This window comes from Rhodococcus sp. JS3073, from assembly GCF_026810085.1.
GTDB classification, from domain to species: Bacteria; Actinomycetota; Actinomycetes; order Mycobacteriales; family Mycobacteriaceae; genus Rhodococcus_F; species Rhodococcus_F wratislaviensis.
The window spans coordinates 3,812,100-4,038,294 of sequence record NZ_CP113951.1 but is presented as its reverse complement, the minus strand read 5'-3'; the positions used below and the strand labels follow the sequence as shown (position 1 = coordinate 4,038,294).

Genomic DNA, 226,195 nt, shown 5'->3' with positions numbered 1-226,195 from the left:
GAAAGGCGCGGAAGTATTCGGTGGAGAAGCCGACGCGTTGGGCGCGTTCGCACGTGATCGAGAATCCATGTGCGACGACGTCGACGTCGTTGTTCTCGAGTGCGGAGAACCGGCCGGCGGTGGTGAGGAGCCGGAACTCGACTTTCGTCGGATCGCCGAAGATGTCGCGGGCGATCTCCTTCGCCACGTCGATGTCGAACCCCTGCAGGGTGCCCGTGGTCGGGTCTCGGAAGCTGAACAGATTGGTGTTCTGGTCGACGCCGACGATCAACCGGCCCCGCCCCGCGATCTCGGCAAGTGATCCACCGGTCGGCATCTGCCCGGGTGGGGGCTGCGGGCCCGGGCGCAGGCTCGCGAGCGCCCCACACGACTCGGGGAGCGGTGGCTTCGGCGGCGGACTGTCCGTGGGCGGGATGATCTGTGCGCCGTCCGTCATCGGTCGTGCGGTGTACGTGGCCGCGATGGTCGGGGTGAGAGGGTCGGGTGCGGCGCAACCGGCGAGGACGGCGACGGCGAGTACGCCGACGAGGTGCCGGGCACACGGTCTCGTCCCCGGTCTCGGAAGCCTCACCTGTGTCATCAGTGGTACTCGTTCAGTCGCGGCCAGATACCCCCGCCGACGGCGAATCCGCAGGACACGCCGATAACCATGCTACCGACGGCCAGCGACGACATCGATCGATAGACGTCCGTCACGGCGTTGGCCTCGTCGTCGCGGAGCCGGTCGATCGCGTCCCGGAGGGACTCGTCCAGGGCGGCGAACTGCGCCGACGACGTGCGGGCGCCGGATCCGGCGGCGATCGCCGCGGCGGTCGGGTAGTCACCGCGCTCGAGGGAGATCTCGATGTCCCGGTGCGCGGCCAGCCAGCCTTCACGGGCCGTCATGGCGTCGCGGAGGTGTTGCTCGGCGGCGCGACCATGCGAGCTGTCCAGCTGCCGGGTGAGTTCGTCGGACAACGCCTGGGAGTGCCGCGCGTAGTCGACTTCCGACTGGGTGTCGGACCCGCGTTGCAGAATGGCGAGGGTTTCGTCGGCGCGGGCCTGCTGTGCCAGGATGCGAGCGCGGGCAACAGTGTTGATGGGTTGCGTTCCTTCGGTTCTCGCGTGTTCGCTTGCCGACGTCGACACCAGGCTTCCGGCGATCAGCCAGAACAGGAGCCCGGCCATGAGGAGGGTGGCGACAGCGAGGCCGGGGTTGAACCGGCGCTTGCTCTTCCGGATGAGGTACAGCTGAGCGAGGACGAGGGCGACGAGGGCGGCCGCGGTCACCGTGAAGGCGGTCGCGGGCAGTTGGGCCGTGTGCGTCTGGGTCTCGGCGACCGCCTCGGCCTGGTGGACATAGAGTCGCTCCGCCAACGGGAGGATGGTGCCCTGCATGATCGCGGACGCATCGGCCAGATACGCCACCCCGACCGGGTTGCCGGCCCGATCGTTCGCTTGAGCCGTGGCGACGAGATTGAAGTACTCGGCGAGGTTGCGCACGACGTCCGACAGCAGCGCCAGTGATTCGGCGTCCTGCGACGACACTCCATTGGTCGCCGTGACCAGCGCGTTCGACGCATCGCCGATCGCCTGGGTGAACTGGTCCGGCCCGGTTGTCGACTCGATCGCGCCGCCACCGGAGACGAAGGACGTGGTCGCGGCGGCATCGGCGATCGACAGCGAGCTGTACAGGGCCTGGGCGGCGTTTGCCAGGGGTTCGGTGTGGGTGCGCAGTGTCTCGACCCGCTGTTGACGCGCGCCGACCGCCGCCGAGGTGATCGCGCCCGCGGCGATGACCGCGGCGATGAGTGCGATCCCGAGCACGGACAACCGACCGGGCGTGGACGTGAAGAATTCGACCCACGGGCGGCGGCGGGCCACGGGCTCGACGAGCAGGCCCTCGTCGAGCGTGGGGGCTTCGGTGACGGCGTGCTCGCCGCGGTGGAACATCCGGTCCTCCTGCACCGCCTCCGTGGCTCCGGGAAGAGCACCGATCCGGGCCACGTTGCTGAGTTCAGTGTGCACCGACGGTGCCGACCGGCGCACCGACTCGGGGAACGGACAGCGTACGAACAGACACAGCTCTGTGCATGGGTTCGGGTGAGCCGATCTGTCGTTTCCTTTGCCGCACGAAGCAATGGCTCCCTCGCTGGAGGCGACAGCGATATCCTGGGAACACGTCACCGAGAGGCTAGTCGTGCGGATTTCGTCGAACGTATCGCAGACCGGATGAATCGACCTGGACGATGCCCGATGTCGATCCGTACGAGACCCACCGCGATGTGACGCCCTCGGTCACCTCGGAGCTCGGTGCTGACGGATTCGACGACGCCCGGGAGATCGGGCGTGGCGGCTTCGGTGTCGTGTACCGGTGCGCGCAGACCTCGCTTGACCGGACCGTCGCCGTGAAGGTGCTCACCAACGAGCTGGCGGAGGACAATCGGGAGCGCTTCTTCCGTGAACAGCGTGCAATGGGCCGTCTCACCGGTCACCCCAACATCGTCACCGTGCTCCAGGTCGGGGTCACCGATGGCGGGCAACCATTCATCGTCATGCCGTACCACCCGCAGGGCTCCCTGGACGAACGGATTCGGCGGCACGGCCCATTGCCTGTGGACGAAGTGCTGCGGCTCGGAGTGAAGCTGGCCGGCGCGCTGCAGGCCGCCCACAACGAGGGCATCCTCCACCGCGACGTCAAGCCCGCGAACATTCTTCTGACCGATTATGGTGAGCCGGCGCTCTCGGACTTCGGTATCGCGCATATCTCCGGCGGGTTCGAGACTGCCACGGGCATCGTCACTGGTTCACCTGCGTTCGCTGCGCCCGAGGTTCTCGGCGGCGCCTCCCCGAGCCCCGCCTCCGACGTCTATGGGCTCGGAGCCACCGTGTTCTGCGCGGTCACCGGCCATGCCGCGTTCGAACGGCGTAGCGGCGAACAGCTGGTCGCCCAATTCGTCCGCATCACAACCGAACCCGTCCCCGACTTGCGGGATCACGGTGTTGCAGACGATCTGGCCGCTGTGATCGAGAGGGCAATGGCAGGGCGCCCTGAGGGCAGGCCACCCTCTGCCGCCGCCTTCGGGGAGGAGCTGCGCGATGTCCAGCGTCGACGGGGATTGATTGCCGACGACATGGCACTGAATTCGCCAGACGACGCAGACACGCAGGAACCACAGGCTCTCTCGCACAGCCGGAATCCGGCCAACTCGTCCCGTCGGACAAGGGGGAACCTGCCCTTGGAATTATCCAGTTTCGTCGGTCGCAGGCACGAGGTGACCGAAGCGAAGAGTCTGCTCGCGTCGTCGCGCCTGCTGACACTGGTCGGGATCGGCGGCGTCGGGAAAACACGTCTTGCACTCAGGGTCGCAACAAGCATCCAACGAGAATTCGCCGACGGTGCGTGGCTCGTGGAACTCGACGAGGTCCACACCCCGCCGCTCCTCGTCGAACTCGTGGCCACCACATTGGGCCTGCGAGATCACACCGACCGGTCGTTACGCGAGATTCTGCTGGACTTCCTGTCCACGCGAGACATCTTGCTGATACTGGACAACTGCGAGCAAGTGGTCGACGCCGTGGCCGACCTCGCCACCGCACTGCTGCAACAGAACCCGAACATGCGGATCCTCGCGACAAGCCGCGAACCCCTTGCAATAGCAGGGGAGGCAACGCTGCGCGTCCCCCCGCTCACCGTTCCCGACCCCGACCGCGAGCCGTCACTGCAGGGTCTGCCCCGCTACGACGCGGTGTCGCTGTTCACCGAACGCGCCACCACCGCGGTATCGACTTTCACGTTGACAGATGCCAACAAGTCCGCGGTGACTCGGATCTGTCACCGGCTGGACGGGTTGCCGCTGCCCATCGAACTGGCGGCGGCGCGGTTGCGCGCGATGTCCCCCGAACAAATCCTGCAGAGGCTCTCCGACCGCTACGCGCTGCTGACCCGCGGGAGCCGAGGCGCGCCGTCGCGGCAGCAGACGCTCCGGTTGTGCGTCGACTGGAGCTACGACCTGTGCACTCCGCTCGAACAACTGACGTGGGCACGACTGTCGGTATTCACCGGCGGCTTCGATCTGGATGCCGCCGAATACGTGTGCGGCGAAGACGTGCAGCCCGAGGCCCTGCTCGACTCGGTGGCATCCCTTGTCGACAAGTCGATCCTGATCCGCGAAGAGAACGCAGCCGCAGTCCGCTTCCGTCTGCTCGAGACCCTGCGAGCCTACGGCCGGGAGAAGGCACAGGAAGACGACGACTATCACGATCTGCGCCGGCGTCACCGAGATTGGTTTCGACGGCTGGCTCGGATCGCCGAGGCCGAGTTCATAGGTCCCCGGCAACTCGAATGGCTCTCGCGGCTCGGCGGGGAGCAGCCGAATTTGAGGGACGCGATGGACTTCTGCCTCGCCGAGGGCGATGCCGAAGCAGGTTTGCAGATCGCCACACCCTTGTTGCAGCTCTGGGGGTCACGCGGCCTGCTCAGCGAGGCACGGCGCTGGCTCGACCGATTCCTCTCACACCAGGGTCTACCCCCGACGATCGCCACCATCAGAGCGCTGTACGCCGACTGCCTCATGACCGAACAGCAGGGTGACCATCAGCGAGGTGCTGCTCTTGTCGAGCAGACGCGCATCCTTGCCGACCAGATCACCGATCCGATAGGTCATGCGATCGCGGACTATACGGACAGCCTCGTCGGGTTGTTCAGCGGTGATCTCGCGCGGGCGGTTTCGGGTTTGGAGCGGGCACTGTCAGTGTTCCGAGAGGCAGAGAACGACCTGGCGCTACAAATCGAGTCATTGACTTTGCTGGGGTTGGCGTATCAGCTGCGCGACGCCGAACCCCACCGGGCGGTCGAATGCTACGAGGAAGTTCTCACGATTACCGAAGCTCGGGGCGAATCCGTTTACCGGTCGTACGCGTTGTGGGCGATGGCTGTTGCGCAGTGGCGGCTGGGCGCGCAGAGTCGCGCACTCGACTTGCTCGGGCAGGGATTGCGGCTTGCTCGACGCGTCGAGGACCCGGTCGGGTGCGCAAATTGCTTTGAAGCCTTCGCCTGGATCGCCGGAACCAGTGACCCGAAACGTGCCGGCACGTTGATGGGAGCCGCGGAAGCGCGCGGCCTCGTTGCCGGAATTCCATCCGTGTCCGTTCCCAACCTGCTCGTGTATCACGAAGAATGCGAACAGGCCGCTCGCCGGTTGCTCACCAACCGCGTCTTCGAGGAGTGCTGGCAGCACGGCAAGGCGTTGGATCTCGACTCCGCTGTCTCCTACGCACTCGGCGAGCACACCCCGAAGACGAATTCTCCTGCCTCCGCTCTCCTGACGAAACGCGAACGGCAGGTTGCGGAACTGATCGCCGAGGGCCTGACCAACAGGGCCATTGCCACTCGCCTCGTGATCTCACCGCGCACCGCTCAAGGGCATGTCGAGCACATACTCACCAAACTCGGATTCACGTCGCGAGCGCAGGTCGCTGCGTGGGTTGTGGAGCATCGGCAGTCGTCAAAGTCACCTCTCACAGGACGCTGAGGGATGCGCGAGCACCGCTGGCAACATTCCGGTGGTCAGGACGGCTGAGTCAGGGTCGAACCGGGTACACGCACAGCATGAAGAACTGGACGTGCCGCGCCGCGCTGTCGCTGTTGGTGGCCGGGCTCGTCGCCTCCGCGTCCGGATTGACGGCCCACTCGGCACCGACGCCCGACAGGATCGACGAGGTGCCCGGGCGGACGGCGCTGTCGTTCGTGCACACCCCGAGCGGAACCCGCGTCGGGACGGCGAATCAGGGGGAAGCCCGGCCGGGATTGTCGATCGTGAAACTGTATGTAGCCGACTACATGCTCCGGCACGGCGACGGCTCACCCGAGGACCTCACACTCGGACAGCGGATGATCCGTGACAGCGACGACACCGCCGCCTCGCAGGTGTACGCCAAGTACCCGCAGTCGATCGATGTGATCGCCGCCGAGTATCGGCTCACCAGTACCCGTGGCTCCGGATTCTGGGGCGATGCGGTTACCAGCACCGCGGACACCGTGACTTTCCTCGAGGCGAAGAAGACCACCGATCCGGACAGCCGCATCCTGGAGTGGATGGCTACCGCGGCACCCGTCGCCGCCGATGGGACTTATCAGAACTGGGGCACCGGGCGCCTGCCGTCGGTGACCGGAACCAAATGGGGGTGGTCGGACTACGGGCCCAGCATTGTCGCTTCCGCGTCCTTCGGGCCTGATTTCTCGGTATCGGCCAACACGTACGGCACCGCCGAACAGCACACCAGCGACGTGCTCGGTGCCTTCGCGCAGGACCCGGCGCCACCACCGCAGGTGGCGCCGGATCCCATCCAGGATCTGATCGACCGTTACCTGCCCCCGGCGATAGCACCACGATGATCGACAACTCGACGCACCCGAGGGAACAGCCCTGACCCGGTTGGTGGGGTGACGGCCTGGGTAATCGGGTCTCATGTTGCCCCCGACGGACGAAACACCGAACACCGGACCGCACCTCCCGACAGGACACCCGCCGGGCGGTGAGGTGCCGTCTTCCGACCCGCATGCCCACGACGCGGGTTCCGGGGTGCCGCCGGACGTGGCGAGGGGCAAGGGGATCAAGCACACCCGCACCGGGGCGACGTGGACAGGTCTGGTCATCGGCATTGTCGTCCTGGTCCTGCTTCTCGTATTCATCCTGCAGAACCTCGACAGCGTCGTCCTGGAATTGTTCGTCTGGGAGTTCACCGTCCCGCTCGGCGTCACACTGCTGTTCGCTGCCATCGCGGGTGCGGTGATCATGGCCCTCGTCGGCGGTGTCCGGATCCTCCAGATCCGGCGGGCAGCGAACCGGCAACGGAAACTGACCACCTGACCCTATGCTTGTTTCCGTGTTCGCTCGATCGAAGCGTTGACCTCAGGTCCTCGGCCACGAGATTCGAGTAGTCGACTACTCAGTTCAACTGTCGAATCTCCTCGTACGGTCGGTCCTGTATCGCATTCGTGATTCGACGAAAGGACACCGAAATGGCTTGGTCGACAACCCCTCAGGGGCTTTTTCTCGCCGCTGGGCAGGCGAATCAATTCTCCTTCTCGTTCGGGGACATTTGGAAAGGGCCGCAGCTGGCGACCGCGAGACTCGACGCCAGCCAGGGTGGTGGTGGCACGAAGATCCTGATGACGCAGTGGCAGGGCACCGCCAACGCGCCGGTGTTCGGCGGCCCCAGCAAGCAGTACTACGTGCTCGGCATCCACAACAGCTCCACTTCGGGCGTGTGGTTCCATCTGGAAGGAGGCGTGCTCGCATGACGACACAGGAATCACCGAGGATTTCCCGGATGCAGGTCCTGGCGGACGAACACGGCAGCATTCTCGCTGCTGTCCTGCGAACTACGGATGTGGCGTCGGGCCCGGCATCGGGTGAGGACGTTCCGCCTCAGGTTTCGCTGGTTCCTTCGGAAGGTCAAGCATTGCATGAACTTTCTGTTCCCGGGGACGAGATGTTCGAGTCGCTGGATCAGTGGGTGGTGCGGGTCGACGCCGGCGAACCGGCATTGGTGCGACGCGCGGGCGCGTAGCCGCTGATCGAGGGGGAGCGCTGGTCCGGCGATCAGCGGTCCCCTCCGCGCGTGGCGGTGTGAGGGGTGGAAAACCATCAAAATCACCTCGAGAGTCACTTTGTCAGCACAAATGGTTGACTTCGCTCGCGGCGCGCAGCACTGTCGTAGAGACACACGTCGCACCGATCAGTCCCGGAGTCGATCTTGACCAACGTCAACCCCACCGAAATCGCTGTAGCAGTCGCCGGATTCGGCTGGATGGGCCGAGTCCACACCAACGCGTATCTGCGTCAGCGCCACCACTTCCCGGAAGCGCCGTCCATCCGTCTGGGCGCCGTCGCCGACGAGGTACCCGGCCGCGCCGAGGAGGCTGCCGCCCAGTTCGGGTTCAGGGCAGCGCTGACCGACTGGCGCGACATCGCCGCCGACGCGAACATCGACGCGGTGAGCATCACCGCACCCAACTTCCTGCACCGGGAGATCGGTGTCGCGATGGCCGAGGCGGGAAAGCACATCTGGATCGAGAAGCCAGTCGGCCTGTCGTCCGACGACGCCAAGGCAGTCGCTGCTGCCGTCGAAAAGGCGGGCGTCCAGTCGACCGTCGGATTCAACTACCGAAACGCGCCCGCCGTTGCGATGGCGCACGATCTGATCGCGTCGGGCGAACTGGGCACCATCACGCACTCGCGGTTCCGCTTCCTCAGCGACTACGCCGCGCATCCGGATGGCGCGCTGAGCTGGCGTTACGAGAACGCACGCGGTGGGTCGGGCGTTCTGGGAGACCTTGCCTCGCACGGTGTCGACCTGGTCCGGCACCTGCTCGGCGACATCGACGCAGTCGTTGCCGACACTGCGATCTTCATCCCCCAGCGCGCCATCCCGACGGGTGCCACCAGCGGGCATGCGCGCGCGACGGGCGGAAAGTTGGGGCCGGTGGAGAACGACGACTTCGTGAGCGCGCTGGTTCGCCTGTCATCGGGCGGACGCGTGACGCTGGACGCCAGTCGCGTGGCCGTCGGCGAGCAGAACAACTACGGGTTCGAGATCCACGGCACCAAGGGTGCGGTGTACTGGGACTTCCGCCGGATGAACGAACTCGGAACGAGCCTCGGGAGCAAGTACCAGGACCAGTCGATCACCACGGTGTGGGTGGGGCCCGACGCCGGAGCGTACGCCCGCTTCCAGCCGGGCTCCGCGTCCTCGATGAGCTACGACGACCTCAAGGTCATCGAGGGGAACAACTTCATCGCCTCGATCGTCGACGGAAAGCCCCGGGGCGCAACGATCGCCGACGCCGTGGCCGCGGCCGAAACTCTCGACGCCATCACGGCATCGGTCGCATCTCGTGCGTGGGTCGACGTGCGCTGATCCGATCCGCACAGTCTGGTCCCGGGGTTACGCTTTATCGGTTATCGGGTCTATTCCCGTAGGCGCCTTTCTCCGCGGAGGTTGGTATGAATACCAAACCGTTCGGCTCAGGCTTGGCAATTCTCGCGTTGGCAATTTCGGCAGTCGCCTGTTCGTCGGGCAGTTCCGCTGACACCGAAGACAATTGCGTTCGCGCGACAGACAGTGAACTGGATGCGCTCTTCACGAGTTGGAATGATGCACTGGAAACCGGCGACGCGAGCAGGGTCGCCGCGCTGTACCGGCCGGACGCGGTGCTTCTACCGACTCTGTCGGTACCTGTCGCCGACACCCCGCAGGAGATTACGGAGTATTTCGTCAACCTGATCAAGGCCGATCCCACAGCCCGGATGGAAGAAAGTGTCAAATATTCGGATTGCAACCTCGCATACAACGTGGGCCGCTGGGTCATCAATGCCAATGGTCAAGATGTGGCGGCCAGGGTGACGTGGGTCTATCGGTACGAAGATGGAAAGTGGATGATTGCCAACCATCATTCGTCGGTGAACCCCAGCTGAGGCAATGCGGTGGTGGCCGGCCCGCGGGGTCGGCCACCACCGCATTGCTCTAGGACGACTGTGCGCGCTTGCCCGCGACGTACACCTCGGCGATGGACGTCTCGCGGATCCCCATCAGCAGTGCGAACAGGATCTGATCGCGGGCAAGTTCCGGATCGGCGGAGCGAAAGGCGTTGCGCAGCAATCCGTCGAGTGCCGGTGTGCCGGACGGGTCGACGACGACGAAGTCGGCTTCCTTCCCGACGTCGAAATTGCCGAACCGGTTCTCCATGTCCAGGGCCCGGGCACCGCCGAGGGTGCCTACGAACAGCATCTCGGCCGGATGCATCGACACCCCGTCGTCACCGGCCTCGGTGATGTGCACCTTGAACGCGTCGCCGAGCACGCGTGGAATCAGCCATTCGTCACCGCCGCCGAAATCCGTTCCCACCGAGATGTTCACGCCCGACGCGACGGTGCGCTTCCACGGCATCGTTCCGGATCCCAGGAACAGCTGCGAGATCGGGCAGTGCGAGACGGACGTGCCGGTCTCGGCCATCCGTTCGAGCTCGACATCCTGACAGTGCACGCAGTGCGCGAGGATGGTGCGTCGGCCCAGCAGGCTCTTCCCGCCCACTTCCGAACCGGGCAGGAACTTCCCGTCGTACGTGTCCAGGTACGAATTCACCTGATAGGTCTCCTTGGTCGAGTCGACCTCGCCGGTGCCGGGGCGATTGTTCTCGTTGAGGTGGGAGTGCACGTACACACCGCGGTCCCGCACCTCTTCGTAGAGTTCTCCGAGGTTCTTCAGGGTCTCGGGTGTCACCGACAACGAGAACCGCGGGATGATCGCCACGTGCAGCAACGCGGTGGCGACATCGCCGGTGTCGGCGCCGTGCCATTTCTCGATCTCCTCGCGAGTGAGCCGGATCGCGTCCTCTTCGGACGTCATCAGCGGCTGAGCGGTTTCGCCGCCGACGGTCTGAATTCCGCGGCCGCTGACGATGCGCAGACCGGCCTTCTGCGTCTCGGTGAACAACGCGTCCTGCGCATGTGGGAACGCCGACCCGAACACCATGGCGGCCGTGGTGCCCGCCGAGATGCGCCGGTTGGTGAACTCGACGGCCGCCTGCTGCGCGAACTCCGGGTCGGCGAACTTCGTCTCCGACGGGAACATGCAGAGGGTCAGCCACTCCAGCAGCTGGCCGCCGCCGTAGGAGTCGCCGGCGTAGGTCTGCGGGAAGTGGATGTGGGTGTCGACGAACCCCGGCAACAGAAACCCGGGCCGGTGGTCGTGCACGGTGCCGGACTCGTACTCCGAAGGGATCTCGGCTCGGTCACCGCAGAACACGATTCGCCCGCTGTCGTCCAGCACCAGGGCGCCGTCGGGAATCGATACCAGGGCGGCCGCGGCTTCGGTCACTTTCGGCGCGCCGGCGATGTGGAAGATGTGCCCGAGATGAGTGTGCGTGGCCATGCGATGAACTCCCGTCGAGTGGTAACGGATCATGCCTTCTGCAGTGAACTTCGGCGGCTGGACGTCGCCCAGCCGAGTAGCACCTGTGCGGCCGTGCCGCACCCACGATGAGATAACAGCCCGTACTAACAATGCCACCGATCAGACCCGGATCGCGGCCGAACAGGCCAAGCGCCCGCGGCAGTCACTGCCGACCGGGTGCTACTGCAAGCGTGTGCGGTCGTCGACGAATCGGCGGATGACCTTGTCCCACCCCAATGCCTCGAGGAGTTCCGCGGCGGCGGCACGCGAGGTGAGCGGCCGGAGCACGTCGATGTCGAGGTCGCCGCTGGTGTCCAGGACGTCGTCGAGGCGCAGGCAATCGACGTACCCGTAGTCCGTCCAGGGTTCGACGTGGCCATCCCAGTCGGCGGTGTCGGCGTACGGCCCACCGAGACGCAGCTTTCCGCTGCGGTGGATCATCACGTACCGGGGAACCACCTGCATCGTCTCGTCGGCAGTCGCCAGAGTCACCTCGGGGTCGGCGGCGGGATCTGCGCCGGCGATCCGGCGGTCGTAGGAAGCCGTCTTGACCGTTGCGACCTCGACCAGCGCCCGCACGTAGACCCATCGCGCTCGTTCGACCGAGCCCGCCCACGCCGATTCCTCGTCCGCGCAGGAGAACACGTTCTCGGCCGGGGTTCGGATCAGCAGCCTCGTCCCCACCCGCTCGTGATCGACAACCAGGTCTCCGTCGACGACGAGTTCGTCGTCGTACTCGCGGACCCCGGTGATCGTCGCCACCGCGAGCACCTCGTCGTCCGGCGCGGTCACGAACAGTTCACGCTCGGAGCGGACGCTGCGGGCATCACCGGGAAACGGGCCACGACCTCTGGCGAACGCGTCGTGCTGGGTCAATTCGGCCCGAAACCCCGCTTCGGTCATCCCCAACGGATGATCGCGCACCTCTCGCAGGTTACCGAGCCGAACTCTGGACGCCACAGGTCGATCCTCCCCGTCAAATCTCCGGCGCATCGCCGGGTGACCCTTTGATCATAGCGGTTGACCTGCAGTGATGCCTCATCGGCGTAACCACCGCTTCCCCAGTAGGGTCGCAGTATCTGTACGACCGACCGAGGGGGACCGGTGACGGGTTCTGCGTCCGAAAAAATCATCTCGCCTGCATCACGCGCGTTCTGGGACCGCAGTTTCGCGGGTCGGCGCGCCCTGTTCGAAGAGCTTCGTCAGCGGTCGCCGATCGAGTTCCACACGGAAACGGCCGGTCCGGGCTTCTGGTCGGTCGTCGGATACGACGACGTGGTGTCGGTGAGCCGGAACCCGGAGGTCTTCTCCTCGGCCAAGGGCTTCACCATCGACGACGTCCCGGTCGAGATCCTCGAGTTCGCCATGTCGATGATCGCCATGGACGATCCCCGTCACCGGCGTCTGCGGGGCATCGTGCAATCGGCGTTCACCGCAGCCTCGGTGCGGGGCATCGCCGAGCGGGTGCGCGGCTACGCTGCGCAGATCGCCGCGGACCTTCCCCGAGATGCCCAGTTCGACTTCGTCCCTGACGTCGCGACCCGGTTGCCGGTGCAGGTGATCTGCGAGTTGATCGGGATCCCGGAGAGCGACCGGCCGATGATCCTGGCCGCGGCGGCCGACGTCATTGCCGGAGGCGGTGATCAGGAGTTCGTCACCGCACCCGGCGGCGCGGCCGGCCTGGGCCAGATCTACGGATACGCCCTCGAACTGGGCGAGAGACGCAAGGCGGATCCCGGCGAGGATCTGACGTCCCGGCTGGTGTCGACGATGGTCGACGGCGAGACCCTCACACCGACCGAGTTCGGTTCGTTTGTCATCCTGCTGATCACGGCGGGTTTCGAGACCACCCGGCAAGCGTTGGCCTGGGCGCTGCATCTGCTCAGCGAGCACCCCGACCAGAAAGAATTGCTGCTCGCCGATTTTGCCGGCCACATCGACAACACGATCGACGAGGTGATCCGCTTCGCCTCCCCGGTGCCCTACATGCGGCGGACCGCGACCGTCGACACCGAGCTCGGCGGCGCCCACATCGCAGCGGGCGACAAGGTCGTCATCTGGTACCTGTCCGCGAACCACGACGAACGCATCTTCGACGGTCCGGGCCGGTTCGACATCACCCGGTCGAACGCAGGCAAGCATCTCGGTTTCGGCGCGAAAGACATCCACCACTGCCTGGGCATGAACCTCGCTCGGCTGGAGCTGCGCGTCATGCTCGAAGAACTTTTCGCAGCCCACCCCACACTCCACGCGGTGGGCGAGCCGGCACTGCTGCTCTCCGCGTTCATCAATGGCGTCGTCGCGCTGCCGGCCCAGACATGTGACTGACGGTGAGGTTCACGCAGGCCGGCGCCCGGAAATCATGACGAGCGGCATTTCGGTGATGCGGGATACGTGCTCGTCGACGAGATCGAGTCGGCTCGCGAGGTCACGCGCCTCGTCGAGACTGATGGAGCGACCGGCGATCCAGGTGTGGAAGATCGCGAGGTTGATGCTGCCGAGAAGCCGCGGCGCCTTGTAGTTCTCGACGAACTTTTCGGCGTCCTCGAAACTCGTGCTGCGGTCCGCATCGGTGATCAGCAGCGGGCCACCCGGTTTGAGGACGCGCACGCACTCGGCGAGCCCGGCCTCGCGCGACGACCAGTGCTTGATGGAGCCGTAGCTGATCACGCCGTCGAAGGACTGGTCGGCGAAATCGAGTCGCGTGGCGTCGCCGACGTCGAACCGGACCCGGTCGCCGTAGTGACGCATGCGTTTGGTGGCGCGCTTGATCTGGGCCTCCGACAGATCGAGACCGAGAATGTGCACGTCCGGGCGCTGGTCGGCGATGTAGTTCGTGAACAGCGCCCCGCCCGATCCGACGTCGAGAATGCGGGCGTTCGGTGGGAGATGCGGCAGAAAGTACTCGTCGATGACGTGGCGTGAGCGGTAGACGGCCGGTGCCACGATGGTCTCGTACATCCAGGCGTGCGCCGGCGTGTAGATCGCGGTGATGGGGTCGAACGGTGCCATCGGCATGGTCGCGCTCCTCGTTGCTCTCGCGGTTCCCGCGGCGCTCGAGCCCGTGCGGGTCGACGTGCTGCGCCGTTGTCGGTTCGAGATTAACGGGTGCGGGGTCGGTTTTGCAGGATCACTGCGTGCATGAGAGGGCTGTGAACAGGGGTGATGAGGTGTCGGTCCCGGTGCAGTCGATCTCCCGCGAGCGCGAAGCCGGAAGACCGCCACCAATGCCGACCTATCCAATCATAGACACGACGTCCATTTATGGATACTGTCGCCAGCATTGGCTCCTGTGATGCAGACCACGCGCATCGCAGGCTGACTCGTCGAGAGGACGCAGATGGCACTGGACGTCTCCACCACTCCCACGCTGAGGGCGGGTCGCCGGACCCGGGGGAAGAACCTGGGTCTGCTCACGGCCTCCACCGCGATGGACAACGCCGAGAACAGCATCACCACGGTGCTGTTCCCGCTGATGCGGGAGGCGCTGGGGCTCTCGTCGTCGGCGCTCGGGGTCATCGTGGCGGTGTCCAAGGCGGTGGGAATCTTCGCCGCGGTTCCGTGGGTGTTCCTCGCCAAACGGTTCTCGCGGCGTGCGGTGCTCGCGACGTGCTCGGGCTTCTGGGGCGTATGGGTCGTCCTGGCGGGCCTGTCGCGCAGTTTCACCCAGTTCGTCGTTCTGTACGGCATCGCGGCTGCGGGCTTCGCGGGCGCCGGGCCGATCGCTCTCGAGATCATGGGTGACCTCTACGACGACCGGCGGCGGGGCCGGGCCACCGGGATGCTGTACGGCGGTGTCGCCATCATCGCCGGCGTGAGCGCCCCGCTGTTCGGTCAGCTGTCGGGTTTCGACGACGGCTGGCGGTACGGCTACGTCCTCTCCGGCTGCATGTGCATCCTGATCGGTGTTCTCGTCGTCGTGTTTCTCGACGACACGCGGCCGGGCGGGGGCGAGCGCAGAGCCGGCGATGCGGCGGCGAAGGCGGAGGAGAAGGCGCAGAACGTCGTCGCCGGTGTGCGGGAGCTGCTGCGCATCAAGTCGTTCCGGTACATCCTGGTGCAGCGGCTGTTCTCGGGGCAGAACGTGATCATGAGTTTCGGCGTCGTGTTCCTGGTGGAGGAGCGGGGATTCTCGACAGCCACCGCAGCGATCGTCGCAACGCCGTTCGCGATCGGGTACCTGCTCGGAACCGTGGTCGGCGGGCGCGTCAACGATGCCGTGCACCGCCGGTGGCCCGCGAGTGGACGGGTGATGATGCTGCAGGCCAGTCAGTTGGCCTTCGCGGCAGCGGTATTCGTCGAGCTGCAGACGCCGACGTCGTCGATCGGATTCTTCGTCGCGATCTTCGCGGTGGTCGGGTTTCTGCAGGGGCAGGTGCCGGTGGTCAACCGTCCGCTGATCATGGCGGTGGTGCGCCCGGAACAGCGGGCCCTGGCCTTTGCGGTGTCGCTGTCGACGGTGGAGGCGCTCGCGTACGCGGGATATGCGCTGCTGGTCGGCTATCTGGGAGATGCGATCGGGTTGCAGGGGGCGCTCCTGCTCGTGACCGTCGCGCTCACCGCCGTCAACGGGCTGTGCTCCGGTCTGCTGTACCGGCCGTACGCACGAGACAGCGCCGCAGTGCGCGACTCTCAGGTGGTGCCCTCGTCCTACGAGGGTGAGCCGTCGAAGCCGGATGCCCAGTAGCGCCCGCGCAGCGACAGCTCCAGCAACATCTCGGTGACGGCTTCCGGTGTGAGCGGTGGTGGATCGGATTCGAGCCACCACTGCAGCACGGCCACCTGTTCACCCACCCACGCCCGCGACAGCACTTCCATGTCGATGCGGGGTGTGACCCCGTTCGACTCGGATCGGGCCGAGAAGATCTGGGCGGCAAGGGCGGCGCGTTCGTCGACGAATCGGCGCAGTGCGCGCCCGTCGCCCTCGCCGCGCAGTACGACGCGGTAGGCGTCGCGTTCCTCGGCGGCGTGCCGGAACATTTCGAGCACCGGCTTGCCGGTGAACCCCACCGAGGAGTCGGACACGAGGGGCCGCAACCGCTCCTTCAGGTCCTCGCCGAGGTCGGCGACGATCTGGCCGAGCAGTTCGTCCTTGTCCGTGTAGTGCGTGTAGAACGTCGCGCGGCCGACGTCGGCACGTTCGGTGACGTCTTCCACGGTGACTGCGGAATAGCCTCGTTCGAGCACGAGCGAGACGAGTGCGTCGCGCAGCAGCCGCTTGGTGCGGCGCACACGCCGGTCTTCGGTGGCCACGGTGACTTCCGCCCTTCGTCTCACGTCAGCAGTCCGATCAGCATAGTGCACCCTTGACATCGCGCCCGATGCTGGACAGTATGTCCAATAACGATCACAACGTCGATCTTGGAGACTGCATGAATCTCGGTATTTACCTCACCCGGAGTGCAAAGTGCCGGCCGGACAGCGAGGCCGTGGTGTGCGGCGACAGTCGCCTGACCTACCGGGAACTCGACGACTCGACCAACCGTCTCGCCTCCGCGCTGATGCGCACCGGGCTCGGAATCGGCGACGCGGTAGCCACTTTCGCCGGCAACTGCGGAGAACTCGTCGTGACCGAGATGGCGGTGTGCAAGGCCGGATTCGTGCGCGTTCCCGTCAACGCGCGCCTGGGAGCCGACGAACTCGGCCACGTCCTGCGCGACGCGAACGTCAAGTCGCTCTTCGTCGACCCCGCGCACGCCGACGTCGCCTTGAAGGTGGTCGCGGACCTGGGCCTCGACATCGCCGTCTACGACTACGGGAACAGCACACCCGGCGCGGACCGGTACACCGACCTCCTCGCCGACGGACTCGGCGATCCCGTGGCCGTCGACCTCACCGAAGACGCGCCCGCCGTCCTCAACTACACCTCCGGGTCCACCGGGAAGCTCAAGGCCGCTGTGCAGACGTACGGCAACCGGCTCGCCAACATGCGCAAACGCTTGATGAGCCCGACGGGCGCGCCCACCGAGACGGACCGGTATCTGGCCCCGGGACCCATCACCCACGCCTCCGGGATGATGATGCTCGGCGTGCTCGCCCGCGGCGGCGCGGTCGTCGTCCTGCCTGCGTTCGACACCGAGTTGTTCCTGCGCACCATCGAGAAGGAACGCATCACCACCACGTTCGTCGTCCCGACGATGCTGAACATGCTGATGGACCATCCCGCCGCGAACGACGTCGACCTGTCGAGCCTGCGGTGCGTCGGCGTCGGCGGCGCCCCGGTCTCACCGCAACGACTGCGTGACGCGGTCGCGATGTTCGGCCCCGTCATCATGCAGGGATACGGTCTCGGGGAAACCACGAGCGGCATCACCGTGCTCACCTACGACGACGTCGTGCGAGGCGTCGAATCCGATCCGGAACTGCTGATGTCGTGCGGGCGCCCGGTATTCGACACCGAGGTGCGCGTGGTGGACGACGCGGGCAACGAACTGCCTGCCGGTGGGATCGGCGAGATCGTCGCGCGCGGCCCCGACTGTGTGCGCGAATACTGGCGCGAGCCCGATCTGAGCGCCGAGACGTTTGTCGACGGCTGGGTCCACACCGGGGATGTCGGGTACTTCCGCCGCGACGGCTACCTGTTCATCGTCGATCGCAAGAAGGACATGATCATCTCGGGCGGGTTCAACATCTACTGCAGCGAGGTGGAAGCCGCGCTGTACGAGCACCCGGCCGTGTCCGGCGCGTGCGTCGTCGGTGTGCCCGACGAGAAGTGGGGCGAGGCAGTCAAAGCCGTCGTGGTCACACGGACCCCGGTCACCGAGGTCGAGCTGATCGAGCACTGCGCCGAACGCCTCGCGCGCATGAAGAAGCCCCGCTCGATCGATTTCGTCGACAGTCTCCCCGTCAACCGAAACGGCAAGATCGACCGCAAGTCGGTGCGCGAATGCTACTGGGCGCACGGCGCCCGCCACGTCAACTGAAAGCGGAGCCTCCGATGACCTTCACCCTGAACCCCACGTACGACCACAACCCTCGCCTGCACGACCTCGTCGCACAGCTGCGTGACTATCTGGACGGCGAACTCGCCGACTACGAAAGCGAACTCGGCCTCACCTCCGAGAGCGTGTACACCCGCGAGACGCTCGAGCCGGTGTGGCGGCGCAGCCGGGAACTCGGTTTCTACGGTGTCAGCCTGCCCGCGGACCTCGGCGGCGCGGGACTGTCGTTCACCGAACTCGCCGCGCTCAAGGAAGAAGTGGGCGCCTCACCGCGGGTGCTGTCGACGTCGGTACTCGGCGACATGGGCGGACCGCTGCGGGTGGGCAGCATCTTTCAGTACGCCACCGAGTACCAGATCGAGAAGTACCTGCTCCCCGTCACGCGCGGCGAGCGCGCGTGCTGCTTCTCGCTCACAGAGAACGACGCCGGCTCCGACGTGCGCGGCATGCTCACCACCGCCACCCCGGACGGCGACGGGTGGCGCCTGACCGGACACAAGGTGTTCTCCACCGCCGGGCCGTTCGCGGACTTCTCCATCCTCATCGCCAAGATGGCGGACGACGGCGACGCCGGCCCGCGCTACTCCGCGTTCCTCCTCGACCTGGACACCCCGGGATGCACGGTGCAGCCGGGCGAGACCCCGATGTCGGGCCAGCACATCGAGGCCGACATCGCTCTCGACGACTGCTACGTCGGGCCGGAACAGTTGCTCGGTGAGGTGGGGCAGGGGCTGAAGATCGGCCTCGGACGCGTCACGGTCAACCGGCTCCTGCACTGCCCGACGGCGCTGGGCGGTGCGCGCCGAGCCCTGGAGCTGTCCATCGAGTACGCCCGCACCAGGCAGGTCCAGGGTGCGCCGCTCGGCATGCTGCAGAGCATCCAGCACCGGCTCGCGGACATGGCAACCGACTACTATGCGGCACGGTCGATGACCTACGACGCACTCGCCGCGCTCGACCGAGGCGAGCGGCCGCGGATCGAAGCGTTCATGTCCAAACTGTTCGTGGCGGAGAAGGCGTTCGCGATCGCCGACGCCGCCGTGCAGATCCACGGCAAGTCGGGTGTCGTCCGCGGCAGCGAGGTGGAGTCGCTGTTCCAGCGTCTGCGGATGTTCCGGATTCTCACCGGGTCATCCGAGATCCAGAAGAACGGCATCGCCCGATTCCTCCTGCTCCCGTGAACGCCGCCGCCGACACGGAGACGGAGCCCGACTACCGGTTCACGCTCGCCAACGAGCGGACGTTCCTGGCCTGGATCCGCACCGCGCTCGCACTGCTGGCGGGCGGGGTCGCGGTCAGCCAGTTCTACGTGCCGCGTGGCGGGTCCGCGTTCCACGACGCGCTGGGTGCGGTCTGCATCCTGCTGGCCGCGCTCGTCGCGGTCGGTGCGCTGATGCGCTGGCGGTCGGTGCAGTCCGCGATGCGCCGCGCCGTGCCGCTACCGGCTTCGCGTCTGGCCCCGGCCGTGGTCGCGGGTGTGTGTCTCGCCGCCGTGCTCGGCGTCGTCTGGGCGGCGACGTGACCGTGCTGCCGCCGGGGCTGCAGGCCGAACGTACCGTGCTGGCGTGGCGCCGCACGCTACCGGCGGTGTGCCTGTGCGTCGCCGCATTCGTGCGCGCCGCGCTTGTGCACCCGCACGTCGCGCACGTCGTTGCGGTAGCCGGAGCCTGCGTCGCTGCCGTGTCGGTGGTCGCAGGCGCCGTGACGCGGCACCGCCGATACCGTCGGCGCGCCGACGACCCCCGCCCGCTCGGCCATCTGATACCCGCCGCGGTCAGCGTCGCCGTTTTCGCGACGGCCGGCGCCGCCCTTGCCGCACTGGCCTGAAGCTCGATGTTCCCCAGCCCATATCCCGATCCGACAGAGGAGATCCGCTGTGTCGCAATTGCCACTCGCAGAACTGAAATGGACGCTCGGATTCACCGACCCGGCGCACGTCCGCCGGCAGGCGACGACCGTCGGCGAGACCGGTCCCACGCGTCGAGTCTGGCGCGGCGACGGCCCTCGCTGGGAACTGCCGGAGCACGTGCAGGACCTCTCAGGTCTCGCCGTCGAGACCGGAGGCGGGGGAGCGAGCACCCTCTACCAGTTCCTCGTCCACTCGCACTCGGACGGGATGATCGTGCTGCACCGCGGCGCGGTCGTCTACGAGCAGTACCTGCACGGCCTGCGCCGTCAGGACCTGCACCTGACCGCGTCGATGGCCAAGGCGTTCATCGGCCTGCTCGCTGGGATGCTCGAGGACCAGGGGTTGTTCACGCGGGACGATCAGGTCGCCACCTACGTCCCTGAATTGGCGGGAACGGCGTTCGGCGACGCCACCATTCGTCACCTGCTCGACATGACGACCCAGGTGGCCTACGGGGGACGAAAATTCCACCGCGAGGTCGAGGCCCACCGGTGGTGGGCAGTGGTGGCCCCGCGGATGCGGCCCGACGGATACGGCGGGCCCACGACCCTGCTCGACCGCTTGAAAACGGCCCGCGCGACCGGCCCGTACGGCGAGGTCTTCCACTACGAGAACGGCAGCTGCGAGGCGATGGGCGCGCTGATCAGCCGCGTCACCGGCGCGACCGTCTCGGACCTGATGAGCGAGTTGATCTGGTCGAAGATCGGCGCCGACGAGGATGCCCGGTACATCCTCGACGCCGCCGGCGTCGAAACCGCATGCGGAGGGTACGCGGCGACACTGCGAGACATCGCCAGGGTGGGGGAGATGCTTCGCTGCGGCGGGTCTCTCGGCGACCGCCAGATCGTTCCGGAGTCGGTGGTGCGCGCGATCAGCACCGTCCCCGAGGGAGCCACCGCTCAGGTGCGGTTGCCGCGTGCGGCGGCGAATTCGCCTGCCACGATGAGCTACCGGGACTACTGGTGGATTCTCAACGACCCGTTCGACTCCTTCATGGCCAGCGGAATTCACGGCCAGCGGTTGTTCGTCTCCCGCGAACTCGACCTCGTCGTCGCGCATTTCGGATCGCAGATCATCTCGCCGTGCGTCCCGACGCCACCGTTCCCGGCGGTGTTCACCCGGCTCGGGACACACCTGTCGGCGTCAGCGGTGAAGGACGCTATAGCCACTGGCTGAGCGTGAAAGTCATCTCGCGAGTGCCTGTTTGACGCTCGCCTGCACATCGAGCGAGACGTCACTCCGTTGATGACGTTGATCAGTCCTTCGCTTCGCGGACGTCCTTTCCCTGCTCGGCGAACGCCTTGAAGTCCTGCATGTGCTGTTGCGACTGCTTGCGGAAGGCGCCGGGCATCAGGAGCCCCACCAGCCGCATCACGAAGCCGCTGAACCGGTATTCGCTCTCGCTCACCCAGAGCGTCATCTCCGGACCGGCTTCGGTCAGCCGTTCGCGCACGGCGCTCCACATGCCCTCGCCGACGATCTCGCGGTCGAAGTGAACGACGCTCCCCTTCGGGATCCCGCGCAGGTCTGCCGGTTCCCGACGTGTGATGGTCTCGGTGCACTCGAACTTCTGCTTCCCCATCTGCATCACGACCCGCGATGTGGTACCGACCTGCCCGTGCACCCCACTCAGCGGCTCGTGCAGCACCAGACCCCGCAGCCACTTCGGGAGGTGTGCCGAGTCGGCGAGCAGCTGTACCACTGTCTCCCGCGGCAGGGCGATCTCGGTCGAGACGGTGTACTTCATGGCGGAGCGCTCCTGGGTCCAGAGTAAAGAGGCCTACGCTAGCGGCCTCGCTTCATAGTATGAGGTCACGGCATGTTCAACGATCCCCCGGTCTGCGTGGTCACGGCGGGTGATTGTCCACCACCAAGTGCGGGCCCAGGGGCGGCACAGTTGCTCGCCGCCCCTCCACTACGGCACCGGCGCGGCCGTGTCTCGCGTTTCAGGGTCTCGGAAATGATCGAATGAGAGACAACCCGATATAGCGCATAACTATCCAAACTAGTGTCCCGTTGGTCGCCCCGATTCGGAATTCCTTCACCGGACGGGGCTATCGGGACCCGTGCAGCTCAGCTCGTCCCGGTCATGGGCCGGCTCTCGGGAGTGTCGGTCGCCGTTCGTTCTACGGTACCGGCGGGATGTCCCATGGTTGTGGTTGGCGTCCGCGGCTGTCGAGGACACGACGGAGGCGCTCACCAACGCCGTCAACCGTTTCAGCCCACGTGTGGGTTGTTGACAAGGTCGTCGACGAGGTGGGGTTTGCTTACGTCAGCGGAGTCGTTCTCACCGTACGGCTCCCGCTATCCCGGTTCCTATCTGCGGGCGCCGCCACAGCTCCCATGCGAGTCGCAGGACTCCGATCGCGGTAAGAACGGTCAGCGACAAGACGGCGGGGACGGAAATCGCTACCGGAAAAACTAGGAGGGCCGCGGCGGCGGTGAGGAGCCGATCGACGGTGAGCTGATGGTGGTCACGCCATCGGTAGGCCACCTCGGCGGCGTAGAACAGTGCCACCCCACCGGTGAGGGCGAGGGCGGCCAGCGGTGCCAGCGGCTCGTCGATGTGTTCCACCGAAACCCGTGCCCCGAGGGCGAAGAAGACAATCCCCGCGACGAGCGGCAGGTGCAGGTAGCTGTAGGCGTCGCGCGCCAACCGGACCCGATCGACACCGAGTGTTCGCTGCATACGTTCTTCGGCGCCGGCGGTGAGGCCGAAGTAGGTCCACCACAGGGTGGCCGAGATCAGCACCCCGAGAACCACAGCGCCGAGGACACCGGGACGGCGCAGGTTTTCGGTTGCCCCCGCCCCCAGCGAGATGATCGTCTCGCCCAGCGCGATGATGATGACCGAACCGTGGCGCTCGATGAAATACGAAGGTACGACCCGAAGTCCGCTGATTCCCGCTACCAGGGGACTGCCGAAGTCGACCGCCGCCGCCGCGACCCACAGCAACTCACGGTAGGGGGAGGCCACAAAAGCAGCGGCAACGATCAAGGCCGGCCCGACGAGCAGACCCGGCGCCAGTCGGCGGATCGCCGACGCCACTCCATCCTCGTCGCGGGATGACGAGGCGAATAGCATACCGACGTTGATGACGCGGACGGCGAGCAATGCGAGCCCGAAAACGAGGGCCCCGGTGGTGAATGCGGTCGGCAGTGCGATCGCCGCGATGAGCATCGCCGCCATCGCGACGATGATCAAAGTCGTCTGCATCACCCGCGCCGTTTCGAACAGGTTGGTCAGCCAGGCGTAGCACACCCACGCCCACCACAGGGCGAGCAGAGCGAGCACACCCCGGCCGAAACCATGCCAGGAGATGTCACTGAGCATCAGGTGTGTGACCTGCGACATCGCGAACACGAAGGTGAGGTCGAAGAACAACTCCAGGTTGCCCACCGACCGCCCATTCGACTCCTGCGATCCGCCGGTGTCGGGCTCGCGGCCGGCGGATCCCCCGGCGGCGTTACCGTCGTCGACCGTCATCGTCGACCAGTGGTCATGATCATCGCCCGTTGCTATTCACCAGTGATGTTGTTCTGCTCCTCCCGGTCAGTCCGCCTCACGGATGCAGTACGACCTTGGTCCATCCGTCGTCGCGGGCATCGAAATGCTGGTAACCGGACTCGGCCTCGGCCAGCGGCAGCTCGTGGGAGACGATCCAGGACGGCTTGGCGCGGCCCTGATGGATCAGGTCGCGCAGCTGCCGGTTGTAGTGCTTGACGTTGGCCTGCCCGGTCCCGACCTTCTGCCCCTTGAACCAGAATTTGCCCATGTCGAAGGCGATCTTGCCGTTGCGTTCGAGTTCGTCGGGGCCGTTTTCGTCCTGGGGCAGGAAGATCCCGACCACCCCGATGTGGCCGGTGAAGCGCACCGAGTCGACGAGCCGGTTCATCGTCATCGCGGCATCCTCGTGACCCTGCGGGTCGTGCGCCTGATAGCCGACGCACTCACACCCCTTGTCGGCACCCTGCCCGCGGGTCTGTTCCAGGACCTGCTCGACCGGGTCGCCCTTCGAATCGTCGATCGGAATGACGCCGATCTCCTCGGCGAGCTTGAGCCGGTCCGGATGCCGGTCGACGATCATCACCTTGCTCGCACCCTGGATCATCGCCGAGTACGCCGCCATCAACCCGACCGGCCCGGCCCCGTACACCACCATCGAATCGCCGGGCTGCATGTCCGCGAGGCGGGTGCAGTGCCAGCCGGTGGGAAAGATGTCGGAGAGCATCACGTAGTCGGTTTCCTTGTCCTGGGCATCCTCGGGCAGCCGCAGACAATTGAAGTCGCCGAACGGCACCCGCAGATATTCCGCCTGCCCGCCCCAGAACGGGCCCATCCCGGCGAACCCGTATGCGGCGCCGGCCATCTTCGGATCCGGGTGCACCGTCTGGCAGAACGCGGTCAACCCTTCCTCGCAGTTTCGGCAGAAACCGCAGCCGATGTTGAACGGCAGGCACACCCGATCCCCGGGTGAGACCTTGACCACCGCATTGCCCACCTCGGCGACGATCCCCAAGTTTTCGTGACCGAGGACCATCCCGGGCTCCAGGTCGGTGCGGCCCTCATACATGTGGAGATCCGACCCGCAAATATTGGTGCTGGTGATCTTTACCAGCACATCGGTCGGCTGCTCAATCCTCGCATCGGGCATATCCTTCACATGAACCTCACGTGGCCCGTCGTACACAAGCGCTTTCATCTCGACTCCCTGATGCTGCGTTTCCGGGTTGATCCCGGCCCGGCGGCCACAGGCGATTACATGTGAGCGACCGAATGAATCGTGCCGCTGGGGCAGACGCGACAGCGCACGGAACTGAAAACAACACCAAAACGTTGGCACACCACCATGTTTCGCGTCACGGCCGATAACAGCGGGCGCATTCCAGGCGTCGCATTCCATCCACCATGGAGTCTCCTCTTTCGGCTCCACGATTGCTAGGGGTGAGATCGGTTTCCTTGATTCGTGGGCTCGGGGGCTCCTTCCCTTCACCGGTCGATGGTGTGATGCTGGACCATGTCCACCACCTCGAACAGGAGACCCGACATGGCCACCAAGGCGCTGCTGGTCCGACTCGAAGCCAAACCCGGCAAGGAAAGCGCGGTCGAGGAATTCCTCCGATCGGCGCTGCCGCTCGTCGAGCAGGAGCCCGGCACGAAGCCCTGGTTGGCGGTACGGTTCGGTCCCTCGACGTTCGGCATCATCGACGCATTCCCCGACGAGGCCGCCCGCGAAACACATCTCAATGGGCCGGTCGGCAAGGCCCTCGGCGAACGCGCCGACGAACTCTTCGCTGCGCCGCCCGAAATCAGCAACCTCGACGTGCTCGCCGACAAGCTCTGAGCCGCCGAGTCCGCCGAACCTGTCGAATCGTGGTACACAACGGCGAGGCGAGCGCAGCCTGATCCGTCACCGAGCGGCCAAACTCCACGGAACTCGGGACATCCTCCGCGACCACCATGCTCACCTGGGCCAAAGAAACTCAATCGGCGACGGCACCCGACGGCCGGCCGTGGCGCGTCCGGTGACCGATCCGCTCGCGGGAACCACCTGTCCGCCGGCGCGTTTCCCGACCGTTCCGCAGGTGGTTCGGTGACCTGTCATTGAGCGTCAGCGGATCCTCCGGCGGTACTCGGAGATGGATACAGAATCGATCGGACTATGGAAGGTGAGACGAGTGCGATATACGGGCAGCGCAGTGGTCGACCGCATGTTCTGTCTGAAGGACGAGGACGAACGCGCGTGGGAGGAGCTTCCGCCACTTCCGAAAATCGGCTTCGGCCTAGCCGGGAGCGATCCTGGGATGGTCTACGTCTATACCGGGATGTACATGGGTCCGCTCGATCTCGAGGTGGAAGTGCTCGGCGACCGTCCAGTCACTGTCGACGACGGTTGGGAAGACATCGAAGAGGTTTCGTTCGAGACATTTTCCGACACTGTCACCGTGCTGACCGACTCGGAGACACCGATCGCCAGTTTTCCGCCTACCGTCCTCTCCGCTGGCGTGGGAACCTACCGCGTCCGAGTCCACTCATTCGGGCGTGACCTTATGTGGGACCTCGTCGCGGAAGTGCCGGTCGAGCAGTACAAGATTCAGATCTGGCCCGCCAGACTCACTGGCCCGGTCGTGGTCCAACATCGGAGTGTGCACGCGGTGATGGGCCGCTGAAAGGCCTCCGATTTTGTCCGCTCATCGATCCGCTTTCGGAACGAGCGCGACCGCGGCCAGGCAATCGATGGGCGTGGAGCTTTCGGCTTCGGTCGGATGATCTTCGGAAGATGACGGATCGCCCCCGACCGGGTGCACTCCCGCCTACCGTGGGTTGATGAGCAGCGACCCTGATGCAGACCAGGTCACGCGGCTATTGGGTGAGCGGGATCGGCTGCTGAGTGATGTCAGGGAACTCGAGGATCGGCTGGAGACATCAGGACGGAGACTCGATGACGTAGCCGCAGAGATTTCCTCCCTCCTCCGCCGTTCTCGGACTGGTGATTCTTTCTGGGCGAACGTCGAAAGTCGGTTGGCTGAGACCTTTGCGGGCCTTGCTGCCCAGCTCGGAACCTCCGATCCAGCCTTCCCCTGGATCAAGGTCTACCCGAACATGCCGCCTGTCCGTGATGCCGTGATGGGTGCATGCCTTGACCGCGAAGAGCCGGCTACTCACTTCGTCACGATCCAAGGCGTTCGGTGCAGAACTCTCCCGGACTTTGCTCGAACATGGGGCGATGCCCTCGAGTTTCCGAGCTACTACGGAGCGGATGGAATCGGCTCGTTCGAGGAGTGCTTTCGAGATCTCGTGGATATCACGCATGGAGGCATCGGCAGCCGATATCGCGACCGACCGGGACGCCCGGTGAAACGGGTCGTGATTTCTGTCGCGGATGCTCAAGACGTTCTTCGAGATGACACTGTCATTGGCCCAGCGAAGATCATCCGGATCATCGACAAGTTGATCTCCGAGATTCCGCGACGATGCGATCTCCGTGTCATCTACTACCTCGGCGAAGACGTCCAACCCAAACAACTCCACACACAGGTCGGTCTCGTCTATCCCCACGAGCACGTCTACGACTACCCGGCGGAGTAACCATCCCAGAGAGCGATCGTCCGCCGGTATGGGACCGGCGGACATTCCAGCGGGGATGGCTAGGTGTTGAAATCTGAGAGAGCGTCACGCTGAGCCCGGTGGGCGCTGCGTTCGATGGCCCGGTACTCCGTCGACCGGCCCACCGAGAACAGATCGGCCAGTTCAGCGGTCGAGTACTCGCCTGACACGTGAAGCTCGACCAGGTGCCGTTCCTGGCGTGGGTTGAGCTTCGGCTTCTTGCCCTTCAGGTGTCCCTTCGCCTTCGCGATCCGCATCCCCTCCCTCGTTCGTGCCCGAATCAGGTCGCCCTCGAACTCGGCGACCATCGCCAGGACGTTGAACAACTGGCGACCGACCGGGTCGGTGGGATCGTGCAACGAGGCTCCGATCTGCAGACACGCGTGCCGAGCGGTGAGCTCGTCGACGATGTCCCGAGCATCGGGCAACGAACGGGCCAGGCGATCCAACTTGGTCACCACGAGGGTGTCGGTGTTCCGGCACGCTGCAAGGGCGTTCTGCAGTCCTGGACGTTGACGATTGGTGCCGGTCAAGCCGTGATCGACGTAGATCCGTTCCGGTGAGACCCCGAGCCCGAGCAGTGCGTGCTGCTGTGCGGTCAGGTCTTGCTGATCGGTGGACACTCGTGCATACCCGATGTACATCGCTGATTCCCATCTCTCGAACGCACAACGCCGGCGGCGCAGTGCTTGGGACTCCACGGTCAAACATCATCGGCAAGGGCAGGCCAGGACCGCTGCCCGGAGCTGATGCCGTTGGTGCATTGGCCTTCCAGGCCCGGCATGGCTCAGCCTTCGAACGATTCATCCCGGTGATCGTTCCGTCCGGTGCGGCGGGCAATCACACCGACGGTCCCCTTCTGCCTCTCTATGCCGAGAGACGCGTGATCTTGGCGAGGGCGTCGCCTATCTTGTCGGCCGCAAGGTCGAGCTCGTAGCGGTCCTGGATATTGAGCCAGAACTGCGCACTGTTGCCGAACGCCTTGGCCAGCCGCAACGCGGTGTCTGCGGTGATCGACCGCTTGCCGAGCACGATCTCGTTGATCCGTCGGGGCGGAACACCGATGATCGTGGCTAGGCGGTTCTGCGTGATGCCGAACGGCTCGAGGAAGTCCTCGCGGAGGATCTCGCCGGGGTGAATTGGGCTCAGGTCTGTAGTCATTGTCGGTGTTCCTTTGTCGATTCTGTGGTCGGATGGAGCGTCGGCTCCCCTCTGGTGGTTAGTGATAGTCGGTGATCTCCACGTCGTATGCGGCGGTGGCGCGCCAGATGAAACAGATGCGGTACTGATCATTGATCCGAACGCTGTACTGGCCCACCCGGTCCCCGGAGAGCTTCTCCAGGCGGTTGCCTGGGGGCACCCTCAGGTCGTTGACGTCGGTGGCAGCCTCGATCAACAGGAGGCGCCGGCGCGCGATCCGCTGAATGTCCTGCGGGAGCTTCTTCGAGAACTGTCGGTGAAAGACCCGCTCGGTCTCTTTGTCGGCGAACGACTCGATCACTCCACGAGTATAACGCACTGCGTTAATAACGTGAAACGTTATGCTCCGTGGAGAGTGGCGGCGCGTCTCCAGCGGTGCTCCAATTGGCCATCCGCTGGCGGGAGCTGCGGAGGCTCAAAATCTCACTCGGTCAGCAGCAACGGCCGAGCGCATACGACCGATCTTGCTCGGTCCGAACTGCGCGGCCGGGATGTCCACCAGGTCCAGACGCTGGCGGCTACGGGTGCCGCATCGCTCGATCCTCAGCTGCCTCCGAGGATGATTCCCGCCCGCGAAAGCTGGCCCATTACATCGATCAGCCAGAAAGTTACTGCGGGCGGAAATGGGGACCAGAAGTTCCAGCTGTCTCCTGCCAGATGAATGAAGCTGTCCATCTGAATCACCTTCTACGAGCGACGGCTGGCGAAGTCGTCGGGGAGCACAGCCAACGATATTCGACATCCGACGGCCGACAGCCCGGAACAAGGATGAGAAGGGAGCGGCACGCCAATGGTGACGGTCTTCGATGACGGATGGTTGAGCGGTACGCTCCGCCCGTCTCGTCTGACTGACGCCGACCCTCTGCGGGTAGCACACTGGGGTTATGAGATTCGCAGGTCGGTTGACTCCAGACGAATTCTGGGAACGCAATCGCGCGCTCGATCAGCAGGTCTGCGATGCGGGACTCTCCTTCCCGACCTACGGACTGAAGGAGTGGACCGGCCCGATCATGCTCGGCAGTTGGGAGTGGCAAGACGACACACTAATCCTTGCGGGACTCAAGCATGGGACACCCGACACCGACGGTCCCTCAGTCGACGTGCTGACAACGGTGCACGATCCAATCGGCAAAGCCGCATCGTTGGTGGTGTCCGCACTTGGACTCACACCCCTTGATGACGAGTATCGGCGTCGTCGTGACGAGGTGGAGGCGGCGGAGGGCCGCAAGGTGCTCGTACCCGTCGATGGGCAGACTGTCTCCTTCGAAGTCTGGGGAGGTCGAGAACGTTGGTGGGCCGCAGCGACGGCCGGCAACGTAGGGATTGTGCTCGAGGGCCGCCGGTATCCATTGAACCAAGTTGCTCTGATCCGGGTTACGGACGTCGAGCCGTATCTATCAGGAAGGAACGCATATATGCGTGCCTTCCGAGGAGAGGACTGACCGGTCAGGGATCCCGTTCCGGGACGAGCGTCGCCGGCAGTCGGGCATGCGCTCGGCGCCGATCTCGTCCCGCTGGTGGTTCCGTCTCCGGGACGCTCAGCACCCGCGTGGGATTCGACCCACGCGGGTCTCGAAACGATGACAGATCGCCAAGACGTGGCCCACTTACGGTGTACTGCTGACTATCGATCGGGTCTGAGGGCACGGTCTGGAGGGTTCATGAGCATCCGAATATCGTCGAACACACCGGATGACGAACCGGGGAACACGTTGTTGCCGGTTCTCGACAGAATCGACGAAGACCTACGCACCCACCCAGCGGTGACGCTTGCGAGCGAAGAAGTCCCCTTGATGCACCGCACCACCGCCGGAGATCGATTCGGTCCAGTCCGGCTCATCGAGCGCGACTCCGAAGTCGCCGTCGTATTCGCCGCAGACACGACCCGTTGGGCGGTTCTTGTTCAGCCCGGTGACGATTCACCGAAGGCATCCCTCATCCTCGGGGTACCCAATCCCCGCGCTAACTTCGGTCGCTCATTTCGGGCTTCGCACTTGAAGCGGTTGACCGTCCATCAATCCGGCGATCCGTCCGTCGCGAAGGAACCACCAGAGTTCGGATGGATGGCACTGACCGGAATCGCTGCCGAAGGCGTGTCTCAGTTCGAAGTGAGGTCGTCGCTCGATACAGACACCGGAGGTGTCGGAGCCGACGGAGTCGTCTTTGCGGTGCTCCGCGCGCGGTGGAGAGAGAAACTGCACGTCACAGTAACCCTTGCCAGCGGCGAGACAGTCCCCATCCATCATCCAAGCCTGCGGCCCGAACGCCCGAGCTGACCAACCCCTGCCGGCGAGGCGTTATCGGGGAGGCGTCGAGCAAGACGGTGGGGGCGTGGCACGGGTTTGTCACGCTGCGTCGGCTTGGGGCGATACCTAGATCATGAGGGTGAGGGAAGTCGCGTTAGGCGCCAGCTCTGTTCTCGCGATCGCAATCGCGGCCTGTGCCTGCTCGCCCGGCGATGAAGCCGAATCGCGCGATCCGAGCGTCTTCGTCCAATCCACCCAGTTTGCACCGCCGCCGGCGCCGATCACCGATCCCGTCCCCACCGCCGAGCAACTGACCGCCTTGTATAACGCCACCACCAACTACTCCATACGCGAGGAGGACCGCGCGCGACTCTTGGAGGGCCCCAGCGACCAGACCCTGCCGATCGCGCGGGCCTGGGGTGCGCAACCCTCACCCCAATACATCCAGTTCACCACCGTGGAACCCGTCGGCTCAGACATGATCAACGCGACTGGCCAGGGCCACCTCGAACGCATGGCCCCTTACCCGGTCGGACCCATCCCCTTCGTGCGTTCCGACAGTGAGTGGAAGCTATCCCGCGCCTTCGTCTGTGGCGGATTGTTTCTCGTCGCACCGCAGGTCTGCGACTAAGGCTGGTCGACAGGCCAACCGATTTGTTCAGATCGGTGACCGGTTGCCGATCGTTTTGCGGGACCGCACACCGACGCCTCGCATGGTGTGGTCTGGGCTGTGCGGACAGTCCGTTCTCGCAAAGATCCGAGGTGAGGTCGCCGAGCGGATGGACGGCTTCCGCGGAATGGACCTCGACTGGTGTTCCGAAGGGGCGGCGGTGGTTCAGCCGGATGCGGGGCCGGGCTGATCCGACTTGGGGCGGTGGGTGTGCTGGAGTTCAGCGTTGATGCGTCGGGCCTCGGCGAGTTGGTCTTCGAGGATGATGATGCGGCACGCGGAATCGAGCGCGGTGCCCTGGTCGATCAGTTCGCGGGCTCGGGCGGCGAGACGCAGCTGGTATCGGGAGTAGCGGCGGTGGCCGCCCTCCGAGCGTCCGGGGGTGAGCAGCTTCGCGGCGTCGAGGCTGCGCAGGAATGCCTGTGTCACGCCGAGGATCTCAGCGGCGTGACCCATGCTGTATGCCGGGTAGTCCTCGTCGTCGAGCTTCCCGGCCGCGCGGCGGTCGGGCGAATCTTCCGGAATGGGGTGACCCCTTTCGAACGGACAGGGCCCCCGGCGCCGTGAGGCACCGGGGGCCGGAGCGGGTTTCACTTCCTTATTCACTGCACTTCTTCCGGCCGTCGGGCCTTCGTGCCGCCCGACCGCCGCCGGATATGCCGGGGCCTTACACACTCACATCAACCCTTGCCCGGCACATCCTGGTCTTGCGGTACTTCTCTGCGGGCAGTTCATTCTCTCCCGCACCTCGTGAACTCTTTCCTTGTGACGAGAGGAACTCTACAACAGCGACCCCTCAATGTCTACAGTCACCACTACAGATATTCTGGAGCGGTTGACCGGGGATTTCACACCCGAACCGACTTTTCTGTCCACGTCGGCGGCTGCTCGCTCGACGGACCGGCTCTCGTTGATCGATGACGGACGGCGAAGTCGCTAGTCGCAGTAGGCGTCGAGATGTCCGCTTCCTCAGATCAGGTGTGGTCGTCCCGATCCCGTCGTCGGCAGGATCACTGGTATCGAGATCGGGAATCAGATGTGAGTGTCGGATCGATATTCAGGGAGTATCGGCATGGCGCAGGGCATTGTGAGGCCATGCGCACCCCTCCGCCGCCGCGTCGATAGCCCCTGATGAGCGATCCGCTTACGGGACGGGTCGGGGACTCGACGTTCGGACAGTCCGCCCCGGTCGTCGTTCCGCAATCGGCGTCGTCATACGTGCCTGCCGGGATTTCTCCAACGGCGACTCTCCTACAGCGATTTCGCGATGATGCTCTTCATCACCTCGTTGGCGCCGGCGTAAATTTTCTGGACGCGGGCGTCCTCGTACATCCGGGCGATCAGGTACTCGCGCATATAGCCGTAGCCGCCGTGCAGTTGGACGCATCGGTCGATGACGGAGCACTGCTGTTCGGTGAGCCAGTACTTGACCATCGCTGCCTCGGCCGGATCCAGCTGCCCGGCCAAGTGTTCGCTGATGCAGTGATCGAGGAACACCTCGCAGATGCGGGCGATCGTCTGACATTCGGCGAGTTCGAACGCGGTGTTCTGGAATTCGAACAGGCTGTGCCCGAAGGCCTGCCGTGATTTCGTGTAGTCGACGGTGTCCTCGACCGCGCGGCGCATGGCCCCCGCCGCCTGCGCGCCGATGATCAGCCGTTCCTGCACCAGCTGCGCGATCAGCTGTCCGAATCCCTGTCCTTCCTGTCCGAGCAGGTTCGTCACCGGGACGCGTACGTCGGTGAATGACAGCTCGGCGGTGTCGGCGCCGTGCTGGCCGACCTTGTCGAGGACCCGCCCGACCGTGAAGCCGGGGCAGTCGCGTAGGTCGACGATCAGCAGTGCCACCCCTTTGGCACCGGCCTTCGGGTCGGTCTTCACCGCCAGCACGATCATGTCGGCGGACGCGCCGTTGGTGATGAAGGTTTTGGACCCGTTGACGATGTAGTCGTCGCCGTCCCGGACCGCGATGGTCTTGATTGCCTTCAGGTCCGACCCGGCGCCGGGTTCGGTCATGCCGATGGCGCCGAGGATATCCCCGGTCGCCATCCCCGGAAGCCAGGTCGTCTTTTGTTCCTCGGTGCCGTATTCGAGGATGTAGTGCGCCACGATGCCCGAGTGCACGGAGATGCCGAAGGACAGGTCACCGGCGTAACCCTGGGCGTCGAAGACGGCAAGATCGTGCGCGAAGGAGCCACCGCCACCGCCGTACTCCTCGGGGATCGAGCAGCACAGCAGTCCGAGCTTGCCGGCTTCGAGCCACACCGAGCGGTCGATGCGCTGCTGGGCGTCCCAGGTTTCGTTGTGGGCGACGACTTCTCGTTCGAAGAACCCGGCGGCGAGGTCGGACAGTGCTTTGACCTCCTCGTCGTGCCATGACGGGACGTACTTCTTCATGGATGTTCCTTTGTGATCGTTTCCGTGCGTGCTGTGAGGCGGCCTCGGGCTGACCGGTGTCCGCCGGTTTGTGGGCCCTATACGGCTTGCTTCTCGGCTCGGGCGGCAAGGGGGTACGCCTCGAGGAGCTTGTGCAGTTCCTGGTGGTACGACGCCACATTGGCGACCTTGATCTGTTCGTACCCACGGACGAGGTCGGGCAGTTCGGCGATCTCCACCGCCGCGGAAACACTGTGGGGGTTGAGCAGGTGGAGGAGTTGCTCGATGGCTTCGCGGTATTCGGTGATCAGCTCGCGTTCCATCTTCCGGATGTGGTGGTAGCCGAACACATCGAGCTTGGTGCCGCGGATCTTGCGCATGCGGTGCAGCGTCCGGAATCCGGGGTTGATCCAGGATCCGAGTGAGAGCTTGTTCTTCATGCCCATGGCGCGCAGCATCGGGGGGTGCAGCCGGACCGACCGTTTCGCGCTCTTGCCGAACGCGTCCTTGACCGCGGCGTCGAAGGCAGGGTCCAAGGCCAGGCGTGCGACCTCGTACTCATCCTTGTACGCCATGAGTTTGAACAGGTTCTTCGCGACTGCCTCGGTCAGTGCGGTGGAGTGTCCGACCAGCGCGGCTTCCCGCTGGCGTACCGATTCCACGAACTGGGCGTAGTCGCGGGCGTAGTCAATGTCCTGGTAGTCGATGAGTTCGGCAGTGCGTAGCCCGACGATGCGGGCGAGTTCGGAATCGGCTGAGGCCCGGACCGTGCCGGCGAGGGCGAGCGCCTGGAGAGATGGGACGGCCGGTTCGAAGTCGGCCCGCCGGTTGCCCTCGATAGCGGCGGTGAGGGCTTCGGGGTCCGCGATGGCCTGACGGCCGCGGCGGAATGCCTGCAGGTTCGCCTCGATCGAGACACCGTTGAGGGTGATTGCCTGTTCGATTGCGGTCGCCTCGATGGGGAGGACACCGGTCTGGAAGGCGGCTCCGATCAGGAGCATGTTCGTGTACTGCTCGTCGTCGAACAACTCACGCGAGAGCAGAGCCGGGTCGAGGTAGATCGCGCGGGAGGTGGCGCCGTCGACGGCGGTGCGGATGGTGCTCAGTTCCGGGAAATGCACTGCGGTGTCGACGATCATCTGACCGGTGGGGATTTCGGTGGTGGAGACGACGGCGACGGTGTCGGAGCTGTTGGCGACCTTCAAGTTGTTGGGGTCGGTGGCGACGAGGGAGTCGCAGCCGAGGTAGAGACCGCAGCGGCCCTCGCCGATCTTCGAGGCGCCCTCGCGGGGTTCGGCGCTGATCTTCAGATCCGACACCACGGCGCCGCCCTTTTGCGCCAGGCCGGTCTGGTCGAGGCTGCGGACGAACTTGCCGTCGATCACGGCGGCGGTAGCCAGGACCTGCGCGACCGTGATGACACCGGTGCCCCCGACGCCCATGATCCGCACCCCGAACTGGCCGTCGATCGCCGGCACGTCGGGGTCGGTGATCAGGTCGGCGGCGATGGCCGGGACAGGTGTGCGCTGCTCCTTCGGGCCGGGGGTGATGGTGACGAAGGAAGGGCAGTCCCCTTTCAAGCACGAAAAGTCCAGGTTGCAGGAGGATTGGTGGATCGTGGTCTTGCGGCCGAACTCGGTGTCGGTGGGGTGCACCGACAGGCAGTTGGACTTCTCCCCGCAGTCGCCGCAGCCTTCGCAGATGCGTTCGTTGATCATCACCCGGGTGGTCGGGGTGGGCAGGGTGCCGCGCTTGCGCTTGCGGCGCTTCTCGGCGGCACATTCCTGGTCGTGCACCAGGACGGTGACCCCGGCGATCGTCGCCAGTTCCGTCTGAACGTCGACGAGGTCGTCCCGATCCCGGATCTCGACGCCCTTGGGGAGTTTCAGTGAGCTGATGCGCTTGCGGTCTTCGGTGGTGACCACGACCTTCTTGACCCCTTCGGCGAGGAGCAGCCGGGTGATCCGGTCCAGCGGCATGGCGCCGACCGGGTCCTGTCCGCCGGTCATGGCGACGGTGGCGTTGTAGAGCAGCTTGTAGGTGACGTTCTCCCCGGAGGCGACGGCGGCGCGCAGCGCCAGACTGCCCGAGTGCATGAACGTGCCGTCGCCGATGTTCTGGATGAGGTGGTTTTCCTCCAGGAACGGGGCCATGCCGATCCATTGGGCGCCTTCGCCGCCCATCTGGGTCAACCCGATCACGTCGCCGACCTGCTTGTCGTCCATCATCATCACCATGGCGTGGCAGCCGATTCCGCCGCCGATCAGCGTGTCCGGTGCCACCTTGGTCGAGGAGTTGTGCGGGCATCCCGAGCAGAAATAGGGGGTGCGGTTCAGCAGCGGCAGTGCGATCTTCGAGGTCCTGGGGCGCTGTCTCCACAGCTGGACCGGTTCGATGCCGTATTCGTCGCCCAGTCGGCGGCTGAGGGCATTGGCGATCAGGTCGGCGTCGAGCTCTCCGAAGATGTTGACCAGGGACTTGCCGTTCGGATCGGTCTTACCGATGACCACCGGGGCGTTGGCGCGCCGGTAGAGGATGTCGCGGACCGCGGTCTCGAGGAACGCCCGCTTCTCCTCGACGACGATGATCTCGTCCAGCCCCGCAGCGAACCGGCGCACGATCTCGGGGTCGACGGGGTAGATCATGCCGAGCTTGAGGATGCGGATCCCGTACCGGAGCAAGTCTGCAGGTCCGAGGCCGAACAGTGAGAGTGCCTCGCGCAGATCGAGATACGTCTTACCGGAAGTGACGATGCCGATCCGGTCGTCGGGCCCGGATTGCACGATTTGGTTCAGTTTGTTGATGCGCGCGTAGTCGAGCGCGCGGGGCAGCCGGTCCATCATCTGGCTGCGTTCGAGGGTGAGCAGGTTGGGGCCGACGAGGTTGGCGTTCGGGGTGTACGTGCTCGGTCCGAGGTCACCGAAGCTCGGGTCGATCCGGTCGGGGTGCACGACGGCGGAACTCGCGCCGTCGGCGACGGCGGTGACGATTTTCAATCCCGACCACAGGCCGGTGAACCGGGACAGGAACGGTGCATGCAGCCCGTAGTCGAGCACCTCCTGGGAATCGGCCGGGCAAAGGGTGGGGATGAGCAGATCCGCCATGGCCACCTCGGACGCGCATGCCAGGCTCGAGGACTTCCCGCCCGGGTCGTCGCCGACGAGGGCGACGGCGCCGCCGCGCGGATCGGTTCCGACGAGGTTGGCGTGCCGAATCGCGTCGGAGGCGCGGTCGAGTCCGGGGGACTTGCCGTACCAGTACCCGGTGACCCCGTCCGAGCGCAGATGCCCGATCTGCGGTGCCATTTGGGTGCCGAGCACGGCGGTGGCGGCCAGTTCTTCGTTGACACCGGGACGGTGCACGAGGTCGTACTCGTCGAGGATCTTGCGTTTGCGGGCGATTTCGAGGTCGTACCCGGCCAGCGGTGATCCTTCGTAGCCGGAGACGAAGGACGACGTGCGGTGGCCGCGCCGCCGGTCGAGGATGGCCCTGTCCCGCAGCACGCGTACCAACCCCTGGATGCCGGTCAGGTAGACCGATCCGTCTTCGAGGACGTAGCGGTCGTCGAGGGAGAACGTGGACGAGCGGGTCTGCATGATGGAGGACAAGGCTGTGTTCCTTCGTGTGATGTCGACGTCGGCGGTCAGGCGGGGGCTGTGCCCGGGGCCAGCCCGGCGACGAGTTCTTCCAGAGTCGCGGCCGCGTCGATGCGGTCGATGAACGCGATCTCGGTGCGGTGAGCGTTTTCGCAGAAGTCGACGACCCGTGGGACGTCGAAGAACGGGATCACGCAGACACCGTCGATGTCGGCGACGACGTAGTCGCCGGGGTTGACGAGATGCCCGCACAGCGAGACCGGACCGTTCATCTGCACGGTCTCGTAGCGGTAGCGGGCGGCGGCGGGATGCCTGGTGGCACTCCACACCGGCAGACCACTTGCGAGGATGGAGCCGGTGTCGCGAATCGCGCCGTCGACGACGCAGCCCCCGATCTGTGCTTTCACCGCCCACCGGGCCGACAGGGCACCCATCACCGCGCCGGACCGCGATCCCGAACAGTCCATGACGGCGACGTCCCCGGGGCGCCCGAGGCCGTAGAGGTCGCGGTCGCCGAAGGTCGTGCCGCGCCCGCTTTCGCGGTTTCCGGTCACGTCCCCTCCGAGGGGCACATACCGCAACGTCACCGCGGGACCGCACATTCGCGCCTGTTCCGAAACCGGTTTCAGCTCGGTCGCAGTGATTGCGGTGCCGATGCCCAGCTCGTCGAGGGCGTCGGCGACGGCGGATGCCGTGTCCGGTATCGCCAGCAACCGGGACACATAGTCTTCGACGTAGCGCGGGATCTCGGTGGTCAGGATCTTCGACTGCGGAACGGTGCCGGTCATGCGCGATCGGGTGTCGGTGAGGTCGGTGTCAGCCACGAAGAGCTCCTTCCATCACGACACGCCGCGACGTCGGCAGGGTGCGCCGGCGGGTGGTTTCGTAGACGTCGATGTCCTCGACGTCGCGCAGGGTCAGGCTGATGTCGTCATAGCCATTGAGCAGTCGCCAGCGGGCGTTGTCATCGAGGTCGAACGTGTAGGTGGCACCGGCCGCGCGGACCTCGCGCCGGACCAGGTCGACGGTGATCGGGACCTCGGGCCGTGCTTCGATCGTGTCCCAGAGTTCGTCGATCACGCGCTGGTCGAGAGCGATCGTGAGCAGACCGTTCTTCAGGGAGTTGCCACGAAAGATGTCCCCGAAGCGGGGGGCGAGGACAGCCGTGAAGCCGTAGTTCTGCAGCGCCCAGACCGCCATTTCGCGTGATGATCCGACGCCGAAGTTCGCACCAGCGACCAGGATGGTCGCGTTGCGGTAGTCGGGTTGGTTGAGGACGAAGCCGGGGTCGAGGCGCCAGTCGTGTAGCAGGGCGTCTTCGTAGCCTTCCTTGGTCACTCCGACGCAGAACCGTGCCGGGATGATCTGGTCGGTGTCGACGTCGGAAATCCGCAGGGGCGCTGCGATTCCGGTGTGTTCGGTAAATCTGTTCATCGAGGTCAGTCCTTCAAATCTGCGGGCGCGGTCAGTCGGCCGGTGACCGCGGTTGCGGCGGCGACGGCGGGTGAGACGAGGTGCGTCATCACGCCCCGTCCTTGGCGGCCTTCGAAGTTGCGGTTGTTCGTCGATGCGGCCCTTTGGCCCGGGCGTAGTCGGTCGTCGTTGAGCGCGACGCACATCGAGCACCCGGAGTAGCGCAGCGGTGCGCCGGCGGCGGCGAAGATCTCATCGAGTCCTTCCTCGACGGCCTGCGCGCGGACGGCCTCCGACCCGGGGACTACGAGCACGTCGATACCGGGGGCGATGCGCCGGCCCTTCCAGACCGCGGCGACCTCCCGCAGGTCCTCGATGCGGCCGTTGGTGCACGAGCCGATGAACACCGCATCGACCTCGACATCACGCAGTGGTGTTCCCGGGGTCAGCTGCATATAGCTCAGAGCGCGTTCGGCGGCAGCACGTTCGACCGGGTCGAGGAACGAGGACGGGGCGGGCACGGCGGCATCGAGCGGAACCGACTGCGCCGGATTCGTCCCCCAGGACACCCGCGGAGCGACGGTGGCCGCGTCGATGTGGACTTCCTTGTCGAAGACGGCATCCTCGTCGGTGAAGAAGGTGCGCCAATACTCGGCTTCGTCATCGAACGCGGCCCCGGACGGCACGTGCGGGCGGCCACGCAGGTACTCGACGGTGACCTCGTCCGGGGCGATGAGACCGGCCCGGGCTCCGGCTTCGATGGACATGTTGCACACCGTCATCCGGCCTTCCATCGACAACGCGCGAATCGCCTCGCCCTGGTATTCGATGACGTATCCCTGCCCGCCGCCGGTGCCAATCTCCTCGATGACTGCGAGGATGAGGTCCTTTGCCGTCGCGCCGGGCGGCAGCTGGCCGTCGACGATCACGCGCATGTTCTGCATGGGCGCCATCGGCAGTGTCTGGGTGGCGAGGACGTGCTCGACCTGACTGGTGCCGATACCGAAGGCGAGAACTCCGAAAGCGCCGTGGGTGCTGGTGTGCGAGTCACAGCAGACCAGCGTCATCCCGGGCTGAGTCAGTCCGAGTTCGGGACCGATGACGTGCACGATCCCGCGTGCGGAATCACCGAGCGAGTACAACTCGATACCGAAATCCCGGCAGTTGCGCCGAATGTGGTCGAGCTGCTCGACCGCCCCCGGGTCGGTGATCGTGCGCAGCACGTCGTCGGTCGGCGTGTTGTGATCCTCGGTGCCCAGGGTCAAGTCGGGGCGGCGGACGGTGCGGCCGGCTGCGCGCAGCCCGGCGAACGCGGCGGGGGTGTTCACCTCGTGCAGCAGGTGCATGTCGATGTAGATCAGATCCGGTTCACCCTCGGCGGAGCGCACGACGTGGCTCCTCCAGATCTTGTCCGCCAGTGTGTAGCCCATGGTCAGCGCCTGTCCCTTCCCGTAACCCACGTCCGCCTCCATTGATGGTGGCGATGACGATGGCAAGCGGTGCATGCGGATCGAATGCTCGCCGATCGCACCGCCGTGCTCTATGTGACCCACAACATAGGCAGACCTGTACCGTGAGATAAACCGAGAACCGAAAATTGCTACCAAGTGCTCAACGACCACGGTCGAATGCGCAGCCGAATGCGCATGTGGACCAATTTCTCACCCTCACGACAGGACTACCGATGGACGGCTTCGACAAACTCGACCTCGACCTGCTCCGACTCATCGTCGAAGAGCCCCGTGCGGGGGTGCGCGAGTACTCCCGCAGACTCAACATCGCCCGCAACACCGCCCAAGCCCGGATCACCAAACTCGAGAAGGCCGGTGTGATCGTCACCTGGCGCCCGCAGATCAACCTCGCCCCCCTCGGCTACGCCGTCATGGCCTTCGTGCACGTCCACATCGCCCAAAGTCAGGTCAACGAAACCCTGGAACGGCTCACCGCGATCCCGGAACTGATCGAGGCCAACACCGTCTCCGGCGAAGGGGACCTGTTGTGCCGATTCGTCGCTCGGGACAACTCCCACTTCGAGGACGTCCTGCAGGCTGTCATGAAAACCGAGGGTGTGCTGCGGACCCGTTCCGAGATTGTCCTGAGTCGGCGAATCTGGCCGCGGACCATCCCGATCGTGGAGAAACTGCGGGCAGAAAATTGATCTGCCGGATGCCGGGGTAGCCGAGCTTCTGGCTCACTGCCCGCGACACGGCTGAACCATCCGCCGCCCGAGAGCCGGGATGCTGAGCTATTGGCTCAACCACCCCGACCGCGACTGGTTCACGTTGAGCACCTGGATGCTTTCTCGGCGGGGGAGTTGATTCTGTGACCGCCATCACCCTTGAATAGCGGGGCACGGCAACGCCACATGCCGTCCCCGGCGGATCAGGCGTCGCCGCTCTCGGCTCACTGCCACCGGTTTACACCGGCAGGCGGCTCGGATCTCCGGGCATCCACCGAAAGGGTTACCTCCGATGCTCTACTTCATCTCGATCGCGGCGCTGATCGCCCTGTTCGCGATCGGCACCATGACACCCATCAACATGGGCGTCTTGGCATTCGCCGCCGCCTTCGTGATCGGCGGCTGGCTGGCCGGACTGTCCATGGACGAGATCTTCGGGTTCTTCCCCGGCAGTATCTTCACCATCATCGTCGGGATCACCCTGCTGTTCGGAATCGCCCGGGTCAACGGCACCGTCGACCTCCTCGTGGGCGGCGCACTGAAGCTTGTCCGAGGCAAGCGCTGGGCCATCGTCTGGCTGATGTTCTTCCTCGGCGCCGGCCTGATGACCATGGGCTCGGTACTTGCAGTCGGGATGCTCGCCCCCATCGCCATGCCGATCGCCAAGCGCTACAAGATCGACCCCCTGCTGATGGGCATGATGATCAGCCACGGCGTACTCGGTGCGGCGTTCTCGCCAATCACCGTCTACGGCGCATTCACGAACGGCTGGCTCCAGTCCGCCGGCCTACCCACCAACCCCCTCGCGCTGTACGCCATCCCCCTCGGACTCAGTTTCCTGCTCGCCCTCGGCCTCTTCCTCGTCCGCGGCCGCGACCTGCTCCGTGCCGATGACCAGTCGATCGACATCGACGACCTCACCTCGAGTGACAACCCCACCGTCGCAGGCAGTCCCGCACCGCAACCCCGCGGCGGCGACCTCGTCACAACCGGAGCGAGCGCCGGACAGCGCGCCACCTCAGCCCGACACGGTGCCGGCCCCATGGTGCTGACTACTGGATCGCCGCAGCCCGCCCGCGAACCGGATCGGCTCACCGAGATCGAATCCACCGGATTCACCCCGCTGCGTGTCCTCACCCTGCTCGGCATGGTCGCCCTCCTCATCGGATCCGCCGTTTTCCAGATCGACGTCGGTGTCTGCTCGATGGTCATCGCCGCCATCCTCCTCGTCCTCGCACCGAACAAGCACAAGCCCGCCGTCAACAACGTCACCTGGTCCGCGGTACTCCTCGTCTGCGGAATGCTCACCTACATGAGCGTGCTCAAGGCCAACGGCACCCTCGAATTCCTCGGCGACGCTGCAGCGTCACTCGGATCGCCGCTCCTCACGGCCCTGATCCTCTGCTACGCCGTCGCCGCCGTCTCCGCCGTCGGCTCCTCCATCGGAACCCTCGGCATCGTCCTCCCGCTCGCGGCACCGCTGCTGATGATGGGCGAGGTCGGCCTCATCGGTTTCGTCGCCGCCGTCTCGTTCTCCGCGGTCATCGTCGACGTCAGCCCCCTCTCCAGCAACGGCGTCATGGTCCTTGCCAACGCCCAGGTCCCCGACCGCGACAAGTTCCAACGCTCCCTCTTCAAATACACCGGCTACATCGTCCTTGTCGCCCCAATCCTCGCCTGGCTCTTCGTCGTACTCCCCACCTCGATGTAGTCCTGTCAATGACGACGTCCAGCAGCTGAAGCGCCGGGGCGCCCCATGTGGGGCGACCGGCGCTTCCCCTGTCTACGGTTGGCCGGCGGTTCGGCCTGTCCGGTCAACGATCGTCGTCGGAACCGTACCGACGGAATCCGATCATCATCCAAGAGTTTCCGTGACCGCGGTCTTGGTGGCAGCTCCTGCTCATCCCCTCCGCTGGTTGGTCGCTGCCCTCGACTTCGACATGGTCGTGGACAACGATTTTCAACGCCGGGTTCAGTTCGGGACCTTCTCGGAAGGTGCGGACCTCGCCGTCATCGCCGCCACCGGAACGCTCGATACCGAAGCGGCGGCCATCGACTGGGACGATCCCACAGTCGTATTGCGCGACAGTGAGAACGGCACGATCACCGTCGCCGACGCCATGGCCGACCTCGCCAAGTGGGAAAGGCGGGGGTGGGCGTGGATTGCCGCGGACCGGAACGAGTTCGCCAGCCTCTATCTGCGTGCCAAGCACCCCGAACTCGTACGCGAGTACTCGTATCCCTGAAGGCACCGTCTGCATGGATGCGATATCCCAGTGAACCGGGTTGCGCCCAACCCGCCGCGGAGGCGGCGACCGGACACCGATCGGCGTACGGAACGAGCACCGACTGCTGCCGGCATCCGACATCGCCGAACTCGTCCCGGTGCGGGTTCGGCTTGCGGGACGACCGGTTCACGGCTTGGGCGATGAGTTTCGGGGCGCGGCGGGGTCTGATTGCGTATGACGATGACGACGAGAGTGTTGAGTGTGTCGGTTCCGGTCGCTGACCAGAACGCCGCGCTGAGGTTCTATACCGAGGTGCTGGGCTGCGAACTCCGCACCGACGTGGAGGTGTGGCCGGGTGCACGGCTGGTCGAGGTTGTGCCACCGGATTCGAATGTCGCCTTGGTGCTCCTACCGCCCGACAGTGAGATCCCGGTGGCAATCCGGTTGGGCACCTCCGATGCTCAACAGGCCCTCGACAAGGTCCGTGAGGCCGGGGTGACCCTGCACAACCAGGAGCTGGTCCGGATGGAAGGAGTGCCGGCGATGTTCTTCTTCACCGACCCCGACGGTAACGGTCTGGTCTACCTGGAGGAGACCGACCAGAGCGGAGCCTCGGTAAGCGCGACAGCCCCCGACCAGCAGCGCGAAGGAGCATGAGCATGGCAGATCCCCGACCCCTGGACATCACCTTCACCGCTCGCCTGGGCAAGGTCCGTCCCGGGGACACGTGGACGTGTGTGCAGCTACCCGACTCAGCACAGATCTTCGGTACCCGTGGTCTGGTCAAGGTTGCCGGGACCATCGACGCGCACCCGTTCACCGGAGCGTTCATGGCCCTGGGAGACGGAACCCACAAGCTGCCAGTGGCTGCTGCCATCCGCAAGGCGATCGGCAAGAACGACGGTGACGACATCGAGGTCCACCTCACCGAGCGACTGAACTGAACTCACCAGAGGCAGGACGTCCGGTCCGGGATCGTTAATCGGTTTTGGACAGGTCGTACCTGAGTGGCCACGAATGCGAAGCCTTCTACCGCGCCGGTTGGCTTCTGCCACTCGAAGTCGACCTCTTGGCCAGGGTTGAGCGCTCGGAATCCATCGATTTCGACTTCACTGAAATGCACCCAGCAGCAACCGGGGTCTGCACACAGTCGATGGCGCCCCACCCGTCTTCTCTCTTCCAGAACCGGACAACGCCCCGTGAAGTCATCTCCCGATGATGCAGGAAGCTGCGCCGGTCATCGATCCGCCTGCGGGACGGGTCGGGGACTCGACGTTCGGATGATCCGTCCCAGTCGTTCGCGTCCGTACGCACATCCGCTTGGCGTGGCGGTGAACCAGCCCGCGGTGTGGCCTGACCGATGATTTTCCGCGCCGTGCTGGTCTGTACACCGAGTACCGACTTACGGGAGGCTGACACCATGCGGAAACTGACCTTCGGCATGAACGTGAGCCTGGACGGTTACATCGCCGCGCCCGGCGACGACCTCGGCTGGGGTGTGCCGAGCGACGAACTGTTCCAGTGGTGGTCCGACCGGGTGAGGGCGACAGGCACGGCGCTGTACGGGCGCAAATTGTGGGAGGACGATGAGCTCCCACTGGCCGACCGCCGACCAGCAGCCGGCTGCCACGCCGGCGGAGATCGAGTTCGCCCGCCGCTGGCGGGACATGCCGAAGGTGGTGTTCTCCTCGACGACCAGCACAGTCGACTGGAACACCCGCCTGGTCACCGGCGACGCGGTCACCGAGATCGGCCGGCTCAAGGCTGAGGACGGCGGCCCCATGGATATCGGCGGTGCCACACTCGCCGCAGTGGCCATGCGGGAGGGGCTGATCGACGAGTACGTGATCGTCACCCATCCGGTCCTGATAGGTGGCGGCACGCCGTTCTTTGCGGCCCTGGACAACTGGGTGAACCTGACCCTGGTGGAGACCGGGACGTTCCCTGACGGCGTGGTCCTGACCAGGTACGAGACCAGGCGCTGAGTACCCAACCTCGGGGCGGCCCGGGCTTCGGGCCGCCCCAGGATCTCGTGGCGCTGTGTGTCGAGGCGATCGTGATACCCAGTTGAGGAGCGGCTGCTGATCGGCGGCAACCAAGCAGAGGGTTTCGGCGACAATCCCGGCGATCCGATCTGCGAACGCGAGGCATCGGTCGAGTGGGCTACTGCACCGGCTCGAGCGGCGGCTGCGTCCATGCTCCGTCCAGTGCCTCGGCTTTGGGCCAGTACAGGCGCATGAACATGGCGAACGGTCCGCGAGGTGCGGGAAGCCAGTTCGACTCCTTCTCGGTGCCCGGCGACTCTGCCTGAATGTAGAGGGTGAGGCCGCCGTCGGGATCGCGCTGCAGCTGCGGCAGCATCGGCGAGTTGATGAGGTACCGGTTGAGGGGGTTGGCGACGAGCAGGCTCGCCGGCATTTCATACATCGTCAGGGACCAGAATGCGTTGACGGGCGGAAGTTGGCCCGGCGCGAAGCGCAGCGTGTAGCGAGTTCGGCTGGCGTCCAGCGCCGTCCCGTTCGCATCCACGTTATAGGCCGGATACAGGGCTTCGTCTTTCGAGTTACCGTATATTCCCAGTACTGCGCCCGCCATCCGGTAGAGGTAGTTGTTGTCGAGGAATCCGCGTGTTCCAAAGACGTCACCGGCGGTGACCTCGCCCGTGTTCACCTTCGTCTTTTCGAGGTCCGCGAACGCTGCCCAGGCGTCGGCTATGCCGTCCTCGACGGCCTGGGTCACCTCGGGAGAGAGTGAACTCGCGTCGAAAGTCCTTCCAGCGCCGATGCCGAGCGGGGCGAACCGCGCCATCAGGTCCGTTTCGGAGGGGTCCGTCGGACAGAACTGCAGAACAAAATTCAGGATGTCGAAGAACGCCGGCGAGGTGCGCTCCTGTTCGGCGGTGAGCGGCGTGATGAAGTCGACCGTCGGTGCCGGTGCGGGCGCGGGTGTTCCCAGGAAATCCGACAGGGGTTGCACCGTGTAGCCGGCCTGGACGTTCATCACGTTGTCGAGGTCGGCCGGGTCGAACAGCTGCGTTCGATAGGCCGCGAGGACGAACTCCGTGGCGGAAGGGATCACTGCCGTGATCCCCGCCGGTGTCTCTCCCTGCCAGCCCGGGCCGGCAATGAGATAGCTGCCGCCGCCGTTGCCGGTGGTGCGGCTTCCGAGGTAGTGGAAGTTGAAGGTGTAGAGGTCGATGAGCTGAACCGAGAAATATCGGCTCTCGTCGATTTCCGGCACGGTGAGCACGACCGGCTCGGCGCGAAGGTCCAAGCCGGCCATGGAGTACGGTGTGTCCGAGTTCGGGGTCTGGATCGTCTTGTCCTCCGGTGTGAAGACGCGCCCCATGTTTCGGATCTGGTTCCAGGGCGCCTTGTACTCGGAGTCGGCGCTGTCGACGAAATAGGAATACTGGACACGGTAACTGTCGACCATCGGGAACCCGTAGATGTACGCCTCCTTGGCGATGGAGCGCGCCTCGTCAGATGTGATGGAATGGGAAAGTTCTGCGTTCATTGCATTCACCGTCCGGTTTTTGCCTGAGCATTGATGCCGTCATTGCGCGGGAGGATCTCACCCGCTCGCCTTCCAAGAGTCTTGTTGACGCGACCTCGCGGTGATCCTTGTTCGGCTCGTGCCCGCGCTGAGCGTGGTGTGTCAGCCGAGCGCCTTCGCCTCGAGGACGTCGAACTCCGCCCGGCTGATGGTGGAGCAGTCTCTCCATGCTCATCGCGACTCGATCCTCGGACACACTTCTCCATTGTGTGCTTGTGGCGCCCGGAAATTTGGCAGATCCCTGCCTCCGTCCGTCGATGGGACCCACCACGTGGAGGATCGTTGACCGGTCAGCGATCCCCTTGCGGTGTTTCATGAGGTCAATGCCCCGAAATGGTTGAATGAGAGACAAACCCAAACTGCGCATAAGTATCCAGAGCAGATCATGTCGTGTGCCATTCGTTTCACGAGACACGGCGCGTCACACGAACTGCCGAGCGCCTCTCGCTCACCCAGCCGTCGGTCAGCCATTCCCTGAGGCTTCGTGAGGCGTTCGAGGCCATCGACACCACGGTTAGCGGTGTGGGCCAGTTCGATCCCGCGACGTCGCGCCGCACCTTCCGACTCCACGCCACCGACCTCGGTGAAGTGAGTCTGCTGCCGCCGGAGACTGCTCCGGGGGTCGACGTCCACATCATTCCGCTCAACATCGCCGTGGTCGAGACCGAACTCCGGCAAGGCAAGCCGACGCCGTCATCTGCACCCACGTCGCCGTCGACGTGAGCGCCGGCCACACGGACGTCGACAGATCGTTGTCCTTGCACGGCCACTCACACGACGTCGCGTTACGCATCGCGCATTTCGCGGCCCTCCACAGCTGATCGAGAAGGCGCCCCATCTCTCGATCATCCCCCGGTCGGTGTCCGACAAGTTCTCCCGGATGGCCGACGTGAAAACGTTCGAACTACCGTTTTCCGTTCCAGCGATGGAGACTTCGCTCTATACCCTCAAGAAGGTGCTTCCGGACCCCGGCACTGAATGGTTCCGTGCCACCGTGAGGAAAGCCTTGGGCGCCGCGACGAACCGGAATCCGGATGTGGTTACCGCGCGGTGAGTCGGATCACGGGGTATTCCCGGTCGGATTTGCTCTGGTACTTCGCGATGCGGGGCTGGGCGGTGGCGATGCGCTGCCATGCCTGCTCACGCTCGGCGCCGTCGAGCTGCTGCGGGATCACCGGCGTGGCGTCGTGACCGGGCAATTCGATCGACGCCTTGTCGGGGTGCGCCATCAGATTGGCGTGCCAGTCCGGGTTCTGGCTCCCGCCGCCCGACGCGACGACCAGCCGGGCATCGTCACCGTCGTCGAACCACGCCACCGGCGATTGCCGCGGCTGTCCGCTGCGGCGGCCGACCGTGTTCAGGATCAGCACGTCCATGCCCATGAACTGGCCGCGGCCGCGTCGGATCTTGCGGTTCATGCGGGCGTTCATCTTTCGCTGCATCCACCGTGAGAACGCTCCGGGGGTGCCCGGCTTCCGCTTGCCTGCCTGGTTGTTCGTCATCCGCTTCTCCCATCGGTCACTTCGCCTCGCGACATCCACGACTGAGCCGTCAGCTCTGCGGCTCTCGGCAATGACGCTAGTGCGGCCCGGTGGTCGGCGCTTCTCGATTCCTGATCGGTTCGGTCATCGCTACCGATGACCGAACCGGGATCGCCATCGTCGCCACTCGACGTCAGCCGACTGCCCTGTGTCCCAATGCGTCGATTGCCTCGGTCACCTCGGGGACGGCGCCGGCCGTGACGTCGTCGAGGCCCGGCACGGATCGGTAGCTCGCGCGTACGACCCCGTCGGTGCAGTCGTACTCGACGATGCCGAGTTGGTGGAGCGGCCCGGGCAGGGCGTCACCGTCGCCGGCCACGAACCCGGTGGACGGCGCCCAGACCTCGAGCGTGTCACCCCGTCGCGTCTGCCGATAGCAGTGCAGGTGCCCACTGCCGACGGCAGCGAGTGACACCTTTCCGAGGGCCGTGAGCAACCGGGTGCGGGATTCCCCGATGTCGACGGCATGCCCGACGGGTTCGTCGACCGCGCTCCAGATCGGCTTGTGCAGGAAAACGATCACCCGCTGCGACTCGGGGACGTCCGCGGCGACGTCTTCGATCCAGGCCCACTGCCTGGTCTCCCGGTCGAGACCGGAACCGAAGAGCTCGCTGTTCAATCCGAGGACCGTCCAGTTGTCGGCGTCGTGGCGCCAGTGATCGGGCCCCCATACCGTCTCGAAGGCGGCGATCCGCTCATCGGTGACGCCGATTCCCTGCCAGGGAGCGGAGCCCGGCTCACCGATGTCGTGGTTGCCGGGCACGACGAGCACCGGCGCGGTGAACCGCTGCATCAGTGTGTGGGCGTGCGCTCGGTCGTCGACATCGTCGGGATGGATGATCACGATGTCGCCGGAGTGCACGACGAGATCGGGACGGACCTGATTGTTCACGTAGTCGACGACGAGCTCGAAGTTCTGCTGGGTGCGCCCGCCGCGGGCGGACAGGTGCGTGTCGCTGATCTGGACGATCTTCATCGGAGCTCCTTCGGGTTGTGTTCGGCCGACCGTCATTTGAGGCCCGACCGGACGAATGCGTCGCGCACGTAGCGCTGGAGGAACAGGTAGATCAGAAAGATGGGCAGGCACGCGAGGCCGGACGCGGCCATCACAGCACCCCAGTTGTTGCCTTCCGCGCCGAGGAAGCCGCGAATTCCGATCTGGACGACCGCATTCGACTGCCGCATGATCAGCGAAGGCCACAGGTACTCGTTCCATGCCGAGATGAACAACATGATGCCGAGCGCCGCGAGCGCCGGTCTCATGTTGGGCAGCACCACCTTCCACAGGGTTGACCACGAGTTCTGGCCGTCGATCTGGGACGCGTCCAGCAACTCTCGCGGAAACGCCTCCATGTGCTGGCGCATCAACAGAACACCGAAGGCCGAGCACAGATTCGGGATCACGATTCCGGCAACGGTATTCAGCAGACCCATCTGTGAGATGAGAAGGTAGTTCGGAATCATGGTGACCTGGAACGGCACCAGCCACGATCCCACGAACAGCAGAAACAGCACCTGCTTCCCGAAGAACGTCCACCGCGCGAAGGCGTAGGCGGCCAGGATCGCGACCAGAAGCTGGCTGACGGACATCGCCAGCGCCATGACGAACGTGTTGACGAGCATCGACGCCATCGGAATGGTCTCCCACACGTAGCGGAAGTTGTCCAGACTGAACGGGGACGGTACCGGGCTGACCGACAGGGAGTCCTCGGGACGACGGAATGCGGTGGCGAACATCCAGTACACCGGGAAGATACTGAACACGGTGACGGCGGCGAGCACCACGTGCCCGGTCGCCACCCGGCTGCGGGAACGGGTGGCGACCGGGGCGTCGCCGGGATCGCGGGTCGGGGCTGCGACGGTGGTCGATCGGGCCGGCGCATCGACGAGTGCAAAAGCCATGGGATGTCCTAGTTGTCGTAGAAGCTCAGTCGGTCCGACACACGAACGAACACGACGGCGATCAGGCCGAAGCCCAGAAAGAACAGGGTTCCCGCAGCAGCCGACAATCCTGCGTCGAAATTCTGGAATCCGAACTGGTACAGCAGGTAATAGATGTTGGTGGAGGCACCGCTGGGGCCGCCCTGCGTGACGATGTCGATGATCGGGTACGCCCACTGCGCGCCCAGCAGGATCGTCATGAGTCCGAGGAACACGAGCGTCGGGGACAGCAGCGGCAGTGTGATCTTGCGGGTGATCGTCGCTTGTGACGCTCCGTCCAGGGCCGCCGCCGACGCGTAGTCGGGATTGATCCCGGCCAGCCCGGCGGAGATGACGAGCACACCGAAGCCGAGCATCTGCCACCCGACGATCAGCACGACACCGAGCATCGCGAGGCCGGGTTCTCGGAAGACGTTGCCCAATTCGAAACCCAGAGTCGCGGCCACCCGCGGGATCGTGCCTCCCTCGGGGTTGAACAGCCACCGCCAGATTGCGCTGCCGGCCACCGGGGTGATGAGGAACGGGACGAAGATCAAGGCCTGGTAGAGCGTCTTCCATCGTCCGGCAACACGGTTCGACAGCAGCGCGACGACCATCGGCAGCAGCAACGAGAACACCATGAACGCGAGGACGTACACAATCGTGTTCCGCAGTGCCTTATGGAGTTCGGGCAGCGACAGTACGCGAGCGTAGTTGTCCATGCCCACCGGAACCTTCGGACTGGTGGGCACCATGTTCCATTTGTAGAACGACAGGCCGATGGTCTCCCCGAGCGGCTTGTAGATCCACACGATCAGAAGGACGACGGCGGGCAGGAGGTAGAGATACGGCGCGAGACCGCGTCGCACCAGGCCGACCCGCGACGGAGCTGTCGGCATCTCGGCGTGGACGGAGGCGGTCGCGGCCGGAACTTCGACGAACATCAGATGCCGGGCGCCGTGAGCTGCTCGATCGACTGCCGAATTTCGTCCGCAGTCATCTCGTACACCGTGGGGGACACGTCGAGCGGGACCACCGTGTGCAGGACACGGTCGCGGTAGACGTGCACCATGTTGAAACCCTGGGCGCCGTCCTGGCCGCGGATGCTGCCCCGGTCGACGAGGAGGTCCTGGGTGTAGCAGGTCGCCGACGCGACGGACACCGGGATGCCCGCGAACGTGCACGTCGTGGAGAAGTGCAGGTGTCCGGCGAGGATTCCGCGGACGTCTGTCCCCGCCAGCACGGTCTCGAGCCGGTGCTGTTCCTTCAACTCCACCGACTCGATGGCGTCGAGCAGGCCCGGCACCGGCGGATGGTGCAGGGCCAGCAGGGTGCCGTGCGGTGCCGGCTCAGCCAGGACGCCCGTCAGCCAGGCGAGCTGTTCGTCGCTGATCAGCCCGTGGTGGTGACCCGGAACCGTGCTGTCCAGCACGATGATCCGCAATCCGTTGACATCGACGACCGAGTCGACCGAGTCCTGGGTGGGTTCGGCGTCGAGGAGGCCGCTCCGGAAGGCGGGCCGGGCGTCGTGGTTGCCCATCACCCAGATCACCTTCGCGCCGAGGCGCTCCGCGGCGGGCTCGACGATCCGGCGCAGACGCACGTACGCCTCGGGCTCGCCCCTGTCGGCGAGGTCGCCGGTGAACACGATGGCCTCGGGCCGCCGGCCGGCCTTCTCGAGCCGCTCGAACAGCCGGGAGAGGTTGGCGTCGCTGTCGACCGAATCATGGAGCAGGGTGCCGTCGGTGACGAAGTGGGTGTCGCTCACATGCAGGATGTAGTGGTCGGGCTCCCCGTACTGGGACATGAAATTTCTCCTGTGGAAGTGGATGTCAGGCGACGAGTGCGCCGCGTAGGTCGTCGAGTTCACGCTCGGTCATGGCGTGGTCGAGGAGGAAGTCGCGGACGCCGCCGTGCGCGGTGGTGATCGAGTCGAGGGTCGTGCGCATCAACACGGCCGGGCTGGCGCCGACCAGGTGGTCGACGTCCACGCCGTCGGGAAGACCGCGGGCTCGCATTTTCTCGGCCATGCCGAGCGCCCAGTCGCCGGCCAGCAGAACCTCGGACATCGCGTAGTCGGCGACGATGTCCCGTTGATCGGCACCCACCGCCGCGAGTGTCAGAGCGACGACCAGACCGGTGCGATCCTTTCCCGCGGTGCAGTGAACGACGGTCGGGTCGTCGCCCGAGGCGGCGATGGCACGCACGGCGCGGGTCAAACGATGTCCGTAGTTCTCGACCATGTCGCGGTAGACGACCGCGAGGTCGAAGTTCGCGCCGTCGAGGTCGACCTCGCCCTCGTACACCGGCAGATGTTCCACCCGGTGTCCGACGCCGTCGAGTGCGCTCGGGCTGTCGTCCAGCTCCTGCTGTTCGCGGAGGTCGATGACGAGAGCAAGTTTCCGCTCGCGAAGGAGGTCACGGGCCGGCTGGTCGAGCCGGTGAAGCGCGTCCGAACGGAACAGCTTGTTCCACTTGGTGGTCCCGGTGTCCGTCGGGAACCCCCCGAGATCGCGGAAGTTGTAGGTGCCGGTCAGATTCAGGCGTCGATGGTTCGTCGACGCAGGCAGTGTGCTGGTCATTGTGTCGGTGTCTCGTCCTGTTCGGAGGTGGTTACTGAATGAGTTCCTGCACGCGCTCCTGCGCCGCCTGCATGGTCGCGGCCGGGTCCTTGCCGTAGTAGACGGCGTCCTCCACCGCCTGGCCGAGGATGTCGTCGGCCTGCACATAGCTGTTGCCGGGATACGACTCCCAGGCCTCGAGCTTGTCGAGCTGGCCGAGATTGGGAGCCAGGAGGGGGTTGTTGTCGGCCCATTCCTTCAGCGATGCCGGATCCTGGGTGAGGGACGGGCGCAGCGGAAGGTAGCCGATCTTGCTGGAGATCTCGGTGTACGCGTGGTCGCTCGTCATGAACTTGATGAACTCCCACGACGCGCGCTGCTTCGCCGGGTCCTGCGAGAACGTGAACAGAGCCGACCCCGAATTGGTCGGCACGGCGGCATGACCTTCGAAGGCGGGCATCGGTGCGGCACGCAGGTCCCAGCCACCGGTCGCCGCCGACTTCATGAACATTCCCTGCAGCGCCGACGTCTGCAGCTGAATCGCCACGTCGCCCTTCGCGAAACTCTCGTACTGGGTGGTCGAGTCGAGGTTGGCGAGGACGCCGTCGTCGTACATCTGCCGCAACGCAGTCACCGCCGACACCGCACCGGGCTCACCGAATTCGATGGTCTTGCGGTCCTGCGACAGCACATCGCCGCCTGCCGAGCGGATTAGCGCCTGCATGCACCAGTTTCCTCCCTTCACCGAGCACGACACGGACAGCGCCGGCTTGCCCGTCGCGGCGGTCACCGCCTTGGCGGCGGCTGCGACTTTCGGCCACGTCGACAGATCGGCGTCGGCGGGCAGCCCGGCTTTCGCGAGGGCAGTCGCGTTGTAGAAGAGGGTGGGTGTGGAGAACACGTAAGGGATGCCGTACGTTTCGCCGTCCCAGTCGCCGAGGGTCGCGGCCCGGGGGTGGAACGGGTGCTCCCCACCGAACGTCGCGTCCACGGCCTCGGTGCCGAACAGTCCGTCGAGTGACTGGGCGCCGAGTTCGTTGACGGCGAAATCGAGCGTGTCGAAGGTCAATTGGGCAACGTCGGGGGGCGATCCGGCGAGCATTTGTGTCTGCACGCTACTCGCGGTTCCGGCGCCGGCCGTGCCGCTGCCCTGCGGCGGCTGGGCCTTCACATGGATGTTCGGGTGCTGGGCCTCGAAGTCGGCGACGAGGCCGTTGATCGTGTCGGACCAGAGCCCGGCCTGTTGGAGGTTGTACGACTCGAAGACGATGTCGACCTGCTGGTCGGGTCCCAGTTCCGGGACCGGTGCGCCGGTGCCCGAAGCGCCCGGCGCGGCCCCGCCGGTGGCACAGCCGGTCAGCGCGGCGGCCACGGCCGCCACTACGACGGCAGAGAATGTCGATCTACGCATCACGCTGCTCCTGTTGCGGAAAGTGTTTCGGAAGAGTGCCCCACGGCCCGTGGGGCCGAGGAGTCGAAATCGGTGAGTTCGGGGACGTCCACCCATTCCAGGCGGCGTCCGGTCGCGCGGTCGAAGAGGTGCACGTCGGTGGGATCCGCGGTGAGGACGGCGGATCGATGGGCGCGCAATGTAATCGGTCGCGGCGCTCGCACGCAGACCGTGGCACCCCCGACCTCGCAGTACGCGACCTGTTCGCTGCCGAGATTCTCGACGGACGTGACGTCGGCCGACAGCCGCACCCCGAGATGATCCGCAGGGTCGGCGACGCGGAGATGCTCCGGCCGGATGCCCAGGACGATGTCGCGGCCTTCGGTCTGTCCCGGCCACAGAGGTGCGGTCACGCCCTCGGCGGACGCGACCACCGTGCCGTTCACCGTGCGGACGCGTGCGTCCAGCAGGTTCATTGCGGGACTGCCGAGAAAACCGGCGACGAACACGGACGCCGGCCGGTCGTAGACGTCCTCGGGTGTTCCGACCTGTTCGAGTCCGCCGTTGTTCAGCAGGGCGATTCGTGTCGCCATCGTCATCGCCTCGACCTGATCGTGGGTGACGTACACGAACGTGGCCCCGAGTCGGCGATGGAGTTCGGTGAGCTCGCGCCTCGTCGCGGTCCTGAGCTTGGCGTCGAGGTTGGACAGCGGCTCGTCCATCAGGAACGCCTTCGGATTGCGCACGATCGCGCGCCCGACCGCGACGCGTTGCCGCTGGCCACCGGACAGTTCCTTCGGCTTCCGGCCGAGCAGGTGCGCGATGTCGAGTTGCTGCGCGACGGCCTCGACGCGCTCGACGGCCTCCGACTTGCGCATCTTTTTCACGCGCAACGGAAACGCGAGGTTCTTCGCGACGCTGAGGTGCGGGTAGAGCGCGTAGCTCTGGAAGACCATCGCGACGTCGCGGCGTCGCGCGGGCGCGGCGGTGATGTCGTCGTCGTCGAGCAGGATCCGTCCGCTGGTCGGTTCGAGCAGGCCCGCGAGCATCCTCAGCAGCGTGGTCTTTCCGCATCCGCTGGGCCCGAGGAGGACCAGGAAGTCGCCGTCCCGGATGTCGAGGTCGATGTTGTCGACTGCGGTGAAATCTGCGAACTTTCGACTCAGATTCTCGATCCGAATCCTGCCCATTGGCCTCTCCCGATGAAATGACGTTACCCAATCTCGGCGAGACGGGGAATTTCGTTACATCGGTAGTTAGCCAGGGTCAGGTTAATGGTGGGCGAATGGCTGTCCAATCATCGGTGATGCTTCGCGCAACGGCTGTAGCAGAATGCCGTCACGGATGGATCAGCGGCACAATCTGTTTGAAAGTCTCGGCTGCCGCCTCGGCCGAGCCGCCCCGCGCCCGGCAGACGGCGATCTGCAGGCTGATGAGGAACGCGAGCTGCACCACCGTGGCCGAGGCGCCCAGTCCGCCCCAGGGTCCGCTGCCGCCACCGATGACCAGTCCGATGTCGGATTTCTCCACGAGGGTCGAACGGGCGTAGCTGGTGACACCGATGACCGTGGCCCCCGCCGCCCGGGCCGCCTCGACCGGGCGCAGGGTGACGGAGTTCAACCCGCTGTCGCTCACCGCGAGGCACACGTCGCGGGACGTCAGGTGTCCGGCAGTCAACTGTTGGATCACGGCGTCGGTCGGTGCCTCGGCGTGGCGGCCGTTGAGAATGAACCGCACCGCCACGGCTGCAGCCGACGGTCCCGAGCTGCCGTTGCCGACGACGAGCACGCGCTCCGCCTCCGCGAGCGCCCTCACCGCCCGCTCGAACGAGTCTTCGTCGAGGGGCGCCAGAGCGCCGGCGAGATCCGTCGCCAGTTCGCCGAATACCGCCCGCACCAGTCCGGCACCGTTCTCTTCGACGGTCAGTGCTCCCGCCGACCCGGTATCGGCCGACCCCAGATCCCTCAGCAGCAACATCCGTAGGTGTTGGAACCCCTTGAAGCCCAGATTCTGGCACGCACGGATGACGGTGGCGGTCGACGTCTCAGCGTGTTCCGCGACATCGGCTGCCGACCACCACGCAACATCCCGGGGGCGCTCCACGCACACGTCCGCCACGCGCCGCTCGCTCGGAGCCAGCTTGGGCGCGACGGCGCGGATGGCGGACAACGTGGCCCCCACAGGCGGATCGATCGGTGACGCAGTCATGGGCCTTGAATAACACACCGCGGTGAACGAAGTGTGCGAGAGCGTAAGGCCGGTGACCGATCGCGTGGAGACCGAATCGTGGAGTGCGGCGAAAGATGCTGTCCCTCAAGGGTACGCAACCTCAGTTGAGTGGGACGTTCCAGATGATCGGGACCTGGTCGGTGGGCATGTTCTCGGCCCGGCGTTCCTGCCGCTGGTCGCGCTGCCGATCGCGGGTCCGGTCGTCGTTGCCACCGGGGATGTCGCGACCGGTGTCAGGGGCCGCCGCTGCGGCGACCGGGTGTTCCGCGGCCGGGGCAACCGCGCCCGCGACGCCGACGGGAAGGACGCCGAGTGCGGCTACAGCCACCACCACGGTCACGATCCGCTTCCGCAGCGAGCCGCGGTGGGTGCGTCGGTCGTCTTGGTGCGAATGTGTGGCTTTCATGGTCTGAATTCCTGTCCGAGTGCCGCGAACCCGACGTTCACGGCTACTCGAACGGTGTCCGCGAGGGCGCGAAACGTTACACCCGGCCGGACATTATTTTTGCGGTGATTTCCCGCCGCTAGCGCCACTCCCGGAACGCGGCGAGCAGGCGGTCCCGCAACGTCGGATCGAGCTCGTCCGGGGGGAGCGCGCCGAGGGTGTGCACCGTCTGCTCGATCTGCTCGAGATAGGTGGCGCATCCCGGGCATTCGCCCAGATGGGATTCGAATCGGACCCGGGCATCGGGATCCATGTCATCCTCGAGGTAGGCCGTGACGAGTTCGACGAGGTCCTGGCAGTCCATGTCTTCCATGTCTCACGCTCCCGTTCCAAGATAATCCTCGAGGGCCTGGCGGACGTGTGCGCGACCCCGATGCAGCAGCACCCGCTGGTTCGCCGGGGTGATCGAGAGCATCGCAGACACTTCATCGGCGTCGTAGCCGAGGACGTCGCGCAGCACGACCACGATCCGCTGGCGGTCGGGTAGGTGTTCGAGTTCGCGGCCCGCGACGTCGAGCACCTCCGCACCGAGAACCGATCCTTCGGGGGTTTCCGGCCAGCTGGTCGGCGGAGTCGCCCAGTGGTGTGGATCCTCCGGGGAGGAGGCCGGCAGGAACCGGGCCGGGTCCACGGCGGCGCTGCCCGTGTAGGCGGCCAGTGCGGCGTCGAAATCGTGCCGGTCCCGCACTCCCCGTTTCTTGGCGATGTTGACGAGTATCCGGAACAGCCAGGTACGGAGTGTGGAGCGGCCTTCGAATCGGTCGATGCCCTGGAGCACGGCGATCCAGGTTTCCTGGACGACGTCCTCCGCGACTTCGGTGCTGGCGACATATCCGCGCGCCACGCGCAGCATCATCGGCGTGTGCAGGTCGACCAGTTCGGCGAATGCCGACTCGTCCCGTGCACGGAGAGAGTCGACGAGGCACTGCTCGTGCGAGGTATCGATCTCGGTCATCCGCTCCTCCTCGGTGATCGAGGCGCTTCGGAAGCGTGGCCGCGTGAGGCGGCCGGATGACATCCAACACTACCGATCTCGGCGGCAGCCGTCGATCGGGCGCCCGATCTCGTGGTGGTAGGGCCGAACGGCCCTTTCTCGGCCTCGCGGTGCGGGGAAGACTCGATGTGGAGGGGTGGCGGGCCGCGGCGACGCGGTAACGGTCGCGGCGGCCCGGGTGCCCCAGGCAACGACTGCACCTGGCAACCCAGGGAGGGCGACGCATGGACTTTCGGCGAACTCCGCTGGCGCGTTCGGAGAATTACTGGGAGCAGCTGGGGTCAGTGGAGGCTCGCCATCTGGACGGTGCGGAGCGGGACCGGCCCCCCGCGCCGGACGAACAGGTCTCGCTCGTCGACCACTGTCGAGGTGCCACCCCCGACTCGGCATGAGGAGCCTGAGCGCGGCGAGAAACGCTAGGCAACTCCGCTGCGACGTGGCACGATTTCGTTTGTGACGAGCAGTACCGCTGAGAACCAGCGCCTACGCGACCTCGCGCTGCTGCGCCGCGTCCGCGACCGGATCGATCGGGAGCACGCGCAGCCGCTGGACGTCGAGTCCCTCGCCCGTGGAGTGAACATGTCGGCCGGGCACCTCAGCCGCCAGTTCCGGCTCGCGTACGGCGAGTCCCCGTATTCGTACCTGATGACGCGGCGCATCGAACGGGCGATGGCGCTGCTGCGCCGCGGCGACCTCAGCGTCACCGAGGTCTGTTTCGCGGTCGGCTGCTCGTCGCTGGGCACCTTCAGCACCCGTTTCACCGAGCTGACCGGGGTCCCGCCCAGCACCTACCGGCGCCAGGAGGCGGACGCGGCGGCGGGCATTCCGTCGTGCGTGGCGAAACAGGTCACGAGACCGATCAGGAATCGAGAAGCGCAGGTCGCCGATTCGTAATTATCGTGATCCCATGGACATCACAATTCACCAGACCTACCTGCCGCAGGACGACCCGGACGCCGCTCTGGCCTTCTATCGCGACACTCTCGGCTTCGAGGTCCGCAACGACGTCGGATACAACGGGATGCGCTGGATCACGGTCGGTCCGGCCGACCAGCCCGGCACGTCCATCGTTCTGCATCCGCCTGCCGCCGACCCCGGCATCACCGACGACGAGCGCCGCACCATCGCCGAGATGATGGCCAAGGGCACCTACGCAGCCATCAACCTGGCCACCAGGAACCTCGACGGCGTCTTCGAGAAGCTGCAGGCCAGCGACTCCGCGGAGGTCGTTCAGGAGCCGACCGAGCAGCCGTACGGGGTTCGTGACTGCGCCTTCCGCGATCCCGCGGGCAACATGGTTCGTATCCAGGAACTGCGCTGATCCACGCCGACGGAGACCGCGAATGCGGCTCCGCCCAACAGATGGAGACACGATGAGCATGGCCACGAAGGCGGACACGACGGGGCGAGCGAAGCGACGGGAAAACTCGGAGTCGCCGGATCTGCACCTTGCGGACAGTCACGATCTCATCCGCGTGCACGGCGCGCGCGAGAACAACCTCAAGGACGTCAGTGTCGAGCTCCCGAAACGCCGGCTGACGGTGTTCACCGGTGTCTCCGGCTCGGGCAAGAGTTCGCTGGTGTTCGCCACGATCGCCGCGGAGTCGCAGCGGATGATCAACGAGACCTACAGCGCCTTCGTGCAGGGCTTCATGCCGTCACTGGCGCGACCCGACGTCGACGTCATGGACGGGCTGACGACGGCGATCATCGTCGACCAGGAGCGGATGGGCTCGAACCCCCGCTCCACCGTCGGCACCGCCACCGACGCCAACGCGATGCTGCGCATCCTGTTCAGCCGGCTCGGGAAGCCGCACATCGGCTCACCCCAGGCGTTCTCCTTCAACGTCGCGTCGATCTCCGGCGCAGGCGCGGTCACCATCGAGCGCGGTGGCCAGGAGACGAAGGAGCGGCGGAGCTTCAGCATCACCGGCGGCATGTGTCCGCGATGCGAGGGCCGGGGCGCGGTCACCGATTTCGACCTGACGGCGCTGTACGACGACAGCAAGTCGCTGAACGAGGGCGCGCTGACGATCCCCGGCTACAGCATGGAGGGCTGGTACGGCCGCATCTTCCGGGGCTGCGGCTACTTCGATCCGGACAAGCCGATCGCGAAGTTCACCAAGAAGCAGCTGCAGGACCTGCTCTACAAGCCGCCGACCAAGATCAAGGTCGAGGGCGTCAACGTGACGTACGAGGGCCTGATCCCGAAGATCCAGAAGTCGTTCCTGGCCAAGGACGTCGATGCCATGCAGCCGCACATTCGCGCGTTCGTGGAGCGGGCGATCACATTTGCCACCTGCCCCGACTGCGACGGCACCCGACTCAGCGAGGGCGCCCGATCGTCGAAGATCAAGGGGAAGAACATCGCCGACGTCTGCACGATGCAGATCAGCGACCTCGCCGACTGGGTCCGGGGCCTGAAGGAACCGTCGGTGGCCCCACTGCTCACCGGGCTGCAGCATCTGCTCGACTCGTTCACGGAGATCGGGTTGGGGTACCTCTCACTCGACCGGCCGTCGGGCACCCTGTCCGGAGGAGAGGCGCAGCGCACGAAGATGATCCGGCACCTCGGTTCGTCGCTCACCGACGTCACCTACGTCTTCGACGAGCCGACGATCGGCCTGCACCCGCACGACATCCAGAGGATGAACGGCCTGCTGCTGCAGTTGCGCGACAAGGGCAACACGGTGCTGGTCGTCGAGCACAAGCCGGAGGCGATCGCGATCGCCGACCACGTCGTCGACCTCGGCCCGCGCGCCGGCACCGAGGGTGGCCAGGTGGTGTTCGAGGGCACCGTCGAGGGTTTGCGGGCAAGTGACACACTCACCGGGCGGCATCTGGACGACCGCGCGTCGTTGAAGCAGTCGGTGCGCACCCCGTCGGGGGCGCTCGAGGTGCGCGGCGCAGACAGCCACAACCTGCGCGGCGTCGACGTCGACATCCCACTCGGCATGCTGGTGGTCGTGACCGGCGTGGCGGGCTCGGGCAAGAGCTCGCTGATCCACGGTTCGGTGTCCGGGCGGGACGGGGTGGTGTCGATCGACCAGGGCGCGATCAAGGGCTCCCGGCGAAGCAACCCGGCGACCTACACCGGACTGCTCGAGCCGATCCGCAAGGCGTTCGCGAAGGCCAACGGCGTGAAGCCGGCACTGTTCAGCTCCAACTCCGAGGGCGCCTGCCCCACGTGCAACGGCGCCGGAGTCATCTACACCGACCTGGGCGTGATGGCCACCGTCGAATCCCCCTGCGAGGAGTGCGAGGGGAAGCGGTTCCAGGCCGAGGTGCTCGAGTATCACCTCGCCGGGCGGGACATCAGCGAGGTCCTCGCCATGTCGGTGGCCGAGGCCGAGGAGTTCTTCGGTTCCGGGGAGGCACGGATCCCGGCGGCTCACAAGATTCTGCAGCGGCTCGCCGACGTCGGGCTCGGCTACCTCAGCCTCGGACAGCCGCTCACCACGCTGTCCGGCGGCGAACGGCAGCGGCTCAAGCTGGCCACCGCGATGGCCGACAAGGGCGACACGTACGTCCTCGACGAGCCGACCACCGGCCTGCACCTGGCCGACGTCGAACAGCTGCTCGGACTGCTCGACCGGCTCGTCGACTCCGGGAAGTCGGTCATCGTCATCGAGCATCACCAGGCGGTCATGGCGCACGCCGACTGGATCATCGACCTCGGCCCGGGCGCCGGCCACGACGGCGGCCGGATCGTGTTCGAGGGCAGGCCGGACGATCTGGTGTCCGCCCGCTCCACCCTCACCGGCGAGCACCTCGCGGCCTACGTCGGCACCTGACCGCCCCTCACCCATGCGACTGTCAGACCGTCACGTTCGCCGAATCTGACGAGATGCCTTCCGACGACGTCTTCCAGTCGGGGCAGCTCGCCGGATTCGGCGACGACGTGCAGGTGTAGTTCGCCTTCTCCGGCGGTCACCGTCGCTCGGCCGCCGGCCAGGTCGATCCAGCCGGATCGTGTGTCCGGTGTCCACTCGCCGCCGTTGCGGCGTCCGAGGTGGGATACGAGTTGTTTGCCGTACCGTTCGGGGCGGTCGGTGCGGACGGTCGCGTGCGATTCGCCGCCTGTGATGTCGCCGGTCATGTCGGTCCCTTTCGACGGTGCGTCCCGTGTCTCAGTGTGTGCCCGGAACGGGTGGGGTGCCGTGGGTGTGGAACGTCTCGATGGTCTTCATGCCCCACGCTTGACCCTTGGACCGTTCGGCCTCGGTCCATTCGATGACGTCCCAGTCGGGATCGAGGATCAGCCGCGCTCCGGGGTTGCAGAACTCGATACGGTTGCCGCCCGGCTCGTAGACGTAGAGGAAGAACGTCTGCTGGATGGCGTGCTTGTGCGGCCCGGTCTCGATGTGGACGCCGTTTTCGAGGAAGACGTCTGCGGCGCGGAGGATGTCCTCGCGGGTGTCGGTGGCGAAGGCGATGTGGTGCAGACGCCCGTTGCTGCCCGTCCAGTCCTCGGTGTAGACCACGTCGTAACTCTTGTTCGTGAAGGTCAGCCACTGTCCGGCGATTTTGCCCGTGTTCAGCCGGATCTGTTCGGTGGGACGGCCGCCGAGAACGTCCCGGACAAAGGTTCCGTTGGTCTCGACGTCCGCGGCGAGGAAGTTCACGTGATCGAGGCGGCGAACCGTGGCGGGCGCGCCCGGGTAGCGTTCGGCCTGGTTCTTCAGCGCCGGCGCGAACTCCGCCGGAGGGGCGGTCTTCTCGACCTCCCAGTACAGGTCCATCGGGTGACCGTCGGGGTCGGCGAACGTGTAGGTCTTGCCGATACCGGGATCACCGTCGCGCCACCCGAGGCCGCGTCCGGCGGCTTCGATCGCCGCGACACGGCGTTCCAGAGCCGCGGGACTCGACGTCCGGTAGCCCAGCCGCCCGATGCCCGACGTGTCGTGGGCGGTGAGCTTGAGGGAGTGGTGCTGGTAGTCGTCCCACGAACGCAGGTACACGCTGTCGCCGTCGGCGGCGACTTCGCGCAGGCCGAGCAGTTCGGTGAAGAACCACTTGCTCTCGTCGAAGGTCGGGGTGAACAGTTCGACGTAGCCGAGGTGGGCGATGTCGAAGCGGGCGTCGTCGGTGCTCATGAGTTGTCCTCGGTGTGGGGGCCGGCGGGCCGGGGGTAGACGGTGCCGTCGAACAGGGTGCGGGCGGTGCGGATCACGGCGGCGCGGCGGATGTCGACGCCGGTGTCACCGGTGTAGGTCAGGTCGATGTCGACGTCGAAGTACCCGGTGGGGTGTTCGATGCGGACGACGCCGTCGTCGCGGTGACGGCTGAGCCGATCGGCGACCGATCCGGGGATCCGGACCGCGGTGCCGACGGTGAGCGCTCCGAGCACGCCGATGGCGGTGTGGCACCGCACGGGGATGAACGTGCGGGTGTCGAGGGTGCCGTCGCCGAGTGGGGCGGCGACCAGTGTCATCTTGGGTACGGTCGTGGTGGACACATCGCCGATGCCCATCAATTTGCCTGCCTGCGAACGGATGTGGGCGATCCGCTCGGTCAGATCGGTGTCGGCCTCGAGCTCGTCGGGGCTCTCGTGACCGCTCACACCGAGATCGGCGGCAGCGATGACGACCGTCGGCATGCCGTTGTCGATGCAGGTGACGTCCACTCCGTCGACGGTGTCGACGACGCGGCCGGTCGGGAGCAGCGCCCCGCACGTAGATCCCGCGGTGCCGGAGAACGCGATGCTGACCGGGGCGGCGGCGCCGGGCACTCCGGCGATCTCGCAGCTGCCGGCGTATTCGACCTGCCCGCCCGGTGTCGGGAACGTTGCCGTGGCGAAGCCGTCCGAGTTGACCATCCGGATCCGGACACTCGTGTGCTCGGAATCGGCCGGCACCAGACCGTGTTCCACGGCGAACGGGCCGACGCCGGCGAGGATGTTGCCGCAGTTCTGCGCCGACGACACGCGGGCCTGATCCACCGCAACCTGCAGGAAGAGGTAGTCGACGTCCGCGCGCGGATCATCCGACGGGCTGATCACCGCGACCTTGCTGGTGAGTGGGTGGGCGCCCCCGATCCCGTCGATCTGACGGGGGTCGGGGGAGCCCATGACGCGCAGCAGGAGATCGTCCCGCTCGCGGAGGTCGGAGGGGAGATCCGCGGCGAGGAAGAACGCCCCCTTGGACGTACCGCCCCGCATCCAGGTGCAGGCGATGCCGCCCATTACAGCGCCTCCTGCTGTTCCAGCCGGTACTGCTTCTGCGACAGGTACCGCACGCCGAGGGAGTCGAGTACCGGACGCAACCCGTACCGGTCCAGTCCCAGCTCGCCGGCGCGGAAGGACTGTCGCGCGGCCTCTTCCTTCTCCAGTCGGGCGCGGGAGGCGGCGGCGGTGTCGGCCGCGGCGGCGCGGGGCACGATCACCACGCCGTCGTCGTCGGCCACCACGACGTCACCGGCGTCGACGGACACCCGGCCCAGGGTCACGGGAATGTTCACCGCGCCGGCGGTGGCCTTGACCGTGCCCTGTGCGGACACCGCGGTGGACCACACGGGGAAGCCCATGTCGTTCAGTTCGGCGACGTCGCGGACGCCGGCGTCGATGACGAGTCCGCGGACACCGCGCGACTGCAGGGCGGTGGCGAACAGTTCGCCGAACATGCCGTCCGTCGACGGGGAGTTGGTGGTGACCACCAGGATGTCGCCGGCGCCGCACTGCTCGATGGCGGCGTGGATCATCAGGTTGTCGCCGGGCCAGGACAGGACGGTCACGGCGGTGCCGGCGATCCGGGCGCCGGACTGGATGGGCCGGAACTGCGGGCCGGCGAGGCCGGTGCGTCCCTGCGCCTCGTGCACCGTCGCGGAACCGAACTCGGCGAGGGCGTCGACCGTGTCGAGGGGTGTCTTGATCGGGTCGGTGAGGATGACGGGGTCTTTCACGACAGAACCTCCGCCACCTGCGGGTAGTACCGCACGTACGCCTCACCCATCGTGTCGGTGCTGAAGCCGAGGTTCGGTCCGGCGTTTCGCTTGACCTGCACACCGCGCCGCCGTGCGAGATCGGTGTAGTAGGTCCACATGTGTTCCTGCGCCACAAGTGATTCCATCGCCTTACGCTTCTGCGGGAAGACGTCGGTGATGTCGATCAGCACGTTCGGCTTGAAGTCGCACTGCTCGGGCTGGTGCGGCTCGAAGAAGAACACCGGCGGGGCCCCCAGTGGCTCACCCTCGGCGGGATAGCCGATCGCCTGGGCCAGGATGCGGGCGTCGAGCGCCATTCGGGCGGCCGCGGGATGGTCGGCGTTGTACGGGTCGATCAGCGGATGGGTCAGCACCACAGTCGGATTGACGTCGCGGTAGACGTGCACCAACCGGTCGACCAACTCTGGCGAGGGCAGCAGCGGGTAGTCGCCGGCGTCGAAGAACTCGATCTCCGCGCCCAGTGCCGACGCGGCCGCTTCCGCTTCTCCCCGCCGGATGTCCTTGATTTCCTCGAGCGACTTGCCGTCCCGCCATGCCCGAGCGGATTCACCGCGCTCGCCGTAGCTCAGGCACACGACTTTCGCGCGTTCGCCGCGAGCAGTGGCGGCGGCAATGGCTCCGCCGGCACGCCAGACGAAATCGCCGGCATGGGCGCTGACGACCAGCAGGGCCGGTTCTACCTGATTTGCCATGAGTGATTCCTTTCCTCGCTGTCCGAGATGTGGGCGGGGACACCTCGCCCGGTAGCAAGTAGCGCATATTGCTGACCAAATTGTCAACAATCGCGTATTCATTTTTTACGACGAGAAGGTTGTGGAGATCGTGGCGGATCGTATAGGTTGTGTGCCGAGTGACCTGAGTCACGCGATTGAATCATCGCTGTGAGGAGAGCCGTGCCAGCTGTTTCGTTCGGCGCGGCGACGCCGCGCCGATTCGGGCGCCGGCGATGTAGTACCGCCGGTACTCGCTGGGCCGCAGTGATTTCCGGTCAACATGGACAGAACGGCCGCACTGCTGACGCATTGTGCAGGATGCCAAGGAGAAAGAAACTATGTCGGATCTGAGTCGACGCGCGTTCCTGGGAAGTACGTCCGCACTACTGGCGGGGACCACCGTGGCATGCAGCGGGAACAGCGCGGCAGGCACCGGTACACCCACGTCTGCCACCGAGGTGGGTGCCCCGGTGACCGGTCCCTTCACCAAGACGCCGGGCTGGCTGGATTGGTACCAGAACCCGTCGGCACCGCGCTTCGCGGTACCGACGGGAGCGGTGGACGCCCACTGTCACGTCTTCGGTCCCGGCGCCCAATTCCCGTTCGCGCCGGAACGCAAGTACACCCCGTGCGACGCGAGCAGGGATCAACTCTTCGCGTTGCGTGATCACCTGGGGATGAGTCGCAATGTCATCGTTCAGGCGACCTGTCACGGAGCGGACAACAGTGCGATGGTCGACGCCGTTCAGGCGGCGGGCGGCCGGGCGCGCGGCATCGCCACGGTCCGCACCGACATCACCGACACCGAGTTGCGCCGGCTCGACGAGGCGGGCGTGCGAGGGGTGCGGTTCAACTTTCTTCCGCGACTGGTCGAGGGCACCCCGAAGGATGATCTGACCACCATCGCGCGGAAGATCGCCCCGCTCGGGTGGCACATCGTCATCTACTTCGAAGGCCCCGACCTCGAGGGCTTGGAGGGCTTCTTCGACACACTGCCGACGCCGCTGGTGGTGGACCACATGGGACGTCCGGACGTCACTCGGCCCGTGGACGGGCCGGAGTTCGGCCGGTTCCTCCGCTTCGTCGAGCGCAACGAGGCGTGGGTGAAGGTCAGCTGCCCGGAACGGCTCACCGTCACCGGTCCGCCGGCGCTGAACGGCGAACAGAACGCCTACACCGATGTCGTGCCCTTCAGCCGGCGAGTGGTCGAGGAGTTCCCCGACTCGGTGCTCTGGGGCAGCGACTGGCCCCACCCCAACCTCACCGACCACATGCCCGACGACGGGCTCCTGGTCGACCACATTCCCCACGTGGCCACCACCCCGGAACTGCAGCGCAAGCTCCTCGTGGCCAACCCGATGCGCCTGTACTGGCCGGGCGAGGACTACTGAGCCTCCCTCCACCGCAACCTTTTTCGAGAAGGGCTTCCCGTGCAGCACTCCAACGCGGCGAATCGGCTGGACCGCCTGCCGATTTCGCGGTTCCACAAGATCACCCTGCTGGCCGTCTCCTTCGCGTACTTCTTCGAGTTCGCGGACATCAACACGTTCGCCACCACCGTCCCCAAGCTGATCAAGCTGTGGGGAGTAACCGTCAACCAGGTCGCCTACGTGACCTCCCTGTCCTTCGTCGGCATGTTCTTCGGCTCCCTCATCGGTGGCTGGATCGCCGACCGCTGGGGCCGTAAGAACGCGTTGACCATCACCACACTGTGGTTCGCCGTCTTCTCGTTCGTGTCGGTGTTCTCCTGGGACATCCTGTCCCTCGGAGTCCTCCGGGTCCTCACCTCGGCGGGGCTGTCGGCCATGACCGTGGTGGCGGTCATCTACGTCAACGAAATCTTCCCCGCCGCCGTTCGCGGCAAGTACCAGGCCTACGCCATCGTCATCGGTATCTGCGGCACGCCGGTCACCAACCTCGTTGCCGCCGCGGTCGTTCCGCTCACCGATTGGTCGTGGCGGCTGGTCTACCTGTGGGGCAGCCTCGGCATCCTCTTCCTCCTCTTCACCCGGCACCTGACGGAATCGCCTCGGTGGCACGAAAGCAAGGGACAGTACGAGAAGGCGGACGCCGTACTGAGCCGGATCGAATCCCGTGTCGCCGCGGAGACCGGCCCCCTGCCCGAGCCCGCCGACCCGGTCGCGGTCACCACGCGGCAGACCAAGGCTCCGCTGCGACTGCTCCTGCAGAAGAGGTACCTCGTTCCCACGGTTCTGCTCTCGGTCATGTGGGTGACCCAGACGATCGGCTTCTTCGGGTACTCCAGCTGGGCGCCCACCCTGTTGGCGCAGGAGGGCCTCAGTGTGGAGAAGTCGATCTTCTACGTCGCGCTGACCACCGTCGGTGCGCCGCTGGGTTGCTTCCTCGCCGCACAGGTCACCGACCGTGTCGAACGCAAGTGGTGCCTCGTCGCATTCGGTGTGGTGATCGCGATCTGCGGGCTCTTCTACGGGCTGACGTTCAACCCGATCATGATCGTGGTGTTCGGCTTCCTCGTGAACTTCTTCGAGCGCGGCTACACCGCGGTGGCCTACGCCTACTCCCCGGAGCTGTTCGACACCCGAACCCGGTCCTTGGGCACCGGCGTCTCCTACGGACTCGGACGCCTGTCGAACGCCGTCGGTCCACTCATTATCGCCGCGCTGTACACCGGCACCGGGTATCACAGCGTCTTCTACTTCATCGCCGGGAGCTGGCTCGTCGGGGCACTCGCTCTGGCCGTCTTCGGACCCAAGACCCGGCAGGCCCGGCTCATCGATCCGCCCGTGGAGGCACCGACAGCACCCACCACGGCATGACGAGGGCTGTCGCCCCACGACCATCTGGAGTGCCTATGACCATCGACCACACCGGGTCCGATCGCGCCCGGACCCGCCTCGCTCTCTCGGTGCTGGCCCTGTGTTGGTTCGCCATCCTGTGCGACGGGCTCGACACCTTCGTCTACGGTGCGGTGTTGCCGCGCATGCTCGCCGACCCGACCCTCGGCATGGGTCCCGGAGCCGCCGGCACCGTGGGCAGCGTCGCGACCCTCGGCATGCTGATCGGCGCGCTTGCTGCGGGGCCGCTCGCCGACCGGCTCGGGCGGCGCACCGCGATCGTCGCGGGTGTCGCGTTGTTCTCGATCGCGTCGTTGGCCTGCGCAGTCGCGCCCTCGCTGGAGGTCTTCGCGGCGGCGCGGGGTGTGGCCGGGCTCGGCCTCGGCGGGCTCATCCCCACCGCCATCTCGATGGTCATGGAGTACGCCCCGCGCGGGAGGGCGAACCTGATGGTCGCGTCGCTGATGACCGCCCATCAGGCCGGCGGCATCCTCGCCCCGGGATTGAGCATGCTTTTCCTGGACAGCCGCGGATGGCGCTTCCTGTTCCTGCTCGGTGGCCTACCGCTGATTGCCGTGCCGCTCATGCTGAAGTTCCTCCCCGAATCGATGGGGTACCTGCTCGCTCGCGGCCGCGTCGCCGATGCCGACGCGCTCGCTCGTAGTCGCGGTGTCGCAGTCACCGACTTCGTGACGACCCCGACCGGCGGGCGCGGGACGGCGTCGACGACTGCGCACCGCATCCGCCGGCTGTTCACCGGATCCCGTGCGATCACCACCCCGGCGTTGTGGACGGCGTCGTTCGCCGGGCTGCTGCTGGTGTACGGGGTGGCCACCTGGTTGCCGGTCATGATGAGGTCGACCGGGTACGAACTCGGCTCGGCGCTGAGCTTCCTGCTGGTGATCAATCTCGGTGGCATCGTGGGCATGCTGATCGCCGGGCAGGTGGCCGACCGCGTCGGACCGATTCCGACCGCGCTGGTGTGGTTCGCGTTGACCGCCATCGGTATCACCGCGTTGTCGGTGCAGATGCCGCTCGCCGCGACCTACGTGGTGGTCTTCGCGACCGGTGTGTGGTTGTTCAGCGCCCAGACCATGGTCTACGCCGGCACCGCCGCACACAGCGAGGCCGACTTCCGGGCCACCGCCGTCGGACTCACGTCGGGGATCGGCCGGTTCGGCGCTGTCTTCGGCCCCTGGCTCGGCGGCGTTCTCATCGCTTCCGGGACTCCACGGTGGGGGTTCGGGGCCTTCGCGGTTGCCGCCCTGCTCGCCGTGGCAGCGCTGCTGGTGGTTTTCGTGACAGACCGCGTAGGGTCGCGCGCGACGACGAGTTCAGTGCTCGAACGGGTCTCTCCGTGAGTGCCCGCGTGCGATCATCTCTGCCGGGCTTCGGCGACGTCCTCGAGCGCGGCGGTCACGCTCGCCAGGTGTTGTCGCATGGCCGCCTCCGCCCGCTCCGGGTCGCGCGAGCACACCGCGTCGATGATCGCGACGTGCTCGGGCAGCGACACCGACATCCGGCCGGGGTGCATCGACAGCTTGAACTGGTGTCGCACCAGCTGACCACGCAGCCGCTCGAGGATCTCGTCCGCCGACCGCTGCGCACTGATCTCTCGAACGCGCTTGTGCAACAACTGGTTCGCCCGCGAATACCAGAACACGTCTCCGGCCGCGACCGACGTCGTCAATTCCTCGCGCAACGCGGTGAGTTCCTCGATCTCGGCGTCGGTGACCTTCTGGGCCGCCTTCGCCGCACACAGTCCTTCGACGACCATCCGTACCTCGGTGATCTCGACCGCCTCGTCCAACGACACCGACCGCACGCGCGCGCCGCGGTTCTGGATCCGTTCGACGAGACCCTGGGCGGTGAGTTCGTGCAGGGCCGCCCGGACCGCGCTGCGACTGGCGTCGTACTGCGCACACAGGTCTGCCTCGACCATGCGCTGGTTGGGCGCGAAATCCCCGTCGAGGATGGCTTTGCGGATCAGGTCGGTGACCGCAGCCTGATCCGTGCTGTGCTCGCGAGCTTCCTTCACCGGCATCGGGCTATCTCCGCTCAGATCATCACCAAAATTGTTACCGATATTGTACCGACCCAGGGTCCCCTGGATCGCACATGGCACCAGATCCATCCAGGAAAGAGGAACCGATGACCCAGCAGACGACGATCGCCGTCCTCGGACTCGGCGAGGCCGGCGGCGCATTCGCGCGCGACCTGATCGCCGCCGACGCCACCGTCCGCGCCTTCGACCCCGCAGTCGCGGCACCGGTCGGAGCCATCGCGTGCCGGTCCGAGGCCGAGGCCGTCGACACCGCCGACCTCGTCCTCAGCGTGAACAACGCGCGCGCCGCGAAGGCCGCACTCGAACGGGGAAGCCCCGCAATGAGTGCCGATGCCGTCTGGGTGGACATGAACACCGCGGCGCCGGATCTCAAACGCACCCTCGGCGCCCACGCCGCGCGACACGGACACGGTTTCGTCGACGTGGCGATCATGGCTCCGGTCCCCGGCCGCGGACTCCGAAGCCCCCTGACGGCGAGCGGCCGCGACGCACACCGGGCCGCCGAAATCCTCACCCGCTACGGGGCATCCGTCGACACCCTCGACGCACCGGCGGGTGCGGCCGCGGAACGAAAACTGCTGCGCAGCATCTTCTACAAGGGAATGTCCGCGGCCATCGTCGAAGCCCTCACCGCGGGTCGCGCCCTCGGCCTCGACGATTGGCTCACCGCCGATATCGCCGACGAACTGACCCGGGCCGACGCCGGCACGATTGCCCGCGTCCTCGACGGAACGCGTCGCCACGCCAGGCGCCGCGCCGACGAAATGGACGCCGCAGCAGTCATGCTCCGTGCCCTCGGTATCGACCCCGACATCGCCCAGGCCACCCACGAACTGCTGACCAAGATCCCGGCGCCGTCGGCATGTGCCGAACCGAGACGTGCTGTGCCGAACTGAGACGTCGCCACCCTCCACCCGGTCATAGCGTCACGTTCCGTCAGTGACCACAGACACGACAGGAGAGTGGGATGTCCGATCTCAACGCCGCGCTCGGCAAGGTTCTCGACAGCGTGACCACGGAAGATGCGCCGAGGGTGCCGGGAGTGGTGGCGATGGTGACCGATCGGGACCGCACGGTGTTCGAGGGTGCCGCCGGCGTGCGGTCCCTGGCCGACCGCGAGCCGATGACCGCCGACACCGTGTTCGCGATCTTCTCCACCACCAAGGCGATCACCGGGACCACCGTGCTGCAGTGCGTCGAAGAGGGTCTGCTCGACCTCGACGCGCCCGCCCGGGAATACGTTCCGGAGCTCGGTGACATTCAGGTCATCGAGGGATTCGACGCGCACGGCGATCCGGTGCTGAGGGCACCGAAGCGGGACATCACCACGCGGATGCTGTTGTTGCACACCGCCGGGTTCGGGTACGACTTCTTCGACGAGACCTACAACCGGTTGGGTGTGGAGCACGACCAGCCCGGCGTGATCACGGCGACCCGGGCGTCGCTGACCACACCGTTGCTCTTCGATCCGGGCGCGAAGTGGCAGTACGGGACGAACATCGACTGGGCCGGTCAGGTGGTCGAGGCGATCCGCGGCAAGCGGCTCGGCGACGTGATGGCCGAGCGGGTGTTCGCGCCCCTGGGCATGCACGACACCTCCTTCACCCTGACCGGTTCGATGGCGGCCCGGCGCGCGACCATCCACCAGCGGGAGGAGGACGGCCGGCTGACCCCGTTGGATCTGGTGCTGCCGCAGGACCCGGAGATTCACATGGGCGGGCACGGCCTCTACTCCACAGTGGTCGACTACCTGAAGTTCCTGCGGATGTGGCTGAACGACGGCGACGCCCCGGGTGGCCGAGTGCTGCGGGCCGACACCGTGCAGGCCGCCGTGTGCAACGGTCTCGAGGGACAAGAGGTCGGGATGCTGCCTGCCGTAATTCCCGCCCTCACCAACGACGCCGAATTCTTTCCCGGACAACGTAAGTCGTGGGCGTACACGTTCATGGTGAACGAAGAGGACGCACCCACCGGCCGGCCCCGGGGGTCGCTCGGGTGGGCCGGGCTCGCCAACTCGTACTACTGGATCGATCGCCGCAACGGAATCGCCGGGTACTGGGCCACCCAGGTCCTGCCGTTCGCCGACGCCGTGTCGTTCGGCGGCTACCTGGACTTCGAGACGGCGGCGTACCGTCACGCCACGCTCGCCTCACCCGTCTAGGGCAACCGGGTCGTTGCTCGGTCAGCGGAGGTCGGCGAGCTTGCGCCCCAGCACCGTCCGCTCGCGCTCGTTGCCGCACAACCGCACGGCCGCCTCGAGTTCGGTGCGCGCCTCGTCGGTGCGGCCCAGGCGGATGAGCAGTTCGCCGCGAACGCTCGGCAGCAGGTGCGAGTTCGACAGTGCCTGGGCGGCCACCAGCTCGTCCACGATCGGCAGCGCCGCCGCCGGTCCCTGGGCCATGGAGACCGCCACCGCCCGGTTGAGGTCGACCACCGGTGACGGCGCGAGCCGGCCGAGGGCCTCGTAGATGAGGACGATCCGCTCCCAGTTCGTCGCGTCGACAGACGGCGCGACGGCATGGCATTCGGCGATCGCCGCCTGCAGACCGTAGGCGCCCAGCCCCCGGCCGACCTGTTCCGCGCGGGCGAGGGCGGCGCGTCCCCGGCGGATCGCGGTGCGGTCCCAGCGGCGGCGGTCCTGGTGCTCGAGCAGCACCGGCTCGCCGTCCGCCCCGGTACGGGCCGGGAACCGCGCCGCGGTCAGTTCGAGCAGCGCCAGCAGACCGTGCACCTCGGGCTCGTCGGGCACCAGCCGGGTCAGCACCCGAGCGAGGCGCTGCGCCTCGCTCGCGAGGTCGAGGCGAATCAGGTCGTCGCCGGAGCTGGCCGACGACCCTTCGGTGAAGATCAGGTAGATCACGCTGAGCACCGAGCCGAGTCGCCCGGTCCGCTCCGCGGCGGGCGGCACCTCGAACGGCACCCGGGCCGCCCCGAGGGTCTTCTTCGCCCGGGTGATCCGGGCCTGCACGGTCGCGGTCGGGACGAGGAACACCTTCGCGATCTCGTCGCTCGTCAGACCGCCGACCACCCGCAGGGTGAGAGCGACCCTCGCCTCCCGCGACAGCACGGGGTGGCAGGAGATGAACATCAACGCCAGCATGTCGTCGTCGATCTGGTCCGGATCCCACAGCACGTCCCCGGTGCCCTTGGCCGGATCGGCGGGCGCGCTCCCCGAGACGGCACCGCCCTCGCCCAGGTCGTGAGCGAGGACGGCGTACCTCTCGTCGAGGGCGGAGCGCCGGCGGAACGCGTCGATCGCCCGGCGGCGGCCGACGGTGAGCAACCATCCCGCAGGGTTGTGGGGAATGCCGTCGCGCGGCCAGCTCACGAGTGCCTCGGCCAGCGCCTCCTGGGCGAGGTCCTCGGCCAGCGCGAAATCGCCGGTGTACCGCGCGAGCGCACCGACGATCCGCGCCGACTCGATCCGCCAGACGGCGGCGACGGCCTCACGCCCGGTGTGACCGTCACCCGTCGATCCGCTCAGAGCTGGCCGGTCGCTTCGCGCCACGCCCGCTCCTTCTGGATCCACACGTTGTCCTGCGGGAACTCGTCGATCGTCGCGACCCGGCGGATCTCCGCCTTGGAACCGGGACCGGCCATCGGGGCACGCTTGGCCCACTCGACGGCCTCCTCCTTCGACGCCACGTTGAGCATCCAGAAGCCGCCGAACAACTCCTTCGTCTCGCCATAGGGGCCGTCGGTCACCACAGGCGTCTCCGAGGAGTAGTCGACCACCACACCCGATTCGGGGTCGGGGTCCAGGCCCTCGGCGGCGAGCAGCACGCCGGCGCGGATCATCTCGTCGTTGAACTTGCCCATCGCCTCCATGATCTCGGTGAAATCAACGTCCTGGAACGCCGCGAAGGTCTCGTCGGTGGCGCGCATGATCAGCATGTACTTCATGGTGTCCGTCTCCTTGGATGTCGGGGTCCCTCTTGGACCTTCTCATCCTCAGGTCGAACGGGGAGGGACATGGATCGACACACCTGCCGAAATTCTTTTTCGAACCTATCGGGCTCGGCCGGCTCTGCGCCGGTCGGTTTCCGTGGTGCCACCCCATATTCCGTGGGTCTCGCGGTGTTCGGTTGCGTGTGCGCGGCATTGGTCGGCGACGATGCAGCCGTCGCAGATCTGTTTGGCGCGTCGTTCCCGCCTGATCCGGGCGCCGCGTCGCTCGCCGTCCGGAGCGAAGAAGGCGGAGGGGTCGGTGGTGCGGCAGTGGGCGCGGTACCGCCACCCCCAGCGTTCGGCGGCGGTTGTGGGTTGGTCGTGAAGTGCTGTGTGGTCGGTCATTGCGTGTCCCGGGGGTGGATTCGGGCGGTGGACGGTCGAGACCGTCCACCGCCGTGGCTGCACCGACTCAGTGCAGGTGGCTGCCGCCGTTGATGTCGACGGTGGTGCCGGTGAGGTATGCGGCGTCCTGCGAGGACAGGAAGGTGATGACGGCGGCGACCTCGGTGGTGGTCGCGACCCGGCCGAGGGGGATGTCGCGGCAGAGTGCGGCTTCCTGTTCGTCGGTGCTGCCCACGCGGATGCTGGTGTCGACCGCACCGGGGGTGACGGCGTTGACGGTGACTCCGCTGTCGCCGAGTTCACGCGCGAGGGACTTGGTGAAACCGAGGACCGCGGCCTTCGCGGACGAGTACGGCACCTTGCCGAACACCCCGCCACCACGCTGGGCGGAGACGGACGACATGTTCACCACACGCCCCCAGCCGTTGTCGATCATGACCGGCAGGAACGCGCGGGTGACGAGGTAGGTGCCGGTGGCGTTGACCGCCATCACCTTGTTCCACAGTTCCAGGGTGGTCTCGAGGAACGGCACCGGCGACGTGATGCCGGCGATGTTCGCGAGCGCACCCACGGTGGGGAGGTTGCCGCCTGCGACTTCGGCGGCGACGGCGTCGTGGGCCCGCTGGACCGAGGTTTCGTCGGCGACGTCGATGTCGTGACCGAAGGCCGGGACACCGAACTCGTTGCCGATCTCGGCGGCGACCTTCGCGGACTTCTCCCCGTCGAGGTCGAGAACGACGATCGCCCAGCCCTCTTCGGCGTAGCGGCGGGCGGTGGCGAGGCCGATCCCGCGCTCGGAGGTGGCGCCGGTGATGACGGCGGTGCGCTGGATGGACGACATGATCGCTCCTCGTGTTGCTGGAATCGCGCGTCCCGTCCGATGCGGTGGAGAGCAGGAAGGTCGACGACGCGGTAGGTGACTGCCACCACAGTAGGCCGATCGACTGTTAACAGTCAACCGTCGGCGGGTAACGGTTGACATATCGACGTGGCTCGGATCACACTGTTGAAACCGCACTGTTGACAGTCAACAAATCGGCGGCAATCGTAGAAACCGGCAGCTCGAAGAGGAGTCCCCATGAGTACCGAAACACTCAGGATGCGAGGTCCTGTCCATGGCACGAAGGACGCCAAGCGCGTAGCAATCGGCTCCTCGGTGGGTGCCGTCATCGAGACGTACGACTTCATCGGCTTCGGCACGGCCGCCGCGCTGTACTTCGGTACCGCCTTCTTCCCGGGCGCAGACCCGGTCACCGGAACACTCGCCGCGTTCGCGACGCTGGGTGTCGGCTTCGCAGCGCGCCCGCTCGGTGGGGTGCTCGGCGGACATCTCGGGGACAAACTGGGACGCAAGCCCGTGCTGGTGGCATCGCTGATCGCGATGGGTCTGGCGACCTTCGCGATCGGCCTGCTGCCCACCTATTCGCAGGTGGGACTCATCGCGCCGGTGCTGCTGGTCCTCGTCCGCATCGTCCAGGGCCTCGCGTTCGGCGCCGAGTGGGGCGGTGCGATCCTGATGAGCTACGAGCACGCCCCCTGGAAGTCCAAGGGCAAATTCACCGGCATCGTGCAGGCCGGCTTCCCCGTCGGGCTGCTGCTGGCGAATCTGGTGTTCCTGTTCAGCGTGCACCTCGGCGGCGACTGGGCCTGGCGGGTACCGTTCCTCGCCAGCATCGTCCTGGTGATGGTCGGCCTGGTCATCAGGTCGAAGGTGCCCGAGTCCCCGGTCTTCGAGGACGTCAAGAACGAGGGCGACATCGTCAAGTCCCCGGTACTCGAATCCATCAAGTACGACTGGCGAAACATTCTGCGCGGCATCGGTCTTCGGGTCGCCGAGACCGCGGGTTACGCGGTGTCGATCACCTACATGATCTCCTACCTGCACAACCAGGGCCTCGCCGGGAAGTCCGAAACCCTTGTCGCCCTGTGCATCGCGTCCGCAATCGGCGTCTTCGCCACCGTCGCCTGGGCCCGCCTCACCGACCGTATCGGACGACGCCCCCTCTACATCGCGTCCTGCGCCTTCGCGGCACTGTTCGGAATCCCGATGTTCCTTCTGGTCAACACCGGCCTCTTCCTCTTGGTGATCGCCACCATCGTGATCGCCTACGCGGTCTGCCAGAACTCGCTGGCGGGAGCGCAGGGTGCGTGGTTCCCCGAACTCTTCGACGCCTCGCGCCGTGCGTCGGGAGCCTCCCTCGCCTACCAGATCTCGGCGATGGTCTCCGGCTTCACGCCCTTCGTCACCACGCTGCTGTTCGTCTCCTTCGGCTGGTGGGGTCCGGCGCTGCTGTTCAGCACGTACGCCCTGATCGGGCTGTGGGCGGCGTTGATCACCAGGGAGACCTGGGGACCCACCGAACGGCGCCTCGCCGCCGAGGCTGCGGCGCGCGCCGATTCCAAAAGCGCCGACACCCCGGCGTCCACCGGCACCACGCCCACGATCCGCAAGGAAAAGGAACTCCTGTGACCATCACAACCGCCACCACCGCGGCCGAAGACACGATCAGTGACGCGTCGCGCATCGCGACCGTCGAACAATTCGCCTACCGCATGCGGCACAACGTCCTCGACATGGGTGAGGAACAGGGCCAGGGATACGTCGGGCAGGCGCTCGGGGCCGCCGACATCTTCGCCACCGTCTACGCCGACCAACTGCGCTTCCGCGCCGACGATCCCGCGTGGGAGGGCCGGGACCGGTTCCTTCTCTCCACCGGCCACTACGCCATCGGCCATTACGCCGCGCTCGCCGAGGCCGGCATCATTCCCCGCAGCGAACTGGAAACCTACGGCTCCGACGACTCCCGCCTGCCGATGTCGGCGATGTCCACGTACACCCCCGGCATGGAGATTTCGGGCGGCTCCCTTGGACACGGTCTCACCATCGCGGTCGGCATGGCCCTCGGGCTGCGTCACCAGCACTCCACCGCCCGCGTCTTCAACTTTCTCTCCGACGGCGAACTCGACGAGGGTTCGACGTGGGAGGCGGCCATGGGCGCACACCACCACCGGCTCGGCAATCTGACGGCGATGGTCGACATCAACGCACTCCAGGCCGACGGTGCGACCTCGACGGTGCTCAGCACCGAACCCGTGCACGACAAGTGGGCCGCCTGCGGGTGGCACGTCGAACGCGTCGACGGCAACGACGTCACCGCGCTGGTGCGCGCGTTCGACAACGCCGCCGCCGAATCCGGCGGCAAACCGTCGATCATTCTCTGCGACACGAAGGTCGGCAAGGGCGTGCCCCTGCTCGAGACCCGGGAGAAGGCGCACTTCATGCGCATCGACGAACACGAGTGGCAGATCTGCCGCGACCAGCTCACCGCCGGCTTCGACCCCAAGGACGCCTGACATGACCACCGCCAGCAAACCGAAGCTCAAGACGTCGGCCATGATCGCCTCGTTCGTCGACGACGGGCAGAAGACCACGTCCGCACCGTTCGGGCACGCCCTCGTGAAGGCTGCCCGGGAGAACGACAAGATCGTCGGCCTGTCCGCCGACCTCGCCAAGTACACCGACATGCACATCTTCGCGCAGGAGTTCCCCGAGCGGTTCTTCCAGATGGGGATGGCCGAGCAGCTCCTGCTCGGAGCCGCCGCGGGGATGGCCGAGACCGGCCTCGTGCCGTTCGCGTCCACGTACTCGGTATTCGCCGCGCGCCGCGCCTACGACTTCCTGTGCCTCGACATCGCCGAACCGAACCTCAACGTCAACATCATCGGCGGGCTCCCCGGCCTCACCACCGGCTACGGACCCAGCCACCAGGCCACCGAGGACATGGCCATCTTCCGGGGAATCCCCAACCTCACCATCGTCGATCCGTGCGACTCGATCGACATCGAACAGGCCGTCCCGCAGCTCGCCGCGTCCGACGGACCCACCTACCTGCGGCTGTTGCGGGGGAAGGTCGCGACCGTGCTCGACGAGTACGACTACACGTTCGAACTGGGCAAGGCCAAGGTGCTCCGCGGCGGCAACGACGTCGTGTTCGTCACCAGTGGCCTGATGACGATGCGCGCGCTGCAGGCCGCCGACCGGCTGGCGGAGCACAACGTCGACGTGGCGGTCGTGCATACGCCCACGATCAAACCGTTCGACGCCGAGGCCGTCCTCGCCGAGGTGAACACCGACCGACTGGTGGTGACCCTGGAGAACCACACCGTGATCGGCGGGCTCTTCGAGACCGTGGCCGCCGCCGTCGTCACGGCCGGCCTCGGCAAGCGGGTTGTGCCGATCGCCCTCCCGGACCAGTTCCTCGACGCCGGTGCCCTGCCCACCCTGCACGAGCGGTACGGCCTGAGCACGGACCGGATCGTCGCCAAGGTTCTGGGCGAACTGGCATGACCAGTGCGTACGGCCCGCGCCGCAGGCCGGGCGGTGCGGGCCGTACGATGGCTGTCAACAGGTTGCTGTCAACAGACCGCTGTCGACAGTTGATCGCTGACCCCACGGAGGCACCCATGGCCGGACAACCCGCCGCACTGCTCGGTCTGGAGAAGACCAGCCTCCGCCAGCAAGCCGTCGCCGCCCTGCGGGTCGCGATCACCAGCGGGGAACTCGCGCCGAGCAGCCCGCTCGTGGAGACCGAACTGTCCGAGATGCTGCAGATCAGCCGCGGCACGCTCCGCGAGGCGATGCGGCAACTCCAGCAGGAGGGGTTGATTTCCGCCGGCGCGCGGGGCCGGCTGTATGTCCGGCACCTCGATTCCAAGGAGATCCGCGACATCTTCGCCGTCCGCGCCGCACTCGAGGCGCTGGCCGTCCGGGAACTCGCCGGCCTGGCCGACCGCGCCACCGTCATCGCGGAACTGCGCGCCGCCCTCGACGTCATGGACACCGCCGTCCTCGAAGCCCGGATCGAGGCCGACCTGAACTTTCACCGCACCATGTGCTCGCTCACCGGCAACGACACACTCCTGCACTCGTGGATCTCCCTCGAAGGATCCATCCGGATGTCGATCATGTTCGCCGGCCTCGACCGCGCCGTCGGGAACATGGACGTCGGCCGCCACAGCGCCATCGTCGACGCCATCGAAACCGGCGACGCCGACGAAGCGGCCACAGCGATTCAGACGCACATGGACTGGGCCTCAGCGAATCTGGTGTCCTGACCCCAGGTGAGTGGTAAAGAGTGCGGGCACACGCTTTGCCGCTCACGTACCGGGACAGGCAGCCGTGTCACCCGCCCACGACGCACGCGGCCTCGGTGGCATCGAGCGTGGTCCACGACCTCCGTCGGGCGTCGATCGGTGTGCCGGCGAGGATGCGGGCACGGCGGTGCTCGGGTTCGAGCAGCACTGTCGCGAGGGTGGCCCAGCGCTGACCGAAGACCGCGTCCGGGGCGGGGACGCAGCACAGCTGGGGCTGCCCCGGATCGGAATACAGGTACTCGACGAGGTGATCGGCGACGGCCGGCTCGGCGTACCGCTGCTGCCGGGAGGCGATCAGACCGTAGCGGTCCTGCGAGTCCGGCTCGTACAGACCGGTCTTCTCGCGGGCGGCGTTGGCCGGGTCGAGGAAGTGGTTGGTGTGCGTCAGGAATCCGTCGCTCGGGCGGAGCGTCGCGACGCCGACGGGGCTGACCTCGGCACACGCGACGGTGTCGGGGTCGATCAGCGTCAGTGCGCCCGAGGTCGCGATCGGTGCCGAGCACAGTAGTTCGAGGGCTTCGTCGACGGTCCCGGCTTCGCCGAGGACCGCCGCGGACAGGACGTGCACGGGCACCCCGGCCGGTGCGTCGTCGCGGTGGCCGAGGATGTTGAAGAAGACGCCGAGGCCCGCGCTGTTCATCCCGATCTTGCCGAGGATGCCGTGCTCGGTCAGCCCCACGTAACTGTGGTGGGTTCCGCGCACCTGATGGGTGTGCCAGTACGGGTCCAGTTCTTCGTGCCAGTCCCAGGTTTGGATGCCGAACGGCGCCGACGGACGATCCGCGGGTGCGTAGGCGATGGTGGAGCATTCGCCGGGACGGGCCGCGGTCGCCTGGGACAGGATCTCCGTCCGGCCGTTCAGCGCCATCACGTGCCAGGGCTCGAGCCCGGCGCCGGCAGCGATGCCCTCGATCTCTTCGAGGTACCGGGGGCCCCACGCCGCCAGCACATCCGCGAGGCGGTGCGCGCTGTCGCGGGTGCGGGTCTCGCTCACGCCGACCGTGTCGAACAGGCGCAGATACAGTTCGACGGACGCGGGCAGGTCGCTGCGCAGCTGCGTGCCGCGGGCGATGCCGCGTTCGTGCGGCCGGGTGTCGTCCACGCAGACGTGGGAGTGGACAGTGCTGGTCTCGGTCATCGTCGTCCTCGTTGTGGTGCTGGTGTGAATAGTGCTGTGTGCCGGCCGATCACACTCGATCAGCGGGTCCGGTACGAACGCATCAGCACGACGTACAGTGCTGCGGAGACGATCAACCCGACCGGTAGTGACAGGTCCACGCCGCCGACCGCGTTCGCGACCGGACCGGTGTAGACCGGGGCGGCGACGCAGAGCGCGGCCGCGGCGATGCCGGTGAAGACGGCGACCGTTCCCGCCCAGTTGATCCCACCGCTGTACCAGTAGGGGCTGCTGCTGGTCTCGTCGCCGAGCCCGAGGCCGTCGTAGCGGTTGCGGCGCCACAGGACGTCGGCGACGTACACGGCCATGACGGGACCCATCACGGTCACGACGAGCTGCATCATGTTGCTGACGGTGTCGAGGAAGTTGGAGACGAGCAGCGCGTACAGCGTCATGGCCACACCCATCGAGCCGTCGAGGAGGACGCTGCGTGAGCGGCGCAGGCGCAGGCCGACCGATTGCAGGGCGAGCCCGGAGCTGTAGGCGGTCATCGCGTTGTTGGCGATCGTGCCGACGATGACGGCGAGCAGGAAGATCGGTGTGAACCACGCCGGGAGAATGGTCTCGAGTGCGATCTGCGGGTCGGCCATGTCGAGTCCGGTTCCGGCGAGTGCGCCGAGCGCGGTGAACAGCACGCTGGGGACGAACGCGCCGAGCGCCGTCCAGGCGGTGACCGAGACCGGAGAGGTGGTCGCAGGCAGGTAGCGGGCGAAGTCCGCGCTGTTGGTGTAGGACAGCGGAGCCGACGCCACGATCGACACACCCGCGGCCACCGTCGCCCACAGGCCGATTCCGTGGAGTGACTCCGCCGGCTGGTAAGCCCAGTCGGCGTTGCCGAGAACGTATCCGGCCATCACCACGAAGATCAACGTCAGCACCAGGGCCAGCGGCTGGTAGAGCCGCACGATCGTGGCGTGCCCGTACACGCCGATGGCCAGCGTGACAGCGGCGATCGCCAGGATGATGACGACCTTGACGGGGGTGGTCGCGTCGATCCCGAACCGTTCGACGAGCCTGAAGGCCGTGTACGACGCGGCCGCCCAGTTCAGCGCCAGGTAGCAGACGCTGATGAACCAGCTGGTCACGAGAATGTTCACGCGGTTGCCGCGGATACCGAAGATCGCACGGGTGATCACCTCGCTTGGCGTGCCCGACGCGGGTCCGCTGGCGGCGACGATCCCGGTGAGGATCGAGAACAGGTTGCCGACCACGATCACCGCGAGAGCCTGCCAGAAGGACAGGCCCATCAGGATCAGTGCGCCGCCGACGACCAGGGCCAGGTAGCTCACGTTGGGCGCCGCCCATACCGCGAACAGGTCCCGGGCGCGGCCGTGCCGCTCGCTGGCGGGGATGAAGTCGATGCCGTGCGTCTCCACCCGCCCGGCGCGATCGGCCGGCGGTGTTTCGCCGGGCGTCACCGCGCGCGGGTCTGCTTTTGTCGATGCCATGGGGTCCTCCGGATAGATGAGCACGGATGTGCGGCTGGTGGGCGCAATCGCCGATCTGGCGTGACCCCGGTCACCGTACGGAACCAAATCGATTTGGACAAGAGTTGGGTCAGCGAATTTGCAAATCGATTTGGTGCAGGTCGAGCCGTTGGTAGCCTGAGTGCGTGACGGAGAAGCGATCGCGGCCCACCATCGCCGACGTGGCACGGCACGCGGGCGTGTCGACCACGACGGTGTCGCACACGTTCAGCGGCAAAGGCGTCGTCGCCACCGCGACGCGTGAGCGTGTCCGCTCGGTCGCCAAGTCCCTCGGCTACCGGCCGGACGTGGTGGCGAGGAGCCTGCGGAGCAACCGTCTCGGCGTGCTCGCCCTCGTGCTCCGGCCGCTCGAGACACTGGATTCGACTCTCCCGGCGGGCGTCGACTACTTCCTGCGGTTCGCGGGTTCGGCGGCTCTGGCCGCGATGGATTTCGGATACGGCCTCATGCTGGTGTCCGATCCGACGCGCGACGAGTCCCCGGCAGCCGCCCTCGCCTGCGACGGGTTCCTGATCACGGAACCCGTCACGAACGACCCCCTCATCGAGATGCTCCTCGGGGAAGGCGTGCCGTTCCTGTCCGTCGGCCGGGATCCGGCGAGGGCCGCCTACGACGCGTGGCTCGACACCGACACCGAACTCATGACCGACCGAGTGCTGCGGCACCTCGCGGACTCGGGGGCGACGCGAGTGGCTCTCGTTACCGGAACCGATCCCAATTCGTGGAACCTGGGCGCCGAGGCCGCGTACCGCGCGTGGGCAGCGAACCGTGGTCAGGACGCTCTGGTCGCCATCCGGCCCGAGACCACCGGTGAGGCCGGCGGACGCGAAGCCGCGGACGAACTGTTCGACCGTAACGACCCACCCGACGCGGTGTACTGTCTCACCGGCCGCCACGCCGCCGGGGTGCTCGCGCGGGTCCGGGAACGAGGGCTCGACGTCCCCGGCGACGTGCAGATCGTCGGCGGCTCCGACTCGGAGCACACACGATCCGCCGTTCCCGCGATCACCTCCGTGGACCTACAGCCCGAACACCTCGCCCGCGTGGCCGTCACGATGCTGGTCAACCGCCTCGACAACTCTGACCGGCCAGTCCCACCGGGACACCTCCACGGACGCCTCGTCGTGCGGGGATCCACCCGGTAGTCACGTCGATGACGGGTACCTCCGCCGTGCTGCTCGACGATATCCTCGGGAGGGCGCCATCGAGAGGTGAGTCCACGGTTGTATCCGCGCTGGTCGCGCCGTCGGGACCAATGCGCCGGAACCACGAGCCGACGGGGTGAGTAGACCGTCCGATGGGTGAAGGTGATCCGCTCGACACTCAGCGGTACCCGCCGTCCCCGGCTGCCGAACTCGGTGGATCTGGTTTCGCTGACGTTGAGGAGATCGGCCGCGGCGGTTTCGGCGTGGTCTACCGCTGCACGCAGGCGGAACTGGATCGCACGGTGGCGGTGAAGGTCCTCACCGTCGAGCTCGACGAGGAGAACCGGGCCCGATTCTTCCGGGAGCAGCGGGCGATGGGGCGGCTGACCGGGCACCCGAACATCGTCAACATTCTGCAGGTCGGTGCCACCGACAGCGGCCGTCCCTACACCGTCATGCCGTACCACCCGCAAGATTCCCTCGATGTGCGGATCCGCCGACACGGTCCGCTGCCGTTGGGCCAGGCGTTGCGGCTCGGGGTGAAGATCGCAGGTGCACTGGAGTCGGCGCACCGACTGGGTGTCCTGCATCGCGACGTCAAACCCGCGAACATCCTGCTCACCGATTACGGCGAGCCCGAGTTGGCCGATTTCGGTATAGCGCACATCAGCGGCGGCTTCGAGACCGCGACCGGTGCCGTCACCGGGTCGCCGGCGTACACCGCGCCGGAGGTGCTCGGGGGTGAACCGCCCAGTCCGGCAGCCGATGTCTACGGCCTGGGCGCCACCTTGTTCAGTGCCCTCACCGGCCATGCCGCGTTCGAACGTCGCAGCGGCGAACAGGTCGTCGCCCAGTTCCTGCGGATCACCACACAGGAGGTGCCCGATCTGCGTGAGCGGGGGCTCCCGGACGACGTATCCGCGGTGATCGCCCGCGCGATGTCCCGCGTGCCCGATCAGCGACCGGCTACCGCCGCCGACTTCGGAGAGGAACTGCGAACCCTGCAACGTGCCCACGGCTTCCCGGTCGACGAGATGCCCCTACGAGCCGAACCCGACACACAGGGCAACGACCGGCGACCGGGTTCCGAAGTGCGACCGAGCGGCGCAGGTGCCTCCGCTCCCATCACGACGGGGAACCTTCCCCTGGAACTGACCAGCTTCGTCGGCCGCCGACACGAGCTCACCGAGGCGAAGAACCTCCTGACCGGGTCGCGCCTGGTCACGTTGACCGGGATCGGGGGTGTCGGGAAGACGCGGCTGGCGATGCGGGTCGCGTCCGCTGTGCTGCGCGAGTACTCCGACGGTGTGCGCCTGGTCGAGTTGGGCGAACTGCGCGACGCGGTTTCACTGATCGACGCCGTCGCGGGCGCACTGGGAGTCCGGGACCACTCGACGAGGCCGCTGCGGGAGGTCCTGATCGAGTTCCTCGCCCCGCGAGAGGTGCTGTTGGTCCTCGACAACTGCGAGCACATCGTGGACGCGGTCGCCGAACTCGCCGGCCCTCTGCTCCACACCTGTCCGCGGTTGCGGATTCTGGCCACCAGCCGCGAACCCCTCGGCATCGGCGGGGAGGCAGTGCTACGGGTCCCCCCGCTGGCCGTCCCCGATCCCGAACGGAAGCCCTCCTTGCGCGGGTTACCCAAATACGATGCGGTGACGTTGTTTGCCGAACGCGCCAATGCTGCCGTTCCGGGCTTCGCCCTCACCGAGGACAACGCGGCGACGGTGGTGGGGATCTGCCACCGGCTCGACGGGTTGCCGCTGCCGATCGAGTTGGCGGCGGCGCGGTTGCGGGCGATGTCACCCGAGCAGATCCTTGGCCGGTTGACCGACCGCTATGCCCTGCTGACCCGCGGCAGCCGGGGTGCGCCGACGCGGCAGCAGACGCTGCGGCTGTGTATCGACTGGAGTTTCGAGTTGTGCTCCGCGGAAGAGCAATTGGTGTGGGGTCGGGTGGCGGTGTTCGCGGGGAGCTTCGAACTCGACGCCGCGGAGCGGGTGTGCGGCGAGGGCCTCGACCCGGACGAACTGCTCGACACGCTGACGTCCCTGGTGGAGAAATCGATTCTGATCCGCGAGGAGCACGGGTCGGTGGTGCGGTTCCGGATGCTCGAGACTCTCCGCGAGTACGGCTTCGAGAAACTCGAGCAGACCGGTGAGGCGGTGTCTTTGCGTCGGCGGCACCGGGACTGGTACGAGGCGTTGGCGCTGGATGCGGAGGTCGAGTGGATCAGTGCCCGCCAACTCGACTGGATCGCCCGGCTGAAGCGGGAACAGCCGAATCTGCGGGAGGCCCTCGAATTCGGCATCGACGACGATCCCGCCGCCGGCCTGCGCACCGCCGCCGCACTCCGCTGGTTCTGGACGTCGCAGGGCCTCTACAACGAGGGCCGGCGCTGGTTGAACCACCTGTTGGCCAGCTACCCCGTCGAACCGACCGTCGACCGGATCAAGGCGCTCTACTGCGCCAGCGTGATGGCCGACGTGCAGGGGGATCTCGAGTCCGGGGCCGCGCTCGTGGCGGAGGCGCGAACTCTCACCGCGCGCACGAGCGATCCGATGATGCGCGCTCTCGTCGCCGACGCGGACGGCACGCTGGCCCTCTACAACGGTGATCTCGAACGGGCCCGCTCTCGCCTCGACACCGCGCTCGCAGAGTTCCGCGAACGTGGAGAACGCACACTCGAAACCAGTGCCCTCTACCTGTTGGGGACGACCTATGGACTGTCCGGCTCGACGGAGCAGGCTGTCGAAAGCCTCGAGCGTGTTCTCGCGATCACAGAGATGCACGGCGAGAAGGTGTATCGATCGCATTCGCTGTGGGCCCTGGGAATTGCGGTGTGGCAGCAGGGTGACGCCGATCGAGCGATCCGCCTTCTCGACCAATCGCTGGAGCTGACCCGGCAAGTGCACAGCCCCCGCTTCGCGGCAGCCTGCCTCGGAGCCCTGGCCTGGATCGCGTGCGAGCGGCGCGACGCCGCCCGGGCCGCAGTGCTGATGGGAGCCGCGGAGGGATTGGCGCGGTCGGTGGGCAGTGCTGTGGTCATACATTCCAATCTTCTCGTATACCAGCAGAACTGCGACCAGGAAGCTCGGAAGCGGCTCGGAGGAGCGGTATTCGAGGAGGCCCACCGCAAGGGCCGAAGCCTGGATTTCGATTCGGCAATCGCCTACGCCCTCCACGAGCGACAGGCCGGCACCACCACGCGAGACGCCGACGCGTCGACGCGACTGACCAAGAGGGAACGCCAGGTCGCCGATCTGATCGCCGAAGGCCTGACCAATCAGGCCATCGCCGACCGACTGGTGATCTCGCCGCGCACCGCACAAGGACACGTGGAGCACATCCTGGCGAAACTGGGCTTCACCTCCCGGACACAGGTCGCGGCCTGGGTCGTGGAGCAGGCGCACGACTAGGTAGTGGGCAGGGCCCGACTGTCGCGGTGTCTCAGACACGGTGCTGCGATGGCGGCGGCGATCAGGCAGGCAAGGGCGCCGAGGAGTAGTCCCGCGCGGCCGCCCCAGTGCTGACACACCCATCCGGCGATGGGCGCGCCTACCGCGGTAGATCCGATGAATGCCATTCCGAACAGGGCCATTACTCGTCCGCGTGTGGCCGGTGCGGCGGCGAGTTGCAGCGTGCTGTTGGTCGTGGAGGTGAAGGCGACGCTGCATGCTCCCACACAGGCCATGACTGCAAGCATGACCCACAGATTCGGGGCGAGGGCGGCGACGAGGAGGAGCGCACCGAAAGCGGTTGCTGTGAGCACGAGCGGCCGGGTTCCGGTGCGGCCCCAGGCTGCGACGGCGAGTCCGCTCACCACCGATCCCGCGCCCATCGCAGCGGTGATGAAGCCGTACGCGCCCGGCCCGGCGTCGAAGGTTTGGTCGGCGATGACGGGCAGGATTACCGGGAACTCGAGGGCGAAACAGCCGATCAGGGCCATCATGGTCAACGGTACGGCCAGCTGAGGGGAGCGTCGGACGTATGCGAGACCTTCGCGGAGCTGACCGCGAGCGCGGGCCGTCGGTGGTGAGGGGGTCAGCTGCGAGACGTCGAGGGCGAGAAGGGAGGCGACGACCGCCACGAAACTTGCTGCGTTGAGCAGGAAACACAGACCGACACCGCCTGCTGCGATGACGAGTCCGGCGGCGGCGGGCCCGATCATCCGGGCCGTGGAGTTGAGCACCGATTGCAGGCTGACGGCGTTTCGGAGGTGATCGGCCCCGACCATCTCGAGCAGAAACGATTGGCGTGTGGGGTTTTCGAAGCACTGGTTCAGGCCGAGGACGAGGGCGAGAACGTAGACGTGCCAGAGCTGGACTGTTCCGGTGACGGTGAGAATACCCAGGATCAGTGCTTGCACGCCCATCAGTGCCTGCAGGGCAATCATCAGGCGCCGCTTGTCCAGTCGATCGGCAACGACCCCGCCATACGGTGCGACGAGGAGCATGGGCACGGTCTGCAATGCCATCACCACGCCGATCGCGGTGGCGGAGTCGGTGAGCTCGAGGACGAGCCACGACTGGGCGATGGTTTGCATCCACTTGCCGGCTTGGGAAATGGCCTGACCGGTGATGTAACGGCGAAAGTTGGTGCTGCGGAGGGATGCGAAGGTTTGCCGGCGGAGCCCGGAGAGGATGGTCATCGGCCCATCCCGGGGCGGGGTTCTGGTTCGTCGTTGCTCGTGGTGATCACCTCTGCTGAGGAAGTAGCGTGGAAATGCGTGCCGTCCGCCGGATTTCGGCGGACATCGGCAGCGGACGGCACGCACGTGGGGGCACGACCTATATCAGCTCGATCACCGTGCCGACATCGTGCAGGTTCTCGTCGGACGAATACCCGTCCGCCTCGAGGCCGTCGCGCGTAATGCGGGACAGCGCCATTCCCTCGGCCAGCGCGAAGGCAACCGGCGCGGCTGCAGCGGCAGATACGAGGGCGACGCATGAATCGAATACACGGCGTGCGATAACGATTGTGCCATCGCATCTTTGCCGAATTGCCATCATTTTCTCCGAGACCCTATGTGGCCAGGCTGGGGTACAGCCGTCGCGCCGTGCCTGCGAAGATCTCCCGGCGTTCGGGCTCGGGCACTTCGGCCAGCACCTCCCGGGCGAGGGCGACGAGTTCGGGCAGCGACTGTTCCGCGGCAGGCAGGTTGGAGCCCCACGCGATCCGGTTCGCTCCGAACGCTGCGAGCACCGGATCGAGGAAACCGGCGGCCTTCGGGCCGGCGTCGTGGAGACGTTCGAGGTTGCGGTGGGTCAGCTTGAGGTGCAGGCCGGGATGGACGGCCAGCGCCGCCACCGCTTCGCCGGCGTCGGTGGGGGAGGCCGCGATGTCGGGGTAACCCATGTGGTCGAGCAGCACCGGGACCGAGGGGAATCGGCGCAGCAGCAGGTGCAGTTGCTCGGTCGCCGGCCCGAGTCGCATCTGCAGGCACACCGTCACGCCGAGCTGGGTGGCCTTGTCCCAGAAGGGATAGGTCTCCGGCGCGGCGAACCACTCGCCCTGGGTGGGAACCGTGCTGCCGCTGGTGAACAGCCGCACCCCGGAGAGGCCGCCGTCGCCGACTACCGCCTCGAGATTGTCGGCGGCGTCGGGCCGCAACGGGTCCACTGTGCCCACCGCGATGAACCGGTCCGGCCGCTGCGCCCTGCTGTCGAGCACATAGGAGTTGTCGTAGCCGTAGGCGGTGGTGGCCTGAACCAGCACGGCCTGGCTGATCCCGGCTTCGTCCATGCGTTCGGCCATGCCGTCCGCGGTGACCGGCCGGGTGGTGGCCCAGCTGGACTGCTTCCCACCGATCGGGGCCCGCGGGTAGCGGGTCACGTCGTCGGTGATGATGTGGCAATGGGTGTCGACGATGTCCATGGTCTGCACCTTTCTCGGTTGGTGGGCCGGATCAGGCGTCCGGGTAGTCGCCCTTGGCGAACAGCAGGGCGGGATCGGCGGAGAAGTCCTTGTCGAGCAGGCCCTGGTCCCGCGAGAACTTCACGAGCGCTCGCACGCTCGCGTCGTTGGCCTGCAGACCGTAGGGAATCGGGTCGGTCCGGATCTGCCTGCCCTGCTTGCCCAGTCGCGGCAGCGCCGACCACTGGGGATCGGCCTCGATCTGACGGCGCTTGCTCTCGGCGAAAGCTGCGTAGAGCGCGGTCGGCAACTCCGGATCGCGGTCGACGAGATCACGGCGGATCGCGATCACCGAATGCAGTGGATAAATCCCGGTCCGCAGGTACCAGTCGGTGGCGAGGACCTCGTGGTCGGGGAACAGCGGGTACGGTCCGTCGTCGCCCGCGGGTTGCTCGGCCGACGCCGACCACCCCGCCCGCGGCGCACCCGCACGCCCGGTGCCTGCGTTTCCGCTGAACGCGGCGTCGATCTCGCCGGCACGCAGCAACTCACCGAGCGATCGGCCGTCGGTGACCCGCTCGACGTTGGCGGGCGCGCGGCCTTCGATGTGGTCGTCGTCGTCCACGACCCACTTGACCGTGTCGATGTCGAGGTCGTACTCGTCGCGCAGGATGCCGCGCATCCACACCCCGGTGGTCACCGTGTAGGCGCGGACACCGATGCGTGTGCCCTTCAGGTCGGCGGGGAAGCGAATTCCCGATGCCGAGCCGCATTGCACGTCGGCGTGGTGGAAGCGGCGGTTGAGGAAGACGGGGATCCCGGTGAGCGGAACCCCGGCCTGCAGCGCCATCAGGTACGAGGTCGGCGCGAGTTCGCACACGTCGAATTCGAGGTCGCGGATCATCCGCCGGTACGCGCCGATGATCGGGCTGACCTCGACGGGTTCGACTGCGTAGCCGTTCACCGTGACGTCGCCGCCCAGCAGTGCCTGCACGTGGGGGTAGTCCCCGAGTGCGACCGAGAGCGTGTTCATGTTCAGCCTTTCGTGTTCAGAAGGAGTAAGTGGGTCAGCCGCCGAGGCGTGAGGCGGTCACCCCGAGAGCGGCGCAGGTGCGGTCGACGAGTTCGTCGAACTCGACCCGGCGAGGCAGCAGCCCCTGCTCGTAGGCGTAGCGGGAAGCGTCGGTGACGGCGCCGCGCAGACCGTCGAATCCGACGGGGCTCAGGTCCACCGGACCCGCCGCCGGGCCGCTGGCCGCGGCTGCTTCGGCCAAGGCGTCGTAGACCGCGAGGATGGCCTTCGGGTCCTCGTTCGCGGCTGCCGCACTGAACCCGACCACGTGGTTGATGGGAGCGAAGCCTTTGCGTGCGGCCCATTCGGCCGCGACCGCGAGGGCGTTGGGGATGGCGGTGCGGATTCGGTCGTCGGAGGGCAGCTCGTTGCCCATGATCCCGTAGTCGAGCGTGCCTTCGAGGAAGTCGGCCTGGAGTTTGGCGCCTTCGGGGGCGCGCGTGACCCATGCCGGGTCGGTGGCCCCGTCGACGTGCCCGCCCTCGTATGTCTGCCAGTTGATTTCGGTCAGATCGAGACCGTACTGCTCGCTGAGGAATCCGCGCAGCCACACCCCGGTGGTCTGGCTCCACGAGCGCACACCGACAGTTCGGCCCCGCACATCGTCGACACTCAGATCGCCCATGGTCACCAGGGTCTGGTGCTGGTAGCGGCCGAGCATGGTGACCGGCAGCAGCGCCACCGGCTTGTCGTGGGCGGCCGCCTGCAGCAGCGTCACCACGGCCAGCTCGCACACGTCCGCCGATGTGTCGTTCACGAAACCGCGCGATGCCTTGTGCACGGGCCGAATGTCGAGACGTTCGGGCGTGGCACCGGCGGCCGCGGCCCCCTCGACGGCTACGGCCGCGAGGTCGTCCCTGCCCAGTACGATCTTCATTTCCGACTCCTCTTGTCGTTTGTCGTCAGCAATGTCGGCTCTCACACGTCGTCGCCGTACTGGATGCGCCGGTAGGGCACGCTGAGCACGTCGCGGGTGATGCGGACGTCGATGACGGTGGGCCGCGGGTTACGGACGTACTCGGCCAGGGCGGCGCGCAGTTCGTCGGTCGTGCGGACCGTCGCGCCGCCGCCGCCGAGCGCCTGACCGACCGTGCCGAGTTCGGGGGTGGGGATCACGGCGAGCTCGGGGTCGAGACCCTTGGCCTTCGCCTTGTGGTACTCCGCGCCGAGGGCTTCGTCGTTCATGACGACGACCAGCACCGGAAGCTGGTAGCGGCACGCGGTTTCGAACTCCGACAGGTGCATCAGGAAACTCGCGTCGCCTTCGACCACGAATGTGGGCTTGCCCCCGTTGGCGACGACGGTGCCGATGGTCAGCAGTGGGGCCTGACCGATGGCGCCGAACATGCCGTAGTTCGAGGTGATCTCGCGTGAGCGCTGGAAGAGCATCGTGCCGAAGTCCGTCTGGTGTCCGCTGCCGAGCACGAGCCCGATCTCGCCGGGAAGTTCGGCGTCGAGCACCGCGATCGCCTCACGCGGGTCGAGCAGGTCCGGCGCACTGCGGTATTCGGCCGGGTCGATCAGCGGGGCCGTGAGCCGGCCGTGCACCTCGGGGGTGTGGAAGCCTTCCAGCTCGATACCGCGGACCCCCAGCGCGTCCGTCAGGGCGTCGAGGGCGGTGATCGCGTCGGCCTGCATGTAGCAGTCGGCGACCTGACCGTTGCCCATCACCAGGTTCGGCGCGGTGTCGATCTGGATGAACCGGGCTTCGGGGAACAGGTATCCGCTCTCGATGGTGTAGTGGTTGAGGCTCGCACCCACCGCCACTACGCAGTCGGCCTCCTGCAGTAGCTCCATCGCGAGCCTGCTGCCGAACAGGCCCGCGATCCCGACGTGGTACTCGGTTTCGGCGCACAGCCAGTTCTTGGCCTGCAGCGTGGTGGCGAGTAGGGCGCCGGTTCGACGCTGGAGCGCGAGGATCTGCTCGCCGGCTTCCGCGTTGCGGGCGCCCCGCCCGGCGACGATCACGACTCGCTTGCTCGCCCCGATGATTTCGCACGCCTGCTGGATCTGGGTCGGGTGGGGTAGCAGCTTGGGGGTCCGGAGCAGTTCGGTGGACGGGACGTACGGCATGTCGTCCTCGAACTCCTGCAGCTGCACGTCGAACGGGGCGCTGATCATCACCGGCCGGGATTGGGTGCGGGCCAGGTAGAAGGCGCGCTGCACCACTTCTGTGGCCGACTCGGCCTTGGTCACCTGGAGGAATTCGCACTCGATCGCGGCGGCGAACCGGCGCTGGTCGAGGTACTGCACGGCGCTCGTGTCACCCAACGGGGTCTCCCCGCAGAACGCGACCAGCGGGATGCGCGCCCGGCTCGCCACGATCATCGACGTGGCCAGCTGCGCGGTACCGGGACCGCTGGTCGTCGTCACGACGCCGGGCCGGCCGGATGCGCGGGCGTACCCGTGCGCCATGCTCAGTCCCGCACCTTCGTGACGCACCTCGTACAGGCGCGTCCCGCGACTGGCCAGCGCGTTCATCCAGTGCATGTTGGCGTCGCCCATCATGCCGAACACATCCGTGGTGCCCTCGGCGGCGAACGCTGCTGCGAGCGCTTCGTAGACCTTCACCGCGCGATCTCCTCTTGCTTGTCGTGGTTGGTGACGCGGCTCGCGAGGCGCGGGAACACCCTCAGCGCATTGCCGCCATATATCGCCTGCCGGTCGTCGTCGCTGATGGAGTCGATGGAGTCCAGCAGCGCCTTGGTGTCGTCGAAGCGGTGCCCGGTCTCGGGGTCGACGCCGCGGACGGCGCCGATCATCTCGGAGGCGAACAGCACGTTCTCGGCGGGGATGATGTCGGTGAGCAGTTCGAGGCCCCGCTTGTGGTAGACGCAGGTGTCGAAGAAGACGTTGTGCAGCAACGATTCCTGCAGGGGTGGCCTGCCTTGGTCCTGCATCATCCCGCGGTAGCGGCCCCAGTGGTAGGGGACCGCGCCGCCGCCGTGCGGCAGGATCAGCCGCAGCGTGGGGAAATCGGTGAACAGGTCCGACTGGCACAGCTGCATGAAGGCCGCGGTGTCGCCGTTGAGGTAGTGCGCGCAGGTGCCCTGGATGGCGGGGTTGCGCGACATCGCGACGTGGACCATCGCGGGCACGTCCAGCTCCACCAACTTCTCGTAGAGCGGGTAGTAGATCCGGTCGGTCAGCGGCGGCGCCTGCCAGTACCCGTCGGAAGGGTCCGGGTTGAGCAGGCAGCCGACGAATCCGAGTTCCTCGACGCAACGCTCGAGTTCGGTCGCCGATCGGCGGATGGAGGAGGCGAGTGCGTCACCGGGGGACTGCGGGAGCTGGCACACCGCGGCGAAACGGTCCGGGAACAGGCCGCACACCCGGGCGATGAGGTCGTTGCTGACCTGCGACCAGGCCAGACTGGTCTGCTCGTCGCCGTAGTGGTGGGCCATCTTTCCCGCGCCCGGGGAGAAGAGTGTGAGATCGGTGCCGCGTTCGAGTTGGAGCTTGAGCTGCCCCTGTTCGATCGCGGATCTGATTTCGTCGTCGCCGATGTGCAATTCGTCGGGTGAGACTCGGGCGCCCGAATCCTCGAACGCCTTGATCTGGCGCTCGCGCCACTGTCCGAGCGCGGGTGGCGCGGTCGTGAAGTGGCCGTGACAGTCGATGATCATGAAGGTTTGTCTCCAGGTGAGGTGTTCGGGGTCAGGAGCGACCGGTGAGTTTGCGGCCCAGTTCCAGGCCGGGGTAGCTGCGCACCGGCGCTGACATGAGGAAGCGGTAGCCCTCGTCGAGCACTTGCTCGAGGTTGCTGGGGGTCACGTGCGGGTGGCCGACCACGACACCGTGTTCGTGACAGATCTTCACGATCCGGCTCCTGGCCTCGACCATCAGCGGGTGGTCGAGCTGGCGAGGCACACCCAGTTCCTGGCTCAGATCGCCCTCGCCGATGAGGATGAGACCGATGCCGGGCACCTCGTCGAGGATCGCCGGGAGGTTCTCGATGCCGAGTTGATCCTCGATCTGGATCACGACGAGAATCTCGCCGTCCGGGGCGAGCGGCCACACGTCGGCCTTGGCGTAGTACTCATCGTTCGACAGGCCCCAGTACCGTGCGGCGGCCGCCGGCGCGTCGCCGCGCAGGCCCGGCGGGTCGAACCGGTCCTCGCCGGGCAGCCGCGGGTATCGGCATGCCGCGACCGCGTTGCGGGCCTCTTCGACCCGGCTGATGTGCGGCCACACGATTCCGTACGCTCCGAGGTCGAGGGCCTGCTTCGCGTGCCACTGCCCGTGTTCGGCGCCGTTGACGGGGACGCGGACGAGTGGGGTGGGGGAGGGGGCGAGCGTGCCGGCTTCGAATATCCGCCGCCGGTTGAGCAGATACTGCAGGCTGTCCCGCAATGTCGTTGCGTCCCAGGGCTTGTGCTCGGACTCGAACACCAGGCCGTCGTAGTCGGTCGTCGCGAAGTCCAGCGCCGCGGCCGGTTCGGGTGCCGCGAACGCCGCGAAGGCGTGCTGCCCCGATTCCAGCGCACCGATCACGCTATTGAGTCTTGCCACTTGCCACTCCGATCTGCTCGCTCTGTCGCTTGTGAATGGTCCTGTGCCACCAGGCGCGCACGCGTGCCCACACGGACGGACGGCTGGGCGGTGGTGTGATCGCCGTGTCCCCGGCGCACCGGCGAATCAGTTCGTCCGTGAAGTCCTGAGTCATCCGGGACACCACGGCTCCGGCGCCCGCTTCGATCAGCGACGCGAGCTTTCCCGCGAGAGCCACCTCACCCGCCACATGCATCCGCGTGCCGCCGACTGCGTGGTCCTCGGTGATCCGGAAGGTCGCCTGCGCAGTGAAGCGGGTCGCACCTTGTCCGTCCCGTCCGCGTGCCGAAAGCCGTCCCTCTCGTTCGGGCTCGTCGAGGTCGAGCGACATCCGGGCGCCGAACCGCACCCGGATCGCGCTGAACTTCACGAACAGCGTGCCGTCGAAGGAGTCGTCGTCGTGGAACTGGCCGAGTTCGGCTCCGTTGATGCACGACACCACTTCAGTGGGGTCGGAAATGACCTCCCACACCCGTTCCGGTGGTGCGGGTACGGCGATCTCTTCGTCGATCTTTATCACAACTGTGTCCTCGCTTGGCGATCTGGAACAGCCTCCACAGATTCGTTGTGGAGCTTGGGAACTCGCGAGACTCGGTCAGCGAGTTGATGTCACGGGTGCCCCCGCTGGGTGGCGGAGTGCAGGCCGGCCGCAGGGGTGCGTTGGCGTCTCCGAGTCTCCTGGCGACGCGGCCTCAGATTGTTTAACAACTTTCTCCCGCACAGAGTAGCAGCGTGGCGCAGTTGTCGGCAAGAACCACGTAGAAATCAATAGTTTGGGCAGCGCGCCCGATGTGGACAGGAAATTTTGTACAACAATTCTTGTGAACAGACGTCTTGGCGGACCGTGGAAGCGGCGCGTCGGCGTGAGCCGCGGTCGCGGAGTGGGTCGTAGTAGCTCCTCGGGTGCAGTGTCGCGCAAAATTGTTAGACGATCCACGCGAGAAGGCCTTGTGTTGGGCCAGTCACACGCGTAAATTGGGCGAAACCGTAAGACAATATTGGTGGTCCGCCCGTCGGTTGAGGATCAGCATCAGTGCACCGGCACCGTGCACTCCCTCCCCCCGGGCTCGGACGCAACAGAGGAGTCGTTTCATGCCCCAGCCCTTGTCCATCGCCGCGAAGTCCTACCCGCACACCGCGTTCCTCACCGATCCCGAACTCACTGTCGGGGGGCGCGCCGTCGAACTCGCGGCAGCGGATCCGATCTACAAGGCGTTCGCTCCCATGGTGCGTGAACTCCGGTACGACGTCAGCGAATTGGCCATCGCCACCTTCCTGCAGGCCCGCGAGGCCGGTGCCCCGATCGCACTCCTGCCGGTGGTGCTGAGCGGCGACTTCCACCACCACTCGCTCACCCGCTGGCCCGGTTCGGCCGAGATCAGCCCGGCTGACCTGGCAGGACGACGGGTCGGCGTCCGTGCCTACAGCCAGACCACCGGTCTGTGGGTCCGCGGCATCCTGCACGAGGAGTTCGGCGTCGACGCCAAGGAGGTCACCTGGGTCACCACCGAGGAGCCGCACGTCGCCGGCTACGTCGAGCCGCCGAACGTCGAACGCACGACCGGCAAGGTGCTCGACGTGCTCGAGCGCGGCGATGTCGTAGCCGCCGTTCTCGGTCCGCCGGCGCTCGACGGCGCGCAGGGACCGCTGGTCCCGATCATCCCGAACTGGCGCGAGGCCGAGGAGGCGTGGGGCGCCCGGCACCAGACGGTGCCGATCAACCACATGCTCACCGTCCGGCGCGACCTCCTCGAAGCCGAGCCGCAGACGGTCTCAGCGCTCTACCAGGCTTTCGGCGCCGAGATCGAGGCGCGCAAGGCGGCAGACACCGAGCCCGGTCCGCGCGTCCGCGCCCTCCGGTTCGGGGTGACCGACGAACTCGTCGCCGGTCTGCAGATCGCGATCGACTACGCCTTGCAGCAGAACGTCATCCGCACGCCGGTGACCGTGGCCGAGCTCCTCGACGACTTCACCCGGCACCTCGGTGAGCGTGCATGAGCGCACCCGCCCGCACGCTTGCCCCCGCCACCTACCAGCCGTGAGGTATTGATGTTCACCGTCGACACACACACCCACATCATTTCGCCCGACACCGATTCCTACCCCGCAGATCCTCTCGGCGGCCACCGCTCCACCTGGTCGCAGGAACGGCCCACCGACATCGACGGACTCCTGCGCGCGGCCGACGCTGCCGCCGTCGACCACCTCGTCGTCGTCCAGGCCTCCACGGTCTACGGATTCGACAACAACTACGTGGCCGATCAGCTCACCAGGCACGCCGACCGCCTCAGCGGGGTCTGCTCGGTGGACTTCCTCTCCCCGAAGGTCGTCGACGACCTCCACCACTGGATCGACGACCGGGGCTTCTCGGGAGTCCGCATCCGCGCCGCCGACGGGACGACCGCCGTCCCGACGCCCGGCCGCGGCCTCGACGACGAGCGCATGGCGCCGGTCTGGCAGTTCCTGTCCGACCGCCGGGTGCCGGTCTGCATCCAGATGCACGCCAAGCACGCCCCCATCCTCGCCGGGCTCCTCCAGCAGTACCCGGGACTCACCGCGATCCTCGACCACGCGGGACGGCCCCAGCTGGACGGCGACGCGCCGTACCCGAGCGCCGCCGGAGTTCCCCAGCTCGAGGAGACGGGCCGGGTCTTCATCAAGCTCACGCCGCCGGCCGTCCTGCGCGCACAGCGCGAAAGCGGATCAGCGGCACCGGTGGTCCGCACGCTGATCGAGAAGTTCGGCGCAGCCAACGTCATGTGGGGTTCGAACTTCCCCGCCTCGGCCGGGTCGTTGTCCGAACTTCACGATCTCATCGAGAAGCAACTGCCCTCGCTCGACGACACGCAGCTGGAACTGATCGCCGGCGGCACCGCCGGCCGGCTGTACGGGCTCACCCCTGCCGTCACTCCCGGCGCGAAGGAATGTTGATTGCCATGAATCGAATTGGGCGCAAGTTCTGTCTGACCGCCTCGGTCATGGCCGTTGCCGTCGCCTTGTCCGCCTGCGGCGGCCCTCCCGCCGTTCCGGACACCAAGAATCTCGACGAGCTGTACCAGGCGGCCAAGGCCGAAGGTGAGGTCGTGTGGTTTGCGCCGAAGCCGGAGGCGCAGATGAAGCCGGCTATCGACGCCTTCGAGAAGAAGTACCCCGGGATCGAAGTCCGGTACACGAACAAGAAGGCTCCGGACCTCGTCACCCAGCTCAATGTGGAGCAGGCCGCGGAGCGCGTGACCTTCGATGTCTCCAACGCAGGTGGGCTCACGGTGTTGCCGTCGCAGTCCATGGCGGCGAAGGTGGACTGGGCGTCCTACGAGGTGCCGAGCGACCAGATCTTCGCCGGCGACTTCGTCTACGTCTGGGCCGTACCGAAGGTCTGGGCGTACAACACCGACGCTCTGGCCGCCGGCGATATCCCGACGAGCTGGGACGAGCTGCTCGATCCGCGTTGGGATGGGGGAAAGCTCAGCGTCGAGTCGCGCGGGTCCTTCATGACCGTATGGGCCCAGGATCCGGCCCTCGGCACCGATGCCGGACTCGATTACGCCTCCCGGCTGGCCCAGCTGAATCCCCACTACACCGAGAACACCACGCAAGCCCACACGCTCATCGTCTCCGGCCAGACACCGGTCGGCACCGACCTGATCAACCTCGTGCTCGAGGACCAGGGCAAGGGTGCGCCGGTCGCCGTCGCACCGGTGGGCCCGACGAACGCCAACAAGTCCTACCTGTTCGTGGCCGATGGAGCCCCGCACCCGGCGGCGGGCCGTCTGCTCACCGCCTTCCTCGCCTCCGAAGAGGGACAGTCCGCCCTGGTCGGCACGTACAACTCGGCCATCCCCACCAACACCGACTGCACGGACGCCGCAACCAACCGTGTCATCGGCGCCCTGTGCGCCGCCGGCGTCGAATGGTTCGGCGAAACCAACCTCGAGCAGTACGAGCAGTTCTCGGAATACTTCCCCGAGGTCGAAGAGGCCTTGGGCACCGACGTCAACTGACGGCCCTCACCGCTGCCCTGACCGGCAGCAGAAGACTTTATCCCCTCACCTTTGGAGACTTCAGCGATGCAGTCCGGCACCCCGCTCTCCACCGGCGGACGCCCGCCCACCGGCGGACGCCCGCCCACCGGCACCCGCCCTCGCCCACAGCGAACCGGCGTCCGCCCTGAGCCCACCGACGTACACCCGCATCGGCGGGACCGTGTCCTGATCGGCGTCAACATCGCCATCGGTGCGATCATCGCCTATCTCATGCTCTTCCCCCTGGGGATGCTGTTGTTCAGCAGTCTCAAGGACAGCGAGACGAAGCTGCCCTTCCAGGTCCCCGGGTTCACGCTTGCCAACTTCACCGCGATCTTCTCCTCGAAACGCCTGGTCGAAGTCGCTCTCAACTCGTTGATCTTCGTGGTCGGCACCGTGGGCCTGGCTCTCGTGATCAGTGTCAGCCTGGCCTACCTGTTCGAACGCACCGACATTCCGGGACGCCGCTTTCTCGCGCCGAGCACTCTGGCCCCCATGGCCGTGCCGGCCACGGTCATGGCGGTGGCCTGGGTGCTGGCGGCCAACCCCACCAACGGCCCGATCGCCATCGTCATCGAGCGGATCTTCGGGTTCACAATCGACATCTACTCGCTACCGGGCATGATCCTGGTTGCCGGAATCTTCGGCGTGCCAGGGATGTACATCATGCTCGCGCCGACGTTCGCCCGGCTCAACCTCGAGTTCGAGGAGGCCGCGGCCACAGCGGGCGCCGGATGGTGGACACGAACCCGCAAAGTGGTTCTGCCCCTGACGATGCCGGGAATCACCGCAGCCAGCATGCTGCTGGTCGTCATCGCGCTCGAGGAATTCGCGATCCCGGCCATCCTCGGAATGCCGGACCAGATCTACGTGTTCAGCAGCCTCATCCAGGCCTCCCTGCAGCCGCCGTCGGGACTCGCCAACTACGGCCAGGCCAGCGCGTACGGCATCATGCTGGTCCTGCTGTCCCTGGTGATGATTGCCGTCTACCGACGCCAGACCCGCGAGTCGCACCGGTTCCAGGTGGTGGGGGGCAAGGGATACCGGTCCACGCCGGTGCGGCTGGGACGCTGGCGCATCCCGATCTTCGCCACCGTCTTTCTCTACGTGCTGGTCGCGATCATCGTGCCCATCCTGACCCTGGTCTGGACGAGCCTGACCCCGTACCTCCAACCGATCAGCCTGGACAATCTGGGTGCGCTCAGCCTCGCCAACTACACCGCGATCTTCACCAACCCGAGCTTGAGCCAAGCGGTCCTCAACACCCTGGTGATCAGCCTGATCACGGCGACCCTGACCGCCGGGTTCGCCCTGTGGCTGGCGCTGGCCGCCAGCCGCGGCGGACGCATCGGCCGGGCCCTGTTCGATATCTCGTTCCTGGTCTTCGCCATCCCCGCCGTGGTACTGGGAATGGCGGTGCTGTTCCTTTATCTGTACATGCCTTTCCCGATCTACGGAACGATCTGGATCATCATCATCGCGTTCACCACCCGGTACGTCCCGCGCGGGTCACGCATGATTCAGACGGCACTGTTGCAACTCGACAAGGGACTCGAAGAGGTGGGCCGCGTCTCCGGTGCGTCGAAGGGTGTCGTGCTGCGCCGGGTGATCTTCCCCCTCGTCGCCCCCGCGGTGTCGAGCACGTGGCTGTGGGTGTTCGCCCACTCCCTCGGCGAACTCCCCATCGCGCTGCTGCTGTCCAGCTCCGACAACCGCACCGTCGTGGTGCTGCTGTGGGACATGATCGGCGAGAGCGCGAACTATCCCGAGGCCAGCGCCCTCGCAGTTCTCCTGCTCGCCCTCTCCGCCGTCTCCGTCTGGTGGGTCAACCGCCGTGGCGTCCAAAAACACATCTGAGGTGTCGTGAACATGCAGAAACTCGTTGCTACCGACCATTCCGTACAGATCTCCGGTCTGCAGAAGCAATTCACCCGCCACGACAGCGGCGAGGTGAACCGCGTCATCGACGATGTCAGCTTCGCCGTACCGAAGAACAGCTTCTTCACCCTGCTCGGGCCCAGCGGCTGCGGCAAGACGACCACGCTGCGCTGCCTCGCCGGACTCGAGACCGCTGATCGCGGCGAGATCTGGATGAACGGGCAGGCCGTCTTCTCCGCCGCGGCAGGTCGCGACGTCCCTCCCGACTCCCGGCCGATCGCCATGGTGCCGCAGTCCTACGGAATCTGGCCCCACATGAAGGTGTTCGACAACGCCGCCTTCCCGCTCCGATACGGCCGAAAGACCTACCCCCGCCCCGAGACGCAGCGGCGTGTCCTCACAATGCTCGAACAGGTGGGGCTGTCGGAGTACGCCGACCGATGGTCCACCCAGCTCAGCGGTGGCCAGCAGCAGCGGCTGGCGCTGGCCCGCGCTCTGCTGTGCGAGCCGGAGGTTCTGCTGCTCGACGAACCGCTGTCCAACCTGGACGCCAAACTGCGCTCACAACTGCGCACCGAACTGCGGTCGTTCCAGCAGAAGTTCGGCGTCACCACCATCTACGTGACGCACGACCAGGGCGAGGCCCTCGCCATGTCCGACACGATCGTCGTCATGAACCGTGGCCGGATCGAGCAGATCGGTTCGCCGAGCGAGATCTACGACTCCCCGGCGACGCGGTTCGTGGCCGACTTCGTCGGCAGCGCCAACCTCATCCCCGGCGTACTCGACCGGCCGGCCGGCTCCCGTGACCGCGTGGTCGACGCCAAAACGACCCTCGGGGTGGTGCGGTGCGAGAGATTCACCACCCCACCGGCGCCGCCCACTGCAGGCCAGGAAATATTCGTGTGCATCCGGCCCGAGAACATCCGCGTCATCACTGCGTCGCGGGAGGCCGCGGGCCCCAACCGGTTCCCGGGGCGCATCATGACTGCCGAGTACCTCGGCGACCGCCAGGAGATGGTCGTCACCGTCGGGGACGTCACGCTTCGCGCACACGCCGATGCACACTTCGATGCACACCCGGGCGACGACGTCACCGTTGTCCTGGATCCGGCGTGGACGGTCGCTCTCTGGTCCTAGCGGCCATGACTCGTGAGAGTGCTGTCGACGTGTCGGGCTGAGTGGACGAGGACCTCCGGGCGACGTGGGTGTCGCAACGCACCCACGAGCAGCCTGGAGGTCTTCGCGGCGCCGACTAATCGGCCGAGGGGGTGAACTTCAGCAGAAGTGCCCGCCGGGCCGACGACAGATGGTGTCGCATCGCCGCGGAGGCGGCCTCCGGGTTGTGGGTGACGATCGCGGCGAGGATGGCCTCGTGTTCCCGGACGGAGTCGGTCCGCGGCTTCTCGCGGTCCGCGTCGCGGTACTGCTGCATGACGAGCGGGTAGAGCAGGCTGTCGACGAACCTGGTGAGCGTGGACTGCCGCGCCGCGCGTTTGACCTGTTCGTGGAACCTGCGGTTGAGGTTCCAGTATTCCTCGCGCCCGCCCGGTTTCTGCCAGTCCCACATGCGCTTACAGGTTTCGGTCATCGCGGCGATGTCCGCATCGGTGGCGCGTTCGGCGGCCTTCGCCGCCAGCGCCGCCTCCAGCACCGCGCGGGTCTCCAGTATCTCGATCGCCTCGTCCACCGAGAACGAGCGGGTGCGGGCGCTGCGGTTCGCCTCGGCGGTGACATAGCCCTCCTGCGCGAGGCGTGCGAGCACCGAACGGATCGTCCCACGTGAAACCTGGAGCTGCGTGGTGAGCTCCGACTCGGTGAGGCGTGAGTCCGGTTCATATTGACCGGAGAGGATCAAGGCACGCAGATCGTGGTACGCCTGCGACGTCCGGTTGGCGCCCGAATCCGGGCCGCCCTCGTTGCTCGGGCCCGTGCCCGTAGCTAGCACCATGGTGTGTCACCTCGAGAAGTCGTGGATCCGAGGGGCGGTGTACCCCGCGAAGCCGGGCTCGTCACCCGCGGGCAGGGGGCGGGTACGGGGGAGTTGCCGGGAGCGATGGACAGCGTCGTCATCTGTGCCTCCCACGTAATGTTGTACAACAACATTACGCGTTGCGTATCGAGCGCTCGATGTGAACGGGGTTAGGGGGCAGCAAGACGATCCCTTTCTGCATCAATCTGGTCCGGACTGACCTCCATATTGTTACACAATGTGCACCCTCCGGCCGACGAGAAGCCCGACGGCGAATGCACGTGCTCGCCGGCGCACCGTCAGTGATGCGCCGGCGAGCACGTTCGCCCGGATCAGAACAACCAGGGGACCTCGTCGTGACCGAAGTCGTGGAAGTCGCCGAACCGCCCCGAGTAGAACACCAGGCCGGTGCCCTCCCGGCAGCGCATGTCGGTGACCTCGCCGTAGAAGACGCGGTGGTCGCCGATGTCGTGGGCGCTGTGGACCCTGCATTCGAGCTGGGCCAGAGCATCTTTGATCAGCGGCAGCCCCGAGCGGCTGCGATCGCAGGGCAGGTCGTCGAATCGGGCGCCGCCCCGCGTGGCGAAGCGGCGGGCGAGAGCTTCCTGACGGGAGCCGAGGACGGAAACGGCGAACGAGCCCGCGGCTTCCACGGCCTCGGTGGTGCGGGAGCCGTGGGTGAGCGAGACGAGCAGGATTGCCGGGTCCAGGCTGATCGAGGTCAGGGAGCTGATCGTCATGGCACTGGGGTCGCCGTCGCCGTCGTCGGCGCTGACGACGGCGACCCCGGTGGTGAACCGGCCCATGCTTCGCCGCATGTCCGTCGGGGTGGGGGCGTGGAATGCCGGAAGGGTCATCGTGGGCCTACTTACTGTGGTACCGGACTTCGAAGGTGACGACGCCCTCGTCCGTGCTCCAGGGGCCGTGCGGCATGCCGGGCGGCCGGCAGGCGTACATTCCCGCGGTGAACGTCTCGCCGAGGGTCAGGTCGGTGAACGACCCCTCGAGGATGTAGACCTCCTCCCAGAAGTCGTGCTTCTGCACGCCCATGGGAGTGGAATCGGCGCCGGGTTCGTAGCGCAGGATCCGGGTGGCGACGTTGCCTTCCGGGTCCTTGGCGAGGATGCGTTCGGTGATCTTCGGATCGTCACCCGGACATACCGTCCACTCGACGTCGGTGACCGGGAAGAATTCGAATTCGGGCTTGGCCATGAGGGTTTACTCGCTTTCCGCTTTGTAGCCGTCGGTGAACTGCTGCACAGCCGCGACGGCGCTGTCGTAGTCGTAGTTGCGGTACGTGTATGCACCCTTCACCACGAAAGGGGCGCCGGCGTAGAACATCTCGTACTGCTGGTGTCGTCCGGCGAATTCGGATCCGATGATGTCCCAGGCCAGTTTGAAGAGCTTGACGCGCTCCTCGGACGGCACCCCGGGGGACTGGACGTAGTGTTCGATGTCCCGGGACGTCAGCGGGCTGGTGAGGTCCTTGACGCTCGACGGGAGTTGCAGCACACCGCCGCCGACGAGGTCGCGCAGGATCGCGATCACCCGCGGGTAGATCTCCGACTGCAGGCCCATCGACCCGTACAGGGCCTGCCTGCCCGGCAGCCACATCCCGGCCGAATCCGGCTCGGCGGTGTACTCGGCGGCCAGTACCGCGGAACGGACCCCGCTGACGAGTGCGGCGAGTTCGCCGAGCTTCTCCTGAACGCTGGGGATCTTGTCCACCCCGTTGACCTGGGTGACCCGGCGCGCCACGCCGGCAATGAATTCGAGCTTCGTCGCGAAGCGGATCTGGGCCTGCCAGTTGCCGAGAACGTGGGCGCCGGTCTCGAAGAACTGCCGGCGGACACCGGTGGTGTCGCGGTCCACGAACACGCGATCCCACGGCACGAGGACGTCGTCGAAGACGAGGAGCGAGTCGGGCTCGTCGTAGCGGCAGGTCAGTGGGTAGTCGAACGAGCTCGTCGCGGCCGGGATGTACGGGCGGCGAACGTACTGCTTGAGACCGGGAGCGTTGGTCGGGACCACGAACCCGACGGCGAAGTCCTTGTCGTCCGGGCCGAGCGGCTTGATGCACGAGACGAAGATTTCGTCGGCGATCGCCCCGCCGGTCGCCAGCATCTGCGAACCACGGATGACCAGGCCCTCGGGGGTCTCCTCGACCACACCGGCCTGCAGGTACTCACCCTCCCAGCCGGACGCCGTCGTCGCGCGTGAGACCTGCGGCGGGATGATCGCGTACGAGACGTAGAGGTTCTCGTCGAGCAGCCGCCGGTACAACTCGGAGACGTTCGCCCCGAAGTCGTGCCCACCCTCGGCCGCGAACACCTCGGGATGCGCTGCGAACGCGGCGAGGAACGTCCCCACATGATCGGGGCTACGACCGATCCAGCCGTGCGTGTGCTTCGCCCACCGCTCGATCGCCTCCCGCCGCTGCGCGAGCTCCTCCCGCGATCGGGGAATCGAGAACACCCGATTGGCCGCCTTCCCGGTTTCGGGTGCGACGTACTGCATGCCGTTGGCCTCGTCCGCCGCCAGATCGAACATCTCGGCGATCGTCCGGGTCACGGGGGCGAAGGCCGGATGGGTGGTGACGTCGTCGATCTTCTCCCCGTCGACGAGCACTACGCGCCCGTCGTTCAGGGAGGCCAGGTAGTCGGCTCCGGTGCGCATGTCAGTGTCCTTCGGTGGTGTAGGAGTGGGCCAGGGTTCGGCCGTCGGGCAGGGTGAGTTCGAGGTCCCACCGGTGACCGGGGGTGAACTTGCCGTCGAGCAGCGGCAGGGTGCCTGCGAAGCAGAGCAGGTCCTCGCCGGTGTCGCCGAGCCGGTCGGCGAAGATCTGCAGAAGGTTCTGCGGTGTACGGAGATTGGCCAGGGTGCCGTCCTGATACAGGACCCCGTCGACCCACGATCGGGCCCGGCACGCGTCCCAGTCGAACGACGCCCAGTCGGCGATCTCGATGACGGCCGGGCCTACCGGCTTCGGGCACGCCCGCTTCGAGTCGCCGATGTCGACGGTCTCGAGTTCGCGGTCGGTGTGGTCGGAGCCGACACCGAGGTAGTACCGCCCGCGGTGCCGCAGGATCACCGGCTCGACCTCGCCCGAGGTGTGCGTTCCTACGACGGGGGCCTGCGTCGCGGTGGTGACCGTCGCGATCTCGACGGGGTAGAACATCGGCACCTGTGCGGGCGGTGCGACTCCGATGGCCGCGAGCTCGTCGATGTGATGTTGCACCGCTGCTTCGTCCCGGCCGGTGTAGCCGGCTACCAGGGTTCGGCCGCTGCCGAAACGCAGGATCTCGGAGGAATTGAGGGTTTCGAAGGTGAGCACCTCCGTGGTGGCGCCGGTCATGAAAGGACCTTTCTGCGGTTGAGGAAGCTGTAGTCGTCGAGCCGGTCCCTCAGGATCGGGAACTCGGCGCGGGTGCGGTCGACCACGGCGGGGTCGATCTCGGCGATGGTGATGCCCTCGGACGAATCCGCCTCGGCGATCACCGTTCCCCACGGGTCGACTATCCGGCTGTGGCCGCCGAGTTCGACGGAATTGTGTGTGCCGGTGGCGTTGCAGGCGATCACGAAGACCTGGTTGTCGACGGCGCGGGCCGAGGTCAGCAGCCGCCAGTGCTCCTTGCGGGCTTTCGGCCAGGCCGCAGGAACGATGACGAGTTGCGCTCCGGCCGAGACCAATTCGGTCCACAATCCGGGGAACCGCAGGTCGTAGCAGGTCGTGGCGGCGATCGGGCCGAACGGGGTGTCGGTGGTGTGGATCTGCGTCCCCGGCTGCACGAGCTGCGCTTCGAGGGAGTCGTATCCGAAAACGTGAACTTTGCTGTAGTGGTGGTGGACCTGTCCGTCGGGGCCGATCAGGACCGCCGTGTTGCGCAGCCTGCCCTCCTCGCCCTGTTCGACGATGCTGCCGGCGTGGATGTAGCACTGCCGTTCGACGGCGACGGATGCCAGAACCTGGACGGTACCGCCGTCGAGAGTCTCCGCGGCGGCGGAGTAGTCGTCGAAGTGGTTGTATCCCACGCGCCACAGCTCGGGCAGAACGATGAGGTCGACTCGCTCGTCGAGTCCGGTCAGGAGGTTGCGTACGCGCTCGAGTCGATGCGCGGGGGTCTCGGAATCGGGGCTGGCCAGCTGAGCCAGGGCTATCTTCATGGGTTTCCTTCGTGCCGTTAGATATTCGGCTGTTTCATTGACTGCAGGGTGGTGTCGAGGTGTTCCCGCACCGCCTGTACCGCGGCGTGGGGATCACCTGCCGCTATCGCGTCGGCGATGGCGTGGTGCTCGACGAGAACCTGCTTCTTGCGGGTTTCGTCGGCCATGACGATGCGGATGCCCATCCGCATCTGGCGGTCCCGCAGCGAGCTGTAGAAGGTGTTCATCAGTGGATTGCCCGCCGCGCGGATGATGGCCGTGTGGAATTCGAGGTCGTGCGCGATGAAGTCGACCGGGTCGGTGTCGTTCTCCTGCAGGTCCAGGAGAATGCGGAGCCGGTCCGGTACCAGGCCCGGCTGGGGCGCCACTTCGGTGACCGACCATTCCTCGACCACCCTCCGGGCCTGCATGATGGCTTCCACGTCACTGTCGGACAATGCCGGGATGAAGGCACCCTTGTGGGGCACTCGCCGGATGAAGCCTTCGGCCTCGAGGCGTAACAACGCCTCGCGCACCGGAGTTCGGGAAATTCCGGAGGACGCGGCGACCTGCGCTTCGGACAGAAACATCTCCTCGTCGCGGGGCAGTGTGATGATGGTGTTCTTCAGCCACTCGTAGGCCAGCTCCGGTGCCGTTGCCCCGGTGGTCTTCGATGTCGTCATGGCTTGCCCCTTCGAGGAGAGTCAGGAGATGACGGACGCCGGCTTTTCCGGCGTCCGGGAGGCCGCCTCGTCGCCCACGGCCGCGAGATCCACGGACTGCGTTTCCCGCGCGAGAAGTGAGGCGATCAGGGAGATGACTCCCATGGCGGCGAGGTAGGCACCGATGGCGTATCCGGTGCCGAACCGGGTGTAGAGCGCGATCGCGATGATCGGGGCCAGCGAGCCGGCGAGGACGGACGCGAGGTTGTAGGCCAGCGACACTCCGGAGTACCGGACCTCGGTGGGGAACAGTTCGGAGAAGAACGCGCCGATCACGGCGCTGTACGCCGCGAAGATCAGCAGTCCCACCGCCACCGCGAGGGTGATCGCCGCCGGATTCTTCGTGTCCAGCAGAGCGAAGAACACGAACGCCCACACGATGGTGGCGGCGGACGCGCCGATGTAGATCGGTCGTCGGCCGATCCGGTCGGCGAGCACGGCGAACATCGGGATCGTCACCAGGGCGACGACCATACCGATCATGACGGCGTTCAATCCGGTGCTGCGCTCGAGTTCGAGGATCTGGGTGATGTAGGTGATGACGAACAGCGAGAAGATGTAGAAGCCGGCGTTCTCGCCGAAGCGGGTGAAGGCCGCGAGGAGGATCTGGCGCCAGTGTCCCCGGACGGCCGCGGCGAGCGGCATGCCCTTCTTCTCGGCGGTCGCGGTTTCCCGGGACTGCTCGAACAGCGGGGTCTCCGCGACGTACAGCCGCAGCACCAGGCCGATGATCACCAGCAGGGCCGACAGCCCGAACGCGATCCGCCATCCCCAGGACAGGAACGCGTCCTCCGACAGCACCGAACCGAGGACGGCGAGCACCCCGGCCGCCAGCAGGTTGCCCAGCGGCGGACCGAGATTGGGCCATGCGGACCAGAACGCCCGTCTCTTCGAGTCGCCGTGTTCGGAGACCAGCAGAACTGCCCCACCCCACTCGCCACCGAGGGCGAAACCCTGCACCAGCCGCAGAAGCACCAGGATCAACGGTGCGGCGACGCCGATCGAGGCGTACGTGGGCAGGAAGGCGATGAGGAAGGTCGACACTCCCATGAGCATCAGGCTGGCGATGAGGGTGGCCCGCCGGCCTTTGACGTCCCCGTAGTGCCCGAGTACCGCGGCACCGAGGGGGCGCGCCACGAAGCCGACCGCGTAGGTGGCGAACGCGAGCATGGTGCCCACCAGGGGATCTTCGGTGGGGAAGAACAGCTTGTTGAACACCAGCGCCGCCGCAGTTCCGTACAGGAAGAAGTCGTACCACTCGACTGCTGTGCCGGCGAGGCTCGAACCTGCGATGACGGGCAGGCTGGTGTGTGGTCTGCGATTGATAGATTTGTTGTTGGCGGTTGCCATAGTCGACTCCTAGGTCGAATCGTCGCTACGTGACGAGCTGCGCGTCCTTGCGCCTACCTCCAAGTAGGCGACTCGAACGGTCGCGCAGATGGTGCTGCCTGGGCTCGGTGGTTGCTCCAACAGCCGCCGAGCCCACTTTTTTCTTGCCTTTCCGACTGTGAAGCCGATCACGCAAAGGCCGTGCACCAGTTGTATACGACCGGTCTACGATCCGCAAGAGGGGTTCGAATTCGCGGATTCCGGTCCGCGACTGAGTGTCTCTTGACGCCGGCCCGTGTACGACCTAGCTTAATCGAATCATATTCGATTAGTTGGAGGAGGTCCCGTGGACGCCGAACTGCTCGTCGTCGGAGGCGCGGTGCGCACCGGTGATCCCGACCGGCCCGTCAGTGACGCGCTCGCCGTGGCCGCCGGCCGCGTGGTTGCTCTGGGGGAGCGGGCTCGTGCGATGCGGTCGAGCCGCACCGAACTGATCGACCTGGATGGGGGCGCATTGTTGCCGTCGTTCGGAGACGGACACGTCCACCCGCTGATGGGCGGGCTGGGTTTGCGCGGTGCCTCGATTCGCGACTGTGGCAGCGTCGACGACGTCCTGCGCGAGGTGCGCCGGTGGGCGGACGAGAACCCCGAGGCCGGGTGTGTATTCGGGGACGGGGTTTCTCCGACGCTCGCCGAGGGTGGGCGTTTCGAGGCCACGTGGCTCGACAGCGTGGTTCCGGACCGGCCGGTGGTCCTGCGCACGATGGACCACCACACGGCTTGGGTCAACAGTGCAGCGCTGCGACGTGCCGGACTGAGTCGGGACACCCCGGATCCGGCGGGCGGCGAGATCGTGCGGACGGCCGACGGTGAGTTGCTCGGGACCCTGCGCGAATGGGGTGCGATCAATCCGGTTCTCGCGCTGGTGCCGGATGCGAGCCTCGACGATCGGGTCGACGCGCTGGCGACGGTGTCGACGATGCTCGCCGCCGCAGGTATCACGTGGGTGCAGGATGCGTGGACCGAACTCGACGACGTCGAGGTCTGGCTGACTGCCGCCGACCGCGGGAGACTGTCCACCCGTGCCAACCTCGCGTTTCGTGCGACGCCGGAGAGCTGGGAGGCCGACCGGGAGGCGTTCGCCCTGGCGCGGCGGAAGGTCGAGGAGCGGGGCGGCGACGCGGTCAGGGCGGGAACGGTCAAGTTCTTCGCCGACGGCGTGATCGAGGCCGGTACGGCAGCGCTTCTGGCGCCCTACACGGACTGTCCGCACTCCCACGGCATCAGCAACTGGACGACGGACGAACTGTCGCGGGCCGCGGCCGAGGTGGACCGGCTGGGGTTCCAGATCCACATCCATGCCATCGGCGACGCCGGGGTGCGCATGGCGCTCGATGCGATCGAGCACGTCGATCGAAGCAATGGTTCGCGTGATCGGCGCGCCACGATCGCGCATCTGCAATTGGTCGACGGTGACGACCTCGACCGATTCACGTCGCTCGGGGCGGTCGCCAACTTTCAGCCGCTGTGGGCCCAGCTCGACGCCCTGATGACGGAATTGACGATTCCGCGGATCGGGGACGACCGGAGCGCGCAGCAATATCGCATCGGAACCCTCACCGAGCGAGGTGCCCGGGTGGCCTTCGGCAGTGACTGGCCCATCACCGCCTATGAGCCGATCAAGGGAATTGCCACCGCGATCCACCGCCAGACCCCGTCCGGCATACCGACGGAGGGATGGTTGCCGGGCGAACGCGTCGGGCTCGAACGGGCCCTCGCCGCATATTCGGCCGGCGTCGCCTATCAGGGATTCGAGGAGAACCTGTGGGGCTGCCTCCGGCCGGGAATGCGGGCCGACATGATCCAGCTGCCGGTCGACCCCTACGACCTGTCGTCCGCGCAGGCGCTCAGCGAGCTCGCCGTGACCCGAACCTGGCTGGGCGGCAAGCAGGTGCACTGAGATCCGGCGCTACCGCTGCACCGCGCCGCGTTCCTGCAGGAGGTTGCGGAAGCCCGCCAGCAGGGCCGCCAGGCCGAGTTCGAACGCCTGCTCGGCCCTCGCCGGGCCGCGGGGTGCGGCGGCAAGCGCCCGGGTCAGCGCATCGTCGGCCGTCGTCGAATCCGCTTCGATCATGACCTCCGGGGCGGCCGCGTCCAGGGCGGCGCCGAGCAGGAAATTCTCCGCGGCGGTGATGACGGCCATGATGTGGTCGTCCGGAAAGCCGGCGTCGCGCAGACCGGCCGCCGCCGAGTGATACACCGAGAGCGAACCGGGATCGCGCACCGTCTCGGTGGCCAGGAGGCGGATGGCGGTGGGGTGCCGGCTGAACGCCGCCCGATAGGACCGGGCCCACTCGGAGAACGCCTCGTCCCAGGGCAGGCGCTCGAAGGCCGATCCGTCGATCTCTCGGACGACGCGGTGGCGAACCAGTTCGACGACGGCCGCGCGGCCTTTGGCATGGTGATAGATCGACGACACCTGCACGTTCAGGTGCCGGGCCAGATCCGGCATCCTGAAGTCGCCGTCACGATCGACCAGTTCGAGCGCCGCCTCCGCGATGCGTTCGCGGTCCAGGCGTGCGACGCGAGGTCTGCCCATCGGTGCACCCACCTCTCCAATCGAAATTCATTCGATTATGCCCTTGTGGCGCCGGTCACAACGTTCTAGTCTAATCGAAACACATTCGATTAGAACCTCGTCGCGTATCCGCGCCCCCGGTTTACCCCGCCGCCGCGCCCTTGCCCTGACTGGAGAAGTTCCTCATGAAGAAATCCGCACCCGGACCCGCCTCCGGCACGCAGCTGGAAGGCGGCGCCCTCGGCACCTCCGGCATCGTGTTCTTCGTCGTGGCGGCTGCCGCGCCGTTGCTGGTGATGGCGGGGGTGGCTCCCCTGGCGCTGAACGTCGCGGGCATCGGGGCGCCCGGCGGGTACATCCTGGCCGGGCTCGCGCTCGGCGTGTTCGCGATCGGCTTCACCGCGATGAGCAAGTACATCCACAACGCGGGGGCCTTCTACTCGTACATCTCGATCGGACTCGGCCCCCGATGGGGCCTCGCGGCGGCGGTACTCGCCCTCGTCTCCTACAACGCTCTCGAGATCGGGATCTTCGGGGCCCTGGGGTATTTCACCCAGTCCACCATGGCGGATCTGGTCGGGCTCAACCTTCCGTGGGGTCTGTGGTCGCTGATCGGCGTCGGTCTGATCTGGTTCCTGGGGTCGCGATCGGTCCATGTCGGCGCACGGTTCCTGATCCTGCTGCTCACCGCTGAGACAGGGATCCTGGTCCTGCTCGCAGCCGCCGTCCTTCTTCGGGGCGGCGCCGAGGGGCTCGGCGTCGATTCGTTCGCTCCCACCCACGTCTTCAGCCCCGGCCTCGGTGGGGTGCTGACTCTGGCGTTCGCCGCGTTCATCGGGTTCGAAGCGACCGCCCTGTACCGGGAGGAAGCGAAGGATCCCTCCCGGACGATCCCCCGGGCAACCTACCTGGCGGTCGCATTTCTCGGCCTGTTCTACGCCTTCATGGTGTGGATCATCATCCAGGCATACGGCCCGGATCAGGCGCTCGCGCTCGCAGCCTCGGATCCCGCCGCACTGTACTTCGACGCCATCGAGAACTACGTCGGTGGCTGGGCGAGCACGCTCATGGAATTGTTGATCATCACGAGCATCCTCGCCAGCCTGCTCGCTTTCCACAACGCGATCACCCGCTACGCGTTCGCGTTGTCGCGCGAGCACGTCCTGCCCTGGGCCCTCGGCAAGCTGCACCCGGTCTACAAGTCGCCGTACGTGGCGAGCGCCGTGCAGAGTCTCCTTGCCATGGTCGTGATCGTCGGGTTCGCGCTCGCCGGCGCCGACCCCTACCTTCAGCTCCTGCTCTGGGTGAATTCCCCCGGCGTCGTCGGCATCGTCGTACTCCAGGCGATGGCCGCCGCCGCCGTTCTCGCATTCTTCTGGCGGGACCGCCGCGGGCATTCGATCTGGCGGGTTCGGGTAGCCCCCGCAGCCGCTCTCGCCATGTTGAGCTACGCGACGTGGTTGATCGTGGCCAAGATGGACCTGCTCACTGCCGCAGGACCCGCCGTGAACACGGTCCTCGTCGCCGTCACACCGGCGAGCCTGGCGATCGGACTGGTGCTCGGTACACGGCTCGCGCGACGCAATCCCGAACTGTACGCACGGCTCGGAACCACCGTCGTGGACGCCGAACCCTCGGTGCCGTCCGAAGAAGCGAGCAGCAGTTCGATCCAGCCGGGCAAGGCGACGTAGACGTGCCTTCACCGAAATCCGATCCGCTGGAGGTGGACGTCCGGCGCTACCGTCGGTGGCGCGATCGACGTCGAGAAGCCGAACGGCATCGTGCCCGACAGCCGAGGCCGGGCAAGGAGGTCGACGACATCCTCGACTTCGCCCGAACCTGGGCGCCGTTCGGCGGTCCCCCGGAGGAGGAGACCCTCGTCAACTTCGGGATGTGCCCAATTCGATTCACGGAACGACTCTGGCAAGTCATCGGCGAATTCGGTTGCGGGCGAGCCGACGAGACACAACTGAAACGGGCCTATCCGCAGCACGAATAGCGAAGGTGCGGGCCCATCGGGGCCGTGATCGATAATGGTCGGATGCGGTCGCGGAGGAAAATCTTGGACGCCACGCTCGACTTGATCGCGAGTGACGGTTTCGACGGCGTCACCATCGCGGCGGCGGCGCATGGCGCCGGCGTCACGCGACAGACCGTGTATTCCAACTTCGGGTCGCGCGAAGAACTCGTGTCGCAGGCGATCGCCGGTCTCGCCGTCGAGGTGCTGGGCGGGATCCACTCACGATCGAACGCCACCGACACAGCGTGCGAATACGTCGTCGAACTCATCGTCGCGGGCCGGGCGGCGGTGCGCGCCCATCCGGTCCTGGCTACCCTGCTCCAGGCGGAACGGGGCAACCCTGTTTTCGACACCGGCATGATGTCTCGCGCGAAACCTGTAGCGCGCGAACTGCTCGCGCCACTCGTCGAGCGCGATCCCGGTGTGGAGTCGAGCCTCGACGACATCGTGGAGATCGCTCTTCGGCTGGCGCTGTCGGTCGTCCTTTTCGACGACGACGCCGTTCACGCCGACGACGACCTTCGCCGGTTTCTCACCCGCTGGCTCTTGCCGGCGATGCCGTCCAGCTCGTAACGGCAGTCACAGTTACTTCTTGACACATCTGGCTTCAAGTGTCTAGTTTGAGCTCGCCCAAGAGAAATGCTCCACGCTGATCTTTCGACATCTCGCCGAGTGAGTCCGTCTGCGATCTGGGGGAAACCTGTGTCTGCACTCAATCGCCGCTCCTTTCTGGCCGGGGCCGCTGCCGCGGGGGTTGCGTTGGCGAGTCCACGCATCGCGCAGGCCGGGACCGGACTCGCGGGTCGCCGCACGACCGTGCCTCTCACCCGCGAAGATCACCGGGTCATCGTCGTCGGGTCGGGGTTCGGCGGCGGCGTCGCGGCGCTTCGGCTCGCGGAAGCCGGGGTGCCCGTTGTGGTGCTCGAGCGTGGAATGCGCTGGCCCACAGGGCCGGACGCGGAGACCTTCCCTCGCGCGACCGCCCCGGACAAGCGCATCCTCTGGTACCGGTCCAGTCCGCAATTGTTCGGTGAGCCAGTGGCGCTGGAGCCGTACACCGGTCTGCTCGAGGCGGTGCCCGGCGACAACATGACCGCACTGTGCGCGGCAGGCGTCGGCGGTGGTTCCCTGGTCTACCAAGGGATGACGTTGCAACCGGCTGAGGCCGTCTTCAACACGCACCTTCCCGAAGCACTCGACTGGGCCACCATGGACCGAGTTCACTACCCGCGGGTCGCGCAGATGTTGCGGCTCGCCGTCGCCCCCGATGAGTTGATCGACAGCCCGAATTACCAGGCCGCGAAGGTGTTTGCGCAGAACGTGCAGCGAGCGGGACTGCCCGTGTCGAAGATCCCGATGCCGATCGACTGGAACTTCGCGCTCGACGAACTCCGCGGCCGCATGAAACCCTCGTACACCAACGGCGACGGCGCCCTCGGGGTCAACAACGGCGGCAAGCACTCGGTCGACGTCACCTACATCGCTGCCGCGGAAGCGACCGGCCGGGTGACGGTGGAAACCCTGCACCAGGTCACCGATGTCGAACGCGCCCCGGACGGCCGCTGGACGGTGTACGTCGACCGGATCGATACGTCCGGCAACGTGCTCGAGACCAAGATCCTCACCACGAATGCCCTGGTGATGGCCGCCGGCAGCCTGGGCACCACCAAGTTGCTTGTGCGCGCGGGGGCGACGGGCCGGATCCCGGATCTGCCGGACGGACTCGGATCCGGGTGGGGAACCAACGCCGACCGAATCTATGTCTGGACGAGCCTCGAAGAAGAGTTCGGCGCTCCGCAGGGTGGCCCGGTCGTCTACGGCAGTTTGAACTGGGACGACCCCGCCACCGCCGTCACGGTCATCCAGGCGTCGATGCCACCACTGTCTTTCGACGCACGCAGCACCATGCTCGTCGGATACGGAGTCAGCGACGGCCGTGGGAGTTTCGTGTACGACTCGGCCACCGACGACGCAGTCCTGCGCTGGCCCCGGGAAGGCGACGCCGTCATCCAGAACGGCCGCATCGATCCGATGGTGCGGAAGATCGCCGGGCCGGGAAGCCTACTCACGGACACCAACGCGCTGTTCCCCTCCACCTGGCATCCGCTCGGTGGGGCGTCGATGGGCTCGGTGTGCGACCTCGAAGGCCGAGTGCTCGGCCAGCGCGGACTGTATGTCCTCGACGGCGCACTGATGCCCGGCAACACCGCGGCCTGCAATCCGTCGATGACCATCGCCGCGGTCGCCGAACGCGCCCTGGACCACCTGGTGGCCCGCGACGTCGGAACGGTGATCTGACTCCTCGATACGACCGGAACCCGTTCCGTAACGAATCGTCGTCGGAATCGGACGTATCCGGGGAATCAGCACAAGGGGAGGAGTTCACATGAGGCGGACAGTGCGAAGATCGATGATCGGTGTGCTTGCGGTGAGTGCGTGGATCGGGTGCTCCGTCCCGGCGTCTGCCGAACCACCACAGTTCGACGGCATGACGACCCTCCAAGTCCCTGGAACGATTGTCGGCTGGCCGTTGACCCGCGGGGGCGCGTTCTACAACCCCGTCGTCCACCACGGACACGGCCAGATCTATCCGACCCCGGATGGTTACGGATACGAGTTCCAGTGGATCAATCTCTCGACTGGAGCGTCCGGGAATATCACCGACCGGCACCCCGACCGAGACGCGGTCACGACCGGCCCCGGTCAGGTAGTCGTCACCGTGACCGCGCACCTGCCGGACCTCCACGACGTGTTCGGCACTCCGAGCGTGGGCACGTTCTACGTGGCACCGTAGGCGCGAGGTCACGGCGAGAAATCATGCGACTACATCGCACCTAACACTCCGTGACGTTGACAGCCAGTCCGCCCAGCGAGGTCTCCTTGTACTTCGACAGCATGTCCACGCCGGTCTGGCGCATGGTTTCGATGGCCTGGTCGAGGGTCACTCGGTGCGTCCCGTCGCCGTGCATCGCGATCTTCGCGGCGTTGACCGCTTTCACGGCGGCGACCGCGTTCCGTTCGATGCAGGGAATCTGAACGAGTCCACCGACCGGGTCGCAGGTGAGACCGAGGTTGTGTTCGATCGCGATCTCGGCGGCGTTCTCGACCTGTGCCGGTGTGCCGCCGAGCATTTCGGTGAGGGCGGCGGCAGCCATGGAACAGGCGGATCCGACCTCGCCTTGGCAGCCCATCTCGGCGCCCGAGATCGACGCCCGGCCCTTGACGAGTGATGCGATGGCGCCGGATGTGAGCAGGAAACGGACGATTGCGTCGTCGCGTTCATCGCCTGCGCCGACCGTGGGGACGAACCGTAGTGCCCAGTTGAGCACTGCCGGTATCACGCCGGCCGCGCCGTTGGTGGGTGCGGTGACGACGCGCCCGCCGCCGGCATTCTCTTCGTTGACGGCCATCGCCGCCGCGTTGAGCCAGTCCATCGACACCGAGTGGTCGGTGCCGATCAGCCGTATCCGTTCGTACAGGCTGGGAGCACGGCGCTCGACCCCCAGCCCACCGGGAAGGCGGCCCCGGGTGTGGAAGCCGTGACGGATGGACTCGCTCATCACGTTCCAGACTTCGAGGAGATATCTCTGCACGTGGTCGGGGGAGCGGGTCGCGCACTCGTTCTGCCACATCACGTCGCTGATCGCGAGGCCCTCACGAACGCAGATGTCGAGCAGTTCCCCTGCCGTGGCGAATGGCCAGGGGACCGAGGGTGTTTGCGAAGCGGGCGCTCCGTCGCGCTCGACGAACCCTCCTCCGACCGAGTAGTACGTCGCCGTGTGGCCGGGTTGTGCGGTGTCGCTGTGCGGGGTGTCCGAGTGGGCCGTGAACCGCAGGGTATTCGGATGCCGAGTGCCGGCGTCGCGCATGTGTAGGGTGATATCCGCAGTGGTGAACCGTAATTCGCAGTCCGGACCCAACCGCAGTGGGGATCCGGCATCGATCTCGGCGACGCGCGACCGTGCGTAGTCGGGGTCGATGGTGTCGGGCGCATTGCCCTCGAGGCCGAGGAGCACCGCCCCGAGGGTCCCGTGCCCACGTCCGGTCGCGGCCAGCGAGCCGTACAGGTCGACTTCGAGCCGGGAGACCGTGCCGAGGTCGGAGTTCTTCACCTCGTCGACGAACATCGAGCCTGCCTTCATCGGGCCGACGGTGTGCGAGCTCGACGGACCGATTCCGATCGAGAACAGATCGAAGACGCTGGTCACCACACCTCTACTCCGCGAGATGGGCGGCGGCCCGAGCGTCGTCGTCGTGGTCGACCATCGTGGCGCCCGTGGGACGCTCGGCGGCGCGGCGCAGCAGGTGTTCGCGCGTACCGGGATCCGACGCGACGTCGACGATCGTCCACGCGAGTGCGGTCGCCCCCGTGATGGCGCAGTCGTCGCCCGCGTCGGAACCGGCCGCTCGTTCGAACTCCACGGTGTGCGGCGGACCCGCTGCACCGTCGAGTTTGATCATCGGGTGAATGCTGGGAACGACCCGTGAGACGTTGCCCATGTCCGTCGAACCGCCCGACCCGTCGTGCCTGTCCGCCACGGGAAGTCCGGACAGTTCGATGTTCGCGTCCCACGCCTGGGCAAGGAGCGGATCTTGGCGGATGCTGAGGTATCGGGGTTCGGTGCGCCCGTGCTCCCAGGAGCAGCCCGTCGCGATGGCGGCGCCTTCGAGGCACGCAAGCACCCGCTGTTTGGCGTCGATCATCTCCTCCAGGTTCTGCGACCGGACTTCGATGTCGAGGCGCGAGTACCCGGGGACGATGTTCGTCACCGTGCCGGCGTCGGAGGTGATCGATGCGACGCGGATCCCGTCGCGCAACTGCTGGCGCAGCAGACCGATGGCGACCTGTGCGAGAGTCGCGGCGGCGCCGGCGTTGACGGCCTCGTGCGGGGCTGCTGCGGCATGGGCGGCCCGGCCGGTGAACTCCACGACGAAGCGGTCGACGCACTGCATGACGATCTGTGACGTGCGCACCTGGGTGTCGCTGTTCGACGGATGGACCATCGCCGACATCACGGCCGATTCGAACGCTCCCGCACGCATCAACGCGATCTTGCCGCCACCGTGCTCCTCGGCGGGGGTACCCAGGACCACGAGTTGCACGCCGAGATCGTCCGCGATCGGCTTCAGGGCAAGGGCCGCACCGACGGAGATGGCGGCGATGACATTGTGGCCGCAGGCATGTCCGATCCCCGGCAGCGCGTCGTACTCCGCGCACAACACGACGCGGAAATCGCCGCTGCCGTATACCGCCTCGAACGAGGTCTCGATGTCGTATGCGCCCCTTGTGACGTCGAATCCTGCCGACTCGAGTTCCGTGGAGATGCGCTCGCACGCGAAGTGTTCGGCGAAGGCGAGCTCGGGCTGTGCGTGAATGTCGCGGCTGAGCGCGATGATTCGGCCACGCTCCTCGGTGATGGTGTGCGCGGCCGATTTCTTCAGGAGCTGGTTCGTTTCGGATGCGGTGGTGCTGTCGTCGACTCGCGTCATCGGTGATCGGCCTTCCAGTCGTCGTGGGTGTTCTGCTGTGTCGTCGCGTTCGCGAATGGGGGTCGGCGTGGGATCACCTCCAGAATCCGAGCGCGAACTCGGCGATGAGGGTCGACAGCACGAAGGAGGCGAAGATCGCGGCGAATCCGACGGGGACGATCTTCCACCCGATCATCCGGAGCGCGGGAAGATTCTTTCCCACAGCCAATCCGGCGAATCCCAGCACCACCGCGCACATCGACATGAAGTCGATCGATTCGGTGTTGTGGACGATCCACTCCGATCCGGGAAACCACGGACCCGATACGGATACGCCGAGCACGCTGGCCCAGATGACCGCAGTGATCTTGCCGCGGGTCAGACGGGACAGTGCGGTCGCGGCCAGCATGAGCCCGACGATGAGGGCGAAGCCGATGGGGATGCTGATCGTCGGCTCCCCTGCGGCGATCGTTGCGGCGGCGATGCAGATCGCGGCGACGATCGGGAGGCTCAGGTAGAGCGGAACGGTGACCTTTTCGTCGTCGTGGCCGAAGGGTGCGGCGTGTGTGTCGGCCGAGTCGGCGGGTGCGGGCGATGATTCGGTGCGCTCGCCCGAGACGACGGCGGGGCGGGACGAGGAGCGGGTGAGCAACCCGTAGAGGCGATCTGCCAGCGGAAGGGCGATCCAGACACCCACATAGACGCCGAGAATCATGGTGATGAGGTTCGAGGTGGCCGCCAGTGCCAGGACCTGCTCGCCCACTTCCGGGTGAGCCGCGGATATCGCAGCGGCACCGGCCGCCATCATCGATCCCGACCCGACGCCGGCACCCATCGCCAACGCCAGGGGGTCGAAGATGCCCAATGACGCGGTCAACGAGGCGATCAACGCAACAATGACGGCGCCGAACATCGTGCCGAAGACGTACATCGACAGCACACCGCGATATTCGTCCGATTTCACACCGAACCGGTCGCCCACGATGGCGAAGGATGCTTCCCGGTCGATGGAGAATGTGGCACCGACCGTCGCGCGCCCCATCCGGAGTGCCACCGCGAGGGGAAGGGCGATCGCGACGGTCCCGACGAGGTGCCCCACCTCCTGCAAGAGCAGAGCGGGCCCGGCGTCGAACAGGACGTCGATGTTGGGGCCGAGCGTGAGGCTCAACCGGGCGACCAGGAGCGAGACACCCACCGCCATGAGTGACTCGGCGACGGCCCACATCCGTGGCGTGAGCGGCCACCGCCGCTGTGCCGAGACGAATCCGCCGGCGAGGAGCGCCCACACCATCGGGTACACGGCGATCGCGGCGGGGCCGAGGTTGATCTTCCACACGCCGACGGCCTGGAACGCCGACACGATCACGAGTGCGAGAACGGCCGGTAGCCACACTTCCCGCCGAAGCGGACCCGATGGTGTCCGACGGACCGACGGCGCAGGAATGACCTTCATGATTGTTGCCCCTACGAGGTGTAGTGCCGATATCGGCACGCAGGATTCATGCATACGAGCTGGGGGAATGATGGCGCATCAGGGAGTGGACGCTGTCCGGGTCGCCGGATACCGGCACAGAATGGGAAGTGTGCGCAGAATGCAGGATCTACGCGCCTAATATTGCAGGAGAAATGCCCACTGGGGCGGAGGCCCGGCCACCCCACCGGCAGGGCCCGTCGGTGGAAGGATTCGCAGGACATGACCGACGCGAGAGACACGACGCTGGCGGAGGAGGATCGGCGCCTGATCCATGCGCTCCAAATCGCGCCGCGGGCCCCGTGGACCGCGCTGGCACCCATCCTCGGAGTGGACGCCGTCACGATTGCCCGCCGGTGGTCCCGACTGCAGTCCGAGGGGCTGGCCTGGGTCACCGCCTACCCGGCCACCGCGGAACGCGTGCTCGCGCTCATCGAGCTGAAATGCCCGCCCGGCCGCACACGCGCTGTGGCGGACGAGATCGGTCGTGACCGCGAAGCCATCACCATCGACCTGACGACCGGCGGCCGCGACCTGCTCGTCACCACCGCATTCGAGGACCACGAGCAGCTGAGTGACTATCTCCTCGAACGCATGGGATCGCTCGACGGAATCTCGGACATGACCACCCACGTACTCACGGGCATCCACACCGACGCCCGCAGCTGGAGACTCAGGGCCCTCGACTCCACGGAAGCCGCTGCCGTGCAACAACTCGCCAACAGCGCCCCGGCACCTCGTCGACTGCGGGCTCATCCGAAGGACGAAGCGGAGATCCTTCGTGAACTCGCCACCGACGGCCGCCTGCCCGCGACCGAGATCGCCGCACGGCTGTCCCTGAGCGTCGACAGCACGCGCGCATCGATGAACAACCTGCTCGCCTCGGGTCGCGCGGTGATTCGCACGGAAGTCGCAAGGCGGCACTCCGGGCGACCGGCATACGCCTGGTACTTCCTGAAGTCGCCGGCGCGATCGATGGATCAGGTACTCGACCGACTGTCGACTCTCAGCGACGTCCGGCTCCTCGCCCCCACCATCGGTCCCTACAGCATCATCATGGCGATGTGGCTCCGAAATCTCGACGAGGTGCGCAAGTTGGAAACGGTCATCGAGCAGCATTGCCCCGACGTGATCATCGAAGACAGATCGCTCGTGCTGCGGACGCCCAAACATCTCGGTAGGCGACTGACCGCCACAGGCCAGACCTCGCGCGGGTGAGTCACTGACGGCATCGATCGGACGTCACCCCATCGATCGCCCAATGTCACCGCGGTTCACTCTGATTGACCGGCTGTGACATCGGGCGATCATGCGTCGGTGGACGCTATGAAATGTTTCTTGACAACGTGTCGTGCAAGTGAATAAGTTGTTGTCTACATCACTGACACTCTGTCGTGTGAACTGACGCACTGTTGTCTGACCTATTTCATCCCTGACCATCGACAGAAGCGGACCGCCATGTCTTCGCAGACCAAGGGAATCCTGATCCAGGCGGTGCTCGGTGCCGTCCTCATCTCGATTCTGATGATCCCGTTCCAGGGCCTCACCCCCTTCGCCCCGTACAGCGCGATGCTGATCCTTCCGGTGATGCTGTTCTTCACCCTCCAGGCGCCTCCGAAGGCCCTCCTGGGGATGTTCCTGAGTTTCGCGTGCGGTGTCGGCTGGGCCGGGTTGTTCATGCTGGTCAAGGCCGCTCTGCCCGGGGTGCCGTTCGAACTGATGATGGGGGTCGGCGTGGCCCTCGTGATCTTCCTGATCCTGTCGGTGCATCCGATCCTGCTGGGACGCACACCCTTCGGAGTGGTCCCGGCGGTGCTGCTGGGCCTCATCGAGTCGTTGCTCGTCATGCTGCTGACCCCGATGCTCGCCCCCGGCGAACCGGGGCCGAACCTGCTGTGGCTCCTCGTCATCTTCGGTTACGGCTGCGTCATGACCTTGATCCTGGTCGTGGTGCAGGACCGGTTGATCAGTGCGGCGCTCGGGACGACGTGGCGTTCCGCCCCGGCGGAGGACGCACCCAGTTCGCAGGTCCCGTCCACGCAGTCAGCGGGCAATCCCGATGTCACAGCGGTCCAATTCGACTGACCCTCTGTGACATCGGGCGCCGGGTGCGTGCGCCGCGGAGTGCCGGGGACTACGGTCTGCCTATGGACGACGGTGGACTCGAGGGACTCGTTGCGCGCGCCCGGGCGCTGACCGAGCCGGGCACGCGCCGCATTCTCGGGATCGCCGGACCGCCCGGCTCGGGCAAGAGCACCGTCGCTGCGGCCGTGCTGGCGGCGCTGGGACCGTCCGCGGTGGTGGTGCCGATGGACGGATTCCACCTGGCGGGTGCGGAATTGATCCGCCTCGGCCGGGCCGGGCGCAAGGGCGCGCCGGACACGTTCGACGCCGGCGGGTACGTGGCGCTGCTGCGCCGGCTGCGTGAACCCGACGGCGAGACCGTGTACGCCCCGCAGTTCCACCGTGAGGTCGAGGAGTCCTACGCCGGGTCGATCGCCGTCCCGCCGGACGTCCCGCTGGTGATCACCGAGGGCAACTACCTGCTGCTCGACGAGCAGCCGTGGGCGAGGGTGCGCGGCCTGCTCGACGAGGCATGGTTCCTCGCCCCGGACGACGAGGAGCGCGTCGCCCGGCTCGTCGAGCGGCACATCCGCTTCGGCAAGTCGCCCGACGACGCCCGAAAATGGGTGCGGCGCAGCGACGAACGCAACACCGCGCTGGTCGCGCCCGGCCGTGCCCGTGCCGACGTCGTCGTCCTCGGCGACCCGCTGTGAGCGGGTTCAGGCCGGGTACTCGATCGGTTCCATCCGGCCGCTGATGAGTGAGCGCGTCGCGGCCTCGGCGATCGCCTGCGCCTTCAGCGCCTCCGACAGGGTCGGGCCGATGTCGGCACCGTTCTCCAGCGCCTCGACGAAGTGGTCGAGCGCGGTGCGGTAGCTGGCCCTGATCCGTTCGAACCATCCCGCGTGCAAGCCGTCGTCGACCACGCGGCCCGCGCTGTACCGGGAGACGGATCCGGCGCGCTGCCGTCGCGCCTCGACCATGCCGGTCGAACCGAGGACCTCGATGCGTTCGTCGTAGCCGTAGCCGATCCGCCGGGTGCAGTCGATCTGGACGAGCGCGCCGCCGGGCAGACGCAGGGTCACTGCCGACGTGTCGACGTCGCCGTACTCGGCGAGGCGGGGTTCGGCGAGCGTGGACCCGGTCGCGAAGACGGACTCGGGGTCGAGCCCGGAGATCCACCGCGCCAGGTCGAAGAAGTGGACGGTCTGGTCGCGCATCTGCCCGCCCGAGACCGCGATGTACTCGAGCGGCGGCATCGCCGGACCGCGGCTGGTCATCTGGATCAGCTCCACCGAACCGATCTCGCCGGACGCGACCACCCGCTGCAGTTCGGCGTAGTCGCGGTCGAAGCGGCGGTTGAAATCGACCATCGCCCGCAGCGATCGGGCCTCGGCGAAGCGCACGATATCGACGGCGTGCGCGAGATCGAGATCGATCGGTTTCTCGCACAGGGCCGGGATTCCCGCCGTCGCCGCGGCGCGAAGGTGCTCGGCGTGGGTGTCGGTGGACGACGCAATGAAGACGGCGTCGATTGCCGTCGGGTCGAAGACCTCCGCGAGGTCGGTGGTCGCGCGGCTGCCGTGCCGCTTGGCGAGGTCCGTCGCACGGGCGAGGTCGATGTCGAAGACGAGAGCCAGGTCGACGTCGGGGTGCGCGGCGAGGTTGGCACCGTGCACGCCGCCGATGAATCCGGCTCCGATGAGGGCGAAACGCTGCATGTCAGATACCGACCTTTTCGTGTGCGAAAGCGGGGACGACCCAGGCGGAGTCGGCGGCGTGGGAGGCGGCGGTCGCCTCCACGAACTGGACGCCGATCAGGCCGTCGCGCCCGGCGGGGAAGGACAGATCGCGGATGGTTGTGGGCTCGCCGTCGCGGCGGGCGCGGAGTTCGTCCGCGAGGTCGCGGTAGAAGTTCGCGAACGCCTCGAGGAAGCCCTCGGGATGCCCCAGACCGGGGCGCGTGAGCCGGGTGGCGTCCTCGGACAGCGTGCGCATTCCCTGCGTGAGGATCGTGGTGCCGCCGTCGAGGTCGCGGACCGCCAGGTGGTGCGGGTCCTCGTGCCGCCATTCGACGCTCGCGGTGTCGCCGAAGACCCGGATGCGCAGGCCGTGCTCGTTGCCGGTGGCGGCCATGCTCGCCCACAGCGTCGCGGGTGCCCCGTTGGACAGGGTGAGGCGCACGGTGGCGTTGTCGAACACCCGCCGTCCGGGGACGAGGGTGTCCAGTTCGGCCGACATCCGGGTGGCCTCGAGGCCGGTGACGTACCGCAACAGGTGGAAGGCGTGGGTACCGAGATCGCCGACGACGCTGGGGAAGCCCGCGACGTCGGGGTCGGTGCGCCACCGCGCCTGGCGGTGTTCGCCGATTTCGAGGGGTGTCGCCGCCCACCCGGACGCGTGTTCCACCGCCACGAACCGGATCCGCCCGAGGTCGCCGTCACGCACCATCCGGGCCGCGTGCCGGACCATGGCGTAGGCCGAATAGCAGTGCGGGACGGCCAGGATCGCACCGGACGCCTCGGCGATCGCGACCAGTTCCGCAGCCGACGCCGAGTCGGTGGTGAGGGGCTTCTCGCACACCACCGAGATGCCCGCCTCCAGGAACGCGCGCGCGATGTCGAAGTGGCTGTCGTTCGGGGTGGTCACGGCGACCACATCGACGCCGTCCTCGCGGGCGGATTCCCGTTCCGCCATCTCCCGGTAGTCGCGGTACGTGCGATCGGCCGGCACACCGAGGCTCTCCGCGATCCGCGCCGACGATGCGACGTCTCGCCCGAAGACCCCGGCCTCCAGGGCGTAGCGGTCGTCGAGACGCATCGCGTAGCGGTGGGTCTTGCCGATGTCGGCACCCTGCCCGCCACCGACCATGCCGGCGACCAGGCGCAGGCTCCCGTGCTTGCTCAACTCGTCTCCTACTGAGGGGTTTTGACCGCGAGAACCGGGATCGGGGATTGCAGGATGAGGCGTTGGCTCACGCTGCCGAGCAGGGCCTTGCCGACCGCGCTGCGGCGTTTGACGCCGATCACGAGGCGTTCGACGTCGGGTCGTTCGTCGAGCAGGTCGAGTACTGCGGTCGCGGGATCGCGGTCTCCACGGCCGATGCGGTCGAGGACGGTCACGCCGTCGTCGGCGAGAGTGTGCACCTCTTCGGGTTCGGTGAGGGAGAGGTTCACCACCAGGAGGTCGGTGCCCAGCATCGCGGCTTCCTTCTTGCCGGCGAGGAGGGCGTGCGATCCTTCGGAGGAGTCGGTCACGGCTACGAGCACTGTCATGGGATCAACCTTTCTGCGGGCACGGTGCGGGCGACTGTCACGAGTAGTCGCGCCGGAACTGGTCTTCGAGTTCCTCGAGCGAGCGGCCGCGAGTTTCCGGAACCTGGGTTTTGATGAAGACGAGTGCCAGCACGCCGAGGCCGGCGAAGATGAAGAACGTCGCACCGATTCCCAGTGCGGCCACGACGGGCGGGAAGAGCAGCGCGACAACCGCGTTGGCGATCCACAGTGCGAAGATGCAGACGCCGATGGCGAAGCTGCGGATCTTCAGCGGGAAGATCTCCGACAGCATCAGCCACACCAGGGGGCCGATCGTGGCCTGCATCGAGAAGACGAACAGCACCACGAACGTCAGGATCAGGTAGGCCTTGAGGGTGCCGTCGGGCAGCAGGAACGCGGACAGGCCGACGAGCACGTGGAACGTGGTGGTGAGGGTGAAGCCGCCGATGAGCATCTTCCGACGGTCGATCCGGTTGATCAGGGCGACGCCGGTGAGGACGCCGAGCACGCTGAACAGACCGTTGAGGGTGTTCGCGACGATGGCGGCGTTGGAGGAGAATCCGGCGTCGCCGAGCAGCTGGGTGCCGTAGTACATCACCGAGTTGATGCCGGTGGCCTGCTGGAACACTCCGAGGCCGACGCCGATGAAGATGAGGCGGCGGATCCATTTCACCGACAGGTCGGCGGCCCCGCCGGTCTGTGAGAGCTTCTCTTCCTCGGCGAGCGCCCGAACTTCCTCCAACTCGGCACGTGCCCGCTCCGGGGACCGAACCTGGAGAAGCACGGCGAGCGCTTCGTCGTGCCGGTCCTGCGACATCAGCCAGCGCGGGCTCTCCGGCATCCGCAGCATTCCGGCGAACAGGAAGATGGCCGGAATGACGGCGACCAGAAGCATGAAGCGCCAGACGTTCTCGTTCTCGCCCCAGATGTTGAAGATGATGGCGTTGATCACGAATGCGGCGAACTGTCCGACGACGATCATGACTTCGTTGCGGGAGACCACGCTGCCGCGTCGTTCGGTGGGGGAGATCTCGGAAAGGTACACGGGCACGGTCGCGGATGCGCCGCCGACGGCGAGGCCGAGGATGAAGCGGAACAGTGCGAGCACCTCCCACGTCGGGGACAGCACGCAGCCGAGCGTTCCGATCATGAAGATGATCGCGAGCACCAGGATGTTGTGCCGGCGTCCGAACCTGTCGGACATTCGTCCGCCGATGAGTGCGCCGATCGCGGCACCGAAGATCAGGATGCTGACCACCAGGCCTTCGGTGAACGAGGTGAGCTGGAGGTCTTCCTTGAGCGGTTCGAGTGCGCCGTTGATGACTCCGGTGTCGTATCCGAAGAGCAGGCCGCCGAAGGTGGCGACCACGGCGATGATGCCGAGTCTGTGCGAGTGCCGCCCGGGGGCGTCGGCAGGCAGGGACGGGGCGGTAGTTCGGGTGAGATCGCTGGCCATGAACATCTCCTCGACGTATTCCATGTACAGAACACGTAATGTGTTTATGTCCGAACAAAGCTAACCCATTGTGACTCGGGGCACAACGGCAAGCCAATCATCGGGCGGGTCCCACGGCGCGATCGGCCGATCCCTACCCACGAGTAATAGAACGCACGATCTGTTATCGTTCGCGATATGCCCAGGCCACGCGTCCACGACCTCGACGACGCGCTCGATGCCGCCGAACGGCTGGCCGTCGAGGGCGGTCCGAGCGCGGTGACCCTGCGTGCGGTCGCCGCGGCCACGGAGATGTCCAACGGCGCCATCTATCACGCCTTCGGCTCCCGGGGCGGGCTGGTCGGGCGCGCCTGGTTGCGGGCAGCGCACCGATTTCTCGACCTGCAACAGGAATCGGTCGAGGACGCGCTGGGGCGTGGTCCCGTGGACGCCGTCGTCGCTGCCGCCGACACCCCGGCCGTCTTCGCCGAGCGGTTCCCGCAGTCGTCGCGGCTCCTTCTCACCGTTCGCCGCGACGAACTGCTCGGATCGGAAATTCCCGACGACGTCGCCACCGAGTTGTCGCGCCTCGACTCCGTCCTCGTCGAACTGTTCGTCCGGTTGGCGCTCGCGCTGTGGGGGCGCGGGGACGGTCGCGCGGTCGAAGTGATCGAAGCGTGCGTCGTCGGACTCCCTACCGGACTGCTGCTGCACGCCCGGCGAAAACCGGACGACGCCATGCGCCGACGCCTGGAGACAGCGGTCCGCGCCGTCCTCGCACTCGACCCCCCGCCCCCGGGGAAACGTCACGACAAAACCACGAAAGGTTCCCGATGACCGCCACCCTGACCTACCGGGACACGATCGCCGTCCTCGACCTCGGCGACGACGAGAATCGTTTCTCCCCCGAGTGGCTCGACACCGTCGATCGGCTCCTCGACGACGCCCACGAACACGGCGCGCAGGCCCTGGTCACCACGGCCACGGGGAAGTTCTACTCCAACGGGCTCGACCTGGACTGGCTGATGGCCAACGGCGACCGCGCGGACTGGTACGTCGGGCGCGTGCAGGCCCTGTTCAGCCGGATTCTGACGCTCCCCCTGCCGACGGTGGCCGCGGTCAACGGGCACGCGTTTGGCGCCGGCGCCATGCTCGGCATCGCCCACGACTACCGGGTGATGCGGTCCGACCGCGGGTACTACTGCTTCCCCGAGGTCGACATCCACATTCCGTTCACCCCGGGGATGTCCGCGCTGATCCAGGCGAAGCTGACACCGCAGGCCGCGATCACCGCCATGACCACGGGCCGCCGCTACGGCGGCGCCGACGCGCACACCAGTGGGCTGGTCGACGGGACCGCGCCCGAGGGCGGGGTCCTGGATGCCGCCGTCGACCTGATCGCGCCGCTCGCGGGGAAGGACGCCGGCACGCTCGGTGCGATCAAGTCCACCATGTTCGCGCCGGCCGTCACCGCACTCGCGTCGGGCCGATCATGACTCGCTGACGCGAAACCTACTGTGCGCGAGCGGCGATCATTCGCCCGGCACGTGGAGAATCAGGGCGTCGCCCTGTCCGCCGCCGCCGCAGAGTGCGGCGGCGCCGGTTCCACCGCCGCGTCGTTTCAGCTCGAGCGCGAGGTGCAGCACGACCCGTGCCCCCGACATGCCGAGCGGGTGCCCGATGGCGATGGCGCCGCCGTTCACGTTGACCCTCGACGGGTCGACTCCGAGTTGCCGGGTCGACTCGATGCCGACGGCGGCGAAGGCCTCGTTGATCTCGACGAGGTCGAGCGCCGAGGGGTCGAGTCCCTCACGGGTGCACGCCTTGCTGATGGCGTTGGCGGGCTGCTGCTGGAGCGTCGAGTCCGGTCCGGCGACGACGCCGTGGGCGCCGATCTCGGCGAGCCATTCGAGTCCCAGCTCCTCGGCCTTGGCCTTGCTCATCACCACGACGGCGGCCGCACCGTCGGAGATCTGCGACGCGGAACCCGCGGTGACGGTGCCGTCCTTGCTGAACGCGGGCCGCAGCTTCGACAGCGACTCGGCCGTGGTGTCGGCGCGGATGCCCTCGTCCTCGGTGACGACGAGCGGCTCGCCCCGGCGCTGCGGGATGGTGACGGGAACGACCTCGTCGTCGAAGAGGCCGTTCTTCCACGCGGCCGCGGCACGCTGATGTGAGGCGGCAGCGAAGGCGTCCTGCTCTTCGCGACCGATCTTGTCGGTGTTCGCGTTCCGGTTCTCGGTGAGGGCGCCCATCGCCTGCTCGGTGAAGATGTCGTACAGGCCGTCGTAGGCGAGGTGGTCGACGAGGGTGGTGTCGCCGTACTTGAAACCGCTCCGCGAGTTCGGGAGCAGGTGCGGCGCCTGGGACATCGACTCCTGCCCGCCGGCGACGACGACATCGAATTCGCCGGCGCGGATCAGCTGGTCGGCGAGCGCGATGGCGTCGAGACCCGACAGGCACACCTTGTTGACGGTCAAGGCCGGCACCGACATCGGGATGCCCGCGTTGACCGCGGCCTGCCGGGCCGGGATCTGACCGGCGCCGGCAGTGAGGACCTGCCCCATGATCACGTACTCCACCAGTTCGGGTGCCACCCCGGCCTTGTCGAGGGCACCCTTGATGGCGATGCCACCGAGATCGGAACCGGACAGTGACGCGAGCGAACCCGTCAGCCGGCCGACGGGGGTCCGGGCTCCGGCGACGATGACGGACCTGGCGGAAGAAGTCATGAGAGTGTCCTTGGTGTCGTGACGAGTGTTGCTCAGACGAGTGCGGATTCGCGGATCTCGAGGGGGGTTCCGGTGGCGGCGACGACCTCGTCGACGGTGACGCCGGGGGCGACCTCACGGAGAGCGAGGGTGCCGTCGCCGACCACGTCGATGACGGCGAGGTTGGTGATGATGCGGTTGACGACGCCCTGGCCGGTCAGCGGCAGGGTGCAGGCGTCGATGATCTTCGGATTGCCGTCCCGGTCGGTGTGTTCCATGAGGACGATGACGCGGCTCGCGCCGTGCACGAGGTCCATCGCGCCGCCCATGCCCTTGACCATCTTTCCGGGGACCATCCAGTTGGCGAGGTCGCCGGTGCGGGACACCTGCATGCCACCGAGGACGGCGGTGTCGATGTGGCCGCCGCGAATCATGCCGAACGACAGCGCGGAATCGAAGAACGCGGCACCGGCGTTGACGGTGACCGTTTCCTTGCCGGCGTTGATCAGGTCGGGGTCGACGTTCTCGTCGGTGGGGTACGGGCCGGTGCCGAGGATCCCGTTCTCCGAATGCAGGGTCACGGTGACGTCGGTGCCGAGGTATCCGGGAATGAGCGTCGGCAGTCCGATGCCGAGGTTGACGTATTCGCCGTCGACCATCTCCGCGGCCGCGCGGGCGGCCATCTGCTCACGTGTCCATCCGTTGGTGCCGGTCATCGAGTGGCTCCTTCCGTGCTGCTGACTGTCCGCTTCTCGATCCGCTTGTTCTGGGGGCCGGTCTCGACGATGCGTTGAACGAAGACCCCGGGCAGGTGAACCTGGGCGGGATCGATGGTGCCTGCGGGGACGAGTTCTTCGACCTGCGCGATGGTGACCTTCCCGGCCATCGCCGCGAGGGGGTTGAAGTTCAGGGCCGACTTGTCGAACACGAGGTTGCCGGCGGTGTCGCCCCGCAGTGCGTGGACCAGGGCGAAGTCGGCGGTGATGCCGAGTTCGAGGACGTAACGCTTGTCGCCGAACACGCGGGTTTCCTTCGGGGGCGACGCGAGCGCGACGGAACCGTCGGCGGCGTACCGCCAGGGCAGGCCGCCGTCGGCGACCGGGCTGCCCACACCGGCGGGGGTGAAGAACGCGGGGATGCCCGCACCGCCGGCCCGGAGGCGTTCGGCCAGCGTGCCCTGCGGGGTCAGCTCCACCTCGAGCTCACCGGAGAGGTACTGGCGGGCGAATTCCTTGTTCTCGCCGACGTACGACGCGGTGACACGTCGAATCTGGCGGGCGCCCAGCAGAATTCCGAGCCCGTGGTCGTCCACACCGCAGTTGTTGGAGAAGACCTCGAGATTCCCGACACCGGAGTCGGCGAGCGCGCGGATCAGCGAGTCGGGGATTCCGCACAGGCCGAACCCGCCCACAGCGATCGACGCGCCGTCGGACACGTCCGCGACTGCTTCTTCCGGGGTGTCGAACACTCTCGATCCCATGTGCATCCTTTCTCCTGGCCGCCGTACCGGCGATACCGTCTTCCGCACCCGATCGTCCACCTGGTGAACGTCCTCGCGCAACGAGCTTTGCTCCACTAAAAGGGGTTACTTCATGCATTTCAAGGGTTGAGGAGACAGTGCTCGCCGGCTGAACGTCGCACGAGAGAGCGTTCACTGAGTGAACGTATACTGCGGTTATGGACAACGCGCAGCGGCCGCAGGTCATCCACCGGGTGGGATCTCTCTTCCGGGCCATCGCCGCCCTCGAATCGTCGGGATCCTCGACGTCCGCCCTGGCGCGGGAGACGGGTCTCGCCCGGCCCACCGTGCATCGCCTGCTCGTCTCGCTGGCCGAGGAGGGACTGGTCGACCGCGATCAGAAGTCGGGGAAATGGTCGCTGGGGCCCGAGCTGTATCTGCTCGGCTCGCTCGCCGCCGGCCGGTACGACATCACGGACCGCTCCCGCGACGTCCTCCGAGATCTTGCACGCGAGACCGGCGAGAGTGTCTTCCTGTCCGCCCGCCGCGGCGACGAAACGGTCTGCATCGCGAGCGAGGAGGGCAGCTTCCCGCTGCGTTCCCACGTGCTGTACGTCGGCATCCGCCTGCCGCTCGGGGTGGCGTCGGCGGGTCTGGTCATCCTGTCCCACCTGCCGGACCGCGACATCGACGACTACCTGTCGCGCGCCGATGTCACCGGCGAGTGGGGAACGCAGCACAGGCGGGACGAGATCGCCGAGCGCATCGCGGAGACCCGACTGAACGGGTACGCCGTCAACCCCGGGCTGCTCGTCGAGGGCAGCTGGGGGATGGGTGCCGCCGTCTTCGACGCCCAGGGATCACCGGCCTGGGCGTTGAGCATCACCGGGGTGGAGAGCCGGTTCCGCGAGGAGCGCCGCCGCGAACTGGGAGAACTCCTCCTCCGCCAGGCGCACCGGCTCACCCAACTGCTCGCCGACAGGCCGCGGAGTCGGGGGTGAGCAAGATTCGGTCCGGCGCCTACGCGGCCTTCCGCCGCCGCCGAGGCCGCCCGTGGCGGGTGTCGATACTCCATAGGTGGGTGCAGTCGGGGCACTGGAGATGGACGTGGGTGCCCCGATTGCTCAGCAGGTACTGCCAATGCCGGTCGCAGTTGCGGCCGGACCCGCAGTCGCCGCAGTCCGAGCCGTGGTCGCAGCCCGGGCAGGGCAACCAGGCGCGACGGGAGAAGTCCGCGGTCGGATCAATCGGTAACACGGCCCACCGTCCGATCCGGGAGCACACCCGCCTGGACCAGTTCGTCGTAGATGCGCTGCTGCTCGGGGTCGAGACCGGAGTACAGCATGTCGTACGCCCGCTCTTCCTCCGCGAGCACGGCGACGGGATCCCAGTCCTCGCCGATCGCCTCGAGAACAGCGGTGCGCCGCCGTGCCTCGTCCAGCGTGAGGTCGAGCGCGAACGAGAGTTCGGAGTCGCTACCCATGTGGTCACCTTCGTTTCGCGGTCGCCGTTGTCGAAGGGGCCAGGGTCACTCGAGCCCGCCCAAGATCACAATGACCTGGATCACGTCGATCGAAAGTGTTGCGTCGTATTAACGACGAAACGCCCCGCCATCCGGGTGGATGACGGGGCGCGTGGTGCGGGTGGGGTCAGGCCTGGAGGCCGGCCTCGATCTCGAGGGTGATGGTGATCTTGTCGCCGACGACGGCTCCGCCGCCTTCGAGGGGCATGTCGATGGTGATGCCGAAGTCCTTGCGGTTGAGGACGGTGGTGGCTTCGAAGCCGGCGACCGGGCCGTTGCCCATGCCGGGGTTGACGCCGTTGAACTCGAGGGCGAGCTCGACGGGGCGGGTGACGCCGTGGAGGGTGAATTCGCCCTCGACCACGTAGTCGTCGCCCTTGGCGCGGACGGCGGTGGAGGTGAAGGTGGCGGTGGGGTACTGCTCGGCGTCGAAGAAGTCGGCGGACTTGATGTGGGCGTCGCGGTCGGTGTTCTTGGTGTCGATGGACGCGACCTGGATTTCGGCGGTGACGGCGGCGGTGCCGTCCTCGGCGACGGTGATCGCGCCGGTGAAGTCGTTGAACGTGCCGCGGACCTTGCTGACCATGAGGTGGCGGACGGAGAAGCCGACGGTGGAGTGGACGGTGTCGATGGCCCAGGTTCCGGCGGTGAGGTTGGGCAGGGTGGCGGTGGCGGTGGTCATGAAAACTCCTTGGACTGTCGAACGGTCACTCGAAATCGAGGTAATTGAATCTGCAACTACTACGTTAAGCCGAAGTCGTTGCGATGTCAACTAAATTCTGCGAAACGCAGGTGAACTGCGGTGTTACTGCTTCGGCCGGACCGGATGGCGGCTGACGATGGAGATCCGGTTGAAGGCGTTCATGGTGACGGCGATCCAGCTCACCGTGGAGATCTCCTGCTCGGAGAGGAATCGCCGCGCGAAGGCGTAGTCGGCCTCCTGGGTCTGCGCGTCCGGGAGGGTGGTGATCGATTCGGCCAAGGTCAGCGCCGCGACCTCGCGGTCGGAGAAGAGCGTCGTCTCCCGCCAGGCGGGCAGAATCGCGAGGCGCTGCTGGTTCTCGCCGGCCGCGAGCGCCGCGGCGACGTGAACGTCCAGGCAGTACGCGCAGCGGTTGATCTGGGACACGCGCACGTTGATCAACTCGACGAACCGCCGGTCCATCCCGGCCTCGGTGGTCGCGTGACGGACGGCTTTGGCGACGGCGATCTGCGCCTGATAGACGGCCGGGCTCTGCTTGTCGATGTGGACGTACTCGGTTTCGGGTGCCGTGCTGCTCATGGCCGACCTTTCGGGGTTCAGGGGTTTTCCAGCAGGTGGGCGCGCATTTCGCTGAAGTCGTGACCGAGGATGCCGACGTCGCGGGGGCTGAGCAGGTCGAACATGGTGCGGCGCACCTCCGCGACATGTCCGGGGCTTGCGGCGGCGAGCTTCTCGGCGCCGGCGCCGGTCAGCTCGGCCAGCGTCCCCCGCTTGTCGTCTTCGCATTCCACCCGCCGCACCCAGCCGGTGTCGACCAACCGGCTGATCGCCCTGGTCACGCCGCTGCGGGTGGTGGTCACCGCGTCGGCGAGTTCACGCATCCGCAGTTGCCGCTGCGGCGCCTCCGACAACACGACGAGCAGTTCGAAGTCGGTGAACGAGATGCCGGCGTCGCGGGTGAGCTGCCGATCGAGCGCCTGCAGGAGCAGGCGTGTGGCGTCCAGGTAGGCGCGCCAGGTGTTCTGTTCTTCGGCGCTGAGCCATCGGGTCGGTTCCACGGCACCAGCATAGCCGAAGTAGTTGACAGCGCAACGACTTGCTGTAGTCTGAATTTAGTTGAAAGCGCAATCACTGCGCTCCGCGGAGAGGGGCAGGGCAATGGGCACCACAGACGAGCAGGAGCGTTCGCAGAGGTTCGCGGAGCAACGCGACCGGATCCGCGCCGAGCATCTGAAGCCGGTGTCGTCGAGGCCCGCGTCCTCGGCCCGCGGCCTCCATCACACCGCGCTGATCAGCAGTGACGTCGAGCGCACCGTCCGGTTCTATCAGGATCTGCTCGAGTTCCCGCTCACCGAGTTGATCGAGAATCGGGACTACCCCGGGTCGTCGCACTTCTTCTTCGACATCGGCAACGGCAACCTGCTGGCGTTCTTCGACTTCCCGGGCCTCGACGTCGGCCCGTACCAGGAAGTGCTCGGCGGACTCCACCACATCGCGATCAGCGTCGAACCCGGCCGGTGGGACCACTTGCGCACGAAACTGATCGACGCCGGCGTGGAACTCGTCGAACACAGTGAGGTGTCGCTGTACTTCCGCGACCCCGACGGTGCCCGCCTCGAACTCATCGCCGACCCGCTCGGCGAAATGTACGGCTCACACGTTCTGTGAGAACCCTGGAAAGGCTTCGCTCATGACCGCTGCGTTCACCCCGCCCCGATTCGACGTCCGGCGAGCCGACGACCGGTTCAAGACCGACGCCGGCTGGCTGGATTCCAAGCATTCGTTCTCGTTCAGCCGCCACTACGACCCGGCCAACACCCATCACGGGGTGCTCATGGTGAACAACGACGACATCGTCGTCCCGGGTCAGGGCTTCGACACCCACCCCCACCAGGACATGGAGATCGTCACCTGGGTTCTCCAGGGTTCACTGGTGCACCAGGATTCGATGGGCCACTCCGGCGTCATCTATCCCGGACTGGCCCAGCGTATGAGCGCCGGAACCGGAATCCTGCACTCGGAGAAGAACGACTCGTGGCGGCTGGACGGCGTCACCGGTGAGCACGCCGACGAGCACACCGATCCCGTCCACTTCATCCAGATGTGGGTCGTCCCCGACGAAGCCGGTATCGCACCCGGTTACGAGCAACTCGAAATCGACCACGAGTTACTCGCCGGGGGACTGGTCCCCGTCGCATCGGGCATGCCGCACTACGCAGACCACTCGGCGATCCGGATCAAGAACAAGTACGCCGCAATGCATGTCGCACGCCTGCAGCCCGGGCAGGCGCCGATCACCCTGCCCGACGCCCCGTTCCTCCATGTGTTCGTCGCGCGCGGCGAAGCGTCGATGGAAGGCGTCGGCATCCTCGCCGAGGGTGACGCCGTCCGGCTCAGCGGTGGCGGCGGCCAGCAGGTGACCACCGACACCGGCGCCGAGATCATCGTGTGGGAGATGCACGCGACGATCGCCGGCTGACGCGAGTCGCCGGGCAGGTGCGGGTGTAGGTCCCGGCCGGAAGGAGTTCGACCCGGTCTCCCAGCCTGAGTTCACATTCGCTGCCTGCCGGCACGGTCAGGCTCAGGGTGAACACGTCGTCGGTGATCGTCCAGCGCACCGCGATGTTGCCGTAGGGGCTGCAGTGCTCAGCGTGGGCAGCAGTGATGTCCCCGCCGGGACACGGCTCGACGACGAAACGGCGATAGCCGACCGTGTCGGGGCCGGTGGTCTCGGCCGGGCGCAGGCCGGCGACGAACTGGTGGAGAAACGAGACGACCGCACCCTTGGCGTAGTGATTCAGTGAGGCGGTGGCGCGGCCGTTCTCGTCGACTCCGTCCCATCGCTCCCAGATGGTGGTGGCCCCGCGGTCGATCATCTCCATCCAGGACGGATTGCCGGTGGACAGCAGTACCCGGTAGGCGGTGTCGAGGTGCCCGTTGTTCGCGAGTGCGGGCAGCAGTATCCCGGTGGCCAGGAAACCGGTGCCGAGGTGATAGTCGTTGTCGGCGAGCAACTGTGCGAGTTCGGCGGCGAACCGTCGGCGGCCTTCGGCGGGCACGAGCCCGAACTCCAATGCGCGAACATAATTCGCCTGGGTCGGGTGGGTCAGTGTGCCGTCGGGAGTGATGAATTCGCATTGCCAGGCGTGGACGGCTCCCGCGGTGATCGCAGCGTACCGGTGCGCATCCCGGTCGCGGCCGAGTACGCAGGCGATCTGTGCGAGCAGTCCGGCCGACCGCGCGAGGTACGCGGTGGCGACCACGCTGTTATCGCGGGCGGGGTCGGGGGCGGGAATCTCGCCGGGTTCGAGCCATTCTCCCCAGTGGAAACCGGTGTCCCACAGATACTCTTCGTGGTCGTCCGGTGTGGGGCGCGCCAGTGCGCGGTCGGGATGGCGGCGATCCTGGGCCGTGCCGGCGGCCCGCTCGACCCACCGGGTCATGGAATCGTACTGGCGTTCCAGCACTTCGGCGTCGCCGTACAGCCGCCACAGCTGCCACGGCACGATGACGGCGGCGTCGCCCCATCCGGCCGAGCCGTTGGCGATGTCGGCGAAATGGTTACCCGACGGCTGATTGCCTGCCGGGTTCGGCACGATGTTGGGGACCGTGCCGTCCGGCCATTGGTCGGCGGCGAGGTCGCGCAGCCATTTGTCGCTGAAACCCGCGACATCGTGTGTGAAGGCGGCTGTTTCGACGTAGATCTGCCAGTCGCCGGTGAAGCCCGACCGCTCGCGCTGGGGACAATCGGTCGGGACGTCACAGGCATTGCCGCGGAAACTCCACACCGCGGCGGCGTGGAGTTTCTCGAGACGATCGTTGTCGCACCCGAAACTCCCCACCTGTTCCAGGTCGGTGTGCACGACGGCGGCGGTGATCGAGTCGGGCCCCGGTTTCGTCTCGAGCCCGTCGAACTGGACGTAGCGGAACCCGTGAGTAGTGTGGCGCGGCTCGAATGTCTCGCCGGGGCGCCCGGACGACACGACGTGGTCGACCTGACCGGCAGGCAAACTCTTGCCGGTCGCGAATTCGAAGGCACGGAGGTGATCCGTGTCGACGCTCCCGTCGGCGGCGAGGGACTCACCGTGGGTGAGGGTGACGTGGGTGCCGGCAGCTCCGAGGTCGGCCGCGGTCACCCACCCGTTGATGTTCTGGCCGAAATCCACGACGTACGTTCCGGGTCGAGGCTCGGTGACGGCCACCGCCGCCAGGGTTTCGATCCGGCGCACCGGGGGTGCCACGCCGGTCGTCAACCGGGAGCGATCGTCGTAGAGTCCGCCTCGAGCGACCGCGGCGGGGTGGTGGACCTCGTCGGCGGGCACACGGCGCAGGTTGACCCGTTGCCCGTCCATCAGGTCGGCGGCGTCGATCTCACTCGGTGCGCTGGTCCAGCCGTCGCCGGTACCGAAGCGCTCCGACGTTCCGTCCGCATACCGGACGTGCAGTTCCGCGAGCGCGGCAAGCCGGTCACCGAAACCGTCGCCGTGGCGCTCGAACCCGTGCCTGCCACGGAACCACCCGTCACTCAGCAGGATTCCCAGTTCGTTGTGTCCCGGGTGCAGCAGGCCGGTGACGTCGAAGTGCTGCACCTGCAGGTGCACCCGGTAGGAGGTGAAGCCGGGGGTCAGCTCGTGATCACCGACCCGGGCACCGTTGACGAAGAACTCGTAGATGCCGTGAGCGGTCGCGAACAGCGACGCGTGAGTGATCTCCGCCCGCGGGCGCCAGGAGGCGCGTAACCGGTATGCGGGACGGTGACCGAGCGGGGGAACGTCCGGCTCGTACGGTTCGATCCAGTCGGCCGTGAGGTCGCCGCCGTGCAGGAGAGCGGTGACCCACGGAGCGGGCTCGGACCAGTCGCTCGGTCCGAGATCCGTCCAGCACCGCACCTGCCAGGTGCGTTCCTCTCCTGCGGTCGGCACCGGATGCGTTGGCGTCCAAGGTCGTACGAGGACGTGGTCGCGTCCCTCGACGATCTCGGTGGTGAACAGGGTGCTCGACGTGCGGTCGGAGAGGCCCGCGACCCGGATCTGGTACGCCAGCTGACCTGTGCTTCCGGTGGGCAGCCGCCAGGACAGTCGCGGATGGGTCGTGCCGCAGGGTTCCCCGGGCCGGAGGTGTTCGAGACGCAGGTGTGTCGGTGTCGTCATCGGATCGACCGCACGAAGAGAACGGCTGCGCCGGCGACGGCGGCGCAGGCCGCCAGGATGCAGAACAGAAGCGCATAGTTGTTGCCGGTGAGCGGGAGGAGCACGGCCCCGATGAGCGGGACGACGGCGTAGGGAAGTGTGGCCGCCACCTGGTACACACTCATCGCCTTGGCCGTCTGCCGGACGTCCGGCACGACTGCGGCGGCGATCGCGATGTCGACCGTGAGGTAGCAGGCCTGACCGATCGTGAAGGCGACGAAGGCCAGTAGGAACCCGCCCACGTGCGGGTTCACGGCCAGATACACCAGCGCACCGCCGGTGAGGAACGACGCGACGGCGACGAAGGCCTTGCGCCTGCCCAGCTTGTCGGAGAGGAATCCGGCGAGCAGGAACGACACGATCGAGACGGGAGTGGTGACGGCGGTGGCGTGGGCGTATTCGGCTGCCGCGTCCGTGATGCCCAGTCCGGCCGCGTCGACCAGGAAGTAGGTCGCGTAGGTGGTGAGCCCGACCATCGCGAGCCCGAACAGAAACCGGCTGATCCAGTTGAGCGCGAAGTCCGCATGCCGGATCGGGTTGATCCAGTAGCTGGATGCGAACTCGCGAAAGCTGTAGGGCTGCAGCGTGGCCGGGTCCACACCCGAGTCGGCACCTCGGATGGCCACGGCGACCACCGTCAGGCACACGACGGCGGCAATGCCGGGGATGATCATCATCGGCACCGGATGGTCGGCGAGGCGGCTCCCGAGAGTGACGCCGGCGAGAACGGCGAACGCCGTGACGAAGCCGATCATCCCCGACAGTCGGGCGCGCAGATGGTCGGGGACGAAGTCGGGGATGAGCGCGACGAACCCGGCCAGGGCGGCGGAGTAGCCCAGTTGTGCGAGTGCCCATCCGGCGGCGATTGCCGCGACCGTCGTTGCCAGCGCGATCACGGTGAGACCGGCCAACGCGACGAGAGCGCCGCCGATCAGCCACGGGGTGCGTCGGCCGAGCCGGCTGGTCGTGCGGTCGGACAGGGAGCCGAACAGCGGTATCGAGGCGAGCGCGACGAGCGCGCCGATCAGCACGACCGTCGACAGTCCGAGTGTCTTGCCTTCGGCGTCGACGCCGAAGATGCGGATCGACAGCGTGATGATGGTCGGGGTCAGGCTGCCGAAGTACACCCCGAATGCGCCGACGACCAGGGCGGGGACGATGTAACGGGGACTCGGCGCGGTGACCGCGGAGGGGTGGCCGAGGTGTGCAGGGGACGGGTGTGTGGAGCGAACGGTAGCCATCGGCGTTCCGCCTTCCGTGAAGTGAAGATCCGCGCGGCGAGGTGGGGCGCAGCGGACGTCGCAGTGTGATGCACAGCACCGTACACGAAAACCGGGTGTATCCGGTTTTCAATTCGAGAATTGTGCTGTCGTATCGTGGCGACATGGGAAAACGGGCGCGTGGCAGCTACTCGGTGGGCATCGAGCGGCGCACGCGAATCGTGGAGGCGGCCGCGGGGCGATTCTCGGCGGAGGGGTACCACGCGACCACCATGACCAGCATCGCCGCCGATGCCGGAATCAGCGACAGCGGTCTGCTACATCACTTTCCGACGAAGAAGCATCTGCTTCTGGCCGTTGCGCAGTACCGCCTCGACACGTCGGCGGAGTGGTGGGACACCCTGCCCGCCGAGGCGTCGGGTCTGGCGACCCTGGATGCGATGGTCGACGCGGCGCGGCGACTCGTCGGACAGCCGGGTCTCATCGAACTGTTCGTGCTGGTGAGCGCGGAGGCGGCCGATCCGAGCAGTCCCGCTCACACCGTCTTCGCGCAGCGCTACGACGGCGCCGTCGAGGCCCTCGCGGATCGCCTGCGTCAGGGGGTGCACCGAGACGGGCTGCCGGCTTCGCTGGACTACCCGGCGCTCGCCCGTGAATGCATCGCGGTGAGCGACGGCCTGCAGTTGCAGTGGGTACTCAGCGACGGGGCCGTCGACATCGTCGAGGGTGTCCGCGGACATGCCACCCGGCTGACCGCCGCGCTGACCGGCGCGACGGAGCCGGAATCCGGGCCTTCCGTTCCTGTTGCCGAAGCTGCTACTGTGCCCGACAGGCAGTGACCTAAGGAAGGGCCTTACAACCGCGTGAGCGGCGACCCAGGCCCGGGTCCTGCATCCGAAGGAGTTCAGTCCCTTGGACACGGCTTCGACCGTCGTCCGCCGATCCACCGTCGAGTACGCCCCCGATCTGCTACTCGATCTCGTCCGTCCCGCCGAAGCAGAGCATCCGTTGCCTGCGATCGTGTGGATTCACGGAGGTGGCTGGCGGCTTCAAGACCGCACCGCATGCCCAGATCTGGTGCAACACTTCGCACAGCACGGCTATGTCATGGTCAGCATCGACTACCGGCTCGCGCCCGAGACCTGCCACCCCGGCCAGCTCGTCGATGTCCGGCGGGCGGTGCGCTGGCTGCGTGCCAACGCCGCGGACCACGGCATCGACCCCGACCGGATCGGTGTGTGGGGCTCGTCCGCCGGTGGGCACCTCGCCGCGTTGACCGGAGTGCACTCGGGCACAACACGATTGCCCGGGGAAGAGCCCGCGACCGTCGACAGTTCGGTGCAGGCCGTCGTCGACGGTTACGGGCCCGCCGACCTGCCCGGCCTCGTCGACCGCTCCACGGAACGGACACCGGGGGAGGATCATTCCCCGGAGGCGTCGTTGCTCGGCGGCGCGATCCGCGACCGACTGGACGCCGCGAGATCCGCGAGCCCCGCACTGCAGGTGGCGCCCGGAGCACCGCCGTTTCTGGTCATGCACGGTCTCGGCGACAACCTGGTGCCGTTCACGCAGAGCGTCGCGTTGTACGACGCGCTCGTCGCTCACGGCAACGACGCCATTCTCTACCTGATCGAGGGATTCGGGCACGGGTTCTTCAACCCGGGCCACGTCCTCGAACTCGGCCCCGACCAGACCCTCGACCAAGGGCATCTCGAACGAGATCCGCAGGCGCCGGCCTCGACCCGCGCGGTGAGCGACTTCGGTCGTGCACTCACCGAGAGGTACCCCTCCGCCTCGTTCGCCGCGGTCGAAGCCTTCTTCTCGCACACACTGAAACCAGGAACACCCACATGACTACTTTCGACATTCCCGTCCTCGACGAGGTCCACACTGCCGCTCCACAACTCGACACCCTCCCCGGCCGCTGCGTGCCCTACTCCATGGCCGTCGGTGAAGGTGAGCGTCACGAACTCGGCGGGCAACTGATCACCGTCATCGCCCGGCCCGAGGACACCGGCGGGCAATTCGGGGCCGCATACGTGTACGGCGGCAAGGGAACCGAGACGCCGTTCCTCGCACACGATCGCGAGCACCGCTTCCTGTACGTCACCGACGGACGGCTGCAGATCTGGTTGCCGGGCGAATCGCACGTGCTCGTGCCCGGCGACTCGGTCACCGTCCCGGCCGGGACGCCGTACGCCTACCGCATGCTCGCGCACCGGACACGGTTCCTGAGCTGGCTCACCGCCGGCGACGCGCACCGGTGGTCGCAAGCCACCGGCCACGCCACCCAGTCGCACGTCTTCGACGCCGAGGCGGCGCCGATGTCGGACGCGCGGCAATCCGAACTCGCCGACCAGTTCGGCGTCCGGGTCCACGATCTCGAGAAGACCGACCTGCCTGCGGTGACCGGCAGCGTGTTGCCCGCCGCGGAGTCCCCCTACGTGCTGCAGGCGGGCGAAGGCGACCGCTGGGCGAGTCTCGACCAGCTGAACACGTACCTCGCCCGGCCCCGGAACACCGGCGGAACGTATTTCGCGATGCACACCATGGGCGGCAAGAGTTCGTACATTCCCCGTCACTTCCATCGCGAGCACACCGAGAACTTCTTCTGCATCGAGGGGCGGATCCTCCTGCACGCCAACGGCCGGGAGATCTTGCTGACCAAGGGCGATTTTCTCCATGCGCCTGCCGGAACGATCCACAGCTTCGCGTTCGACAGCCACAACACGCAGATGCTCGGCCTGCTGACCACCGGCGTGTTCGAGAAGTTCTTCGAGTACATGAACGTCCCGACGGACGCTCACGTGCACACCGAGGGCGGCGACTTGCAGTTCCCGGCCGAAGGGTTCGCGCGGGCACGAGCCGAGCTGGACCTCGAGGTCGTCGGGCCGCCGCCGGAACGAGGCGACGGACGGTGAGACCCGCCCGGCGCGCACCCGCCCGCAGCGGCTGAGCTCTACACTCGAGCCATGGCGATCCAGAGCACCGTCACCCGGGCAGAGTCCCTGGTCGCCCACATCCAGGACCGGATCGCCGCGGGTGAACTCGCGCCCGGTGATCGGGTGGGCACCCGCAAGGAACTCCAGGCGGAGTCGGGGATGGCTCGCGGAACGGTCATCGAGGCCGTCCGGCTCCTGCAGGATCGGGGAGTCATCACGGTCCGGCCCGGGCCCGGTGGTGGCCTGTTCGTCGCCGAACCGTCCTCGGTGGTCCGGCTCGGTCGTACCCTGCTGACCGTCGAGGGCGACGCGGCGGGAGTCGCCGACGCCATCGCCGTCCGGGAAGAACTGGAACCCCTCGTGACGGAGTTGGCCGCCCGGCACCGGACCGAAGCCGACGTCGCCGACCTGCGGCAGGTGATGACCGTCCTCGAGGACTCGGCCGGCGACCCCGAGGCGTTCATCCACGCCGTGTGGGATCTGCATCGCCGGATCGTGGCGATCAGCCCGAATCAGGTGTTGCGCGAAACCTATCTGAGCCTCGAAACCTATGTGGAGCAGCACGCGACGCGCGCGAGCCGCGAACGAAGCGCCACCAACAGCGAGTACTTCGCGCGACGGATCGACGTGCACCGCGCGCTGGTCGATGCCATCGAGTCCGGCGACCCGGCCCGTGCCCGCGCGGCCGCTCAGGCGCACGCTCACTGAGCGATCACTTCTCGTAGCCCTTTCTCGATGCAGTGCTTGACAGGGGGCAGTGGTCTGTGGCTACCATCACACATAACGGTTATAACCGTTTATGGAGGAGTTGATCCTCCCCCCACTGACCAGGAGTGTTCCGCATGAATTTCTCCATGTCCTCGCCCGGCGGCCGCGGCAGAGTGCTCGTGCCCGTCCTCTGCTGGGCCGCCCTCCTGAGCGACGGGTACGACCTGTTCGTCTACGGCGCCACCCTGCCCGCCCTGATCGGGCACGCGCCGTGGTTCGTCACCGCCGGGGCGGCAGGCGCCGTGGGCAGCGCCGCCCTGGTCGGTGTCCTCATCGGCTCGCTGACGGCCGGCACCCTCACCGACATCCTGGGCCGTCGCCGCCTGTTCCTCGCGTGCCTCACGGTGTTCTCGACGGCAACCCTGGTCACCGCGGTCGCCCCCACCTTCGAGGTCTTCGCCGCAACCCGGCTGGTGGCCGGGCTGGGGATCGGCGGGTTGATGCCCACCGCCATCGCGATGGCGGCGGAGTTCGCGACCCCGGCCTACCGGTCCCGGATCCTCGGCATGGTGCTCACCGGACCGGCGTTCGGCGGCGTCCTCGCGTCGACGGCGTCCCTGCTGCTGCTCGAGGAGTTCGGCTTCCGCCCGGTCTACGCACTCGGTGCGGTTCCACTGATCACGTTGCTGCCGTTGGCGTTCGCGTTTCTGCCGGAGTCGCGGGCGTTCGTCGCCGAACGATCCTCCGACGACCGGGCGTCGAAGTCGCCGGTCGCCAAGCTGTTCGGTGACGGGATGGGGCGGGCCACGGTCGGCATCTGGTTCGTCGCGATCTGCAGCATGCTCACCATGTTCGGGGTGACCACCTGGCTGCCGCAGATCATGCGCAATGCCGGCTACCCGATCGGTTCGGCGGTGACGTTCCTGCTCGTCTACAGCGCCGGCGCCATCGTCGGGACGCTGCTCGCCTCCGTGCTGGCCGAACGGTTCGGGCCCAAACCGCTGGTCCTGACCGGGTTCACCACGGCCGCAGTCTCACTCGCGCTACTGGGGACGCACCCGCCGACCGCCGTCCTGATGCTGCTGGTGGCGCTGGCCGGATTCGGCGGCCTCGGCACCCAGAACATGCTCAACGATCACATCGCGACGTTCTACCCGGCCCGGTTCCGGGCGACCGGACTCGGATGGGCGCTCGGAATCGGACGGGCAGGCGCGATCGCAGGCCCCACGTACGGCGCGTTCTTCGTCGCCGGCGGCGGAGCCGTCATCGTCAGCTCACTGGCATTCGCCCTGCCCGCGCTGATCGGCGGCGTCGTGATGGCGACCCTCCCGCGACGCCCCCGCACCACCCCCGCCGAGGCGGACAACCACCTCGACGCGGCCACCCCGCGCAGCACCGAAGTTTCCCGCTAGAACTCGCCACCGAAGTGTGGCGGACGAAAAGGATGAAATAGATGAAGATTGTCGGTTACCGCAAGAAGGATCAGGACGCCGTGACCGTGGGTGTCCTCCGGGACGGCTTCGTTCGACCGCTCGCCTCACTCGAGGAATTCTGGAGCGACGCCGCCGGCTGGGTGGCACGGGCCGAACACCTCGACTCGCCCGAGATCGACGCCACGCTGGTGAGCGTGGTGCCGCCGGTGCCCGAATCCGCCCGTGTCATCTGCGTCGGCCTCAACTACAAGGCCCACGCCGCCGAGGGCGGCTTCACCCCGCCGCCCTACCCGACGCTGTTCGGGCGGTGGACCCCGTCGCTGAGCGTCGACGGGGCCCCGACGCCGGTGCCGGCGAACGAGGCGGGCCTGGACTGGGAGGGTGAGGTGGCCGCGTTCATCGGCACCCGGCTCGAAAGCGTCGACGCGGCGACCGGCCAGGCCGGGGTGCTCGGTTACGCCTGCTTCAACGACCTCACCGCCCGCAAGGCGCAGAAGCTGACCGCGCAATGGACGCTCGGCAAGAACGGCGACCGGTCCGGCCCCCTCGGCCCGCTGGTTCCCGCCCACGAGGTCGGGGATCTGTCCGACGGTCTGCGGGTGCAGACCCGCGTCAACGGAACGGTCGTGCAGGACGGCAACACCCGGGACCTGATCTTCTCGGTCGGCGAGATCATCGCCCTCATCAGCGAGACGTTCACCCTGCACCCCGGCGACATCATCGCCACCGGCACCCCGGAAGGCGTCGGCTACGTGCGGAACCCACCGTGGCTGCTCGGGCCCGGCGATATCGTCGAGGTGGAGATCGACAAGCTCGGCGTCCTGCGGACCCCGATCGTCGATGCCAGCGGAAGGAAGGGCGCATGACCGACGTCGCGTCCGGTGTCGACCGGACTCCGGTACTGATCGCCGGCGGCGGGCCGTCCGGACTCGCGGCCGCGCTCGAACTCGCCCACCACGGGGTGGCAAGCCTGGTCGTCGAACCGAGGGTCGACGTCGACGCCGAACGCCCCCGCGCCAAGACCACCAACGCCCGCACCATGACGCACCTGCGGCGGTGGGGACTGGCCGACGAGGTGCGTGCCGCGTCGCCTCTTCCCGTCGAGTGGGCGCAGGACATCGTGTTCTGCTCGACGCTGCTGGGCCACGAGATCACCCGGTTCGAGAACGGCTTCCAGCTCGACGTCGCCACCCCGACGCTGGCGCCGGAACGCGGCCAGCAGGCACCACAACCTGTCGTGGAGACCGTGCTGCGGAAGGCGGTGCAGCGCAGCGAACTCGCCACCCTGCAGCTCGGCGCCCGAGTCACGTCGCTCGAGGAACTCGCCGACGGCACCGTCCGTGCCACGGTGGAGGGTCCGGGGCAGACCCGGACCGTCGTGGCGGATTACGTCCTCGGGTGCGACGGCGGCGCGAGCACCGTGCGCGAGTCCATCGGGGCCCGGTTCGAGGGCACGTCCGGCGAGCGCCCCAACCTCAGCATCCTGTTCCGTGCGCCGGGCCTCGCCGAGCGGGTGCCGTTCGACGGTGCCGTCCACCATTGGGTGATGGCGCCCGGGGCGGCGGGCATCGTGGGCCGGCTCGACCTGTCGGACACCTGGTGGGCGATCGTGCAGGGCGTCGACGTCCGGGACGAGGACGTCGACGCCACCGCGCTCGTGCACAGCCTCATCGGAGAGCCGGTCCCGGTCGAGATCGTCGCCACCGATCCATGGGTGGCACGAATGTTGCTGTCCGACAGCTACCGCAAGGGTCGGGTGTTCCTCGTCGGCGACGCCGCGCATCTCAATCCGCCGTGGGGCGGGCACGGGTACAACACGTGCATCGGTGACGCCGTCAACGTCGCGTGGAAGATCGCGGCGACGCTGCACGGCTGGGCCGGGCCGCAGTTGCTCGACAGTTACGAAGCCGAGCGCCGGCCCGTCGCCGCCCGAACCATCGCCGAAGCCGGAGCGCAGGAAAAGGCTCTGGCGCACCACTTCTCCACCGTCGAGATCGGTCAGGACGGTCCGGCGGCGGAGGAGGCGCGCCGCCGCACCGCAGAGGCGCTGGCCGTGAAGAAGAGTGAATTCCACTCGCTCGGACTCGTACTCGGCTACGCCTACACCGACTCACCCGTCATCGTTCCCGACGGTTCGACGCCGCCTGCGGAAGACCCCGTCGAGTACGTGCCCACCGCGTGCCCCGGCGCGCTACTGCCGCACGCGTGGTGGGGAGACGGCCGTTCGTTCTACGACGTTCTCGGCCCGGAGTACACCCTCGTCGTGCTGGACGCCGCGGGATCCTCGTGGCACACCGCAGAACTCGACGCGCTGACGGCGAAGGCAGCGGAACTCGGCGTCCCTCTGACGGTGCTGCGGCTGTCCGGCACCGATGGATCTCTGGGCGGTCTCTTCGGCGCCCCCTTCGTCCTCGTCCGACCCGACCAGCACGTGGCGTGGCGGGGCGGCGACCTCGCGAGCGCCGAGAAGGCGATCGACATCGCGGCGGGATGGTGAGAAAACCTCCCCTCGCCGGACGCACCACCTCCACACTCGAGAAGGAAGATTCACGTGTCTGCTCTCCATGAGGCGCCCCGGACGGCGACCAAGCTGCTCGTGACCGCCATGGGCCTGATCGATACGTTCGACCCGCAGCAACGCGCGACCGCGGTCATCGACGACTTCGACGACCCGCGGCGGCTGAACTGGGACATCATCCCCAAGCCGGACCGCACCGGCATCCCGCTCCACCAGCTGGACCGCCACCAGAAGGTGCTGGTGTGGGATCTGATCCGGTTGGCCGTGCCACTGCGCACCTTCACGAAGGTGCTGTCGATTCCGCAACTCGAGCACGTGCTCCGGGACTACGAGCAGGATTTCCTCGGACCGGCACTGCAGACCTGGCGCACGTCGGATTCGTACTTCCTGACGTTCTTCGGCCGGCCGGGATTCGAGGACACCTGGACGCTGCGTTTCCTCGGTCACCACGTCTGCCTCAACCTGACGATCGTCGACGAGCGGTGGATCTCCGCCACCCCGGTCGCGTTGGGCGCGCAGCCCACCGAATACGACGGGGTGCTCAAACCGCTCGCCGACGACGAGGGCCTGGCCTTCGACCTGCTGGCCTCACTCGATGACGAGCAGCGCGGCCTCGCCGTCGTCCACGACGTCGCACCGGCCGACTTCGTGACCCGGCAGGTGCCGCGGATCGGGGCCTACGAGTACCCGGACCACTACGACCTCGGCATGCCCGGCTACACCATCACCGACGCCGACCGGGTCGCCCTGAAGTTCGTCCGCGACCGGCCGTCGGGCATCAGCGGCGCGAAATTGTCCGGTGACCAGCAGCAAGCGCTGCTGGGACTCGTCGATTGCTACCTCGAACGACTGCCCGAGGAAGCCGGCGAACTCCACCGGCAGGCGCTACGAAACGGGGGTATCGACCGGGTGTTCTTCGCGTGGGCCGGTGCGCAGAAGCGCGGCGCACCGCACTACTTCCGCGTCCACACCGACCGGTACCTCATCGAAGCGGTCAACGCCGTCGGCGGCGGAAATCACCTGCACACCGTGCTGCGGGACTTCGACAACGACTTCGGACACGACCTGCTCGCACTCCACGCCGGGACCGACTCGAAGTGGGGTGGCGGGCACCTGAGCAGCCGGACGGTGTCCAGCGAACAGTCCGATCCGCACCTCGAACCCTGAGTGCCACTCGGCCCCGCACGTCGCTGTGCGGGGCCGACTCCGTCCTGCCCTCGGAGTGTGAGACTCGTCAAGTTTGTCCATTTCGGTTTCCCTGTTGCCTGATCAGTGGCGACACTGGTGAAGCAGACATTTAACGTGGACGAAACAATGAGGTGGATTGTGTTGGGGCGCTCGAAGGCAACCGTGGTGTACTCGGTGTCGGGTCGACCGTCCAACCCGTTCGCGCGACCTGTCGATCGGTTCGCGGCCACCCTGAAATCCGTCATCGTCGCCCTCGCGGGTGTCGCGATCGTGCTCGCCGCGGTGATCGGCACCTGGGAATACCACCAGGAGAGTGCGCGGGCCGCGCAACAACGCGCCACCACCACCCTCGTCGAGGCGGTCACCAGCACCGACGCCCCCATCACCATGTCCCCCCGCGGCTCCGTCCGGACCACCCCGATGGTGAAGGCGACGTGGGCGTGGGGCTCGGAGTCCCGCACCGACAGCATCGAGGTCCCCTCGGGGACTCCGGCGGGCACCGAGAAGCACATCGCGGTCAACGCGGACGGAAGCTGGGCAGGCCCGCGGATCACGACCTCCGACGTCGTCAGCGCCGGGGTCGCGGCAGTGCTCATCACTCTCGCCGCGAGCGCGCTGCTCCTGGGTGCGGTGTGGGCGATGTGCTCACGCGCCGTGGAACGCCGTCGCCAGCAGTACTGGGACGAGAGCATCCGCAGGCTGTTCGCGACCTACAGTCGCTGATCCTCCCGTAGGCCCGGTTCGACACGGCCTCGTACCTGACCTCCGGCGGATGTGAATCCGCTTCGGACGACACCCGATCGCGCTGTCCCGTGTCGGTTTCGGTGGACTCACTCCGGGCTATTCAGGTGGTGCCGAGGAAAGGTGGGAGCCATGTCCGACAGGGATGCTTCTATATTCGAGAGCGAACGCGAGCTCGACGAAGAGTCCGTCCGTAAGGCTCAGCGGACGGTCGCCCACCACTCGATCGATGCCGAAGACTGCCGGATGCTGCTCGCTGCCCTCGGCATCCCTCTCGTGCGCGACCACGACAACGAGTCACTCTCCGGCACGGCCGGTGCCGAATCCCTGTGACCGACGCGTCTCGTTGAGGCAGCGCAGGCGACCGCCGCTGGGCGACAGGGTGTTTGGTGCGTGCTCGAATCGGTGACGTGGGCGGTTCTGTTCACAGCGACTCCACAGCGAAGCTCGAGGGTGCCCGCACCGGCGACCGCTTGTATGGGACGTAACCCCGAACAGCCCATGGAGAGGTCCTCATGACGAACAGCCCGCGTCACCACGCCGACGAAGTGCACGAGCACGACCGCGGCCTCAGTCACGACCTGAAATCGATGTTGTCGCGTCGCCGCGCACTGTTCGTGTTCGGCGCGGCGGGTGCGACCGCGCTCGCCGCGTGCTCGACGGCGGGATCCACGGCCACCTCGTCCTCGTCCTCGACAGGGGCGGCCGCGACCACGGCGGAGACGGTGAGCGACGGCACGTGCGTGGCGGCGGCGCCGCAGGAAACGGCCGGACCGTATCCCGGCGACGGGTCCAACGGCCCGAACGTGCTGGTCGAGTCGGGGATCGTCCGGCAGGACATCCGCAGCAGCTTCGGTGCGTACTCCGGGACGGCGGAGGGTGTCGCGACGACCATCGAACTGAAGCTGCAGGACCTGACGAAGGACTGCGCGGCCGGCGCAGGAATGGCCGTCTACCTGTGGCACTGCGACCGGGACGGCGAGTACTCGCTCTACGGCCAGGGCATCACCGAGCAGAACTACCTGCGTGGCGTTCAGGTGGCGGACTCCGCGGGCAGGGTGTCGTTCACGTCGATCTTCCCGGCCTGCTACTCGGGACGCTGGCCGCACATTCACTTCGAGGTGTTCGACTCGCTGGAATCTGCGGTGGCGGGCGAGGACGCCCGGTTGACGTCCCAGATCGCGGTGCCGCAGGACGCGTGCACCACGGTCTTCGCCTACGACAGCGGCTACGCGAACAGCGTCGGCAACCTGTCGAAGGTCTCCCTGGACTCGGACAACGTGTTCGGGGACGGCTGGGATGCCGAGTTGGCCACCGTGTCGGGCGAACCCGCCACCGGGATGACGATCTCGATCACGATCGGTGTCGCCGAGAAGTCGGCGAACACGCAGTCCGCGCCGAGTGGTCCCGGTGGGGGTGGCGGACAGCCGCCGGCGGGGGCGCCCGGACGGTAGCCGTGGCGGGTCGGTCCCGTTGCCCGTCAGCTGACGTGCCACCCGGGTGGTCTGTCGAGTTCGTTCCATTCACGGGTCAGCTGAGCCTGCTGGCGGCGGGACGCGACCCAGTGGACGACGAGGAAGAGGAAACAGTAGCCGCCGGCCGCCGTCACCCAGATCCCGCACGCGACGCTCACCGCAGTGGCGGCGTTCTGCGAACCGGTCTCCGGTGCGGAGACGAGGTCGCCGTTCGGGTCGAGCCAGACGGTGACGGTCTGACCTGCCTTCGCGCCCGCCGCGGTGGGAACGTCGCCGGTGTGTGTCTGCCCGTTCGCCGACCACTGCACCCGCGCGTGGGCTTGATACTGGGGTGAGGCGGGCAGCGGCTCTCCCGCGGTCCCGGTGCGGGAATCCTCGACGAGCGTGGCCGGGGTCGAGTGCTGGGTGGCGAGTTCGGCCTGAGTCTGCTGGTCCAGCCGCGAGTACGTTTCGGTTCCGACGGCCGCGGCCAGCGGAATCATCAGGAGCACGAACGCCACCCCGATGAGAACCATCGTGGATCGGAGTCGGTCGCAGCCACGCATGAGGGGGTTGCGGCTCCATGGACCCAGACGCCACAGGCGTATCGGCGCTGCACACGTTTCGCTCATCGCGCACCTCCGGGTGGTTGCCCACCACCATTGTGCAACCGAAACGCCTGTACGTGTAGGGCCTTCTGGCAGGTGTTCGTGCGCGGCCCGGGTGGCCGCGTCAGACCCGTCGCGACAGGTGGGCCACGGGGGAGCTGTCACGTGCCGATGCCGGCGAAGGCTTCGGTCAATGCCTCGATTCCCGCGCGGACCGTGGGACGGTCGTTGTCGGCTCGGCGGAGCGCGTAGATCTCGCGCTCGAGGGTGGGACGCACCGGGACGATCGCCACATTGTCCGGCACCCAGACGCGAGCCAGGCGGGGCACGAGGGCAGCGGCGAGTCCGTGCGCGACGAATTCGAGTTGAGCCGCGAATTCGGGCACTTCGTACCGGATATCCGGTTCGACGCCGCGGTTGCGCAACGTCTGCACCAGCCAGGTGTGGTACACCGCGCCCTTCTTCCACGTCGTCCACGGCATGTCCGCGATCTCGTCGAGATCGACGTGGTCGCGGGACGCCAGCGGATGGTCCCGGGACAGTGCGACGTCGGCCGAGTCCCGGTGCACCAGGGAGTGCACTGCGTCCTCGGGCAGGTGCAGAGGCATCGTGACCCAGCTGTCGACGACGGCGAGGTCGAGTTCCCGGCGCACGATCGCCGGTATGAGTTCCTCGGTCTCGCCGGCGAAGAAGCTGACCCCGAGCTGTGGGTGGCGTCTGCGCAGCGTCGCCACGGCAGTCGGCACGACGACTCTGCCTGCGGACGAGAAGGACCCGATTCGCAGTTCGCCCACCACATCGCGGTCGAGGGAGACGACTTCGGATTCGGCCTGCGCCAGAAGCGATAACACTTCCTGCCCGCGACGGGCCAGGAGCCGGCCCGCATCGGTGAGTTGAACACCGCGGCCCGCGGGCACCAGGAGTGCGACGCCGACCTCCCGCTCGAACTTGCCGAGTTGCTGCGAGACCCCGGACGGTGTCACGTGCAGGGCGCGGGCCGCGGCGCCGATCGAACCGTGTTCGGCGACAGCGCACAACGCGCGGAGGCGATCGACACTCAACATGGTAGTAAGTCTACTGTTTTCATGACATGACTATTCACTTGTTGTAATGGTTGGAGCCTCGGAGAATTCTCGGTGTGACTACCGCCCTCCGTTTGCGCCCCCGTGCCCTCGTCAGCCCCTCGTTCAGCGTCGCGTCCGTCGATCCGCGACTGCTCGTTCTGGCGGGTGCGGTGGCGACCTCGCTGACCGGAAGTCTCATCAAGCTGTCCGGGGTGGAGCCGGCCACGTCGACGTTCTTCCGGTGTGTTCTGGCGTTGCCGATCCTCGGTCTCCTTGCCCTGCAGGAATTTCGGAGGTACGGCGGAATCCCGCGCCGGGTGATTGCGGCCCAGGTACTCGGCGGGATGATGCTCGGCGTCGACTTCGCACTGTGGGCGCGATCGATCCACCTGATCGGTGCCGGGATCTCCACCGTCGTCGTCAACGTGCAAGTCGTCGTCGTGCCACTGCTCGCGTGGGTCTTCTTCCGAGCGCGGGTGCCGGTCCGGTTCGTCGTGGCGGTTCCCTTCCTGTTCGCCGGCGTCGCTCTCGCCGGCGGAATCCTCGGCGGCAGCGGCGACGGCGATCAGCTGTTCCTCGGAACTCTGCTGTCGCTGGCGGCGGGCGTGGCCTACGGGATCTACATCTTCGTCATCGGCCGCGCCGGATCCGCACACCGGGCGTCGTCGCAGGTATTCGTGTCGACGATCGCCGCCGGCGTCGTCGGGACCGCGGTGGGATCGCTGTGGGGAACGGTGGACCTCACGCCGGGATGGCCCTCGCTGGGGTGGTTGGCGGCACTGTCGCTGAGCAGCCAGGTACTCGGCTGGGTCCTCATCGGATTCGCACTGCCGAGGCTCGCCGCCGAGGTGGGTGCCACGTTGCTGCTGCTCCAGCCGGTCCTGGCGATGCTGTTCTCCATCGTGATCGTGCACGAGCGTCCCAGCATCGGGCAGTTCGCCGGCTGCGCGCTCGTCGTCGCCGCGGTGTGGATGGTCACCCACGTGAAGCCGGCGAACCGTCGTCCGGTGACCGCGCGAATCGCCGAATGACCCGGGGCACGGCCACTGCTCAAATGTTCCACCCCGTGCGCAGCGACGGTTCGTCGGCGGGCGGCTCGGGTGGGTGCTGTCTCTGCTTCGCCGTGTACAGCTCGCGGTCGGCGTGTCGATAGAGCGCGGTGAGGGGGTCGGCCTCTCCGGTGGACGACGCAGCGCCGAAGCTGAAGGGGGTGGGGCTCTCCCGGGCGAGTTGCGCCATGACGCCGGGCAGCTCGTCGTGACGCTCGCCGACCATGCAGGTGACGAACTCGTCGCCGCCGACCCGGGCGAGAAGGGCGCCGCGGGGCATGTGCCCGGCGAGGTAGTTCGCGAGGTCGACGAGAACCGCGTCGCCCGCGGCGTGGCCGTAGTGATCGTTGGTCGACTTGAACTGGTCGACGTCGATGAGGGCCAACGTCACGGAGACCTGCCCCGTGCCCGCACTTTCGAGCGCATGCCGGAACGCGAGCTCGAAACCGGCGCGATTGAGCAGGGCTGTCAGTCCGTCGGTGCTGGCCGATTCGATCAGGGTCCGGGTGAGGGACCCGAACATCTCGGCCGCGCCGACTACGCAGGTGACGGCAACGACGAGAACGGCGGCCTTCACGGTCACGGTGTCCACCTCGACCGGCACCAGCGTGAAGGCGGTGGGTGCGACGACGACTCCGACCACCATCAACCCGGTGAGGCATCCGACGAGGAGCCTCGACTGCCGTTTCGGGTAGAACACGACGAAATACATCGCCAGGAACATCGCCGCGATCGCGCAGAGCAGTTGGGCGACGGCGAGAACGAGACCGGACATCACGATCGGAGTGGCGAGCAGTGCCGCCGCCGTGCACACCTGGTAGGCCCGTCGGCTCGGCCTGCGCCCGCCCCGGTGCAGCACGACGAGTGCGAACACTCCGAGAAGAACGCCGGCCGTGCGAGCGGCGACGGTCTCCGGCCGGATCGACAACCCGACCATGGGAGGGAGGACGAACCCCGCCAGGTGCAGCGCAGTCGTGATCCACAGGTAGCGGCGCAGGATGCGTGGCTGATAGTCCTGTAGGACCGTGTCGACGGACGAAGCAGCGAGGGGCCTCACTCTCGCAATTATCCAGGACCGGTCCCGGAAAGGGCGGGTCTCTCGTGACCGCCTCTTCCGGGAGGACGAGTCAGCGGGGCGTGGACGCGGGGATCTGCTCGGCGTTGTCGTGCCACGGGGGTGTGTGGATGCCCGCGCCGTCGTACATCGGGAGTCGGATCCCTTGGCCGTACCGGGCGATCTGGTCCCAGGGGCGGTTGAGGCCGAACGTGCCGTAGGTGCGGACCCGGGTCACCGCGTCGAGGTCGAGGGTGTCGACGAGGACTTCTTCTCCCGACCCTGCCTGCTGGCGGATGATGCCCTCCGGGTCGACGACGACGCTGGCACCGACTCCGGCCGGGTCGGCGCCGTTGACGTTGACGACGTACACCTGGTTGGTCCAAGCGTTGGCCCGGGAGCACACGAGTTCCATCTCACGGTCGCGGGTGGTGGTGAGGGTGGGCTGGATGATCACTTCCGCGCCGAGCCAGGCCAGTTGGCGTGCGGTCTCCGGGAACGAGCCGTCGTAGCAGATGGCGAGACCGATCCGGCCGGTGCCGGGAATGTCGAAGACGACGAATTCGCTGCCGGGTGCGGTCTGTTCGTACGGCTGCCAGGGGAAGACCTTGCGGTAGCGGGCAACGACCTCGCCGAGGGGTGACACGGCGATGGCGGTGTTGTAGATCTTGTCGTCGTCGCCGCGCTCGTAGAGAGTTCCCGGCACCAGCCACAGGCCGGTTTCCTCGGCGAGTGCGCAGATCCGGTCGATGTGGGGGCCGGCGAGTGGCAGCGCCACCCGGTCCATCCAGTCGGCGCGGGCCTGCAGGAGGGGCGCCTCCGCGGCCAGCACGAGTTCGGGGACCACGACGAGTTCGACGTGCGGGAAGGTGTCGCGCACGGCGCGGACCTGGTCGGCGAACCGCTGCCAGGTGGCCTCCACATCGAACGGGATCGGGGCGGTCTGGATGGCGGCGATGGTCAGTGTGCGCATGATTTCAGTCCTCTGTGACGGTCAGTTCGGTGACGGCGGTGCGGCCGTCTCGGAAGAAGCGGCGGAAGCGGGTGCGGACGAGCATCATCGCCACGGCGCCGACGGCGATCGACCCGACGCCGAGCAGGAACACCCCGCCGATCCCGTGGAACGAGGTTGCTCCGTAGTCCGGGTCGAGCATGTCGTGGGCGCTGCGGGCGAAGGCGGCGAGCATGATCGTCCCACCCAGTGCGGGCAGGATGCCCCGGAGGAACAGGTCGCGAGGGGAGTCGTTCAGGCGGCGGCGGAAGTACCAGACGCAGGCGAGACCGGTGACGCCGTAGTAGAACGCGATGAGCAGGCCGATGGAGAGGATCGCGTCGCCGAGGAAGTTGCCGGAGACGAGCGTGAGGGCGGTGAGCAGGACCGCAGCGGTCGCCCCGAAGAACACGGTGCCGAATGCGGGGGTGCGGTAGGTGGGGTGAATTCGGGTGAAGGCGCGAGGCAGCGCGCCGTGGGCACCCATGGAGAGTGTGGCGCGTGAGCTCCCGATGACACAGGTGAGCAGGGCTGAGATCGCCGACACGCAGATGGCGAGTTCGACCACCTTCGACAGGCCCGCGCCGAGTACCGGCGGCCCGAGTGTGGCGAGTACGTCGCCCGCGTTGTCGGGATTGCCCAGACCCAGCCCGTCGGTGCCGATGCCGGCGAAGCTGATCGCGGCGAATCCGGTGAAGAGGTACGTGCCCAGCAGGACGAGGGTGGAGATCACCGCGGCCTGACCCGGGATGCGGTCGCTGTCACGGGTTTCCTCGTTGACGGTGATCAGCGCGTCCCATCCCCAGTAGATGAACAGGCACAGCAGCACCGCCTCGGCGAAGGGGCCGAAACCGCCGAACGCGAAGGGGTTCAGCCAGGACAGGCTGGGTGCGGACGCGCCGGTGCGGGCGAACGCGGCCGCTCCGAAGCCGAACAGGGCGACCACCTGCAATCCCAGCAATACGTATTGCACCGAGGCGGCCAGTTGCAGCCCGCGGTAGGCGATGGTGGTGACCGCGGCGACGATCAGGACCGCGGTGACGATCACCGCGACGTTGTCGGACGCCAGCGAATCCAGGCCGAGCAGGGTCAGGAGGTACCCGGCTCCGACTCGGGCGAGTGCCGTCATCGCGATGAGGGTCGCGATCTGCACCACCCATCCGCCGGACAGCCACCCCGTGTGGGGACCGAATGCGCGGGTGGTCCAGACGAACGTGGTGCCGCAGTCCGGCATCTCCCGGTTCAGCTCGCGAAAAGCGAACGCGGTCAGGAGGATCGGCACGAATCCGAGAAGTAGGGCAGCGGGTGCGAGGTTGCCGACGACCATCGTCACGAAACCGAGGGTGACCGCGATGCTGTAGGCCGGCGCGACCGAGGACAGGCCGAGCGCGACCGCGGCGAGCAGACCAACGGAGCCGCCCCGCAGTCCCTTCCCGGTGGGTGCTGGCGGTGGGTCGAGACTCGTCTCGGCGTCGGTGGGATTGGTCGACACGGTGGCTCCTGAGATCGGATCGGATTCTTTAAATAGAAATTTAAGAACAGTGTGGTCTACCTGTCAATAGCTGGGCAGGTATTGTCTAAATCTCCATATAAGAACTCGCGATGAGCGGAGCGAAGGCAGTGGCGCGGAAGAAGGATCAGGGGGCCCGCCGGGCCGAACTCGGTGAGGCAGTCCAGCGGGCGGTGCTCGCGCGCGGACTCGAGGGGGTGCGTCTTCGTGACATCGCGGAGCAGGCCGGGGTCACGCCCGCGGCGGTGCTCTACTACGGCGACCTGGACGCGCTGATCTACGAGACGTATCAGCGGGCCATCGAGCGGTTCAGCCAGGAGCGCGAGCGCGTCGCCGAACAAATCCCCGACGCGCGCGACCGCCTCCGGGCCTGCATCGATCACGGGGTCGCGAGCGGACCGGACGACGAACTGGTCCGGTTGCTGTTCGAGTGCTGGCCGAGATCGTTGCGCGACGCCAAGGCGGCGGCCCTGGACAGCTCCCTGACCGAGCGTCAAATTGCCGTCTACTACGGCATTCTGGTGATCGGTCAGTCTCAGGGGCACTTCACGCTCACCGACCCGCCGCGCCTGCTCGCCGCGAATTTCGTGGCCATGGAGGACGGTTACCAGATGGAGGTGCTGGCCGGACGTCGCAGCCGCGCCGAGGTGATCGCGAGCCTCCACTCCTACGCGCGCGCGGCCACCGGCCATGATCTGAGCGGGTAGGCGAAGTACCGGAAACTGGGAGTAACAGATAGGTTGGCTGCGCGTCGCCGGGCCCGGCCGCCGCGCACCGACAAGGAGCCTCCCATCAAGATCCTGCAGAACGTCTCGAGCGAGATCCGCGAGTGGGAACACGCCGTCACGACGGTGATGCTCCGCATACGACAGATCGGGGTGCTGATCGACCGTCTGGGGCCCGCACTCGACGACCTGTCCGAACTGCTTCACGCCGCCAAGCAGATCGCGGAGACCGCGGAGGGGCTCGCCGTCAGTGCGAAGGGGATCGACCAGAGCGCCGAGATCATTGCCCGTGACGCGGAGAAGATCGCCCAGGCGCTGCCCGCGGTCGAGCGGCTGGGGAGACTCGCAGACCGCCTACCCGGTGGAGGTAGACGGTCTGCTGCCGGGCGGTGACGAGCCGGTGCGGCCCGTCAGGCGGTGTTACTGAGCGAGGTCATGGACGTCCGCGCCGACCAGGCGCAGCTCGGCGGGTTGTGCATTCGGGTCGTCGGCGATCCCGGAAATCGGCATCATGGCGAGGGCCTGGTCGAATGCGTCGACGAGCCATTCGCCGGTCACCGTCACGAGCCGAGTGTCCTCGGCGGCGGGTTGCTTCTGGAAGAAGCTCACGACCCAGGGATTCTGCGCGTCCGGATCGGAACTGAGATCCCCCGGTGCGTTGGTGGCGAGCAGGTGAATGCCGCGCTCGAAATCGACCCGGACGGCGTATCCGGTGCCGGTGTTGACGACGGTGGCCGGACGGTGCGCGGCCAGGGCCAGCGTCATCAGGGCATCGGCGTAACGAGTGGTGTGCTCCACGGTGAGTGGCATGAACGATCACCTTTCAACTTCTGTGAGCGTCGCCGCGGCAGAGCAGGCCCGGAGTTCAGTGGTCCGAAAATGCAGTTCCTCCGACAGGTCACGAGAAGATAGAAGTAAAGCTGTTCGTCGGGAGCTTGGGCTGCGAGAGCGTCGTAGGGAATGGTGCTCTCACTGTCGGCCACCTTCGAGGTGGGCGTCCTGGCACAGCGTGCACAGTTGGTACGCCCGATTAGAGCACGGACACGCCGGGCGGCCCGTGAACTCGGTAGCTGTGTACTCAACTACGACTAACCGTACGGTGCCGGGCCCGGATGCGCGACACGGGGTCGTCCGTCGGATAGCACTGTGGCCCATGACCTGCAGTCATGGGCCATGTCGGTCTGGGGGTCAGTGCTGCAACACCGGGTAGTCGGTGTAGCCCTTCGCGCCCTCCGAGTAGAAGGTCTCGGGGTCCGGGATGTTGAGCGGCAGGTCTTCCTGCCAGCGCCGCACGAGATCCGGGTTGGCGATCGCGGGACGCCCGACGACGACGGCATCGGCGTGGTCGTCGTCGAGGATTGCGAGCGCTTCGTCGCGGGTGGTGACCGCGCCGAAACCACTGTTGATCAGCACCGGGCCGCCGAACCGCGCCCGCAGGTCCTGTGCGAGGGGCCCGGACGGGTCCTTGTGCAGAATGCTCAGGTAGGCGGGCTTCAGCGGAGCGATGGCGTCGACCAGCGCGCCGTAAGTGGCCCGAACGTCGTCGGCGTCCAGTTCCAGGGCGTCCTGGATGTTGTGTTCGGGCGAGATGCGGATACCCACCCGGCCGGCGCCGATGGCGTCTGCCACGGCCTCGAATACCTCGACGACGAAGCGTGCCCGGTTCGCGGGGGAGCCGCCGTACGTGTCCTCACGCAGGTTCGAGGCCGGGGAGAGGAATTCGTGCAGCAGGTAGCCGTTGGCGGCGTGGATTTCGACGCCGTCCATCCCGGCTGCCACCGCGTTCCGCGACGCCTGGACGAACTCCTCGATGACGGCGGGGAGTTCCTCGGTACCCAGCGCGCGGGGCACCGGGTACGGCTCCTTCCCGTCGTACGTGCGGGTCTCACCCTCGATGGCGACGGCGCTCGGACCGACGACCTCGTGACCGCCGGTGGTTCCCTCGTGGGTGACGCGGCCGGCATGCATGACCTGCGCGACGATCCGTCCACCGGCCGCATGCACGGCGTCGGCGACGTTCTTCCAGCCCGCAACCTGTTCGGGTGTCACCAGCCCGGGCTGGCCGGGGAAGCCCTGGCCGGCGTGGCTGGGGTAGGTGCCTTCACCGACGATCAGACCGAGAGAGGCCCGCTGTCGGTAGTGCTCGACCACCAGCGGTCCGGGCACGCCGTCACGCCCGGAGCGGACGCGGGTCAGGGGCGCCATTACGACCCGGTTGGGCAGTTCGAGTTCGCCGAGTGTCAAGGGGGAGAAGAGATTCACAGATATTGGTCTTTCCGTAGGCGTGTTCGGCAGCGCCGTTCTCGGTGCCGCCGCGCAGGATCGGGATCCACTGGGGGAACGGGCACACGGGTCGCGCTATTCCGACTCGAGACGGCCGTCACTGTGCGGGCAGTGTCCCGAGTCAGCGAATTGAGCCCGCCTACAGGCTGTGGTCGCACTCGAGGAGGGCGTCGAGCCAGAGCAACGCTTCGACGAGGGCCTGCATGCGCGTGAGTGCGGTGTCGGCAGGCACGGGCGGCGGGGGATCGGATCCCGCCCGGCGCCTGCTCTGCAGGTGTCGCACGACGGCGGTGAACAGCCACTCGGCCGGCGCGGGCAACTCCTCCGCCAGTTCGGTCGCGTCGTGCACGAGGGGGACGACGCTGATGAAGCTGTCGACGGCGTCGTTGACGCTCGAGGCCGGATCCGCGATGAGATCGGCGATGGTGGTGACGATCCACGACACGACCACGGTGAACGCCGACCGGTCGCTGCCGTGGTCGCACGCGATCCGGGAGATCTCGGGTGCGAGCGCCTGGAAGTCGCGGTCGCCGACCAAGGTCAGGAGGCGACCGCCCAGTTCCGCGCCGTCGGCGCGCTGAGGCCCATCGATCATGGCTGTCCCACGGCAGGTATTCGGCGCCGTGAGGGTTATGGATGGGCCGGTGATCCAACCCCGCCCGGGCGGCTCAGACGTCTGCTGCGCGGTGCGCTCACACCTCTGCCGCGACGGGCGGCTTGACCCCGACCACCGGGCACTGCGCCTCGAGGAGCACGCGCTGGGCGACGCTGCCCATGAGGAGTTTGCCGACGGGGGAGCGTCGCCGCATGCCGAGGACGAGGAGTTCCGCGGCGGAGTCGTAGGACGCGTCGATGAGGTTGTCTGCGTGGGAGCGGTCGGGTTCGTTCCGCGCGATGCGATAGTCGACGCCGGCCGCGTCCGCTTCCTCCCTTGCGGAGTGCAGTTCGGCCCCGAAGCCGGGTGCCGAGGCGCTGTCTCCGTCGGCGATCACCACGAGATCGGTTGCGCGCATGCGGGCTTCGGCGAATCCGAACGCCAGCGCGCCACGACCTTCGATTGTCGGGGCGTAGCTGAGAATGACGCTCATCGTGACCTCGGCTCGAGTACGGGGGTGGTCAGGGTGCCCTGGGCAAGGTATTCGTCGAGGTTCTGCAGGGTGAGAGCCTCCATCGCGGCCCGTGTCTCGGTCGTGCCGCTCGCGACGTGGGGGAGGAGAACGACGGTGTCGAGCGCGAGGAGCGCTTCGGGAACGTGCGGTTCCCTTATGAACACGTCCAGTCCGGCACCGGCGAGCTTGCGTTCGGTGAGCAGCTCGACGAGCGCGTCCTCGTCGACGACACTTCCGCGTGCCACGTTGATCAGGTAGCCGTCGGGTCCGAGGGCTTCGAGAACTTCTCGGTCCACGAGCTTTTCGGTGCCCTTGCCGCCCGCTGCGGCGACGATCAGCACATCGACCCCGGCGGCGAGTGCGGCAGCCGAGCCGACGTACGCGAACGGGGAGCCGGGAACCTCGCGCCGATTGTGGTAGGAGATCGTGCAACCGAAGCCGGTGAGGCGGGTGGCGATGGCGGAGCCGATGCGCCCCAGCCCGACGATGCCGACCCGCGTGCCGCTCACCTGCCGGGTGAGGGGGAAGTTGCCCTCGGCGGGCCAGCGGCCGTCGCGCACGAAGCGGTCGGCGGCGGAGAAGCCGCGGAGCGTGTCGATCAGCAATCCAACGGCGGTGTCGGCGACGCAGTCGGTGAGGACGTCGGGAGTATTGCTCACACCGATTCCGAGTTCCTCGGCGAGCACGACATCGGTTGTGTCGTAACCGACTCCGAAGTGCACGATGGCGCCGAGGTTCGGCAGTTCCGTCATCAGTGCCGCATCGACTCCGGTGCGGCCGGACGTCACGACCGCGGTGACGGACTCGCCGTGCTCGGCGAGGAAGCTGGTGCGGCCGTCGCCCAGCGGGAGGTCGAGTGCGTCGTACTTCTCGAAGAGCGTCGCGGTGAGGGACGGCTTCAGTGGCCCGACCTTCAGGATGCGTCCTCCCGAAACAGTCTGTACAGCAGCTTCTTTCACGGACGACTCTGCGGTCACCATCGTGCCTCCTGACGAGTGGTGGCGCGACTCTCCGCACCGCCGGTTACCCGTACGTTAAGCGGCCCCCGGAATACCTGTCCAACACGTAAATAACATGGATCGATACTCAAACGGCATTGGTTGGCGGCGCGTTGACGTGCGCGGATGCCGAAACTCCCTGTATGCGCCGGTCAGGGGCGTGCGGGGGTGATCGCAGTCTCCTTCAATCGAGCCTGTGACGGCACTCACGAGCCGCTTTGCGCCGTTTCCCCCTGTTGACGCTGCGTCCGCGCCGCTCATAGCGTGTGTCTACCGTCACAGGCGGGCCCTCTTCACTCGCGTCGAGTACGCGACACATCCCTACGGAGGACACCATGAGCCCTGCACGTTCGCTGCAGCAGGGAACCCGTTACCGCGCCGTCGTCGTGGCCACCGCCGCACTGACGGTGCCGGCTCTGGTCACAGGTTGCTCGGTGGCCAATTCGAGCCACAGCGACGCCGCCAGCCCCGACACGTTGCGGATCGTGCTCCCGCAGGAGCCGCCCACGCTCGAACCCTGCGACGCGTCACTCACCTCTACCGGAGTCGTCGTCCGCTCCAACATCACCGAGCCCCTGGTGGAACGCAACGCCGATACCGGCGATCTCGAACCGAAGCTCGCCGACTCGTGGGAGCAGACGTCGGACACGGTCTGGACGTTCCGGATCCGTCCGGGCGTCACGTTCAGCGACGGCAGCGCGTTCGATGCCGAGGACGCCGCCTTCTCGATCGATCGCACCGTCAACTCGACCATCGGTTGCGACGTCGACGGGTACGTCTTCGGCGACGACGCACTCGTCGTGAACGCGATCGACCCGTCGATCGTGACGGTGCAGACCCCGGTCGCCGACCCGATCCTTCCCCTGCGGATCTCGTTCGTGGAGATGGTGCCCTCCACCACCGACGCCCAGGACAAGGTGCGCGATCCGATCGGCACCGGCCCCTACAAGATCGATTACTGGGATCACGGGCAGCGACTCGCGCTGGTCCGCAACGACACGTACTGGGGCACGGCGCCCGAGTACACGCGGGCGATCTACCAGTGGCGGACCGAGGGCAGCGTCCGGGCCGCGATGGTCACCAACGACGAGGCCGAACTTGCCACCTACCTCGGTCCGGAGGACGGCGCGGGCGACCTCGGCGTCGCGTACCCCAACAACGAGACGACGGCGCTGCGCATGATGGCCACCGAACCGCCGCTCGACGACTACCGCGTCCGCGAGGCGATCGACCTCTCCGTCAACCGGGCGGGGATCGTCAAGGCGCTGTTCCAGGGTCTCGGCGAGCCGGCCGGGCAACTCGTCGGCAGCAGCATCGTCGGGTTCGACCCCGACCTGCAGCCGACCCCGTACGACTCCGATCGCGCCGCGCAACTGGTGGCGGAGGCCAAGGCCGACGGCGTTCCCGTCGACAACCAGATCCGTCTGATCGGGCGCACGGGCCAGTTCCCCAAGATCAACGAGACCATCGAGGTCATCCAGAACTCGCTGAGCAAGGCCGGCCTGAACGTGAAGATCGAGATGATGGACACGGCCGGGCAGATGCAGTACCAGATCCGGCCGTTCCCGCAGGGCACCGGACCGATTCTGCTGATGATCCAGCACGGCAACCAGGCGGGTGACGCGCAGTTCACTGTCGACCAGTACATGCGCAGCGACGGATACCAGAGCTACTTCGGCTCGCCCGGATACGACGCGCAGATCGACGCCGCAGAGAAACTCGTCGGCGACGCCCGCCAGGACGCGTTCGCCTCGGTGCTGGCCAACGAACCGAAGGAGATCCGGCAGTTCGCGTACATCGCCCACATGAACGCGGTCCTCGCCAAGTCCCCGACCGTGCAGTACACGCCCAACTCCGCGACCGGCGACGAGATGCGCCTGAGCGAGATGACCCACGCGGACACATCCGCGAACGGCTAACCCTCTTCCCAGCCCCCCGGAGGAACCTGAGATGTCCCAACCGAACCCGATCCGAAGGCGGTGAGTCATGTTCGCCTTCCTGCGCCGACGCGTCTACACCAGCCTCGTACCCCTCCTCGTCGTCCTCTTCGGGGTGTTCCTGCTCGCCCGCCTCACCGGCGACCCGACCAACCTCTACCTCCCGGTCTCCGCGACACCCGATCAGCGCGCCGAGTTCGCCGCCGAGAACGGCCTCGACAAGCCGGTCCTGAGCCAGATGGTCGACTACCTGTCCGGGGTCGCCCACCTCGACTTCGGGGAGTCGCTGCGCACCGGTGAATCCGCCGCGACCATGGCGTTGCGGGCGTTCCCGGCCACGCTGCAACTCGCATTCTTCACGATGCTGCTCGCGATCATCGGCGCCGTCGTGATCGGCTGCTGGGCGGCGTACCGGCCGAATTCGCTCGCCGACCGGATCTCGAGTCTGCTGTCGATGACCGCGGCCAGCATTCCCGACTTCTGGTTCGCCATCACCGGCGTGTGGATCTTCGCGGTGGTACTGGGGGTGCTGCCCACGTCGGGTACCGGAAGCGCGCTGTCGTGGATCCTGCCGATCGCGACCCTGCTGATCCGCCCGCTCGGCGTGCTCACCCAGGTGGTCCGTGGCGCGATGGTGTCGGCACTGTCCGCACCATACGTACGTCTTGCCCGGAGCAAGGGCGCCGGCGATCTGCGCGTCGTCACCCATCACGCGCTCCGCAATGCCGCGGCCCCGGCGCTGACGGTGGCCGGCGATCTCACCGTCGGCCTGGTCAACGGCGCCGTCGTCGTCGAAGCGATCTTCGGGTGGCCCGGCATCGGCAAGCTGATGATCGACGCGATCCTGCAGCGCGACTTCGCGGTCCTGCAGGCGGCGGTGCTCCTGACCGCGGTCAGCATCTTCGTCCTCAACATCCTGATCGACGCGGGCTACGCACTTCTCGACGCGCGTGTCCGTGAGAAGTCCAAGGTCTAGGAGGCCGCCGACATGTCCATAGACAACGCACCCCGCCTGGACGGAGCAGGCGACGTCTATCCGAGCCCCGACGAGACGCCCGCCGTCGCGGCCCCCGTCGAAGAAACCGTTCCGGCGCCGAAACCCTCCCGGAACAAGGCACCGTTGTGGCGACTGCTCCTGCGGGACCGGGTGGCCACGGTCGCGGCGGCCATCCTGGTGTTCGTGTTCCTCGTCGCCGTCTTCGGCCCGTGGCTCGTCGGCGACGCCGCGACGGATCAGAACCTGGACCAGTCCAACCTCGCACCGTTCCACGTGGCGAACGGGTGGATGAACATCCTCGGCACCGACCCGCTCGGACGCAGCATGCTGGCCCGGTTGATCGTCGCGTGCCGCACCACCCTCCTCGTGGCGCTGCCCGCGGTCGCGCTGTCCTGCATCGTCGGGTCCCTCGTCGGCATGTGGGCCGGCTACCACCGCGGCTGGCGGGAGACGACGGCGATGCGCGTCGCCGACGTCATCATGAGTTTCCCGTCGCTGCTTATGGCCGTCGTCGTCCTGTACGTGTTCTCGCCCAGCGCCGCGAACATCGTCCTGGTCCTGGCCATCACCCGCATCCCGATCTACCTCCGCACCGCCCGCGCGGAGTCGGCGGAACTGCAGAGCCGGTTGTTCGTGGACGCCGCGCGCACGTTCGGAGCCCGCAGCGGGGCCGTCATCCGCCGGCACGTGTTCCCCATCCTGCTGCCGACGCTGCTCACCGTCGCCACCCTCGACTTCTGCTACGTGATGCTCGCCGAGTCGTCGCTGAGCTTCCTCGGCATCGGCATCCAGCCGCCCGACATCAGCTGGGGCCTGATGGTGTCCCAGGGCCGGACGTACCTGCAGACGGCGTGGTGGCTGTCGTTCTTCCCCGGGCTCGCCATCGTTATCACCACCGTGTCGGCGACCGTGCTTGCGGCGTGGGCCCGGATCGCCACCGACCCCGCCCAGCGCTGGCGTCTGACCGTCCCGCGGTCGCGTCGCTCCCGGCTGTTCCCCACCCGAAAGGTCGTCTCATGAGTGCATCCGCACCGGCTGTCGAATCGCTCGACGTCGCAGACACCGACCGCGTCGCCCTCGAGGTCGCGGATCTGACCGTCGACCTGCGTACCCCCTCGGGCACGGTCCGGGCCGTCGACCACGTGTCGTTCACCGCGCGGCGCGGGGAGACCCTCGCGCTGCTCGGTGAGTCGGGGTGTGGCAAGTCGATGACCGCGCAGGCGCTCGTCGGCCTGCTCGAACCGATCGCCGACATCACCGACGGTTCGGTCCGGCTCGGCGACGTCGACCTGGTGACGGCGAAGGCCAGGACCCGCCGCACCCTCGCCGCCACCGAACTGGCCATCGTGTTCCAAGATGCGCTGACCGCGCTCAACCCGGTGTACACGGTCGGCAAGCAGCTGGCCGAACCGTTCCGGATCCATCGCGGGCTCTCCGCGAAAGAGGCGCGACGGGAGGCGATCTCGCTGATGCAGCGGGTCGGGATTCCGGAGCCCGAATCGCGCGTCGACTCCTATCCGCACCAGTTCTCCGGCGGCATGCGGCAGCGCCTGCTGATCGCGATGGCCGTCGCGCTGAGCCCGACGGTCCTGCTCGCCGATGAACCGACGACGGCACTCGACGTCACGGTGCAGGCACAGATCATGTCGCTGCTGCGGGACCTGCGCACCGAGCACGACATGGCCGTCATCCTCATCACCCACGACCTCGCCTTGGTCGCGGAGGAGGCCGACCGCGTCGCGATCATGTACGCGGGCAACGTCGTCGAGACGGGCCCGGTCGCCGAGGTCTTCTCCTCGCCGCAGCACCCGTACACCAAGGGCCTGCTCGATTCGGTCCCCGTGCACGCGGTCCGCGGGGAGGACCTGAAATCCATCGGCGGCACCCCGCCCGACCTGCATTCCATTCCGTCCGGCTGCGTCTACCAGGCGCGCTGCCCGCTGGCCCGCGACCTGTGCCGCACCACCCGCCCGCCGCTCGCCGACGTCGCCACACCCGGTCGCCGCTCGGCGTGCCATTTCCCCGAGGAGATCTCTCATGTCTGAGTCGATTCTGAAGGTGCGGGGCCTCACCAAGACGTTCAAGGTGCCGGCCAACGCGGCGGGCAAGAATCAGTTGCGCGCGCTCGACGGCATCGATCTCGACCTTGCCCGCGGCGAAACGCTCGGGCTTGTCGGCGAATCGGGCTGTGGCAAGTCCACTCTCGCCCGTACGCTGATGATGCTCGAGCGCCCGGACTCCGGTTCGGTGACGTGGGACGGAGTCGACCCGTTCTCGCTGAAGGGCAAGGACCTGCTCGCGCTGCGCCGCCGCGTGCAGATGGTGTTCCAGGACCCGTACGCGTCGCTGAACTCCCGGATGTCGGCGGCCGACATCATCGCCGAGCCGTGGCGCACCCATAAGACGATGTACAAGACGAGCCGTGACCGGGCGGCACGGGTGCGGGAACTGCTGCACCTGGTGGGTCTGCGGCCGAGCGACGAGCACCGCTACCCGCAGGAGTTCTCCGGCGGTCAGCGTCAGCGTCTCGGGATCGCCCGCGCCCTGGCGTTGAACCCGAGCGTCGTCATCTGCGACGAACCCGTGTCGGCGCTCGACCTGTCGGTGCAGGCGCAGGTGCTCAACCTGCTGAACGACCTGCAGAAGCAGCTCGGCATCTCGTACGTGTTCATCTCGCACGACCTGTCGGTGGTCCGGCACGTCGCCGACCGCGTCGCCGTGATGTATCTCGGGCGGATCGTGGAGACGGGTGCGACGGACGCCGTCTTCGACCGTCCCGCCCACCCGTACACCGAGGCTCTGATGTCGGCGGCACCGAAACTGGACGCCGCATCCCGGGGCAAGCGGATCATCCTCGACGGTGAAGTGCCGTCGCCGCTGAACCCGCCGTCGGGCTGCCGGTTCCGCACCCGGTGCGCCCACGCGACCGACATCTGCGCGAGCACCGTGCCGCCCGCCGCGGTCGACGAGCGCGAGAGCGGCCACGTCGCCGAATGCCACCACCCCCGGCGTCCGATCGAACTCGGCGTCCCCGTCGCGGTCGGGTGAGCGGGGCAGAGTTCGCGATCATCGCGTTCGCCGTCTTTCTCGCCTCGTGCATGCAGGCGTCGATCGGATTCGGGATGGGCATGCTCGCGGCACCCGTCGTCGCGCTCGTCGATCCGGGCCTGCTGCCCGGGACGCTGATCATGACGGCGACGGTCGTCACGGTGATGGTGGTGTGGCGGGAACGCGACGCCCTCGATCTGTCGGGCACCGGGTGGGCGCTGGCCGGCCGGGTGCCGGGCACGATCGCGGGTGCGTTGCTGCTGGTGGTGCTGCCGGAACGGGGGTTGTCGCTGCTGCTCGCGGCCGTGGTGCTGTCCGGGGTCGTCTTCGCGTCGCTGGGCTGGGCACCGCCGCCGCGGCGCCGGAACCTCGCCGTCGCCGGCGCCGCGTCGGGTCTGCTCGGCACGGCCACCTCGATCGGCGGACCGCCGATGGCCCTGGTGATGCAGGGGTCGAAGGGGGCGCAGCTGCGCGGCAACATGAGCGCGTTCTTCCTGGTGGGCTCAACGCTGTCGGTCGCCGTGCTCGCCGCGACGGGGTCGGTGCACCGCGAGTCGGCGGTGATGTTCCTGCTGTTGATCCCGGCGACGGTGCTCGGCTACGTGGCGTCGAGGTTCGTGAACCGCCACCTGGACGCGGCGCGCCTGCGCCGGGCGTCGATCACGGTCTCCTGTGTCGGTGCGTTGATGCTGATCGGACAGCAACTTCTCTGATGCAGTGTCTGCATCGTTCGATGCTCAACAAGTCTTGGACATGTATCGATCGGGCCACTTAGAGTTTGGGTTGTGAGGCGCCTCACGGGCGTCGCTGCGCTGTGAAGGAAGGTTTCGGAAGATGAGTACAACAAGCACCCCGGTCGTCACCGACATGCGAGTGGTCCCGATCGCGGGCCACGACAGCATGCTCCTGAACCTGTCCGGCGCGCATGCCCCGTACTTCACCCGGAACCTGGTGATCCTCACCGATTCCGACGGCAACACCGGTGTCGGCGAGGTGCCCGGCGGTGAACCGATCCGCCGTACCCTCGAAGACGCCCGTGCGATCGTGACGGGACGCAGCATCGGCGAGTACAACGGCGTTCTCGCCGATCTGCGGCGCACGTTCGCCGACCGCGACGCCGCGGGCCGCGGCAACCAGACGTTCGACCTCCGTGTCGCGATCCACGCCGTCACCGCCGTCGAGTCGGCACTCCTCGACGTCCTCGGGCAGCACCTCGGCGTTCCCGTCGCGGCCCTGCTCGGCGAGGGCCAGCAGCGCGAGAAGGTGCAGGCGCTCGGCTATCTCTTCTTCGTCGGCGACCGCAACAAGACCGACCTCGAGTACCAGTCGGGTGCGGCGGAGTCCGACGACTGGCTGCGCCTGCGGCACGAGGAGGCGCTGACACCGGACGCGGTCGTGCGGCTCGCCGAGGCGGCCCAGGCGCGGTACGGTTTCGCCGACTTCAAGCTCAAGGGCGGTGTCCTCGCACCCCACGAGGAGGCGGCGGCCGTCACGGCGCTCGCCGAGCGGTTCCCCGACGCCCGGATCACCCTCGACCCCAACGGTGGTTGGCTGCTGTCGGAGGCGATCGAGACCTGCCGCGGGCTGAAAGACGTTCTCGCGTACGCCGAGGACCCGGTCGGCCCCGAGGGCAGCTTCTCCGGTCGCGAGGTGATGAGCGAATTCAAGCGCGCCACCGGACTGCCGACGGCCACCAACATGATTGCCACCGACTGGCGCGAGATGGGGCACACCATCCGCTCCGGCGCCGTCGACATCCCGCTCGCCGACCCGCACTTCTGGACGATGAACGGGTCCGTCCGCGTCGCCCAGCTCTGCGATGCGTGGGGCCTGACGTGGGGTTCGCATTCCAACAACCACTTCGACGTGTCGCTCGCCATGTTCACCCACGTCGCGGCCGCGGCTCCGGGCGACATCACCGCCATCGACACCCACTGGATCTGGCAGGACGGTCAACGGATCACCAAGGACCCGTACGAGATCGAAGACGGCTACCTCACCGTGCCGTCGACTCCCGGTCTCGGTGTCGAACTCGACATGGACCGCGTCGAGGCGGCCCACGAGCTGTACCTGAAGAAGGGGCTCGGCGCGCGCGACGACTCGATCGGTATGCAGTTCCTGGTGCCGAACTGGACATTCGACAGCAAGCGCCCGGCGTTGGTGCGCGCCTGATGAAGGTCGTCGTCGGCGACCGGAACCTGCTGCCGCATCGCGAACTGTTCGAGTCGGGACTGCCGTCCGGCGCGACGGTGTCGTGGCATCGGACGTTCGACGAGCCGGCGATCGTCGCCGACCTCGCCGACGCCGACGTGTACGTGGGCGGCCGGTTCACCGCCGCAATGGCGGCCGCAGCGCCGAAACTGCGCCTGCTGCACGTCGCAGGCGCGGGCACCGACAACGTGGCGTTCGCCGCGCTACCCGCGGATACCCTGGTGGCCAACACCTTCCACCACGAGGACTCGATCGCCGAGTACATCGTGTCGGCGGCGCTGATGCTGCGACGCGGATTCCTCCGTCACGACCGCGCACTCCGCGGCGACGTGTGGGCCACATCCGTCTACGACGACGCGATCGCGCAGTCCCGGTCGATGCGGGGCGCGCGGGTCGGATTCGTCGGCTTCGGTCACATCGGCCGACGCTCGTGGAATGTGCTGCGCGCGTTCGGTGCCGAGGGCTGCGCAGTGACCGGGCGGGGAAATCTCGACGCCGCCGCGGAAGGCCTCGGATGGGCAGGAGACAACGCGTCGCTGCTCCGGCTCCTGACGGAGTCCGACGTCGTGGTGGTGTCCGCGCCGCTGAACGATCACACCCGCGGCATGATCGGCGGCGCGGAACTCGACGGGCTCGGCCCCGACGGCATCCTGATCAACGTCGGGCGCGGACCCCTCGTCCAGGAACAACCGCTGTACGACGCGCTGGCGTCGCACCGGATCGCGGCCGCGGCGATCGACGTCTGGTACACCTACCCCGACGCCGGCGGTCACGGCGCCCCGAGCGCGCTGCCGTTCCGCGACCTGCCGAACGTCCTGATGACCCCGCACTCGTCCGGCGTCACCGACCATACGTTCGTCGGCCGCGTCGGCGACATCACCGACAACATTCGCCGGCTGGACACGGGGCAGACGGTCCTGCGCACTGTCCGCCCCGCCTAGCGTGCGTCAGTAGTTACCGCAGGTCTCGGCGATCGTCAGCGCCTTCGCGCGCCACTCGACGGCCGGTCCCTCGGTGGGCACGGTGTCCAGTCGGCTCTTCAGCTGCGGGTGCGCGTCGAGGACGGCCTGGCGGTCGGCCGGGGACTTCGCGAAGAAGTCGGCCAGCTGAGCCTTGCGCTCGGGGGCCTGGTCGAGGCGTGCGGCGAGCTGCGGAGTCACGTCGTGCATCGCCGCATCGATCTGCGCGAAGCTGCAGGTGGAGTTCACGAGGCGGGCGGAGTCGGAGTCGACCGGATCGGCGGAGGCGATGCCCGGGATCACGAGGGCGGCGGAGATCGCGCCCACGGCGGCGATACCGAAGTGCAGACGTGCTCGTGAAACATTCATGACGAGTCCTCCCATGTCGGTTGGTTTGCCGGGGCAACGATAGGGGCCCGAATTGTGACTTTTCTGAGGACCGTCTGAGAATTAGTGCGGCGAACTAGCCTCCGAAGGCTGCACGTCAGCGGCCCACCGATCAGCGTTCGGCGTTCGACAGGTTCGTCGAGCAGATCGAACTCCGGGTCAGCCAGGCGCCGTTCCAGCTGTGTGGGGTCGTCCACAACCCGTGGACGAGGTCGAGGGTGTCGGGCGCTGCGGTGTGACTGTTCATGACTGTGATCCTTTTGTCTCGGGTGAGGGGATGCCACGAGGTGTAGGTATCGAGAAAGGGTGAGCAGGTCATTGCCGAGCTCGACCTTGTGTGTGTCGGTGATGCCGTGCGCGCACCCGGGTAGACCCCGAGCGCGGCGCCGTCGATCCGCCCGGATGACTTCTTGCCACCGATATCGAACGGCACTTTCTGGTCGTCGGGGTTGTCGGCGGTCTGCAGCATGAACGGCGGCACCGCCGAGAGGAGCACGATCTGGGCGACCGGGCCGGTCCCGTGCCGTCCGACGTATCTACTCACCTCACCACCGCCGGTCGAGAAACCGACCAGCGTGGTGTCGTGAAGGTCGAGGTGCTCGAGTAGCGCCGCGAGGTCGATCCGGCGCTTCCCAGCTGTCTGCATTGAGCGGCCACCCGTGGCTCAGGACTCGGGCGGCCGGCACCCCAGTCCTTGTAGAGGATGTCGGTGCCGTCGAGAGTGGTGACTGCCGGTATGCCGTACTCCTCATGAAGACTCCCCGATGAAGAGTGAGTGGTAATGGGAGCGACGGTCCCACCATCGAGCTTTCGGACCTGCGAACCGGCTCAGCGTGCACGCTTCTGATCTGACAGTGCACGCCGGCAGGAGCGGCAGTTCCGGCGGAGTCCAGCGTGCGAATCCCCGCGACCAGGCGATTTGGAATATCGCGTGCGGTTCGCGTAACTTATTCCAAGTCAGAGCGACACGGACACCGACATTCACCACCTGGTGATGCAACGAGGTTGTACGAAGTGCCTGACCAATCCGAAGTTCACCATCGTGTATGGTTGTGCTTCAACCCCGGAATGTCTTCAGCGGGTGCCGGTTTGCGCCGGTCAATCCGATGAGATAAGCTGGAAAAGTTGCCCCGGAGCGGCTGGCGAGTGTGCCAGAAGTGATGGTGTGTGCGTGTTCTTTGAGAACTCAACAGTGTGTCGATGAATGTCAGTGCCAAATGTTTTTGGTACTCCGCATCACGGATTGCTTTCGGGGCCTTCGGGTTTCGGGGTGTTGGTGGTGTGGGTATTTGCTGGCTCTTCTCCTTCTTCCGTCGGAGGGGGGTCAGTGTTTGAAATGCTAGTTTGAGTTTTTGATTGCTAGTGATTTGACTCGATGTCTATGACTGATTGGCAGGTTCGCCTGTGAAATCTAGAGTCTTCAACGGAGAGTTTGATCCTGGCTCAGGACGAACGCTGGCGGCGTGCTTAACACATGCAAGTCGAGCGGTAAGGCCCTTCGGGGTACACGAGCGGCGAACGGGTGAGTAACACGTGGGTGATCTGCCCTGCACTTCGGGATAAGCCTGGGAAACTGGGTCTAATACCGGATATGACCTTCGGCTGCATGGCTGAGGGTGGAAAGGTTTACTGGTGCAGGATGGGCCCGCGGCCTATCAGCTTGTTGGTGGGGTAATGGCCTACCAAGGCGACGACGGGTAGCCGACCTGAGAGGGTGACCGGCCACACTGGGACTGAGACACGGCCCAGACTCCTACGGGAGGCAGCAGTGGGGAATATTGCACAATGGGCGAAAGCCTGATGCAGCGACGCCGCGTGAGGGATGACGGCCTTCGGGTTGTAAACCTCTTTCAGCAGGGACGAAGCGAAAGTGACGGTACCTGCAGAAGAAGCACCGGCCAACTACGTGCCAGCAGCCGCGGTAATACGTAGGGTGCAAGCGTTGTCCGGAATTACTGGGCGTAAAGAGCTCGTAGGCGGTTTGTCGCGTCGTCTGTGAAAACTCGAGGCTCAACCTCGAGCTTGCAGGCGATACGGGCAGACTTGAGTACTGCAGGGGAGACTGGAATTCCTGGTGTAGCGGTGAAATGCGCAGATATCAGGAGGAACACCGGTGGCGAAGGCGGGTCTCTGGGCAGTAACTGACGCTGAGGAGCGAAAGCGTGGGTAGCGAACAGGATTAGATACCCTGGTAGTCCACGCCGTAAACGGTGGGCGCTAGGTGTGGGTTTCCTTCCACGGGATCCGTGCCGTAGCTAACGCATTAAGCGCCCCGCCTGGGGAGTACGGCCGCAAGGCTAAAACTCAAAGGAATTGACGGGGGCCCGCACAAGCGGCGGAGCATGTGGATTAATTCGATGCAACGCGAAGAACCTTACCTGGGTTTGACATATACCGGAAAGCCGTAGAGATACGGCCCCCCTTGTGGTCGGTATACAGGTGGTGCATGGCTGTCGTCAGCTCGTGTCGTGAGATGTTGGGTTAAGTCCCGCAACGAGCGCAACCCTTGTCTTATGTTGCCAGCACGTAATGGTGGGGACTCGTAAGAGACTGCCGGGGTCAACTCGGAGGAAGGTGGGGACGACGTCAAGTCATCATGCCCCTTATGTCCAGGGCTTCACACATGCTACAATGGCCGGTACAGAGGGCTGCGATACCGTGAGGTGGAGCGAATCCCTTAAAGCCGGTCTCAGTTCGGATCGGGGTCTGCAACTCGACCCCGTGAAGTCGGAGTCGCTAGTAATCGCAGATCAGCAACGCTGCGGTGAATACGTTCCCGGGCCTTGTACACACCGCCCGTCACGTCATGAAAGTCGGTAACACCCGAAGCCGGTGGCCTAACCCCTTGTGGGAGGGAGCCGTCGAAGGTGGGATCGGCGATTGGGACGAAGTCGTAACAAGGTAGCCGTACCGGAAGGTGCGGCTGGATCACCTCCTTTCTAAGGAGCACATCTCCAATGTTGTTGTCACACAGGTGCGCAACGGCTTGGCAGAGACCGTTTAGTCCTCATCAGTAGGGCTGCGGACGCTCATGGGTGGAACACTGACAAACTTTCCCGCGGCACGGCCGATCAGATGATCGGCCGGCGGGTGATATATCGATGCACTGTTGGGTCCTGAGGGAACACGCGAGTGTTTTTTCTAGGCAAGAACTTACAAGTGATCATGGTGGTCATACCGGCTGGGGTTTTCCTGGTGTTCGGTGGCGACGAGGACATGGTTGGTTGTGTGTTGTTTGAGAACTGCACAGTGGACGCGAGCATCTTTGTTGTAAGTAATGAAGAGCGTACGGTGGATGCCTTGGCACCAGGAGCCGATGAAGGACGTAGGAGGCTGCGATAAGCCTCGGGGAGCTGTCAACCGAGCTGAGATCCGAGGATGTCCGAATGGGGAAACCCAGCACGAGTGATGTCGTGTTACCCGCACCTGAATATATAGGGTGTGTGGAGGGAACGTGGGGAAGTGAAACATCTCAGTACCCACAGGAAGAGAAAACAATAGTGATTCCGTGAGTAGTGGCGAGCGAAAGCGGAAGAGGCTAAACCATGGATGTGTGATAGCCGGCAGGTGTTGCATTCGTGGGGTTGTGGGGTTCATCTTGTCAATGCTGCCGTGTTGGCCGACAGTAAGAAATCATTGTGTTAGTGGAAGTGGTCTGGAACGGCCTGTCGTAGAGGGTGAGAGTCCCGTACACGAAAACATGATGACTGTCGTGATGGAAACCCAAGTAGCACCGGGCCCGTGAAATCTGGTGTGAATCTGTCGGGACCACCCGATAAGCCTGAATACTCCCTGGTGACCGATAGCGGACTAGTACCGTGAGGGAAAGGTGAAAAGTACCCCGGGAGGGGAGTGAAATAGTACCTGAAACCGTGCGCTTACAATCCGTCAAAGCCTTTGCACACTTCGGTGTGGGGGGTGATGGCGTGCCTTTTGAAGAATGAGCCTGCGAGTTAGTGGCATGTCGCGAGGTTAACCCGTGTGGGGTAGCCGTAGCGAAAGCGAGTCCGAATAGGGCGTTTTAGTGGCATGTTCTAGACCCGAAGCGGAGTGATCTACCCATGGCCAGGTTGAAGCGACGGTAAGACGTCGTGGAGGACCGAACCCACTTAGGTTGAAAACTGAGGGGATGAGCTGTGGGTAGGGGTGAAAGGCCAATCAAACTCCGTGATAGCTGGTTCTCCCCGAAATGCATTTAGGTGCAGCGTCGCGTGTTTCTCACCGGAGGTAGAGCTACTGGATGGTCTAGGGGGCCCACAAGCTTACCGAAATCAGCCAAACTCCGAATGCCGGTGAGTGAGAGCGCGGCAGTGAGACTGCGGGCGATAAGGTTCGTAGTCGAGAGGGAAACAGCCCAGATCGCCAGCTAAGGTCCCTAAGCGTGTACTAAGTGGAAAAGGATGTGGGGTCGCGAAGACAACCAGGAGGTTGGCTTAGAAGCAGCCACCCTTGAAAGAGTGCGTAATAGCTCACTGGTCAAGTGATCCTGCGCCGACAATGTAGCGGGGCTCAAGTACACCACCGAAGCTGCGGCATTCACACAATGCACCCCCTTGATTCTGCGGAGTCTTGGGCAGTGGTGTGGATGGGTAGGGGAGCGTCGTGTGGCCATGGAAGCGGCGGGGTGACCCAGCCGTGGAGGCCACACGAGTGAGAATGCAGGCATGAGTAGCGAAAGACGAGTGAGAAACTCGTCCGCCGAATGACCAAGGGTTCCTGGGCCAGGTTAATCCGCCCAGGGTGAGTCGGGACCTAAGACGAGGCCGACAGGCGTAGCCGATGGACAACGGGTTGATATTCCCGTACCCGTGTGAACGCGCCCCTGGTGAATCAGTGATACTAACCATCCTGAAGCGTCCTTACGCCCCTTCGGGGGCCCTGGATGTGGATGCATGGGACCTGATCTGGTAGTAGCCAAGCGATGGGGTGACGCAGGAAGGTAGCTGAGCCAGTCAGTGGTAATACTGGTGTAAGCCTGTAGGGCGAATGGTAGGCAAATCCGCCATTCATTAAGCCTGAGAGGTGACGCATAGCCGAATGAGGCGAATTCAGTGATCCTATGCTGCCGAGAAAAGCCTCTAGCGAGCTTTCACACGGCCCGTACCCCAAACCGACACAGGTGGTCAGGTAGAGAATACTAAGGCGATCGAGATAACTATGGTTAAGGAACTCGGCAAAATGCCCCCGTAACTTCGGGAGAAGGGGGGCCTCGTCCGGTGATCACTCTTGCAGTGTGAGCTGGGTGGGGCCGCAGAGACCAGTGAGAAGCGACTGTTTACTAAAAACACAGGTCCGTGCGAAGTCGTAAGACGATGTATACGGACTGACGCCTGCCCGGTGCTGGAAGGTTAAGAGGACCGGTTAGCCACTTCGGTGGCGAAGCTGAGAATTTAAGCCCCAGTAAACGGCGGTGGTAACTATAACCATCCTAAGGTAGCGAAATTCCTTGTCGGGTAAGTTCCGACCTGCACGAATGGCGTAACGACTTCTCAGCTGTCTCAACCATAGACTCGGCGAAATTGCATTACGAGTAAAGATGCTCGTTACGCGCGGCAGGACGAAAAGACCCCGGGACCTTCACTACAGCTTGGTATTGGTGTTCGGTTCGGTTTGTGTAGGATAGGTGGGAGACTGTGAAGCGCTCACGCCAGTGAGTGTGGAGTCGTTGTTGAAATACCACTCTGATCGTATTGGACCTCTAACCTCGGACCATGATCTGGTTCAGGGACAGTGCCTGGTGGGTAGTTTAACTGGGGCGGTTGCCTCCCAAAATGTAACGGAGGCGCCCAAAGGTTCCCTCAGCCTGGTTGGCAATCAGGTGTCGAGTGCAAGTGCACAAGGGAGCTTGACTGTGAGACTGACAGGTCGAGCAGGGACGAAAGTCGGGACTAGTGATCCGGCACCGGCAAGTGGAAGCGGTGTCGCTCAACGGATAAAAGGTACCCCGGGGATAACAGGCTGATCTTCCCCAAGAGTCCATATCGACGGGATGGTTTGGCACCTCGATGTCGGCTCGTCGCATCCTGGGGCTGGAGTAGGTCCCAAGGGTTGGGCTGTTCGCCCATTAAAGCGGCACGCGAGCTGGGTTTAGAACGTCGTGAGACAGTTCGGTCTCTATCCGCCGCGCGCGTTAGAAACTTGAGGAAGGCTGTCCCTAGTACGAGAGGACCGGGACGGACGAACCTCTGGTGTGCCAGTTGTTCCACCAGGAGCACCGCTGGTTAGCTACGTTCGGAAGGGATAACCGCTGAAAGCATCTAAGCGGGAAGCCTGTTCCAAGATGAGGTTTCTCACCCCCTCGAGGGGGTAAGGCCCCCGGCAGACCACCGGGTTGATAGGCCAGAACTGGAAGTCCGGTAACGGATGCAGGTGACTGGTACTAATAGGCCGAGGACTTACCACAAAGAAGCTACGCGTCCACTGTGCAGTATCTGAAACAACACACACGTTTCAGAACAGAAGAAAGAAGAACACCACCAACAACACCGGTTGTTGTGTGTCTTCGCTGATGTTCCGTGTGACAGTTTCATAGAGTTACGGCGGCCATAGCGGAGGGGAAACGCCCGGTCCCATTCCGAACCCGGAAGCTAAGCCCTCCAGCGCCGATGGTACTGCACCCGACAGGGTGTGGGAGAGTAGGACACCGCCGAACATCCGTTACCGAAAGCCCCCCAACATTGTTGGGGGGCTTTCGGCATTCCCAGGCACGAACACCCGTGTCGCACATGCTCTTTCGCCCCGACGCACCGCCGGCAGACGGTCAATCGGTCGGTCGATTCCGGCAGCCACCGCCAATCGCGTGAAGTCATGCCGACGCGTCGCGGAATCGACGCGTGAAATGCGTTCGGAGACCGCAGTCGAGGCGCCGGCTGGCGACAGCAGGGATCTGTGAGGTTCGACTCGATGTCGAGGCGAAGTCGCGAGTGATCTTCGGAATCAGCCATTGCACCGGCCGCCAGTGGTGGTACGGCGTCCCCGCCCGATACTCATACGGACCGGAGACCCTGCCGATCCGCAGGGTCCGGTCGGCGCTATCTCGTGCACGAAGCGGTACAGGGTGCCGGCGGAGGCTGCGTTGCTGGATTGCTCATCGGGGTAGGCGCTGGCCACGGCCGAACGGAAGGCGTCGCGGGTCGCGTCGACGACTTGAAGGTCACCCATCTCGTCCCAGCCGACGCGAACCACGCCGTCTGATAGTGGATCGATATCGGCTGATAGTGGATCGATATCGGGACGGTTGTGTGGATTCCCCAGTAGTCGACCACGCCGATCCCTTGATCCGTTGAACGTCGATCGACCCTCAACTTATCCGGTCGACCTGGCGGACGCGCACCTTACGAAGGTGCGTGGCGCCGCTGTTCAGGCCTGGTCTCGGCTGCACGAACCTGAACGCCGGTTGACCTGTCGTTGTCTCAGAACAATGTCGGCTCGGCGTGGCTTCCTTCCCGTGCTTCGCGGACGCGGGCGCTCCACCGCTGGACGAGCCACATCTCGACGAGTTCGGGGCTGGTGCCGATGTCGGTGGCCCACCGGGTGAGGAGTTCGACGTAGCGGTCGTAGCGGCGTCGGGTGAAGCCGGTGACGGAGGGGTCTTCGAGCCAGCCCTCGTGGATGAGGGTGGACACCCCGAACTGGTCGATCAGCTGCGCGCGCCCGCCGTTCGTCGATGCGTGGGCGGCCCACAGGAATGTTGCCATCAGGGACACCCCGACACCGGGGGTGTCGGGCCACCCGGACCAGGATCCTCCCGGTTGGTCGTGGAGCCGGCGGTCGCGCACACAAGTGTCGAGCACCGTGAGGGTCTTGGCTAGCGGGCTCTCGTCGGGGCGGGTGAGGTGCGGGTTGTGGACGTCGGGGAAGCGGCGCATCGACTTCCGGTTGCGGTGGCTGCCCTGCCAGGCGGCGCAGAGAAAGAGCAGTCCGAGCGAGTCGTGGTCGGTATCGACGAGGTCGGTGCCGATGCGGAGGTCGTTGCGCTGCAAAGTCGCTCGGCCGCCCTCGACGATCCGCCCGTCCAGGTCGCGTCCGCGCAGCCGGATGTCGTGGCCGGCGCGGTCGAGGTGGTCGTTCCACCAGCCGAGGTCCACCTCTACGCCGTCGTCGAGGACGTGCAGGTCGTAGCTCCTGAGCTGGCACCACTGCACACACGCTTTCGGCGGCGTGAATCCCTCGTCGAGTCGTGACATTGCGCCATCCTGACACCGGACACCGACATGCAGCATCGGCCGACCCTGAGCCGTAGCGAAATCCTCTGCACGGACGATAGTGAGAACAGATCCGCGATTGGACGCGGAGCTGATACCTGGGTTTTGCGCGGCTTGCTGCTGTCTTGTGCGGGCGAGACCCACTCGAATCCGGAGACTGCTTGTGAAGAGGATGTTTATTGTTGCAGCGCTCGCGCTGCTCGCCCCGTACGGATCGGTGGCGTGTGGCAGTGATGGCAACGCCGAACAATCCACGCCGGCTGCGTCGACCACTTCCTCGGTCGCTGCGACGACGACGGACTCCACGCCTGTCCCGTCGTCGAGCCCGACTCCGGAGGTCGTGCCAATCACCTTCGAATGTGGCGACCTGTCTGTCTACGAATCAGGGACAGCGTTGTACTCCGACGGAACCACCGGGTACGAGGCGGTGTGTGACACGTACGTGCCGTCTACAACGGAAGCGCCGGCGAAGGTCCTGATGTACTGCGACTACCCGGGGACCGCGGTGTACACCGACGGGACCTCATCAGGCACCGACCCGGCATGCGCGACTATGCGCGCCGAGACGGAGGCGCGCGAGAACGCCAACACGAACCCGAATCCTGGCGGTGGCTACCCCTACGACCCCGAGGAGGACCGGAACGGCGACGGGGTCGTGAACGGGTACGAGCGGTGCGGTGTTCGGTGCGGCAAGGCACCGACCAGTGGGGATATTCAGACGCAACACGGCTGCGAGGAGGGGTACATCAGCCGGGAGATCTGCGAGCAGTACGGCTGGTGACGAGAAGGGTGAGGTGACGGTGGCCAAGTCGAACGAAACCCTGCAGTTTCTGGACGCGGTGCTCGCGCTCGGACGGCACGTTCTCGGAATCCCGGCGAACATACGAGCATCGATCGCGACGGGGATTGCGGCGGAGATGAACACGCGGGTCGAGCGCCAGCTCCGAGAGATGCCGGTCGATTCGTTGCGCGGGGCGTTGCCGAAGGGTACGAGGCTGGGCGGACTCACGGGGTCGTCGCTGCGGACCGTCGCCGACATCGCGCGGGTGGCGCCGCAGACTCTGGCCACTGTTCCGGGCGTCGGGCAGCGGTCGGCCGCTGCGATCCACGCCGAGGCGCTGGCGCAGCAGAATCGTGTCCTTTTTCCGGCGTCGGCGACCACTGCGTGTTCAACGCTGCAACGGTGAGCTCACCCAGTTCCAAGCCAGACGACTCCCCGCGCTGCCGAGACTCGGTTCCGCCTCGATGCGGATACGAGGACACTGGCAGACACCGCGATCCTCACCTCGCTGCTGACTCTGCGCCGGGTGGAACCGGCGACGACGTTGGAGGACCAGGTCGAGACGTTCCGACCGGACTGTACGCCAGCGGCGACTCGGGCTGGGCGGCAAGTGACGTTCTCAAACGGCCCCTCGTCGTACAGTGCCATGAACCACCACCGGGCGGGCGCGCCTCGCCTCCCGGTGGGCGCCCTCCCGGCGAGGGCATCGTCGCGGTCATATGCACCCGGAGACTGTCGACTCCGTCAGATGGTGGCGAAATCCTTCTCCACTATCCAGTCACGGGCGACGACGGCGGTCTCACGCCCATTGTCGTCCACGGTCACTTCGCTTCCCGGATGTATGTCACGCCGAATGCCCACCTGGCGGAACTCCTGGCGGGTACTGCCGAAGTCGAACCAGCCACCTTCTTGCTTCTGAAAGATGTCGAGGCCGCGGCCGAGGTTGATGCGCCATCCGTTGTCCGTGCGGATCCAGTGATCGTGGCCGCCAGGGTCTTTGGCCACCTCAACCTTGATGCCCTGTTGGTCAGCCCCCTGAATGATCTGACCAAGCATCTGTAACTGCTTCCTCTGGTACTCGGGATCGGCTTCGAGCAGGGTGAACAGTTTGAACGTCGCCTCGTCGGCGGGGTCTTTGGCCGAGGCGATCAATGCGAGCAACTCGACGAGGTTCCCACCTTGGTGGCTCATCCGGATGTAAGGATCGTGCAACTCAATTTCTCACGCCTCGCAGGTACGGCATGAGGAGAGTCTCGCTCGCAGGTACGGCATGAGGAGAGTCTCGAAGGAGATACCACGCTGATTCTCGACGAAGTCCCGCTGACCCTGGAACAGCTCCTCCTTGACCGGGACCGGGACAACCGCAGCCTCCGAGCCGGCCGCATCCGGCGTGGGGCCAACCGGATCGGCGGGCTCCTCATCCTCGCCCGCAGCGCCGCGGCGACCGCGGTGATAATGCCCGGGATACTCGTCCTCGTCCAGCGTGGTGACGGCCGTCCACTCACCCGCGAGCGACTGGTAGCCGAACTTCACCGCAACCATGGTGTCGTCCAGGCGCAGGATCTGGTCCTTGACGCGCTTGCGGCCCTCGATCGCGAAACGCAGGATCTCCTCGATCTCCTCAGCGCTGGCCTGCTCGTGCGGGTAGAGCAGCTTCATTAGGCCGGAGAAGGTCTTGTGGATGCCGTCGCGGTCGCGGGTGGAGATGTCCGAGCCGAGTGTGAAGTACCGCTGGTAGCGATAGGAGTAGTCGCGGTTTCGCATCGACTTGAGGACTTCGGCGATGTAGTCGACGACGAAACCGTAACCGCTGGAGAATATCTCGCCGCGGATTGTGTCGACCTCCCAGCCGGGAATGTAGAAGTGCAGCCGGTCGAGGTAGGCCGAGTCGTGGTAGCTCTCGGGGAGCTCTGAGTGTTTGAGCACGCCACATACGTTCCGTCAGGCCGGAAGCTCTTCACTACCCTCGCCTTCGCTCATCCAAGCGAAGGCGGCGTCCACTGCACCCTCGTCAGTCCCAAGGATCTGCAGCCCCGCGCACACGAGCGAATAGAGCTGATCGACCCATGCGTTTGCGAGCTCGACGTTGCCTCCGTAGCTCAACGAGAGGCTGGGGATCTGATGCATCCCATGGAGCACGTTCAGGCACGGTTCCATCGCATGTGTCTCAACCGACCACCATTCCGAATGAGCGACACCGCTGGCGAGTGAATACGCCTGTCGGTAGAAATCCAGCAAGCCAGCTTCTTCGGCCATCACGCGAATCGACTTGCCTTCTGCGAAGGTGTCGCGGGTGTCGACGATCCGGTGATCGAGCACGTCATCGTTATGACTCAGCCGCTTCAGTTCATCGACACTCTCGCGAAAGCCCGCGGTTCTCGCTTCGTCGGGTAGCTCGTCCGCGATTCGCGAGTAGAGCTTCGCCTTGCCGGCTCCGTATTCTTGAAACTGTCGATAGATGGCTGGGTCCTCCTGCGCCATCCAATGGAGGTAAATCTTTGTCTCCACCAACATCCGTCCGATGTGCGCACCGTGCTCAACGCACCACAGATCTGGAGCGCCCAGCACCGCAATGACATCGCGCCCGGCGCGGGTCACAAGCCCCGAAACGACCTCCTGCCGTTCATTCGCGTGGAGGTTGGCCGGGGCGGTCTCCAGCGCCTCGACGAAGCTGCTGAGCAAATCCATGGTGAACCGACGCAGGTTTTCACTGCCCTCGGGCGTCGACTGGGCTGGACGGCCAGAAGGGGCCTCAACCTCCAACACTTCAGTACCTGCGTCCTGCGCGTCGTCGATCTCCCGCTTTCGGATACATCTCGACGTCATCGAGTTCACTCCCCAGAACACGCGTGCCCACTCGATCGCTGCATCGAAGTGGTTTGGGTCATCGACCTGAACCATCGCCTTGTGTGCGCCCCACATTGCCCGCACGGCCGAGTCAGCCGCTGCACGTTTGGTTGGCTCGCCTGGATAGTCCTTGAGCAAGTCGATCGTGTCGGCGCTCGAGCTGAACGTTCCGGCCTGGACGGTGCTCCATGTGCGGAAGCACTTCAGTAGCGCCTCGCGATGGTCATCCTGCATGACACCGAGCACCGCATCTCGGATGAGCTCGAGATCCTGTTGTTCGAGCGGTGTGACCTCGACGTCGCCGACAAGCCATCGGGCCGGAAGGTACGGGTAGGACGCCAGCGCACCTCGAACCCCTTCAGAAAGAAGGCCACGGCGTCTCGCCTCGTCCACGACGATCGCAGATGCGTCGGGAAATCTCTCAACCAGTACGGCTAGATGAGTTAGTCGTCCATCGAGCGTCTCCGCTACCCATCCGTCCTCGTCATGGTGAGCGAGCCGCTCCTGCACAGCCTCCTGCCACTTCACGAACTGCCGGACACTGTCGTTACCCGACTCGACCAGGACGAGTGCAGGCCAAAGGAGATCGGGAAGGTCGTCCTTGAGCCAGTTCGCGACGCTCAGTACACCTGTAGCAGCGAGCGGGGATTTGTAAACGCGTCCCCTTCTCACATGGCCCGCCAGCGGGCCCGAGTGCTGGTTTGGCTTCGGGACGTTCACGTGCTGAACTTACCTTCAGGTACCGACAACGCTGGCTGACCGCAAGTCTGCACGGAGGCATTCCGTGCCACCAGCGGACTGGTGGATCCAGCATGAAGCCCGACCGTCTCTTCTCGCGCGATTGAACTATTTGGCTCCAGACGAAGAGCAGGGGCCACTAGCAGGAACCGCTCCGGACCCCCGCACCCCACGATGTAACCGGGGCGCTTCGCCTCGGGCGTGTCGATGCCCAGGACACGGACCGTTGTCGCGCCGATGGCATCGTCGGCCACCCCGATGTGCCGCCGTCCACGATCCGTGTCACACGGCGGTCGTGGCGACCGCGAGATCGACGGTGCTGCGGCAGAGGATCTTTCGGGGACCTGTGCGGTCTCGGCGCTCTGGATGGCCACCCATGATCGGGGCATGTTGTGCGTCCGCCCGAGCAGCCATCTGGAGATTCTCGATGCGACGATTAGCGCATCGAGCACTTTCGGACGCAGGAAGCCCAGTAGAGGCACTCCCCGCCGAGGACGAGCATGAACAAGCCGATCCACGGGGCGCCGGTCATGAGCCCCGCGATCGCCATCGACAGCAGGAAGCTAGCGAGGACGGTGCCGACGAACCGCCACGGTAAATCGGATCGCTAATGGAGGTGAACGCGTCCATCTCGGGCGCGGAGGCAGCCTGCCCTGGGCGAGGTCGGATCGGCAGCGCGATCGCGGCCGGACCCCCGCACTCGGCGGAACGGGGCTTGGTACTCGGCGGCGACCGCGCCGAGCGCTGCCCGGATGGTGCTCCACTGCGACGGCAGCTGAGTCGTCTCCCTCGACACCGTCATCGAGGCGACTCGGGTGAAACGGGCATATCGGGAGTGGTGGCTGCGCCTAGACTCCGAAGATGGTGCGCAACGCGAAGGCTGCACGTCAGCAGCCCACCGATCAGCGTTCGGCGTTCGACAGGTTCGTCGAGCAGATCGAACTCCGGGTCAGCCAGGCGCCGTTCTTCGGGATCTGTGCGGGAGTCGTCGCGCTGTGGGTCGTCAGCATCCCGCTGTGGAAGGACCTCCACGAGTGGCAGATCGCCATCCACACCGCCGGTGCCGTCTTCACGTTGCTTCTCGTGGTCCTGCTCGAGAATGCCAGCCGCCGCGCCACGGAGGCTCTGCAGGAGAAACTGAATGTCATCGCCGAGGCGCTCGCCGCCCTGCTCGATTCCTCCGCCCAGGACAACCCGGAGCTGAAGAAGGCGGAGGAGAAGTTGCGGGAGGCCGTCGGGCTCGAAGACCGGCATTAGCCCATCCACCCCTGTGACTTGGCACACCAAGCAGGTAAGTTATCTGTAACCGCAAAAACTACTAACCAGTAGGGGTACGAAATGCCTGTTCCGACCGCCGCCACGTTCGCGCGGCTCGCCGACCTCATCGCCATCCCGGATGCGGCGGATCGCCCGACGCGGTCCGTCGTCGAGGCGTTCACGGGTAAGGAACTGGCCACCGTCCCGGTCGGTACCGCTCAGGACGCCAAGGACGCGATCGCACGCGCCCGGGTGGCGCAGAAGGAATGGGCCACGCGTCCCGTCACCGAACGTGCCGCGATCTTCCACCGGTACCGCGACCTGGTGCTCGAGAACCGCGACGCCCTGATGGACATGGCTCAGGCAGAGACGGGCAAGTCCCGCGCCGCCGCGCAGGAGGAGATCCTCGACATCTCGATGACCGCCCGCCACTACGCGCGCGTCGCCCCCAAGCTGCTGCGTCCCCGCCGCATGTCCGGCATGCTGCCCGGCCTCACCAAGACGGTCGTGCGGTACCAGCCGAAGGGCGTCGTCGGCGTCATCTCGCCGTGGAACTACCCCATGACCCTCGCGGTGTCCGACGCCGTCGCCGCACTCCTCGCCGGCAACGCCGTCGTCCTCAAGCCCGACAGCCAGACCCCGTACTGCGCCCTGGCCTGCGTCGACCTGCTGTACCAGGCGGGGCTGCCGCGCGACCTGTTCGCCGTCGTCCCCGGACCGGGCTCGGTGGTCGGCACCGCCCTCGTCGAGAACACCGAGTACCTGATGTTCACCGGGTCCTCGGCCACGGGTCAGCTCCTCGCCGAGCAGGCCGGTCGCCGACTCATCGGCTTCTCCGCCGAACTCGGCGGCAAGAACCCGATGATCGTCACCGCAGGCGCGAACCTCCGTGAGGTCACCGACGCCGCCGTCCGCGCCTGCTACTCCAACTCCGGGCAGCTGTGCATCTCGATCGAGCGGATCTACGTCGAGGAGTCCATCGCACCCGAATTCACCCGGATGTTCGGGGAACGCGTCCGCAACATGAAGCTCGGCGCCGGCTACGACTTCGGCATCGAAATGGGCAGTCTCGTCTCCGAGGCGCAGGTCAAGGCCGTGTCCAGCCACGTCGACGACGCCGTCGTCAAGGGCGCCATCGTGGTCGCCGGCGGCAAGGCGCGCCCCGACCTCGGACCCCTGTTCTACGAGCCGACCGTTCTGACCGGTGTCCCCGAGGACGCCGAGTGCTATCGCGACGAGACGTTCGGACCGCTGGTCTCGATCTACCCCGTCGCCGACGTGGACGAGGCGATCGAACGCGCCAACGACACGGAGTACGGCCTGAACGCCAGCGTGTGGGCGGGAACCAAGGCGGAGGGCGAGGCCATCGCCGCACGGATCCACGCCGGAACCGTCAACGTCGACGAGGGTTACGCCCCGGCCTGGGGCAGCACCGGTGCGCCGATGGGCGGCATGGGAGTGTCCGGTGTCGGGCGCCGCCACGGCGACGACGGGCTCCTCAAGTACACCGAACCGCAGACCATCGCCACCACCCGCATCCTCAACCTCGGCGGTCCGCGCGGACTGTCACCGAAGGTGTGGGCCAAGATCATGCCGCCTTTCGTGAAGGCGCTGCAGTGGATTCCGGGCCGCTAGACGTGGACCGCGCGAGCATCCTGATCGACGTCCCGCCCGGCACGGTGTGGGACGTGGTGACCGACATGGAGGGCATGGGCCGGTTCAGCCCCGAGAACACCGGGGCAAGCTGGACGTCGGGCACGCCCGCGACGGTGGGGGCGCGGTTCGTCGGCGCCAACCGGCACGGACCGGTCCGCTGGAAGACGCACTGCACCGTCGTGGATGTGATTCCGGAACAAAAGTTTTCGTTCGAGGCGGACGAGCCGAAGGCGCGCTGGACGTATCACCTCGAACCCTCCGGCTCCGGCACGCTCGTCACCGAGACCCGGGAGATCTACGCGACTCCCGTGTGGTGGGTGCGGCTGGTGCAGAAGTCGAAGGTGCTGGGCAGCGACCGCGACCAACTGATGCAGGACGGGATGCGGCAGACCCTCGAGCGCATGAAAGTCGCCCTCGAGAGCTGATTTTCCACCCTGGGGTGCCGATTCTTCACCCTAGGGTGGCTGTCGCCGGCGCGCGCAGGGTCCGAGACTGAACGGTGTCCACACCTCTCGGAGGCGTCTCCCATGAATCCTCGGCCGACACCCGTCGAAGCTGGTCGGTCGTGCCCTGACGTCCGCCGTGAGGACGTATGGTTCTCCTCGCGGGGACAGCGCTGCGCCGCCTGGCTGTACCGGCGCCGGTCCGAAACTCCCACGGCAGCACCCTGTGTGGTGCTCGCGCACGGCTGGAGCGGCGTGCGTGAGCAGAGACTCGACGCGTTCGCGGAACGGTTCGCGGCCGCCGGAGTCACGGCGCTGGTGTTCGACTACCGCTACTTCGGTGCCAGCGAGGGCGAACCCCGCCAGCTGCTCGACATCGACAGTCAACTCGACGACTGGGACAGCGCGGTCGCGTTCGTGCGCAGCCGTCCGGACATCGACCCCAGCCGGGTCGCGCTCTGGGGAACGTCACTGTCCGGCGGACTCGTCCTGACGGCGGCGGCGCGGGACCGGCGGGTGGCCGCGGTCGTGTCGCAGGTTCCGTACGTCGACGGTCTGACGAACCTTCCCCGACTCGGCATTGCCGGGCTCGGTCGCATGGCGGTCGCCTATCTGCGGGACCGGTATGCCCAGCTGCGACACCGGCCGCCGTACATGTTCCCCGTCGTCGGGCCACCGGGCTCGTTCGCGGCCATGACCACACCCGACGCGGAGGCGGGATACCACGGAATGGATCCGCCCGGTTCGACGTGGCGCAACGAAACACCGGGACGGGTGGCGTTGCAGGCGGCGCTGTACCGGCCGACGAGGACGGTCGCGAAGATCGCCTGCCCCGTCTACTTCGCCATCGCCGATCACGACGTCGTCACGTTCACCCGCACCGCGCAGAAGGCCGCGGCCAAGACCCCGGGCGCCGAGGTGCACGTGTACCCGGGCGGTCATTTCGACCCCTACTTCGGCGCGCTCTTCGAGCGGGTGGTCGCGGACGAGACCGACTTCCTCGTCCGCCACCTCCGTCCACCGCCCTAGCTACTCACCGCGCCGAACTGTTCGCGCAGAACACCTTTGACGACCTTACCGCTGGCGTTGCGGGGCAGTTGGGGAAGGACCTCGACGAACTTAGGCCGCTTGTAGCGGGCGACCCGGCCGTCGAGCCAGTCCGCGAGGGCATCGACCTCGAGCGCCGCCCCGGCCCGCGGGACGACGACCGCGACGGGAACCTCACCCCAGCGCTCGTCGGGCCGCCCGATCACGGCGACGTCCAGGATGTCCGGGTGGGCGGCCAGGGCATTCTCGACCTCGGCGCAGTAGATGTTCTCCCCACCCGAGATGATCATGTCCTTCTTGCGGTCCACCACGTACACGAACCCGTCCGAGTCCACCCGCACGAGGTCGCCGGAGTGGAACCAGCCGCCGTCGAACGCGTCCGCGGTGGCCTCAGGGTTCCGCCAGTACCCCTCCATGAGTCCCGGCCCACGGTAGACGATCTCACCGATCTCGCCCTGCGCCACGTCGTTCATTGCCTCGTCGACCACGCGTATCGCCACGGTGTCGATCGGTTTCCCGACCGACCCGATCTTGCGCACGGCGTCCTTGCCGTCGAGCATGCACGTCACCGGGGACATCTCGGTCTGCCCGAAGAAGGCGACGATCGCGGCGTCGGGGAAGGCGCCGTACAAGCGGTCGAGGAGTGTCGGGGTGGCGGGCGCGGCTCCCCAGCCCAGCACCCGCAGGGCCAGATCCCGCCCGTCGGGGCCGGCGTCGTCGAGGATGGCCTGCCACTGGGTGGGCACCATGAACACGCTGGTCACCCGCTCACACTCGAGCGTGTCGAGTAGCTCGGTCGCATCGAACGCACCGGTCGGGTGGATCACAATGGTGGCGCCGATCAGCAGGAACGGCCCGACGCTGCCGAGGGCGGCGATGTGGAACAGCGGGGACGAGACCAGGTTGACCTCGGACTCGGTGTCGAACAGTCGCCATCCCCGGATGAGGGTCAGTGCCTGCGCCTGCAGATTGAGGTGCGACAGCACCGCGCCCTTCGGACGCCCGGTGGTGCCGGACGTGTACATGATGGCGGCGGGGGAGTCTTCCGCCACGTCCGCGATCGGGACGTCGGGATCGGCTGCGCGCAACTGCGTCTCGAGCGAGACGTCGTCGGAGGCGTCGCCGACCACGAGAACCGGCACGCTGTCGTCGACCTCCGCGGCGAGACCGGTGAGTGAATCCTCGACGACCACGACGGTGGCGTCGCTGTCGGCGACGATGAACCGCACCTCGCCGGGGCTGAGCCGGAAATTCACCGGGACCGCGATCGCACCCAGGCGAGTCGCGGCCAGCATCACCTCGAGGAACTCGGGGCGGTTGGTCAGCAGCAGCACGATGCGGTCGCCGCGGCCGACACCGCGGGCGGCGAGGACCGCCGCGGTCCGCGCGCTGCGGTCCTCGAGCTCACGCCAGGTGGTCGAGGTGCCCCGGAACCGGAGCGCCACGGCATCGGGTTTCGCGAAGGCGTGCCGGGCAACATGATTGGCCCAGTGGATGCGCCGGGCGGCGAAGGGCTGAGCGTTCGTCGTCGCTATCATCGGGGATGTCCTCAGCCGTGGCCGAACACGGCCGGTCGCTTCTCCAGGAACGCCGCGACGCCTTCCCGGAAGTCGGGGGCGGCGAGGAGGTCGAGCTGACCGGTGCGCTCGCGGGCGAACGCGTTGTCGAGTTCGACGAGGGTGGCGTCGTTGACCGCGTCCTTGGTGAAGTGGAACGCCTCCGACGGTCCGCCGGCGAGACGTCGCGCGAGGGCGTCGACGGTCGCGGCGAACTCGTCGTCGGGGTACACGTCGGCGATCAATCCGGCCGCGAGAGCCTCACGTGCAGGCAGTCGTTCGGCCAGAAGTGCCATCTTCAGTGCGCGGGCGCGGCCGATCGACGCGGCCACGAGTGCAGTGGCACCACCGTCCGGCATCAGGCCGACCTTTGTGAACGCGAGCAGGAAATAGCTCGACTCGGTGGCGATCGTGAGATCGCAGGCCAGGGCGAGAGAGACCCCGACGCCGGCGGCGGGACCGTTGACCGCGCCGATCACGGGCCGGGGGAACGCGCGAATCGTGGCCGCCGTCCGGTTTGCAGCGTCGATCGTCGCGGCCGACGGCGGACCGGACGTCGTCTCGCCACCCAGGTCCGCGCCCGTGCAGAACGCGCGACCGGCGCCGGTGAGGACGGCGGCCCGGACCTCCGCGTCGCCCGCATGCTTGTCGAAAGCATCGCTGACGGCGTCCAGGGTTTCGGTGGTGACCGCGTTCATGCGAGCGGGACGGTCGAGGGTGACGCGGAGGACGCCGTCGTCGACGGTCGTGTCCACACCGGGAATGTCGGAGCTCATGGGGATCCTTTGTCAGGAAGGGCGGACGGAGAGTGCGATCTTGCCGGTGGCGGACCGGGTTTCGAGCGTCCGCAGTGCGTCGACGGCGTGCTCGAACGAATAGACGGTGGGTTCGGTGATTCGAAGTGCCCCGGATTCGACGAGTGGGCTCAGGGCGGCCCACTGCCTGTTCGTGTAGCCGGGGTTGGTGCGCGCGTACTCGCCCCAGCCCGCGCCGAGTACCGAGATATTTCGCAGGAGAAGGCGATTGACCTTGACGGTGGGGATCTCGCCGCCGGTGAAGCCGAGGACGACGAGTCGCCCGTTGGGAGCGAGGCTGCGCAGGCTGTCGGTGAAACGGTCGCCGCCGACCGGGTCGAGGATGATGTCGACTCCGCGGCCTCCGGTGAGGTCGCGGACCCGGTCCTTCCAGCCGTCCACGAGGACGACGTGATCGGCGCGGTTCGCCTTCGCGATGCCGGCCTTCTCCTCGGTGCTGACCACGGCGATCGTCTCGAGCCCCAGCGCGGCCGCGACCTGCAGTGCGGCCACCCCGACACCGCCCGCGGCCCCGTGCACCAGCACGGTCTCACCGGTGCGGTAGCGGGCCCGCTCGTCGAGGGCGAAGTGCACAGTCAGGTAGTTCATCAGGAAGCCCGCCCCGGCTTCGAGCGACACCGAATCGGGCAGCGGGAACACCGAGTCCGGCTCCACCGCGACGGTCTGCTGCCACGCTCCGTCCGACGCGAGGACGGCCACCCGCTGTCCGGCCCGGAGGCCGCTGTCCGCCGGTGCGCTACGGACGACGCCCGCGCCCTCGACTCCGAGCACGAACGGCAGTTCGCGGACGATCTGGTAGCTGCCGGTGGTCTGCAGCAGGTCGGGAAACGAGACTCCGGCGGTGTGCAGGTCCACGACGACGAGGCCGGTTCCGTCGGGTTCGTCGATCTCGGCGAGATGCACTCCGGCGGGGCCGGACGCGGTGGTCAATTGCTGGGCATACACGTGGTGATCTCCTCCGTCGGTCCCTGAATATCCATACCAGACGCAACTGAACGGGCGCTAGATAAATTCGACCATTGACCGTGTCGGTGACGCCGTGGTACTAACTTTAACGAGCGATCAGTAATCATGGCGAGGCGGAGGACGAGACGTGCCAGAACAGACGGAGACGACGGAGGCAGCCGCACTGTGGGAGCGGCGCGGAGGCATCGGCATCATCACGCTGAACCGCCCCAAAGCGCTCAATGCGGTGAACGGCGCGTTGTCGACCGCAGTGGGCAATCTGCTCGAGCAGGCCGAGAACGACCCCAACGTGCGGGTGGTCGTCGTGACCGGGTCCGGCCGCGCGTTCTGCGCCGGCGCCGACCTCAAGGCCCTCTCCACGGGCGGGAACATCGCTGCAGAGGGTCACCCCGAATGGGGCTTCGCCGGATACGCGCAGCACTGGATCAGCAAGCCGACCATCGCCGCTGTCAACGGCTTCGCCCTCGGCGGCGGCACCGAACTGGTGCTCGCCAGTGACCTCGCGGTCGTGGATGAGGAAGCGAAACTCGGACTTCCCGAGGTCAAGCGCGGACTGTTCGCCGCCGCCGGCGGCGTCATCCGCCTGCAGCAGCAGATCCCGAAGAAGGTCGCGCTGGAGATCGCGCTGACCGGCGAACCGATCACCGCGGCGCAGGGCAAGGAGCTGGGCCTCGTCAACCGGGTCGCCCCGGCAGGCACCGCCCTCGACGTCGCCCTCGAACTCGCCGAGCAGATCGCGTCGAACGCTCCGCTGTCGGTACGCGAATCGAAGGCCATGATCCACCGCACCGCAACCGAACCCGACTGGGGCGACCGGGCATGGGAGGCGAACAACGCCGCCATCGCCACCATCTTCACCAGCGCCGACGCCAAGGAAGGCCCGACGGCCTTCGCCGAGAAGCGCCAGCCGGTCTGGCAGGGCCGCTGACCCGTGAGTACTTGTTAACGCCCCGCGGTTAATAAGTACTCACGGGCGGCGCAGCCGCACACTCTCTCCTCCTCGAAAGGGAACATCATGACCAACGCTGTCATCGTGGACGTCGTCCGCCTCGCCTCCGGCAAGGGCAAGCCGGGCGGCGCGCTGTCCGGTACGCACCCGGTCGAATTGCTCGCGCACGTGCTGCGCAGCATCGTCGAACGCAACGGCATCGACCCCGCCCAGGTCGACGACGTCATCGGCGGCTGTGTCGGTCAGGCCGGCGAGCAGGCACTCAACATCTCGCGGACGGCGGTGCTGTCGGCCGGATTCCCGGATTCGGTACCGGCGACCACCGTCGACCGCCAGTGCGGCTCGAGCCAGCAGGCGGCGCACTTCGCAGCCCAGGGCGTCATCGCCGGCGCCTACGACATCGTGATCGCCTGCGGTGTGGAGTCGATGTCGCGCGTACCGATGGGCACGACCACCATCGGGCAGGACGCGTCCGGCCCGGGCATCGCCGCCCGCTACCCCGAGGGACTCGTCAACCAGGGCATCTCCGCCGAACTGATCGCCGCCAAGTGGAAGTTCGACCGCGACACCCTCGACAGTTTCTCCGCGCAGTCACACCAGCGTGCCGCCGACGCCTTGTCGAAGGGGTTGTTCGACAAGGAGATCGTCCCGATCTCGGTCACCAACGCTGCCGGTGAGACGGTGACGCACACCGCCGACGAGACCGTGCGCGCCTCGACCACGGCCGAGGGACTGTCCGGGCTGAAGTCGTCGTTCTACTCCGAGAAGTACGCGGCCCGGTTCCCCGAGGCGCAGTGGCACATCACCCCGGGCAACTCCTCCCCGCTGACCGACGGCGCGTCCGCGGCGCTGATCATGAGCGAGGAGATGGCCTCGAAGCTGGGCCTGACCCCGCGGGCCCGGTTCCACTCGTTCGCCGTTGCCGGTGACGACCCGGTCTTCATGCTCACCGCGCCGATCCCGGCGACCAAGAAGATCCTCGCGAAGTCGGGGCTGAGCATCGACGACATCGACGCCTACGAGGTCAACGAGGCGTTCGCGCCGGTGCCGCTGGCGTGGGCGCACGAGTTCGGGGCCGACCCGGCCAAGCTCAACCCGTGGGGCGGCGCCATCGCACTCGGACACGCCCTCGGTTCGTCGGGCACCCGCCTGCTGAGCACCCTGGTCAACAACCTCGAGGCCACCGGCGGACGCTACGGCCTGCAGACCATGTGTGAGGGCGCGGGCATGGCCAACGCCACCATCATCGAACGCATCTGACCCACTTCCCCGAAAAGTCCTGCTTCCGAAAGGTATAGACATGATCGTCAACGACAGCGTCGCACTCGTCACAGGCGGTGCCTCGGGCCTCGGCCTGGCCACCACCAAGGCCCTGCTCGCCGACGGCGCCAGCGTCGTCATCATCGACCTGCCCTCGTCCAACGGTGAAACCGTCGCCAAGGAACTCGGCGACCGCGTGCGCTTCGCTGCCGGCGACGTCACCAGCGAGGCCGACGTGTCCGCCGCACTCGATGTCGCGGAGTCGCTCGGACCGCTGCGTGTCGCCGTGAACTGCGCCGGCATCGGCAACGCCATCAAGACCGTGAGCAAGAACGGCGCGTTCCCGCTGGCCGACTTCACCAAGATCGTCACCGTCAACCTGATCGGCACGTTCAACGTGATCCGCCTTGCTGCCGAGCGCATCTCGAAGAACGAGCCGATCGACGGCGAGCGCGGCGTCATCATCAACACCGCCTCCGTCGCCGCATACGAGGGCCAGATCGGTCAGGCCGCGTACTCCGCGTCCAAGGGCGGCGTCGTCGGCATGACCCTGCCGATCGCCCGCGACCTGGCGTCGCTGCTGATCCGCGTCAACACCATCGCACCGGGCCTGTTCAAGACGCCGCTGCTCGGCTCCCTGCCGGAGGCGGCGCAGCAGTCGCTCGGCGGTCAGGTCCCGCACCCCTCGCGTCTCGGCGACCCGTCCGAGTACGGCGCGCTCGCCGCGCACATCGTCAGCAACCCGATGCTCAACGGCGAGACCATCCGTCTCGACGGCGCCATCCGCATGGCACCGCGCTGATCGGCGAACTGTGACGCTGCGCGAGGACGGGCCGACCGTGACGGAGCCGGTGTACGGCGACTGGCGGACGTTCGAGGCCCTGCCGCTGACGCCCATCCTCGAGCAGGCACTGGATCTGTTCAACGAGAACGGTTACCACGGCACGACGGTGCGGCAGATCGCCCGTCGTGTCGGGGTGACCGTTCCCGCCCTGTATTACCACCACGAGAGCAAGGAAGCCGTTCTCGTGGCCCTGTTCGAAATGCAGATGCGTGAGCTGAACGACCGCGCCGAGGCAGCCGCCCGCGAGGCCGGCGACGACGCGGTGACGCAATTCTCCAACGTCGTCGAGGCGATCGTCCTGTACATGACGTACCGGGTGCGGCACGTCTCCCTCGACACCGAGTTGCGGCACGTCTCGGCCGACAGCCGCAGCCGCTACGCCGCGTCCCGCAAGCGGCTCGAATTGATGTTGGTCGACCTCGTCGCCGACTGCGTCGCCCGCGACGTGTTCCACAGTGGGGACGTCCCCGAGACCGTGCGCGCCCTCCTCGGGATGTGCCAGTCCATTCCACGCTGGTACCAGCCGGGCGGGGCACTGACCCCCGAGCAGGTCGCCGACCGCTACGTCGACATCGCCCTACACACCGTCGGGTATCAACCCGCCCACTGACATCGCGCCGGGTCCACCGAGCCGGACGAGCTCGTCCCGGCGACAAGGAGAGACCATGCAGCGCACCCTTTTCGACAAGGACCACGAAGCGTACCGGGAGACCGTGCGCGAGTTCCTCGCCCGCGAGATCGAGCCGAACTACGAACGGTGGGAATCCGAGCGGCTCATCGACCGCTCGGCATGGCTGGCGGCCGGCAAGTCCGGGATCGTCGGACTCGGTGTACCCGAGGAGTTCGGTGGCTCAGGCGTCACCGACTACCGGTTCCGGTACGTCGTCGCCGAGGAGATCGCCCGCACCGCGACGACATCGTTCGGTTCGGGACTGTCCCTCCAGGACGACATTGCCATCCCGTACATCGCGAACCTCGGCACCGACGAGCAGAAGCAGCGGTGGCTGCCCGGTATGGCCGCGGGCGAGCTGATCGGCGCGATCGCGATGACCGAGCCCGGTGCCGGCAGCGATCTGCAGGGCGTGAAGACCACCGCCGTGCGCGACGGCGACGAGTGGGTGATCAACGGCCAGAAGACGTTCATCACCAACGGCATTCACTCCGACCTCGTCATCGTCGTCGCGCGCACCGACCCGAACGCCGGTTCCAAGGGCTTCTCCCTGCTCGTCGTGGAGCGGGGCACGCCCGGCTTCAGCCGTGGCCGCAAGCTGCACAAGGTGGGCCTGGCCGGTCAGGACACGGCCGAGCTCGTGTTCGAGGACGTGCGGGTACCCGCGAACAATCTGCTCGGCACCGAGGGTCGCGGATTCGTTCATCTCATGGAAAACCTGCCCCTCGAACGCATTTCGATCGCGGTCAACGCAATCGCCGCAGCGAAGGCCGCCTACCGGTGGACGAGGGACTACGTGTTCGAGCGCAAGGCGTTCGGCAAGCCGATCGGCGATCTGCAGAACACCCGGTTCGCGCTGGCGGAGATGCTCACCGAGATCGAGGTGACCGAATCGCACATCGACCGGTGCGTACTCGCGTTGAACGCGGACGAACTCACCGCCGTCGACGCGTCGAAGGGCAAGTGGTGGGCCAGTGAGCTGCAGAAGCGTGTCGTCGACCGCTGCGTCCAGTTGCACGGCGGCTACGGCTACATGATGGAGTACCCCATCGGCCGCGCGTACGTCGACAGCCGGATCCAGACGATCTACGGCGGCACCACCGAGATCATGAAGGAAATCATCGGCCGCGATATCGCGGCAGGATAGGCGGCTACGCCGCCCGTGCGTGGTTGACGAGTCTCTGGACTCCTTAACCGCGCACGGGCGCGAAGCGCCTAGAGCAGGCGAGCCCGCGCGTCACCGTACTCGCGGGTGAGGCGCTCGACGATCTCCGCTGCCGGGACGACGGCGTCGACGGCGCCGATACCCTGTCCGGCGCCCCAGATGTCGCGCCAGGGCTTGGCTTCCGACTTCGCGGCAGTGTCCGCGTCCTCGCCGACACCGAAGTCCATGGCGGACGGGTCCGACACGGCGAGGTTGTGCGGGTCGAGGCCGGCGGCCTCGATGCTGCCGCGCAGGTAGTTGCCGTGCACGCCGGTGAACAGGTTGGAGTAGACGATGTCGGACGCGGTGGAGTCGACGATCATCTGCTTGTACCGCTGGTCCGCGTTGGCCTCTTCGGTGGCGATGAACGCGGAGCCGATGTAGGCGAGGTCGGCGCCTGCGGCCTGCGCGGCGAGGACCGAGCGGCCGTGGGCGATGGACCCCGACAACAGGACCGGTCCGTCGAACCATTCCCGGATCTCCTGGATCAACGCGAACGGCGACAGGGTGCCCGCGTGTCCGCCGGCGCCGGCCGCGACGGCGATGAGGCCGTCCGCGCCCTTCTCCACGGCCTTCTTCGCGAACTTGTTGTTGATGACGTCGTGGAGAACGATGCCGCCGTAGCTGTGGATGGCCTCGTTGACGTCGGCGCGGGCGCCGAGGGACGTGATGACGATCGGGACCTCGAACTCGACGATGGTCGCGAGGTCCTCGTCGAGGCGGTCGTTGCTCTTGTGGACGATCAGGTTGACCGCGTAGGGCGCGGACGGTGTCTCGGGGTTGTTGGCGTCGTGCTTGGCGAGGGCTTCGGTGATACGGGTGAGCCATTCGCGCAAGACGGGTTGCGGGCGGGCATTCAGGGAGGGGAAGGAGCCGACGATGCCCGACGTCGACTGGGCGATCACCAGGTCGGGACCCGAGACGATGAACATCGGCGACGCGACCACAGGCAGGCGAAGCCGGTCTTGCAGGATGGGGGGCAGGCTCATGAATTTCTCCTTGATGCAGTGGTTTACGACGGGGAGAGCTGGGCGGCCATCAGCGGGATGAGCGCTTGCAGGCCTTTCACGGGACGGACCATCACCTTGAACGACGTGATCTGGTCGCGGTCGTTCCAGTGGACGAGGTCGATGCCGTTGACGTGGATGCCGTCGAGTTCGGTGGCGAATTCCAGGACCGCCGAACGGTCGCCGTACCACTCCTCGACGTAGTGGAAACCGGTGCCGTCGAAGACGGTCAGGGCGGCGCGGAGGTACGCCAGGACCTTCGTCTTCCCTTCCTGCGGAGTGAACACCGCAGGTGAGGAGAACACAGCGTCGTCCGCGATCAGGGCGTCGAGGGCGGCGAGGTCGCGATGTTCGACGACGTGGTGCCAGCGCTCGACGACGCCGGGGCGGGCCGGCAGTTCGGCCGTCATCCGCGAAACGCCGGGGTCGGGAGGTCTTCGCCGAACACGTCGGGCAGGTCGTCGCGCACGCTGTCGGGGAACACGGCGGGCCGTTTCTCGAGGAACGCGGAGATGCCTTCGCGCGCGTCCGGTCCGATGCCGCGGATGTTGATCCCGCGTGTCTCGACCCGGTGCGCGATCATCGGATGCTCGGCGCCGAGTGCCCGCCACATCATCTGGCGCGACAGCGCCACCGACACCGGGGCGGAGTGCTCGGTCAGGCTTCGGGCCAGCGCGTACGCCTCGTCGAGCAGGGATTCACGCGGGTACAACTTGTACACGAGACCGGCGTCGAACGCTTCCGTGGCAGGGAACACCCGGCCGGAGTAGACCCAGTCGAGGGCCGTCTGCAGGGGGACGAGGCGCGGCAGGAACCAGGTCGAGCAGGATTCGGGCACGATGCCGCGGCGGTTGAAGACGAATCCGATGCGGGCGTCGTCGGCGGCGAGACGGAAGTCGGCGGCGAGGGTCATCGTGATGCCCACTCCCACAGCCGGTCCGTTGATCGCGGCGATGATCGGTTTGCGGGATTCGAACATCCGGAGCACCACGCGGCCGCCACCGTCGCGGCGGGCCTCGGCGTCCTCGTCCTCGTCCTGCCAGTGATCGAACGTGGCGGCACCGGCCGACAGGTCTGCGCCCGCGCAGAACGCTCGTCCGGCTCCGGTGAGCACGATCGCCCGGACGGAATCGTCCGCGTCGAGTTGGTCGTACGCGGCGATCAGCTCGTTCTCCATGGTGGTGGTGAACGCGTTGAGCTGGTCGGGCCGGTTCAAGGTGATCGTCGCGATGCCGTCCGCGACGGCGAGTCCGATGTGATCCACCGCCCCAGCATGACATTGTTACCGAACGATCGCTAGAGCGGGTTCTGTGACGGGACCCACTACCCTGGAGTGGTCGTGTGACGATCGGAGCGGGGACGGAGACCGAGGGATGTGCGCTGCAAAGGTGGCCGCCGTGGCAACGGGTACCGGGCGGCAGGTGATCCTCGACTCCGCGGTGGCCAACATGAACGAACGCGGCTATCACGGCACGTCCATGCGCGACATCGCCCGCGGCGCCGACATCACCGTCGCCTCGATCTACCACCACTTCGCGTCGAAGCAGGAGATCCTGCAGGACATCATGGTGCGCGCACTCCACGACGCCATCGCGATGACCCGCGGTGCGCTGCTCCGCTCGGGGGGCGCCCCCGCCGACCAGCTGCAGGCGCTGATGCGGGCGTGGGTCATGTTCCACACCACCCGGCAGCTGGACGCAATGGTCGGTGCCACCGAGATACGCAGCCTCGACGACGCCGGCCGCCGGCTCGTCGTCGCCCTCCGCGACGAGCAGGAGCACCTCTTCCGCGACGTCGTCGAGCGTGGTGTCGAGGAGGGCGACTTCGCGACCGAATTCCCGCGGGACGCCGTCCGCGGCATCATCAACATGGGTCAATCGGTGTGCACGTGGTGGCACGCCGACGGTCCGCTGAAGCCCGAGGAACTCGCCGAGCGCTACGCCGACCTCGCCCTGGCGATGGTGAAACCGACCGTCTGATCGCCGCCGCCGCGTCCCGGGCAGAATCGGGGCAGCGGTCGCCGCGGAAACGGAGCGTGAGATGAAGTTCGCCAGACGGCTCGACGCTCTCCAGCAGAGATACCCGGCGATGGGTTTCCCGATCGCCGTCACGTACAAATTTCTCGACGACCAGGGTGTGTACCTCGCGGCGTTGATCGCCTACTACGGGTTCATCTCGCTGTTTCCACTCCTGCTTCTGCTGTCCACGGTGCTCGGTTTCGTGCTGTCGGGGCACCCCGAACTGCAGCAGGACATCATCGACTCGGCGCTCAGCCAGTTCCCGGTCATCGGCGCCGACCTGGCCGACCCGCACCGGATCGGTGGCGGGGTGACGGGCCTGGTGATCGGACTCGTGGGTGCGCTCTACGGCGGCCTCGGGGTGGCGCTGGCCAGCCAGAACGCGATGAACACGGCGTGGTCGGTGCCCCGCAACATGCGGCCCGATCCGATCCGCGGCCGGCTGCGAGGACTGCTGCTGCTCGGGACGATCGGACTCGCCGTCCTCGGCACGGCCGCGGTCGCCGCGGTCGGCGCCGCGACGCACCTGTCCGGATCGTCCAGCGTGCTTCTCATGCTCGCCGCGATCACGATCAACTCCGCGATCTTCATCCTCGCGTTCCGGCTCGCCACTGCCCGGCCGCTGTCCGTCGCCGACGTCGCGCCCGGTGCCGTCGCGGCAGCCGTGTTGTGGCAGGTGCTCCAGTCGTTCGGTGCGTATTACGTGAGCAAGGTGGTGAGCACGGCGTCCGTGACGAACGGGGTGTTCGCCGTCGTGCTGGGGTTGCTGGCGTTCCTCTTCCTTGCCGCCGCGGCGATCGTGGTGTGCGTGGAAATCAACGTCGTCCGCGTCGACAGACTGCACCCGCGGGCGCTGCTCGGGCCGTTCACGGACAAGGCCGACCTCGTGGAGGGCGACAAACGGACGTTCACCGACCAGGCGAAGGCGCAACGCGCGGTACCGCACGAGGGCATCCACGTCACGTTCGACGAAGTTTCTGCGAAGATGGACAGGCCTGGACCGCCCTCGAAGGAGGAGCCATGACCGAACCGATCTTCGACAAGTCGGAGCAACTGAAGCAGGTCCAGCAGGGCATTCTTCCCGGCGAGACGATCATCGCCGTGTACGACTGCATCGGCGCGGGCACCGGCTTCCTCGGGATCACGAACCTCCGCGTCGTGATCCAGGACAAGAGCTTCGTCGGCAAGCGCACCGCGATCACGTCCGTCCCGTACAAGAACATCCGGTCGGTCTCGTTCCTCAGCAACAAGTCGTGGGCCGGCCAGTTCTTCTCCTCCAGCAGCATCGCCGTCAACGTCGCCGACACCACGTACGAGGCCGACTTCCGTGGCATGGACAAGGCCCACCACGTGCACACGGTGATCCTCGAACACATCACGTGACGTAGGTCGCTCTGCTCCGGTGCGTCGCCCCAGGTCACGGCGACGCACCCACACGTCGCGCCGGTGAGTGGAATCACGCCCGCGCGGATTATCAATTCGCTTGCGGCCTCGCCCATACTTGTACGAGCCGGTGTGCCACTCTCTCGGCCCGGTTCATCCTCAGGCGAGTCCATTGGACGTGCTCGCCGATCCTACGATCAGCCCGACGGGAGTCTTGCTGCCATGACGCCGCCTGCAGTTCACCTCACCGAACCTGCGGTCACCGCTCGTCCGTCTCTGCGTCCGCGGATTCCGTCGCCGAGTCGGCGGGGCGCGATGCTGGCGCTTGCCCTCGGCGGGTTCGGTATCGGCACAACGGAATTCGCGTCCATGGGCCTGTTGCCCGCGATGGCCGCGGGGACCGGGGTGTCGGAGCCGGTGGCCGGGCACTTCGTCTCCGCGTACGCGCTCGGCGTCGTCGTCGGGGCGCCCACGATCGCGGCGCTGGCCGCGCGCGTCGAACGGCGCACGCTGCTCATCGCGTTGATGGCCACGTTCGTCGTCGGCAATCTCGCGACCGCCCTCGCCCCCGGGTACGAGTCGCTGCTGGCGGCGCGGTTCCTCGCCGGGCTGCCCCACGGTGCGTACTTCGGGGTCGCAGCGTTGGTCGCCGCGCACCTGGCGGAACCGGGCAAGCGTGCCAAGGCGGTCGCGACCGTGATGATGGGCCTGTCGGTCGCGAACGTGGTCGGGGTGCCTGCGACGGCGTTCTTCGGCCAGATCCTGGGCTGGCGGTCCGCGTTCGTGCTCGTGGTGATCATCGGAATCGTGACGCTGGTGGCGTTGGCACGCCTCGTTCCGCCGCTGGCCGGGGTGCACGTGAGCAACCCGGTCGCCGAACTCGGGGCGCTGACCCGGGTGCAGGTGTGGATGACGCTGATCTTCGCAACGGTCGGGTTCGGTGGTTCGTTCGCCGTGTACACCTACATCAGCTCGACGCTCACCGACGTGTCCGGGTTGCCGCACGCGATGGTTCCGGTGGCGTTGATGCTGTTCGGTTCGGGGATGATCCTCGGCAACGTCGTGGGTGGCCGCATCGCCGACAACGCGGTGGTCCCCGGGCTGTTCGGGTGCATGATCGCCCTGATCTGCGTCCTCGCCCTGTTCATCGTCGCCGCGCACAACCCGGTGACGGCGCTGATCGTGCTGTTCTTCATCGGCATGGCCGTGACCGCGATCTTCCCGTCCGTCCAGGCGCGGCTGATGGACGCGGCGGGTGACGCGAAGACGCTCGCGTCGACGCTCATCCACGGCGCGTTCAACCTCGCCAACGCAGGTGGTGCGTGGATCGGTGGCGTCGTCATCGCGGCCGGGTACGGCTACACCGCCCCGGCCGCTGTCGGCGCCCTCCTCGGCGTCGCCGGACTGATCGTCCTCACGATCGCGGTCCTCCTCGACCGCCGGCGGGCGACGGCTCAGGCAGGAACTCCCGCGGAATAACGGTCCCGGAGGGTGCCCTTGACGAGCTTCCCCGTGGGGGTGCGGGGCAGGTCGTCGCTGAAGACGACGTTCCGCGGGACCTTGAACCGGGCGAGCCGGCCCCGCACGTGGTCGAGGAGTTCGGCGGCCAGCGCGTCGTCCCCGATCACACCCGGAACGGTCTGGACCACGGCCAGCACCGATTCACCCATCTCCTCGTCGGGGACCCCGATCACCGCCACGTCCAGGACGGCGGGGTGTTCGGTGAGGGTGTTCTCGATTTCCTGCGGATAGATGTTGACGCCGCCGGAGATGATCATGAACGACTTCCGGTCGGTGAGAAACAGATACCCGTCCTCGTCGAGGTAGCCGACGTCGCCGGTGGTGGTCCACGTCGGGTGCTGTGGATGCTGGGCGTCGCGGGTCTTCGCGGGGGCGTTGTGATATTCGAACGGCAGGGTGTCCCGCTCGAAGTAGAGGGTGCCGATCTCGCCCGGTGCGAGGTCGGCACCGTCGTCGCCGCAGATGTGGGCGACGCCGAGCGCGGCGCGGCCGACGGTTCCGGGCTTGCGCAGCCATTCGTCCGAATTCACGAGGGTCATGCCGTTGAGTTCGGTGGACGAGTAGTACTCCGACAGGATCGGACCCCACCACTCGATCATCTGCCGCTTCACCTCCACCGGGCACGGGGCCGCGGCGTGCACGGCGACGCGCAGGCTGGAGACGTCGTACCTCTCCCGGGTCTCGGCGGGCAACTTCAGCATGCGGACGAACATCGTGGGCACCCACTGGCTGTAGGTGACCCGGTACCGCTCGATGTACGCGAGCGCCTTCTCGGCGTCGAAGCGGTCCATCACGACGACCGTGCCGCCGAGGGCCTGCACCGACGCGCAGGTGCGGAGCGGTGCCGCGTGATACAGGGGGGCGGGTGACAGGTAGACGGTGTCCGGCGTGACTCCCCATACCGTCGCGTTCATGCCGGTCATGGTGTCGCCCGGTTCCTGGATCTGCCGGGCGGGCAGTTCCGGTTTGATGCCCTTCGGGCGCCCGGTGGTGCCGGAGGAATACAGCATGTCCGCCCCGCGGGGCTGGTCGGCGAGCGGGACGTCCGACTCCGCGGCGGCGGCCTGGTCGAGCGAGTCGTAACCGGGAATCGTTCCCCCGAAGGAGAGTCGGTGCTCGATGGCCGGGGTAAGGGTGGGGAGTTCACGCGCAACCGCGTCGAGTGCGGCGTCGACGATCAACGCCTTGGCGCCGCAATCCTCGACGATGTAGGCGATCTCGGACGCCGTGAGGTGCCAGTTCACCATCGTGAGGTATAGCCCGGAACGCATCGCCGCCCAATAGACGTCGAAGACCGCGGGAGTGTTCGTGGCCAGCACCGCGACGTGATCTCCGCGGCGCAGTCCGAGGGCGAGCAGGTGGCGGGCGATCCGGATCGAGCGGGACTCGAGTTCGGCGAAGGTGACCGTCTGCCCGGTGCCTGCCATGATCACGGCCGGCTTGTCGGGTGTGGTGGCAGCATGAGCGCCGGGATACATGGTTACTCCAATTCGTGGTGGAACGCGAGGGGTGAACTCTGTTCGGCCGTCAGCCGAGTTGCTCCTGCGCGACCTTGGACCGGCGGGCCACGCCGGCCACCGAGATCAGTCCGATGACCGCCGCCACGATCACGAAAACGGCGGGGGAGAGGACGTTTCCGGTCTTCTCCACGAGCCAGACGGCGACGAAGGGGGCGGTGCCACCGGCGATGACGACGCCGAGGTTCCAGCCCATGGCGACACCGGTGAAGCGGACGTCCTTGTCGAACAGCAGCGGCATCAGCGTGTACGACCCCACCTGGGTTCCGACGGTGTTGACCATGATCAGGAGGTAGGCGATCGCGGCGATCCACAGGCTGTGGTGCATGACGGCCATGGCGGGGTAGGTGATGATCGCGAATCCGGCGAGGCTGATCACGGTGAACCGCAACCGTCCGATGCGGTCGGCGAGCATGCCCCCGAGCGGCATCGCGAGCGCGACGACACCGATGACCGCGGTCGCGATCCAGTAGACCGGGGTGCGTTCGTAGCCGAGGCTCTTCATCAGATGGATGCTCATGTAGGTGAGGCCGATGTAGGCGGTTCCGTTGCACGCCAGACTGATTCCGACCGACTGCAGGAGGGCCAGCGGCTGCCGCCGGAAGACGGCGACGACGGGCGCCTGGGCCGGTCCGGAGCCGGCGTCCTCGCCGTGCGTCTCCTCGACCCGGGTGCGGGCCCACAGGCAGAGCAGCGTCAGCGGCAACGCGAGCAGGAACGGGACCCGCCACCCCCAGCTTTCGAGTTGCGCGTCGGTGGTCAACGCCGACACCGTGCCCGCGACCGCTGCGGCCATCGCGAACCCCATCGTGGATCCGAGCGGGGTGAACGCCCCGTAGGTGGCCTTGAGATGCCGCGGCGCGGATTCGGAGATGAACGTGGCCGAGCCGCCGACCTCACCGCCGGCCGAGAATCCCTGGACCATCCGCACGACGACGAGGAGCACGGTGGCCCAGATCCCCGCTTGCGCGTGGGTGGGCAGGAATCCCATCGCCATGCTGCCGAGGCCCATGCAGACGAGCGTCGCGAGGAGGGCCTTCTTCCGCCCGAGCCGATCGCCGATGTGCCCGAACACGATGCCTCCGAGCGGACGCATGAGGTAGGCGGTGCCGAACACGGCGAGTGCCGACAGCAGTGCGGTGGCCGGGTCGCTGCTGGGGAAGAACAGCGGCGCCATCACGATCGCGAGGTAGCCGTACAGGCTGAAGTCGTAGTACTCGATCAGGGTGCCCACGCCGCCCGCGATCGCGGCGCGACGCGCTCGGATGCGGTCTTCGGTCCGCCATTCGGTGGTGGCAGCAGAATCGGTCAACTGGTCCGTCATAGGTGTCCTGACCTTTCGGAGGCGGATGAGACGTGCATCACGTCTCGTGGATCATGCCAAGCGAACGATCGATTGGCAAGGTGTTCGATTGACGGGCCTGTCACGTCACCTCATTGCCTCTAGCTGCAGAATATAGAGATATTGACTTCTGGCTCGCGTTCAGTTGATGATGAGAACTGGCCGAACGAGCGTTTGGCTACCAATCGACGTACTCGAAAGGACGCAGCGGATGACGACGTCCCACGCCGAAGCGGACACCCACGACCGGGAGGACTCGGCAGGCGTCGACCTCACGGCCCTCGCCAAGTACCTCAACGGCGCACTCGAGGGCGGTGTGACCGGCGACCTCGCCGTCTCGCTCATCAGCGGTGGCCGATCGAACCCCACCTACCGCGTCGCCGACGCCGACCGGACGTGGGTGCTGCGGCGTCCCCCCTACGGGCACGTCCTGCCCAGCGCGCACGACATGCGGCGCGAGTTCACCGTGATCAGGGGGCTGGCCGGAACAGCCGTCCCGGTGCCCGACGCGGTACTGCTGTGCGAGGACGAGGACGTGCTCGGCGCGTCGTTCTACCTCATGGAACTGGTGGACGGACGGCCCGTCGGGACGGTCGAGCAGGCGTCGGCGCTCACCCCGGACGACCGTCGCCGGCTCGGACTGGATCTCGCCGACACCCTGGCCGCGCTGCACGACGTCGACCCGGACGCGGTCGGGCTCGGCTCGTTCGGCCGCCCCGACGGATACCTCGAACGCCAGCTCGACCGCTGGTCCCGGCAGTGGGAGGCCTCGCGCACCACCGATCGTCCGGAGGTGTCCGTGCTGCTCGACAAGCTGCGCCGGGCGCTGCCCACCTCGCACTTCCCGGGCATCGTCCACGGCGACGTCAAACTCGACAACGTGCTCACGTCCCGCGGCGACGCCGGGAAGATCGTCGCCGTTCTGGACTGGGAAATGGCCACGCTCGGCGACACCCTCGCCGACGTCGGGATCATGCTGAGCTTCTGGGACCAGCCCGGCGCGGTCGACAACCCGGTGACCAAGGGCCTTGCCCGCCTCGACGGATTCCCCACCCGCGCCGAACTTCTCGACCGTTACGCCACGCAGCGCGGCATCGACATTCCCGACATCGACTGGTACACGGTGTTCGCCGACTTCAAGATCGCCGTCATCCTCGAGGGCATCAACGCCCGGCACGCGCAGGGCGACACGGTCGGCGGAGGTTTCGACGACGTCGGCGACATGGTCGGCCCGTTGTTGCACCGTGCACTCGACCTCGCCGCCGCGTCGCCCGTGTCCGAACTCCGCCGCTGACCGCGGCACCACCGAACAGATTGGAGCCACGGAAGTGGATTTCGACTACAGCCCGAAAGTGCTGGAACTGCAGACGAAGCTGACGAAGTTCATGCAGGAGCGGGTGCTGCCCGCCGAGGCGATCGCCGAAGAACAACTGGCTTCCAAACCGGACCACTGGGGTGCGCCGCCGATCGTGGCCGACCTGAAGGCAGCCGCGAAGCGCGAAGGCCTCTGGAATCTGTTCCTGCCCGCGCGAGAAGGTGCAGGCCTGACGAACCTCGAGTACGCGCCCCTCGCGGAGCTCACCGGCTGGAGCCCCCTGATCGGGCCCGAGACGTTCAACTGCAACCCACCGGACACCGGCAACATGGAACTGCTGCACCTGTACGGCACCGACGAGCAGCAGCGGGAATGGCTCGAACCCCTGCTCGCGGGCGAATTCCGGTCGTGCTTCTCGATGACCGAACCCGACGTCGCGAGTTCGGACGCCAACAACGTCCGGCTCGAGATCGCCGAGGACGGCGACGACTGGGTGCTGACCGGCCGCAAGTGGTGGTCCACCGCGGCGCTGCGCGACGACTGCCGGGTGGCGATGGTCATGGGTGTCACCGACCCCGACGCCCCGGTCGGCAGCCGGCACAGCATCGTCCTCGTTCCCATGGACACGCCCGGTCTGACCATCGTCCGGTCCACCACGGTGCTCGGCTTCACCGACCGCCATGAGGGCGGGCACGGCGAGATCGTCTTCGACAAGGTCCGCGTCCCCCAGGCGAACCTCCTCGGACCGCGCGGCAAGGGTTTCGCGGTCGCGCAGGCGCGCCTCGGACCGGGGCGCATCCACCACTGCATGCGGCTGATCGGCATGGCCGAGCGGGCGATTGCGCTGATGACCGAACGCGCCCGCACCCGGGTGGCGTTCGGCAGGCCCCTCGCCGACGAGGGTGTCGTGCAGGCGACCGTCGCGGACGCGCGGATCCACCTCGACGCCGCCCGGCTGCTGGTGCTGAGGGCCGCCTGGCGGATGGACGTCGAGGGCACGAAGGCGGCCCGTCACGACATCGCGGCCGCCAAGGTGATGGTCCCGCTGACGGTCAAGCAGATCGTCGACGACGCGATGCAGATCTTCGGCGGCGCCGGCCTGTCGCAGGACACGATCCTGCCGGTGCTGTACGCGCAGGCCCGGTTCCTGCAGATCGCCGACGGCCCCGACCAGGTGCACCGCCGCTCCCTCGCCCGAGCCGAGTTCGCCGCCACCCCGGTGCTGAAAGAAGTCCGCGGGTGAACGAGGACAGGACGCGCGCACGGCAGCAGAGTATCGGCGACATTCCGCGGCGGTCCGCGGCGCGTTTCCCGGACAAGCTCGCCGTCGTGCATCGCGACGTCCGGCTCACGTTCGCCGAATTCGACACCCTGATCGACAGGGTCGCCGCGGCCCTCCACGCCGAGGGGCTGACGCGGGGCGATCGGCTCGCACTGTTGTCGCACAACTGCTGGCAGTACCCGGTGCTGAACTTCGCGACCGCCCGGCTCGGAGTGGTCCTGGTGCCGATCAACTTCATGCTGACCGGCGGGGAGATCGGATACATCCTCGACGACTGCGCAGCCGACGCGTTCGTCGTCGAGGACGCCCTGGTGCCTGTTGCCGAGAAAGCACTCGCGGAATCGAAGGGAAGCGTCCGGTTGCGGGCGACGATCCCGCTCGGCGACACGGCAACACCGGACGGCTGGCATTCGGTGACGGACTGGGTGGACGGCGAATTCGGTTCGCCGCCCGAGGTGTTCGTGGCGGACGACGACGTGGTCCGCATCATGTACACGTCGGGCACGGAATCACGACCCAAGGGCGCGATGCTCACCAGCCGGTCGCTGATGTGGCAGTACATCAGCTGCATCGTCACCGGCGGCATGAGCAGCGACGACGTGGAGGTGCACGCGCTGCCGCTGTACCACTGCGCTCAGCTCGACAACTTCCTCAGCACCGACATCTATCTCGGCGCGACGAGCATCATCGTCGACGGACCCGACCCACAGGTCCTGCTCCGCACCATCGAGGCGGAGCAGGTGACCAATCTGTTCTGCCCACCGACGGTGTGGATCTCGCTGCTGCACACGCCGGAGTTCGAGGGCACCGACCTGCGATCGCTGCGTAAGGGCTACTACGGGGCGTCGCCGCTACCGGTGGAGATCCTGCGCGAAATGAACCGCCGGCTGCCCGGCATCCGGCTGTGGAACTTCTACGGGCAGACGGAAATGGCGTCACTCGCGACGGCTCTCGGGCCGGAAGACCAAGAGACGCGCGGTGGTTCGGCAGGCAAACCCGCCCTCAACGTGGAGACACGCATCGTCGACGACCGGGACCTGCCGGTTCCGGCGGGCGAGGTCGGCGAGATCGTGCACCGCAGCCCGCACGCCACCGTCGGCTATCTCGGCCAACCCGAGAAGACCGCGGAAGCGTTCGCGGGCGGGTGGTTCCACTCCGGCGACCTCGGCTACCTCGACGACGACGGGTACCTGTGGGTGGTCGACCGCAAGAAGGACATGATCAAGACCGGCGGGGAGAACGTCGCGACCCGGGAGGTCGAGGAATCGCTCTACGAACTCGACGGTGTCGGTGAGGCCGCCGTGTTCGCGGTGCCGCACCCACGGTGGATCGAGGCGGTTGCCGCAGTGGTGGTTCCTTCCGCCGGCGTCGAACTCGACGAGAAGGACGTGGTGGAGCACTGCCGCGGACGACTCGCCGGCTACAAGGTGCCCAAGTATGTGATCGTCGCCGACTCGCTACCGAAGAACCCGAGCGGCAAGATCCTCAAACGCGTTCTCCGAGACACATTCGGTTCCATTGCCCAGGCCTGAGCAGGAGACCACCATGCCCACCGATTCCGACACACGCCGCGCGGGCAAGCCCCGGGCCGCGCGCGCCTCGTTCGCGGCGGCCATCTCGACCTCACTCGAGTGGTACGACTTCTTCATCTACGCGACCGCCGCCGCACTCGTCTTCAACACCACGTTCTTCGCGACCGACAGCCAGGTCGTCGCCGCCCTCAACTCGTTCGCCACCGTGGCGGTCGGTTTCATCGCCCGGCCCGTCGGCGGCGTTCTCGCCGGCCACTTCGGCGACAAGGTGGGGCGCAAACCGGTTCTCGTCGCGGCCATCGTCATGATGGCAGTCGCGACCGCACTGATCGGCCTCGTGCCCAACACCCAGCTGGTCTGGCTGGCACCCACGATCCTCGTGACCCTGCGGATCTGCCAGGGCCTCGCCGTCGGAGCGCAGTGGGGCGGGGCCGTCCTCCTCGCCACCGAGAACGCGCCCGCCGGACGCCGCGGGTTCTACGGCAGCTTCGCGCAGCTCGGCGTACCCATCGGTGTCGTGCTCGGAAACGTCGTCTTCCTCGTCATCACAGCGGTATTCGACTCCGAATCGTTCCTCGCCTGGGCGTGGCGGATCCCGTTCTGGATCAGCCTCGTGATGCTCCCCGTCGCCTTCGTCATCCACCGCTACCTGGAGGAGACACCCGAGTTCCAGGAACTGTCGAAGAAGCTCGCCGAGGCGCCCGTGGCGCGGAAGTCGCCGATCCTGCAGGTGCTGCGCAAGAATCCCGGCACCGTGCTCACCGCGGCCGGCGCGAACGCCATCGGCGTCATCTTCTTCTACACGATGATCACGGGGTCCGTGCAGTTCGCCACCACATATCTCGGGATCGAACGCTCCACCGTGCTCGGCTTCATCCTCGCCGCCTGCGTCCTGATGATCCCGCTCGTCCCGCTGGCCGGATACCTCTCCGACCTCTACGGCCGGAAACTGATCTTCGGAATCGGCACCGCCGGGATGCTGCTGTGGGGAATTCCCATGTGGCTCATGATCGGACACTCGAGCCAGGGCGCCCTGTGGCCGTTCGCGCTCGCCGTCTTCGGCGCCGTGATCGTCATGTCGTTCCAGACCGGAACTCAGGGGACGCTGTTCGCCGAACTGTTCCCGCCCGAGATCCGATTCTCCGGTGCCTCCCTCGGCTACCAGATTTCCGCCATCATCGGTGGCTTCTCGCCGATGGTCATGGTGCTCCTCATCAACGGCGACGCGTCCAACGCCTGGCGGGTCGGCGCCTTCCTCGCCGGCGCCGGAGCGATCGGTCTGCTCTGCCTCGTCGCGATCGTCCGGAAGTACTCGTCACCGGACGTCCAGCAGACACCTGCCCGCCGGTCCACCGTGGCGGCCTGAGGTGACGTGAGTGGCAAAGTGTGCTGGCGCACGCTTTGCCACTCACCTGGGATCGGAGGGCGAACATGAGTACCGAGTCCTGGAAGGACGTGCTGTCGCGATCGCAGCTGCACGGGATCCTCGAGGTTCTCGAATTGTGCAGCGAGATCGACGACGCCGACGACTACAAGCGGACCGTCGTGGAATCCATCGCGACGGTGTTCCGCGTCCGCGACGTCACGTTCTTCTTCGGGCCGACGTACGCCGACATCTTCGCCGACCCGCAGCCGCTGCTGACGGGCGCCGCCTCTCCGCTGCTGAACGAGTATCACACCCGATGGCGGGACAAGGACATCTTCGCGCTCCCCGAGGCACGCCGCTCGCTTACCGATACCGGGTTCATTTCCCTGGACCACCTGCACACGCTGCCCGCGCCGCAGCGCTCCTACGTCGAGGACTACCTACACCCCCACGGAATGGGAACGGCGTCGGCGCTGCACCTCCGGCTCGCCGACGGTGAAGCGTTGGTGGGCATGTTCGATCGTGAACGGAGCTGGGATGCGAGCGAGACGCTGGCGGTACGGGTTCTCGCCCGCCAGCTCCGCGCCCAGAGCAGGTCGATGCGGTTGGCAGGGGCCGGAGATTCCGACACCCCCGACCCGCTGAGCAGCCTCACTTCGCGCCAGATGCAGGTGGCCGAGTTGGTGAGCGACGGTTTGAGCAACAGCGAAATCGCCGAGGTGCTCTCGCTGTCCGAGTTCACCATCAAGAAATACGTGAGCCGAATCTTCGAGGCCACCGGTCTCCGGAACCGTGCCTCGTTGACCGCGTGTGTGCTTCGGCGAGATCGGCGTCCTACTGCGTGAGCGGCGAATATGCGATGACGGTCAGTCCGTGGGGCGAACGAAGGACCACACGGCACTCGTGGTCGCCTACGGTCGGCTCACCCGCAGTCCACCCCGCCTCTCGCGCGAGTGCCGCGGCCGCATCGACGTCGTGTGTCCTCCCCAGCAGACACCAAGACGGCACGTCAGTCTCGTCGGACAGGCACAGAGTCGTCGTGTCGGTCGGAAACTTCGCCCACGCGCGACCGTCGCTGAACCCGGCGGGTCCGAGAACCTCAGCGAGGTCGTCGAAGGCCCCCGCCCAGTGCGGGGTCGAGTGCATAACGGACATCTTCTCGAACACGTGACTCAGGCGGGAACGTTCCATGACTTCTCCTGTGCGTGGGTAAGGTTGTGGCCCAGCCGATCCCGCTTGGTCGAAAGGTAGCGGGAGTTGTCGTCGTTCGGTGCGGTCTCGAGAGGCGTGGTGTGGGCGACGGTGATACCGGCCGCAGCGAGGCCGGCGGTCTTGGCAGGGTTGTTGCTGAGCAGGTTGATGCGGTCGATGTGGAGGTCGCGGAGGATTGCTGTGGCGTCGGTGTAGTCGCGGGCGTCGACGGGCAGCCCGAGTTGCAGGTTGGCGTCGACGGTGTCGAGACCCAGTTGGTCCTGCAGTTGGTAGGCGGCGATTTTCGCGGCAAGTCCGATGCCGCGGCCTTCGTGCCCGCGAAGGTACAGCAGGACGCCGCAGCCGGCGTCGGCGATGCGTTCCAGTGCGGCGGACCGTTGTGGGCCGCAGTCGCAGCGCCGTGAGCCGAGGACGTCGCCGGTGAGGCATTCGCTGTGGACGCGGGTGAGGGCGGTGGTGCCGGCCGGGTCGCCGAACGCCATGGCGAGGTGCTCGACTCCGCTGGCGGAGCGGTAGGCGACGGCCGTGAAGGCGCCGTAGTCGGTGGGGATGACGGCGTCGGCGCAGCGGACGACGGACGGGACCGGCTCCACCGTGTTCATGCGGGGCTCGCGGGGGTGAGCTGATGGAACGTGGAGGTGTAGAACAGCAGCGGGTCGGGGGTGTCGGTGGCGCCGAGTTCGACGACGCGGCCGACGACGAGGTCGTGGTCGCCGACGGGTTGGACGAGGTCGATGTGGCAGTCGATCCAGGCGTGGGCGCCGGTGAGGCGGGGTGATCCGGTGGTGGCGGGGGTCCAGTCGATTCCGTGGAACTTGTCGCTGCCGCTGCGGGCGAAGGTGCGGCCGAGTTCGTGTTGGTCGGCGGAGAGGATGTTGGCGCAGAACCGGCCGGAGGCGGCGACCTTGGGGAAGGTGGTGGAGGTGTGGGCGACGAAGAAGGCGACGAGGGCGGGGTCGAGGGAGACGGAGCTGAAGGAGCCGACGGTCAGTCCGACGGGGTTTCCGGTGTCGTCGAGTGCGGTGACGGCGACGACGCCGGTGCAGAACTTTCCGAGGACGGTGCGGTAGGCGTCCGCGATCTCTTCGGGGGTGCTGGCGGTGATGTGCGGTTCGGTGGTGGTTCGCATCGGTACCTTCTTCGGGTGGTGTTCGTTCGGAGTCCGCCGAACAGAAGCGGACTCCGAACGAGGTCTATCCGCGGACGGAGGGATTCGAGACGATGGTCGACAACTCTTCGAGCGCAGCGCGATAGATCTCTTCGATCGCCGCCGCCAACTCCGATTCGACCTCCTCCGCTTCAGCGGAGAACGTCGCGGTCCAGTCGACCGTGCACGCCTCGGACGTCGCGTCGAGCACAGAGATGGTGGACCGGTACTGCTTCAACGGCAGCGGGCCGTCGATGTACTCGTAGGTGTATCGGCGGTCGCGGTCGCTGTGCTCGGCGATCCGTTCACGGGCGGGCTGACCGTCGGCGAAGACGAGATGGCGGATCTCCTGCTCCATCCGCGCCGTCGCAACCGACGGAATCCAGTCGGCGATGGCGCCCGGGTCGCCGACCTGCGCCCACACTGTCTCGGCGCCGACGGAAAAATGCTGCTGAACCTTGATTTCAGCCATCGTCCTACACCCGGCCCAACTCGGCCTCGTACTTCTTCGTCATGTGTTCGACGGCCTTTCTATGCTCGTCCGCCTGTCCCTCCCGCACGCGGCGAGCCCGCTCGTCCGCGTCGAGGAGCGGCTGCGCCTGGCCCTGGAAGAACGGCATGACGTCCTGGGCGAACAGCTCGTACGAGCGGGCCGTGGCCTGTGGGTTGGCCCAATCATGCCCCTGCAGAAGGAGAGTGCCGAAGCCGCCGGACTGATCGAGCAGACGCTGAACCTGCGCGCGGGCATCTTCGGCGGTGCCGATGACGCCGATCCCGGAGTTGTTGATGAAGTCGATCATCTCGCGCTTGTTCTCGCCCTCGACCGCCATCTGCGGGAACGCGGCAACGTGCTGCAAGTACTTGAACCAGTGCTCGATGCCGTGCTCGACGTCGCGATAGGCCTGTTCCCGGGTCTCGGCAAGGTGGAAGGGGCCCACCAGCCGCCACTTCGAGCGATCGACGTCCTCGCTTCGGCCCGCCAGCGTTGCGAATTCCTCAAGCATTCCCCAATGGTGTTGCAGAGCGCTGAATCCGTCCGCAGTCAGCGTTGCAGCGATCGAGAGCAGACCGATTCCGTGGTGGCCGGCCAGGCGCGCTCCCGTCGGCGAAGCGATCGCGGCGACTACCACGTCGAACAACGGAGATGAATACGGAGCCATTTGAATTCGAGCATCGATGAGCGTATGGGTCCGCGTCTGTGCGCTGACCGTCTCGCCTCGAAGCAGACGCATGATGATGTCGGAGTTCTCCGCAAGCAGTTCTCGCGTGTCGATCTGCGACAGGCCGAGCATCGCCGCATCGGTCGGCAGAGATCCGGGACCGAGGCCGAACATGGCCCGACCGTGGGTCAGATGGTCGAGCATCACCATGCGCTCCGCCGCCCACAGCGGATTGTGGTACGACACCGACGTCACGCCCGTGCCCAGCTTGATTCGACTGGTCCGTTCGCCGGCCGCGGCGATCATGATCTCGGGGGACGCATAGATTTCGGAGCCCGCCGAATGGTGTTCCCCGAACCAGGCCTCGTCGTAGCCCAGCCGCTCGAGCAACTGAACCAGCTCCAGGTCGCGCTGCAGCAGCAACGTCGGATTCTGTCCCGGGGTGTGGATCGGTGCCAGAAACGTTCCGAACTTCAACTTGCTCATGATCACTCCTGTGTGACGGGGGCAACAGTGAGTGAAACGGTATGGCCGTGCGCACAGCGGGTGTAGTCCTCAAAAGAAGACACTTCTCACCGCGCGGGCGATCAGCGGGACAGTCGGCGCTGCCTCGCGTTGGCGGCGCCGACGAGCGCGCGCAGTGCCTGCGGTGCCCGCTTCGCGGTGCGCAGGATGGCCTGGTCGATCATGCTCAGCTTCGGCGCGAGTCGCGGAACGGTCCGGGGCGCGTGGTCTGCGTCGGTGAGGGAGTAGAGGGGCCAGCGGTCGGGCACGCCCTTGAGGGCATGTTCCCCGGCGTCGGCGAACCGCAGTCCCGAACCCACCACGAGATCCCGGACGGTCCGCGACACCAGCACTTCCCGGGCGCGGGCCGTCGCGGCGATGCGCGCGCCGATGTGGACGGTCATGCCGCTCACGTCGGGACCGTTGCGCTCCACCTGCCCCGTGTGGACGCCGGCCCGCACCTCCAGCCCGAGTTCGCCGGCGCCGTCGACGACCGCCCGCGCGCACCGGACCGCGGACGCGGGACCGTCGAAGATGCTGAAGGTGCCGTCGCCGGCCACGTTGAGGAGCCGGCCGCCGGCCTTCTCGATCTCGTCGCGGACCTGCCACTCGTGCGCGGCCCGCAGGTCGCGGTAGGCGCTGTCGCCGATCCGTGCGAGTACTTCGGTGGATCCGACGACGTCCGTGAAGAGAACGGAGGCCAGGTACCGGCCCGCGTCGGATGCCGGGTGCCCACCGGTGGCCAACTGCTCGACGTGGTCGATGATCGGTTTCCACGCCTCCCCGAGCGACGCGCCGGGCGGCGACTGCGGCAACAGGTGGAAGCTGCCGCGGGGGATACGGTCGGCGACGTACTGCGAGGCGGCCACCGGCACCGGACTTCCCGCGACCAGAAGCGCGCGCGCCGGGCACTGGATGGACGGCAGCATGTCCGAGTAGTCGAGCCGGAAGATCCACTCGAGGTGGGCCTGTGCGACCGCGGGTGTCGCGGAATTGCGTTCCAGCATGGCCATCAGCCGACGGTTGAACGCCGAGTCCTCCTGGGGATCCCACAGGGGTACCGTGCTGCCCGACCCCCAGTTCCGGGTGGCTGCTCGCCACCCGTCGACGAAGTTGTCGCGTTCGGCGGCGCTCCATCCCACCGGATCGTGGTTGCCGCCGACCAGCCGCTCGGCGAACGGCTGGATCAGGACGACGCCGGTGACCCGCTCCGGCGAGCGTGCGGCGACGAGTGCGACGGGACCGCTCGCGCTGGCCACACCCACCAGCAGCGCTTCCCGCATCCCGATCTCGTCCATCACCGCGACGATGTCGTCGGCCTGCTCCTCGAGTGTGGGCAGGTGCTCGACCGGGTCGGACAGTCCCAGCCCTCGTTGCTGGAAGTATGCCGTGCGGGCGAACGTGCTGCCCCGTTCCATCAGGTAGTGGATCTCGGGGTCGGTCCACATGAGGTCGAGGTGCATGTTGATCTCGAACAGCCACACCACGTCGCGTTCACCCGCGCCCACCACCTGGTAGGCCAACGCATGTCCGTCCCGCTGCACGTACCGGACGGCAGGTGGGTCCATTTCCCCAGCGTAAACGCATGTGAGTGGCAATGTGTGCGTCCGCACACATTGCCACTCACCTGGGGATGGTGCCCAGCTCGCGGGCCCGCGCGATTGCGGACGTCCGGGACTTGACGCCGAGTTTGCCGAAGATGTGGACGAGATGGGACTTCACGGTGGTCTCGGAGAGAAAGAGTTCCTTACCGATCTCCCGATTGGACCGCCCGGCAGCCACCAACGTCAGCACCTGGATCTCCCGTGGGCTGAGGCTGGTGGCAGGTCGGCGTACGCGCGTCATCAGTTTCGACGCCACGGCCGGGGAGAGGACGCTGTCGCCGGCCGATGCCGCGCGGACGGCGGCGAGGAGTTCGGGCGGGGGAGTGTCCTTCAGGAGATACCCGGCGGCGCCGGCCGCGACCGCGTCGAGGATGTCGGCGTCCGTGTCGTAGTTGGTGACGACCAGCACGTGCGGTGGGTTCGGCAGGGACCGCAGGTTCCGGGTGGCGTCCACGCCCGAGGTGCCGGGGCCGAACCGGAGGTCCATGAGCACGAGGTCGACCGGAGTCGTCGCGCACAACGCCACGGCGGCGTCCGCGGTGGCTGCCTCGCCGACCACCTCGATGTCGTCCTCGTGCTCGAGGAGGGCGCGCAGGCCCGCACGAACGATCGCGTGGTCGTCGGCGAGCAGCAGTCGGATCATGCGCCGACCTCGAGCGGGAACGACACCGCGACCGCGGTCAGTCCTGGTTCAGACTCCACCGACATCGACCCGTCGAGCAGCTCGACGCGACGGCGAATCGAATTCAGCCCGAACGCTTTCGACGGTTCACGGTCGAGGAGTTCGACATCGAAGCCGACGCCGTCGTCGACGACGTCCAACCGGACCGCGTCCTCGTAGTAGGTGAGGGTGATCGCCATCCGGGATGCGTGTGCGTGCCGGACCACGTTGGACACCGCGCCCTGCGCAATCCGCACCAACGCCGCCTCGACGGGCATCGGCAATCGCACCGGCTCCCCCTCGACCACGGCAATGGTGTCGAACGTGTCGCTCCTCGCCTGCGTGCAGATCCGCGCGAGCGCGTCCACGAGTGACTGCCCATCGAGGACGGCGGGTGTGAGATCGCCGATGAGCTGACGGGTTTCGGCGAGGCTGTCGGCGGCCGTCTCCCGCGCCAGCCGGATGCGGTCCCGGGCGGGGTGGTCGGGGGCGGCGCGTTCGACGGCGTGGAGCAGCATCTGAATGCTCGACAGATCCTGCGCGACGGTGTCGTGGATCTCGCGTGCGAGCCGCTCACGTTCGGCCAGGGAGCCGGCGGCACGTTCCTGCTCGGCGAGTTCGGCTCGGGTTCGGGTCAATTCGTCGATGAGGCGATCGCGCTCGACAGCCTCCCGGTACAACGCCCGGTAGCCGAGGCCGATCGCCACCGCGACGCACGCACCGATCACCGGACCGACGACACCCGCGACGCTCCAGCCGCGGTGCATGCCGGTACCCACGACCGCAACGACGGTCGCGGCTGCGACCGCCAGGACTCCCCAGCGTCGCGGCAGCAGATGCAGGTACAGGAAGAACAGCCCGAACGCGAGATAGGCGGCGTCGGGGGCGAGGACCATCAGCGCCACCCACAGAGCCGTCAACGCTGCGAGCCACCACGTCCCGCGCAGACGACGCGTCGCTCCCGCCGCGTACACCGCGAGAAACGCCACCGACAGCACCACGATCGCCGGTGCCTGTGGTGCGTCCGGAAGGACGGCGCGCAAGATCACGACTGCAGTAAGCGCCGCGATCAGCGCATGCAGTCCCAGTTGGAGTCCCGCGAACACGGGCGTGAGAGGGGAGCGGTGCACCCCGCCCAGCTTATCGACGCGAGCACACCGGGCATCCATCGAAAGTCGGAACGCGCACCCGACCTTCGACCACCGAGAATTCCACCCCACGTGCGATGGAACCGTGTCGTGTCCGGGGCACGGTGAGTTCGGAGGCCGTGAGCGCCGCCCCGGCCCGCATCGACTGCGGAGTCGGTCGTGATCTGGAGAGGACCACCTGTGTTCGTCGCATCGAGAGACCTGCGTGCCGCGCGTGGTCGCTTCGCGCTGATATCCGTCGTCGTGGTGCTGATTGCGCTGCTCGTCACGTTTCTCAGCGGTCTCACGGCCGGACTGCGTCACCAGAACGTGTCCGTCGTGGAACGCATCGACGCCGAGTCGGTGGTCTTCGCCGCCTCCGGCGACGGTCCGTCGTTCGACGAGTCCGCGCTGACGTCCGAGCAGGTGGCCGTCTGGCGGCGGAGCGCCGACTCGGTGCAGCCGATCGGCGTCGGACGAGGCTCGGCGTCGGCCGTAGGAGGTGCGGCGAAGGGGGTGGCACTGGTCGGCGCGGACAGCGGTGTGGGCGACCGTGCACCGTCCGCGCCGGGAACCGTGATCCTCGGGGCCGGCGCGGCGCGATCCCTCGGCGTCGGCGCCGGCGACCGTCTCACCGTCGGCGACGTCACCTTCGCGGTGACCGCGGTCCGCGGCGACGACTGGTACGGCCACAGCCCGGCCGTGTGGATGACGCTCGCCGACTGGCAGCACGCGAACCCGCGCGGGGGTGCGGCGACGGTGCTCGCGGTGTCCGGCGGGGACGACGCCACGAACGCCGTCGCGGGGACGACCTCCCGAAGTGTGGCCGACTCCTTCTCCGCCATCGGCTCCTATGCCTCCGAGAACGGGTCGCTGACGTTGATGACGGTGATGCTGTTCGCGATCTCCGCGCTGGTGATCGGCGCGTTCTTCACGGTCTGGACCCTGCAGCGCACCCCCGATGTCGCGACGTTGAAGGCGCTCGGCGCGTCCACCGGGTCGCTCGTGCGGGACGCGCTCGGGCAGGCGTTCGTCGTCCTGCTCGCCGGCGTGGGTGTCGGTGTCGGGACGGCGGCGGTGGCCGGGTCGATGATCGGCGACGCCGTGCCGTTCGTGCTCGACGTCTCCACCACTTTCCTGCCTGCCACCGCCCTCGTCGGGCTGGGCCTCCTCGGCGCCGCGTTCGCGCTCCGCTTCCTGTTCACCACCGACCCCCTCACCGCCCTCGGGAGCACACGATGACCACCCCCGCCCTCACCCTCGACGACGTCACCCTCACCTACCCCGACGGCGCGGGACGCGTCACCGCCCTCGACTCGGTGTCGCTGACCCTCGGCCGGGGTGAGATCGCCGCGATCACCGGTCCGTCCGGTTCCGGAAAGTCGACGCTCCTCGCGGTGGCGTCGACACTGATCCGGCCCGACTCGGGCTCCGTCCGGCTGGGCGCCACCGAACTCACCGCGCTGAGCCGGCGGGAGGCGTCCACGCTGCGCCGCGACCGGATCGGCATCGTGTTCCAGCAGTCCAATCTGGTGTCGTCGTTGACGGCCCTCGAACAACTGGAGGTGATGGCGCATCTCGGGCAGCGGTTGTTCGTGCCGCGGCGGTCCGGGCGCGCGAAGGCTCGCGACCTGCTCGACGCCGTCGGGCTCGCAGACCACGCCGGGAAGAGGCCCGGGCAGTTGTCGGGTGGGCAGCGGCAGCGGGTCAACCTGGCCCGGGCGCTGATGAACGATCCGTCGCTGCTGGTCGTCGACGAGCCGACCAGCGCGCTCGACCAGGAACGGGGCGCCGCGATCATGGATCTGCTCCTCGGTGTCGTGCGAGATCGCGAGGTCGCAACGCTGCTGGTGACACACGACCGCACGCATCTGTGCAGAATGGATGCAGTCCACCGCGTAGTCGACGGCTCCCTCACCCGTGAGCACTTGTTAACCGCGGAAGGTTAATAAGTACGCACAGGTGTGAACAACATGTTTCTTTCAAAGTCAAGGGTTGACGTTTATCGTGTGCGTGAGATTACATCTTAGCGGTAAGCCTTTGAGGGCTTAAGTAAATGCCTCGACCCGACCCTGAGGATGCTCATGACGACGGTATCGCCCGCCATGGCTGCCACAGCTGAGATGATCAGCGCCCGACTCGAACGCCTGCCGATGAGCAGGTGGCATATCAAGGCACGCGTCATCGTCGGCGCCGTCACGTTCTTCGACGGCTTCGACCAGTTGATGATCGCCTACTCACTCCCCGTCCTCATCCCCAAGTGGGGTCTGACCCCCGGCGACATCGCCTGGGTGATCGCCATCGGCGGCATCGGCATGCTCGTCGGCGCGCTCGCCGGCGGCTGGTTCGCCGACCGCGTCGGCCGGCTCAACGTCATCATCTTCTCGCTCGCGCTCTACGCCGTGATGAGCCTCGGCATGGCGTTCACCGACAGCCTGATGCTCTTCCTCGTCTTCCGATTCGTGCAGGGCATCGGCCTCGGCGCCGAGGTCCCGGTCGCGGCGAGCTACATCGGCGAGATCACCAAAGCCCACAAGCGCGGACGATTCGTGCTGCTCTACGAGGTGATCTTCCCGATCGGGCTCGTGATGTCGGCGATCGTGTCGGCGTGGGTGGTCCCCAACTACGGCTACAAGATCCTGTTCGCACTCGGCGCGCTGCCCGTCCTGCTGCTGCCGATGCTGTGGAAGCTGCCCGAGTCGCCGCGCTGGCTCGCGTCGCGTGGGCGCTACGAAGACGCCCACAAAGCCATGACCCGCATCGAGAACGAGATCACCGAGAAGTCAGGCAAGACGCTTCCGGCTCCGCAGCCGATGCCCGCCGTCGCCGTCGACGTGCGCCGCGGAACCTTCGCGGAGGCCTTCCGGGGCATCTACCTGCGTCGCACCCTCATGCTCGCGGCCATCTGGGGCTGCGCCTACTTCGTCAACTACGGCATCGCGTCCTGGCTGCCGACGCTGTACCGGTCGGCGTTCGACGTCAGCGTCGACACCGCACTGCACTACAGCATCGTCACGAGCGTCGCCGGCCTGATCGGCTGCATCCTCGTCGCGTTCCTCATCGACAACCTCGGTCGCCGCATCTGCATCACCGCGTCGATGGTCCTGTGCTCGTCGCTGCTCTTCCTGCTCGCCGCGTCCGGCGCCGACACCGCGACGAAGGTCCTGTTCTGGTCGGCCGGATCCGCGCTGTTCGTCTTCGCGGTCAACATGGCGCTCTACGTCTACACCGCGGAGCTGTACCCGACCCGGATGCGAGCCATCGGCTGCGCGATCGGCGGGGCGAGCGGACGTCTCGGCATCATCGTCGGCCCCCTCGCCGTCGGCGCCATCCTCGACGGGGGCGGCACCCTCACCGTCGTCTTCGGAATGTTCGCCGCGGTCGCAATGATCGGTGCCCTCGTCGTCGGCTTCTTCGCCGTCGAAACCCGCGAAAAGACCCTCGAGGAGATCTCCCAGTGACCGTCCTCGACACCGCACCACAGACACTGCCCTTCGTCCCGGTCGCCGACCGGATCCTCGTCGCCGGACAGTGGCGGCAGGCGAACGGACCCGCCTTCGCGGTCACGGACCCGTCGAACGGCGAAACCCTGCAGGTGATCCACCAGGCCACCGCCGACGACGCCGACGAGGCGGTCCGGAAGGGCCGCGCCGCCGCCGACGACCCGGCATGGCGGGCGTTGCTCCCGCACCAGCGGGCCAAGTACCTGCACCGCATCGCCGACACCATCGAGGCGAACACGTCCCGGCTCGCGCTGCTGCAGAGCTACAACACCGGCAAGACGGTCGCCGAGACCACGGCCCTCGTCGGCAGCGCGGCGGGCACGTTCCGTTACTTCGCCGCCGTCCTCGAAACCGCGGACGACGACCTCACCACCCCGCGCGGCAACTTCCTCACGATGAGCGTTCTCGAGCCCATCGGCGTGGTCGGCGCCATCGCACCGTGGAACTCGCCGGTGGCCAGCGACGCGCAGAAGATCGCCCCCGCCCTGGCGGCAGGCAACGCCGTCGTCCTCAAGCCCGCCGAGTGGACGCCGCTGGTGTCGCTGGAACTGGCGCGGCTCATCGACGAATCGGGATTGCCGAAGGGTCTGCTGTCGGTGCTGCCGGGCAAGGGCTCGGTGGTCGGCGACGCCATCGTCACCCACCCCGGCGTCGGGAAGGTGACGTTCACCGGCGGCACCAACACCGGACGGTCCATCGCGCACGCCGCAGCCGACAAGCTGATGCCCGTGTCGCTGGAACTCGGCGGCAAGTCGCCGACGATCGTGCTGGACGACGCCGACCTCGACGCCGCCGTGAACGGCGTGATGTACGGGATCTTCTCGTCCACCGGGCAGAGCTGCATCGCAGGGTCCCGGCTGTTCGTCGACCGCCGTATCTACGACGAGTTCCTCGCGAAGCTGGTGGTCAAGACGCAGCAACTGCGCCTCGGTCCCGGCCGCGACCCCGACACTCAGGTCGGGCCGATGGTCCACCGCAAGCACCGCGACAGCGTCGCCGCGTACGTCGACCTCGCTCGCGAAGAGGGCGGACGAGTGTTGTGCGGCGGGGCGATCCCCGACGACGAGCGGCTCCGCGACGGCGCGTACTACCTGCCGACGATCATCGACGGGCTCCCCAACGGTTCACGCACCTGCCAGGAGGAGATATTCGGACCCGTCCTCGTGGTCCTGCCGTTCGACGGCGACGCGGATCTGGTTGCCCAGGCCAATGATTCGGTGTTCGGTCTGGCGTCCGGAATCTGGACGGGCGATTACCGTCGCGCCTGGAAACTCGCCCGCCGACTGCAGGCCGGCACCGTGTGGATCAACACCTACAAACAGTTCAGCATCTCGACGCCGTTCGGCGGCGTCAAGGAGAGTGGACTCGGGGTGGAGAAGGGGCGCAGCGGTATCGCTGCCTACTCGCGGCAGAAGAGCATCTACTGGGGCCTCGACGAGGAACCCAACCCGTGGGCGAATTGAGCGACCCGCTCGTGGGCAGATTAATCTGCGTCGCCGAATGTCACACGAGTTCCGTCTGACTGAACCGCTGTCACATCGGCCCACGGGGAAGCTGAAGTAGTAGGTCGGGCAGAAAGAAATTTCCGTCAGCTCTGTACGACCTATTACTTTAGCGCTAAGATATTGAGACCTAAGCAACTGGAGGCATGCGATGAACCAACCCATAGCCCGGCTGCGGTGCCTGCGCTCCGTCGAACTGCGCACGCAGGCCAGCATCGAATCCACCGACTTCTACTCGGAGGTCTGGGGGCTGCGCGTGGTCGAGCAGGGCACGGACGGTGCCTGGCTGCGGGGGACCGGTGAGCACCACCACGCGCTGCAACTCACCCAGGCCGAGCGGAACGGCCTCGGCCGCATCACGTTCGCCGTCGCCACGCCGGCCGAGGTCGACGAGGCCGCCCGCCGACTCGAACTCCGCGGCGTCCCGATCGTCAGCGGCCCGGGGCCGGTCGACGATCTCGGCGGCGGCTACGGCGTGAGCCTGGTCGACCCCGAGGGCCGCGTCGTCGAACTGCTCGCCGACGCACTGGCGGTCCCGAAGCTCGGTCGCGAGGACGCCGTGCCGGTCGGCGTCACGCACGTCGTCCTCAACACCGTCGACATCGACGCCGCGGTGACGTTCTACTGCGACGTCCTGGGCATGCGGGTCTCCGACTGGTCCGAGCACCAGATGGCGTTCCTGCGCTGCAACACCGACCATCACAGCATCGCGTTCAACCAGGCCGAGTGGACGTCCGTCAATCACGTCGCCTACGAGATGCCCACCGTGGACCACTTCATGCGTGGCATCGGCCGGTTGCGTCACCACGGCACCGTGCCGCTGTGGGGTCCGGGCAAGCACGGCCCCGGCGACAACACCTTCTCCTACTTCGCCGACCCGGCAGGGCTGGTGTGCGAGTACACGTCCGGCATCGCGCAGGTCGACGAGGACCGGTGGCTGTGCAAGGTCTGGCGCCGGGTTCCGGAACTCTCCGACCTCTGGGGCACCGCGGGCCCGCCGTCCAAGCAGGTCCGCGACCACATGGCCGGCATCCCCGACCCCGGAGCGTTCGAGCGGTTCGACCTCGGGCGGGCGTCGTGACGCACGTCGTCGAATCCGGTTCCGGCCCCGCGCTGCTCCTGCTGCACGGGATCGGCGGCAGCGCCGACAGTTTCGCGCCGCAGTTCGACGAACTGTCGTCGTCGCTGCGATTGCTGGCCTGGGACGCTCCCGGCTACGGCCGCAGCGAAGACCCCGGCCGACCGTTCGACCTCGACGACTACGCCGACGCCGCCGCCGACGTGATCCGCGACCGTTGCGGTGACGCGGGAGCGCACGTCCTGGGAATGTCGTGGGGCGGCGTGATCGCCACCCGGCTGGCGATGCGCCACCCGGGGCTCGTACGGAGTCTGCTGCTCGGCAGTTCCTCCGTCGGCTCGGGGGCGGACGACGACGCCGCCGCCCGCATGCTCGCCCGGGCCGCGACGCTCGAGCAGGAGGGCGCGGAAGCGTTTGCCGCCGAACGGGCCCCGCGCCTGCTGTCCGGCACGGCCGACGACGAACTGACCGCGAAGGCCACGGCGATCATGGCCTCGTCGATCCGGCTGCCCGGTTACGGGTACGCCGCCGAGTCGATGGCGGCCACCGATCACACGGCCGATCTGCCGAAGATCGACATCCCCACACTCGTCCTCGGTGGGGACGAGGACGGGGTTACCGGGGTTCCCGCGAGCCAGGTTCTCGCCGGAGGAATTCCGGGCGCCGTGTTCGTCACCATCCGAGGTGCCGGACACCTCGCGAACCAGGAGCGGCCGGAGGCCTTCAACGCCTGGGTCGAGTCCTTCATCCACATCACCGAACGCCTACGCAACCACCTCTAGAGAAGGAGCACGACATGACACTCGAATACGGCACCGCCGACCTGAAGGAATTCACCGACTCGCTGATCCTCACCCGTGGCTCCCGCCACGAGGACTGGGACACGCTGGGCTTCCAGGCCAAGGCCGGCGACCAGTTCAAGCGCGCGCAGATCCGCTACGTCGGCTCCGGCGCGACCGGTAACCACGAGAACGACAACCGCACCATCGTCTCGCGCGGATTCACGTTCTCCAACATGCTGCTTCCCCCCGGAGCCGAGGGCCCGGAGCACACCCACCACGACGCCGAGGAAGCCTTCTTCGTCCTCGAGGGCGAGGTGGAGGTCGGCGTCCACCGCGACGGCCAGGTGGAGAAGCGCACCCTCGGCTACCGCGACATGATCGTCGTCCCGGCCGGGGTCCCGCGCAGCCTGAAGAACAACGGCGACAAGGACGCTCTGTTCTGCGTCATCATCGGCGCTCAGAAGCCGCAGATCCCGACGTACCCCGAGACGTCGGCCATGCACGGCGTGACGCGGGACTGACCATGAGTCTCGACGGCCGCAGCATTCTCGTCACCGGGGCGGGGCGGGGTCTCGGCCTCGCCCTGGCC

Annotated in this window: 220 protein-coding genes, 3 rRNA genes and 1 pseudogene (2 of these 224 only partly in view); 114 read left to right on the top strand and 110 right to left on the bottom strand. The window is 66.8% G+C overall.

The window, feature by feature from the left end:
- Both OYT95_RS18350 and OYT95_RS18345 read right to left on the bottom strand, forming a co-directional pair.
- A protein-coding gene (locus OYT95_RS18350; RefSeq protein ID WP_268792148.1) for a glutamate ABC transporter substrate-binding protein crosses the window boundary here: on the bottom strand, nt 1–580 show its 5' portion. 443 nt of this gene lie to the left of the window's left edge; only the first 580 of its 1,023 coding nucleotides appear in the window; it begins with the start codon at nt 578–580; its stop codon lies off the left edge, out of view.
- Nucleotides 580–2,028 carry a hypothetical protein gene (locus OYT95_RS18345; RefSeq protein ID WP_268792147.1) on the bottom strand — a complete coding sequence of 483 codons (1,449 nt, stop codon included), beginning with the start codon at nt 2,026–2,028 and terminating at the stop codon, nt 580–582. Before OYT95_RS18345 ends, OYT95_RS18350 begins: the two co-directional genes overlap by 1 nt.
- Before the next feature lie 200 nt (nt 2,029–2,228).
- On the opposite strand from OYT95_RS18345, the gene OYT95_RS18340 reads away from it, so the two are divergent.
- From OYT95_RS18340 to OYT95_RS18310, 7 genes are all read left to right on the top strand, one after another.
- Entirely contained in the window at nt 2,229–5,513 is a 3,285-nt protein-coding gene (locus OYT95_RS18340; protein ID WP_268792146.1) for a protein kinase domain-containing protein, read from the top strand.
- 77 nt (nt 5,514–5,590) lie between these two features.
- Entirely contained in the window at nt 5,591–6,376 is a 786-nt protein-coding gene (locus OYT95_RS18335; RefSeq protein ID WP_268792145.1) for a hypothetical protein, read from the top strand.
- Nucleotides 6,377–6,449: 73 nt separating this feature from the next.
- Nucleotides 6,450–6,851 carry a LapA family protein gene (locus OYT95_RS18330; protein ID WP_037238182.1) on the top strand — a complete coding sequence of 134 codons (402 nt, stop codon included), beginning with the start codon at nt 6,450–6,452 and terminating at the stop codon, nt 6,849–6,851.
- A gap of 152 nt (nt 6,852–7,003) precedes the next feature.
- Nucleotides 7,004–7,285 (top strand): hypothetical protein, encoded by a 282-nt coding sequence (locus OYT95_RS18325; protein WP_009476898.1) that lies wholly within the window; start codon nt 7,004–7,006, stop codon nt 7,283–7,285.
- On the top strand, nt 7,282–7,554 hold the full coding sequence (locus OYT95_RS18320; protein ID WP_268792144.1) for a hypothetical protein: 273 nt from the start codon (nt 7,282–7,284) through the stop codon (nt 7,552–7,554). Before OYT95_RS18325 ends, OYT95_RS18320 begins: the two co-directional genes overlap by 4 nt.
- A 186-nt stretch (nt 7,555–7,740) precedes the next feature.
- Nucleotides 7,741–8,904 (top strand): Gfo/Idh/MocA family protein, encoded by a 1,164-nt coding sequence (locus OYT95_RS18315; RefSeq protein ID WP_037238186.1) that lies wholly within the window; start codon nt 7,741–7,743, stop codon nt 8,902–8,904.
- A gap of 86 nt (nt 8,905–8,990) precedes the next feature.
- The gene (locus OYT95_RS18310) at nt 8,991–9,461 is read left to right on the top strand and encodes an SgcJ/EcaC family oxidoreductase (protein WP_268792143.1); all 471 of its coding nucleotides are present in this window, start codon (nt 8,991–8,993) and stop codon (nt 9,459–9,461) included.
- A gap of 49 nt (nt 9,462–9,510) precedes the next feature.
- Here the strand turns inward: OYT95_RS18310 and OYT95_RS18305 are convergent, their stop codons facing one another.
- Nucleotides 9,511–10,917: a guanine deaminase gene (locus tag OYT95_RS18305; RefSeq protein WP_268792142.1), complete on the bottom strand. Its 1,407-nt coding sequence runs from the start codon at nt 10,915–10,917 to the stop codon at nt 9,511–9,513.
- 201 nt (nt 10,918–11,118) lie between these two features.
- Nucleotides 11,119–11,898, bottom strand: a complete 780-nt coding sequence (locus OYT95_RS18300; protein WP_268792141.1) for a hypothetical protein — start codon at nt 11,896–11,898, stop codon at nt 11,119–11,121.
- Between the two features lie 144 nt (nt 11,899–12,042).
- Here OYT95_RS18300 and OYT95_RS18295 point away from each other — a divergent pair, with 144 nt between their 5' ends.
- Nucleotides 12,043–13,266 carry a cytochrome P450 gene (locus OYT95_RS18295; RefSeq protein ID WP_268792140.1) on the top strand — a complete coding sequence of 408 codons (1,224 nt, stop codon included), beginning with the start codon at nt 12,043–12,045 and terminating at the stop codon, nt 13,264–13,266.
- A gap of 9 nt (nt 13,267–13,275) precedes the next feature.
- Here OYT95_RS18295 and OYT95_RS18290 read toward each other — a convergent pair whose 3' ends face one another.
- Entirely contained in the window at nt 13,276–13,956 is a 681-nt protein-coding gene (locus OYT95_RS18290; protein WP_268792139.1) for a class I SAM-dependent methyltransferase, read from the bottom strand.
- A 322-nt stretch (nt 13,957–14,278) separates the two neighbouring features.
- On the opposite strand from OYT95_RS18290, the gene OYT95_RS18285 reads away from it, so the two are divergent.
- Complete coding sequence (locus tag OYT95_RS18285; RefSeq protein WP_268792138.1) at nt 14,279–15,625, top strand: MFS transporter; 1,347 nt, start codon at nt 14,279–14,281, stop codon at nt 15,623–15,625.
- Here the strand turns inward: OYT95_RS18285 and OYT95_RS18280 are convergent.
- Nucleotides 15,589–16,191, bottom strand: coding sequence for a TetR/AcrR family transcriptional regulator (locus tag OYT95_RS18280; protein WP_037238200.1), 603 nt, complete (start codon nt 16,189–16,191; stop codon nt 15,589–15,591). The two genes, OYT95_RS18285 and OYT95_RS18280, sit on opposite strands and share 37 nt — an antisense overlap.
- A 119-nt stretch (nt 16,192–16,310) precedes the next feature.
- Here OYT95_RS18280 and OYT95_RS18275 point away from each other — a divergent pair, with 119 nt between their 5' ends.
- From OYT95_RS18275 to OYT95_RS18255, 5 genes are read left to right on the top strand one after another with little or no spacing between them, the layout of a single operon-like run.
- Entirely contained in the window at nt 16,311–17,861 is a 1,551-nt protein-coding gene (locus OYT95_RS18275; RefSeq protein ID WP_268792137.1) for an acyl-CoA synthetase, read from the top strand.
- Nucleotides 17,862–17,875: 14 nt separating this feature from the next.
- Nucleotides 17,876–19,060, top strand: coding sequence for an acyl-CoA dehydrogenase family protein (locus tag OYT95_RS18270; RefSeq protein WP_268792136.1), 1,185 nt, complete (start codon nt 17,876–17,878; stop codon nt 19,058–19,060).
- Nucleotides 19,057–19,401: a YidH family protein gene (locus OYT95_RS18265; RefSeq protein WP_037238205.1), complete on the top strand. Its 345-nt coding sequence runs from the start codon at nt 19,057–19,059 to the stop codon at nt 19,399–19,401. The genes OYT95_RS18270 and OYT95_RS18265 overlap by 4 nt, the downstream gene beginning before the upstream one ends.
- Nucleotides 19,359–19,706 carry a DUF202 domain-containing protein gene (locus OYT95_RS18260; RefSeq protein ID WP_268792135.1) on the top strand — a complete coding sequence of 116 codons (348 nt, stop codon included), beginning with the start codon at nt 19,359–19,361 and terminating at the stop codon, nt 19,704–19,706. The genes OYT95_RS18265 and OYT95_RS18260 overlap by 43 nt, the downstream gene beginning before the upstream one ends.
- A gap of 49 nt (nt 19,707–19,755) precedes the next feature.
- Nucleotides 19,756–20,964, top strand: a complete 1,209-nt coding sequence (locus OYT95_RS18255; RefSeq protein WP_268792134.1) for a serine hydrolase domain-containing protein — start codon at nt 19,756–19,758, stop codon at nt 20,962–20,964.
- Nucleotides 20,965–21,043: 79 nt separating this feature from the next.
- Here the strand turns inward: OYT95_RS18255 and OYT95_RS18250 are convergent, their stop codons facing one another.
- The 3 genes from OYT95_RS18250 to OYT95_RS18240 form a co-directional block, all read right to left on the bottom strand.
- Entirely contained in the window at nt 21,044–21,535 is a 492-nt protein-coding gene (locus OYT95_RS18250; RefSeq protein ID WP_268792133.1) for an SRPBCC family protein, read from the bottom strand.
- A 540-nt stretch (nt 21,536–22,075) separates the two neighbouring features.
- A complete protein-coding gene (locus OYT95_RS18245) occupies nt 22,076–23,275 on the bottom strand; it encodes a low temperature requirement protein A (protein ID WP_268792132.1) in 1,200 nt (399 codons plus the stop codon).
- A 76-nt stretch (nt 23,276–23,351) separates the two neighbouring features.
- Nucleotides 23,352–24,692, bottom strand: a complete 1,341-nt coding sequence (locus tag OYT95_RS18240) for a glutathione-independent formaldehyde dehydrogenase (protein WP_268792131.1) — start codon at nt 24,690–24,692, stop codon at nt 23,352–23,354.
- A gap of 144 nt (nt 24,693–24,836) precedes the next feature.
- On the opposite strand from OYT95_RS18240, the gene OYT95_RS18235 reads away from it, so the two are divergent.
- From OYT95_RS18235 to OYT95_RS18225, 3 genes are all read left to right on the top strand, one after another.
- On the top strand, nt 24,837–25,133 hold the full coding sequence (locus OYT95_RS18235; RefSeq protein WP_005567379.1) for a putative quinol monooxygenase: 297 nt from the start codon (nt 24,837–24,839) through the stop codon (nt 25,131–25,133).
- Between the two features lie 334 nt (nt 25,134–25,467).
- Nucleotides 25,468–25,959: a hypothetical protein gene (locus OYT95_RS18230; RefSeq protein ID WP_268792130.1), complete on the top strand. Its 492-nt coding sequence runs from the start codon at nt 25,468–25,470 to the stop codon at nt 25,957–25,959.
- A 157-nt stretch (nt 25,960–26,116) separates the two neighbouring features.
- Nucleotides 26,117–26,878 carry a hypothetical protein gene (locus tag OYT95_RS18225; RefSeq protein ID WP_039951252.1) on the top strand — a complete coding sequence of 254 codons (762 nt, stop codon included), beginning with the start codon at nt 26,117–26,119 and terminating at the stop codon, nt 26,876–26,878.
- A 59-nt stretch (nt 26,879–26,937) separates the two neighbouring features.
- Here OYT95_RS18225 and OYT95_RS18220 read toward each other — a convergent pair whose 3' ends face one another.
- The 4 genes from OYT95_RS18220 to OYT95_RS18205 form a co-directional block, all read right to left on the bottom strand.
- Nucleotides 26,938–27,540: a recombinase family protein gene (locus OYT95_RS18220; protein ID WP_268792129.1), complete on the bottom strand. Its 603-nt coding sequence runs from the start codon at nt 27,538–27,540 to the stop codon at nt 26,938–26,940.
- Nucleotides 27,541–27,763: 223 nt separating this feature from the next.
- Nucleotides 27,764–28,057 carry a HigA family addiction module antitoxin gene (locus OYT95_RS18215; protein ID WP_007297375.1) on the bottom strand — a complete coding sequence of 98 codons (294 nt, stop codon included), beginning with the start codon at nt 28,055–28,057 and terminating at the stop codon, nt 27,764–27,766.
- A 58-nt stretch (nt 28,058–28,115) separates the two neighbouring features.
- Nucleotides 28,116–28,397, bottom strand: coding sequence for a type II toxin-antitoxin system RelE/ParE family toxin (locus OYT95_RS18210; protein WP_007297374.1), 282 nt, complete (start codon nt 28,395–28,397; stop codon nt 28,116–28,118).
- 242 nt (nt 28,398–28,639) lie between these two features.
- Nucleotides 28,640–28,771, bottom strand: a complete 132-nt coding sequence (locus OYT95_RS18205) for a hypothetical protein (protein ID WP_009480666.1) — start codon at nt 28,769–28,771, stop codon at nt 28,640–28,642.
- 209 nt (nt 28,772–28,980) lie between these two features.
- Here OYT95_RS18205 and OYT95_RS18200 point away from each other — a divergent pair, with 209 nt between their 5' ends.
- The 3 genes from OYT95_RS18200 (at nt 28,981) to OYT95_RS18190 (ending at nt 30,973) form a co-directional block, all read left to right on the top strand.
- Nucleotides 28,981–29,538 carry a hypothetical protein gene (locus OYT95_RS18200; RefSeq protein WP_268792128.1) on the top strand — a complete coding sequence of 186 codons (558 nt, stop codon included), beginning with the start codon at nt 28,981–28,983 and terminating at the stop codon, nt 29,536–29,538.
- 273 nt (nt 29,539–29,811) lie between these two features.
- Nucleotides 29,812–30,372, top strand: a complete 561-nt coding sequence (locus OYT95_RS18195; protein ID WP_146777800.1) for a hypothetical protein — start codon at nt 29,812–29,814, stop codon at nt 30,370–30,372.
- Nucleotides 30,373–30,475: 103 nt separating this feature from the next.
- On the top strand, nt 30,476–30,973 hold the full coding sequence (locus tag OYT95_RS18190) for a hypothetical protein (protein WP_268792127.1): 498 nt from the start codon (nt 30,476–30,478) through the stop codon (nt 30,971–30,973).
- A gap of 204 nt (nt 30,974–31,177) precedes the next feature.
- Here OYT95_RS18190 and OYT95_RS18185 read toward each other — a convergent pair whose 3' ends face one another.
- From OYT95_RS18185 to leuC, 6 genes are all read right to left on the bottom strand, one after another.
- Nucleotides 31,178–31,618, bottom strand: a complete 441-nt coding sequence (locus OYT95_RS18185; RefSeq protein WP_255309519.1) for a MerR family transcriptional regulator — start codon at nt 31,616–31,618, stop codon at nt 31,178–31,180.
- A 645-nt stretch (nt 31,619–32,263) separates the two neighbouring features.
- Nucleotides 32,264–33,409 (bottom strand): acyl-CoA dehydrogenase family protein, encoded by a 1,146-nt coding sequence (locus tag OYT95_RS18180; protein ID WP_037240897.1) that lies wholly within the window; start codon nt 33,407–33,409, stop codon nt 32,264–32,266.
- Between the two features lie 77 nt (nt 33,410–33,486).
- On the bottom strand, nt 33,487–36,984 hold the full coding sequence (locus OYT95_RS18175) for an indolepyruvate ferredoxin oxidoreductase family protein (protein WP_268792250.1): 3,498 nt from the start codon (nt 36,982–36,984) through the stop codon (nt 33,487–33,489).
- A gap of 47 nt (nt 36,985–37,031) precedes the next feature.
- Nucleotides 37,032–37,808 (bottom strand): RraA family protein, encoded by a 777-nt coding sequence (locus tag OYT95_RS18170; RefSeq protein WP_037240903.1) that lies wholly within the window; start codon nt 37,806–37,808, stop codon nt 37,032–37,034.
- Entirely contained in the window at nt 37,801–38,418 is a 618-nt protein-coding gene (gene leuD / locus OYT95_RS18165; RefSeq protein WP_037240906.1) for a 3-isopropylmalate dehydratase small subunit, read from the bottom strand. The genes OYT95_RS18170 and leuD overlap by 8 nt, the downstream gene beginning before the upstream one ends.
- A 5-nt stretch (nt 38,419–38,423) precedes the next feature.
- A complete protein-coding gene (gene leuC / locus OYT95_RS18160; protein WP_037240916.1) occupies nt 38,424–39,827 on the bottom strand; it encodes a 3-isopropylmalate dehydratase large subunit in 1,404 nt (467 codons plus the stop codon).
- A gap of 254 nt (nt 39,828–40,081) precedes the next feature.
- On the opposite strand from leuC, the gene OYT95_RS18155 reads away from it, so the two are divergent.
- The 6 genes and pseudogenes from OYT95_RS18155 (at nt 40,082) to OYT95_RS18125 (ending at nt 44,789) form a co-directional block, all read left to right on the top strand.
- Entirely contained in the window at nt 40,082–40,555 is a 474-nt protein-coding gene (locus OYT95_RS18155) for an Lrp/AsnC family transcriptional regulator (protein ID WP_037240909.1), read from the top strand.
- A gap of 313 nt (nt 40,556–40,868) precedes the next feature.
- Nucleotides 40,869–42,287 carry an SLC13 family permease gene (locus OYT95_RS18150; protein WP_037240912.1) on the top strand — a complete coding sequence of 473 codons (1,419 nt, stop codon included), beginning with the start codon at nt 40,869–40,871 and terminating at the stop codon, nt 42,285–42,287.
- A gap of 160 nt (nt 42,288–42,447) precedes the next feature.
- Entirely contained in the window at nt 42,448–42,822 is a 375-nt protein-coding gene (locus tag OYT95_RS18145) for a hypothetical protein (protein ID WP_245973395.1), read from the top strand.
- Between the two features lie 222 nt (nt 42,823–43,044).
- A complete protein-coding gene (locus OYT95_RS18140) occupies nt 43,045–43,461 on the top strand; it encodes a VOC family protein (protein WP_200887751.1) in 417 nt (138 codons plus the stop codon).
- 2 nt (nt 43,462–43,463) lie between these two features.
- On the top strand, nt 43,464–43,748 hold the full coding sequence (locus OYT95_RS18135; protein WP_037246047.1) for a DUF1905 domain-containing protein: 285 nt from the start codon (nt 43,464–43,466) through the stop codon (nt 43,746–43,748).
- Between the two features lie 476 nt (nt 43,749–44,224).
- Nucleotides 44,225–44,789 (top strand): annotated as a pseudogene (locus OYT95_RS18125) (dihydrofolate reductase family protein).
- A gap of 178 nt (nt 44,790–44,967) precedes the next feature.
- Here OYT95_RS18125 and OYT95_RS18120 read toward each other — a convergent pair.
- On the bottom strand, nt 44,968–46,320 hold the full coding sequence (locus tag OYT95_RS18120) for a DUF1254 domain-containing protein (protein WP_268792126.1): 1,353 nt from the start codon (nt 46,318–46,320) through the stop codon (nt 44,968–44,970).
- A gap of 561 nt (nt 46,321–46,881) precedes the next feature.
- Between OYT95_RS18120 and OYT95_RS18115 the strand changes: the two genes are divergently transcribed.
- The gene (locus tag OYT95_RS18115) at nt 46,882–47,082 is read left to right on the top strand and encodes a hypothetical protein (RefSeq protein ID WP_268792125.1); all 201 of its coding nucleotides are present in this window, start codon (nt 46,882–46,884) and stop codon (nt 47,080–47,082) included.
- A 136-nt stretch (nt 47,083–47,218) separates the two neighbouring features.
- Complete coding sequence (locus tag OYT95_RS18110; protein WP_268792124.1) at nt 47,219–47,413, top strand: hypothetical protein; 195 nt, start codon at nt 47,219–47,221, stop codon at nt 47,411–47,413.
- On the opposite strand, the gene OYT95_RS18105 is transcribed toward OYT95_RS18110, so the two are convergent.
- The 12 genes from OYT95_RS18105 to OYT95_RS18050 all read right to left on the bottom strand — a co-directional run bounded on the left by OYT95_RS18105 (nt 47,400) and on the right by OYT95_RS18050 (nt 57,463).
- Nucleotides 47,400–47,861: a nitroreductase family deazaflavin-dependent oxidoreductase gene (locus OYT95_RS18105; RefSeq protein ID WP_037235972.1), complete on the bottom strand. Its 462-nt coding sequence runs from the start codon at nt 47,859–47,861 to the stop codon at nt 47,400–47,402. The two genes, OYT95_RS18110 and OYT95_RS18105, sit on opposite strands and share 14 nt — an antisense overlap.
- Nucleotides 47,862–48,033: 172 nt before the next feature.
- Nucleotides 48,034–48,876 carry a metallophosphoesterase family protein gene (locus OYT95_RS18100; RefSeq protein ID WP_037235975.1) on the bottom strand — a complete coding sequence of 281 codons (843 nt, stop codon included), beginning with the start codon at nt 48,874–48,876 and terminating at the stop codon, nt 48,034–48,036.
- Between the two features lie 32 nt (nt 48,877–48,908).
- The gene (locus OYT95_RS18095; protein WP_268792123.1) at nt 48,909–49,802 is read right to left on the bottom strand and encodes a carbohydrate ABC transporter permease; all 894 of its coding nucleotides are present in this window, start codon (nt 49,800–49,802) and stop codon (nt 48,909–48,911) included.
- An 8-nt stretch (nt 49,803–49,810) separates the two neighbouring features.
- Nucleotides 49,811–50,764: a carbohydrate ABC transporter permease gene (locus tag OYT95_RS18090; RefSeq protein WP_268792122.1), complete on the bottom strand. Its 954-nt coding sequence runs from the start codon at nt 50,762–50,764 to the stop codon at nt 49,811–49,813.
- A complete protein-coding gene (locus OYT95_RS18085; protein WP_268792121.1) occupies nt 50,764–51,627 on the bottom strand; it encodes a phosphodiesterase in 864 nt (287 codons plus the stop codon). The genes OYT95_RS18090 and OYT95_RS18085 overlap by 1 nt, the downstream gene beginning before the upstream one ends.
- A 25-nt stretch (nt 51,628–51,652) precedes the next feature.
- On the bottom strand, nt 51,653–52,402 hold the full coding sequence (locus OYT95_RS18080; RefSeq protein ID WP_268792120.1) for a tyrosine-protein phosphatase: 750 nt from the start codon (nt 52,400–52,402) through the stop codon (nt 51,653–51,655).
- Between the two features lie 31 nt (nt 52,403–52,433).
- On the bottom strand, nt 52,434–53,792 hold the full coding sequence (locus tag OYT95_RS18075) for an ABC transporter substrate-binding protein (RefSeq protein ID WP_268792119.1): 1,359 nt from the start codon (nt 53,790–53,792) through the stop codon (nt 52,434–52,436).
- Nucleotides 53,792–54,961 carry an ABC transporter ATP-binding protein gene (locus OYT95_RS18070; RefSeq protein WP_268792118.1) on the bottom strand — a complete coding sequence of 390 codons (1,170 nt, stop codon included), beginning with the start codon at nt 54,959–54,961 and terminating at the stop codon, nt 53,792–53,794. The genes OYT95_RS18075 and OYT95_RS18070 overlap by 1 nt, the downstream gene beginning before the upstream one ends.
- Nucleotides 54,962–55,109: 148 nt before the next feature.
- Complete coding sequence (locus OYT95_RS18065; protein ID WP_268792117.1) at nt 55,110–55,979, bottom strand: MurR/RpiR family transcriptional regulator; 870 nt, start codon at nt 55,977–55,979, stop codon at nt 55,110–55,112.
- A gap of 121 nt (nt 55,980–56,100) precedes the next feature.
- The gene (locus tag OYT95_RS18060; RefSeq protein ID WP_268792116.1) at nt 56,101–56,406 is read right to left on the bottom strand and encodes a hypothetical protein; all 306 of its coding nucleotides are present in this window, start codon (nt 56,404–56,406) and stop codon (nt 56,101–56,103) included.
- Nucleotides 56,407–56,524: 118 nt separating this feature from the next.
- Nucleotides 56,525–56,749 carry an anti-sigma factor family protein gene (locus tag OYT95_RS18055; RefSeq protein WP_037236262.1) on the bottom strand — a complete coding sequence of 75 codons (225 nt, stop codon included), beginning with the start codon at nt 56,747–56,749 and terminating at the stop codon, nt 56,525–56,527.
- A 12-nt stretch (nt 56,750–56,761) separates the two neighbouring features.
- The gene (locus OYT95_RS18050) at nt 56,762–57,463 is read right to left on the bottom strand and encodes an RNA polymerase sigma factor (protein ID WP_037236001.1); all 702 of its coding nucleotides are present in this window, start codon (nt 57,461–57,463) and stop codon (nt 56,762–56,764) included.
- Between the two features lie 429 nt (nt 57,464–57,892).
- Between OYT95_RS18050 and OYT95_RS18045 the strand changes: the two genes are divergently transcribed.
- The 3 genes from OYT95_RS18045 to OYT95_RS18035 are packed head-to-tail and all read left to right on the top strand — an operon-like array spanning nt 57,893 to nt 61,233.
- Entirely contained in the window at nt 57,893–58,333 is a 441-nt protein-coding gene (locus tag OYT95_RS18045) for a helix-turn-helix transcriptional regulator (protein ID WP_037236004.1), read from the top strand.
- Nucleotides 58,334–58,346: 13 nt separating this feature from the next.
- Nucleotides 58,347–58,760: a VOC family protein gene (locus OYT95_RS18040; protein WP_005237883.1), complete on the top strand. Its 414-nt coding sequence runs from the start codon at nt 58,347–58,349 to the stop codon at nt 58,758–58,760.
- Nucleotides 58,761–58,812: 52 nt separating this feature from the next.
- Nucleotides 58,813–61,233 carry an ATP-binding cassette domain-containing protein gene (locus OYT95_RS18035; protein ID WP_112301460.1) on the top strand — a complete coding sequence of 807 codons (2,421 nt, stop codon included), beginning with the start codon at nt 58,813–58,815 and terminating at the stop codon, nt 61,231–61,233.
- On the opposite strand, the gene OYT95_RS18030 is transcribed toward OYT95_RS18035, so the two are convergent.
- From OYT95_RS18030 to OYT95_RS18010, 5 genes are read right to left on the bottom strand one after another with little or no spacing between them, the layout of a single operon-like run.
- Nucleotides 61,218–61,538, bottom strand: a complete 321-nt coding sequence (locus tag OYT95_RS18030) for a DUF2218 domain-containing protein (protein WP_268792115.1) — start codon at nt 61,536–61,538, stop codon at nt 61,218–61,220. The two genes, OYT95_RS18035 and OYT95_RS18030, sit on opposite strands and share 16 nt — an antisense overlap.
- A 31-nt stretch (nt 61,539–61,569) precedes the next feature.
- Nucleotides 61,570–62,535 (bottom strand): VOC family protein, encoded by a 966-nt coding sequence (locus OYT95_RS18025; protein ID WP_268792114.1) that lies wholly within the window; start codon nt 62,533–62,535, stop codon nt 61,570–61,572.
- Nucleotides 62,532–63,623 carry a 4-oxalomesaconate tautomerase gene (locus OYT95_RS18020; protein ID WP_268792113.1) on the bottom strand — a complete coding sequence of 364 codons (1,092 nt, stop codon included), beginning with the start codon at nt 63,621–63,623 and terminating at the stop codon, nt 62,532–62,534. Before OYT95_RS18020 ends, OYT95_RS18025 begins: the two co-directional genes overlap by 4 nt.
- Entirely contained in the window at nt 63,623–64,339 is a 717-nt protein-coding gene (locus OYT95_RS18015; protein WP_268792112.1) for a 4-carboxy-4-hydroxy-2-oxoadipate aldolase/oxaloacetate decarboxylase, read from the bottom strand. Before OYT95_RS18015 ends, OYT95_RS18020 begins: the two co-directional genes overlap by 1 nt.
- Nucleotides 64,336–65,073, bottom strand: a complete 738-nt coding sequence (locus tag OYT95_RS18010; protein WP_005237870.1) for a PIG-L deacetylase family protein — start codon at nt 65,071–65,073, stop codon at nt 64,336–64,338. The genes OYT95_RS18015 and OYT95_RS18010 overlap by 4 nt, the downstream gene beginning before the upstream one ends.
- A 359-nt stretch (nt 65,074–65,432) precedes the next feature.
- On the opposite strand from OYT95_RS18010, the gene OYT95_RS18005 reads away from it, so the two are divergent.
- From OYT95_RS18005 to OYT95_RS17995, 3 genes are read left to right on the top strand one after another with little or no spacing between them, the layout of a single operon-like run.
- Nucleotides 65,433–66,485: an amidohydrolase family protein gene (locus OYT95_RS18005; RefSeq protein ID WP_268792111.1), complete on the top strand. Its 1,053-nt coding sequence runs from the start codon at nt 65,433–65,435 to the stop codon at nt 66,483–66,485.
- A gap of 39 nt (nt 66,486–66,524) precedes the next feature.
- Nucleotides 66,525–67,892 (top strand): MFS transporter, encoded by a 1,368-nt coding sequence (locus OYT95_RS18000; protein WP_268792110.1) that lies wholly within the window; start codon nt 66,525–66,527, stop codon nt 67,890–67,892.
- Between the two features lie 35 nt (nt 67,893–67,927).
- On the top strand, nt 67,928–69,271 hold the full coding sequence (locus OYT95_RS17995) for an MFS transporter (protein ID WP_268792109.1): 1,344 nt from the start codon (nt 67,928–67,930) through the stop codon (nt 69,269–69,271).
- A 14-nt stretch (nt 69,272–69,285) separates the two neighbouring features.
- On the opposite strand, the gene OYT95_RS17990 is transcribed toward OYT95_RS17995, so the two are convergent.
- Entirely contained in the window at nt 69,286–69,954 is a 669-nt protein-coding gene (locus tag OYT95_RS17990) for a GntR family transcriptional regulator (protein WP_268792108.1), read from the bottom strand.
- A gap of 107 nt (nt 69,955–70,061) precedes the next feature.
- On the opposite strand from OYT95_RS17990, the gene OYT95_RS17985 reads away from it, so the two are divergent.
- Together OYT95_RS17985 and OYT95_RS17980 are read left to right on the top strand one after the other, a co-directional pair.
- Nucleotides 70,062–70,871, top strand: a complete 810-nt coding sequence (locus OYT95_RS17985) for an NAD(P)-dependent oxidoreductase (protein WP_268792107.1) — start codon at nt 70,062–70,064, stop codon at nt 70,869–70,871.
- Nucleotides 70,872–70,942: 71 nt separating this feature from the next.
- Nucleotides 70,943–72,136: a serine hydrolase domain-containing protein gene (locus OYT95_RS17980; protein WP_268792106.1), complete on the top strand. Its 1,194-nt coding sequence runs from the start codon at nt 70,943–70,945 to the stop codon at nt 72,134–72,136.
- 21 nt (nt 72,137–72,157) lie between these two features.
- On the opposite strand, the gene OYT95_RS17975 is transcribed toward OYT95_RS17980, so the two are convergent.
- The 4 genes from OYT95_RS17975 to OYT95_RS17960 all read right to left on the bottom strand — a co-directional run bounded on the left by OYT95_RS17975 (nt 72,158) and on the right by OYT95_RS17960 (nt 75,109).
- Nucleotides 72,158–73,483 (bottom strand): RNA polymerase sigma factor, encoded by a 1,326-nt coding sequence (locus tag OYT95_RS17975; RefSeq protein WP_268792105.1) that lies wholly within the window; start codon nt 73,481–73,483, stop codon nt 72,158–72,160.
- On the bottom strand, nt 73,456–73,878 hold the full coding sequence (locus OYT95_RS17970) for a YciI family protein (protein ID WP_037236036.1): 423 nt from the start codon (nt 73,876–73,878) through the stop codon (nt 73,456–73,458). The genes OYT95_RS17975 and OYT95_RS17970 overlap by 28 nt, the downstream gene beginning before the upstream one ends.
- 105 nt (nt 73,879–73,983) lie before the next feature.
- Nucleotides 73,984–74,268 carry a WhiB family transcriptional regulator gene (locus OYT95_RS17965; protein ID WP_037236040.1) on the bottom strand — a complete coding sequence of 95 codons (285 nt, stop codon included), beginning with the start codon at nt 74,266–74,268 and terminating at the stop codon, nt 73,984–73,986.
- 67 nt (nt 74,269–74,335) lie between these two features.
- Complete coding sequence (locus OYT95_RS17960) at nt 74,336–75,109, bottom strand: SDR family NAD(P)-dependent oxidoreductase (RefSeq protein ID WP_268792104.1); 774 nt, start codon at nt 75,107–75,109, stop codon at nt 74,336–74,338.
- A 237-nt stretch (nt 75,110–75,346) separates the two neighbouring features.
- On the opposite strand from OYT95_RS17960, the gene OYT95_RS17955 reads away from it, so the two are divergent.
- The 4 genes from OYT95_RS17955 (at nt 75,347) to OYT95_RS17940 (ending at nt 79,383) form a co-directional block, all read left to right on the top strand.
- On the top strand, nt 75,347–76,738 hold the full coding sequence (locus OYT95_RS17955; RefSeq protein WP_268792103.1) for an MFS transporter: 1,392 nt from the start codon (nt 75,347–75,349) through the stop codon (nt 76,736–76,738).
- Nucleotides 76,735–77,622, top strand: coding sequence for a transketolase (locus OYT95_RS17950; RefSeq protein ID WP_268792102.1), 888 nt, complete (start codon nt 76,735–76,737; stop codon nt 77,620–77,622). The genes OYT95_RS17955 and OYT95_RS17950 overlap by 4 nt, the downstream gene beginning before the upstream one ends.
- A gap of 1 nt (nt 77,623) precedes the next feature.
- Entirely contained in the window at nt 77,624–78,616 is a 993-nt protein-coding gene (locus OYT95_RS17945; protein ID WP_268792101.1) for a transketolase family protein, read from the top strand.
- Between the two features lie 116 nt (nt 78,617–78,732).
- Nucleotides 78,733–79,383: a GntR family transcriptional regulator gene (locus OYT95_RS17940; protein ID WP_037236050.1), complete on the top strand. Its 651-nt coding sequence runs from the start codon at nt 78,733–78,735 to the stop codon at nt 79,381–79,383.
- A 67-nt stretch (nt 79,384–79,450) separates the two neighbouring features.
- Here OYT95_RS17940 and OYT95_RS17935 read toward each other — a convergent pair whose 3' ends face one another.
- Nucleotides 79,451–80,560 carry a C45 family autoproteolytic acyltransferase/hydolase gene (locus tag OYT95_RS17935; protein ID WP_268792100.1) on the bottom strand — a complete coding sequence of 370 codons (1,110 nt, stop codon included), beginning with the start codon at nt 80,558–80,560 and terminating at the stop codon, nt 79,451–79,453.
- 59 nt (nt 80,561–80,619) lie between these two features.
- Entirely contained in the window at nt 80,620–82,047 is a 1,428-nt protein-coding gene (locus tag OYT95_RS17930; RefSeq protein ID WP_037236266.1) for a purine-cytosine permease family protein, read from the bottom strand.
- A 164-nt stretch (nt 82,048–82,211) separates the two neighbouring features.
- On the opposite strand from OYT95_RS17930, the gene OYT95_RS17925 reads away from it, so the two are divergent.
- Both OYT95_RS17925 and OYT95_RS17920 read left to right on the top strand, forming a co-directional pair.
- Nucleotides 82,212–83,231, top strand: coding sequence for a LacI family DNA-binding transcriptional regulator (locus OYT95_RS17925; RefSeq protein WP_037236057.1), 1,020 nt, complete (start codon nt 82,212–82,214; stop codon nt 83,229–83,231).
- Nucleotides 83,232–83,383: 152 nt separating this feature from the next.
- A complete protein-coding gene (locus tag OYT95_RS17920) occupies nt 83,384–86,650 on the top strand; it encodes a protein kinase domain-containing protein (protein ID WP_037236060.1) in 3,267 nt (1,088 codons plus the stop codon).
- Here OYT95_RS17920 and OYT95_RS17915 read toward each other — a convergent pair.
- The 9 genes from OYT95_RS17915 to OYT95_RS17875 form a co-directional block, all read right to left on the bottom strand.
- Complete coding sequence (locus OYT95_RS17915; protein WP_268792099.1) at nt 86,647–87,882, bottom strand: MFS transporter; 1,236 nt, start codon at nt 87,880–87,882, stop codon at nt 86,647–86,649. The genes OYT95_RS17920 and OYT95_RS17915 overlap by 4 nt on opposite strands.
- A 139-nt stretch (nt 87,883–88,021) precedes the next feature.
- The gene (locus tag OYT95_RS17910; protein ID WP_268792098.1) at nt 88,022–88,243 is read right to left on the bottom strand and encodes a hypothetical protein; all 222 of its coding nucleotides are present in this window, start codon (nt 88,241–88,243) and stop codon (nt 88,022–88,024) included.
- A gap of 13 nt (nt 88,244–88,256) precedes the next feature.
- Nucleotides 88,257–89,108 carry an amidohydrolase family protein gene (locus OYT95_RS17905; protein WP_037236065.1) on the bottom strand — a complete coding sequence of 284 codons (852 nt, stop codon included), beginning with the start codon at nt 89,106–89,108 and terminating at the stop codon, nt 88,257–88,259.
- Nucleotides 89,109–89,139: 31 nt separating this feature from the next.
- Nucleotides 89,140–90,120 (bottom strand): 4,5-dihydroxyphthalate decarboxylase, encoded by a 981-nt coding sequence (locus OYT95_RS17900; RefSeq protein ID WP_037236068.1) that lies wholly within the window; start codon nt 90,118–90,120, stop codon nt 89,140–89,142.
- Between the two features lie 34 nt (nt 90,121–90,154).
- Nucleotides 90,155–91,036 (bottom strand): hypothetical protein, encoded by an 882-nt coding sequence (locus tag OYT95_RS17895; RefSeq protein WP_037236071.1) that lies wholly within the window; start codon nt 91,034–91,036, stop codon nt 90,155–90,157.
- A gap of 41 nt (nt 91,037–91,077) precedes the next feature.
- Nucleotides 91,078–92,730, bottom strand: coding sequence for a thiamine pyrophosphate-binding protein (locus OYT95_RS17890; RefSeq protein WP_037236074.1), 1,653 nt, complete (start codon nt 92,728–92,730; stop codon nt 91,078–91,080).
- Nucleotides 92,727–93,785 carry an amidohydrolase family protein gene (locus tag OYT95_RS17885; RefSeq protein ID WP_128640406.1) on the bottom strand — a complete coding sequence of 353 codons (1,059 nt, stop codon included), beginning with the start codon at nt 93,783–93,785 and terminating at the stop codon, nt 92,727–92,729. The genes OYT95_RS17890 and OYT95_RS17885 overlap by 4 nt, the downstream gene beginning before the upstream one ends.
- A gap of 31 nt (nt 93,786–93,816) precedes the next feature.
- The gene (locus OYT95_RS17880; RefSeq protein WP_037236080.1) at nt 93,817–94,671 is read right to left on the bottom strand and encodes an HpcH/HpaI aldolase family protein; all 855 of its coding nucleotides are present in this window, start codon (nt 94,669–94,671) and stop codon (nt 93,817–93,819) included.
- Nucleotides 94,655–95,230, bottom strand: coding sequence for an SRPBCC family protein (locus OYT95_RS17875; protein ID WP_268792097.1), 576 nt, complete (start codon nt 95,228–95,230; stop codon nt 94,655–94,657). The genes OYT95_RS17880 and OYT95_RS17875 overlap by 17 nt, the downstream gene beginning before the upstream one ends.
- A gap of 572 nt (nt 95,231–95,802) precedes the next feature.
- On the opposite strand from OYT95_RS17875, the gene OYT95_RS17870 reads away from it, so the two are divergent.
- The 5 genes from OYT95_RS17870 to OYT95_RS17850 all read left to right on the top strand — a co-directional run bounded on the left by OYT95_RS17870 (nt 95,803) and on the right by OYT95_RS17850 (nt 101,750).
- The gene (locus tag OYT95_RS17870; RefSeq protein WP_037236087.1) at nt 95,803–96,708 is read left to right on the top strand and encodes a hypothetical protein; all 906 of its coding nucleotides are present in this window, start codon (nt 95,803–95,805) and stop codon (nt 96,706–96,708) included.
- Nucleotides 96,709–96,759: 51 nt separating this feature from the next.
- On the top strand, nt 96,760–97,641 hold the full coding sequence (locus tag OYT95_RS17865) for an amidohydrolase family protein (protein ID WP_037236090.1): 882 nt from the start codon (nt 96,760–96,762) through the stop codon (nt 97,639–97,641).
- 5 nt (nt 97,642–97,646) lie between these two features.
- Nucleotides 97,647–98,711, top strand: a complete 1,065-nt coding sequence (locus tag OYT95_RS17860) for an ABC transporter substrate-binding protein (protein ID WP_245973390.1) — start codon at nt 97,647–97,649, stop codon at nt 98,709–98,711.
- Nucleotides 98,712–98,777: 66 nt separating this feature from the next.
- The gene (locus tag OYT95_RS17855) at nt 98,778–100,589 is read left to right on the top strand and encodes an ABC transporter permease (protein WP_037236092.1); all 1,812 of its coding nucleotides are present in this window, start codon (nt 98,778–98,780) and stop codon (nt 100,587–100,589) included.
- A 12-nt stretch (nt 100,590–100,601) separates the two neighbouring features.
- On the top strand, nt 100,602–101,750 hold the full coding sequence (locus tag OYT95_RS17850; RefSeq protein ID WP_268792096.1) for an ABC transporter ATP-binding protein: 1,149 nt from the start codon (nt 100,602–100,604) through the stop codon (nt 101,748–101,750).
- A gap of 115 nt (nt 101,751–101,865) precedes the next feature.
- Here the strand turns inward: OYT95_RS17850 and OYT95_RS17845 are convergent, their stop codons facing one another.
- The 8 genes from OYT95_RS17845 to OYT95_RS17810 form a co-directional block, all read right to left on the bottom strand.
- The gene (locus OYT95_RS17845) at nt 101,866–102,561 is read right to left on the bottom strand and encodes a GntR family transcriptional regulator (RefSeq protein WP_245973389.1); all 696 of its coding nucleotides are present in this window, start codon (nt 102,559–102,561) and stop codon (nt 101,866–101,868) included.
- A gap of 353 nt (nt 102,562–102,914) precedes the next feature.
- The gene (locus tag OYT95_RS17840; RefSeq protein WP_112301482.1) at nt 102,915–103,439 is read right to left on the bottom strand and encodes a flavin reductase family protein; all 525 of its coding nucleotides are present in this window, start codon (nt 103,437–103,439) and stop codon (nt 102,915–102,917) included.
- 7 nt (nt 103,440–103,446) lie between these two features.
- Nucleotides 103,447–103,794: a cupin domain-containing protein gene (locus OYT95_RS17835; RefSeq protein WP_016884597.1), complete on the bottom strand. Its 348-nt coding sequence runs from the start codon at nt 103,792–103,794 to the stop codon at nt 103,447–103,449.
- Nucleotides 103,795–103,800: 6 nt separating this feature from the next.
- A complete protein-coding gene (locus OYT95_RS17830) occupies nt 103,801–105,258 on the bottom strand; it encodes a pyrrole-2-carboxylate monooxygenase subunit (protein ID WP_037236099.1) in 1,458 nt (485 codons plus the stop codon).
- A 1-nt stretch (nt 105,259) separates the two neighbouring features.
- Nucleotides 105,260–105,937, bottom strand: coding sequence for a DUF2848 domain-containing protein (locus OYT95_RS17825; protein WP_268792095.1), 678 nt, complete (start codon nt 105,935–105,937; stop codon nt 105,260–105,262).
- Nucleotides 105,934–106,746 (bottom strand): carbon-nitrogen family hydrolase, encoded by an 813-nt coding sequence (locus OYT95_RS17820; protein ID WP_037236101.1) that lies wholly within the window; start codon nt 106,744–106,746, stop codon nt 105,934–105,936. The genes OYT95_RS17825 and OYT95_RS17820 overlap by 4 nt, the downstream gene beginning before the upstream one ends.
- A gap of 17 nt (nt 106,747–106,763) precedes the next feature.
- Complete coding sequence (locus tag OYT95_RS17815) at nt 106,764–107,408, bottom strand: GntR family transcriptional regulator (RefSeq protein WP_112301483.1); 645 nt, start codon at nt 107,406–107,408, stop codon at nt 106,764–106,766.
- A gap of 21 nt (nt 107,409–107,429) precedes the next feature.
- Entirely contained in the window at nt 107,430–108,797 is a 1,368-nt protein-coding gene (locus OYT95_RS17810; protein WP_112301484.1) for an MFS transporter, read from the bottom strand.
- Nucleotides 108,798–109,122: 325 nt separating this feature from the next.
- Between OYT95_RS17810 and OYT95_RS17805 the strand changes: the two genes are divergently transcribed.
- Entirely contained in the window at nt 109,123–110,736 is a 1,614-nt protein-coding gene (locus OYT95_RS17805; protein ID WP_268792094.1) for an amidohydrolase, read from the top strand.
- Between the two features lie 9 nt (nt 110,737–110,745).
- Here the strand turns inward: OYT95_RS17805 and OYT95_RS17800 are convergent, their stop codons facing one another.
- The gene (locus OYT95_RS17800) at nt 110,746–111,375 is read right to left on the bottom strand and encodes a TetR/AcrR family transcriptional regulator (protein WP_037236112.1); all 630 of its coding nucleotides are present in this window, start codon (nt 111,373–111,375) and stop codon (nt 110,746–110,748) included.
- A 164-nt stretch (nt 111,376–111,539) separates the two neighbouring features.
- Between OYT95_RS17800 and OYT95_RS17795 the strand changes: the two genes are divergently transcribed.
- The 5 genes from OYT95_RS17795 (at nt 111,540) to OYT95_RS17775 (ending at nt 116,168) form a co-directional block, all read left to right on the top strand.
- Nucleotides 111,540–113,045 (top strand): APC family permease, encoded by a 1,506-nt coding sequence (locus OYT95_RS17795; RefSeq protein WP_268792093.1) that lies wholly within the window; start codon nt 111,540–111,542, stop codon nt 113,043–113,045.
- Between the two features lie 2 nt (nt 113,046–113,047).
- Nucleotides 113,048–113,353, top strand: coding sequence for a hypothetical protein (locus tag OYT95_RS17790; protein ID WP_268792092.1), 306 nt, complete (start codon nt 113,048–113,050; stop codon nt 113,351–113,353).
- A 42-nt stretch (nt 113,354–113,395) separates the two neighbouring features.
- Nucleotides 113,396–113,947: a TetR/AcrR family transcriptional regulator gene (locus OYT95_RS17785; RefSeq protein ID WP_268792091.1), complete on the top strand. Its 552-nt coding sequence runs from the start codon at nt 113,396–113,398 to the stop codon at nt 113,945–113,947.
- A gap of 129 nt (nt 113,948–114,076) precedes the next feature.
- Nucleotides 114,077–115,672 carry a GMC oxidoreductase gene (locus OYT95_RS17780; RefSeq protein ID WP_268792090.1) on the top strand — a complete coding sequence of 532 codons (1,596 nt, stop codon included), beginning with the start codon at nt 114,077–114,079 and terminating at the stop codon, nt 115,670–115,672.
- A gap of 190 nt (nt 115,673–115,862) precedes the next feature.
- Nucleotides 115,863–116,168: a hypothetical protein gene (locus tag OYT95_RS17775; protein ID WP_128970058.1), complete on the top strand. Its 306-nt coding sequence runs from the start codon at nt 115,863–115,865 to the stop codon at nt 116,166–116,168.
- A gap of 40 nt (nt 116,169–116,208) precedes the next feature.
- On the opposite strand, the gene OYT95_RS17770 is transcribed toward OYT95_RS17775, so the two are convergent.
- The 3 genes from OYT95_RS17770 to OYT95_RS17760 form a co-directional block, all read right to left on the bottom strand.
- Nucleotides 116,209–117,585, bottom strand: coding sequence for an L-serine ammonia-lyase (locus tag OYT95_RS17770; protein ID WP_328286550.1), 1,377 nt, complete (start codon nt 117,583–117,585; stop codon nt 116,209–116,211).
- A 4-nt stretch (nt 117,586–117,589) separates the two neighbouring features.
- Nucleotides 117,590–118,864 carry an amidohydrolase gene (locus OYT95_RS17765; RefSeq protein ID WP_245973388.1) on the bottom strand — a complete coding sequence of 425 codons (1,275 nt, stop codon included), beginning with the start codon at nt 118,862–118,864 and terminating at the stop codon, nt 117,590–117,592.
- A gap of 73 nt (nt 118,865–118,937) precedes the next feature.
- On the bottom strand, nt 118,938–120,296 hold the full coding sequence (locus tag OYT95_RS17760; RefSeq protein ID WP_268792088.1) for a DUF3100 domain-containing protein: 1,359 nt from the start codon (nt 120,294–120,296) through the stop codon (nt 118,938–118,940).
- Nucleotides 120,297–120,536: 240 nt separating this feature from the next.
- Between OYT95_RS17760 and OYT95_RS17755 the strand changes: the two genes are divergently transcribed.
- From OYT95_RS17755 to OYT95_RS17745, 3 genes are all read left to right on the top strand, one after another.
- Complete coding sequence (locus OYT95_RS17755) at nt 120,537–121,532, top strand: Lrp/AsnC family transcriptional regulator (RefSeq protein WP_268792087.1); 996 nt, start codon at nt 120,537–120,539, stop codon at nt 121,530–121,532.
- Nucleotides 121,533–121,772: 240 nt separating this feature from the next.
- Complete coding sequence (locus OYT95_RS17750; RefSeq protein WP_037236136.1) at nt 121,773–122,399, top strand: hypothetical protein; 627 nt, start codon at nt 121,773–121,775, stop codon at nt 122,397–122,399.
- A gap of 62 nt (nt 122,400–122,461) precedes the next feature.
- The gene (locus OYT95_RS17745; RefSeq protein ID WP_268792086.1) at nt 122,462–123,091 is read left to right on the top strand and encodes a nucleoside/nucleotide kinase family protein; all 630 of its coding nucleotides are present in this window, start codon (nt 122,462–122,464) and stop codon (nt 123,089–123,091) included.
- A gap of 6 nt (nt 123,092–123,097) precedes the next feature.
- Here OYT95_RS17745 and OYT95_RS17740 read toward each other — a convergent pair whose 3' ends face one another.
- The 4 genes from OYT95_RS17740 to OYT95_RS17725 are packed head-to-tail and all read right to left on the bottom strand — an operon-like array spanning nt 123,098 to nt 127,133.
- Entirely contained in the window at nt 123,098–124,099 is a 1,002-nt protein-coding gene (locus tag OYT95_RS17740) for a Gfo/Idh/MocA family protein (RefSeq protein ID WP_268792085.1), read from the bottom strand.
- A gap of 1 nt (nt 124,100) precedes the next feature.
- A complete protein-coding gene (locus OYT95_RS17735) occupies nt 124,101–125,285 on the bottom strand; it encodes a Gfo/Idh/MocA family protein (RefSeq protein WP_268792084.1) in 1,185 nt (394 codons plus the stop codon).
- 8 nt (nt 125,286–125,293) lie between these two features.
- Nucleotides 125,294–125,653 (bottom strand): universal stress protein, encoded by a 360-nt coding sequence (locus OYT95_RS17730; protein WP_037236149.1) that lies wholly within the window; start codon nt 125,651–125,653, stop codon nt 125,294–125,296.
- A 37-nt stretch (nt 125,654–125,690) separates the two neighbouring features.
- Entirely contained in the window at nt 125,691–127,133 is a 1,443-nt protein-coding gene (locus tag OYT95_RS17725) for a sugar porter family MFS transporter (protein WP_037236151.1), read from the bottom strand.
- A 153-nt stretch (nt 127,134–127,286) separates the two neighbouring features.
- Between OYT95_RS17725 and OYT95_RS17720 the strand changes: the two genes are divergently transcribed.
- Complete coding sequence (locus OYT95_RS17720; protein ID WP_268792083.1) at nt 127,287–127,925, top strand: TetR/AcrR family transcriptional regulator; 639 nt, start codon at nt 127,287–127,289, stop codon at nt 127,923–127,925.
- The gene (locus OYT95_RS17715) at nt 127,922–128,584 is read left to right on the top strand and encodes an enoyl-CoA hydratase-related protein (RefSeq protein WP_268792082.1); all 663 of its coding nucleotides are present in this window, start codon (nt 127,922–127,924) and stop codon (nt 128,582–128,584) included. Before OYT95_RS17720 ends, OYT95_RS17715 begins: the two co-directional genes overlap by 4 nt.
- A gap of 36 nt (nt 128,585–128,620) precedes the next feature.
- Here the strand turns inward: OYT95_RS17715 and OYT95_RS17710 are convergent, their stop codons facing one another.
- Genes OYT95_RS17710 through OYT95_RS17700 form a run of 3 tightly spaced genes read right to left on the bottom strand, consistent with a single transcriptional unit; the run spans nt 128,621 to nt 131,279 of the window.
- Entirely contained in the window at nt 128,621–129,820 is a 1,200-nt protein-coding gene (locus OYT95_RS17710) for an acetyl-CoA C-acetyltransferase (protein WP_268792081.1), read from the bottom strand.
- A gap of 32 nt (nt 129,821–129,852) precedes the next feature.
- A complete protein-coding gene (locus tag OYT95_RS17705) occupies nt 129,853–130,515 on the bottom strand; it encodes a 3-oxoacid CoA-transferase subunit B (protein ID WP_005260718.1) in 663 nt (220 codons plus the stop codon).
- The gene (locus OYT95_RS17700; RefSeq protein WP_016884572.1) at nt 130,512–131,279 is read right to left on the bottom strand and encodes a CoA transferase subunit A; all 768 of its coding nucleotides are present in this window, start codon (nt 131,277–131,279) and stop codon (nt 130,512–130,514) included. The genes OYT95_RS17705 and OYT95_RS17700 overlap by 4 nt, the downstream gene beginning before the upstream one ends.
- 197 nt (nt 131,280–131,476) lie before the next feature.
- Between OYT95_RS17700 and OYT95_RS17695 the strand changes: the two genes are divergently transcribed.
- A complete protein-coding gene (locus OYT95_RS17695; RefSeq protein ID WP_112301500.1) occupies nt 131,477–132,259 on the top strand; it encodes an IclR family transcriptional regulator in 783 nt (260 codons plus the stop codon).
- A 242-nt stretch (nt 132,260–132,501) separates the two neighbouring features.
- On the opposite strand, the gene OYT95_RS17690 is transcribed toward OYT95_RS17695, so the two are convergent.
- From OYT95_RS17690 to OYT95_RS17675, 4 genes are all read right to left on the bottom strand, one after another.
- Nucleotides 132,502–132,741 carry a DUF6400 family protein gene (locus OYT95_RS17690; RefSeq protein ID WP_005237803.1) on the bottom strand — a complete coding sequence of 80 codons (240 nt, stop codon included), beginning with the start codon at nt 132,739–132,741 and terminating at the stop codon, nt 132,502–132,504.
- Between the two features lie 166 nt (nt 132,742–132,907).
- Nucleotides 132,908–133,462, bottom strand: coding sequence for a YceI family protein (locus tag OYT95_RS17685; RefSeq protein ID WP_009476977.1), 555 nt, complete (start codon nt 133,460–133,462; stop codon nt 132,908–132,910).
- 123 nt (nt 133,463–133,585) lie between these two features.
- A complete protein-coding gene (locus OYT95_RS17680) occupies nt 133,586–134,062 on the bottom strand; it encodes a carboxymuconolactone decarboxylase family protein (protein ID WP_268792080.1) in 477 nt (158 codons plus the stop codon).
- A 17-nt stretch (nt 134,063–134,079) separates the two neighbouring features.
- Nucleotides 134,080–134,541 carry a MarR family winged helix-turn-helix transcriptional regulator gene (locus OYT95_RS17675; protein ID WP_268792079.1) on the bottom strand — a complete coding sequence of 154 codons (462 nt, stop codon included), beginning with the start codon at nt 134,539–134,541 and terminating at the stop codon, nt 134,080–134,082.
- A 100-nt stretch (nt 134,542–134,641) separates the two neighbouring features.
- On the opposite strand from OYT95_RS17675, the gene OYT95_RS17670 reads away from it, so the two are divergent.
- Nucleotides 134,642–135,151 carry a VOC family protein gene (locus tag OYT95_RS17670; RefSeq protein WP_037236173.1) on the top strand — a complete coding sequence of 170 codons (510 nt, stop codon included), beginning with the start codon at nt 134,642–134,644 and terminating at the stop codon, nt 135,149–135,151.
- Nucleotides 135,152–135,173: 22 nt separating this feature from the next.
- Nucleotides 135,174–135,962, top strand: a complete 789-nt coding sequence (locus tag OYT95_RS17665) for a pirin family protein (protein ID WP_037236178.1) — start codon at nt 135,174–135,176, stop codon at nt 135,960–135,962.
- Here OYT95_RS17665 and OYT95_RS17660 read toward each other — a convergent pair.
- Nucleotides 135,925–138,633 (bottom strand): alpha-L-rhamnosidase, encoded by a 2,709-nt coding sequence (locus OYT95_RS17660; RefSeq protein WP_268792078.1) that lies wholly within the window; start codon nt 138,631–138,633, stop codon nt 135,925–135,927. The two genes, OYT95_RS17665 and OYT95_RS17660, sit on opposite strands and share 38 nt — an antisense overlap.
- Complete coding sequence (locus tag OYT95_RS17655; protein WP_037236183.1) at nt 138,630–139,913, bottom strand: MFS transporter; 1,284 nt, start codon at nt 139,911–139,913, stop codon at nt 138,630–138,632. Before OYT95_RS17655 ends, OYT95_RS17660 begins: the two co-directional genes overlap by 4 nt.
- A 143-nt stretch (nt 139,914–140,056) precedes the next feature.
- On the opposite strand from OYT95_RS17655, the gene OYT95_RS17650 reads away from it, so the two are divergent.
- From OYT95_RS17650 to OYT95_RS17600, 11 genes are all read left to right on the top strand, one after another.
- Complete coding sequence (locus tag OYT95_RS17650; protein WP_268792077.1) at nt 140,057–140,731, top strand: TetR/AcrR family transcriptional regulator; 675 nt, start codon at nt 140,057–140,059, stop codon at nt 140,729–140,731.
- 73 nt (nt 140,732–140,804) lie between these two features.
- On the top strand, nt 140,805–141,746 hold the full coding sequence (locus OYT95_RS17645; RefSeq protein WP_268792076.1) for an alpha/beta hydrolase: 942 nt from the start codon (nt 140,805–140,807) through the stop codon (nt 141,744–141,746).
- Entirely contained in the window at nt 141,743–142,813 is a 1,071-nt protein-coding gene (locus OYT95_RS17640; protein WP_268792075.1) for a quercetin 2,3-dioxygenase, read from the top strand. Before OYT95_RS17645 ends, OYT95_RS17640 begins: the two co-directional genes overlap by 4 nt.
- Nucleotides 142,814–142,864: 51 nt before the next feature.
- A complete protein-coding gene (locus OYT95_RS17635) occupies nt 142,865–143,542 on the top strand; it encodes a FadR/GntR family transcriptional regulator (protein ID WP_037236189.1) in 678 nt (225 codons plus the stop codon).
- A gap of 134 nt (nt 143,543–143,676) precedes the next feature.
- Nucleotides 143,677–144,954, top strand: a complete 1,278-nt coding sequence (locus OYT95_RS17630; protein WP_268792074.1) for an MFS transporter — start codon at nt 143,677–143,679, stop codon at nt 144,952–144,954.
- A gap of 41 nt (nt 144,955–144,995) precedes the next feature.
- Entirely contained in the window at nt 144,996–145,841 is an 846-nt protein-coding gene (locus OYT95_RS17625; protein ID WP_268792073.1) for a fumarylacetoacetate hydrolase family protein, read from the top strand.
- Nucleotides 145,838–147,472, top strand: a complete 1,635-nt coding sequence (locus OYT95_RS17620; protein WP_268792072.1) for an FAD-dependent oxidoreductase — start codon at nt 145,838–145,840, stop codon at nt 147,470–147,472. The genes OYT95_RS17625 and OYT95_RS17620 overlap by 4 nt, the downstream gene beginning before the upstream one ends.
- A 54-nt stretch (nt 147,473–147,526) precedes the next feature.
- On the top strand, nt 147,527–148,660 hold the full coding sequence (locus OYT95_RS17615) for a DUF3500 domain-containing protein (protein WP_268792071.1): 1,134 nt from the start codon (nt 147,527–147,529) through the stop codon (nt 148,658–148,660).
- 147 nt (nt 148,661–148,807) lie between these two features.
- Nucleotides 148,808–149,404, top strand: a complete 597-nt coding sequence (locus OYT95_RS17610; protein ID WP_268792070.1) for an Rv1733c family protein — start codon at nt 148,808–148,810, stop codon at nt 149,402–149,404.
- 150 nt (nt 149,405–149,554) lie between these two features.
- Nucleotides 149,555–149,755, top strand: a complete 201-nt coding sequence (locus OYT95_RS17605) for a hypothetical protein (RefSeq protein WP_037236200.1) — start codon at nt 149,555–149,557, stop codon at nt 149,753–149,755.
- A 182-nt stretch (nt 149,756–149,937) separates the two neighbouring features.
- The gene (locus OYT95_RS17600) at nt 149,938–150,876 is read left to right on the top strand and encodes a dioxygenase (protein ID WP_128640375.1); all 939 of its coding nucleotides are present in this window, start codon (nt 149,938–149,940) and stop codon (nt 150,874–150,876) included.
- A 26-nt stretch (nt 150,877–150,902) separates the two neighbouring features.
- Here the strand turns inward: OYT95_RS17600 and OYT95_RS17595 are convergent, their stop codons facing one another.
- On the bottom strand, nt 150,903–151,508 hold the full coding sequence (locus tag OYT95_RS17595) for an Rv1733c family protein (RefSeq protein WP_037236206.1): 606 nt from the start codon (nt 151,506–151,508) through the stop codon (nt 150,903–150,905).
- Nucleotides 151,509–151,645: 137 nt separating this feature from the next.
- Complete coding sequence (locus OYT95_RS17590; RefSeq protein WP_037236209.1) at nt 151,646–152,548, bottom strand: LysR family transcriptional regulator; 903 nt, start codon at nt 152,546–152,548, stop codon at nt 151,646–151,648.
- A 74-nt stretch (nt 152,549–152,622) separates the two neighbouring features.
- Between OYT95_RS17590 and OYT95_RS17585 the strand changes: the two genes are divergently transcribed.
- Entirely contained in the window at nt 152,623–153,579 is a 957-nt protein-coding gene (locus OYT95_RS17585) for a DMT family transporter (RefSeq protein ID WP_268792069.1), read from the top strand.
- A gap of 19 nt (nt 153,580–153,598) precedes the next feature.
- Here the strand turns inward: OYT95_RS17585 and OYT95_RS17580 are convergent, their stop codons facing one another.
- The 3 genes from OYT95_RS17580 to OYT95_RS17570 all read right to left on the bottom strand — a co-directional run bounded on the left by OYT95_RS17580 (nt 153,599) and on the right by OYT95_RS17570 (nt 157,134).
- Entirely contained in the window at nt 153,599–154,654 is a 1,056-nt protein-coding gene (locus OYT95_RS17580; RefSeq protein ID WP_268792068.1) for a GGDEF domain-containing protein, read from the bottom strand.
- Nucleotides 154,655–154,724: 70 nt separating this feature from the next.
- Entirely contained in the window at nt 154,725–155,624 is a 900-nt protein-coding gene (locus OYT95_RS17575; protein WP_037236217.1) for a carbon-nitrogen hydrolase family protein, read from the bottom strand.
- Nucleotides 155,625–155,628: 4 nt separating this feature from the next.
- On the bottom strand, nt 155,629–157,134 hold the full coding sequence (locus OYT95_RS17570) for an APC family permease (protein ID WP_268792067.1): 1,506 nt from the start codon (nt 157,132–157,134) through the stop codon (nt 155,629–155,631).
- A gap of 110 nt (nt 157,135–157,244) precedes the next feature.
- Between OYT95_RS17570 and OYT95_RS17565 the strand changes: the two genes are divergently transcribed.
- A complete protein-coding gene (locus tag OYT95_RS17565) occupies nt 157,245–157,859 on the top strand; it encodes a TetR/AcrR family transcriptional regulator (protein ID WP_268792066.1) in 615 nt (204 codons plus the stop codon).
- Between the two features lie 33 nt (nt 157,860–157,892).
- Nucleotides 157,893–158,270 (top strand): hypothetical protein, encoded by a 378-nt coding sequence (locus OYT95_RS17560; protein WP_037236223.1) that lies wholly within the window; start codon nt 157,893–157,895, stop codon nt 158,268–158,270.
- A gap of 27 nt (nt 158,271–158,297) precedes the next feature.
- On the opposite strand, the gene OYT95_RS17555 is transcribed toward OYT95_RS17560, so the two are convergent.
- The 5 genes from OYT95_RS17555 to OYT95_RS17535 form a co-directional block, all read right to left on the bottom strand.
- Entirely contained in the window at nt 158,298–158,687 is a 390-nt protein-coding gene (locus tag OYT95_RS17555) for a hypothetical protein (RefSeq protein ID WP_268792065.1), read from the bottom strand.
- A 378-nt stretch (nt 158,688–159,065) separates the two neighbouring features.
- Nucleotides 159,066–160,139, bottom strand: coding sequence for an alkene reductase (locus tag OYT95_RS17550; RefSeq protein ID WP_268792064.1), 1,074 nt, complete (start codon nt 160,137–160,139; stop codon nt 159,066–159,068).
- Between the two features lie 160 nt (nt 160,140–160,299).
- The gene (locus tag OYT95_RS17545; protein WP_268792063.1) at nt 160,300–160,755 is read right to left on the bottom strand and encodes a hypothetical protein; all 456 of its coding nucleotides are present in this window, start codon (nt 160,753–160,755) and stop codon (nt 160,300–160,302) included.
- A 97-nt stretch (nt 160,756–160,852) separates the two neighbouring features.
- Nucleotides 160,853–161,248, bottom strand: coding sequence for a universal stress protein (locus OYT95_RS17540; RefSeq protein ID WP_268792062.1), 396 nt, complete (start codon nt 161,246–161,248; stop codon nt 160,853–160,855).
- Nucleotides 161,245–162,249, bottom strand: a complete 1,005-nt coding sequence (locus OYT95_RS17535; protein ID WP_268792061.1) for a 2-hydroxyacid dehydrogenase — start codon at nt 162,247–162,249, stop codon at nt 161,245–161,247. Before OYT95_RS17535 ends, OYT95_RS17540 begins: the two co-directional genes overlap by 4 nt.
- Nucleotides 162,250–162,602: 353 nt before the next feature.
- On the opposite strand from OYT95_RS17535, the gene OYT95_RS17530 reads away from it, so the two are divergent.
- The 8 genes from OYT95_RS17530 (at nt 162,603) to OYT95_RS17495 (ending at nt 171,401) form a co-directional block, all read left to right on the top strand.
- A complete protein-coding gene (locus OYT95_RS17530; protein WP_268792060.1) occupies nt 162,603–164,186 on the top strand; it encodes an ABC transporter substrate-binding protein in 1,584 nt (527 codons plus the stop codon).
- Nucleotides 164,187–164,253: 67 nt separating this feature from the next.
- Entirely contained in the window at nt 164,254–165,180 is a 927-nt protein-coding gene (locus OYT95_RS17525; protein ID WP_037236243.1) for an ABC transporter permease, read from the top strand.
- 12 nt (nt 165,181–165,192) lie between these two features.
- On the top strand, nt 165,193–166,221 hold the full coding sequence (locus OYT95_RS17520; RefSeq protein WP_128640371.1) for an ABC transporter permease: 1,029 nt from the start codon (nt 165,193–165,195) through the stop codon (nt 166,219–166,221).
- A complete protein-coding gene (locus OYT95_RS17515) occupies nt 166,218–167,246 on the top strand; it encodes an ABC transporter ATP-binding protein (RefSeq protein WP_128640370.1) in 1,029 nt (342 codons plus the stop codon). The genes OYT95_RS17520 and OYT95_RS17515 overlap by 4 nt, the downstream gene beginning before the upstream one ends.
- Nucleotides 167,239–168,249, top strand: a complete 1,011-nt coding sequence (locus OYT95_RS17510) for an ABC transporter ATP-binding protein (protein WP_037236252.1) — start codon at nt 167,239–167,241, stop codon at nt 168,247–168,249. The genes OYT95_RS17515 and OYT95_RS17510 overlap by 8 nt, the downstream gene beginning before the upstream one ends.
- Nucleotides 168,246–168,962: a sulfite exporter TauE/SafE family protein gene (locus OYT95_RS17505; RefSeq protein WP_268792059.1), complete on the top strand. Its 717-nt coding sequence runs from the start codon at nt 168,246–168,248 to the stop codon at nt 168,960–168,962. Before OYT95_RS17510 ends, OYT95_RS17505 begins: the two co-directional genes overlap by 4 nt.
- A gap of 121 nt (nt 168,963–169,083) precedes the next feature.
- A complete protein-coding gene (gudD, locus tag OYT95_RS17500) occupies nt 169,084–170,421 on the top strand; it encodes a glucarate dehydratase (RefSeq protein ID WP_128640368.1) in 1,338 nt (445 codons plus the stop codon).
- Complete coding sequence (locus tag OYT95_RS17495; RefSeq protein ID WP_268792058.1) at nt 170,421–171,401, top strand: 2-hydroxyacid dehydrogenase; 981 nt, start codon at nt 170,421–170,423, stop codon at nt 171,399–171,401. The genes gudD and OYT95_RS17495 overlap by 1 nt, the downstream gene beginning before the upstream one ends.
- 6 nt (nt 171,402–171,407) lie before the next feature.
- On the opposite strand, the gene OYT95_RS17490 is transcribed toward OYT95_RS17495, so the two are convergent.
- Together OYT95_RS17490 and OYT95_RS17485 are read right to left on the bottom strand one after the other, a co-directional pair.
- Nucleotides 171,408–171,788, bottom strand: coding sequence for a hemophore-related protein (locus OYT95_RS17490; RefSeq protein ID WP_265146857.1), 381 nt, complete (start codon nt 171,786–171,788; stop codon nt 171,408–171,410).
- Between the two features lie 130 nt (nt 171,789–171,918).
- Nucleotides 171,919–172,452, bottom strand: a complete 534-nt coding sequence (locus tag OYT95_RS17485) for an alpha/beta fold hydrolase (protein WP_268792057.1) — start codon at nt 172,450–172,452, stop codon at nt 171,919–171,921.
- A gap of 774 nt (nt 172,453–173,226) precedes the next feature.
- Here OYT95_RS17485 and OYT95_RS17480 point away from each other — a divergent pair.
- The 3 genes from OYT95_RS17480 to rrf all read left to right on the top strand — a co-directional run bounded on the left by OYT95_RS17480 (nt 173,227) and on the right by rrf (nt 178,458).
- A 16S ribosomal RNA gene (locus OYT95_RS17480) occupies nt 173,227–174,745 on the top strand.
- A 329-nt stretch (nt 174,746–175,074) separates the two neighbouring features.
- Nucleotides 175,075–178,209, top strand: a 23S ribosomal RNA gene (locus tag OYT95_RS17475).
- Between the two features lie 132 nt (nt 178,210–178,341).
- Nucleotides 178,342–178,458: ribosomal RNA gene (gene rrf, locus OYT95_RS17470) — 5S ribosomal RNA — on the top strand.
- Together the 16S, 23S and 5S rRNA genes form the textbook arrangement of a ribosomal RNA operon.
- A 760-nt stretch (nt 178,459–179,218) precedes the next feature.
- On the opposite strand, the gene OYT95_RS17465 is transcribed toward rrf, so the two are convergent.
- Nucleotides 179,219–179,992: an 8-oxoguanine DNA glycosylase OGG fold protein gene (locus OYT95_RS17465; RefSeq protein ID WP_268792056.1), complete on the bottom strand. Its 774-nt coding sequence runs from the start codon at nt 179,990–179,992 to the stop codon at nt 179,219–179,221.
- A gap of 97 nt (nt 179,993–180,089) precedes the next feature.
- On the opposite strand from OYT95_RS17465, the gene OYT95_RS17460 reads away from it, so the two are divergent.
- Nucleotides 180,090–180,791: a hypothetical protein gene (locus OYT95_RS17460; RefSeq protein ID WP_268792055.1), complete on the top strand. Its 702-nt coding sequence runs from the start codon at nt 180,090–180,092 to the stop codon at nt 180,789–180,791.
- Between the two features lie 19 nt (nt 180,792–180,810).
- Nucleotides 180,811–181,197: a helix-hairpin-helix domain-containing protein gene (locus tag OYT95_RS17455; RefSeq protein WP_268792054.1), complete on the top strand. Its 387-nt coding sequence runs from the start codon at nt 180,811–180,813 to the stop codon at nt 181,195–181,197.
- Between the two features lie 338 nt (nt 181,198–181,535).
- Here the strand turns inward: OYT95_RS17455 and OYT95_RS17450 are convergent, their stop codons facing one another.
- From OYT95_RS17450 to OYT95_RS17440, 3 genes are read right to left on the bottom strand one after another with little or no spacing between them, the layout of a single operon-like run.
- Nucleotides 181,536–181,982 (bottom strand): MIT C-terminal domain-containing protein, encoded by a 447-nt coding sequence (locus tag OYT95_RS17450; protein WP_268792053.1) that lies wholly within the window; start codon nt 181,980–181,982, stop codon nt 181,536–181,538.
- 30 nt (nt 181,983–182,012) lie between these two features.
- Nucleotides 182,013–182,717, bottom strand: a complete 705-nt coding sequence (locus OYT95_RS17445) for a BREX system Lon protease-like protein BrxL (RefSeq protein ID WP_268792052.1) — start codon at nt 182,715–182,717, stop codon at nt 182,013–182,015.
- Nucleotides 182,718–182,732: 15 nt separating this feature from the next.
- Complete coding sequence (locus OYT95_RS17440; protein ID WP_268792051.1) at nt 182,733–184,358, bottom strand: DUF5677 domain-containing protein; 1,626 nt, start codon at nt 184,356–184,358, stop codon at nt 182,733–182,735.
- An 879-nt stretch (nt 184,359–185,237) separates the two neighbouring features.
- Here OYT95_RS17440 and OYT95_RS17435 point away from each other — a divergent pair.
- The 4 genes from OYT95_RS17435 to OYT95_RS17420 all read left to right on the top strand — a co-directional run bounded on the left by OYT95_RS17435 (nt 185,238) and on the right by OYT95_RS17420 (nt 188,761).
- Nucleotides 185,238–185,633: a low affinity iron permease family protein gene (locus OYT95_RS17435; protein WP_005248960.1), complete on the top strand. Its 396-nt coding sequence runs from the start codon at nt 185,238–185,240 to the stop codon at nt 185,631–185,633.
- 81 nt (nt 185,634–185,714) lie between these two features.
- On the top strand, nt 185,715–187,268 hold the full coding sequence (locus OYT95_RS17430; protein WP_268792050.1) for a succinic semialdehyde dehydrogenase: 1,554 nt from the start codon (nt 185,715–185,717) through the stop codon (nt 187,266–187,268).
- Nucleotides 187,269–187,270: 2 nt separating this feature from the next.
- Nucleotides 187,271–187,714, top strand: a complete 444-nt coding sequence (locus OYT95_RS17425; RefSeq protein WP_328286562.1) for an SRPBCC family protein — start codon at nt 187,271–187,273, stop codon at nt 187,712–187,714.
- A 273-nt stretch (nt 187,715–187,987) separates the two neighbouring features.
- Entirely contained in the window at nt 187,988–188,761 is a 774-nt protein-coding gene (locus tag OYT95_RS17420) for an alpha/beta hydrolase (protein WP_442972560.1), read from the top strand.
- Here OYT95_RS17420 and OYT95_RS17415 read toward each other — a convergent pair.
- The 3 genes from OYT95_RS17415 to OYT95_RS17405 are packed head-to-tail and all read right to left on the bottom strand — an operon-like array spanning nt 188,758 to nt 192,095.
- Complete coding sequence (locus tag OYT95_RS17415; protein WP_268792047.1) at nt 188,758–190,317, bottom strand: long-chain-fatty-acid--CoA ligase; 1,560 nt, start codon at nt 190,315–190,317, stop codon at nt 188,758–188,760. The two genes, OYT95_RS17420 and OYT95_RS17415, sit on opposite strands and share 4 nt — an antisense overlap.
- An 11-nt stretch (nt 190,318–190,328) precedes the next feature.
- Nucleotides 190,329–191,111, bottom strand: coding sequence for an enoyl-CoA hydratase (locus OYT95_RS17410; protein WP_268792046.1), 783 nt, complete (start codon nt 191,109–191,111; stop codon nt 190,329–190,331).
- Between the two features lie 12 nt (nt 191,112–191,123).
- The gene (locus OYT95_RS17405; RefSeq protein WP_268792045.1) at nt 191,124–192,095 is read right to left on the bottom strand and encodes an NADPH:quinone oxidoreductase family protein; all 972 of its coding nucleotides are present in this window, start codon (nt 192,093–192,095) and stop codon (nt 191,124–191,126) included.
- 148 nt (nt 192,096–192,243) lie between these two features.
- Between OYT95_RS17405 and OYT95_RS17400 the strand changes: the two genes are divergently transcribed.
- The 5 genes from OYT95_RS17400 to OYT95_RS17380 all read left to right on the top strand — a co-directional run bounded on the left by OYT95_RS17400 (nt 192,244) and on the right by OYT95_RS17380 (nt 196,986).
- Nucleotides 192,244–193,044 (top strand): crotonase/enoyl-CoA hydratase family protein, encoded by an 801-nt coding sequence (locus tag OYT95_RS17400; RefSeq protein ID WP_268792044.1) that lies wholly within the window; start codon nt 192,244–192,246, stop codon nt 193,042–193,044.
- 87 nt (nt 193,045–193,131) lie between these two features.
- A complete protein-coding gene (locus OYT95_RS17395) occupies nt 193,132–194,325 on the top strand; it encodes a thiolase family protein (protein ID WP_112301528.1) in 1,194 nt (397 codons plus the stop codon).
- A gap of 40 nt (nt 194,326–194,365) precedes the next feature.
- Nucleotides 194,366–195,127 carry a 3-hydroxyacyl-CoA dehydrogenase gene (locus OYT95_RS17390; protein ID WP_005264856.1) on the top strand — a complete coding sequence of 254 codons (762 nt, stop codon included), beginning with the start codon at nt 194,366–194,368 and terminating at the stop codon, nt 195,125–195,127.
- Between the two features lie 10 nt (nt 195,128–195,137).
- Nucleotides 195,138–195,779: a TetR/AcrR family transcriptional regulator gene (locus OYT95_RS17385; protein WP_268792043.1), complete on the top strand. Its 642-nt coding sequence runs from the start codon at nt 195,138–195,140 to the stop codon at nt 195,777–195,779.
- A gap of 55 nt (nt 195,780–195,834) precedes the next feature.
- Nucleotides 195,835–196,986, top strand: a complete 1,152-nt coding sequence (locus OYT95_RS17380) for an acyl-CoA dehydrogenase family protein (protein ID WP_037228384.1) — start codon at nt 195,835–195,837, stop codon at nt 196,984–196,986.
- A gap of 68 nt (nt 196,987–197,054) precedes the next feature.
- On the opposite strand, the gene OYT95_RS17375 is transcribed toward OYT95_RS17380, so the two are convergent.
- Genes OYT95_RS17375 through OYT95_RS17365 form a run of 3 tightly spaced genes read right to left on the bottom strand, consistent with a single transcriptional unit; the run spans nt 197,055 to nt 199,314 of the window.
- Nucleotides 197,055–198,032, bottom strand: a complete 978-nt coding sequence (locus tag OYT95_RS17375; RefSeq protein ID WP_037228381.1) for an NAD(P)H-dependent flavin oxidoreductase — start codon at nt 198,030–198,032, stop codon at nt 197,055–197,057.
- 23 nt (nt 198,033–198,055) lie between these two features.
- Entirely contained in the window at nt 198,056–198,460 is a 405-nt protein-coding gene (locus OYT95_RS17370) for a nuclear transport factor 2 family protein (RefSeq protein ID WP_268792042.1), read from the bottom strand.
- Nucleotides 198,457–199,314 (bottom strand): crotonase/enoyl-CoA hydratase family protein, encoded by an 858-nt coding sequence (locus OYT95_RS17365; protein WP_037228377.1) that lies wholly within the window; start codon nt 199,312–199,314, stop codon nt 198,457–198,459. Before OYT95_RS17365 ends, OYT95_RS17370 begins: the two co-directional genes overlap by 4 nt.
- Nucleotides 199,315–199,423: 109 nt before the next feature.
- Between OYT95_RS17365 and OYT95_RS17360 the strand changes: the two genes are divergently transcribed.
- From OYT95_RS17360 to OYT95_RS17345, 4 genes are all read left to right on the top strand, one after another.
- The gene (locus OYT95_RS17360; protein WP_011596490.1) at nt 199,424–200,029 is read left to right on the top strand and encodes a TetR/AcrR family transcriptional regulator; all 606 of its coding nucleotides are present in this window, start codon (nt 199,424–199,426) and stop codon (nt 200,027–200,029) included.
- Between the two features lie 61 nt (nt 200,030–200,090).
- Nucleotides 200,091–201,092 carry a YihY/virulence factor BrkB family protein gene (locus OYT95_RS17355; RefSeq protein WP_037228373.1) on the top strand — a complete coding sequence of 334 codons (1,002 nt, stop codon included), beginning with the start codon at nt 200,091–200,093 and terminating at the stop codon, nt 201,090–201,092.
- Nucleotides 201,089–201,451, top strand: coding sequence for a PH domain-containing protein (locus tag OYT95_RS17350; protein ID WP_037228370.1), 363 nt, complete (start codon nt 201,089–201,091; stop codon nt 201,449–201,451). The genes OYT95_RS17355 and OYT95_RS17350 overlap by 4 nt, the downstream gene beginning before the upstream one ends.
- Nucleotides 201,452–201,673: 222 nt before the next feature.
- A complete protein-coding gene (locus OYT95_RS17345; RefSeq protein ID WP_128640357.1) occupies nt 201,674–202,930 on the top strand; it encodes an MFS transporter in 1,257 nt (418 codons plus the stop codon).
- Here the strand turns inward: OYT95_RS17345 and OYT95_RS17340 are convergent.
- Entirely contained in the window at nt 202,906–204,450 is a 1,545-nt protein-coding gene (locus OYT95_RS17340; protein ID WP_268792041.1) for an acyl-CoA synthetase, read from the bottom strand. The genes OYT95_RS17345 and OYT95_RS17340 overlap by 25 nt on opposite strands.
- Before the next feature lie 49 nt (nt 204,451–204,499).
- Nucleotides 204,500–205,813, bottom strand: a complete 1,314-nt coding sequence (locus tag OYT95_RS17335; RefSeq protein WP_268792040.1) for an MFS transporter — start codon at nt 205,811–205,813, stop codon at nt 204,500–204,502.
- A 229-nt stretch (nt 205,814–206,042) separates the two neighbouring features.
- On the opposite strand from OYT95_RS17335, the gene OYT95_RS17330 reads away from it, so the two are divergent.
- The 5 genes from OYT95_RS17330 (at nt 206,043) to OYT95_RS17310 (ending at nt 212,171) form a co-directional block, all read left to right on the top strand.
- On the top strand, nt 206,043–207,125 hold the full coding sequence (locus OYT95_RS17330; protein ID WP_268792039.1) for a phosphotransferase family protein: 1,083 nt from the start codon (nt 206,043–206,045) through the stop codon (nt 207,123–207,125).
- 34 nt (nt 207,126–207,159) lie between these two features.
- Entirely contained in the window at nt 207,160–208,389 is a 1,230-nt protein-coding gene (locus OYT95_RS17325; RefSeq protein WP_268792038.1) for an acyl-CoA dehydrogenase family protein, read from the top strand.
- Nucleotides 208,386–209,960 (top strand): acyl-CoA synthetase, encoded by a 1,575-nt coding sequence (locus OYT95_RS17320; RefSeq protein WP_268792037.1) that lies wholly within the window; start codon nt 208,386–208,388, stop codon nt 209,958–209,960. Before OYT95_RS17325 ends, OYT95_RS17320 begins: the two co-directional genes overlap by 4 nt.
- A 13-nt stretch (nt 209,961–209,973) precedes the next feature.
- A complete protein-coding gene (locus OYT95_RS17315) occupies nt 209,974–211,326 on the top strand; it encodes an MFS transporter (protein ID WP_268792036.1) in 1,353 nt (450 codons plus the stop codon).
- A gap of 65 nt (nt 211,327–211,391) precedes the next feature.
- Nucleotides 211,392–212,171: a helix-turn-helix transcriptional regulator gene (locus OYT95_RS17310; RefSeq protein ID WP_268792035.1), complete on the top strand. Its 780-nt coding sequence runs from the start codon at nt 211,392–211,394 to the stop codon at nt 212,169–212,171.
- Here OYT95_RS17310 and OYT95_RS17305 read toward each other — a convergent pair.
- From OYT95_RS17305 to OYT95_RS17270, 8 genes are all read right to left on the bottom strand, one after another.
- On the bottom strand, nt 212,161–212,517 hold the full coding sequence (locus OYT95_RS17305; RefSeq protein WP_268792034.1) for a hypothetical protein: 357 nt from the start codon (nt 212,515–212,517) through the stop codon (nt 212,161–212,163). The genes OYT95_RS17310 and OYT95_RS17305 overlap by 11 nt on opposite strands.
- On the bottom strand, nt 212,499–213,140 hold the full coding sequence (locus OYT95_RS17300) for a GTP cyclohydrolase II (protein WP_268792033.1): 642 nt from the start codon (nt 213,138–213,140) through the stop codon (nt 212,499–212,501). The genes OYT95_RS17305 and OYT95_RS17300 overlap by 19 nt, the downstream gene beginning before the upstream one ends.
- Entirely contained in the window at nt 213,137–213,667 is a 531-nt protein-coding gene (locus OYT95_RS17295; RefSeq protein ID WP_268792032.1) for a flavin reductase family protein, read from the bottom strand. The genes OYT95_RS17300 and OYT95_RS17295 overlap by 4 nt, the downstream gene beginning before the upstream one ends.
- Nucleotides 213,668–213,731: 64 nt before the next feature.
- A complete protein-coding gene (locus OYT95_RS17290) occupies nt 213,732–214,157 on the bottom strand; it encodes an SRPBCC family protein (protein WP_268792031.1) in 426 nt (141 codons plus the stop codon).
- Nucleotides 214,158–214,161: 4 nt separating this feature from the next.
- Nucleotides 214,162–215,331 (bottom strand): LLM class flavin-dependent oxidoreductase, encoded by a 1,170-nt coding sequence (locus OYT95_RS17285; RefSeq protein ID WP_268792030.1) that lies wholly within the window; start codon nt 215,329–215,331, stop codon nt 214,162–214,164.
- 101 nt (nt 215,332–215,432) lie between these two features.
- A complete protein-coding gene (locus tag OYT95_RS17280; protein WP_012691024.1) occupies nt 215,433–216,917 on the bottom strand; it encodes an adenylate/guanylate cyclase domain-containing protein in 1,485 nt (494 codons plus the stop codon).
- A 55-nt stretch (nt 216,918–216,972) separates the two neighbouring features.
- Nucleotides 216,973–217,596 (bottom strand): response regulator, encoded by a 624-nt coding sequence (locus OYT95_RS17275; RefSeq protein ID WP_268792029.1) that lies wholly within the window; start codon nt 217,594–217,596, stop codon nt 216,973–216,975.
- Nucleotides 217,593–218,744: a sensor histidine kinase gene (locus OYT95_RS17270; RefSeq protein ID WP_174233870.1), complete on the bottom strand. Its 1,152-nt coding sequence runs from the start codon at nt 218,742–218,744 to the stop codon at nt 217,593–217,595. Before OYT95_RS17270 ends, OYT95_RS17275 begins: the two co-directional genes overlap by 4 nt.
- 198 nt (nt 218,745–218,942) lie before the next feature.
- On the opposite strand from OYT95_RS17270, the gene OYT95_RS17265 reads away from it, so the two are divergent.
- From OYT95_RS17265 to OYT95_RS17230, 8 genes are all read left to right on the top strand, one after another.
- The gene (locus tag OYT95_RS17265; RefSeq protein ID WP_268792028.1) at nt 218,943–219,983 is read left to right on the top strand and encodes an ABC transporter permease; all 1,041 of its coding nucleotides are present in this window, start codon (nt 218,943–218,945) and stop codon (nt 219,981–219,983) included.
- A complete protein-coding gene (locus OYT95_RS17260; protein WP_268792027.1) occupies nt 219,980–220,690 on the top strand; it encodes an ABC transporter ATP-binding protein in 711 nt (236 codons plus the stop codon). Before OYT95_RS17265 ends, OYT95_RS17260 begins: the two co-directional genes overlap by 4 nt.
- 129 nt (nt 220,691–220,819) lie before the next feature.
- Entirely contained in the window at nt 220,820–222,202 is a 1,383-nt protein-coding gene (locus OYT95_RS17255; RefSeq protein ID WP_328286549.1) for an MFS transporter, read from the top strand.
- Entirely contained in the window at nt 222,199–223,707 is a 1,509-nt protein-coding gene (locus tag OYT95_RS17250) for an aldehyde dehydrogenase (protein WP_268792025.1), read from the top strand. The genes OYT95_RS17255 and OYT95_RS17250 overlap by 4 nt, the downstream gene beginning before the upstream one ends.
- A gap of 190 nt (nt 223,708–223,897) precedes the next feature.
- On the top strand, nt 223,898–224,827 hold the full coding sequence (locus OYT95_RS17245) for a VOC family protein (RefSeq protein WP_005254764.1): 930 nt from the start codon (nt 223,898–223,900) through the stop codon (nt 224,825–224,827).
- Nucleotides 224,824–225,606, top strand: a complete 783-nt coding sequence (locus OYT95_RS17240; RefSeq protein ID WP_268792024.1) for an alpha/beta fold hydrolase — start codon at nt 224,824–224,826, stop codon at nt 225,604–225,606. Before OYT95_RS17245 ends, OYT95_RS17240 begins: the two co-directional genes overlap by 4 nt.
- Before the next feature lie 14 nt (nt 225,607–225,620).
- Nucleotides 225,621–226,127: a cupin domain-containing protein gene (locus OYT95_RS17235; protein ID WP_005248926.1), complete on the top strand. Its 507-nt coding sequence runs from the start codon at nt 225,621–225,623 to the stop codon at nt 226,125–226,127.
- Between the two features lie 2 nt (nt 226,128–226,129).
- Nucleotides 226,130–226,195, top strand: the 5' portion of a protein-coding gene (locus OYT95_RS17230; protein WP_268792023.1) for a 3-oxoacyl-ACP reductase family protein. The gene runs 684 nt beyond the window's last position; 66 of the gene's 750 nt are visible here — the first part of the coding sequence; its start codon is at nt 226,130–226,132; its stop codon lies off the right edge, out of view.

Bases quoted from the DNA above. Each gene is read 5' to 3' on its own strand.
- OYT95_RS18340 (WP_268792146.1), top strand. From the start codon at position 2,229: ATGCCCGATGTCGATCCGTACGAGACCCACCGCGATGTGACGCCCTCG.
- OYT95_RS18335 (WP_268792145.1), top strand. From the start codon at position 5,591: ATGAAGAACTGGACGTGCCGCGCCGCGCTGTCGCTGTTGGTGGCCGGG.
- OYT95_RS18330 (WP_037238182.1), top strand. From the start codon at position 6,450: ATGTTGCCCCCGACGGACGAAACACCGAACACCGGACCGCACCTCCCG.
- OYT95_RS18325 (WP_009476898.1), top strand. From the start codon at position 7,004: ATGGCTTGGTCGACAACCCCTCAGGGGCTTTTTCTCGCCGCTGGGCAG.
- OYT95_RS18320 (WP_268792144.1), top strand. From the start codon at position 7,282: ATGACGACACAGGAATCACCGAGGATTTCCCGGATGCAGGTCCTGGCG.
- OYT95_RS18310 (WP_268792143.1), top strand. From the start codon at position 8,991: ATGAATACCAAACCGTTCGGCTCAGGCTTGGCAATTCTCGCGTTGGCA.
- OYT95_RS18305 (WP_268792142.1), bottom strand. From the start codon at position 10,917: ATGGCCACGCACACTCATCTCGGGCACATCTTCCACATCGCCGGCGCG.
- OYT95_RS18290 (WP_268792139.1), bottom strand. From the start codon at position 13,956: ATGCCGATGGCACCGTTCGACCCCATCACCGCGATCTACACGCCGGCG.
- OYT95_RS18285 (WP_268792138.1), top strand. From the start codon at position 14,279: ATGGCACTGGACGTCTCCACCACTCCCACGCTGAGGGCGGGTCGCCGG.
- OYT95_RS18275 (WP_268792137.1), top strand. From the start codon at position 16,311: ATGAATCTCGGTATTTACCTCACCCGGAGTGCAAAGTGCCGGCCGGAC.
- OYT95_RS18270 (WP_268792136.1), top strand. From the start codon at position 17,876: ATGACCTTCACCCTGAACCCCACGTACGACCACAACCCTCGCCTGCAC.
- OYT95_RS18250 (WP_268792133.1), bottom strand. From the start codon at position 21,535: ATGAAGTACACCGTCTCGACCGAGATCGCCCTGCCGCGGGAGACAGTG.
- OYT95_RS18245 (WP_268792132.1), bottom strand. From the start codon at position 23,275: ATGACGGTCGACGACGGTAACGCCGCCGGGGGATCCGCCGGCCGCGAG.
- OYT95_RS18240 (WP_268792131.1), bottom strand. From the start codon at position 24,692: ATGGAATGCGACGCCTGGAATGCGCCCGCTGTTATCGGCCGTGACGCG.
- OYT95_RS18235 (WP_005567379.1), top strand. From the start codon at position 24,837: ATGGCCACCAAGGCGCTGCTGGTCCGACTCGAAGCCAAACCCGGCAAG.
- OYT95_RS18225 (WP_039951252.1), top strand. From the start codon at position 26,117: ATGAGCAGCGACCCTGATGCAGACCAGGTCACGCGGCTATTGGGTGAG.
- OYT95_RS18220 (WP_268792129.1), bottom strand. From the start codon at position 27,540: ATGTACATCGGGTATGCACGAGTGTCCACCGATCAGCAAGACCTGACC.
- OYT95_RS18215 (WP_007297375.1), bottom strand. From the start codon at position 28,057: ATGACTACAGACCTGAGCCCAATTCACCCCGGCGAGATCCTCCGCGAG.
- OYT95_RS18205 (WP_009480666.1), bottom strand. From the start codon at position 28,771: ATGGACAGCTTCATTCATCTGGCAGGAGACAGCTGGAACTTCTGGTCC.
- OYT95_RS18200 (WP_268792128.1), top strand. From the start codon at position 28,981: ATGAGATTCGCAGGTCGGTTGACTCCAGACGAATTCTGGGAACGCAAT.
- OYT95_RS18190 (WP_268792127.1), top strand. From the start codon at position 30,476: ATGAGGGTGAGGGAAGTCGCGTTAGGCGCCAGCTCTGTTCTCGCGATC.
- OYT95_RS18180 (WP_037240897.1), bottom strand. From the start codon at position 33,409: ATGAAGAAGTACGTCCCGTCATGGCACGACGAGGAGGTCAAAGCACTG.
- OYT95_RS18175 (WP_268792250.1), bottom strand. From the start codon at position 36,984: ATGCAGACCCGCTCGTCCACGTTCTCCCTCGACGACCGCTACGTCCTC.
- leuD (WP_037240906.1), bottom strand. From the start codon at position 38,418: ATGAACAGATTTACCGAACACACCGGAATCGCAGCGCCCCTGCGGATT.
- leuC (WP_037240916.1), bottom strand. From the start codon at position 39,827: ATGGGCTACACACTGGCGGACAAGATCTGGAGGAGCCACGTCGTGCGC.
- OYT95_RS18155 (WP_037240909.1), top strand. From the start codon at position 40,082: ATGGACGGCTTCGACAAACTCGACCTCGACCTGCTCCGACTCATCGTC.
- OYT95_RS18150 (WP_037240912.1), top strand. From the start codon at position 40,869: ATGCTCTACTTCATCTCGATCGCGGCGCTGATCGCCCTGTTCGCGATC.
- OYT95_RS18140 (WP_200887751.1), top strand. From the start codon at position 43,045: ATGACGACGAGAGTGTTGAGTGTGTCGGTTCCGGTCGCTGACCAGAAC.
- OYT95_RS18135 (WP_037246047.1), top strand. From the start codon at position 43,464: ATGGCAGATCCCCGACCCCTGGACATCACCTTCACCGCTCGCCTGGGC.
- OYT95_RS18120 (WP_268792126.1), bottom strand. From the start codon at position 46,320: ATGAACGCAGAACTTTCCCATTCCATCACATCTGACGAGGCGCGCTCC.
- OYT95_RS18105 (WP_037235972.1), bottom strand. From the start codon at position 47,861: ATGACGAACAACCAGGCAGGCAAGCGGAAGCCGGGCACCCCCGGAGCG.
- OYT95_RS18100 (WP_037235975.1), bottom strand. From the start codon at position 48,876: ATGAAGATCGTCCAGATCAGCGACACGCACCTGTCCGCCCGCGGCGGG.
- OYT95_RS18095 (WP_268792123.1), bottom strand. From the start codon at position 49,802: ATGGCTTTTGCACTCGTCGATGCGCCGGCCCGATCGACCACCGTCGCA.
- OYT95_RS18090 (WP_268792122.1), bottom strand. From the start codon at position 50,764: ATGTTCGTCGAAGTTCCGGCCGCGACCGCCTCCGTCCACGCCGAGATG.
- OYT95_RS18085 (WP_268792121.1), bottom strand. From the start codon at position 51,627: ATGTCCCAGTACGGGGAGCCCGACCACTACATCCTGCATGTGAGCGAC.
- OYT95_RS18080 (WP_268792120.1), bottom strand. From the start codon at position 52,402: ATGACCAGCACACTGCCTGCGTCGACGAACCATCGACGCCTGAATCTG.
- OYT95_RS18075 (WP_268792119.1), bottom strand. From the start codon at position 53,792: ATGCGTAGATCGACATTCTCTGCCGTCGTAGTGGCGGCCGTGGCCGCC.
- OYT95_RS18070 (WP_268792118.1), bottom strand. From the start codon at position 54,961: ATGGGCAGGATTCGGATCGAGAATCTGAGTCGAAAGTTCGCAGATTTC.
- OYT95_RS18065 (WP_268792117.1), bottom strand. From the start codon at position 55,979: ATGACTGCGTCACCGATCGATCCGCCTGTGGGGGCCACGTTGTCCGCC.
- OYT95_RS18060 (WP_268792116.1), bottom strand. From the start codon at position 56,406: ATGAAAGCCACACATTCGCACCAAGACGACCGACGCACCCACCGCGGC.
- OYT95_RS18055 (WP_037236262.1), bottom strand. From the start codon at position 56,749: ATGGACTGCCAGGACCTCGTCGAACTCGTCACGGCCTACCTCGAGGAT.
- OYT95_RS18050 (WP_037236001.1), bottom strand. From the start codon at position 57,463: ATGTCATCCGGCCGCCTCACGCGGCCACGCTTCCGAAGCGCCTCGATC.
- OYT95_RS18040 (WP_005237883.1), top strand. From the start codon at position 58,347: ATGGACATCACAATTCACCAGACCTACCTGCCGCAGGACGACCCGGAC.
- OYT95_RS18035 (WP_112301460.1), top strand. From the start codon at position 58,813: ATGAGCATGGCCACGAAGGCGGACACGACGGGGCGAGCGAAGCGACGG.
- OYT95_RS18030 (WP_268792115.1), bottom strand. From the start codon at position 61,538: ATGACCGGCGACATCACAGGCGGCGAATCGCACGCGACCGTCCGCACC.
- OYT95_RS18025 (WP_268792114.1), bottom strand. From the start codon at position 62,535: ATGAGCACCGACGACGCCCGCTTCGACATCGCCCACCTCGGCTACGTC.
- OYT95_RS18020 (WP_268792113.1), bottom strand. From the start codon at position 63,623: ATGGGCGGCATCGCCTGCACCTGGATGCGGGGCGGTACGTCCAAGGGG.
- OYT95_RS18010 (WP_005237870.1), bottom strand. From the start codon at position 65,073: ATGGCAAATCAGGTAGAACCGGCCCTGCTGGTCGTCAGCGCCCATGCC.
- OYT95_RS18005 (WP_268792111.1), top strand. From the start codon at position 65,433: ATGTCGGATCTGAGTCGACGCGCGTTCCTGGGAAGTACGTCCGCACTA.
- OYT95_RS17995 (WP_268792109.1), top strand. From the start codon at position 67,928: ATGACCATCGACCACACCGGGTCCGATCGCGCCCGGACCCGCCTCGCT.
- OYT95_RS17990 (WP_268792108.1), bottom strand. From the start codon at position 69,954: ATGCCGGTGAAGGAAGCTCGCGAGCACAGCACGGATCAGGCTGCGGTC.
- OYT95_RS17985 (WP_268792107.1), top strand. From the start codon at position 70,062: ATGACCCAGCAGACGACGATCGCCGTCCTCGGACTCGGCGAGGCCGGC.
- OYT95_RS17980 (WP_268792106.1), top strand. From the start codon at position 70,943: ATGTCCGATCTCAACGCCGCGCTCGGCAAGGTTCTCGACAGCGTGACC.
- OYT95_RS17970 (WP_037236036.1), bottom strand. From the start codon at position 73,878: ATGAAGTACATGCTGATCATGCGCGCCACCGACGAGACCTTCGCGGCG.
- OYT95_RS17965 (WP_037236040.1), bottom strand. From the start codon at position 74,268: ATGACCGACCACACAGCACTTCACGACCAACCCACAACCGCCGCCGAA.
- OYT95_RS17960 (WP_268792104.1), bottom strand. From the start codon at position 75,109: ATGTCGTCCATCCAGCGCACCGCCGTCATCACCGGCGCCACCTCCGAG.
- OYT95_RS17955 (WP_268792103.1), top strand. From the start codon at position 75,347: ATGAGTACCGAAACACTCAGGATGCGAGGTCCTGTCCATGGCACGAAG.
- OYT95_RS17945 (WP_268792101.1), top strand. From the start codon at position 77,624: ATGACCACCGCCAGCAAACCGAAGCTCAAGACGTCGGCCATGATCGCC.
- OYT95_RS17940 (WP_037236050.1), top strand. From the start codon at position 78,733: ATGGCCGGACAACCCGCCGCACTGCTCGGTCTGGAGAAGACCAGCCTC.
- OYT95_RS17935 (WP_268792100.1), bottom strand. From the start codon at position 80,560: ATGACCGAGACCAGCACTGTCCACTCCCACGTCTGCGTGGACGACACC.
- OYT95_RS17930 (WP_037236266.1), bottom strand. From the start codon at position 82,047: ATGGCATCGACAAAAGCAGACCCGCGCGCGGTGACGCCCGGCGAAACA.
- OYT95_RS17920 (WP_037236060.1), top strand. From the start codon at position 83,384: ATGGGTGAAGGTGATCCGCTCGACACTCAGCGGTACCCGCCGTCCCCG.
- OYT95_RS17915 (WP_268792099.1), bottom strand. From the start codon at position 87,882: ATGACCATCCTCTCCGGGCTCCGCCGGCAAACCTTCGCATCCCTCCGC.
- OYT95_RS17910 (WP_268792098.1), bottom strand. From the start codon at position 88,243: ATGATGGCAATTCGGCAAAGATGCGATGGCACAATCGTTATCGCACGC.
- OYT95_RS17905 (WP_037236065.1), bottom strand. From the start codon at position 89,108: ATGGACATCGTCGACACCCATTGCCACATCATCACCGACGACGTGACC.
- OYT95_RS17900 (WP_037236068.1), bottom strand. From the start codon at position 90,120: ATGAACACGCTCTCGGTCGCACTCGGGGACTACCCCCACGTGCAGGCA.
- OYT95_RS17895 (WP_037236071.1), bottom strand. From the start codon at position 91,036: ATGAAGATCGTACTGGGCAGGGACGACCTCGCGGCCGTAGCCGTCGAG.
- OYT95_RS17885 (WP_128640406.1), bottom strand. From the start codon at position 93,785: ATGATCATCGACTGTCACGGCCACTTCACGACCGCGCCACCCGCGCTC.
- OYT95_RS17870 (WP_037236087.1), top strand. From the start codon at position 95,803: ATGCCCCAGCCCTTGTCCATCGCCGCGAAGTCCTACCCGCACACCGCG.
- OYT95_RS17865 (WP_037236090.1), top strand. From the start codon at position 96,760: ATGTTCACCGTCGACACACACACCCACATCATTTCGCCCGACACCGAT.
- OYT95_RS17860 (WP_245973390.1), top strand. From the start codon at position 97,647: ATGAATCGAATTGGGCGCAAGTTCTGTCTGACCGCCTCGGTCATGGCC.
- OYT95_RS17855 (WP_037236092.1), top strand. From the start codon at position 98,778: ATGCAGTCCGGCACCCCGCTCTCCACCGGCGGACGCCCGCCCACCGGC.
- OYT95_RS17850 (WP_268792096.1), top strand. From the start codon at position 100,602: ATGCAGAAACTCGTTGCTACCGACCATTCCGTACAGATCTCCGGTCTG.
- OYT95_RS17845 (WP_245973389.1), bottom strand. From the start codon at position 102,561: ATGGTGCTAGCTACGGGCACGGGCCCGAGCAACGAGGGCGGCCCGGAT.
- OYT95_RS17840 (WP_112301482.1), bottom strand. From the start codon at position 103,439: ATGACCCTTCCGGCATTCCACGCCCCCACCCCGACGGACATGCGGCGA.
- OYT95_RS17835 (WP_016884597.1), bottom strand. From the start codon at position 103,794: ATGGCCAAGCCCGAATTCGAATTCTTCCCGGTCACCGACGTCGAGTGG.
- OYT95_RS17830 (WP_037236099.1), bottom strand. From the start codon at position 105,258: ATGCGCACCGGAGCCGACTACCTGGCCTCCCTGAACGACGGGCGCGTA.
- OYT95_RS17825 (WP_268792095.1), bottom strand. From the start codon at position 105,937: ATGACCGGCGCCACCACGGAGGTGCTCACCTTCGAAACCCTCAATTCC.
- OYT95_RS17820 (WP_037236101.1), bottom strand. From the start codon at position 106,746: ATGAAGATAGCCCTGGCTCAGCTGGCCAGCCCCGATTCCGAGACCCCC.
- OYT95_RS17815 (WP_112301483.1), bottom strand. From the start codon at position 107,408: ATGACGACATCGAAGACCACCGGGGCAACGGCACCGGAGCTGGCCTAC.
- OYT95_RS17810 (WP_112301484.1), bottom strand. From the start codon at position 108,797: ATGGCAACCGCCAACAACAAATCTATCAATCGCAGACCACACACCAGC.
- OYT95_RS17800 (WP_037236112.1), bottom strand. From the start codon at position 111,375: ATGGGCAGACCTCGCGTCGCACGCCTGGACCGCGAACGCATCGCGGAG.
- OYT95_RS17795 (WP_268792093.1), top strand. From the start codon at position 111,540: ATGAAGAAATCCGCACCCGGACCCGCCTCCGGCACGCAGCTGGAAGGC.
- OYT95_RS17785 (WP_268792091.1), top strand. From the start codon at position 113,396: ATGCGGTCGCGGAGGAAAATCTTGGACGCCACGCTCGACTTGATCGCG.
- OYT95_RS17775 (WP_128970058.1), top strand. From the start codon at position 115,863: ATGACGACCCTCCAAGTCCCTGGAACGATTGTCGGCTGGCCGTTGACC.
- OYT95_RS17765 (WP_245973388.1), bottom strand. From the start codon at position 118,864: ATGACGCGAGTCGACGACAGCACCACCGCATCCGAAACGAACCAGCTC.
- OYT95_RS17760 (WP_268792088.1), bottom strand. From the start codon at position 120,296: ATGAAGGTCATTCCTGCGCCGTCGGTCCGTCGGACACCATCGGGTCCG.
- OYT95_RS17755 (WP_268792087.1), top strand. From the start codon at position 120,537: ATGACCGACGCGAGAGACACGACGCTGGCGGAGGAGGATCGGCGCCTG.
- OYT95_RS17750 (WP_037236136.1), top strand. From the start codon at position 121,773: ATGTCTTCGCAGACCAAGGGAATCCTGATCCAGGCGGTGCTCGGTGCC.
- OYT95_RS17745 (WP_268792086.1), top strand. From the start codon at position 122,462: ATGGACGACGGTGGACTCGAGGGACTCGTTGCGCGCGCCCGGGCGCTG.
- OYT95_RS17740 (WP_268792085.1), bottom strand. From the start codon at position 124,099: ATGCAGCGTTTCGCCCTCATCGGAGCCGGATTCATCGGCGGCGTGCAC.
- OYT95_RS17730 (WP_037236149.1), bottom strand. From the start codon at position 125,653: ATGACAGTGCTCGTAGCCGTGACCGACTCCTCCGAAGGATCGCACGCC.
- OYT95_RS17725 (WP_037236151.1), bottom strand. From the start codon at position 127,133: ATGGAATACGTCGAGGAGATGTTCATGGCCAGCGATCTCACCCGAACT.
- OYT95_RS17720 (WP_268792083.1), top strand. From the start codon at position 127,287: ATGCCCAGGCCACGCGTCCACGACCTCGACGACGCGCTCGATGCCGCC.
- OYT95_RS17715 (WP_268792082.1), top strand. From the start codon at position 127,922: ATGACCGCCACCCTGACCTACCGGGACACGATCGCCGTCCTCGACCTC.
- OYT95_RS17710 (WP_268792081.1), bottom strand. From the start codon at position 129,820: ATGACTTCTTCCGCCAGGTCCGTCATCGTCGCCGGAGCCCGGACCCCC.
- OYT95_RS17705 (WP_005260718.1), bottom strand. From the start codon at position 130,515: ATGACCGGCACCAACGGATGGACACGTGAGCAGATGGCCGCCCGCGCG.
- OYT95_RS17700 (WP_016884572.1), bottom strand. From the start codon at position 131,279: ATGGGATCGAGAGTGTTCGACACCCCGGAAGAAGCAGTCGCGGACGTG.
- OYT95_RS17695 (WP_112301500.1), top strand. From the start codon at position 131,477: ATGGACAACGCGCAGCGGCCGCAGGTCATCCACCGGGTGGGATCTCTC.
- OYT95_RS17690 (WP_005237803.1), bottom strand. From the start codon at position 132,741: ATGGGTAGCGACTCCGAACTCTCGTTCGCGCTCGACCTCACGCTGGAC.
- OYT95_RS17685 (WP_009476977.1), bottom strand. From the start codon at position 133,462: ATGACCACCGCCACCGCCACCCTGCCCAACCTCACCGCCGGAACCTGG.
- OYT95_RS17680 (WP_268792080.1), bottom strand. From the start codon at position 134,062: ATGAGCAGCACGGCACCCGAAACCGAGTACGTCCACATCGACAAGCAG.
- OYT95_RS17670 (WP_037236173.1), top strand. From the start codon at position 134,642: ATGGGCACCACAGACGAGCAGGAGCGTTCGCAGAGGTTCGCGGAGCAA.
- OYT95_RS17665 (WP_037236178.1), top strand. From the start codon at position 135,174: ATGACCGCTGCGTTCACCCCGCCCCGATTCGACGTCCGGCGAGCCGAC.
- OYT95_RS17660 (WP_268792078.1), bottom strand. From the start codon at position 138,633: ATGACGACACCGACACACCTGCGTCTCGAACACCTCCGGCCCGGGGAA.
- OYT95_RS17655 (WP_037236183.1), bottom strand. From the start codon at position 139,913: ATGGCTACCGTTCGCTCCACACACCCGTCCCCTGCACACCTCGGCCAC.
- OYT95_RS17650 (WP_268792077.1), top strand. From the start codon at position 140,057: ATGGGAAAACGGGCGCGTGGCAGCTACTCGGTGGGCATCGAGCGGCGC.
- OYT95_RS17640 (WP_268792075.1), top strand. From the start codon at position 141,743: ATGACTACTTTCGACATTCCCGTCCTCGACGAGGTCCACACTGCCGCT.
- OYT95_RS17635 (WP_037236189.1), top strand. From the start codon at position 142,865: ATGGCGATCCAGAGCACCGTCACCCGGGCAGAGTCCCTGGTCGCCCAC.
- OYT95_RS17630 (WP_268792074.1), top strand. From the start codon at position 143,677: ATGAATTTCTCCATGTCCTCGCCCGGCGGCCGCGGCAGAGTGCTCGTG.
- OYT95_RS17625 (WP_268792073.1), top strand. From the start codon at position 144,996: ATGAAGATTGTCGGTTACCGCAAGAAGGATCAGGACGCCGTGACCGTG.
- OYT95_RS17620 (WP_268792072.1), top strand. From the start codon at position 145,838: ATGACCGACGTCGCGTCCGGTGTCGACCGGACTCCGGTACTGATCGCC.
- OYT95_RS17610 (WP_268792070.1), top strand. From the start codon at position 148,808: ATGAGGTGGATTGTGTTGGGGCGCTCGAAGGCAACCGTGGTGTACTCG.
- OYT95_RS17605 (WP_037236200.1), top strand. From the start codon at position 149,555: ATGTCCGACAGGGATGCTTCTATATTCGAGAGCGAACGCGAGCTCGAC.
- OYT95_RS17600 (WP_128640375.1), top strand. From the start codon at position 149,938: ATGACGAACAGCCCGCGTCACCACGCCGACGAAGTGCACGAGCACGAC.
- OYT95_RS17595 (WP_037236206.1), bottom strand. From the start codon at position 151,508: ATGAGCGAAACGTGTGCAGCGCCGATACGCCTGTGGCGTCTGGGTCCA.
- OYT95_RS17590 (WP_037236209.1), bottom strand. From the start codon at position 152,548: ATGTTGAGTGTCGATCGCCTCCGCGCGTTGTGCGCTGTCGCCGAACAC.
- OYT95_RS17575 (WP_037236217.1), bottom strand. From the start codon at position 155,624: ATGCGCACACTGACCATCGCCGCCATCCAGACCGCCCCGATCCCGTTC.
- OYT95_RS17565 (WP_268792066.1), top strand. From the start codon at position 157,245: ATGAGCGGAGCGAAGGCAGTGGCGCGGAAGAAGGATCAGGGGGCCCGC.
- OYT95_RS17555 (WP_268792065.1), bottom strand. From the start codon at position 158,687: ATGCCACTCACCGTGGAGCACACCACTCGTTACGCCGATGCCCTGATG.
- OYT95_RS17545 (WP_268792063.1), bottom strand. From the start codon at position 160,755: ATGATCGATGGGCCTCAGCGCGCCGACGGCGCGGAACTGGGCGGTCGC.
- OYT95_RS17540 (WP_268792062.1), bottom strand. From the start codon at position 161,248: ATGAGCGTCATTCTCAGCTACGCCCCGACAATCGAAGGTCGTGGCGCG.
- OYT95_RS17535 (WP_268792061.1), bottom strand. From the start codon at position 162,249: ATGGTGACCGCAGAGTCGTCCGTGAAAGAAGCTGCTGTACAGACTGTT.
- OYT95_RS17530 (WP_268792060.1), top strand. From the start codon at position 162,603: ATGAGCCCTGCACGTTCGCTGCAGCAGGGAACCCGTTACCGCGCCGTC.
- OYT95_RS17525 (WP_037236243.1), top strand. From the start codon at position 164,254: ATGTTCGCCTTCCTGCGCCGACGCGTCTACACCAGCCTCGTACCCCTC.
- OYT95_RS17520 (WP_128640371.1), top strand. From the start codon at position 165,193: ATGTCCATAGACAACGCACCCCGCCTGGACGGAGCAGGCGACGTCTAT.
- OYT95_RS17515 (WP_128640370.1), top strand. From the start codon at position 166,218: ATGAGTGCATCCGCACCGGCTGTCGAATCGCTCGACGTCGCAGACACC.
- OYT95_RS17510 (WP_037236252.1), top strand. From the start codon at position 167,239: ATGTCTGAGTCGATTCTGAAGGTGCGGGGCCTCACCAAGACGTTCAAG.
- gudD (WP_128640368.1), top strand. From the start codon at position 169,084: ATGAGTACAACAAGCACCCCGGTCGTCACCGACATGCGAGTGGTCCCG.
- OYT95_RS17495 (WP_268792058.1), top strand. From the start codon at position 170,421: ATGAAGGTCGTCGTCGGCGACCGGAACCTGCTGCCGCATCGCGAACTG.
- OYT95_RS17490 (WP_265146857.1), bottom strand. From the start codon at position 171,788: ATGAATGTTTCACGAGCACGTCTGCACTTCGGTATCGCCGCCGTGGGC.
- OYT95_RS17485 (WP_268792057.1), bottom strand. From the start codon at position 172,452: ATGCAGACAGCTGGGAAGCGCCGGATCGACCTCGCGGCGCTACTCGAG.
- OYT95_RS17465 (WP_268792056.1), bottom strand. From the start codon at position 179,992: ATGTCACGACTCGACGAGGGATTCACGCCGCCGAAAGCGTGTGTGCAG.
- OYT95_RS17450 (WP_268792053.1), bottom strand. From the start codon at position 181,982: ATGAGCCACCAAGGTGGGAACCTCGTCGAGTTGCTCGCATTGATCGCC.
- OYT95_RS17435 (WP_005248960.1), top strand. From the start codon at position 185,238: ATGGTGCGCAACGCGAAGGCTGCACGTCAGCAGCCCACCGATCAGCGT.
- OYT95_RS17430 (WP_268792050.1), top strand. From the start codon at position 185,715: ATGCCTGTTCCGACCGCCGCCACGTTCGCGCGGCTCGCCGACCTCATC.
- OYT95_RS17415 (WP_268792047.1), bottom strand. From the start codon at position 190,317: ATGATAGCGACGACGAACGCTCAGCCCTTCGCCGCCCGGCGCATCCAC.
- OYT95_RS17410 (WP_268792046.1), bottom strand. From the start codon at position 191,111: ATGAGCTCCGACATTCCCGGTGTGGACACGACCGTCGACGACGGCGTC.
- OYT95_RS17395 (WP_112301528.1), top strand. From the start codon at position 193,132: ATGACCAACGCTGTCATCGTGGACGTCGTCCGCCTCGCCTCCGGCAAG.
- OYT95_RS17390 (WP_005264856.1), top strand. From the start codon at position 194,366: ATGATCGTCAACGACAGCGTCGCACTCGTCACAGGCGGTGCCTCGGGC.
- OYT95_RS17380 (WP_037228384.1), top strand. From the start codon at position 195,835: ATGCAGCGCACCCTTTTCGACAAGGACCACGAAGCGTACCGGGAGACC.
- OYT95_RS17375 (WP_037228381.1), bottom strand. From the start codon at position 198,032: ATGAGCCTGCCCCCCATCCTGCAAGACCGGCTTCGCCTGCCTGTGGTC.
- OYT95_RS17370 (WP_268792042.1), bottom strand. From the start codon at position 198,460: ATGACGGCCGAACTGCCGGCCCGCCCCGGCGTCGTCGAGCGCTGGCAC.
- OYT95_RS17360 (WP_011596490.1), top strand. From the start codon at position 199,424: ATGTGCGCTGCAAAGGTGGCCGCCGTGGCAACGGGTACCGGGCGGCAG.
- OYT95_RS17355 (WP_037228373.1), top strand. From the start codon at position 200,091: ATGAAGTTCGCCAGACGGCTCGACGCTCTCCAGCAGAGATACCCGGCG.
- OYT95_RS17350 (WP_037228370.1), top strand. From the start codon at position 201,089: ATGACCGAACCGATCTTCGACAAGTCGGAGCAACTGAAGCAGGTCCAG.
- OYT95_RS17345 (WP_128640357.1), top strand. From the start codon at position 201,674: ATGACGCCGCCTGCAGTTCACCTCACCGAACCTGCGGTCACCGCTCGT.
- OYT95_RS17340 (WP_268792041.1), bottom strand. From the start codon at position 204,450: ATGTATCCCGGCGCTCATGCTGCCACCACACCCGACAAGCCGGCCGTG.
- OYT95_RS17335 (WP_268792040.1), bottom strand. From the start codon at position 205,813: ATGACGGACCAGTTGACCGATTCTGCTGCCACCACCGAATGGCGGACC.
- OYT95_RS17330 (WP_268792039.1), top strand. From the start codon at position 206,043: ATGACGACGTCCCACGCCGAAGCGGACACCCACGACCGGGAGGACTCG.
- OYT95_RS17315 (WP_268792036.1), top strand. From the start codon at position 209,974: ATGCCCACCGATTCCGACACACGCCGCGCGGGCAAGCCCCGGGCCGCG.
- OYT95_RS17310 (WP_268792035.1), top strand. From the start codon at position 211,392: ATGAGTACCGAGTCCTGGAAGGACGTGCTGTCGCGATCGCAGCTGCAC.
- OYT95_RS17305 (WP_268792034.1), bottom strand. From the start codon at position 212,517: ATGGAACGTTCCCGCCTGAGTCACGTGTTCGAGAAGATGTCCGTTATG.
- OYT95_RS17300 (WP_268792033.1), bottom strand. From the start codon at position 213,140: ATGAACACGGTGGAGCCGGTCCCGTCCGTCGTCCGCTGCGCCGACGCC.
- OYT95_RS17295 (WP_268792032.1), bottom strand. From the start codon at position 213,667: ATGCGAACCACCACCGAACCGCACATCACCGCCAGCACCCCCGAAGAG.
- OYT95_RS17290 (WP_268792031.1), bottom strand. From the start codon at position 214,157: ATGGCTGAAATCAAGGTTCAGCAGCATTTTTCCGTCGGCGCCGAGACA.
- OYT95_RS17285 (WP_268792030.1), bottom strand. From the start codon at position 215,331: ATGAGCAAGTTGAAGTTCGGAACGTTTCTGGCACCGATCCACACCCCG.
- OYT95_RS17280 (WP_012691024.1), bottom strand. From the start codon at position 216,917: ATGGACCCACCTGCCGTCCGGTACGTGCAGCGGGACGGACATGCGTTG.
- OYT95_RS17275 (WP_268792029.1), bottom strand. From the start codon at position 217,596: ATGATCCGACTGCTGCTCGCCGACGACCACGCGATCGTTCGTGCGGGC.
- OYT95_RS17260 (WP_268792027.1), top strand. From the start codon at position 219,980: ATGACCACCCCCGCCCTCACCCTCGACGACGTCACCCTCACCTACCCC.
- OYT95_RS17255 (WP_328286549.1), top strand. From the start codon at position 220,820: ATGCTCATGACGACGGTATCGCCCGCCATGGCTGCCACAGCTGAGATG.
- OYT95_RS17245 (WP_005254764.1), top strand. From the start codon at position 223,898: ATGAACCAACCCATAGCCCGGCTGCGGTGCCTGCGCTCCGTCGAACTG.
- OYT95_RS17235 (WP_005248926.1), top strand. From the start codon at position 225,621: ATGACACTCGAATACGGCACCGCCGACCTGAAGGAATTCACCGACTCG.